Source organism: Pseudobutyrivibrio sp. ACV-2 (genome assembly GCF_900107545.1).
Taxonomy (GTDB): domain Bacteria; phylum Bacillota; class Clostridia; order Lachnospirales; family Lachnospiraceae; genus Pseudobutyrivibrio.
The window spans coordinates 1-230,686 of sequence record NZ_FNQZ01000005.1 but is presented as its reverse complement, the minus strand read 5'-3'; the positions used below and the strand labels follow the sequence as shown (position 1 = coordinate 230,686).

The 230,686-nt window shown below is 40.1% G+C and carries 201 protein-coding genes, 2 pseudogenes and 1 riboswitch; of the genes and pseudogenes, 170 read left to right on the top strand and 33 right to left on the bottom strand.

Translation table 11 applies throughout. From position 1 onward, the window contains the following. Positions 1 to 307 precede the first annotated feature (307 nt). Entirely contained in the window at positions 308 to 4,867 is a 4,560-nt protein-coding gene (locus tag BLV53_RS07720; protein ID WP_090299477.1) for a LamG-like jellyroll fold domain-containing protein, read from the top strand. 67 nt (positions 4,868 to 4,934) lie between these two features. Here the strand turns inward: BLV53_RS07720 and BLV53_RS07715 are convergent, their stop codons facing one another. Further along, complete coding sequence (locus tag BLV53_RS07715; RefSeq protein WP_242879051.1) at positions 4,935 to 5,921, bottom strand: LacI family DNA-binding transcriptional regulator; 987 nt, start codon at positions 5,919 to 5,921, stop codon at positions 4,935 to 4,937. 315 nt (positions 5,922 to 6,236) lie between these two features. Here BLV53_RS07715 and BLV53_RS07710 point away from each other — a divergent pair, with 315 nt between their 5' ends. Genes BLV53_RS07710 through BLV53_RS07695 form a run of 4 tightly spaced genes read left to right on the top strand, consistent with a single transcriptional unit; the run spans position 6,237 to position 11,209 of the window. Then, positions 6,237 to 7,121, top strand: coding sequence for an ABC transporter permease (locus BLV53_RS07710; protein ID WP_090299473.1), 885 nt, complete (start codon positions 6,237 to 6,239; stop codon positions 7,119 to 7,121). A 12-nt stretch (positions 7,122 to 7,133) separates the two neighbouring features. Beyond that, a complete protein-coding gene (locus BLV53_RS07705) occupies positions 7,134 to 8,033 on the top strand; it encodes a carbohydrate ABC transporter permease (RefSeq protein WP_090299470.1) in 900 nt (299 codons plus the stop codon). 17 nt (positions 8,034 to 8,050) lie between these two features. Then, complete coding sequence (locus BLV53_RS07700) at positions 8,051 to 9,694, top strand: extracellular solute-binding protein (protein ID WP_090299467.1); 1,644 nt, start codon at positions 8,051 to 8,053, stop codon at positions 9,692 to 9,694. 33 nt (positions 9,695 to 9,727) lie between these two features. After that, positions 9,728 to 11,209, top strand: coding sequence for a glycoside hydrolase family 32 protein (locus BLV53_RS07695; protein WP_090299464.1), 1,482 nt, complete (start codon positions 9,728 to 9,730; stop codon positions 11,207 to 11,209). Positions 11,210 to 11,408: 199 nt separating this feature from the next. On the opposite strand, the gene BLV53_RS07690 is transcribed toward BLV53_RS07695, so the two are convergent. Beyond that, entirely contained in the window at positions 11,409 to 12,830 is a 1,422-nt protein-coding gene (locus tag BLV53_RS07690; RefSeq protein WP_090299462.1) for an AAA family ATPase, read from the bottom strand. A gap of 263 nt (positions 12,831 to 13,093) precedes the next feature. Here BLV53_RS07690 and BLV53_RS07685 point away from each other — a divergent pair, with 263 nt between their 5' ends. After that, positions 13,094 to 14,449, top strand: a complete 1,356-nt coding sequence (locus tag BLV53_RS07685) for an MATE family efflux transporter (RefSeq protein ID WP_090299459.1) — start codon at positions 13,094 to 13,096, stop codon at positions 14,447 to 14,449. 6 nt (positions 14,450 to 14,455) lie between these two features. Here the strand turns inward: BLV53_RS07685 and BLV53_RS07680 are convergent, their stop codons facing one another. Beyond that, a complete protein-coding gene (locus BLV53_RS07680; protein ID WP_090299456.1) occupies positions 14,456 to 14,893 on the bottom strand; it encodes a hypothetical protein in 438 nt (145 codons plus the stop codon). Between the two features lie 265 nt (positions 14,894 to 15,158). On the opposite strand from BLV53_RS07680, the gene BLV53_RS07675 reads away from it, so the two are divergent. The 22 genes and pseudogenes from BLV53_RS07675 to thiC all read left to right on the top strand — a co-directional run bounded on the left by BLV53_RS07675 (position 15,159) and on the right by thiC (position 39,782). Then, positions 15,159 to 19,718, top strand: coding sequence for an FMN-binding protein (locus BLV53_RS07675; RefSeq protein WP_090299453.1), 4,560 nt, complete (start codon positions 15,159 to 15,161; stop codon positions 19,716 to 19,718). A 104-nt stretch (positions 19,719 to 19,822) separates the two neighbouring features. After that, entirely contained in the window at positions 19,823 to 20,371 is a 549-nt protein-coding gene (locus BLV53_RS07670) for a TetR/AcrR family transcriptional regulator (RefSeq protein ID WP_090299450.1), read from the top strand. Positions 20,372 to 20,528: 157 nt separating this feature from the next. Beyond that, complete coding sequence (fucO, locus tag BLV53_RS07665; RefSeq protein ID WP_090299448.1) at positions 20,529 to 21,677, top strand: lactaldehyde reductase; 1,149 nt, start codon at positions 20,529 to 20,531, stop codon at positions 21,675 to 21,677. A 264-nt stretch (positions 21,678 to 21,941) separates the two neighbouring features. After that, positions 21,942 to 25,865, top strand: a complete 3,924-nt coding sequence (locus tag BLV53_RS07660; RefSeq protein ID WP_090299445.1) for a lipocalin-like domain-containing protein — start codon at positions 21,942 to 21,944, stop codon at positions 25,863 to 25,865. Between the two features lie 195 nt (positions 25,866 to 26,060). Beyond that, entirely contained in the window at positions 26,061 to 26,420 is a 360-nt protein-coding gene (locus tag BLV53_RS07655; RefSeq protein WP_242879050.1) for a phospholipase D-like domain-containing protein, read from the top strand. 94 nt (positions 26,421 to 26,514) lie between these two features. After that, the gene (locus BLV53_RS07650; protein ID WP_090299442.1) at positions 26,515 to 26,886 is read left to right on the top strand and encodes a type II toxin-antitoxin system RelE/ParE family toxin; all 372 of its coding nucleotides are present in this window, start codon (positions 26,515 to 26,517) and stop codon (positions 26,884 to 26,886) included. After that, the gene (locus tag BLV53_RS07645) at positions 26,879 to 27,472 is read left to right on the top strand and encodes a HigA family addiction module antitoxin (protein ID WP_090299439.1); all 594 of its coding nucleotides are present in this window, start codon (positions 26,879 to 26,881) and stop codon (positions 27,470 to 27,472) included. The genes BLV53_RS07650 and BLV53_RS07645 overlap by 8 nt, the downstream gene beginning before the upstream one ends. Positions 27,473 to 27,610: 138 nt before the next feature. After that, positions 27,611 to 28,018, top strand: coding sequence for a hypothetical protein (locus BLV53_RS07640; RefSeq protein ID WP_170830789.1), 408 nt, complete (start codon positions 27,611 to 27,613; stop codon positions 28,016 to 28,018). Between the two features lie 623 nt (positions 28,019 to 28,641). Beyond that, entirely contained in the window at positions 28,642 to 29,130 is a 489-nt protein-coding gene (locus BLV53_RS07635) for a hypothetical protein (protein ID WP_090299433.1), read from the top strand. 1,102 nt (positions 29,131 to 30,232) lie between these two features. Then, entirely contained in the window at positions 30,233 to 30,373 is a 141-nt protein-coding gene (locus tag BLV53_RS17000) for a hypothetical protein (RefSeq protein WP_170830788.1), read from the top strand. Between the two features lie 64 nt (positions 30,374 to 30,437). After that, positions 30,438 to 30,614, top strand: coding sequence for a type II toxin -antitoxin system TacA 1-like antitoxin (locus BLV53_RS07630; protein WP_090299429.1), 177 nt, complete (start codon positions 30,438 to 30,440; stop codon positions 30,612 to 30,614). 15 nt (positions 30,615 to 30,629) lie between these two features. Further along, entirely contained in the window at positions 30,630 to 32,162 is a 1,533-nt protein-coding gene (locus BLV53_RS07625; RefSeq protein WP_090299427.1) for an Eco57I restriction-modification methylase domain-containing protein, read from the top strand. Continuing rightward, entirely contained in the window at positions 32,162 to 32,860 is a 699-nt protein-coding gene (locus BLV53_RS07620) for a PaeR7I family type II restriction endonuclease (RefSeq protein ID WP_090299425.1), read from the top strand. The genes BLV53_RS07625 and BLV53_RS07620 overlap by 1 nt, the downstream gene beginning before the upstream one ends. Before the next feature lie 364 nt (positions 32,861 to 33,224). Continuing rightward, a pseudogene (locus tag BLV53_RS17835) lies at positions 33,225 to 33,338 on the top strand (hypothetical protein); the annotation flags it as partial. A 172-nt stretch (positions 33,339 to 33,510) separates the two neighbouring features. Continuing rightward, the gene (locus tag BLV53_RS07615) at positions 33,511 to 33,717 is read left to right on the top strand and encodes a hypothetical protein (RefSeq protein ID WP_207646224.1); all 207 of its coding nucleotides are present in this window, start codon (positions 33,511 to 33,513) and stop codon (positions 33,715 to 33,717) included. Between the two features lie 179 nt (positions 33,718 to 33,896). Further along, a riboswitch (TPP riboswitch) is annotated at positions 33,897 to 33,998 on the top strand. A gap of 99 nt (positions 33,999 to 34,097) precedes the next feature. After that, positions 34,098 to 34,733: a thiamine phosphate synthase gene (gene thiE / locus BLV53_RS07610; protein WP_090299419.1), complete on the top strand. Its 636-nt coding sequence runs from the start codon at positions 34,098 to 34,100 to the stop codon at positions 34,731 to 34,733. An 11-nt stretch (positions 34,734 to 34,744) separates the two neighbouring features. Then, positions 34,745 to 35,614 carry a bifunctional hydroxymethylpyrimidine kinase/phosphomethylpyrimidine kinase gene (gene thiD, locus BLV53_RS07605; RefSeq protein WP_090299416.1) on the top strand — a complete coding sequence of 290 codons (870 nt, stop codon included), beginning with the start codon at positions 34,745 to 34,747 and terminating at the stop codon, positions 35,612 to 35,614. Then, positions 35,544 to 35,738: a sulfur carrier protein ThiS gene (gene thiS / locus BLV53_RS17730; protein ID WP_090299413.1), complete on the top strand. Its 195-nt coding sequence runs from the start codon at positions 35,544 to 35,546 to the stop codon at positions 35,736 to 35,738. The genes thiD and thiS overlap by 71 nt, the downstream gene beginning before the upstream one ends. A 3-nt stretch (positions 35,739 to 35,741) precedes the next feature. Further along, positions 35,742 to 36,374, top strand: a complete 633-nt coding sequence (gene thiF, locus BLV53_RS07595) for a thiamine biosynthesis protein ThiF (protein WP_090299411.1) — start codon at positions 35,742 to 35,744, stop codon at positions 36,372 to 36,374. A gap of 37 nt (positions 36,375 to 36,411) precedes the next feature. After that, positions 36,412 to 37,179: a thiazole synthase gene (locus BLV53_RS07590; protein WP_090299408.1), complete on the top strand. Its 768-nt coding sequence runs from the start codon at positions 36,412 to 36,414 to the stop codon at positions 37,177 to 37,179. 9 nt (positions 37,180 to 37,188) lie between these two features. Beyond that, positions 37,189 to 38,442 carry a 2-iminoacetate synthase ThiH gene (gene thiH, locus BLV53_RS07585; RefSeq protein WP_090299405.1) on the top strand — a complete coding sequence of 418 codons (1,254 nt, stop codon included), beginning with the start codon at positions 37,189 to 37,191 and terminating at the stop codon, positions 38,440 to 38,442. A gap of 35 nt (positions 38,443 to 38,477) precedes the next feature. Beyond that, positions 38,478 to 39,782, top strand: a complete 1,305-nt coding sequence (gene thiC / locus BLV53_RS07580; protein WP_090299401.1) for a phosphomethylpyrimidine synthase ThiC — start codon at positions 38,478 to 38,480, stop codon at positions 39,780 to 39,782. A 180-nt stretch (positions 39,783 to 39,962) separates the two neighbouring features. Here thiC and BLV53_RS07575 read toward each other — a convergent pair whose 3' ends face one another. Then, a complete protein-coding gene (locus tag BLV53_RS07575) occupies positions 39,963 to 40,403 on the bottom strand; it encodes an Hsp20/alpha crystallin family protein (protein ID WP_090299399.1) in 441 nt (146 codons plus the stop codon). Between the two features lie 303 nt (positions 40,404 to 40,706). On the opposite strand from BLV53_RS07575, the gene BLV53_RS07570 reads away from it, so the two are divergent. From BLV53_RS07570 to BLV53_RS07550, 5 genes are all read left to right on the top strand, one after another. Beyond that, complete coding sequence (locus tag BLV53_RS07570) at positions 40,707 to 41,015, top strand: hypothetical protein (RefSeq protein WP_090299396.1); 309 nt, start codon at positions 40,707 to 40,709, stop codon at positions 41,013 to 41,015. A gap of 189 nt (positions 41,016 to 41,204) precedes the next feature. Continuing rightward, positions 41,205 to 42,236: a metal ABC transporter substrate-binding protein gene (locus tag BLV53_RS07565; RefSeq protein WP_090299393.1), complete on the top strand. Its 1,032-nt coding sequence runs from the start codon at positions 41,205 to 41,207 to the stop codon at positions 42,234 to 42,236. Between the two features lie 20 nt (positions 42,237 to 42,256). Beyond that, positions 42,257 to 42,919 carry a metal ABC transporter ATP-binding protein gene (locus BLV53_RS07560; protein ID WP_090299390.1) on the top strand — a complete coding sequence of 221 codons (663 nt, stop codon included), beginning with the start codon at positions 42,257 to 42,259 and terminating at the stop codon, positions 42,917 to 42,919. Further along, entirely contained in the window at positions 42,913 to 43,746 is an 834-nt protein-coding gene (locus tag BLV53_RS07555) for a metal ABC transporter permease (protein ID WP_090299388.1), read from the top strand. Before BLV53_RS07560 ends, BLV53_RS07555 begins: the two co-directional genes overlap by 7 nt. Positions 43,747 to 43,753: 7 nt before the next feature. Next, entirely contained in the window at positions 43,754 to 44,317 is a 564-nt protein-coding gene (locus tag BLV53_RS07550; protein WP_090299385.1) for a hypothetical protein, read from the top strand. Between the two features lie 56 nt (positions 44,318 to 44,373). On the opposite strand, the gene BLV53_RS07545 is transcribed toward BLV53_RS07550, so the two are convergent. Then, the gene (locus BLV53_RS07545; protein WP_090299383.1) at positions 44,374 to 44,580 is read right to left on the bottom strand and encodes a hypothetical protein; all 207 of its coding nucleotides are present in this window, start codon (positions 44,578 to 44,580) and stop codon (positions 44,374 to 44,376) included. A gap of 378 nt (positions 44,581 to 44,958) precedes the next feature. On the opposite strand from BLV53_RS07545, the gene BLV53_RS07540 reads away from it, so the two are divergent. From BLV53_RS07540 to BLV53_RS07530, 3 genes are read left to right on the top strand one after another with little or no spacing between them, the layout of a single operon-like run. Further along, positions 44,959 to 46,158, top strand: a complete 1,200-nt coding sequence (locus BLV53_RS07540; protein WP_090299379.1) for a 2-hydroxyacyl-CoA dehydratase family protein — start codon at positions 44,959 to 44,961, stop codon at positions 46,156 to 46,158. A 50-nt stretch (positions 46,159 to 46,208) separates the two neighbouring features. Then, positions 46,209 to 47,516, top strand: a complete 1,308-nt coding sequence (locus BLV53_RS17315) for a glycoside hydrolase family 25 protein (RefSeq protein WP_170830786.1) — start codon at positions 46,209 to 46,211, stop codon at positions 47,514 to 47,516. Positions 47,517 to 47,531: 15 nt separating this feature from the next. Beyond that, the gene (locus BLV53_RS07530; protein WP_090299374.1) at positions 47,532 to 49,073 is read left to right on the top strand and encodes a 2-hydroxyacyl-CoA dehydratase family protein; all 1,542 of its coding nucleotides are present in this window, start codon (positions 47,532 to 47,534) and stop codon (positions 49,071 to 49,073) included. A gap of 108 nt (positions 49,074 to 49,181) precedes the next feature. Here the strand turns inward: BLV53_RS07530 and BLV53_RS07525 are convergent, their stop codons facing one another. From BLV53_RS07525 to BLV53_RS07515, 3 genes are all read right to left on the bottom strand, one after another. Continuing rightward, entirely contained in the window at positions 49,182 to 49,829 is a 648-nt protein-coding gene (locus BLV53_RS07525; RefSeq protein ID WP_090299371.1) for a hypothetical protein, read from the bottom strand. Between the two features lie 456 nt (positions 49,830 to 50,285). Further along, a complete protein-coding gene (locus BLV53_RS07520; protein ID WP_090299368.1) occupies positions 50,286 to 51,530 on the bottom strand; it encodes an ATP-binding protein in 1,245 nt (414 codons plus the stop codon). Beyond that, the gene (locus BLV53_RS07515) at positions 51,527 to 52,234 is read right to left on the bottom strand and encodes a LytR/AlgR family response regulator transcription factor (protein ID WP_090299366.1); all 708 of its coding nucleotides are present in this window, start codon (positions 52,232 to 52,234) and stop codon (positions 51,527 to 51,529) included. The genes BLV53_RS07520 and BLV53_RS07515 overlap by 4 nt, the downstream gene beginning before the upstream one ends. 199 nt (positions 52,235 to 52,433) lie before the next feature. On the opposite strand from BLV53_RS07515, the gene BLV53_RS07510 reads away from it, so the two are divergent. Continuing rightward, on the top strand, positions 52,434 to 55,298 hold the full coding sequence (locus BLV53_RS07510; RefSeq protein WP_090299364.1) for a beta-glucosidase: 2,865 nt from the start codon (positions 52,434 to 52,436) through the stop codon (positions 55,296 to 55,298). 386 nt (positions 55,299 to 55,684) lie between these two features. Next, positions 55,685 to 55,807: a hypothetical protein gene (locus BLV53_RS17525; protein WP_278335382.1), complete on the top strand. Its 123-nt coding sequence runs from the start codon at positions 55,685 to 55,687 to the stop codon at positions 55,805 to 55,807. A 142-nt stretch (positions 55,808 to 55,949) separates the two neighbouring features. On the opposite strand, the gene BLV53_RS17310 is transcribed toward BLV53_RS17525, so the two are convergent. Next, positions 55,950 to 56,291 carry a helix-turn-helix domain-containing protein gene (locus tag BLV53_RS17310; RefSeq protein WP_242879049.1) on the bottom strand — a complete coding sequence of 114 codons (342 nt, stop codon included), beginning with the start codon at positions 56,289 to 56,291 and terminating at the stop codon, positions 55,950 to 55,952. On the opposite strand from BLV53_RS17310, the gene BLV53_RS07500 reads away from it, so the two are divergent. The 5 genes from BLV53_RS07500 to sdaAB all read left to right on the top strand — a co-directional run bounded on the left by BLV53_RS07500 (position 56,281) and on the right by sdaAB (position 61,827). Continuing rightward, entirely contained in the window at positions 56,281 to 56,499 is a 219-nt protein-coding gene (locus BLV53_RS07500; protein ID WP_139298934.1) for an FxLYD domain-containing protein, read from the top strand. The two genes, BLV53_RS17310 and BLV53_RS07500, sit on opposite strands and share 11 nt — an antisense overlap. 172 nt (positions 56,500 to 56,671) lie before the next feature. Next, positions 56,672 to 59,263 (top strand): ATP-dependent chaperone ClpB, encoded by a 2,592-nt coding sequence (clpB, locus tag BLV53_RS07495; RefSeq protein ID WP_090299356.1) that lies wholly within the window; start codon positions 56,672 to 56,674, stop codon positions 59,261 to 59,263. Between the two features lie 82 nt (positions 59,264 to 59,345). Further along, complete coding sequence (gene sdaAA / locus BLV53_RS07490) at positions 59,346 to 60,206, top strand: L-serine ammonia-lyase, iron-sulfur-dependent, subunit alpha (protein WP_090299352.1); 861 nt, start codon at positions 59,346 to 59,348, stop codon at positions 60,204 to 60,206. Beyond that, positions 60,207 to 61,154 carry a P1 family peptidase gene (locus BLV53_RS07485; RefSeq protein WP_090299350.1) on the top strand — a complete coding sequence of 316 codons (948 nt, stop codon included), beginning with the start codon at positions 60,207 to 60,209 and terminating at the stop codon, positions 61,152 to 61,154. It abuts the gene before it with no gap. A gap of 13 nt (positions 61,155 to 61,167) precedes the next feature. Then, the gene (sdaAB, locus tag BLV53_RS07480) at positions 61,168 to 61,827 is read left to right on the top strand and encodes an L-serine ammonia-lyase, iron-sulfur-dependent subunit beta (RefSeq protein WP_090299346.1); all 660 of its coding nucleotides are present in this window, start codon (positions 61,168 to 61,170) and stop codon (positions 61,825 to 61,827) included. A gap of 76 nt (positions 61,828 to 61,903) precedes the next feature. Here the strand turns inward: sdaAB and BLV53_RS07475 are convergent, their stop codons facing one another. Further along, the gene (locus BLV53_RS07475) at positions 61,904 to 63,127 is read right to left on the bottom strand and encodes a DUF4317 domain-containing protein (protein WP_090299345.1); all 1,224 of its coding nucleotides are present in this window, start codon (positions 63,125 to 63,127) and stop codon (positions 61,904 to 61,906) included. A 116-nt stretch (positions 63,128 to 63,243) separates the two neighbouring features. Here BLV53_RS07475 and BLV53_RS07470 point away from each other — a divergent pair, with 116 nt between their 5' ends. From BLV53_RS07470 to BLV53_RS07405, 14 genes and pseudogenes are all read left to right on the top strand, one after another. Beyond that, positions 63,244 to 63,474, top strand: coding sequence for a beta-galactosidase (locus tag BLV53_RS07470; protein ID WP_242879048.1), 231 nt, complete (start codon positions 63,244 to 63,246; stop codon positions 63,472 to 63,474). A gap of 298 nt (positions 63,475 to 63,772) precedes the next feature. Beyond that, positions 63,773 to 65,173 (top strand): asparagine--tRNA ligase, encoded by a 1,401-nt coding sequence (gene asnS, locus BLV53_RS07465; RefSeq protein WP_090299343.1) that lies wholly within the window; start codon positions 63,773 to 63,775, stop codon positions 65,171 to 65,173. 26 nt (positions 65,174 to 65,199) lie between these two features. Next, positions 65,200 to 66,210 carry an aspartate--ammonia ligase gene (gene asnA, locus BLV53_RS07460; protein WP_090299340.1) on the top strand — a complete coding sequence of 337 codons (1,011 nt, stop codon included), beginning with the start codon at positions 65,200 to 65,202 and terminating at the stop codon, positions 66,208 to 66,210. A 245-nt stretch (positions 66,211 to 66,455) separates the two neighbouring features. Next, positions 66,456 to 66,743: a YerC/YecD family TrpR-related protein gene (locus BLV53_RS07455; protein ID WP_090299338.1), complete on the top strand. Its 288-nt coding sequence runs from the start codon at positions 66,456 to 66,458 to the stop codon at positions 66,741 to 66,743. 130 nt (positions 66,744 to 66,873) lie between these two features. Further along, complete coding sequence (locus tag BLV53_RS07450) at positions 66,874 to 67,488, top strand: DUF1836 domain-containing protein (protein WP_090299335.1); 615 nt, start codon at positions 66,874 to 66,876, stop codon at positions 67,486 to 67,488. A gap of 88 nt (positions 67,489 to 67,576) precedes the next feature. Further along, the gene (locus tag BLV53_RS07445; RefSeq protein ID WP_090299332.1) at positions 67,577 to 69,907 is read left to right on the top strand and encodes an ATP-dependent helicase; all 2,331 of its coding nucleotides are present in this window, start codon (positions 67,577 to 67,579) and stop codon (positions 69,905 to 69,907) included. Between the two features lie 148 nt (positions 69,908 to 70,055). Further along, positions 70,056 to 71,447 (top strand): 23S rRNA (uracil(1939)-C(5))-methyltransferase RlmD, encoded by a 1,392-nt coding sequence (gene rlmD / locus BLV53_RS07440; RefSeq protein ID WP_090299330.1) that lies wholly within the window; start codon positions 70,056 to 70,058, stop codon positions 71,445 to 71,447. 104 nt (positions 71,448 to 71,551) lie between these two features. Continuing rightward, positions 71,552 to 71,767, top strand: coding sequence for a hypothetical protein (locus BLV53_RS07435; protein ID WP_090299327.1), 216 nt, complete (start codon positions 71,552 to 71,554; stop codon positions 71,765 to 71,767). Positions 71,768 to 71,820: 53 nt separating this feature from the next. After that, positions 71,821 to 72,168 (top strand): helix-turn-helix domain-containing protein, encoded by a 348-nt coding sequence (locus BLV53_RS07430; RefSeq protein WP_090299324.1) that lies wholly within the window; start codon positions 71,821 to 71,823, stop codon positions 72,166 to 72,168. An 88-nt stretch (positions 72,169 to 72,256) separates the two neighbouring features. Then, positions 72,257 to 72,469, top strand: coding sequence for a KilA-N domain-containing protein (locus tag BLV53_RS07425; protein ID WP_090299322.1), 213 nt, complete (start codon positions 72,257 to 72,259; stop codon positions 72,467 to 72,469). Next, positions 72,470 to 73,081, top strand: coding sequence for a hypothetical protein (locus BLV53_RS07420; RefSeq protein WP_242879047.1), 612 nt, complete (start codon positions 72,470 to 72,472; stop codon positions 73,079 to 73,081). Between the two features lie 143 nt (positions 73,082 to 73,224). Next, a complete protein-coding gene (locus BLV53_RS07415) occupies positions 73,225 to 73,755 on the top strand; it encodes a hypothetical protein (RefSeq protein WP_242879046.1) in 531 nt (176 codons plus the stop codon). A gap of 103 nt (positions 73,756 to 73,858) precedes the next feature. Further along, positions 73,859 to 73,993 (top strand): annotated as a pseudogene (locus BLV53_RS16995) (recombinase family protein); the annotation flags it as partial. A 187-nt stretch (positions 73,994 to 74,180) separates the two neighbouring features. Then, positions 74,181 to 74,699 carry a GNAT family N-acetyltransferase gene (locus BLV53_RS07405; RefSeq protein ID WP_090299319.1) on the top strand — a complete coding sequence of 173 codons (519 nt, stop codon included), beginning with the start codon at positions 74,181 to 74,183 and terminating at the stop codon, positions 74,697 to 74,699. A 225-nt stretch (positions 74,700 to 74,924) separates the two neighbouring features. On the opposite strand, the gene BLV53_RS07400 is transcribed toward BLV53_RS07405, so the two are convergent. After that, positions 74,925 to 75,755 (bottom strand): AraC family transcriptional regulator, encoded by an 831-nt coding sequence (locus tag BLV53_RS07400; RefSeq protein ID WP_090299316.1) that lies wholly within the window; start codon positions 75,753 to 75,755, stop codon positions 74,925 to 74,927. 162 nt (positions 75,756 to 75,917) lie between these two features. Between BLV53_RS07400 and BLV53_RS07395 the strand changes: the two genes are divergently transcribed. From BLV53_RS07395 to BLV53_RS07370, 7 genes are all read left to right on the top strand, one after another. Further along, a complete protein-coding gene (locus BLV53_RS07395; RefSeq protein WP_090299313.1) occupies positions 75,918 to 77,231 on the top strand; it encodes an ABC transporter substrate-binding protein in 1,314 nt (437 codons plus the stop codon). A gap of 73 nt (positions 77,232 to 77,304) precedes the next feature. Then, positions 77,305 to 78,210, top strand: coding sequence for a carbohydrate ABC transporter permease (locus BLV53_RS07390; RefSeq protein WP_090299310.1), 906 nt, complete (start codon positions 77,305 to 77,307; stop codon positions 78,208 to 78,210). 11 nt (positions 78,211 to 78,221) lie between these two features. Then, positions 78,222 to 79,052: a carbohydrate ABC transporter permease gene (locus BLV53_RS07385; RefSeq protein ID WP_090299308.1), complete on the top strand. Its 831-nt coding sequence runs from the start codon at positions 78,222 to 78,224 to the stop codon at positions 79,050 to 79,052. After that, entirely contained in the window at positions 79,052 to 81,262 is a 2,211-nt protein-coding gene (locus BLV53_RS07380; RefSeq protein ID WP_090299306.1) for an alpha-galactosidase, read from the top strand. The genes BLV53_RS07385 and BLV53_RS07380 overlap by 1 nt, the downstream gene beginning before the upstream one ends. Before the next feature lie 145 nt (positions 81,263 to 81,407). Further along, positions 81,408 to 82,532, top strand: a complete 1,125-nt coding sequence (locus BLV53_RS07375; protein WP_170830785.1) for an aldo/keto reductase — start codon at positions 81,408 to 81,410, stop codon at positions 82,530 to 82,532. 299 nt (positions 82,533 to 82,831) lie between these two features. Then, complete coding sequence (locus tag BLV53_RS17520) at positions 82,832 to 82,963, top strand: hypothetical protein (protein WP_278335381.1); 132 nt, start codon at positions 82,832 to 82,834, stop codon at positions 82,961 to 82,963. Positions 82,964 to 82,987: 24 nt separating this feature from the next. Next, entirely contained in the window at positions 82,988 to 85,588 is a 2,601-nt protein-coding gene (locus BLV53_RS07370) for a PEP/pyruvate-binding domain-containing protein (protein WP_170830784.1), read from the top strand. Between the two features lie 14 nt (positions 85,589 to 85,602). On the opposite strand, the gene BLV53_RS07365 is transcribed toward BLV53_RS07370, so the two are convergent. Beyond that, a complete protein-coding gene (locus BLV53_RS07365) occupies positions 85,603 to 85,887 on the bottom strand; it encodes a type 2 periplasmic-binding domain-containing protein (protein ID WP_090299303.1) in 285 nt (94 codons plus the stop codon). 254 nt (positions 85,888 to 86,141) lie between these two features. Between BLV53_RS07365 and BLV53_RS07360 the strand changes: the two genes are divergently transcribed. The 13 genes from BLV53_RS07360 to BLV53_RS07300 all read left to right on the top strand — a co-directional run bounded on the left by BLV53_RS07360 (position 86,142) and on the right by BLV53_RS07300 (position 97,768). Then, on the top strand, positions 86,142 to 87,338 hold the full coding sequence (locus BLV53_RS07360; protein WP_090299301.1) for an ABC transporter substrate-binding protein: 1,197 nt from the start codon (positions 86,142 to 86,144) through the stop codon (positions 87,336 to 87,338). 61 nt (positions 87,339 to 87,399) lie between these two features. Continuing rightward, positions 87,400 to 88,281 (top strand): branched-chain amino acid ABC transporter permease, encoded by an 882-nt coding sequence (locus tag BLV53_RS07355; RefSeq protein WP_090299298.1) that lies wholly within the window; start codon positions 87,400 to 87,402, stop codon positions 88,279 to 88,281. Positions 88,282 to 88,290: 9 nt separating this feature from the next. After that, positions 88,291 to 89,376: a branched-chain amino acid ABC transporter permease gene (locus BLV53_RS07350; protein WP_090299295.1), complete on the top strand. Its 1,086-nt coding sequence runs from the start codon at positions 88,291 to 88,293 to the stop codon at positions 89,374 to 89,376. Further along, positions 89,369 to 90,226, top strand: coding sequence for an ABC transporter ATP-binding protein (locus BLV53_RS07345; protein WP_090299292.1), 858 nt, complete (start codon positions 89,369 to 89,371; stop codon positions 90,224 to 90,226). Before BLV53_RS07350 ends, BLV53_RS07345 begins: the two co-directional genes overlap by 8 nt. Continuing rightward, positions 90,213 to 90,923, top strand: a complete 711-nt coding sequence (locus tag BLV53_RS07340) for an ABC transporter ATP-binding protein (protein ID WP_090299290.1) — start codon at positions 90,213 to 90,215, stop codon at positions 90,921 to 90,923. The genes BLV53_RS07345 and BLV53_RS07340 overlap by 14 nt, the downstream gene beginning before the upstream one ends. A 147-nt stretch (positions 90,924 to 91,070) precedes the next feature. Next, entirely contained in the window at positions 91,071 to 92,429 is a 1,359-nt protein-coding gene (locus tag BLV53_RS07335) for a circularly permuted type 2 ATP-grasp protein (protein ID WP_090299287.1), read from the top strand. Then, positions 92,411 to 93,085: an alpha-E domain-containing protein gene (locus tag BLV53_RS07330; protein ID WP_090299283.1), complete on the top strand. Its 675-nt coding sequence runs from the start codon at positions 92,411 to 92,413 to the stop codon at positions 93,083 to 93,085. Before BLV53_RS07335 ends, BLV53_RS07330 begins: the two co-directional genes overlap by 19 nt. Next, complete coding sequence (locus tag BLV53_RS07325; RefSeq protein WP_090299281.1) at positions 93,082 to 93,894, top strand: transglutaminase-like domain-containing protein; 813 nt, start codon at positions 93,082 to 93,084, stop codon at positions 93,892 to 93,894. The genes BLV53_RS07330 and BLV53_RS07325 overlap by 4 nt, the downstream gene beginning before the upstream one ends. Next, on the top strand, positions 93,869 to 94,846 hold the full coding sequence (locus tag BLV53_RS07320; RefSeq protein WP_090299278.1) for a M14 family metallopeptidase: 978 nt from the start codon (positions 93,869 to 93,871) through the stop codon (positions 94,844 to 94,846). Before BLV53_RS07325 ends, BLV53_RS07320 begins: the two co-directional genes overlap by 26 nt. Next, positions 94,843 to 95,772 carry a M14 family metallopeptidase gene (locus BLV53_RS07315; RefSeq protein WP_090299275.1) on the top strand — a complete coding sequence of 310 codons (930 nt, stop codon included), beginning with the start codon at positions 94,843 to 94,845 and terminating at the stop codon, positions 95,770 to 95,772. The genes BLV53_RS07320 and BLV53_RS07315 overlap by 4 nt, the downstream gene beginning before the upstream one ends. 29 nt (positions 95,773 to 95,801) lie before the next feature. Next, the gene (locus BLV53_RS07310; protein ID WP_090299273.1) at positions 95,802 to 96,791 is read left to right on the top strand and encodes a nucleotidyltransferase family protein; all 990 of its coding nucleotides are present in this window, start codon (positions 95,802 to 95,804) and stop codon (positions 96,789 to 96,791) included. 5 nt (positions 96,792 to 96,796) lie between these two features. Next, entirely contained in the window at positions 96,797 to 97,303 is a 507-nt protein-coding gene (locus BLV53_RS07305) for an FUSC family protein (RefSeq protein WP_090299271.1), read from the top strand. A gap of 240 nt (positions 97,304 to 97,543) precedes the next feature. Continuing rightward, the gene (locus tag BLV53_RS07300) at positions 97,544 to 97,768 is read left to right on the top strand and encodes a hypothetical protein (RefSeq protein ID WP_139298933.1); all 225 of its coding nucleotides are present in this window, start codon (positions 97,544 to 97,546) and stop codon (positions 97,766 to 97,768) included. A gap of 140 nt (positions 97,769 to 97,908) precedes the next feature. On the opposite strand, the gene BLV53_RS17515 is transcribed toward BLV53_RS07300, so the two are convergent. Then, positions 97,909 to 98,031, bottom strand: coding sequence for a hypothetical protein (locus BLV53_RS17515; protein ID WP_015548208.1), 123 nt, complete (start codon positions 98,029 to 98,031; stop codon positions 97,909 to 97,911). Positions 98,032 to 98,630: 599 nt separating this feature from the next. Here BLV53_RS17515 and BLV53_RS07295 point away from each other — a divergent pair. The 10 genes from BLV53_RS07295 (at position 98,631) to BLV53_RS07250 (ending at position 110,839) form a co-directional block, all read left to right on the top strand. Then, the gene (locus BLV53_RS07295) at positions 98,631 to 100,553 is read left to right on the top strand and encodes an NAD(+) synthase (protein WP_090299266.1); all 1,923 of its coding nucleotides are present in this window, start codon (positions 98,631 to 98,633) and stop codon (positions 100,551 to 100,553) included. A 201-nt stretch (positions 100,554 to 100,754) separates the two neighbouring features. Then, entirely contained in the window at positions 100,755 to 102,410 is a 1,656-nt protein-coding gene (locus BLV53_RS07290) for a peptide ABC transporter substrate-binding protein (protein ID WP_242879045.1), read from the top strand. Between the two features lie 129 nt (positions 102,411 to 102,539). Further along, a complete protein-coding gene (locus BLV53_RS07285) occupies positions 102,540 to 103,475 on the top strand; it encodes an ABC transporter permease (protein ID WP_090299263.1) in 936 nt (311 codons plus the stop codon). 1 nt (position 103,476) lies between these two features. Continuing rightward, positions 103,477 to 104,517, top strand: coding sequence for an ABC transporter permease (locus tag BLV53_RS07280; protein ID WP_090299261.1), 1,041 nt, complete (start codon positions 103,477 to 103,479; stop codon positions 104,515 to 104,517). Positions 104,518 to 104,527: 10 nt separating this feature from the next. Beyond that, entirely contained in the window at positions 104,528 to 105,613 is a 1,086-nt protein-coding gene (locus BLV53_RS07275; protein ID WP_090299258.1) for an ABC transporter ATP-binding protein, read from the top strand. Beyond that, positions 105,597 to 106,529, top strand: coding sequence for an ABC transporter ATP-binding protein (locus tag BLV53_RS07270; RefSeq protein WP_090299256.1), 933 nt, complete (start codon positions 105,597 to 105,599; stop codon positions 106,527 to 106,529). Before BLV53_RS07275 ends, BLV53_RS07270 begins: the two co-directional genes overlap by 17 nt. A 27-nt stretch (positions 106,530 to 106,556) precedes the next feature. Then, positions 106,557 to 107,444 (top strand): EamA family transporter, encoded by an 888-nt coding sequence (locus tag BLV53_RS07265; RefSeq protein WP_090299253.1) that lies wholly within the window; start codon positions 106,557 to 106,559, stop codon positions 107,442 to 107,444. Between the two features lie 158 nt (positions 107,445 to 107,602). Further along, on the top strand, positions 107,603 to 108,733 hold the full coding sequence (locus tag BLV53_RS07260; RefSeq protein ID WP_090299251.1) for a tyramine oxidase subunit B: 1,131 nt from the start codon (positions 107,603 to 107,605) through the stop codon (positions 108,731 to 108,733). A gap of 88 nt (positions 108,734 to 108,821) precedes the next feature. Next, positions 108,822 to 110,231: an APC family permease gene (locus tag BLV53_RS07255; protein ID WP_090299249.1), complete on the top strand. Its 1,410-nt coding sequence runs from the start codon at positions 108,822 to 108,824 to the stop codon at positions 110,229 to 110,231. Continuing rightward, entirely contained in the window at positions 110,216 to 110,839 is a 624-nt protein-coding gene (locus BLV53_RS07250) for a cytidylate kinase-like family protein (protein WP_090299245.1), read from the top strand. The genes BLV53_RS07255 and BLV53_RS07250 overlap by 16 nt, the downstream gene beginning before the upstream one ends. On the opposite strand, the gene BLV53_RS07245 is transcribed toward BLV53_RS07250, so the two are convergent. Beyond that, positions 110,828 to 111,709: a LysR family transcriptional regulator gene (locus BLV53_RS07245; RefSeq protein WP_170830783.1), complete on the bottom strand. Its 882-nt coding sequence runs from the start codon at positions 111,707 to 111,709 to the stop codon at positions 110,828 to 110,830. The genes BLV53_RS07250 and BLV53_RS07245 overlap by 12 nt on opposite strands. A gap of 131 nt (positions 111,710 to 111,840) precedes the next feature. On the opposite strand from BLV53_RS07245, the gene BLV53_RS07240 reads away from it, so the two are divergent. The 33 genes from BLV53_RS07240 to BLV53_RS07080 all read left to right on the top strand — a co-directional run bounded on the left by BLV53_RS07240 (position 111,841) and on the right by BLV53_RS07080 (position 142,518). Then, complete coding sequence (locus BLV53_RS07240; protein ID WP_090299237.1) at positions 111,841 to 112,167, top strand: (2Fe-2S)-binding protein; 327 nt, start codon at positions 111,841 to 111,843, stop codon at positions 112,165 to 112,167. A 13-nt stretch (positions 112,168 to 112,180) separates the two neighbouring features. Next, positions 112,181 to 113,758, top strand: coding sequence for an FAD-dependent oxidoreductase (locus BLV53_RS07235; RefSeq protein WP_090299235.1), 1,578 nt, complete (start codon positions 112,181 to 112,183; stop codon positions 113,756 to 113,758). A gap of 25 nt (positions 113,759 to 113,783) precedes the next feature. Next, positions 113,784 to 114,110, top strand: coding sequence for a (2Fe-2S)-binding protein (locus BLV53_RS07230; protein WP_090299232.1), 327 nt, complete (start codon positions 113,784 to 113,786; stop codon positions 114,108 to 114,110). Next, positions 114,110 to 115,246, top strand: a complete 1,137-nt coding sequence (locus tag BLV53_RS07225) for an NAD(P)/FAD-dependent oxidoreductase (RefSeq protein WP_090299230.1) — start codon at positions 114,110 to 114,112, stop codon at positions 115,244 to 115,246. The genes BLV53_RS07230 and BLV53_RS07225 overlap by 1 nt, the downstream gene beginning before the upstream one ends. Positions 115,247 to 115,269: 23 nt before the next feature. Further along, entirely contained in the window at positions 115,270 to 115,659 is a 390-nt protein-coding gene (locus BLV53_RS07220; protein ID WP_090299228.1) for a Rid family hydrolase, read from the top strand. A gap of 111 nt (positions 115,660 to 115,770) precedes the next feature. Then, positions 115,771 to 116,472, top strand: a complete 702-nt coding sequence (locus tag BLV53_RS07215) for a gamma-glutamyl-gamma-aminobutyrate hydrolase family protein (RefSeq protein WP_090299225.1) — start codon at positions 115,771 to 115,773, stop codon at positions 116,470 to 116,472. 29 nt (positions 116,473 to 116,501) lie between these two features. Then, positions 116,502 to 117,314 (top strand): transporter substrate-binding domain-containing protein, encoded by an 813-nt coding sequence (locus tag BLV53_RS07210; protein ID WP_090299222.1) that lies wholly within the window; start codon positions 116,502 to 116,504, stop codon positions 117,312 to 117,314. A 71-nt stretch (positions 117,315 to 117,385) separates the two neighbouring features. Continuing rightward, the gene (locus BLV53_RS07205) at positions 117,386 to 118,057 is read left to right on the top strand and encodes an amino acid ABC transporter permease (RefSeq protein ID WP_090299219.1); all 672 of its coding nucleotides are present in this window, start codon (positions 117,386 to 117,388) and stop codon (positions 118,055 to 118,057) included. Next, a complete protein-coding gene (locus BLV53_RS07200) occupies positions 118,047 to 118,790 on the top strand; it encodes an amino acid ABC transporter ATP-binding protein (protein ID WP_090299216.1) in 744 nt (247 codons plus the stop codon). Before BLV53_RS07205 ends, BLV53_RS07200 begins: the two co-directional genes overlap by 11 nt. A gap of 15 nt (positions 118,791 to 118,805) precedes the next feature. Next, entirely contained in the window at positions 118,806 to 119,393 is a 588-nt protein-coding gene (locus tag BLV53_RS07195; RefSeq protein ID WP_090299214.1) for a cytidylate kinase-like family protein, read from the top strand. Between the two features lie 140 nt (positions 119,394 to 119,533). Further along, entirely contained in the window at positions 119,534 to 120,901 is a 1,368-nt protein-coding gene (locus BLV53_RS07190) for an MFS transporter (protein WP_090299211.1), read from the top strand. 106 nt (positions 120,902 to 121,007) lie between these two features. Beyond that, positions 121,008 to 121,703, top strand: coding sequence for an MgtC/SapB family protein (locus tag BLV53_RS07185; protein WP_090299209.1), 696 nt, complete (start codon positions 121,008 to 121,010; stop codon positions 121,701 to 121,703). Positions 121,704 to 121,871: 168 nt separating this feature from the next. Next, a complete protein-coding gene (locus tag BLV53_RS07180) occupies positions 121,872 to 123,449 on the top strand; it encodes a helicase HerA-like domain-containing protein (protein ID WP_090299205.1) in 1,578 nt (525 codons plus the stop codon). A gap of 183 nt (positions 123,450 to 123,632) precedes the next feature. Beyond that, complete coding sequence (locus BLV53_RS07175; RefSeq protein WP_090299202.1) at positions 123,633 to 124,877, top strand: transglutaminase domain-containing protein; 1,245 nt, start codon at positions 123,633 to 123,635, stop codon at positions 124,875 to 124,877. A 105-nt stretch (positions 124,878 to 124,982) separates the two neighbouring features. Continuing rightward, on the top strand, positions 124,983 to 125,705 hold the full coding sequence (locus BLV53_RS07170) for a cysteate racemase (RefSeq protein ID WP_278335380.1): 723 nt from the start codon (positions 124,983 to 124,985) through the stop codon (positions 125,703 to 125,705). 91 nt (positions 125,706 to 125,796) lie between these two features. Further along, positions 125,797 to 127,305 (top strand): amino acid adenylation domain-containing protein, encoded by a 1,509-nt coding sequence (locus BLV53_RS07165; RefSeq protein ID WP_090299199.1) that lies wholly within the window; start codon positions 125,797 to 125,799, stop codon positions 127,303 to 127,305. Between the two features lie 172 nt (positions 127,306 to 127,477). Next, positions 127,478 to 127,711 (top strand): acyl carrier protein, encoded by a 234-nt coding sequence (locus BLV53_RS07160; protein ID WP_090299194.1) that lies wholly within the window; start codon positions 127,478 to 127,480, stop codon positions 127,709 to 127,711. 4 nt (positions 127,712 to 127,715) lie between these two features. Then, positions 127,716 to 129,308, top strand: a complete 1,593-nt coding sequence (locus BLV53_RS07155) for an MBOAT family O-acyltransferase (protein WP_090299191.1) — start codon at positions 127,716 to 127,718, stop codon at positions 129,306 to 129,308. Between the two features lie 14 nt (positions 129,309 to 129,322). Next, positions 129,323 to 130,381 carry an SGNH/GDSL hydrolase family protein gene (locus BLV53_RS07150; protein ID WP_242879043.1) on the top strand — a complete coding sequence of 353 codons (1,059 nt, stop codon included), beginning with the start codon at positions 129,323 to 129,325 and terminating at the stop codon, positions 130,379 to 130,381. Then, complete coding sequence (gene dtd / locus BLV53_RS07145; protein WP_090299188.1) at positions 130,382 to 130,828, top strand: D-aminoacyl-tRNA deacylase; 447 nt, start codon at positions 130,382 to 130,384, stop codon at positions 130,826 to 130,828. It begins immediately after the preceding gene. A gap of 70 nt (positions 130,829 to 130,898) precedes the next feature. Next, the gene (locus tag BLV53_RS07140) at positions 130,899 to 132,176 is read left to right on the top strand and encodes a dihydroorotase (protein WP_090299185.1); all 1,278 of its coding nucleotides are present in this window, start codon (positions 130,899 to 130,901) and stop codon (positions 132,174 to 132,176) included. A 202-nt stretch (positions 132,177 to 132,378) separates the two neighbouring features. Continuing rightward, complete coding sequence (gene pyrF / locus BLV53_RS07135) at positions 132,379 to 133,296, top strand: orotidine-5'-phosphate decarboxylase (RefSeq protein WP_090299182.1); 918 nt, start codon at positions 132,379 to 132,381, stop codon at positions 133,294 to 133,296. 72 nt (positions 133,297 to 133,368) lie between these two features. Further along, positions 133,369 to 134,133, top strand: coding sequence for a dihydroorotate dehydrogenase electron transfer subunit (locus tag BLV53_RS07130; protein WP_170830782.1), 765 nt, complete (start codon positions 133,369 to 133,371; stop codon positions 134,131 to 134,133). Then, on the top strand, positions 134,133 to 135,041 hold the full coding sequence (locus BLV53_RS07125) for a dihydroorotate dehydrogenase (RefSeq protein ID WP_170830781.1): 909 nt from the start codon (positions 134,133 to 134,135) through the stop codon (positions 135,039 to 135,041). The genes BLV53_RS07130 and BLV53_RS07125 overlap by 1 nt, the downstream gene beginning before the upstream one ends. Positions 135,042 to 135,262: 221 nt before the next feature. After that, entirely contained in the window at positions 135,263 to 135,967 is a 705-nt protein-coding gene (locus BLV53_RS07120; protein ID WP_170830780.1) for an adaptor protein MecA, read from the top strand. Between the two features lie 98 nt (positions 135,968 to 136,065). Continuing rightward, a complete protein-coding gene (locus BLV53_RS07115; RefSeq protein ID WP_090299169.1) occupies positions 136,066 to 136,962 on the top strand; it encodes an exonuclease domain-containing protein in 897 nt (298 codons plus the stop codon). Beyond that, positions 136,962 to 137,540: a flavin reductase family protein gene (locus BLV53_RS07110; protein WP_090299166.1), complete on the top strand. Its 579-nt coding sequence runs from the start codon at positions 136,962 to 136,964 to the stop codon at positions 137,538 to 137,540. The genes BLV53_RS07115 and BLV53_RS07110 overlap by 1 nt, the downstream gene beginning before the upstream one ends. Beyond that, a complete protein-coding gene (locus BLV53_RS07105; RefSeq protein ID WP_090299163.1) occupies positions 137,537 to 138,844 on the top strand; it encodes a M18 family aminopeptidase in 1,308 nt (435 codons plus the stop codon). Before BLV53_RS07110 ends, BLV53_RS07105 begins: the two co-directional genes overlap by 4 nt. A 62-nt stretch (positions 138,845 to 138,906) precedes the next feature. Beyond that, the gene (gene hisA, locus BLV53_RS07100; RefSeq protein WP_090299160.1) at positions 138,907 to 139,695 is read left to right on the top strand and encodes a phosphoribosylformimino-5-aminoimidazole carboxamide ribotide isomerase; all 789 of its coding nucleotides are present in this window, start codon (positions 138,907 to 138,909) and stop codon (positions 139,693 to 139,695) included. A 23-nt stretch (positions 139,696 to 139,718) separates the two neighbouring features. Then, a complete protein-coding gene (locus BLV53_RS07095) occupies positions 139,719 to 140,933 on the top strand; it encodes an LL-diaminopimelate aminotransferase (RefSeq protein WP_090299158.1) in 1,215 nt (404 codons plus the stop codon). 155 nt (positions 140,934 to 141,088) lie between these two features. After that, positions 141,089 to 141,814: a GTP pyrophosphokinase gene (locus BLV53_RS07090; protein ID WP_090299155.1), complete on the top strand. Its 726-nt coding sequence runs from the start codon at positions 141,089 to 141,091 to the stop codon at positions 141,812 to 141,814. A gap of 169 nt (positions 141,815 to 141,983) precedes the next feature. Continuing rightward, positions 141,984 to 142,256, top strand: a complete 273-nt coding sequence (locus BLV53_RS07085; RefSeq protein ID WP_090299152.1) for a hypothetical protein — start codon at positions 141,984 to 141,986, stop codon at positions 142,254 to 142,256. Further along, positions 142,240 to 142,518 carry a DUF4160 domain-containing protein gene (locus tag BLV53_RS07080; protein WP_090299149.1) on the top strand — a complete coding sequence of 93 codons (279 nt, stop codon included), beginning with the start codon at positions 142,240 to 142,242 and terminating at the stop codon, positions 142,516 to 142,518. Before BLV53_RS07085 ends, BLV53_RS07080 begins: the two co-directional genes overlap by 17 nt. Positions 142,519 to 142,594: 76 nt before the next feature. On the opposite strand, the gene pflA is transcribed toward BLV53_RS07080, so the two are convergent. The 3 genes from pflA to BLV53_RS07060 all read right to left on the bottom strand — a co-directional run bounded on the left by pflA (position 142,595) and on the right by BLV53_RS07060 (position 148,211). Then, complete coding sequence (gene pflA / locus BLV53_RS07075; RefSeq protein WP_090299146.1) at positions 142,595 to 143,329, bottom strand: pyruvate formate-lyase-activating protein; 735 nt, start codon at positions 143,327 to 143,329, stop codon at positions 142,595 to 142,597. 194 nt (positions 143,330 to 143,523) lie between these two features. Next, entirely contained in the window at positions 143,524 to 145,782 is a 2,259-nt protein-coding gene (gene pflB / locus BLV53_RS07065; RefSeq protein ID WP_090299140.1) for a formate C-acetyltransferase, read from the bottom strand. Between the two features lie 374 nt (positions 145,783 to 146,156). Continuing rightward, positions 146,157 to 148,211 carry a methyl-accepting chemotaxis protein gene (locus BLV53_RS07060; protein ID WP_090299138.1) on the bottom strand — a complete coding sequence of 685 codons (2,055 nt, stop codon included), beginning with the start codon at positions 148,209 to 148,211 and terminating at the stop codon, positions 146,157 to 146,159. A gap of 436 nt (positions 148,212 to 148,647) precedes the next feature. On the opposite strand from BLV53_RS07060, the gene BLV53_RS07055 reads away from it, so the two are divergent. The 4 genes from BLV53_RS07055 (at position 148,648) to BLV53_RS07040 (ending at position 153,688) form a co-directional block, all read left to right on the top strand. Next, a complete protein-coding gene (locus BLV53_RS07055) occupies positions 148,648 to 149,982 on the top strand; it encodes a hypothetical protein (protein ID WP_090299135.1) in 1,335 nt (444 codons plus the stop codon). Between the two features lie 243 nt (positions 149,983 to 150,225). Continuing rightward, a complete protein-coding gene (locus tag BLV53_RS07050) occupies positions 150,226 to 151,125 on the top strand; it encodes a LysR family transcriptional regulator (protein ID WP_090299132.1) in 900 nt (299 codons plus the stop codon). Positions 151,126 to 151,202: 77 nt separating this feature from the next. Then, positions 151,203 to 152,642 (top strand): MFS transporter, encoded by a 1,440-nt coding sequence (locus tag BLV53_RS07045; RefSeq protein WP_090299129.1) that lies wholly within the window; start codon positions 151,203 to 151,205, stop codon positions 152,640 to 152,642. A 62-nt stretch (positions 152,643 to 152,704) separates the two neighbouring features. Then, positions 152,705 to 153,688 (top strand): flavodoxin family protein, encoded by a 984-nt coding sequence (locus tag BLV53_RS07040; protein WP_090299126.1) that lies wholly within the window; start codon positions 152,705 to 152,707, stop codon positions 153,686 to 153,688. Positions 153,689 to 153,738: 50 nt separating this feature from the next. Here BLV53_RS07040 and BLV53_RS07035 read toward each other — a convergent pair whose 3' ends face one another. The 3 genes from BLV53_RS07035 to BLV53_RS07025 are packed head-to-tail and all read right to left on the bottom strand — an operon-like array spanning position 153,739 to position 156,038. Continuing rightward, a complete protein-coding gene (locus tag BLV53_RS07035) occupies positions 153,739 to 155,358 on the bottom strand; it encodes an ABC1 kinase family protein (RefSeq protein WP_090299124.1) in 1,620 nt (539 codons plus the stop codon). 2 nt (positions 155,359 to 155,360) lie between these two features. Beyond that, a complete protein-coding gene (locus tag BLV53_RS07030; protein WP_090299121.1) occupies positions 155,361 to 155,642 on the bottom strand; it encodes a phasin family protein in 282 nt (93 codons plus the stop codon). An 18-nt stretch (positions 155,643 to 155,660) separates the two neighbouring features. Continuing rightward, on the bottom strand, positions 155,661 to 156,038 hold the full coding sequence (locus tag BLV53_RS07025; RefSeq protein WP_090299118.1) for a diacylglycerol kinase family protein: 378 nt from the start codon (positions 156,036 to 156,038) through the stop codon (positions 155,661 to 155,663). 308 nt (positions 156,039 to 156,346) lie between these two features. Here BLV53_RS07025 and BLV53_RS07020 point away from each other — a divergent pair, with 308 nt between their 5' ends. From BLV53_RS07020 to BLV53_RS06945, 16 genes are all read left to right on the top strand, one after another. Continuing rightward, the gene (locus tag BLV53_RS07020; protein WP_090299114.1) at positions 156,347 to 158,470 is read left to right on the top strand and encodes an FAD-dependent oxidoreductase; all 2,124 of its coding nucleotides are present in this window, start codon (positions 156,347 to 156,349) and stop codon (positions 158,468 to 158,470) included. Then, on the top strand, positions 158,470 to 159,576 hold the full coding sequence (locus BLV53_RS07015; RefSeq protein ID WP_090299111.1) for an NADH-ubiquinone oxidoreductase-F iron-sulfur binding region domain-containing protein: 1,107 nt from the start codon (positions 158,470 to 158,472) through the stop codon (positions 159,574 to 159,576). Before BLV53_RS07020 ends, BLV53_RS07015 begins: the two co-directional genes overlap by 1 nt. Before the next feature lie 246 nt (positions 159,577 to 159,822). Further along, positions 159,823 to 161,271, top strand: a complete 1,449-nt coding sequence (locus tag BLV53_RS07010; RefSeq protein WP_090299108.1) for an FAD-dependent oxidoreductase — start codon at positions 159,823 to 159,825, stop codon at positions 161,269 to 161,271. A 315-nt stretch (positions 161,272 to 161,586) separates the two neighbouring features. Further along, a complete protein-coding gene (locus BLV53_RS07005; protein WP_090299106.1) occupies positions 161,587 to 161,979 on the top strand; it encodes a C-glycoside deglycosidase beta subunit domain-containing protein in 393 nt (130 codons plus the stop codon). Positions 161,980 to 161,996: 17 nt separating this feature from the next. Further along, positions 161,997 to 163,052: a sugar phosphate isomerase/epimerase family protein gene (locus BLV53_RS07000; protein WP_090299103.1), complete on the top strand. Its 1,056-nt coding sequence runs from the start codon at positions 161,997 to 161,999 to the stop codon at positions 163,050 to 163,052. A 161-nt stretch (positions 163,053 to 163,213) separates the two neighbouring features. Then, positions 163,214 to 165,622, top strand: coding sequence for a GH39 family glycosyl hydrolase (locus tag BLV53_RS06995; RefSeq protein WP_090299099.1), 2,409 nt, complete (start codon positions 163,214 to 163,216; stop codon positions 165,620 to 165,622). Positions 165,623 to 165,831: 209 nt separating this feature from the next. Beyond that, positions 165,832 to 166,902: a Gfo/Idh/MocA family protein gene (locus BLV53_RS06990; protein ID WP_090299096.1), complete on the top strand. Its 1,071-nt coding sequence runs from the start codon at positions 165,832 to 165,834 to the stop codon at positions 166,900 to 166,902. A gap of 222 nt (positions 166,903 to 167,124) precedes the next feature. Further along, a complete protein-coding gene (locus BLV53_RS06985; protein ID WP_090299094.1) occupies positions 167,125 to 168,192 on the top strand; it encodes a phosphate/phosphite/phosphonate ABC transporter substrate-binding protein in 1,068 nt (355 codons plus the stop codon). Positions 168,193 to 168,277: 85 nt separating this feature from the next. Beyond that, on the top strand, positions 168,278 to 169,051 hold the full coding sequence (phnC, locus tag BLV53_RS06980) for a phosphonate ABC transporter ATP-binding protein (protein WP_090299091.1): 774 nt from the start codon (positions 168,278 to 168,280) through the stop codon (positions 169,049 to 169,051). A gap of 4 nt (positions 169,052 to 169,055) precedes the next feature. Next, a complete protein-coding gene (phnE, locus tag BLV53_RS06975) occupies positions 169,056 to 169,880 on the top strand; it encodes a phosphonate ABC transporter, permease protein PhnE (RefSeq protein WP_090299088.1) in 825 nt (274 codons plus the stop codon). A gap of 12 nt (positions 169,881 to 169,892) precedes the next feature. Beyond that, a complete protein-coding gene (phnE, locus tag BLV53_RS06970) occupies positions 169,893 to 170,702 on the top strand; it encodes a phosphonate ABC transporter, permease protein PhnE (protein WP_090299085.1) in 810 nt (269 codons plus the stop codon). 11 nt (positions 170,703 to 170,713) lie between these two features. Beyond that, positions 170,714 to 172,246 carry a bifunctional metallophosphatase/5'-nucleotidase gene (locus BLV53_RS06965; RefSeq protein WP_090299082.1) on the top strand — a complete coding sequence of 511 codons (1,533 nt, stop codon included), beginning with the start codon at positions 170,714 to 170,716 and terminating at the stop codon, positions 172,244 to 172,246. A gap of 196 nt (positions 172,247 to 172,442) precedes the next feature. Further along, positions 172,443 to 173,864 carry an MFS transporter gene (locus tag BLV53_RS06960; RefSeq protein WP_090299079.1) on the top strand — a complete coding sequence of 474 codons (1,422 nt, stop codon included), beginning with the start codon at positions 172,443 to 172,445 and terminating at the stop codon, positions 173,862 to 173,864. A gap of 145 nt (positions 173,865 to 174,009) precedes the next feature. Next, positions 174,010 to 176,412, top strand: a complete 2,403-nt coding sequence (locus BLV53_RS06955) for a GH39 family glycosyl hydrolase (RefSeq protein WP_090299077.1) — start codon at positions 174,010 to 174,012, stop codon at positions 176,410 to 176,412. Positions 176,413 to 176,586: 174 nt separating this feature from the next. Continuing rightward, a complete protein-coding gene (locus BLV53_RS06950) occupies positions 176,587 to 177,543 on the top strand; it encodes a flavodoxin family protein (RefSeq protein ID WP_090299075.1) in 957 nt (318 codons plus the stop codon). 304 nt (positions 177,544 to 177,847) lie between these two features. Then, positions 177,848 to 179,317: an MFS transporter gene (locus BLV53_RS06945; protein WP_242879042.1), complete on the top strand. Its 1,470-nt coding sequence runs from the start codon at positions 177,848 to 177,850 to the stop codon at positions 179,315 to 179,317. 66 nt (positions 179,318 to 179,383) lie between these two features. Here BLV53_RS06945 and BLV53_RS06940 read toward each other — a convergent pair whose 3' ends face one another. Then, a complete protein-coding gene (locus BLV53_RS06940) occupies positions 179,384 to 181,591 on the bottom strand; it encodes an EAL domain-containing protein (protein ID WP_090299072.1) in 2,208 nt (735 codons plus the stop codon). Between the two features lie 251 nt (positions 181,592 to 181,842). Between BLV53_RS06940 and BLV53_RS06935 the strand changes: the two genes are divergently transcribed. After that, the gene (locus BLV53_RS06935; protein WP_090299071.1) at positions 181,843 to 182,847 is read left to right on the top strand and encodes an NAD(P)H-dependent oxidoreductase; all 1,005 of its coding nucleotides are present in this window, start codon (positions 181,843 to 181,845) and stop codon (positions 182,845 to 182,847) included. Here BLV53_RS06935 and BLV53_RS17830 read toward each other — a convergent pair. Continuing rightward, positions 182,844 to 183,086 (bottom strand): helix-turn-helix domain-containing protein, encoded by a 243-nt coding sequence (locus tag BLV53_RS17830; protein ID WP_090299068.1) that lies wholly within the window; start codon positions 183,084 to 183,086, stop codon positions 182,844 to 182,846. The two genes, BLV53_RS06935 and BLV53_RS17830, sit on opposite strands and share 4 nt — an antisense overlap. Before the next feature lie 22 nt (positions 183,087 to 183,108). On the opposite strand from BLV53_RS17830, the gene BLV53_RS06925 reads away from it, so the two are divergent. From BLV53_RS06925 to BLV53_RS06890, 8 genes are all read left to right on the top strand, one after another. Further along, on the top strand, positions 183,109 to 183,999 hold the full coding sequence (locus BLV53_RS06925; RefSeq protein WP_242879041.1) for an NAD(P)/FAD-dependent oxidoreductase: 891 nt from the start codon (positions 183,109 to 183,111) through the stop codon (positions 183,997 to 183,999). Positions 184,000 to 184,182: 183 nt separating this feature from the next. Further along, complete coding sequence (locus tag BLV53_RS06920) at positions 184,183 to 184,686, top strand: DUF1097 domain-containing protein (protein ID WP_090299062.1); 504 nt, start codon at positions 184,183 to 184,185, stop codon at positions 184,684 to 184,686. A 158-nt stretch (positions 184,687 to 184,844) separates the two neighbouring features. Then, a complete protein-coding gene (gene buk, locus BLV53_RS06915; RefSeq protein ID WP_170830779.1) occupies positions 184,845 to 185,945 on the top strand; it encodes a butyrate kinase in 1,101 nt (366 codons plus the stop codon). Between the two features lie 162 nt (positions 185,946 to 186,107). Then, positions 186,108 to 187,403, top strand: coding sequence for a thiolase family protein (locus BLV53_RS06910; RefSeq protein ID WP_090299057.1), 1,296 nt, complete (start codon positions 186,108 to 186,110; stop codon positions 187,401 to 187,403). Positions 187,404 to 187,417: 14 nt separating this feature from the next. Next, positions 187,418 to 187,843, top strand: a complete 426-nt coding sequence (locus BLV53_RS06905; protein WP_090299054.1) for a Zn-ribbon domain-containing OB-fold protein — start codon at positions 187,418 to 187,420, stop codon at positions 187,841 to 187,843. Positions 187,844 to 187,845: 2 nt separating this feature from the next. Beyond that, positions 187,846 to 188,085 carry an acyl carrier protein gene (locus BLV53_RS06900; RefSeq protein ID WP_090299051.1) on the top strand — a complete coding sequence of 80 codons (240 nt, stop codon included), beginning with the start codon at positions 187,846 to 187,848 and terminating at the stop codon, positions 188,083 to 188,085. A gap of 38 nt (positions 188,086 to 188,123) precedes the next feature. Continuing rightward, positions 188,124 to 189,131: a phosphate acyltransferase gene (locus tag BLV53_RS06895; protein WP_090299046.1), complete on the top strand. Its 1,008-nt coding sequence runs from the start codon at positions 188,124 to 188,126 to the stop codon at positions 189,129 to 189,131. Positions 189,132 to 189,262: 131 nt separating this feature from the next. Continuing rightward, positions 189,263 to 189,649 (top strand): holo-ACP synthase, encoded by a 387-nt coding sequence (locus BLV53_RS06890; RefSeq protein WP_090299043.1) that lies wholly within the window; start codon positions 189,263 to 189,265, stop codon positions 189,647 to 189,649. A 43-nt stretch (positions 189,650 to 189,692) separates the two neighbouring features. On the opposite strand, the gene BLV53_RS06885 is transcribed toward BLV53_RS06890, so the two are convergent. Together BLV53_RS06885 and BLV53_RS06880 are read right to left on the bottom strand one after the other, a co-directional pair. Then, complete coding sequence (locus BLV53_RS06885; RefSeq protein ID WP_090299040.1) at positions 189,693 to 190,736, bottom strand: alpha/beta hydrolase; 1,044 nt, start codon at positions 190,734 to 190,736, stop codon at positions 189,693 to 189,695. 111 nt (positions 190,737 to 190,847) lie between these two features. Beyond that, on the bottom strand, positions 190,848 to 191,918 hold the full coding sequence (locus tag BLV53_RS06880; RefSeq protein ID WP_090299037.1) for an AraC family transcriptional regulator: 1,071 nt from the start codon (positions 191,916 to 191,918) through the stop codon (positions 190,848 to 190,850). A 147-nt stretch (positions 191,919 to 192,065) separates the two neighbouring features. Here BLV53_RS06880 and BLV53_RS06875 point away from each other — a divergent pair, with 147 nt between their 5' ends. After that, positions 192,066 to 194,666, top strand: a complete 2,601-nt coding sequence (locus tag BLV53_RS06875) for a glycosyl hydrolase (RefSeq protein WP_139298932.1) — start codon at positions 192,066 to 192,068, stop codon at positions 194,664 to 194,666. Positions 194,667 to 194,739: 73 nt separating this feature from the next. On the opposite strand, the gene BLV53_RS06870 is transcribed toward BLV53_RS06875, so the two are convergent. The 3 genes from BLV53_RS06870 to BLV53_RS06860 form a co-directional block, all read right to left on the bottom strand. After that, the gene (locus BLV53_RS06870) at positions 194,740 to 195,519 is read right to left on the bottom strand and encodes a ZIP family metal transporter (RefSeq protein ID WP_090299031.1); all 780 of its coding nucleotides are present in this window, start codon (positions 195,517 to 195,519) and stop codon (positions 194,740 to 194,742) included. A gap of 136 nt (positions 195,520 to 195,655) precedes the next feature. Beyond that, on the bottom strand, positions 195,656 to 197,197 hold the full coding sequence (locus tag BLV53_RS06865; RefSeq protein WP_090299029.1) for a DUF5597 domain-containing protein: 1,542 nt from the start codon (positions 197,195 to 197,197) through the stop codon (positions 195,656 to 195,658). A 146-nt stretch (positions 197,198 to 197,343) separates the two neighbouring features. Continuing rightward, positions 197,344 to 198,168 (bottom strand): AraC family transcriptional regulator, encoded by an 825-nt coding sequence (locus BLV53_RS06860; protein ID WP_170830778.1) that lies wholly within the window; start codon positions 198,166 to 198,168, stop codon positions 197,344 to 197,346. A gap of 256 nt (positions 198,169 to 198,424) precedes the next feature. Between BLV53_RS06860 and BLV53_RS06855 the strand changes: the two genes are divergently transcribed. The 5 genes from BLV53_RS06855 to BLV53_RS06835 all read left to right on the top strand — a co-directional run bounded on the left by BLV53_RS06855 (position 198,425) and on the right by BLV53_RS06835 (position 207,462). After that, positions 198,425 to 200,632 carry a glycoside hydrolase family 3 N-terminal domain-containing protein gene (locus BLV53_RS06855; protein WP_090299024.1) on the top strand — a complete coding sequence of 736 codons (2,208 nt, stop codon included), beginning with the start codon at positions 198,425 to 198,427 and terminating at the stop codon, positions 200,630 to 200,632. 55 nt (positions 200,633 to 200,687) lie between these two features. Then, positions 200,688 to 203,084: a GH39 family glycosyl hydrolase gene (locus tag BLV53_RS06850; protein WP_207646223.1), complete on the top strand. Its 2,397-nt coding sequence runs from the start codon at positions 200,688 to 200,690 to the stop codon at positions 203,082 to 203,084. 176 nt (positions 203,085 to 203,260) lie between these two features. Beyond that, the gene (locus tag BLV53_RS06845; protein ID WP_090299018.1) at positions 203,261 to 204,640 is read left to right on the top strand and encodes an MFS transporter; all 1,380 of its coding nucleotides are present in this window, start codon (positions 203,261 to 203,263) and stop codon (positions 204,638 to 204,640) included. Continuing rightward, positions 204,640 to 205,692: an alpha/beta hydrolase gene (locus BLV53_RS06840; protein ID WP_090299016.1), complete on the top strand. Its 1,053-nt coding sequence runs from the start codon at positions 204,640 to 204,642 to the stop codon at positions 205,690 to 205,692. Before BLV53_RS06845 ends, BLV53_RS06840 begins: the two co-directional genes overlap by 1 nt. Positions 205,693 to 205,842: 150 nt before the next feature. Then, a complete protein-coding gene (locus tag BLV53_RS06835) occupies positions 205,843 to 207,462 on the top strand; it encodes a glycoside hydrolase family 43 protein (RefSeq protein WP_090299014.1) in 1,620 nt (539 codons plus the stop codon). 109 nt (positions 207,463 to 207,571) lie between these two features. Here the strand turns inward: BLV53_RS06835 and BLV53_RS06830 are convergent, their stop codons facing one another. Then, positions 207,572 to 207,934 carry a hypothetical protein gene (locus BLV53_RS06830; RefSeq protein WP_090299011.1) on the bottom strand — a complete coding sequence of 121 codons (363 nt, stop codon included), beginning with the start codon at positions 207,932 to 207,934 and terminating at the stop codon, positions 207,572 to 207,574. 239 nt (positions 207,935 to 208,173) lie between these two features. Between BLV53_RS06830 and BLV53_RS06825 the strand changes: the two genes are divergently transcribed. From BLV53_RS06825 to BLV53_RS06790, 8 genes are all read left to right on the top strand, one after another. Continuing rightward, positions 208,174 to 209,757 carry a glucose-6-phosphate isomerase gene (locus tag BLV53_RS06825; RefSeq protein WP_090299008.1) on the top strand — a complete coding sequence of 528 codons (1,584 nt, stop codon included), beginning with the start codon at positions 208,174 to 208,176 and terminating at the stop codon, positions 209,755 to 209,757. 141 nt (positions 209,758 to 209,898) lie between these two features. Then, positions 209,899 to 210,597, top strand: a complete 699-nt coding sequence (locus BLV53_RS06820) for a hypothetical protein (RefSeq protein WP_090299005.1) — start codon at positions 209,899 to 209,901, stop codon at positions 210,595 to 210,597. Between the two features lie 87 nt (positions 210,598 to 210,684). Beyond that, positions 210,685 to 211,314, top strand: coding sequence for a YesL family protein (locus tag BLV53_RS06815; protein ID WP_170830777.1), 630 nt, complete (start codon positions 210,685 to 210,687; stop codon positions 211,312 to 211,314). A gap of 44 nt (positions 211,315 to 211,358) precedes the next feature. Next, positions 211,359 to 212,195, top strand: coding sequence for an alpha/beta hydrolase (locus BLV53_RS06810; protein ID WP_090298999.1), 837 nt, complete (start codon positions 211,359 to 211,361; stop codon positions 212,193 to 212,195). A 350-nt stretch (positions 212,196 to 212,545) separates the two neighbouring features. Further along, a complete protein-coding gene (gene dhaL, locus BLV53_RS06805; RefSeq protein ID WP_090298996.1) occupies positions 212,546 to 213,166 on the top strand; it encodes a dihydroxyacetone kinase subunit DhaL in 621 nt (206 codons plus the stop codon). Between the two features lie 6 nt (positions 213,167 to 213,172). Next, positions 213,173 to 213,565, top strand: coding sequence for a dihydroxyacetone kinase phosphoryl donor subunit DhaM (dhaM, locus tag BLV53_RS06800; protein ID WP_090298992.1), 393 nt, complete (start codon positions 213,173 to 213,175; stop codon positions 213,563 to 213,565). Positions 213,566 to 213,610: 45 nt separating this feature from the next. Continuing rightward, complete coding sequence (dhaK, locus tag BLV53_RS06795; RefSeq protein ID WP_090298990.1) at positions 213,611 to 214,606, top strand: dihydroxyacetone kinase subunit DhaK; 996 nt, start codon at positions 213,611 to 213,613, stop codon at positions 214,604 to 214,606. 205 nt (positions 214,607 to 214,811) lie between these two features. Continuing rightward, positions 214,812 to 215,312 (top strand): DUF2798 domain-containing protein, encoded by a 501-nt coding sequence (locus BLV53_RS06790; protein ID WP_090298987.1) that lies wholly within the window; start codon positions 214,812 to 214,814, stop codon positions 215,310 to 215,312. Positions 215,313 to 215,347: 35 nt separating this feature from the next. Here the strand turns inward: BLV53_RS06790 and BLV53_RS06785 are convergent, their stop codons facing one another. From BLV53_RS06785 to BLV53_RS06765, 5 genes are all read right to left on the bottom strand, one after another. After that, positions 215,348 to 217,018 (bottom strand): GGDEF domain-containing protein, encoded by a 1,671-nt coding sequence (locus BLV53_RS06785; protein WP_090298984.1) that lies wholly within the window; start codon positions 217,016 to 217,018, stop codon positions 215,348 to 215,350. A 138-nt stretch (positions 217,019 to 217,156) separates the two neighbouring features. Further along, positions 217,157 to 218,131, bottom strand: coding sequence for a glycoside hydrolase family 43 protein (locus tag BLV53_RS06780; RefSeq protein ID WP_090298981.1), 975 nt, complete (start codon positions 218,129 to 218,131; stop codon positions 217,157 to 217,159). A gap of 81 nt (positions 218,132 to 218,212) precedes the next feature. Beyond that, positions 218,213 to 219,040 (bottom strand): carbohydrate ABC transporter permease, encoded by an 828-nt coding sequence (locus BLV53_RS06775; RefSeq protein ID WP_090298979.1) that lies wholly within the window; start codon positions 219,038 to 219,040, stop codon positions 218,213 to 218,215. Positions 219,041 to 219,051: 11 nt separating this feature from the next. Beyond that, the gene (locus BLV53_RS06770; protein WP_090298976.1) at positions 219,052 to 219,936 is read right to left on the bottom strand and encodes a carbohydrate ABC transporter permease; all 885 of its coding nucleotides are present in this window, start codon (positions 219,934 to 219,936) and stop codon (positions 219,052 to 219,054) included. 94 nt (positions 219,937 to 220,030) lie between these two features. Beyond that, on the bottom strand, positions 220,031 to 221,329 hold the full coding sequence (locus BLV53_RS06765; RefSeq protein ID WP_090298973.1) for an ABC transporter substrate-binding protein: 1,299 nt from the start codon (positions 221,327 to 221,329) through the stop codon (positions 220,031 to 220,033). A gap of 407 nt (positions 221,330 to 221,736) precedes the next feature. On the opposite strand from BLV53_RS06765, the gene BLV53_RS06760 reads away from it, so the two are divergent. The 7 genes from BLV53_RS06760 to BLV53_RS06730 all read left to right on the top strand — a co-directional run bounded on the left by BLV53_RS06760 (position 221,737) and on the right by BLV53_RS06730 (position 230,341). Beyond that, the gene (locus tag BLV53_RS06760; RefSeq protein WP_090298970.1) at positions 221,737 to 222,612 is read left to right on the top strand and encodes an AraC family transcriptional regulator; all 876 of its coding nucleotides are present in this window, start codon (positions 221,737 to 221,739) and stop codon (positions 222,610 to 222,612) included. 247 nt (positions 222,613 to 222,859) lie between these two features. Beyond that, the gene (locus BLV53_RS06755; protein ID WP_090298968.1) at positions 222,860 to 224,296 is read left to right on the top strand and encodes an efflux RND transporter periplasmic adaptor subunit; all 1,437 of its coding nucleotides are present in this window, start codon (positions 222,860 to 222,862) and stop codon (positions 224,294 to 224,296) included. A 9-nt stretch (positions 224,297 to 224,305) separates the two neighbouring features. Then, positions 224,306 to 225,034 carry an ABC transporter ATP-binding protein gene (locus tag BLV53_RS06750; RefSeq protein ID WP_090298964.1) on the top strand — a complete coding sequence of 243 codons (729 nt, stop codon included), beginning with the start codon at positions 224,306 to 224,308 and terminating at the stop codon, positions 225,032 to 225,034. Beyond that, the gene (locus BLV53_RS06745; RefSeq protein ID WP_090298961.1) at positions 225,035 to 226,336 is read left to right on the top strand and encodes an ABC transporter permease; all 1,302 of its coding nucleotides are present in this window, start codon (positions 225,035 to 225,037) and stop codon (positions 226,334 to 226,336) included. It begins immediately after the preceding gene. Positions 226,337 to 226,563: 227 nt separating this feature from the next. Continuing rightward, complete coding sequence (locus BLV53_RS06740; RefSeq protein WP_090298958.1) at positions 226,564 to 227,658, top strand: FIST N-terminal domain-containing protein; 1,095 nt, start codon at positions 226,564 to 226,566, stop codon at positions 227,656 to 227,658. 51 nt (positions 227,659 to 227,709) lie between these two features. Beyond that, positions 227,710 to 228,669, top strand: a complete 960-nt coding sequence (locus BLV53_RS06735; protein WP_090298956.1) for a methyl-accepting chemotaxis protein — start codon at positions 227,710 to 227,712, stop codon at positions 228,667 to 228,669. A 175-nt stretch (positions 228,670 to 228,844) separates the two neighbouring features. Then, complete coding sequence (locus BLV53_RS06730) at positions 228,845 to 230,341, top strand: ISLre2 family transposase (RefSeq protein ID WP_090297761.1); 1,497 nt, start codon at positions 228,845 to 228,847, stop codon at positions 230,339 to 230,341. Positions 230,342 to 230,686: the final 345 nt, after the last annotated feature.

The following is a 230,686-nucleotide window of genomic DNA, read 5'->3' as shown; positions in this document are numbered from 1 at the left end:
TATGCACACTAATACATTATATTTATAGCACCGTTCTTTGGATATTTTGTGAATGGAACAGAAGCTGAGACGGGAGCAGGGATTCACGCTTGCAATTTCATTGTTTGGTCAGCAAGAAGTTACAAAATCTAAAAGTGATTCTTGGCAGTAAGTAACAAATATTGGATAATGTGTTAGAATTTATTGACATATTATATGTCTAATGATACTTTTTATAAAACGTTTCACGTGGTGTCCGCAATGAAATATTGCGGATAATATTTGGCTATAGGATGAAACGTTTCACTATATTGCAAGGAGGAGAGAAATGTTAAAGAAAAAGCTTTTAAAGCAAGGCGTGGCTCTATCTGTTGTGACGGCAATTTCCTTATCCCAGGTATCTTTTAGTAGCGTTGCCAAGCAAACAGAGGATGTGTCTATTCAGGCAGAGGACACAGCAGAATCAGTGGTGGCACAGGATGACAAGCAGGCAGTGACTGAGGACGATTCGGGGGAACAAGATACTCAGGAAGCTACACAGGATTCTACTGATTCTAAAAATAGGGAAGATTCCAGGGATGAAGTAGATTCAAAAGATGTTAAGGAAGAAGTAAAGTCTGCAACAAAGCAGGAAGAAGAAAGCCTAGAAGAGGAAGAGAACAGCCTGGAATCAGAAGAAGCAGAAGATGACAAAAATCTGCCAGAAGAATTAGAAGAAGATTCCAAAAAGCTTCTTGATGAAAAGAAGCCAAAGGCCCTTAAATCAAAGGCAAAATCTAATGTTTCAAATTATATTGAAAATGGGGATTTTGAAACAGGAGATTTTACAGGCTGGACATTGATGGACGGCACGCCAATCACTAATGAAAATAATTCAGTGGGCGTAGTTTCATCTGAGAAAACATACTGGGGTAGCCGCTCAATGTATATTCACGGCGATTACTGTATGCGTGGTGAGTCCAAGGAAAATGAGAGCGGTGCTATTCGTTCATCAAGCTTTGTGCTTGGTGGTGATGGTTATATTTCATTTATGATTGGTGCTGCAGCTGCTGAGGGCAAAGGCTCCATCAAAATATATAAAGAGACAGATGATGGAGAGGAGCTAATCAAAACCTACACAAACAAAAACTGGTCAGACCCTAAGACTGGACTTACACTGATTCGTGTATTTGACAGGCTGGAATCCAACATCGGTGACACTTTATTTTTTGTAATTGAAAATGGTTCAGAAGCTGGTTTTTCATTTATAAATGCAGACGATTTTAGAACCTCAATGACTAGGGATGAAGTAATATCACTTCAGAACAGCCAGCTAAAGGATATAGAAAAAGTAGATGATGAATACAGCGATTTTATAATTAACTGCTATAAGAAAAATGGAATTATCAATGACATCATCATAAAGAAAGATATTCCAGCAGAACTGGAAAGATATGCAGGAATAGAGGTAGACTTTGCTGAGCTGATTAAGTCTGAGACAGAAATCATCGAAGAATATACAGGCAAAAAGGTCGATATTGATGTGACCATTAATGGTATTGCCTTTAACGGCAACGACCTATCAGATTATTCAAAGCAAATCCTAAAAGAAGGTGTATATGAAATCTCATTCACCAGAGTCTATGACGGTAAAACAGAGGATAAGTCTGTGATTATCAACGTGGTAAAGGTGGATAAGTCGATTAAAACTGTAGAGAATGGTGGATTCGAGACAGGAGATTTGACAGGCTGGGAGGTGCTTACACCAGAGGTATTCTCAAAGAATTCTTCAGATAAATATGAAGGTGTCATCTCAGCTGAAACCTATTGGGGTGAGAAGCTACCTTACAATCAAGGAGGCAACTATCATTTAGATGGCTGGGCTGTAACTGGAGATGAGGGCGCTGGCTGGTCCATTCGTTCATCCGTATTTACGTTATCAGGCAGCGGCTGGATATCTGTAAAGATGGGTGGAAATGCTGCATCCTTTAGAGTGTACAAGCTGGACGGCACTATGATAGGAAGCTACCGACAGTCCCGCTTTAACGACAGCGAGTTCCCATATGTAGGCAAAGGTTCATGGGCTGATATGGGAAGATATTTTGTAGATCTTTCTGACTATATCGGTGAACCGCTATATATTGAGCTCGCTGATAACAAGATTAATGGACCATGGGCACTGGCATTCTTTGATGATATCGAAACATACTATGCAAAGGCTCCAAATGTAGAAAATGGATATGACACAGTGGTTGGACCTGTTTCAAAAAACGGTGATGCATACGAATATGGAGATATCAAGCTTCCATGGACCAATCTGACATATGAACAGGATTTGGTTGAACTAGACTTTGAAGGTGAGGGCTTTGAGGTAACAAATAAAGCTGGCAGCAAACAGACAGTTGAGCTGAACAGCGTGTTTAAAAATCCTGCATATCAGGATGAGCCGGTGCTTCCATATCGTCCGAAGGGCGTAAGCGGCAATGCATTAAATTTTGATGGCTATTCGAACTTCCTAGAGTACAACGAAAGGATTGATACAAGCGCGCTGACCGTGGATGCTTATATCGCTCCACGTGCATTTATGTGGGATGCTCCAAGCAATCCTCGTGAAGATCAGATTGCACAGGTAATCGCAGGCTCCTACAACACACGTGAAAAAGCAGGCTTTTTACTTGGTGTAACAAAGCATGGCTACCTGACCTACAGAATCGGTACAGGAAAAGAATGGATTGCCATGACAAGTGACGATGGCAAGCAGGTACCTCTTTATAAATGGAGCCATGTGACTGGTGTTTACAATGGTGATGCAGGCACTATGGAGCTATATCTTAATGGTGAGCTTGTGGGCAGTAAAAAAGTAGAAAAGGGCCAGATGATTGCCAGTGCCAATCTTCCAATCCGAATTGGTAAAGGTTCAGAAAGCATAATTGTGGCAGATAACCTTTTTGATGGTACTATGTTCCCAGGATTATTGGATGAGGTGTCTGTGGTTCAAAAGGCTCTCACAGCTGATGAAATAAGAGCAAATTCTCATGAGCTTCCAGAGCTTACCTATGAGCAGGCTCACGCTCAGTCTGATTTTTCAAATGACTATTACAGACCTACATTCCATGCAACACCACCTGCAAACTGGATGAACGAGCCACATTCTCTATTCCAGTACAATGGCAAATGGCATCTGTTCTATCAGTCAAACCAGGAGGGACCATACTGGCATAACATTTCCTGGGGACACTGGATATCTGATGATATGGTTTCATGGAAATATGTGAAGGATGCAGTGGTTCCAACAGCAGGTACTATTTCACCTGATGGTGTTTGGACAGGAAATGTGATATTTTCATCTGATGGCAAGCCAATGCTTCTTATCACAGCAGGGGATGATTCACGCCCAATTAATGGTTCTAATCAGCATGTAGGTCTTGCAAAGGCTGTAAACTATGATGATCCAGAGCTTACAGAATGGGAGATTGTAGGATTTGCAGTGGCACAAACTAGCCAGATGGGTATTCCTGGCGAATTTAGAGATGCTCAGGCCTTTGGCATCGGCAATAAGAGATATATGGTTGTCGGTGGTGCAGATAATGGTCGCGGCGTAGCCCATGTATTTGAAACCGAAGCAAAGACCGCAGACGAGTGGGAAGCTTCTTGTAAGAGCGGCTCACTTAATGGCCTTAACTGGACATATAAGGGTTCACTTTTAGGAAACTATTTCAATACTCACGAATATAAATCTGAATACGGTCGTGTATGGGAAATGCCAAACCTTGTACCATTGCAGGATAAAAATGGCAATGATACAGGAAAGTTCCTATTTGTATTCTCACCTCAGCATGGTGACAACGATGTATGGTATTACATTGGCAGCTTTGATGAAGCTACCTGCAAATTTACACCTGATTTCAGTGACGCCAAAAGAATGGATTACGGCGATAATATTTTTACAGGCCCTACTGTATATGTAAATCCATCAGATGGAAAAACCTACATTTGCTCAATCATGCAGGAGAATGCTGATGGAGAAAGCAAGCGTACACCAGTAGACCACTACAAAGCAGGCTGGGCATTTTATGCAGGCCTTCCAAGAGAACTCTATTTAAAAGATAACGGCAGTCTTGGGATCAAAAATATCGATACATCAGCAGTTGAAGGTGATGTGGTAGTAAAGGCGACAGGCAAATCTATTGCTGAAATAAATGAACTTCTTAAGGATGTAAATAGCGATTGCATAAAGATTGATTTTGCTTTTAGAGGAGCGAGCGGTGATGTGGGCTTCGAGTTGAAAAAAGCAGGTGATTCTTTTACAAGATTTTTTATTAATGACAACCGAGTAGGTCTTGATGATAGAAGTGGAGAGTACAATCATGGTGAAATGGTTAGTGGCACAGTGTTCGTTGATAAGTGTTCGATTGAAGCTTATGTTGACGAAGCGGTAACAGTTTCAGGCAGCAAATTTATCAGAGGTGGTGGTATTAGAGCATTTGGAAATGATGAGTTAAAATGTGATGTGACTGTCACTCTCATGAAATCTATTACTGAGGCCACACCGGTAGCAGGTGGTACTGGAGCTGATGATGTAGCAGGCGATGCAGAGCCGGCTGAGCCAGTAGTTACACCAGAAGACCCTACGGTAGATGAACCAGAAGTAACTCCAGGAGAAGAACCTGTGGTAACACCAGAGAATCCAACAGATGATCCAGAAGAAGACCCAGTGGTAACTCCAGAAAATCCAGAGGTAACACCTGGGGATACTCCTACATCTGAAAACCCATCTACACCAGATGATGTGATTCGTAAAGACGTAGTGAAAAAGGCTGTAGAAGCAGTTATTTCTGTTGTCACAGAAGTATTCAATTATCTGATACAATCCATTAATTCTATATTTAGAAGTATTTTTAAATTTTAATAGGCATTACAAATGCAAATAAGAAAAGCTCCTTTTCCAAACGGGAAGGAGCTTTTTGGTACGTATTTTATTTTGTAGTGCCTCCATCGTGGTATTCCACTGGAAGACATATAAGTGCAGGATGATTGCTGTCCTTGTCACCAAGGAGCACATCAACAGCTGTGATAGCCATCTGCTCTAGTGGCTGTTCTATTGTAGAGCAAGGATATTTATCCAGGCCAAAGATTTTGATTCCGTCATAGCCGATAATCTGCACATCATCGGGAACTGATATGGATGCCTTACTTAGATAATCAATGGTTTGAACAGCCAGGGCATCAGTAGCACAAAAGATTCCATCATATTTGAATTTATTTTTTGAAATAGATTTTTCCAAAAAGCTAAAAATTTCATCAATACCATCTTCATCCCAAACTTTGTGAACAGTACATTTTACAGAGTGAGCGTTACAGTAGGCTTCAAAGCCGATGCTTCGTTTGTCAGCCTCGCCTGGCACATGGGATGAAATACCTATAAATAGAAGATTCTTGCATCCTTTTTCTATAAGCTTTTCAGCAGCGAGCTGACCACCGGTATAGTTGTCAGAGGAAATACAGGTCACGTTGGAATTGAATTTTCTATCTATGATTACAAAGGGAATATCTTCGTTTACTTCTAAGTCTGGATTGTAGGTGATAGCGATGATACCATCCACCTTGTTCTGCTGAACCATGTCCACGCAGGCTTGTTCCGTGTGAGGATCAAAGGATGTGGTGGCAAGTAGCATACGATAGCCGCGCTCACTTAATCGTCTACAACAGTAATCTGCCATATTTGAAAAGAACGGATTTATAACATTTGGAAGGATAACTGCAACAGTGCGTGTTTTGTTGGCTCGAAGGCCTCTGGCATATACATTTACTTGATAGCCCAATGCTTTTGCAGCAGCTTCTACCTTTGATTTGTATTCGTCCCCAACAGGGATGCCATTGAACACCTTGGATACAGTGCCAAGAGATACTCCCGCCAGGCGTGCAACATCCTTCATAGTGGGCTGTTTGCCATTATTATTCATATGTAAATACTCCCTATATATGTGTTGAAATTGATTGATGAAATTATGTGAAATGAAAGTGAAACATTTCACATACAACTAATATATTAGTATAAAAGTAGTGGATAGTAAAGATTAAAAAATATGCACAAAAATAAATTGAAAGATTTGTAGAAAGCCACAAAACAAAGGAAAGTTAGTAAAAGCGATTGACACCTAATGGTGCAGGTGATATCTTATCTAATGTCAATATAACGTTTCACGGAAAGGAATCGCCCAGCAATAAGAGGGCGTTTAAATTTTAAAAAGATATGAAACGTTTCATAGGAGGGTATTATGAAAAAGCAAATCAAGGCCAACTGGCAAATGTATCTCTTGCTGCTGATTCCAGTGGTGATTACATTTATCTACAAATACATTCCGATGTATGGTATTCAAATTGCTTTCAGAGATTTCAAGGCTAGCCGGGGAATTACAGGAAGCGAATGGGTGGGACTAAAGTGGTTCGTAAAATTCTTCACTTCTCCAAATTGCTTGAGAATGATAAAAAACACTTTTCTTCTCAGCGCATTTACATTGCTGTGGAGTTTTCCAATACCGATTATTGTTTCCCTTTGTTTGAATCAGCTTAGATTTTTAAAGCTAAGAAAATTCGCACAGACAGTTTTCTATGCACCACATTTCATATCAACAATGGTCATTTGCGGTATGATAAAAATCTTTTTATCTCCATCAGGCGGATTGCTAAATCTTCTTATGGGAACACAAATAGATTTTTTGACAGAGGCATCAGCATTCAGAACTATATATATCGCTTCAGAGGTTTGGCAGCATGCCGGCTGGGGCTGCATCATCTATCTGGCAACACTTGCAACTGTAGACACATCTCTTTATGAAGCTGCAAAGGTGGACGGAGCCAGCGTGTGGCAGAGAATCGTAAATATTGATATTCCGGCATTGCTTCCAATGGCAATCCTAAATCTCATCATGAGTGCAGGAGCCCTGATGAATATCGGATTTGAAAAGGTTTGGTTATTGCAGACAGATTTAAATAAAGCAGCGTCAGATGTGATTTCTGTATATGTGTACGAACAGGGTATCGAAAATGCGAAATACAGTTATTCTACAGCAGTAGGACTTTTCAATACGGTGATAAATCTGATTTTGCTTATCATTGTAAATCGAATTGCAACAAAGCATTCGGAAGTAGATTTTGTTTAGGAGATGATAGATATGAAAAAGAAAAAAGATGGCCTGGGCCTTTCCGACAAGGTGAGCGATATCATTTTGCTGATAATAATAATTGCTCTTGTAATAATTGTAGCTTATCCACTCTACTATGTTTTAGTAGCTTCTGTTTCAAATCCCTATGATGTATATGCTGGGAAAACCTTCCTCCTACCGAGCCAGTTCTCCTTAAAGGGGTATCAAGCGGTATTTTCAGATCCCAGCCTATACACCGGGTATATCAATTCAATCAAATATACCATTATAGGTACGGTTTTTTCAGTAACAATGCTTTATCTGACAGCTTATCCTCTGGCACAGAGGGATTTGCCTGGAAGAAAGTTTTTCAGTCTCTTTTTCATAATCACCATGTATTTTGGAGGCGGATTGATTCCTACATATTTGATTGTTAAAGAGACAGGTCTTATTGGAAATATGTGGTCACTTTTCATTCCAGGCGGTGTGTCAGTGGCAAATATGATTCTTGTAAGAAATTATTTCGAAACAAGCATTCCACATGAACTTATCGAGGCCGCACAGATAGATGGCTGCGACAAGATAAAGGTTTTCCTTAAAATAGTGATTCCTCTATCAATGCCAATCATGTCTGTTATGGTGGTATTTTCCATGGTGGCATATTGGAATGACTGGTTTACCGCGCTGATTTATCTGCCAAAGCCAGAAATGGCACCACTTCCACTGGTGCTCAGAAATATTCTTATCAAAAGCTCTGCCAGTGCTACTCAGGCCAGCACCATCTCAGGTGGCTACGCTGAACTGAACAAACTGACTGAAATGATAAAGTTTGCATCAATCGTAGTTGCAGCAGCTCCAATGCTTATCATCTATCCTTTCGTTCAGAAATATTTTGAAAAGGGCATGATGGCAGGCGCAGTAAAAGGTTAAAAAAGGAAGGAGAACGTATGAAAAAGAAAGTAGTATCACTAGTAATGATTGCCACTATGCTTATGTCCATGACAGCTTGTGGCGGGGGGACAGCAAAGAGGGATGAAAACCAGACAGACTTTACAGTAGTTGGAGGTCAGTCTGCATTATCACCAGGTTATGATGATAATGAGGTTTTGAATAAACTTTTAGAGGAGCAGGGAATCAATATCACCTGGAACACCATGAGTGACTCTCTTGAAGAGCAGGTAAATATTCAGATAGCTGGCGGTGATTTGCCAGATGCATATATGGGTGTAGGATTTTCAAACTATGACCTTGCTACCTATGGCGATGATGGTACCTTCATCGATTTGACAGACTACATCAACGCTGACACCATGCCAAATCTTTCCAGGATTTTAGAGGAGCATCCAGAAATTAAGGCTGCTATTACAATGGAGGATGGAAGCATTTACGGCCTTCCATCAGCAGAGCAGATGGGAACTGCGGGCATTGGCAAGGATGAAGATTATTCAATTTTCTCTGTACCACAGTTTTCTATGATTAATAAAAAATGGCTTGATGAGCTGGGACTTGAGGTACCTTCAACACTTGATGAGTTACATGCAGCTCTTGAGGCATTCAAGGAAAATGACATGGCAGCAAAGACCTATGGCGCGCCAGCAGGTTCAACAATTCCTATGTCTACCGGCTTTGATCAGTGGTGCTGGGGACAAAATATTTTCTACGCTGGCTTTGGATTTACAAACTGGATTAATGATGTATGTAATGATTTAGTTTTAAATTCTGACGGCAAGGTTGACTTTGTGTGTGATAATGAGGAATATAGAGATGCTCTCACATATTTCAGCGACTGGTATAAGGAAGGTCTTATTGACCAGGAGATGTTCTCACAGGATGACACACAGCTTATGGCAAAATGCCAGCAGGGCTATGTAGGTGTTTCTACCTGGTGGTACATCGAGGAGCTTATGGGAGACTACGCTGAGGATTATGTATTTCTCCCAGTTCTTACAGGGCCTGATGGAACAAAATATGAGGGACAGAGCAATGTAACTATCCGAACAGGTGGCGGAACAAACTCAGGAAATCTTTCAGTAACAAGTGCCTGCGGCAATCCAGAAGCGCTCCTTTCATTCTACGACAAATGGTATGAGCCAGAGACTGTAATGCAGCTTCAGTATGGCCCTATCGGTGTTTATTTCAAGGACAAGGATGAAAATGGTGTATGGAACTCTATAACAGAAGAGCAGGCAAAATCTGAGTTTGGCAAAGGCGCTGGCGAGCTTAAGAGCTACTACGAGGTGGCTGGTCCAAAGCTTATTCTTTCAGATTACTATTCATCTACATTTAATATGGAAGACAGAGCTGTTGAGAGACTTACAGACCTTTACGATTACTGGATGCCACAGGTCAAGGATACCAGCGTATATCCAATCGACTGCGTATTTACAGCAGACGAGCTTGAGACTATCGACACATACAAAACAGATTTTGAAAATGCTGTAAGCGAGCAGGAAGGCCTTTGGATTAAGGAAGGCGGTCCAACAGATGAAGAGTGGAATGCTTATGTTGAGAAGCTTGAAAGCACATGTGGTATGCAGGAATTATTAAAGGCTTATCAGGGCGCATACGATAGATACAAGGAAGCAATGTAAGCCTATTACTAAATTACAAGCAAGGAAAGACAAATGATTAGTAAGAAATTACAGGAAGCAAGAGATTACGAAAAGAAATATTTAGCCAAGGATAATAAGGACATCCGTCCACTGTTTCACCTGACTGGAACAGTGGGCTGGATAAACGATCCAAATGGTTTTAGCAGATATAAGGATACCTATCATTTATTCTATCAATATCATCCATACTGCAATCACTGGGGTCCTATGCACTGGGGACATAGTACATCTGAGGATTTAATCAAATGGGAGTACCAGCCATGCGCGTTAGCACCAGATGAGGACTACGACCAGGATGGCTGCTTTTCCGGAAGTGCTATAGAACTGGATGATGGAAGGCACTTGCTTATGTACACAAGCGTTGAAAAAAGACAGGATAGCGATGGAGTTGTTAGGGACTATCAGCAACAGTGCCTTGCAATAGGTGATGGAATAGACTATGAAAAGGTAAGCTCAAATCCTGTAATTTCTACTGATATGATTCCTGCTGGAAATGACCTGCACGATTTTAGAGACCCAAAGATAATAAAAAATAATGATACCTACTATTGCTTTGCTATAAACAGACATCCAGATGGCAGTGGACAGATCCTCGTATATGAAAGTAAGGATGCCATTAGCTGGAAGTTTAACAAGGTGCTTGACCGTTCTGACAACCAGGTGGGAAGAATCTGGGAATGCCCTGACTATTTTGAGCTTGATGATAAAAAGGTTCTTATAGTTAGCCCTCAGGAGACTGAAGGAAAGGGAGATAATATATTCCCTGGCTTTAACAACTTCTTCCTGGTTGGCGAAGGAAAAGAGTTTTTGGATTTTAACAGACAGGCAGTGCAGCCTATAGATTTAGGCCCTGACTTTTATGCCGCACAAACAATCCTTACACCAGATGGTAGAAGAGTCATGATAGCCTGGATGCAAAACTGGGAGACAGTAAACTTTGGCAATGACGCTCACGATTATTATTCCACCATGACTATTCCTAGAGAATTGAAAATCAAGGAAGGTCATGTATACCAAACCCCTATAAAAGAACTGGAAAATTATCGTAAATGCGAAGTGAAGCATTCCTGTGAAATCTTTGAGGAACAGCAATTGGCTGGAGTTTCTGGCAGAGTGATTGATATGAGTTTCGAGCTTTCAAAGGTAGATTCAGAAAAAGATTATTTATTTACCATGAAGCTGGCTAAAAATGATCGCTATGAAACCAGAGTTATAATAGACAGCAGAAGAAAAACTCTTAAGCTTGATAGAAGAAATAGTGGAATGAGATATTCTGCACTTTCTGAAAGAGAATTTCCTATAGATATAGTGGACGGTAAGCTAAAGCTTAGAGTCATTATGGATAGATTTACTTTGGAAGTGTTTGTAAATGATGGAAAACAGGCTGCATCAATGAAGATTGATACAGACATAACTGCTGATGGAATCACTTTCCAGTCTGATGAAAAAGTGAATATTGATTTGATTAAATTTGAATTATCAGATTTAAACTAGCTTATGAATAGGGGGCTGTTAAAAAACTCCCCTAAAGGAAACGAGTGAAATCTTCAGATTTCACTCGTCTTTTATTATAAAAAATGAGCCGCAAACATGAAGTTCGCGGCCCATTTTTGGTATATACTCGTTTATTTCTTAGTTTAAGCCTATGGAATAGCCTAAATCGACCATCAGGTCAATCTCGTTTTTTAAGTCATTATTCAAACAATTCCTCTAATGTAATGATTTCTGATATGTGCTCTGTGTAGGCTTTTCCTTTTATTCCATGAGCTGATATCATAATGATTTTTAATGCTTGCTTTGTTTTTGTTTCTCTTTTGAATACATCTCTCTTGTGCAAAAGATTTTCTTCATAGGTTTTATCTATTGCAAATGCTGAATCTGTAAACTTGATTTCACATATGTTGGTTATGTTATCAGCTCTTTCTATAACTAAGTCTATTTGAGCACTGTCTTCCGTGCCGATATTATGCCAAGGATAACAATTTGTCTTCACGCCTGATATGCCAAGCGCACCTTTTATGCTTTCAATATGCTGGAAACATAGCGTTTCAAATGCGCACCCGCGCCAGTTTTTATATTTCCCTTCATTTTCAATTAATTCTTCATAACTATGAAGCCTTGATTCTGATGATAGGAAGTGGTAGTGAAACAACAAGAATGGATCAATCAGTTGTATATAAAGTGGATTATTCTTTTCATAGTTTCGTTGATATTCTATTATATAACCACATTCTTTTAGATTTTCTATAGCTCTTACATAAGTACCGTCAGCTGCATTTAAATTTTCCTGCAATTCATATTTTTTGATGCCATATTTATATGTTGATAATTTTTGTAAAATCTCATTATATATAGGGGATTTGCTAAGTGTTGCTTCTAATAATCTATTAGTCTCGTTTTTTAATAATGCATTTTCATTTAAGAGTAATCGGTTAACGTTTTGTTTGAAACTTTGCGATTCATTCATCAAATCAAAGAAATATGGCAATCCGCCAAATACCATTTGACACTCGGCGATTTGTTCTTTAGACCAGTCAAATTCCCGATCCTTAAAGAATTGCTCTGTTTCGTGCAAAGTAAATGGCTTTATAAATATTTTTTGAGTTAATCTATGGTACATGCTACCGGTATTGTTAACTACGTTTTTTATAATCCATGATGTAGCTGACCCACATATTATAAATACTAAGTCACCATACTGAGTGCCACGTCTATTCCAGAACTCTTCAAATGCCGGTAAGAAATCTGAGCGTGGTGTTGCAAACCAAGGAAACTCATCAAAGAATACTATTTTTTTCCCATATGGAGATAGTTTTACAGTGTCACTATTTAACACATTTTCTAAACGAGCAAAGGCTTCATACCAGTCCTTAGGTATAGTCTTTGTATTATCTCCTGATGCAAGCAATCGCTGATGAAAAGCTTTTAACAAACTTTTGCTATTACTATTTTCAACAGCCGTTGCTCTGAAAGCGAAGTATTCTCCAAAAGTTTGTTCAACTAAGTATGTCTTGCCAACTCGCCTTCTACCATACACGCAAACGAGTTCTGATTTTTGGGTTTTGTCGCATCTTTCCAATTCTTTTCGTTCTTGTTTTCTGCTTATTATTTTCATTATTTTCACCTATATTTTACAAATATTTTGCTAACTTGATTATAACATTTTCTCCAACTAAAGGCAATTTTTAGCTATAAACTGGAGAAAACAATTAAGAATTGATAAATATCTCCAGTTTGTGAACATTTTCTGCGGTTAACCACTTTAGCACTGTGCAAATTGTATCTTGCAAAAATTAAGAAAAAACAAGGGAATAATATCTAATATAAATTCGAATAAGTGATAAAATAAATGCATATTATTTTAGGAGCAATAACTCAATGAGCAAGGACGACAAAAGAATATACACGCTTAGTGAGGAGGCGCCAGCCAAAGCGGTAATCAAGCTTGGGGTGCCTCTTATTATGGGTATGATGATAATGGTGCTCTACAATCTTGTGGACACCTATTTTATTGGACTGATGCATGATGATTATCAGCTTGCAGCAGTAAATTTGGCGTACCCAATTATGATGATTTCAATTGCCATATCCAACATGGTAGGCACAGGTGCAGCGTCACTTATAGCCAGAAGCTTTGGCGCAGGAAATAAAGAAAAGGCAAATCATACACTAACTGTAGGATTTACATTAACAGTGGTAAACAGCCTGATTGTCACAATAGTTGGAATCGCATTGCTGTCCCAGATAGTTACTGGACTAGGTGCAAAGGAAAACACCTTTGATTACACCTGCCAGTACACATTTATCATTTTACTTGGAAGCATTTTTACAATGGGAAATTATACCTTCGGCCAGTTGCTCAGGGCTGAAGGCTCCGCAAGGTATTCCATTATAGGAATGGTTCTTGGAACAATAGTAAATATCATTCTCGATCCAATATTTATCTTTGTTTTGGGACTGGAGATTAGAGGCGCTGCCATTGCCACAATTATTGGAAATGCGTCGGGAATGGTGGCATCTATTATGTTGTATGCTACGGGAAAATCACTCCTTAAGCCAAGCATGAAATACATCCTTCCAACAGCAGAGATTCTCAAGGAAATATTCTGGGTGGGTGTGCCAGCCACGTTGGAGACACTTCTCACCTCAGTTGCTTATATCGTAAATAACAACCTGGCTGTAGGCTATGGCGAGCTTACTGTTGCAGCCATGGGTGTGGCTCAAAAGATTTTATCCCTTGGAAATTATATTTATCAGGGATTTGCAGCAGGCACCCAGCCACTCATGGGATACAACTACGGCGCAAGGAATTACAAAAGAATGATGAGCATTCTCAAGTCAGGTGTAATGGTTGTAAGTTCTGTTGAACTTTGTGTAATGGCTATCTTTGGAATATTCGCCCCTCAGCTTATCGGATTATTTACTCAGTCACCTGAGGTTATAGCAACAAGCTCCATGGTGCTTAGAACAATCATGTTTATCCTGCCATTTGTAGGGGCAATCTCTATGAGCCGTACCTCCTTCCAGGCCATGGGCCAGCCACAATATGCATTTGGAATCACACTGGTGAGACAGCTGTTCTTATATGTTCCACTTTTATTATTGTTAAATCATCTTTTTGGATTCCAAGGCATGATAAAAGCTCAGCCAATCACAGAGATAATCATGATGGTAGTTTCAGTTTCATTGTTGGCTAGAGTTATCAATAGATTTTCCACAAATACAGAAATGTAATATTTTTTAGAAAAGTTTAGTTAGAATTTTCATGATAATAATCGGTGGGAGTAATCCTATGGCTGCATACTTAATAAAAATAGGTAAAGCAACTTCCTTATCCATAGCCGCAACTTTATCCACATCTTGGAAGGTAGCCAATTCATCCCGCTTACAGTAAGGACATGGACAAAATCTTTGAAGGGCCAGCGGCGTGTTGTAACCTATGAAGCCTTTTCTTACATACTTGTTCTTTTGAATCTTAAAATTTGAAATCTTTAGGAAATCTCTTGGAGCAACTTCATATGTGTTTTTACACTTTGTACAGGTGACTGTAAAGGTTGTATCTAAGGCGCATTCCGCCTCTATGGCAAGTCTTCTTCCTTTTATGAAATTGAATATAACCCAGGAAATCCCAATGAGTCCCACAACACCGCCAAATATTGGTCCAATCATTCCATGCATGAGTTAATGCTCCTTATTTGTTATAATTTCCCATCAGCTTTTTTCTTAACCTGCTCAAAGAATCACTATCAAAAATAAATCTGTCTCAGAATAATCTTTTTCTCCTGCATATGAGTAGCCAGTATAATAAATGATTGCCCCTACCAACGCGTATAATATGTGTAAAAAGTTATTGTAGATTTAACTAACTTGTGTTATTCTTTTAAATTGCGAGTTAGAGGTATATAACCACAATAAGTATTACAAAACCAAAAGGAGAATATGTATGATTAATAAGGAATTATGGGGGCGCCTAAGAGCAGGTATTTTGGCGTCTGCTGTAGCTATGTCCTCATTTTCTGGAACTGGCGTTGTATCGGCAGAAGAAAGTATCTCCTACAAGGATGGAACCTACACAGGTACCGGAGTAGGACGAAACGGGGATGTAACTGTATCAGTTATTATTCAGGATGGAAAGGTAGTAGAAATCTCTGAGGGCTCACAGTCTGAGACACCTAGAGTGTGGGAAAAAGCAAAGGCATTGTTTTCCACTATTAGCGAGAAACAGCCTACTCTATCAGAGGTTGATGGAATCGATGGTGTCAGCGGAGCTACAATCAGTAGCAATGCCATAAAGGCGGCAGTAAAGGATGCTTTTTCAAAGGCAGAAGTAAAGGCAGAGGAAAAGGAGCCAGGCACTTCAGAAGAGCCTGTAAATACTGACACTCCAAAGGAGTCTGAGAATACAGAAAAAACAGGTGATGAGGAAGAACCTAAGGAATCAGAAAATAAAGAAGAGACAGAGCATTCAGAAGAAAAAGATGACGATTCAGATACAATCAAGGGCTCAGGAACTGAAGAAGACCCTTATTTAATATCAAACGAAAAGCAGCTTCAGCTGTTTGCAAAAAATGTAGATGAAGGAAATTCATATGCGGGAGAATATGTTTCTTTAACAAAGGATATTACTTTGTCATCTAAGAATTTCAATTCCATCGGTACCTCAGATGGTTTTGATATTTTCGCAGGTACCTTCGATGGTAACAATTATTCAATCAACAACATGACAATCAGTAGTGAAAATGTGGGCGATGAAGGTCTTTTCACAGCACTTAAGGCTGGGGCTGTTGTTAAAAACCTTAAGGTGATGAATGCATCAGTTACTGCCACACCGGATTTCAGTCTTAATGCCGGAATCCTTACAGGTGATTTAAAGCGCACAGCAGTCCTTTCAAATTGTCAGGTGAGCGGAAAGATAAATGTTAAGTCTGACTCTGCAGCAGTTTCTGTAGGTGGAGTAGCAGGAAATGTTGGAGCAAAGGCCGACATCAAAAGCTGCTATGCTGATGTGGACATTGTGGCACAGCTTGAGGATGGTGTAGTAGCTGCAATCGGTGGTATAGCAGGTCTTACAAAAATGAATTCAAACATCACTGACTCGCAAGCCTCTGGAACAATCACTGCAAAGGGGGATAATGCACTTCGTGCTGGCGGCATTGTTGGTGATGCAATGGGAAACACAGCAGAAGTTATTTCCAAAATGACTATTGAAGCTGATGGAGAGGTAAACACCATCGGAGATGAGTGGAAGAATAAAGAAGTTGATTCTTCTATTTTTGAATCCGGTGATGGCTCAAAGGAAAATCCATACCAAATCGTAAATGCGGATCAGCTGGTAGCCTTTGCAGGATCCTTAGAGGATTCGGTTTTATATGATAATAAATATATCGAGCTTGCAGCAGATATCGATATTTCTGGAATAGAAAACTGGGAGCCAATTGGTGGAAGCCAGTTTGCATTTAACGGAACCTTTGATGGAAAGGGACACACAATCAATGGTCTTCATGAGGGTACAAAGGAAAATCCTAGAAGGCTCAGCAAAAATGTAGAGGATTTTTCAAATGCATTAGGTTTGTTTGGAACTCTTGGTGTTGATGCAGTAGTTAAAAATGTAAAGCTTACAAATGTTGCTATTTATGCATACCGTGAGGATGCATCATTTGTAGGTGGTATCGCAGGCTACATGCAGGGACTTAGTGATAGTGGTTCTTTCAAGGGTGCAGTGATTGACAGCTGTTCAGTGGAAGGAACTATTGAATCTACCACAGCAGAAAAAAATGCTTATGTAGGTGGTATTGCAGCCCGCCAGTACAAGGGTGCTATCATCAACTGCTACAGTAATGTGAAGCTTCGCTCTACTGTAGAGTACGGTGAGTCCATCGCATCTGTAGGTGGTATCACAGGTATGACAAACAGAGGACTTGTAGCAAACTGCTATTCTACAGGAAGCTATTTTGGCAGCATGGCTCGTGATATTGAAAATGAGATAGAGGGAATGTCATCAGTTGGAGCAGTTGTAGGTGTAGATGCTGGTGATATTGTAAACTGCTACGGCAGAGGTGACACTGAGTCTGAGCACTACAGTATTTATACAGGTGCTATCACAGGTTGGGTGACTGGTATCGGAAAAGCTTATCAGAGCTATTTTGATATTGAAAAGACCATGACTATCGCAGGCCGCAAGGAAGCTCAGGTGCAGCCATACGGCACAAAGACTGTAGGTGGTGTCAATGAAGAGGGCGAGGCCTACGAAGGCGGTGTAGTTGGTTCCCTTGAGAGCTTCACAGCAAAATCTTATGAGAATCTTGCAGATAAGCTCAATGGTAATTTTGAAAAGCTTGGTATTAGTCTTGCAAAGTACGGATTAGCAAATGATAGTCTTAAAAAGTGGGTTGTCGCAGATGGTGTAGTAACATTATCAGATGAATTCGTAAATGCGAATTACGTACAGCCAGAGGAAGAAAAGGTACCAGTTGCAGAAGATATTATGGGTGATGGTGACTGGTACGGACGTGACAATGGCGGAAAAGTCACTGTTAAAATCACTGTAAAAAATAATGAAATTGTTTCAGAGGAAATTCTTACTGGAAGCAAGGATGATACAGAAAATTATGAAAAGGCATTAGCCCGCGCAAAGGACAAAGCTATTTATGGTGACACTACAGCCTATGGTGTGGGTGATGTAAGTATGTTTGCAGGTGGCAAAGGTACAAAGGAAGATCCTTATTTAATTTCAAACGAAGCTCAGCTTCGCTATATCGCAAAGGCGATAAATGCAGATGAGACCTGGGAAGGAAAATACTTCAAGCAGACAAAGGACATCGCTCTTTCTGATGAAGAGTGGCTTCCAATCGGTTTTGCTATCAAGGTAAAAATCAAGGGTGACCCTGTACTTTACAGTGCATATCCTTTCAGAGGAAATTATGACGGCGCTGGCTACACAATCACAGGCCTTAAAATAGGTACAAAAACATCTCCAGCAAGCCTTTACACAGCAGCAATGTTTGGTTTCACAGGTGGAGATTACGAGACAAACCTTACCTATGGAGAAGATACATTAAAGATAGAGCTTAAAAATATTAACCTTCGCGACATCTACATGAACAATGAAGTGCCATACGATTCTTACACAGCAGGTCTTGTAGGAACAGGTCAAAATGGTGTGTTCATCGACAACTGCTCTGTTACAGGAAAGATTTCTGTAAAGGCAGATGATATTGCATCCCGCGGTGCAGGTCTTGCAGCCAGCATGCTTAGAGGTGCAGTTACAAACTGCTATACAGATGTTGACATCCGCGCAATCACAGAGGAAGGTGATGTATACGCCGGTGGAATGTTTGCCGTTACAAATCGTATAAACGTATTAAACAGCTACACACTTGGCGATGTATATGGAACTGCCAACACAAACAACAAGGTTCACATTGGTGGCTTCACAGGTATGGCAGGTGCTTTCCAGTACAATTGTTATGCATACGGAAATGTCACATCCAACCGCCCAACAGTAGACATCGGTATTGTAGATGGTCGTATTGCAAATATCGCTTACGACAGAAATTGTTACTTCAATCAGGATGCAAAAATCGTAGAAAACGGTACTGAAATCCAATCAGTTTACACTGGTGCCGACGGCACAGGCAGCAGTAAGGATGTTACCTTTGGAAAGTCAGCAGCTGAGATGGGTTCAGAGGATTTCGCAAAGCTTTTAAATGAAAATGTAGCAAATGTTGCCACAGAGCTTCAGGCAGCTGATGAAGAGCTTGGTGGAATAATGAGTATTTATTACACAGCAGGTGCAGCAGGACTTAAGAAGTGGATTATCAAGGACAACAAGGCTGTATTTGGTTCTGGCTCAATAAAAGAAGAAACTGTTTCTGATAAAGAAGAGGCCAAGCAGGAAAATTCTAACAAAGAAGAAGCTTCAAAAACTGATTCTGTAAAAGAGGAAACAAAGTCTCAGGAGACAACACAGGCTACTACAGATAATAAGAACGCTGCAGCAGTTGATAGTTCAGAATCAGGCTCACAGACTACACAGGCATCAGGTTCACAGTCTGCATCAGTTAGTTCAATAGGATCCACTTCAAGTGCATCGACAAATACTTCTGCAAATACTTCAAGCAACATTTCAGAGCTTGGAAATACCAACACAGTTGTAATCGCAGAAGCCCAGACTCCTACAGCAGCAAATAATACTGCACCTAAAACTACAGCTAAAAAGCTGAGTGACGCAAAGGCAGCGACAGAAAAGCTACTTGATAATGATGGTGAGGAATCTATCGAGGCTAAGACAGATGAATTGTCTGATGAAAAAGCAGAGGATACAGCAGAGTCTGAAAGCAATGAAGCAGAAGACACAGTAGACATCCCATCAGAGGATATTCCAACTGCAGCAGAGTCCCAGTCAACAAGCAATGTGACACTAATTATTGTCATCCTTCTAGGCTTGGCAGCTCTAGCATGTGCAGGCGCATATATGTTCAAAAGAACAGGTAAAATGAAATAATAATCTAAAATGGAGAGCCTAAGATTTGGGCTCTCTATTTTGTTTTTTATCGATACTGCAAGTGTGTTATCATATTTGTATCAACACATTTCTAGGGGGAGAATATGCCAGACATAAAGTACAAGCTTGCAGAGGCAATGAAGCGATGCATGAAGCATTCCACGGTGGAGAACATTACTGTAAAACAGATAGTAGAGGAGTGCGGAGTCTCCAGACAAAGCTTTTATAGAAATTTTATAGATAAATATGATTTGGTGAACTGGTACTTTGACAGGCTCTTGGAACAGTCCTTCAAGGAAATGGGAAAGGGCGAGACTATTAGGGATGGCCTAATCAAAAAGTTTCAATACATCAAGCAGGAAAGGCTTTTTTTCACAGCAGGCTTCAAGGGAGATGAGCAGAATAATCTCAAGGAACATGACTTCATTATGATTTATGAGTTCTATTGTGCTCTTATTCGTGAAAAAACTGGCGCACCACCAGAGCATCGCATCAGAAAGCTTCTTGAGATGTATTGCCAGTCATCAATTTACATGACAGTCCAGTGGCTGATGAAGGGCATGAAGGAATCCGAGGAAGAGCTTGCAGATTTGATGATTGAGGCTATGCCAGAAGCGTTACACAGATTGTTTTCAACGATCAACCTGGTATAAAAAGCCTATGATTTAGCGCAATAAAGAAATTTTCAGAAATGTTACACAAGTGAATATCTGTAACTTATATTGCTCCCCTATGAGGTGATAAAATTATTCTCGTAGGGGAGTGTTAATTATTTAACACACTAAAAAGTATAAAAAAGGAGTGTATGTTATGGCAAACAGAATTTCACTTAACCCAACATCTTATCATGGTGCTGGCGCAATCAGCGAAGTAGTAACAGAAATTAACAACAACGGATTTAAGAAGGCATTTGTTGCATCGGATCCAGACCTTATTAAGTTTGGTGTTACAGGAAAGGTTACAGACCTTCTTGATGCAGCAAAGATTCCTTATGAAATCTATTCAGATATCAAGCCAAACCCAACAATCGAAAATGTAAAGAATGGTGTAGAGGCATTCAAAAAATCAGGAGCAGACTGTATCGTAGCAATCGGTGGTGGTTCTTCAATGGACACATCAAAGGCTATCGGTATCATCATCACAAATCCAGAGTTTGCTGATGTTCGCTCACTTGAGGGCGTTGCACCAACAAAAAATCCATGTGTACCTATCATTGCAGTTCCAACTACAGCTGGTACAGCAGCAGAGGTTACAATCAACTATGTAATCACTGATGTTGAAAAGGAAAGAAAGTTCGTATGTGTTGACACACACGATATGCCTATCGTTGCAGTTGTTGACCCAGAGATGATGTCTTCAATGCCAAAGGGACTTACAGCAGCTACAGGTATGGATGCTCTTACACACGCTATCGAGGGCTACACCACAAAGGCAGCTTGGGAGATGACAGATATGTTCCATCTTGAAGCTATCCGTCTTATCTCAAAGAATCTTCGTGACGCTGTTGAAAATAAAAAGGAAGGCCGCGAGGGTATGGCTCTTGGCCAATACATTGCTGGTATGGGCTTCTCAAACGTAGGTCTTGGTATTGACCACGCTATGGCACATACACTTTCAGCTCACTATGACACACCACACGGTGTAGCATGTGCTATGTTCCTTCCAATCTCTATGGAGTTCAACCGTGAGTACACAGGTGAGAGACTTCGCGAGGTTGCTAGAGCAATGGGCGTAGAGGGCGTTGATAACATGTCACAGGAAGAGTATCGTGATGCAGCTATCGCAGCTGTTAAGAAGCTTTCTGAGGATGTAGGTATTCCAACAACTCTTGATAAGATTAAAGAGGAAGATTTAGATCAGCTTGCAACAGATGCTCTTAATGATGCATGCTACCCAGGTAATCCACGCGAGGCTACAAAGGAGCAGGTTATCGAAATGTTCCGTATGCTTATGGCATAAATTTATATTTTGCTATCAATCCATGGTTGAGAAATCAGCCATGGATTTTTTTTGTCCAAAAGATGTCAAAATATTATTCATAATAGACAAAAATACATCACAAAATACTAAAGTATTTTACAAAAATAAGTAGATTTGAGGAATAATACCCTATAACTATTGAATATATTGGCTGTTTGTTGTATAAAATGGATGAGAAGAGGATATATTTAAAATACTTTAGATATATCTAAAATTTGTAAAAGAAAGGTTTAAGGGGGAACGATGAAGAAGATTGCAAAACGGGCTATGGCTTTGACTATGGCAGCAGCTGTTGCAGCACCTGCTTTTCAGCTTTCCGGTGTGGGAACACTAGAGGCAAAGGCTGTTAATAGCATCGACAGGGTTATGGTTCATGACCCATCCATTTTTCAGTATGGGGACGATTATTATGTGTTTGGTTCTCATATCGCAACAGCAAAATCAAGTGACCTGGTAAACTGGAAACAGGTTTCTAGTGATTATCAGGATCCAAATGGAAACACAATCTATGGAAATTTAAAGGAAAATCTTGCTGAGTCATTTAAATGGGCTGGCTATGATGACGGAGATTGTTCTGGTGGCAATTATGCGGTATGGGCACCAGATGTAATCTACAATCCAAACTATGTTTGGAAGGATGGCCACAAGGGTGCATACATGCTCTACTACAGTGCATCATCTACATGGCGCAGATCCTGCATCGGCTACATGGTTTCTGACAGAGCTGATGGTGGCTACGAGTATGGCGGAACAGTAGTCTACTCTGGATTTACCAACACAGGCAAGGTGAATTACGACGGAAATAGTACCCGTGATACCACATACACAAATGACTATCTTCCATTCAATGACCTTATCGCAGAGGGCACAATTGATGGTGATGTTTCTACATGGAAGTGCTTCAACAAGGATGGCAGCTGGAATAATAATTATGCACCAAATGCCATCGATCCAACGCTTTTCTATGACGCAACAGGCGAGCATCTGTACATGGTATATGGTTCATGGTCAGGTGGTCTTTTCATCTTAGAGATTGACCAAAAGACAGGAGAGGCTATCTACCCAGGTAAAGATGGTGTGGAAGCCACAAGTGGAAATACAGTTGATCGTTACTTTGGCGTTCATATCGCAGGCAGCAATCATCAGTCAGGTGAGGGACCATACATCGAATATGACAAAAACACTGGATACTATTACATGTATGAAACCTACGGTGGACTTACCACTACAGGCGGCTACAACATGAGATTGTTCCGTTCTAAAAATGTATATGGACCATATGAGGATGCTTCAGGAAAGAATGCAGCAGGAAGCGGAGTGAACTGCTATCAGTATGGTACTAAATTGATTGGTAACTATCAGTTCTACGATCAGCCAGGCTACAGAGCAGCAGGTCACAACTCAGCACTTATTACAGATGATGGAAAATATTATCTGGTATATCATCAGAGATTTTTAGATGCATCCCGTGGCGAAGGTCATGAGGTCAGAGTTCATCAGCAGTTCTTGAATGAGGACGATTGGCTTGTAACAGCAGTTTATGAAAATAGAAACGAACTGATTCAGAAGTATACTGAGGAGGACGTAGTAGGAAGCTATGAGTTTATTAATCACGGCAATGCTGAAAAGGACGGCAGCATGCTTACTACACAGACTGTTTTATTAAACAGCGATGGAACTATTTCAGGTGATCAGAACGGCACATGGTCTATGAAGGATGGCGAGGATTACACCTATGTTACACTTGATATCGATGGTGCTACATACAAGGGTGTGTTCTTTGAACAGACTAACGACAATGGTGCTAAAACAATGACCTTCACAGCTATCGGCAATAACAATTTAGCTGTTTGGGGAAGTAAGTTTGAGCAGTCTGATGACCTTGTAGTAGGAAAGGTTGTAGAGCAGTTAAAGGATATTGTTCCTGATACAACAAGAGAAAACATTACTCTTCCAACAGAGCTTGCAGGTGCAACTATTGAGTGGTCATCTGACAATGAAGCTGTTGTTTCAGCAAAGGGTATTGTTGGTACCCCTGCAGAGGATACTACAGTAACTCTTACAGCTACTATCACATGTGGTGATGTTACAGAAACAGCAGACTACAAAGTTTTAGTATACGATGCTCCAAAGGTAATCGTTGGATATGACTTCGATGCTGTTGATGGAGAAAGCGTAGCTGCAACAAACGCTTCGCAGAAGAGCGACAGTGCAACACTTAAGGGCACAGCCTCAGTTGTAGAAGATGAAACCAGAGGAAATGTTTTAAAGCTTGAAAATACAGCTGGAAGCAAACAGGTAAATTATTTATCTCTTCCTGGTGATGTATTTGCAAATGTAGATAAGGCAGGTTACACAGTAAGCATGTGGGTAAATGTGGATTCAAGTACCTGGGAGCACAGCGCATTGTTTGAAGCTGACTGGCTTTCTGATGGTGCAACAACAGGCACATATCCAATGACAAGAATCGGTGCAAACCTTATAGGTCGTATCAATGCAAACGATTACTCAGATGCAGCTCCAGCAATAAGCTATGGTGAGCTTACAAATAAATGGCAGCTTGTAACTTACACAGTTGCCCCAAATGGTATCAAAGTCTATCTCAATGGCAACCAGATTGTTTATGACAAGAAGGACATTTCAAATTGCTTCTCAGGACAGGGTGCAGCTATCCAGAATGCAAACCATGTAATGGTTGGTGCTGGTGACATCTGGTCTGATGAGGATGTAAGAAATGCAATGTTTGACGATGTAAGAATCTATGACACAGCACTTACATCAACTGAAATTGAAAAGCTCTATGATGCTACTTATAAAGAAAACAAAGAAAAGGAAGAAATCGAGGAGCCTGAAAAGACTACAGATGAGGAAGAGCCAGAGGTAGAAGGTCAGACAAAGGTTTATGTCAGACTCGATAGAGAAGAGTTCCCTGAAAAGGCATTCTTACTTGGCACAGATGAAAATGGTAATGACATTTTTGGTGAGTCTGGTAAGGCAATGGCTCATATCGGTAATGGCTGGTATTCTGTAAATGTTCCTGATGAGATTCTTTACTCTGAGGACAAGGCTACAGATAAGGATGAGGAAGAATTAGAAGAGGAATTAGAGGAAGAGGATATAGAAGCACTCGAAGACTTGGAAGAGTTAGAGACTTCTGATGTAGAAAAGACAGAAGAGACAAAGTCTGATGCTTCAAAGACCGATGAAGAAGCTTCTAATGCAGAGGCTGAATCAAATGAGGATGCTGAAGTTTCTGAGAAATCAGAAGCTGGTGAAGAGGAGTCAGGCATCATCGAGGATATCGTAAATGCGGTTAAAGCAGTATTTGCACCAATGGAAGTAAAGGCAGAAGAGCACAATATTTTCAGTGAAGGTGTGGTACTTGCTATCAGCAATGGAAATGGATTTGTAAAAAATAACGTAAATGCGTTATTTACAGCTACACGTCCTAGCGAGTCTCAGCTTGTTGAAGAGGAGCCAAAGACAGAAAATCCAAAAACGGATGAGCCAGCAGCAGAAACTCCATCTACAGAAGAGCAAAAAACTGAGGAGCCAGCAAACACTTCAGACAATACACAGACTGGCACTACACAGCCTGCAGGTGAATCAGAGCAGCCAAGTACAACTACTCCAACAGAAACAGCTACTCCAACAAATAGCTCTGCTTCTGCAGGAAGCACATCAGGCTCATCATCAAGCAGAAGCTCATCAAGCAGTTCATCATCAAGTAGTGCAGCAACAAGCAGCTCATCTGCAGCTTCAAGTACTACATCAACAGCAGCTGCAGTTGACACAACAACCACTACAATTGCTGACACACAGGTACCTGCAGCAGGTGCTGTAACAAAGGTTGCAAGTGCTACAACAAGTAAGTCTTCAAAGGCTAAGTCAAATGCCGCAACTACAAAGACAGCTATAACTGATGAAACTACAGTTGATGACGAGGAAGAAATCGAGGTAGCTTCTGATTTAGAGGAAGAGGTTGAGACTAAAGAGGAAAAAGCTGAAGCAGAGAAGGATACAACAGCAATTGAAGAAGAGGAAGTTCCACAGGCAGTGGAAGAAACTGCTACAGAAAATAGCTTCCCAATAGTTCCAATAGTAGTTGTTGTAGTAATTCTTGCAGCAGCCGGAGCAGGATTTTATACCTACAGAAAAAGAGTATAAAATATAGCAAAAAGGACAAAAATAAAAACATAAGGTATTAATGACATAATTAACAAACTAACAAAGGAATAAGGCTGATAGGGCTATAAAGGGCTTCGGGGTTGTGTTCAAACACGGCTTCGGAGCTCTTTTATTGAAACGGAGGTTATGACCTATGAGTATGATGAAAAAGATTGAGTTTACAATCGAGAATTGATGGAGACAAAGAAATCAGTTGTAATCTCAAGCCCACGTATTAACACCAAGAAGGTTGAAAAGTTTGTAGAGATGCTGGCACCTAAGTATGAGCTTGGGGTGAATGTAACGATAGTAACCTGGCATCCAGACGCTTATGTATATGGCAAGGATTATGTAAGAATGGAACTGTTGGAGAGGTTAAGACGTGCAGGATTCGAGGTGAGACTTAGGAATGAAGACTGCGAGAGGTTTGCTGTTATTGATAATCAGGTTGTGTGGTATGGAAGCATTAATCTGCTATCAAAGGAAGATGCTGAGGATAATATCATGAGGGTGTGTGATGCTGAGATTGCGGCTGAGGTGTTGGAGTTGATGTAAGGATTGAACAAGTTGTTTGTAAGTTGACTTTTATAGTTCATCACAATATAATGAAATTACCTATCGGGTAATTTGTAATAATGGAGGTTAAACTTTGAAAATAGAATATGCTTCAACAAAAGTCGAAGCACAGTGTACTTCGTTGAAAGCGGCGCGAAAGCTTTTTGGTGGGGATAATGGATTGGCAGTTAGTTTAATGTCTAGAATTAATTCAATAAATTCTGCTGAGACAATAAAAGATATAGTGCTGCTACCTCCTTTACATTTTCATGCATTGAAGAATAAGGACGGTAAAAATCTGGATGGATATTTTGCGATTGATGTGAAATCTCGTAGAGAACCATGGAGAATAATATTACAGCCCTTAGATGATAATGGAGAACCATTTGTGCCATGTAATATTGATGAAATTGCTTCAAGCGTTAAGATAGTTGAGATATCGGAGGTAAGTAAACATTATGAGTAATTATATAGAATATAAAGATTCAATCGCATTTCATCCTGGATATTATATAAAAGAATTAATAGATGAAAGCGGATTAACACAAGAAGATTTTGCAAAAAGACTAGACACTACACCGAAGAATTTAAGTCTTCTTATTCGTGGAGAGCAAAGTTTATCCACAGATATTGCTATAAAGCTGTCTAGAATGTTAGGCACAAGTATCAGTTATTGGCAGAATCTACAGGATTCATATGATGCTGTTGCTGTACAGCTCGATTTAGAAGCAGATTATGAAGAAGAGAAAAAAATATTTGCGTTGCTAGATTATAAATATTTTAGAGAGTACTGCGGATTACCAGATTTGCCTAGAAAAATTGATGAGCAAATAAAAGTGACAAGAGAGTATTTGGGGGTGTCTTCTCTTAATGTTTTGGCTCTTCTTGTTCTGTCGGTGGTGTTTCTTCTTGTTGTAGGCCTTCTTCTTGGGTTTCTTATTGTTAGGTTGCTCGTACTGGTTCTCCTTGCTCTTCTGCTGGCCCTGGACCTTGACCATATCCGGTACGTGAATCAGATGTTTAGGTCTGCGGTGGTTTATGCGTTGATTTAATTCGGGCATCTTAGGGTCTTCTATTTTCATGTGATGGATTAATTTCGGGGATTGGTTGTTTTTTTCGTGGTACTGCTCAGTATGCTTTGTTTATTGCTTAGTGTTGCTGTGCTGTATTTGTGTGACGATGTCTTGTTAATGTTAATGGCTCTGAAGCTTTATTCAGTTCCGTTTTGGTTTATGTTGTTTTATGTGATTGGGCATTTTATGCTTGGGGATTTTGTTTTTTTGTTTGTAATGGTGCCGTTTCAGTCGGTGGTGATTGCGGTCGTGTTTTGGGTCGATTTGTTGATTCTGCCACTGTTGTATGTAGCTTTTCCACTGAGTTGGGATTTTTTTGTGTCTGTTTTGGTGGTTTTTGCGATGGTCATTGGTATGTTTCCTGGTATTGTTTTATTGTTGTTGGCAAATGGTGTGTTTGTTGTGTATGTCGGCTGGCGTTTGATATCGTTTTTGCTTATGTATAAGGTCGTTATTTTGCTATTGGTGATTGGTGTGGGCAGGTTATTCATTTCAATACTGTTGCTTTTGTGGTTGCTCTGTTAGCTGCGGTAGCCGGACTATTTTTTAGATGATCTGTGCTATTTGTTGGTTGACGTTCTGCTGTTACATCTTGTGTTGAGCCTTGTGTTTTAATACAGCGTGTGTTCTTTTGTTATTCTGCACGTGTTTTCTGCTGTACTTGTGTTTGTTGTTCGTCTTTTTGAACGCTAATTTGGTGGTTTTATTGATAATTGTTGCTTGTGTGTGGTTTTGCTTATATTGATTGTTTATGCTTGCGGTTCTATTTCGTAGGCTGTGTTTATGTCCCATCTGCCTAGGGTTTTTATACTACTTCTGCTCCGACTGCATCGTTTTTTTAATTTTGCGCTTTGTATTTTCCTTTTGATGGTGGTTGTTCTGGTTTTTTTTCAGCATTATCTATCTGTGGATGTGTTAAATGTCTAAGTGGTGTTTTATGTGGTTTTTCAGTGTTAGTGTTTGGTGTCGTTACTTGTTGTGTGTTTTATTTTTGCTCTGCGGGCTTTTTTGGTTGTCTTTTTTTCTTTGGTATGTTAAGAGACAGATCTTTGGCTTCTATTATTTATTTCGGGACGTCGAGTTGGTTTTCGATCTTTGTGGGTTCTGTTCTTGAATTTGTTTCTCCTTTATCTGGATAAGTTTGGCCTTTGGGTAAGTCGGTGACGGTTGTTTGTGATGTTGCTTTTGAAATCTGTTATTTTGCTCTTTGTGGTGCTGTTGCTGTTGTTTGCGGTTTTTTGGTTTCTTTTCTAGATGTTCTAGTATTCGTTTGTTACGTTCTGGGCATTCGGGGTTTTTCGTCTGCGGCTGCTTTTGTTGTTGTTGATTTTGTCCTCTTATCGCGTTGTTATGCTTTGTGTGATTTTGTCCGTGATCCTTTTTGCGTTGGTAGTTTTTTTGTTTTTGGTGCTGCGGCCGGGTCGGCTTATGTTGTTTTTGTTGTCATTTATGTTTCTTTCTCTAAGTTTTTTGATTTTGTATGTGGTGTTTTATTCTTTTGTTCCTTGATGGTTGACCTTTGTTGCTTGCCCCCTTTCGGAAATTTTTCCGGATTGGATTGGCCCTTGGTGCTTGATCCGATGTGGTCAATTAAAGCTGCAAAGCCAGTAAAAAAGGCTTTGCAGCTTATTCTTTAATTGGAAAAACGCAGTTTTTCGCAATAGGGCCACTTACGGTATTTCACTATCACATAAAACATAGAGCGAATCAAAGTAAATATTTTTCTGCCTTCTGAACGTAACCCTGACACGAAAATTCCCTCGATTCTACATGCTACATGCCATCTAGAGTCAAATCCGACACGTATAATTCTTTTTATCCTAATATTACGTGTCATTAGCCTAACTATTTGACACGAAAAATCCTTTCAATCCCCTTTCCACGTGCTTTCTAGTTCCGATTTGGGCACGTGAATTCTATTTTTCCCTCTATCTTCGTGCTTTCTAAAGGTAACCCCGACACGAAAATTCCCTCGATTCCACATGCTACATGCCATCTAGAGTCAAATCCGACACGTATAATTCATTTTATCCTAATATTACGTGTCATTAGCCTATCTATTTGACACGAAAAATCTTTTCAATCCCCTTTTTACGTGTTTTCTAGTTCTGATTCGGGCACGTGAATTCTATTATTCCCTCTATCTTCGTGAAACAATGGTGCCTGACCCCAATGTGGGCAACATAACGTCAACTTAGGGGTGGAAGTTGCATGCTCTCCGTGAAAGGTGAATTATTCGGCTCAATAAATCATAAGTATTTGCTGCTTAAAGATGAATCTAGACACTACAAGTAAACCAGACCGGCGTAACGTTCTGGCTTCATTTTATATAATATTTAGTTAGAAAGCTACCTTCTTATTTCTGAAGTGGGTTCGACAAATAGCTTTATTCTTTTTTCGCGGGAAGTAGCGGATGTCTTGGGATGTCAAAGAGAAGATATGAAAAGGGAACGAGGAAAATGCCGGTAAGTGTGGCGATCAAGCTGGCAAAGTTTTATCTGGTATTCCTGCGTTATGTTTTGTTATGAATTGTTATCCCCACGTTATTGATTGTGAATTTATCAGGGTAAAAACCTGTGATATTGTTATAATGTACCAAAGCATATGAGTGATGCATCGCTCACCGGTACATTTTTTTTGCAAAAGAATACGATAGCTTAAAACGTCAGGCTGGACATGAAGTCCTGTGCTGGCGTTTTTTGCGTTCAAAAACACAATCCAAAGAAAAGAGGATGAAAAATGGATTTTGAAACTTTTAAGGAGGAGCGTGTAAACCTCAATGCCGGTAAACTCTTTGAGGAGTACGCCCTTCCGTTCTGTTCCGTGCCAGAATCACTATTGGAGAACAAGAGGGCAGACCGTGAAAAGAGCAGAAGATAAGCGTGGGTAAATGTATTCAAAATGTTCCACGAAAATGGTAGACTAATCTAGGAGGAATATGTATATGGATAAAGAAATAAAGACCTATTCAATGAGCATACGTGTAAGTAGTGAAGAACTTGATAAGTTGAAACGAGCAGCTCGATTAGAGGCTTATTCTTCATATAGTGAATTTGTTAGAAGGACAGCTTTATTAGAAGCCGAAGAAATAATTCAGAAAAAATCTGGTGAAATAAAATAAATGAGGTGATGTTGTTTGAATAAAAAAAACAATGGATGTATTTATACAAAACAATGGGTAGTTGATATGATGTTAGACTTATGTGGCTATACATCTGAAAATAATCTTTCTTTAATGACAATAGTAGAGCCTAGTTGTGGCGAAGGAAGTTTTGTAATTGAAATAGTTGATAGATTATGTAAGTCATGCAAAAAGTATCAAATTGAGCCATTAAAAATGCTTGGATGTATAAGGGCATACGACATTGATAAAGATGCATTGGCTATGGTACGCAAAACTGTAACAGAGTTGTTAGGTAAGTACCAAATAGAGCAAGCTCTTGTTAATAATTTACTGTATGATTGGTTCAGAGAAGAAGACTTTATTGAAGCAAATATTGATAAGGCTGATTTAGTAATAGGTAATCCACCATATATCAGAGCTACGGATATATCTAAAGAGCTTAGACGTGCTTATAGTAAAGCATTAGATACTTTTACTATGGGGACAGATATGTATATTGCCTTTATGGAAAAAGGATTAAAAACTTTGAATGAATCCGGAAAGCTATGTTTTATCTGTTCAGATAGATGGCAAAAAAATCAGTCGGGTGTAAAATTTAGAGAATTCTTAAAGAATAATGATTTGTATTTGAGCTTTAACTGTCAAATGCATGATGTTGAAGCTTTTGAGCAGGATGTAACTGCATATCCGTCCATTTCGCTTATTCAACGTGGTATGAGTGAGAAAGTTGATATTACTTGTAACTCGACTTTTGATTGTGTAAGCGCCAAAAAAATAGTAGATAACTTTAGCAAAGGAATATGCGATACAGATTCAAAGTCGTTTAACTACATCATTTCAAATGATAATCAAAAGATTCTAGATTTTCCAACAATAGAGGAAGCTGGGATTTCGATGGGAATTGGAATAGCAACAGGTAAGGATGCTGTTTTTATTACGGAAGATCCTAATGTAGTTGAAGAAGATAGGTTAGTCCCATTAGCTTATGCGAGAGATATTAAAGATTATCACTTTCCAGCTAAACCAATTAAATGGTTAATAAATCCTTGGGAAAACGGAAACCTTGTGAAACTTGATGAATATCCTAAACTTAGAAATTATTTTTATGAGCACGAGGATGAATTAAAAGGAAGACATGTAGCTAAAAAGTATCCTGATAAATGGTTTAGAACCATCGACAAACTTAATACTGAACTTCAAAGGCAAGAAAAACTTTTAATTAGAGATATGTCTAATATGACTGAACCAATATATGAAGATGGACATTATTATCCGCATCATAATTTATATTGGATGACTTCTGATATATGGGATGTAGAAATTTTAGGAGGAATTCTTTTATCTGATGTTGTTTATAAAATGATGGAACAAAATAGTGTAAAAATGCGTGGTGGCGTAATTAGGAATCAAGCACAGTATTTACGAAAGTTAAGAGTTCCTCAATATTCATCTATTAGTGATGAAGATAAGGTAAATCTAAAAAAAGCCTTTAGGGACAGAGATAGAACAAAGGCAACAAAAATATGTGAAAGGTTGTATGGATAATGGAAAAAGAATTAGAAGAGGCATTGTTTCAAGTCTTCGATTTAGAAGTATCTGCCGCAGAAAATCAAAAACTACGCGGAAGTTCTGACCAAGGTTTGAGAGCAGGAGTAACATCTGGAAAACATTTAGACCCATTAGCAGAATATATTGCCAACAAATTGGTTTCATATGGCATAGATAAAGCAGATATTTGCACGGGAAGTAGTGGAATGGAGATACCAGGATGGTATCGTCCGAATAAGCAATGGGATATTTTAGCTTTTGATGGTAAGGCTCTTGTAAGTGCTATTGAACTTAAATCTATAGGTAGTTCTTATGGAAACAATTTTAATAATAGAACTGAAGAAGCGTTGGGCTCAGCGACAGATGCCTCTGCAGCTGTAAAGTACAATATGTTTGTAAATGAGCAACCGCCTGCTTTTGGATATGTTATGGTAGTTCGTTCGGATGAAAAATCTCGTAGTATTATTGAAAGGATACCAGAGCCACATTTCAAGGTTGATTCTGCTTTCTATCAAAATAGTTATTTGGATAGATTTAGGATTATGTGCACGCGTATGTTGAGTGAAAAATTATATGATGCAATATGGTTAGTGTTTATCGATACAGAAAAACGTACAATTGAGGAACCAGTCAAAGCATTGTCATTTGACAAATTTATGTTGAAATTAAAGACTCAAGTAGAATTGTTTAAATAAGGCAATAATTGCTTCATGGCACTTTAGATTAGAAATAGTCTAAGGTGCTTTTTTATTTACGGCGGTTGTGATCATAACGTAACACCCGCCTTTTTACTTTATAGAGTGAATTTGCTGCTTGGGAGCCTATGTTTGTATATTGATGAGAATCGAGAATCCCGTTGAGAGAGAATTTTATCAGCGTCAATGCATTGATGAAAGGTGGGATGTTACATCATTAAATAGACAGAAGAAGAGTGCTTTATTTTTAAGACTACATTTATGCGAACCTGTTCTCTACCTATGTAGTCGCGTACTCAACAGTAGAGGGCAATGCAAGGGTAGTATCTGCTGGCTCTTCAAGTAGCCAGGTAGCACAGTTTACAAGGTTTCAAACCCTTCAAATGGATGTATTCTTTATACCATTTCAAAGACAGAGGCAGATGCCCTTACAAATTCAGGCTACACCTGCCAGGAGGCTGAGTTTGTAGTCTATTAAAAATTTAATATAGGGTACATTCTAGTGTTAATCCCCGGGGTGGCGCGCCTGGCGCTGCCTCGGGGATTTTTAGGATTATAGGTAAATTATCTATTTTAATGCCAGCGTGATAGATATGGATTTGACATTACGAGACATTATCTAACATTGCCGAAAAGTGGCAATGTTCAGTTTGGGAACAAAGCAAAACCTTTCATTTAACAAGGATAACTATAATCAGGACGATACGATGGTTTGTTGCAGGCTATGGTCAGGAAAAGATAAAGTTGGAACAGTTTTAGATACTGCACGCTATATTGGATCTTTGGCGAAAGTATTTTCAAATGCTTTGAATTTTATAGAGAGAAATACAAAAACAGCTTGGGCAAAAGTTTTGTGAACGGGTTGACAGTAGAGACTTGCCGGTTTATTTAATTATGATAGGTCTTTATACAAATTATAAAGAGATTAAGGACAGCCTAGATTTTAGCTGAAGCTGCTTGACGACAGAAAATTAAAATGAATGAATTAAAAAATATGTTGCATATTACACGGAAATGATGCATTATATTAAAGAATTGAATAGACGGGAGCTTGTAAACAGGCTGAGAGGAAGGTGTGACCTTCGACCGAGAACCTGATTTGGATAATGCCAACGTAGGGATGCCATATTTTTAATTGTGTGTAAATATTTATGGAAGCCATTTGAGAAATCAGGTGGCTTCCTTTTTTTGTTGCCAGTTTACACCTGGTAAATCATGAATGAGGTTAGGAGGAGAAATGGATTTTAACACTGAATTGTATTTCATCACGGATAGCACTCTATACGAGAGGGATGAGTTTCTGTTTCGCGTGGAGGAAGCATTGAAGGGGGGAGTTACTTTGATGCAGCTTCGTGAAAAAAACAGAACCACAAAGGAATACATTGAGCTGGCAGAAGCTGTGCATGCTATTTCTAAAAGATATAATGTGCCCCTGATTATTGATGACAGAGTAGATGTAATGCTGGCTGTTGATGCCGAGGGGGTTCATGTTGGAGCAGAGGATATGCCACTTGCTACAGCTAGAAAAATAATCGGCCCCGATAAAATCTTGGGAGCTACTGCTAAAAGGGTGGATGTGGCAAAGGCTGCATACGAGGCAGGGGCTGATTATCTGGGAGTGGGGGCGATATATCCCACTACCACAAAGGTGAAGACAGTTCTGACATCTACTGACACTTTAGATGCAATCTGCAAGGCTGTGCCTATTCCTGTCAATGCTATTGGTGGGCTGAACCCTTCCAATATGGATGTTTTGAAAGGAATTAGTATCGCCGGAGTCTGTGCAGTGTCGGCAATAATGAAGGCTGATTCCCCAAAGGTGGCAGCCCAGGAAATGAAAGTGAAATTTGAGGAGTTACGAAAAGAGGCATAAGGAGAGAGGTTATGAAAGTTGTTTTATCAATAGCTGGTAGTGATAGTAGTGGTGGGGCTGGAATTCAGGCAGATTTAAAAACCATGACTGCCCACGGCGTATATGGCATGACAGCAATTACAGCGATGACGGCTCAAAATACTACAGGAGTTCTTCAAATCGAGGAGGTCAGTACAAAATTTTTAGAGAAGCAAATCGATGCATGTCTGGTGGATATTCCTGCTGATGCAGTGAAAATAGGAATGCTTCCGTCGGCTGAACAGGTGAGGGTGGTTGCAAGAAAGCTTAAGGAGTATGGTGCAAAAAATATTGTGGTAGATCCTGTAATGGTTGCAACAAGTGGTAGCAGGCTTATGAGAAATTCCACAGAAAGGGTTATGGCAGATTTACTTTTCCCGCTTGCCACAGTTATCACACCAAACATTCCAGAGGCTGAAGTGCTCATGGACAGTCGCATTGTAGATAAAATCGGAATGGAAAAAGCCGCCATCACTCTGGGGAGAGAGTACGAATGCAGCGTGCTTATAAAAGGCGGTCATAGTGTGGCTGATGCCTGCGACGTGCTGTATGACAGAGGCAAAATCACCTGGTTTGAAGGAGAAAAAATAGATAGCGAGAACACCCATGGGACTGGCTGTACACTTTCAAGCGCCATAGCATCAAACTTGGCTTTGGGATATTCCCTAAAGGATTCAATACAAAAATCAAAGGATTATATCACAGCCGCCATAGGAGCAGGACTGAATTTAGGAAGGGGCTGCGGACCACTCAATCACATGGTTGGAATAGATAATGTAAAAGGAGGAAAAGATGGTTCAGATAAATGGCAAACAATACGAAGTAGCAGGAAGAACGGTCGAGAGCTTTCTACAGGAACTTGAGTATGATTTCAGAACAATAGCCGTGGAACTTAACGAGGAAATAATTCCAAAGGTAAGTTATGGACATGTGACCATGCAGGATGGTGATGTGATGGAGGTTGTAAGCTTTGTTGGAGGAGGCTGATAAATGATTACAAAAGAGGAGTTTTATCAGGCTCTAGTGGCTAGGCATGGTCTTGAAAATCAAAGAAAGTTTGATGAGGCTTGTGTGGCAATCTGTGGCCTGGGAGGCTTAGGTTCAAACATCGCTATATGCCTTGCAAGGGTTGGGATAGGAAAACTCATATTGATAGATTTTGATGTGGTGGATGTAACAAATCTACACAGGCAGCAATACAAAATAACACAGGTTGGAGAGCCAAAGACCGAGGCTTTAAAAGACAATCTTTTGGAAATAAATCCATTTATAGATATAGACATACATCAGGTAAAGCTGGATGAAAAAAATACAGCCCCACTAATAAAAGATGCAGATGTAGTATGTGAAGCCTTTGATAAGGCAGAGTGCAAATCAATGCTTGCGGATATCGTATTTACGAATTATCCGGATAAGTATCTTGTGTCTGGCTCTGGAATGGCTGGATTCTCTAGTGTCAATGATATTGTCACAAGAAAAATCACTTCAAAATTTTATGTATCAGGAGATGGAGTAAGTGATGTGAATGATGGCATAGGTCTTGTGGCATCGCGTGTTATGACCTGCGCAGGCCATGAAGCCCATATGGTTATTAGTCTTTTGAGGGGAGAAATAACAGCCTGATATAAGGGTATTTTATGTAAAGGGAAAGGATAAAGAAATGGAAAATGACAAACTGGTAATCGGCGGAAAAGAATTTGATTCAAGATTCATCCTTGGCTCAGGTAAGTATTCAATGAAGCTTATTGAGGCTGCTGTAAAGGATGCAGGGGCACAGATTATTACCCTTGCAGTCAGAAGAACAAACACAAAGGATGAGGAAAATATTTTAGATTATATTCCAGAAAACGTAACTCTTTTACCAAACACAAGCGGGGCTAGGGATGCTAAGGAGGCTGTCAGAATAGCTCGCCTTGCCAGAGAGCTTGGCTGTGGAGATTTTGTAAAGGTGGAGATTATGAAGGATAGCAAATATCTGCTGCCTGATAATAATGAGACCATCAAGGCCACTGAAATCTTGGCAAAGGAAGGCTTTGTGGTAATGCCATATATGTACCCGGATTTGTATGCAGCCAGAGAACTTCAAAATGTAGGTGCAGCTACAATCATGCCACTTGCCTCGCCAATCGGCTCAAACAAGGGGCTTGCCACAAAAGAATTTATCCAGATTTTAATAGACGAAATAGATTTACCAATTATTGTGGACGCAGGTATCGGAAGACCTTCCCAGGCCTGCGAGGCAATGGAAATGGGTGCAGCAGCCATAATGGCAAACACTGCTCTTGCTACAGCAGGAGATTTAACAATGATGGCCTCAGCCTTTAAAAATGCCATTGAAGCAGGTCGGAAGGCTTATCTTGCAGGACTTGGTAGAGTGCTCACAAGAGGAGCAGCCGCTTCAGATCCTCTAACAGGATTCTTACACTAGGAGGCTGTCATGGAAAATAATTTTTTAATAGATTCTGATTTGCTTACGGAATCCGGCCTAAATAGAAAGCATCAAATAGAGACTGACCCATCCAGCAGAATCAATCATATGGAATATCTCCCAGGGATGGATGTAATAGAATCGGATATTCGAAAATGCGTTATGGAGCATTTTGATTCCTATGATTATAGCAAGTACACAGCAAAGGATGTAAAGCGTGCTCTTGATAGTGACAGATGTACCATAGAAGATTTCAAGGCCCTATTATCTCCTGCAGCAGAACCTTTCTTAGAGCAAATGGCAATAAAGGCCCAGAAGGAGACAAGCAAGCACTTCGGAAATACGGTATATCTTTTTACCCCACTATATATAGCAAATTATTGCGAGAACTACTGCGTGTATTGCGGCTTTAATTGCTACAACAAAATAAAAAGATTAAAGCTTGATTTTGACCAGATTGAGCATGAAATGAAGGTTATATCTGACAGTGGCATGGAGGAAATACTGATATTGACAGGAGAAAGCCCTACAAAATCAGATGTGAAATACATCGGGGAAGCCTGTAAGATTGCCAGAAAATATTTCAAGATGGTTGGAATAGAAATCTATCCTGTAAATGTGGAGGACTACAGATATCTTCACGAATGTGGAGTGGATTATGTGACTGTGTTCCAGGAGACATATGACAGCGATAAATACGAGACACTTCATCTCATGGGCAATAAAAGAATATGGCCATACAGATTTGATGCCCAGGAGCGTGCACTTATGGGTGGCATGAGAGGTGTAGCTTTTTCAGCACTACTTGGCCTTTCAGATTTTAGAAAGGATGCATTGGCATCAGCACTTCATGTGTACTATTTGCAGAGAAAATATCCACATGCAGAAATGTCTCTTTCCTGCCCAAGACTTCGTCCTATCATCAATAACGACACCATCAACCCTTTGGATGTGGGCGAAAAGCAGCTTTGCCAAATCATATGTGCCTACAGAATTTTCCTGCCTTTCTGTGGTATCACAGTTTCATCCAGAGAGACTGCAGAATTTAGAAATGGCATTGTAAAAATCGCTGCCACCAAAGTATCCGCAGGCGTATCCACAGGTATTGGGGATCACGAGGAAAAATATACAGGCAAACAGGAAGAGGAATCAGGTGATGAGCAGTTTGAAATTTGCGATGGAAGAAGCCTAAATTCCATGTATTCAGACATCACTGCAGAAGGACTTCAGCCGGTATTTAATGACTACGTTTACGTAGGATAATCATAAACGAAACGCTAAAAGGAGAATAATAGATAATGAGAGAATATACAACACAGATGGATGCAGCCCGCCAGGGGATAATCACACCTGAGATGAAGCAGGTAGCTTTGAAGGAATATCGCACCCCTGAAGAAATCAGAGATTTGGTTGCAAAGGGCCAGGTGGCAATCCCTGCCAATAAAAACCACAAATGCATCAATCCAGAGGGCGTGGGCAGCATGCTTCGCACAAAGATAAATGTAAACCTTGGAGTATCTCGTGATTGCAAGGATTACAATGTGGAGATGGAAAAGGTTATGGCTGCAGTTGATATGGGGGCAGAGGCCATCATGGATTTATCCAGCCATGGCAACACACAGCCATTTAGAAGAAAGCTCGTGGAGGAGTGCCCTGCAATGCTTGGAACAGTGCCTATCTACGATAGTGTTATTCATTATCAGCGTGACCTTGCTACACTTACAGCAAAGGATTTTATCGATGTAGTGCGCCTTCATGCTGAGGATGGTGTGGATTTTGTAACTCTCCACTGTGGAATTACTAGAAAGACCATTGACCAGATTAAAAAGCACAAAAGAAAGATGAATATAGTATCTCGTGGTGGATCACTTGTGTTTGCATGGATGACCATGACTGGTGAGGAAAATCCATTTTATGAATACTATGATGAGATTCTTGAGATTTGTCGAGAGTATGATGTGACAATTTCACTTGGTGATGCCTGCCGTCCTGGCTGTCTTGCAGATGCCAGCGACGTATGTCAGATAGAAGAGCTTGTTAGACTTGGAGAGCTTACAAAACGCGCATGGGAAAAGGATGTTCAGGTAATGGTTGAGGGACCTGGTCACATGCCAATGGATGAAATCGCAGCCAACATGAAGATTCAGCAGAAGATTTGCATGGGTGCGCCATTCTATGTACTTGGACCACTTGTAACAGATATTGCACCAGGCTACGATCACATTACATCTGCCATAGGTGGAGCCATTGCGGCTCAAAATGGTGCAGCCTTCCTGTGTTATGTTACACCTGCGGAACACCTTGCCCTTCCAAATGTAGATGATGTAAAACAGGGAATCATAGCATCAAAAATCGCAGCCCATGCAGCAGATATTGCAAAAAAGATTCCTCACGCCATGGATATGGACAACAAAATGGCTGAGGCACGCCAGCGCTTCGACTGGGATACTCAGTGGGACTGCTCCATCGACCCTGAAACAGCACGTGGCATCAGAGCCGACCGCGCCCCAGAGTTCGACGACACCTGCTCTATGTGCGGAAAATTCTGCGCCGTCCGCAGCATGAACAAGGCACTTTCTGGAGAATATATAGATATTATATAGCCTTCCCCTTGAGGGAAGAGATAATGGTTTAGCGTTATCTGCCACCCCGCAATATGCCTTCCCCTTGAGGGGAAGGTGCCGAAGGCGGATGAGGTGTTGTACCTATAAGATATATATAAATAAAAGGCACCCCAAAAACTGAGGTGCCTTTAACAAACACTTTAATTAATTATTCAAATATTATCCTTCAATAGCTATATATCTACTTTCTTCCTTCTGAGGAATAGCCTCCTTCTTTGGAATGCTCAAGCTAAGCACTCCATCCTTAAATGCTGCATGAATATCTTCCTGAGTAACCTGATCGCCTACATAGAAGCTTCGACTGCAAGAACCTGTGTAGCGTTCGCGGCGGATGTATTTACCATCGTCATCCTGCTCATCGTTGTTCTGATTTGTCTCAGCTTTGATGGTGAGATAGCCATCATTCAGCTCTGCTTTGATATCTTCTTTTGCAAAACCAGGAAGGTTCATATCTACTGTGTATCCATTTTCTGTTTCCTTAACATCAGTGGTCATCATTCTGGCAAAGCTGTCATCGTAGCTGTGACCGAAACCAGTCATACGTGGAACATTAAAGAAATCATCCATAAAATCATTTGATAAAATACTAGGCATTAACATAATTACTACCTCCTCATATATGAATATTGTTATAATCCCGTTTGCTGGCTGAGAATCATTTTGCTAAAGCTATCTCAGCTTGGTTGGTTTAGGAACTTTTCTTTGTTCCTTTGTTGTAACTACGTTATACACCCTCGGTTAGCACTCGTCAAGTTTGAGTGCTAATAATTTATAATTATTTTATATTTAATTTATAAATAGTCAGACAATGTCTCGATAAACATTGAATAAAAAAATATTGCTATTCCAAATTATTATGTTATGATTAAGGCGCAATCAAATTGTTTAATAAAGGGCAGAAAAATGAGAAATGATAAGAGACTTAACAGCATAGTTTCTTTAGTAGCTATTTTGGCTACTGTTTTTGTTGTGCTTGTTTCTGGGCTGTTTCTCGCTGAAAATGCCAATCATCACTGTAATGATGAGGCCCACTGTCCTGTTTGTTCTCTCATAGTTCAGTGTGAGAAAAATATCAAAACAATTGGTTCAGGTCTTATAATTGCACTTGTGGCAGCTATGGTGTTAGTGACCATGGCGGAAACCACTGCTCATCTCAAGTATCAGTCTGTTCAGACTACACTTGTATCCCAAAAGGTTAGATTAGATTCTTGAATACTTAAATGGAATGATAATTGTGGCCTATTTAAGGAATAGTCTGCAAAAACCTATATCCCTACTTAGGGTGAGTAGGCTTTATTTTGCTACCATTTTTGTACACGAGAAAGGATTTAATCAATGAAAAATAAAAACTTAATATCGAAGGTGTTCACTAGAAGACTGTTTGCTAAAAGCAGGAGAACTATGCCTGTTTTTGCGGGTTTAATGCTTATAGCAGGCATATTTGTTGGCTGCGGAGCATCAGGCACTGAGGGGACAGTGGATGGAAATTCCACTAAGCTAGAGTCTTCTTCAGAGGCTACAGTTGAACCAGCAGCTGCTGACACCATCTCTGTTGTAACCACCATTTTCCCTGAGTATGACTGGGCGCGCGAAATCTCAAATGGTGTTTCAAATGTTGAGATTACAATGCTTTTAGACAATGGTGTTGACCTACACAGCTACCAGCCTACTGCCGAAGACATCATGAAAATCGCTACCAGTGATGTGTTTATCTATGTAGGTGGCGAGTCAGATGAATGGGTGGAGGATGCCCTGAAGGAAGCCACTAATAAGGATATGCAGGTGGTAAATCTTCTGGAAGCCTTAGGCAGCGATGTCAAGGAAGAGGAAGTAGTAGAGGGTATGGAAGCTGAAGAAGAGGAAGAAGAAGGTGAAGGCGAGGAGGAAGAAGGCCCAGAATATGATGAGCATGTATGGCTTTCACTTTCTAATGCCCAGACTCTCGTAGATACAATCGCTGAAGCTATGGGAAAAGCGGATTCTGCAAATGCCAGCACCTATCAGTCAAATGCGAAATCCTACAATGAAAAGCTTAATGCACTTGATTTGGAATATCAGGATGTTGTTAAAGCTGCGGCAGGAGACACGCTTTTATTTGGTGACAGATTCCCATTCAGATACATGGTAGATGACTACAACCTTGATTATTATGCAGCATTTGTTGGATGCTCCGCAGAAACCGAAGCCAGCTTTGAAACTATTACTTTCCTTGCGGGCAAAATGGATGAGCTAAATCTTGGCAGTATTTTAACCATTGAAAATTCAGACCAAAAGATTGCTAAAACAATAGTCGATAATACAAAATCAAAGGATGCCAAAATCCTTTCTATGGATTCGATGCAATCTACCACCTCTGATGATGTGGCAAATGGGGTCACATATTTTAGCATAATGGAAAGCAATAAAGCAGTCTTGGAAGAGGCTTTAAATTAGTAATAGAAAGGTAGTTTTAAATGGCAATACTGACAGTAAGGAACTTGGCGGTGGGATATGACCGCAGAAGTGTTCTTGAAAATATAGATTTTGAAATCAGCGCGGGAGATTATTTTTGCATTGTGGGGGAAAATGGTTCAGGTAAAACAACCCTGATGAAAACTATATTGGGGCTGATATCTCCTGTATCAGGGATGATAGAATACGGAGATAATCTTGAAAGAAAACAAATTGGTTACCTACCTCAGCAGACAGACGCACAGCGAGATTTTCCTGCATCTGTGTACGAGATTGTGCTGTCAGGTTGTCAGAACGGTCTTGGAAATAGATTTTTCTATAGCAGTAAGCAAAAGGCTTTAGCCCTGAAACAGATTGATAAAATGGGACTAACTAATCTGAAAAACAGATGCTATAGAGAATTATCAGGAGGACAACAACAGCGAGTGTTACTTGCTAGAGCATTGTGTGCCACCTCAAGGGTTCTGCTTTTAGATGAGCCAGTATCGGGCCTTGATCCACAGATGACAGAGGAAATGTATCAGCTAATTCACGGCCTTAACGAAGAGGGGCTTACCATAATAATGATTAGCCACGATTTGGATAATGTAAAAAAATATGCAAATAAGATTTACGGGGTTCCATCAGAAGGCAGTAATCAGGAAGGAGGAATGCAGGTATGTTAGAAAAATTGACCATGTATTTAGCCTTTCCATTTGTTAGATATGCGCTGATTGTTGGCGTACTTATTGCTTTATGTTCTTCGTTACTTGGCGTCACTTTGGTATTAAAGCGGTACTCCTATATAGGCGATGGACTTTCACATGTAGCCTTTGGCGCTTTAGCTATAGCCAGTGTCTTAAACCTGACCAATAAAATGATTATCATTTTACCAGTCACAGTGCTGAGTGCGATTTTGCTCCTAAAAAATGGAACAAACACAAAGGTAAAGGGTGATGCAGCTATAGCTATGATTTCTGTTGGCGCCCTTGCTTTTGGCTATCTGCTTATGAATATTTTCCCTACATCCTCAAATGTTTCTGGGGATGTTTGTACCACGCTGTTTGGTTCCACCTCCATCCTCACACTCACCAAGGAGGAGGTATGGATAAGTGGAGTTCTTTCAGTGGTAGTAGTTTTTATATTTATATTTTTGTACAACAGGATTTTTGCAGTGACCTTTGATACAAATTTTGCAAATGCAGTAGGAACAAATGTAGATTTTTATAACCTTTTAATTGCCACAATCACCGCTGTAATTATAGTGTTGGCCATGAATCTGGTAGGCTCTTTGCTTATATCTGCACTTGTTATTTTCCCTGCTTTGTCAGCTATGAGTGTGTTGAAAAGCTTCAGGGCTGTTACTTTTTTTTCAGCCGTTGTATCGGTGGTGTGTGCATTTTTAGGCATTATCATTTCGATTTTGGCAGGTACACCTGTGGGTTCCACTATAGTTGCGGTAGATGTAGTATTATTTGCGGTTTGTCATGTGATAGGAAAAATCAGAGGGTAAGAAATTTATGAAGAGAGTAAATTATATATTAATGGTAGGATTTATGGCAGCAATGCTTGTAGCCTGCGGAAATGTAAGTAGTGTGGCGGCTGAGAAATCCGATATTACTGAGACTACAGACTTGGCGGATTTAGCAGAGACTTCAGGTGCCTCAACCGATGAAACCTTGATTTTTGATTCAAAGGAGCAGACCTCTACAGATGAATATGAAAGCGCACCAGATGCATCTGTCGATTTAGACCTTACAGCGCTATCATCCACATTTGTATATGCCGAGGTGTACAACATTGTTATGGAACCCTTGGCCTATGTAGGACAAACTGTAAAAATGGAAGGTTCCTGCAGTGTTTATGTAGATGAAGAAACAGGCAAACAATACTATGCCTGTCTGATTCAGGATGCAACACAGTGCTGTGCTCAGGGGCTTGAGTTTGTTTTGGATGAAAATGAATATTCATCAGAGGATTATCCAGAGCCTGGAGATGAAATTGTGTTGAAAGGGACATTTGATACTTATGATGAAAATGGCAACCAGTATCTAACGCTGACAGGAGCCACATTAGTAGAATAAAGACTTTTATATAATAAAAGGCATCCCACGGGGGATGCCTTAAATTATCTATAATATTAAGCGAAGAAATGAACGAATCCAGCCTCAATCCAAAGAGCAGCAATAACTACAACACTTAAGATGATTCCGCCAACAGCTCTGATTAATGAATGAGTATCGTCAAGGTTTGCTGATCTTTTAGCGTAGCCAGCGTTAATTGCAATATAATAAACAAAAAATAAGGTTACAGCTGAAAATACAACAAGCATAATAAGATTTAACATCGATTGGTCCTTTCTTTAAAACATATACACAACAATTCCTTTTAACAACTGTTAAGTATAATACAGGCCAATGGATATTAGTTCAATTGTTATAATTCACATAATTTTAACAATTAATACATAAGATTATAACATATTAGTGAACAAATCATAAAACAGCCACATTTATCAGTCTGTGTAGTCAAATGCAGTAAGATTCCAATACCAAGAACACATATCCTCATCTCATAATATAACAATAGAATATATAGTGTTGTCTATTAGATGCTGGCACCATATTTAGCCATTATTTATACACATAATGCAAAAACTGGATTGTACGTTATTCATAATACTGATAAAATAATTATTAGAATATCTTTATCCGGGAGAAGTATCGTGAAAGATCTTAAACATCTCTATTATTTTGAAAAGCTTCTAGAAGAATCATACAATGATCTTGCCAGACAAGGGCAGGCAGACGGCAACATCGCTATTGGTCATGTATGTTTTCAGATTCCGGAACCTCTGTTAAATTTACCAGGTTGTTTTTCTGTTCGTCTTCGAGCACCGCGCACTGGGTCCATCGAAATGGGCACCTACTATCTTAGTTCCACATTGTGTGAAGCCTGCAGGGCCTACCTTGAGCGAGCCATCGAGGGTGGCTTTAATTTTTTGGATTGCATTATTGCACCCGATGCCTGCGCCCAGATGAATAGATGTGTTGAAAATATAGAACACCTTGAGTTGATTAATAAAGACAATTTTTTTGTAAGCTATGCAGATGTTCCTATGAAGGATGATGAAACTGCATTAAAGCATTATATAAAGCAAATGCGAATCCGCATATTAGAACCCTTGTCTAAGCGTTTTGGCATAGATGTTTCAGACGAGGCTTTAAGGAGAGCCGTTGAGGAACAAAATGAAATAAGCAGGCTTCTTACTGCAATAGGAGATTATCGTAAATGCGAATCTCCCAAAATAACTGGCTATGAATTTGCCGTACTTTGTCTGGTGAGCTTCAGCTGCCCTAAATATCTAATCAAAGATAAGCTGACAGAAACGCTTGAAGAAATAAAAAACAGAGAGCCTGACAGCCCAGACAAATATCGTATACGCGTAGTAATGGTGGGCTCAGAAATTGATGACCCTGAATTCATACAGCTGGCCGAGGAATGTGGAGCTCTTGTTGTAGCAGACAGATATTGCTTTGGTTCACTTCCAGGCAGGCAGGAAATCATTTTAAATGATGAGGAGGATGCCCTCACCCAGATTTGTCGCACCTATCTGAAATGGGGCAAGTGTCCTCGATTTTTCAATCAGGAAAAAATCATGGAACGTCGTGAATACGTGGATTGGTTGGCAAAGGAGTATCATGCTGACGGCCTCATCTACGAGCAAATCAAATTCTGTGATTACTGGGGCTATGAGAGAGCGGCAGGCTTTCATATTATGGATGAAGAATACGGCTGGCCTGTGTTATCAGTAGACCGGCCATATTCGGTACGTTCTTCTGGACAGCTTCGCACCAGAATACAGGCCTTTGTAGAGCGTGTGGAGATTAAAAAGCTTGCAAGAGCAAAGGCTGAAAAAGAATGATAGTGGATGATGTATTGGTGGGAATAAATTGATTTATTTGGAGGATAATTTTGAAAAAGAAGTATGATGATTTGGATTATAGAGAAAAGGTTGCTATAGGAGCAAAGCGTCGAAAGTTTAGAGCTATAAAACGTAGACTATTTATAGGAGGCTCTGTAGTTGGCGTGCTTTTCATAGGCTTTGGTTCTTTTGCTCTGGCGAAAAAACTCACTGAGGAACCAGAGGAACAGGAAGTCGCTGTAGTAGAACAACAGGAGACAGTGGCCCTTGCAGAACCTGAGACTGTAGAGGATGATTTTAGTGATGTAAAGATTGAAGTTGTTATAAATGAACCTGATCCAGAGGAAGAGGCTAAGAAAGCTGAGGAAGAGCAGAAAGCTGAAGAGGCAAGGAAGGCTGAGGAAGCCAAAAAAGCCGAAGAAGCTAAAAAGGCTGAGGAGGCAAAAAAAGCTGAGGAAGCCAAAAAAGCTGAGGAAGCCAAAAAAGCTGAGGAAGCAAAAAAAGCTGAGGAAGCTAAAAAGGCCGAGGAACTAAAAAAAGCCGAAGAAGCCAAAAAGATTGAGGAGGCTAAAAAAGCCGAGGAAGAAAAGAAAGCTGAAGAAGCCAAAAAAGAGGAAGAAGCAAAGAAGGCTGAAGAGGCAAAATTATTAGAGGAACAAAAGCTGAAGGAAGAGGAAGCCAAAAAAGCAGAAGAGGCTAAAGCAGCAGAAGCTAATCAGGCAGACGATAACTTAAAAAAAGTAATAGATGTTTCAGTTTTTCAAGGCTCTATTGATTGGGCTCAGGTGGCAGCGTCTGGTGTAGATTGCGCCATGATTCGAGTGGGAATCAGAAAATCTACAACAGGTGAAATCCTTGCAGATGCAAATGCGAAATATAATATGCAGGAAGCTGCTAAAAACGGCTTAAAGGTTGGTGTATATTTCTTCTCCACAGCATGTAATCAGGATGAAGCAATAGAAGAGGCTAATTGGGTGGCAGATTATATTTCAGGATATTCTATTTCTATGCCCGTTGCTTTCAACTGTGAAAATTATGAAAAAGCCAGCAGTCGTCAATTTAATCTTACCAAAGATGAGCGTAGTAACATTGCTATGGCATTCTTAGGACAGGTGCAAAGCAGGGGCTATACTCCTATGTTTTATGCAAATCGCTATGAAATGTTGAACGATTCAAAATGGAATGTTTCCCAGATTCAGCAGAGCTATATGGTTTGGATGGCTTGGTATAGCAAGGATTTATCTACACTGGCTACCGGTCCAAATTACAGTGGAAAATGCTCTATGTGGCAGTACACAGACAAAGCTACAGTACCAGGAGTTGGCAAAGGTGTAGACATGTCTGTAGCATACTTTTAGACAGGAGCATAAGTAATGGGAAAAGCATTTGGAAGTGAGCCACTGGGTAGTACAATCTATTCAGGAAAACGCCCTCGTAGACGCCGGGAATGGAGAGGGCTAAAGGATACCTGGTATGATTACACCAGATGGCTTTACTACTTATTTATATTGGGCAAATTCATGATGAAGCCAAACAATTTTAAGGGCTTCTTTAGATATAGATGGATGAGCAATTATCTGGCAGTTCCGGATTTTATGGACAGGCACACGGAAGGCCTCAGAGGTACGGCGCTTCGTCTGGCCCATGAGGGTATCGGTCTAATTATTATCGACATGACTATTTCTCTGACAGATATGTTCAGGGCTGATCCAGCTATAGGCAATGACACTGAGCTTTCTAAAAAAATGGTTATCTTCGATGAAAATATGATGAGCACTTTGATGGGAGGATTTCCTAATCTTAAGTGGGTGAGCTATGAGGTACCTGCTATCTACACCAGTTCATTTATGTGCCAAGAGGGTGTAATGCACTATGTGGATAAGACCCACGAATTTGGTGTACCAAATGATGTGTGTCCTATGCCGGCAGCCGAGCTGGGAGCAGCTTTAGAGGATGATTTTCCTCATATTGGAGCATGTGCTGTTCAGTGTAACACCACCTGCGATGGTTCATTGATGGGCGGTGGACTTATGGCTCGTAGCATGAATATTCCTACATTTCAGCTATACGCACCTATCCGTCATCGTCAGGAAAGCGTGCAGCAGTATGCAGCAGATGAGGTATACAACGCTATCAAATTTATCGAGGAACACACTGGTGAAAAGTTTGATTGGAATTATTTCTTTGATAATATGGATAGATTTAATAAAGAAACCAAAGAGTTTCTTGAGTGGCTTGAAATCAATAAATCGCCATATCCTCAGCTGCTTGGAGCAACACTTGGATTTTACAGATATGGAGAATACATGGCAGCAGGGGGCCGAAGCCCAATCTTTTTAACCACAAGTCAAAAGATTACAGCCATGGCCACAAAGGCATTTAAGAACAAAGAAATGGCCTGCAAGGAATATCGTCATCGTGCAATTCTGTGGGGAGTTCAGGCTGCCTACTATACCGCATTTCCGAATTGGCTCATGAACTGCTGGGGAATAGTTCCTATAAACGATATGCTCTGTTGTGTTTCCACCGAAATGGTCAGCACCACAGACAAACAACAGGCACTTTTGGACTTGGGATATCTTTATGAAAACATGATTATGAGAAGTCGCTCCAATGGCGGCTATGAAACTGGTGTTGAAGATCTGTTTAGATTCTGTGAGCAGATGAATGCCGACATGGTAATCATGTATGTGCACATAGGCTGCAAGGCCATGTCAGGCTACACAGGATTATTTGAACAAGAAGCTAGAAAGCGTGGGCTCCACTGGATTTGGGTTAATCACAACCTGATGGTACCGCTAGATGGCACTCGACGTGATATGCGCACAGAAGTAAATCGTTACATGCGCACAATCCTAAAAGAAGAACCAGTGGACCCAAGCCTGGAAGACTTCGACGATAGTCTTTGTTGGTAAAAGAAGACGGGAGGGCCCCTTTAGGGAGTTGCCCGTCTTCTACAACCCAGCCCCATTGCCGGAGGCAATCATAATGGCTGGGTTTTCCCGCTACAGACGGGAGGGCCCTTACACTCCAAACAATACTTTATGGTATAGTTCTTCAGTGGCCACCTTGCCAATCCTTTTTGTAAATACATCTGTGGAAGGACCACCATTTTCCAGAAGTCCATTTACATATCTTAAAGACAAAGCTTTCTTGGTATTAGAGTCAGTAACGTTATTGGCTGTAGTATCGAGAAAGTTTTTTAAATGTTCTATTGCTAAATCATCAAATTCTGAGCTAATATCTTTTTTACCCTTAAAAGAAATACTCTGAAGCAATTTTATGTCATCATACCAGTGTTTACCAGCATCTCTTTTTGGAAGATGATTATATTTTGATATCAGTGAATCCATACTCTCGAAAGTATTTTTTTCAATCATTGTGTCATACATTTCGACAATCAGTGTATCGTTGCCCATAGCAAGAAATCTGTCATATGAGTATAGTGGCAAATCAAGTTCCAATGGATTGATAATAAGTGTATCCATTTTCATAAGACCGAAAAGTCCCTTGGCCCTCATTATTGAAACATGACCGAGCCCCTCGACCTTGAAGGCTTTAATATCAAATTTCATGCCCTTTACTTTGAGATTATGATAGGCAGAAGTGTTGATTGGTGTAAGGAAGTAATTTTCTTTTATAATATCCAGTAGTTCATTAAGTTTTATCATTGTTGTTCTCCCTGTGGTTAATAGTTTAATTCGAGTGTTGTGAGACCTGCTTTTCTTTGCATGATGGTGCTTAATAAAAGAAATCTCTACCCAAATGTATTAGTAAATTGTGCTATCCAATTTAAATGTATATTTACCATTCAAATTCAGGTCATGCTCTAGCATATCCAGAGCATCAACCTCATGGCCATTTTTCAATAACTCTCTAAAAATGCTTGCGCCCAAATTACCATAGGCGCCAGCTAGTACTACTTTCTTTTTGCTGAATATCCCAATTAGTTTTATTATGTATGCTGGAAAAACTAGTAAGGAATATCAAGATAGATAAATTATATCATGTAACATATTGGTAATCATTTATAAAACTGTTTCCAAAATGTGTGTATTACTTGGGAAAATCACTTTCTTTGATATACAAAAAGGCCCCTTACAAATAAGGGCCCCTTTAGTAACTGATTACTGTATGTTAATTGGCATCAAAATATTTACATGAAATACATCTTCATCAGCTGAAATAGTAAGATTGCCATTATATTTTTCAGCCAAATACCTAATGCTTTTCAAGCCGTAGCCATGAAGGTGCGGTTGTTCTTTTGTGGATTCTGGCAGCCCATTGTGGAAAGACAGTGTATTATCGTAGTAATTATCGACCAAAATGTGGACAAAGTCATTTCTGCGACGAACTGTGAGGGATATCATTCTTTTTTCATGATTTTCAAGCTTTGAAACAGCCTCAATTGCATTAGAAAGCAGATTTCCAAACATTGCATACACATCTGCTGTATCCATGTATTCCAAAAGCTGACCATCTGCCATGCAGGTAAGCTGTATATCGTTGTTGGCACAGTACAGAGATTTTTCAGTGAGGATAGTGTCTAAAGCGTGATTGTAGGTGGAAATATCTGCATCGAATGTAGACAAAAACTTTTCAGCCTGATGCTTGAAGGAACCTACTTCATCAGCATTTCTTCGAAGAAAATATTTCAGGTCATGGCAGTACATGTTTAAAAGCTCAACATTTTGCAAGGAATCATCATAATGTCTTTTATCGTTGGCGATGATTTGTTCAAGTACTGATTTCTCCATCTCAAGCTGACCTTTTTCAAAAAGACCAAGCTGGAGAAACAGCGCTAAAAGTGAGCAAATAATAGAATAGATAGAAGTGACAAAAATCAAATCATTGTCATTTGTATATCTCATTCTATAGGAGTTCAGGATAGTACAGGAAAACATAGCTATAAGGGAAACGATTGTCAGTTTAATTTGCTTATCCCGTAGCTCAAAGTCCTTTCCAAAATGGCGGGTTATCAGAAGATACTCTAGCGTCAAAATTATGATATAACACAAAATAAAATATATAGGAGTGGAATAGATTCCGTAGAAAAAGCAGCTTGATAGTGTAAGCAACGAGAAGGCCAGATGTTGGATAGAAAGGCTGGCAGTGCTCCAATATAATGCTGAAACTGGATTTAGATTGTAGCAAAAAAGTACAGCAAGGACTATGACTGCAAACTGGATTACATAAGCCAGATTTTCAAATACAAACTTATCCCAGGTAAAATTCATACCAATTAGGATAACTGCAAATAACAGAACCCTAAGTGCAAATAGCGGACGCTTTTCCTGCCATAAAAGCAGAACTCCTATTGATGCAACTAGTTCTATTAAGACTATAAATGGTGAAACATGGAAGGCTATCATAGCTGTCCTCCTAAATAATTAGTAACTTCATTGATAAAGGTTTTCTTTTTTGGACGACTGATTGGCAAAATATTTGGCCCAACCTTTACGTCATTTCCCTCTATACTGATAACATATTTTAAATTAACGAGGTAACTGTTGTTACAACGACGGAAGTTATATGGATACAAAGTAGTTTCTATCTCGCTGATTGTTCCTCTGGTATCAAACACTCCATCCATGGTGTGATAGTAAAGACGATGGGATAGTATTTCCACAAAATAGATTTTATCTGTTGAAAAGGTATGCATCTCGCCCTTTGATACAATCGTTATGTTTTTATTTGCCTGCTGCTTAACCAGGGCAACGACTTTTGGCATCTTCAAGCTGAAAGCAGTCTGTGACAATGGCTTTAGTATGTAGTCCAAAGCATTTACTTCGTAGCCGGCAATAGCATAATGTGCCAGATTGGTCAGGAAGATTAATATCACATTTGAATCAATTTCCCGCAGCTTGTGGGCTGCATCCATTCCGTTCATTCCATCCAATTCGATGTCCATAAAAATAATCTGATATTGATAATTGTATGTTTCTAAAAAACTTTCTGCAGAATTAAAGACAGTGATTTCGTATGGTATCTTCTGCTGATTGAAAAACACATCAGCTATTTCGCAAAAGGCTTTTACGTCATCACTATCATTTTCTACCAGTGCTATATTTAGCATAAGTTCCTCCGTGAAACTACTTGTTGTATCGTATTTGTTATATTCCCGTGGGTCATATTATAGCATATAAAAAGCTTCAAAAAATGGGGATAGGTGACAAAGAAGGTCATTATGATGACAGGATAGGACATTTGATTGAAATGGAAATATGACAGACATAAAATTCAACCATCCAAAGGGAAAGGGAGGAAAAAGTTAAATGTTATCAATTAACATGACGGATGTAATCAATGTACTTAAATTGATTACACCACATCTCATTGCACTAGCAGTAGTCATCGTAGCATTTATTGTTTGCATGATTGTTGCCAGCAAGAAGGAAAAGAAGGCGCGTTTTCTTATAAGAAGACATTCCCTTACAGCATTCCTGCTTGCAATTGTAACTATCGTAAACTTAATTTGCTTTGGACCATTGTCCAACATGATTACACTTGCAACAGGCAAGGGAGCAGTTACAGACAAAACAATTGAAGAAGCCAGAGAGCTTTCAAAGGAAGTTGCAGGAGAGGGTGTTGTCCTTCTTGAAAACAAGGGTGCACTTCCAATGGAATCTGGTAAAAAGCTAAACGTATTTGGATGGTCTTCAACCAATCCATATTACGGTGGTACAGGTTCCGGTGGATTCTCGGCAGATTTTGAGACAACATCGCTTTTAGATGGACTTCATGAAGCAGGCTTTGAGACAAACCAGGAGCTCTCAGATTTCTATACAAGCTACAGAACAGACAGACCGGAAATCGGATTGTTCGGCCAGGACTGGACACTTCCAGAACCAGCACTTTCAACATATCCAAAGGAACTTTTAGAGAATGCAAAAAATTACTCTGACACAGCAGTTATTGTAATTGCAAGAAGCGGTGGCGAGGGCGCTGATCTTCCAAAGGATGTGACAGCGGGGGTTACATACAATGAAAACTCAGAGGATTACAACGACTTCAAGAAAGGTCAGCATATCCTTCAGTTAGATCAGACAGAGCGTGATTTATTTGATGAAGTTTGTGGTACATACGACAACGTAATCGTTGTTTATACAGGAGCAAACACATTTGAGATGAACTTCGTCGATGAGTATCCTAGCATCAAGGGGTTAGTATGGTGCCAGGGCTTAGGACAGGGTGGCTTTCCTGCACTTGGAAGTATTTTAAATGGTGATGTAAATCCATCAGGAAAGACATCAGACACATTCGCGCGACACATCGATCATGCACCTTGGTTCAACAACTTTGGTGATTATGCATTCGATAATGTAGATGAGTTTACCTATGATTCAGGTGATCCAATTCTTGGAGTTTCTGCTCCACACTTTGTAAACTACGTAGAGGGTATCTATGTTGGATATCGTTTCTACGAAACAGCTGCAGTTGAAGGTCTCATCGATTACGATGAAGAAGTTCAGTATCCATTTGGTTACGGCTTATCATACACAACCTTCAAGCAGGAGATGGGAGATTTAAATATAGATGCTGATGGCAATGTTACAGTTGATGTAACAGTTACAAACACAGGTGATGTTGCTGGTAAATCAGCAGTTGAGCTTTATGACACACCACCTTACACAAATGGTGGAATCGAGAAATCAGCAGTAAATCTTGTGGCTTTTGATAAGACAGATGTTTTAGCACCAGGCGAGTCACAGACAGTAACACTTGATTTCACAGAGGAATCACTTGCTTCTTATGATGATAAAAATGAAAAAGCATACGTTCTTGAGGAAGGTGACTACATCATTTCTCTTAGAGAGGATGCTCATACAGTCATCGATGAGAAGATACTTAATTTAGACAATACAGTTGTCTACGGGGAAAACAATAAACGTTCAACAGATGAAGTTGCTGCAACTAATCACTTTGATACTGCTTTAGGCAACGCAACATATCTTTCAAGAGCAGATCATTTTGCAAATTATGAAGAAGCTACAGCAGCTCCTGCAAGCTTTTCTATGACAGATGAAGCTAAAGCAGAATATGTTTGCAATCTTAATTACAATCCAGAGAAGCTTAATGATTCAAATGATGAAATGCCAACAACTGGCGCTGACAATGGCATTAAGCTTGAGGACCTTAGGGGCGCTGAGTATGATGATCCACGTTGGGAAGATTTATTAGATGAACTTACAGTTGATGAAATGTCATCACTGGTAGCATTAGGTGGCTATCAGACACTTGAGGTACCATCAGTAGAAAAGGCAAGAACTACAGACTGTGATGGACCTGCTTCTATTACAAACAACTTTACAGGCAAGTTCTCAATCGGTATGCCTTCATCCGTAACTCTTGCATGTACATTCAATAAGAATCTTGCATTAGAATATGGACGTCTTATGGGCAAAATGTGCGATGAGATGGACGCATCAGGATGGTATGCACCAGCAATCAACACACATCGTGCAGCTCTTGGCGGACGTGAGTTTGAGTATGTGTCTGAGGATGGATTACTATCAGGTACACAGATTTCACAGGAGGTAATCGGTGCAAAGGAATCTGGTGTATACAGCTACATCAAACACTTTGCAATGAATGATCAGGAGACAAACCGTTGGAACATGATTTCAGTTTGGGCTCCAGAGCAGGCAATCCGAGAGATTTATTTAAAGCCATTTGAAATTGCAGTAAAACAGGGTGGTGCACAGGCAGTCATGAGTGCATACAGCTACATCGGACCACACTGGTCAGGTGCTAACGATAGCCTTCTTAACAAAGTACTCCGTGATGAATGGGGATTCCGTGGAATGGTAATTACAGACTACTTCCTTGGAGCAAACTTCATGGATGCTGATGCAGCTATCAGAAATGGTAACGACCTAATGCTCGTAGCATACGAAATGGGTACAAACACCCCTGACGACAAAACAAGTGCCACTGGTATCAAGGCACTTCGCCAGGCATCAAAGAATATAATGTACACAGTTGTAAACAGCCGTGCCTACGAGCCTGAGAACCTTCACACAGGTCTCTATCCATGGCAGATTGCATTCATCATTGTTGATATTATCATAGCAGGATTACTCATCCTTCTTGAGGTTAAGACAATGAAGAAAATAAAAGAGTTAAAGGCTACAGAATAGTTAAATAAAAATGCCTCTCCTGTCTGCAAACGGGAGAGGCTGTGCTCTTAATGAAATGAGCATTTAAAGTAGTTTCAACTCGGTAGCATCCACTTTGGAGTGGGTGCTTTCTTTATATATAATATAACATCACTGACAGGATTCAATGAATTTTTAATTTATAAATTATTGTAAAATTGGTGTAAAAAGTGATGTATTAATTATTGTAGAAATGTACCTATAAAAGTACCTAGAAATAATATATGTTACATTGAAAAATGCAAACGTATGTACTAAAATTAAATGCGCGGTTCATCCGTACAGAAAGTACCCATGACAGGGTGGTGGTCTCCCGAGCCTATATGGTATCCGAGCAATTGGATGCTAACGGAAGGGAGGTGGCGCCAATGAGCGATTATGAAATCTTGATGATTGTGCTAGGTATTATAGCATTGCCATTTATGGTTTGTGATACTCTTTTGACGTTGCTTAACTTTCTCGATAAGAGAAATAATAAGCGAAAAAAATAATGCCTCTCCTGTCGGCAAACGGGAGAGGCGCCTCTCACTGAGAGGTAAATAAATCTCATCTCGGGAGCATCCACTTTGGAGTGGGTGCTTTCTTTATCTATAATATAACATTATTAAAGGTTAGTTTCAATTGATTTTTAATTTACACTTCTTTAAACAAGTCTTCATAACTAACGTCTAGAGCAAGCTTTAGTTTTTCCAATGTGTCAAATTTAATAGATGATGTTTCGTTGTTGTAAATTCTATTAAAATTTTGATAGCTCATTGGTTCCATACGCTTAAACAACCAATATTTTGTATGGTTTTGTTCCTTTAGTATTTCATCAATTCGAAGTTGGAGCATTTTTCTATACCTTCCTACTTTTTCTTCATTAAACAATGATACAAAAAATACTGTAGGCTTTATAGAATCGACAAATAAAGAAGATTTTGAAGTAATAACAGAACCAGAAACACAGAGGGATTCTTTGGGAGTGGTTTCCATTAAAGGCTCTCTGAAAAATACAACAGGAAGAGATTTAACATACGCTCAAATCACATTTGCACTATATGATGACGATGGAGCACAAATTGGAACAGCTGTAGCAAATATTAATAATCTTGAAAAAGATGGTATTTGGAAATATTCGGCCACTCCTATGACAATGGAGTCTTGGTCGCAGTATAAGTTGACTGATATTGATTGTTTTTAGACATAACATATAGTAATTTAGGGATATTTAATTTAAGGATATAAAATCTAAAATATTTATAAATTATTAGCACTCTCTCTTGTAGAGTGCTAATTTTTGTGCTAGAACATAATTAGTAAATCGAAATGCTTGTTTAAAGGGAGAAAACCCCTGGGATTTAGGAGGTGAGTTTATGAACATCCAGAAATTTACACAGAAATCAATCGAAGCCATAAATGGCTGTGAAAAGATAGCGATGGAGTATGGCAATCAGGAACTGGAGCAGGAGCATTTGCTGATGGCGTTGATGCGTCAGGAGAATGGGCTGATTCCTTCGTTGATTAGCAAGATGAATATCGATACTACACAATTCGTAAATGCGATAGATGCAGCCCTAAACGCCAGAGTAAAGGTACAGGGTGGAGAACTTCGTGTTGGCCAGCATCTGAATTATGTCCTTACCTATGCTGAGGATGAGGCCAAAGCCATGCGAGACAGCTATGTATCTGTTGAGCATCTGATGCTTGCCATGATTAAAAAGCCTAGCACTCCAATTAAAAACATCTTTAAGACCTTTGGTATAACAAGAGATTCATTCCTGTCAGTGCTTGCTACAGTGCGTGGCAACCAAACCGTAAATACGGATAATCCAGAGGCTACCTATGACACTTTAGAAAAATATGGTTATGACCTAGTGGAAAGAGCCCGTGATAATAAGCTTGATCCTGTTATAGGCAGAGATGAGGAAATCAGAAACGTCATCAGAATTCTTAGCCGAAAGACGAAAAATAACCCAGTGCTTATCGGTGAGCCTGGTGTTGGTAAAACAGCAGTAGTAGAGGGCTTGGCTCAGCGTATTGTCAGAGGTGATGTGCCTGATGCGCTTAAAAATAAAAAGGTATTCTCACTTGAAATCGGTTCTATGATTGCCGGTGCAAAATATCAGGGTGAGTTTGAGGAAAGATTAAAAGCTGTCCTTGATGAAATCAAAAATTCTGATGGCGAAATCATCCTGTTTATAGATGAGCTTCACACTATTATCGGTGCTGGTAAAAATGGCAGCGGTGGTCTTGATGCAGGAAATATGCTAAAGCCTATGCTTGCCCGTGGCGAGCTACACTGTATTGGTGCCACTACATTGGATGAGTACCGTGAATACATCGAAAAGGATGCTGCATTAGAGCGTCGTTTCCAGCCAGTTATGGTGGATGAGCCTACAGTGGAAGATACCATTTCAATCCTTAGAGGCCTGAAGGAACGCTATGAGGTATTCCACGGCGTAAAGATCACAGATGGTGCGCTGGTTTCAGCAGCAACACTTTCTAATAGATATATATCAGATAGATTCCTTCCAGATAAGGCCATTGACCTGGTGGATGAGGCATGTGCTCTTATCAAAACAGAGCTGGATTCAATGCCAGCCGAGCTTGATGAAATGAACAGGCGTGTAATGCAGCTTGAAATTGAAGAGGCAGCCCTTAAAAAGGAAACAGATAAGCTTTCTCAGGATCGTCTTGCGGATTTGCAGAAGGAGCTCTCAGAGCTCAGAGATGAGTACAACGGCAAAAAAGCTGCATGGGACAATGAGAAAAAGCTTGTTGAGGATGTGGCAAAAGTAAAGGAAGAACTTGAGGATGTTCAGGGCCAGATAAAGATTGCCCAGCAGAAATATGACCTTGAAGAAGCAGCCAAGCTTCAGTATGGACGTCTTCCAGAACTCCAGGCAAAGCTTGATGAAGCAGAGGCAAGGCTGAAGGACAGAGACGCAAATCTGGTTCATGAAAATGTATCAGAGGAAGAGATTGCCCGCATTATCTCCAGATGGACAGGCATTCCAGTTGCCAAACTTAATGAAACAGAGCGCAGCAAGACACTTCATCTTGACGAGGAATTGCACAAGCGAGTAATGGGTCAGGACGATGCAGTAAAGCTTGTATCTGAGGCAATCATCCGTTCAAAGGCCGGCATAAAGGATCCTAGCAAACCAATCGGTTCATTCCTATTCTTAGGACCTACCGGTGTAGGTAAGACTGAGCTTGCAAAGACCTTGGCTCAGGCACTGTTCGATGATGAAAATGCAATGGTTCGACTTGATATGTCCGAATACATGGAGAAATTTAGCGTGAGCCGACTCATAGGAGCACCTCCAGGATATGTAGGATATGATGAAGGCGGTCAGCTTACAGAGGCAGTACGTCGTAAGCCATATTCGGTAGTGCTTTTTGATGAGGTGGAAAAGGCTCATCCTGATGTATTCAATGTTTTACTTCAGGTGCTTGATGATGGCCGAATCACCGATTCTCAAGGACGCACAGTGGATTTCAAAAACACAATCATTATCATGACCTCAAACCTTGGTTCACAATATCTGCTTGAAGGTATTGATGAAACAACCGGCGAGATCACCCAGGCGACAAATGATATGGTAATGAATGAGCTTAGAAATTCCTTCCGCCCAGAGTTTTTGAACAGACTTGATGAAATCATCATGTTCAAGCCATTGACTAAAAACAACATCGGTGGAATCGTTGATCTTATCCTTAAAGAGCTTAACGAAAGACTTGCAGACAGACAGCTTACAATAAAGCTCACAGATGCAGCAAAGACATTTGTCATCGACCAGGGCTATGATCCTGTATACGGCGCCCGCCCACTTCGCCGATACATTCAGAAAAATGTAGAGACAATGGCTGCAAAGATTATCCTTGGTGGGGACATCCACGAAGGTAGTGTCATAACAATTGATAGTGACGGTGCACAGCTTACAGCAAGCTGCGGTCAGTAAAATGAAAATACGGCTTCTTGATATAGTATTTAGGATTATGTATTATTAATTCTAGAAATAATAATAATCAAGAGGCCGTTTTATGTTTGAATCAATTGAAGAATTATGCAAAATTGAAGAAGAGTCCGGTACACCGTTTTGGAAGCTGGTGCAGCAGGACGATTGTAAGGAGCGTGCCATAGAAAAGGACGCTTCTTTTGATTTGATGAAAAAGATGTACACCGCTATGAAGGAGTCTGCTTTGGAGTATGACAGCAGCATGAAAAGCAATAGCGGACTTGTTGGCGGGGAAGCTGGAAAGCTTAGAAAATATCTGAACGAAGGACAGCCTCTTGTAGGTGATTTTACAGGAAGAGTCATGGAGCTTGCACTTCGAGTGGCAGAAGGAAATGCCTGTATGAAGCGAATAGTTGCAGCACCAACTGCCGGCTCATGTGGTGTGGTTCCAGCTGTTTTCATAGCCACTCAGGAAAAGTTGGGGCTATCTGATGACAAAATGACCGAGGCCTTGTATGTGGCAGCAGGAGTAGGGGCAGTAATAGCAAGCCGTGCATCCTTGGCAGGTGCTGAAGGTGGCTGTCAGGCAGAGATTGGAGCAGCCAGCTCAATGGCAGCAGCAGGTCTTGTATATCTAAAAGGTGGTAATGGAAGAGACAGTGCCAATGCAGCAGCCCTTGCACTTAAAAATCTTTTGGGCCTGGCCTGTGACCCTGTGGCAGGACTTGTGGAAGTGCCTTGTGTAAAACGAAATGTGTGTGGAGCCATGAATGCAGTCACATCTGCAGAGCTTACCATGGCAGGTATCGAAAGCAGGATTCCTGCTGATGAGGTTTTTGATGCAATGAATTCCATTGGAAAAAGTATGAGCCCGGACATTAAAGAAACTGGAAATGGTGGTGTAGCTGCTACACCTACTGGTGAAAGGATAAAGGGGGAGATTTAAATGTTTGAAAACATTTTAAATGAAATTCGTATATGCGATATTGGGAATGTAAAGATAGGTCAGGTCGAGGATGATGATGCTAAAACAGGTGTCACTGTAATCATCGCTCCTGAGGGGGCACCTACGGGGCTTGATATCAGAGGTGGCGGTCCAGCCAGCAGAGAATCAGGTCTTATGGACCCACTTGCAGCAGCAGAGGTAGTTCATGCTGTGGTTTTAGGTGGCGGCTCAGCCTTTGGTCTTGATGCAGCAGGCGGTGTTATGAAATATCTTGCTGAGCATGATATCGGTTTTCCGGTAGGACCTGTCAGAGTTCCCCTTGTATGTCAGTCTGATATTTTTGATTTGCTTATAGGTAAAAGTGATGTGTACCCTGATAAAAAGATGGGCTATGAAGCAGCAGCTAAAGCCTTTGAAGATGAATCAGGAAACTATCGGGATGGAGCCTATGGCTGTGGCTGTGGTGCCACTGTAGGAAAGGTGCTTGGTGGAGACAGATGTACTAAAACAGGACTTGGAAGCTACGCAGTTCAGCTTGGTGATTTAAAGGTTGGCGCCATAGTGTGTACCAATGCCTTAGGTGATATTTATGATTACCAGACAGGAAAAAGAATAGCTGGTGTTCTAAATGAAGATGGCACTGAGCTTAATGAACAATCCTGCGAGGAGCTGATGCTTGGAATGTATGCTGCTGAACAGCCGGATTTTACAGCCAACACAACCATTGGTATTATCCTTACCAATGCAAAGCTTGATAAGACTAAATTATGTAAGGTGGCAGGCATGGCTCACGATGGGTATGCCAGATGTATCCGACCAATCCACACATCAATGGATGGAGACAGCATCTATGCCATGTCATTAGGTGACGTTGTTGCAAATACAGATGTGGTAGGTACACTTGCAAACCACGTTATGTGTGAAGCGATAAAAAGAAGCGTCCTTTAATTAGGAGAGATTAATGAATATTTTTGATATTATAGGACCTGTTATGGTAGGTCCATCCAGTTCCCACACAGCAGGCGCTGCCAAAATAGGTAATGTCTGCGCCAAGCTAATGGGAGAAAAAATAGAGAGCGCAGAAATTTATCTGCACGGTTCATTTGCTAAAACCGGAAAAGGCCATGGTACTGATAAGGCAATTGTAGCAGGACTTCTTGGCATGGCCTGCGATGATATTCGCATCCCAGACAGTTTTGAAATAGCAAAAGAACAGGGCTTTAGATTTACAATAGAAACAATAGATTTAACTGATGCTCATCCAAACACCGCAAAGGTTGTAATGCATGGAGTCAGTGGAGCAGAAGTAGAGGTGGTTGCCGCATCCTTAGGTGGAGGCAGAATACAGGTTTGTGGATTAGACAAGGTGGCAGTCAACTTTTCTGGTGAGTCACCTACGTTAATAGTTCACAATGTGGATCAGCCAGGCTATATTACAGAGGTTACAAGCGTCCTTGGAAAACAGGGAATAAATATAGCCACAATGCAGCTGTATCGCAAACATCGTGGCGGTGAAGCAGTAATGGTGATTGAGTGTGATGATGAGGTTTTAGAGGAAACCATAGATATACTTAGGAACCTTGAAGGAATACTTAAAGTATCTTATTATTCACCAAATTAAAAAGCATTTGCAATGTAAAAAAGGATTTTCAATGAGACTTAAATGTCTGTATTGAAAATCCTTTTTTACATGTGTATTAAATCTGCTCACCGTTTAGCATAAACACTTCGTCTGGTTCAATAGGAACACAGACACATTTTTTACCATCAACAAAAGCCGTTGTGATATCTGCTGCTTTTTCAGATGACACCTTTACCACAATGTCAGCCTGCTTGCCATCTTCTGTAACACCGCTGACTTCTTTAAGCTGTTTTGTAAGATCTACGACTCTTTCCTTGAGAACGTTTTTCTCTACGCGAAGCTCGTTATTCTTAAGAGCCTTTTCGTCAAGAATTTCTTCAGCAAGTGGAAGCTGCTCTTCAAAATAATTTTCAAATTTAGCCTGGATCTTTTCTACCTTCATATCAGAAAGACCAGAATCTGTAAGGATATTAGCAACATCCTGTGGCTCTAAAATGATTGGTTCATCCTGTCCTAGACGCTCAGTTTCAACAGTGATGAAATCAGACAGGTTCTGCTGGATATCAAGTTTTGTTTCGATAGTTTCATCTGTCTCTTCTCCAAGAGCCTGATCAAGAATATTGTTGAACGCATTTTTCTTTTGAGTTGAGGTCTTTTTTACGCCACAGCCGATGCAGTTTTCCCAGAATTCTACATGTGGTTCCTTGGTATTTTTAGTGTATGCCAGGCAAGCATGTAAATCAGTGGTGCGCTCAGAAAAACATGGGAATGTAAATGCGGTATCTACAGGCCCTACAACCCAGTCACGTTCACGGGCACCGATGCGATTTTCAGCCTCACGATAGCCCAAACCTGGTTTTGAAAGAGCAACAGGACAGATAGCACAGATGATGTAGTCGTATACTTCTTCTGACTCATCAAGTGTGAGCTCATCAGTGGTTTTCATAGGAATATCGTAAGTGTCGTGATATAAAAGAATCAGGAAGTTGCCTACATAATCGTAGGATTCAATAATACGGTTGTAATATTCAATAAGAAGCTTCTCATCCTGAAGTCTTGTTTCACGAAGTCTCATAAGCAGGTCGTGACCACTGCCTTCGATTTCATTATTAGGGTCAAATGGAAGCTCTAACAAATTGTTTCCTACCGTTCCAGAAAGTGATTTGTTTGCAATCTCTAAATATTTATGGAATTCCTCATCCTCAAGATTCAGGAAGGTCTCTTTGAATGTAAGAACCATTTCCTTATTGGCATCTACATAGCAGCCTACCATCTTGTCAAAGTTGCAGGAATCCTTCTTAAAACGGCGCTTTATTTCATTTATTTCTTTTTTATTCATAAATCTTTACTCCTGATAGTAATTAGTTACATCTTATTCAGCATGCTTTATAATTATAATTGGGTCAAAAATTGATATCAAGAGTTTTTAATTATGAGGGAGAATGAGGGATTTTTATGGGACATTTGTTAGATTTTACAAAGGCAAGAAACCAAGAGATTTATCCTTTATCAAAGACATTCTATGGGAAAAATCCGGATGGGAGAGAGATTGGTTTTACCAATTATTATATGACCATAGATGGTAAGCCTTTCTTTGCAATCAGTGGGGAGTGCCATTTTACAAGGGTGTTTGAAAACCAGTGGGAGGAAGACTTGAAAAGGCAAAAGGAGTGCACTTTGCCTTAGGAGAGTTAGCATTGGTGGAAACATTGGAATGTTAGCTATAAAAAGATACTTGACTTTAAAAGTCTAAATAACTATACTTTACTCAAATAAAGAAGGGGAACAGTCATGGCATTTACATCTATGCTTAATAATAATCTCAATAACAATAATAATTCCGTGAATAATAATCAGGGGATTTAATTTTATTGCTTTGATGAGATTTGAAGATTGTTCAAATATGTAAGAATTAGAAAGCCTCATCAGACGCAAGTTTGATGGGGCTTAACTTATGTTTATTCATATTATAAGGAGAAAAACAATGAGCGTTAAAACTACAGACGTAAGAACTCTCTCTAGAAACTTTGCAGACTATGCAGATAAAGAAGTTACAGTTTCTGGATGGGTGCGCAACATGCGTGATTCAAAGACATTTGGTTTCTTAGTACTTGCAGATGGTACTTTTTTTAATCCAGTACAGGTTGTTTTCAACCAGGAAAACATCGACAACTTCGACGAGGTTAGAAAGCTTAACGTAGGTGCAGCAGTATACGTAACAGGTACAGTTGTCCTTACACCAGAAGCAAAGCAGCCATTTGAAATTCAGGCAACAAAAATCGAGGTAGAAGGCAAGTCAACACCTGACTACCCAATCCAGCCAAAGAGACACACAATGGAATATCTTCGTACACAGACACATCTTCGTGCTCGTACTAACACATTCCAGGCAGTATTCAGAGTTCGTTCTCTTTGCGCTTATGCTATTCACAAATTCTTCCAGGAGCGCGATTTCGTATATGTTCACACTCCACTTATCACAGGTTCTGACTGCGAGGGTGCTGGCGAGATGTTCCAGGTTACAACAATGGATCTTAACAACATCCCAAAGACTGAAGATGGCAAGGTAGATTTCTCACAGGATTTCTTTGGACATGCCACAAACCTTACAGTTTCAGGTCAGCTTAACGGCGAAACATACGCACAGGCATTCAAAAACATTTACACATTTGGTCCTACATTTAGAGCTGAAAACTCAAACACAACTCGTCATGCAGCAGAGTTCTGGATGATTGAGCCAGAGATTTCATTTGCAGACCTTGAAGATGATATGCAGCTTGCAGAGGAAATGATCAAGTTCGTTATCAACTACGTTCTTGAGCATGCTCCAGAGGAAATGGAATTCTTCAACAGCTTCATCGACAAGGGACTTCTTGACAGACTTCATCATGTTGCTACTTCTGATTTCGGCCGCATCACATACACAGATGCAGTAGCAGAGCTTGAAAAGCACAACGATGAATTTGACTACAAGGTATCTTGGGGCTGTGATCTTCAGACAGAGCATGAGAGATATTTAACAGAAAAGATTTTCGGAAAGCCAGTATTTGTTACAGATTATCCAAAGGAAATCAAGGCTTTCTACATGAAGCTCAACGAAGATGGCAAGACTGTAGCAGCTATGGACTGCCTCGTTCCTGGTATCGGAGAAATCATCGGTGGTTCTCAGCGTGAGGACGACTACGATGTGCTTCTTAAGAGAATGCAGGAATGCGGTCTCAAGGAAGAGGATTATCAGTTCTACCTTGATCTTCGTAAATATGGTAGCTCACGTCATGCAGGCTTCGGTCTTGGCTTTGAGCGCTGTGTAATGTACCTTACAGGAATGGGCAACATCCGTGACGTAATTCCATTCCCACGTACTGTTGGAAACTGCGACCTATAAAAAGCTTAAGATTTGGAGGATAGATTATGAGCAAGATTTACATTCCCGAGGGATATGCTTCGGCACTAAACCTTAAAGAAACCCAGATAGCTATCAAGAAGGTAAAGGATTTCTTCCAGGCACAGCTTACAGCTGAGCTCAACCTTCATCGTGTAACCGCGCCACTTTTTGTAGAGCCTAAGTCAGGTCTTAATGACAACTTAAATGGTGTTGAGCGTCCAGTTGCTTTCGGCGTAAAGGAGCAGGGCGACAAAGAGGTAGAGGTAGTTCATTCACTTGCAAAATGGAAGAGAATGGCTTTAGGTCGCTACGGCTTTAATGTTGGTGAAGGCCTCTACACCGATATGAACGCTATTCGTCGTGACGAGGATACAGATAATATCCATTCTATCTATGTGGATCAGTGGGACTGGGAATGTATTATCGATAAAGCTTCTCGTACAGAGGAGACTCTCAAGAAATATGTAAAGAGTGTTTATGCTGCCCTTCGTGTGACAGAAAAATACATTGCAAATTCTTATGATTATGTTCAGTGTATCCTTCCAGAGGAGATTCACTTCATTACTACACAGGAGCTTGAGGATAGATGGCCAGACCTTGATGCACACCAGCGTGAATATGAAGCAGCCAAAGAATACGGTGCAATCTTCCTTATGAAGATAGGCGATTTACTTGCTTCTGGTGAAAAGCACGATGGTCGTGCTCCTGACTATGATGATTGGCAGTTAAACGGAGATATTATCGTATATTATCCAGTAGATGATATTTCTCTTGAGCTTTCATCAATGGGTATCAGAGTTGATGAGGATAGTCTTGCATCACAGCTTAAAAAAGCTGGCTGTGAGGACAGAGCCCAGCTTCCATTCCAAAAGGCAATCCTTGAGAAGAAGCTTCCATATACTATTGGTGGTGGTATTGGACAGAGCCGTATCTGTATGTTCTTCCTTCGCAAATGCCACATCGGAGAGGTTCAGTGTTCATTCTGGCCAGAGGAAGATGTAAAATATGCGAACGAAAAGGGTGTAGTTATCCTTTAAAAGACAATTGTGGTTTAAGTGTCTTTCTCACACAAACAAAATCCTTTACATTTATAATTTTTTATCGTAAAATATTCTTCGGCTCTCTTTTAAGGGAGCCGAAATTTATGTCTCAAAGTATTGTTACTGTAAAGTAACAATATTTTTTTGTTGTGAACCTTTACTTTAAGACTTTAGTGTGCTACAGTATTAATGTAGTAATCTGATAGTATTTAAGTGGGGGATATATAGGAGTAGTTGTAATAATGAATAAGAAACTTGAAACAGCAGAGATGGATGAGCTTTTAAGAGCCATTCTTAGCCTCGAGACTGTCGAGGAAGCTTACGAATTTTTTGAAGATTTATGTACAGTAAATGAAATGGTAGCTATGAAGCAGCGCTTCGAGGTTGCTAAAATGCTACGTGAAGAGCGCACATATCAGGACATTGCTGATGAAACAGGTGCTAGTTCTGCAACTATTAGCCGTGTGAATAGAGCACTTAACTATGGAAATGATGGCTATGATATGGTGCTTAAGCGCATAGGTAAATAAATATTGAATCCTTGAGAGCCGGGTCGAAAGACCTGGCTTTTCTTATTTTATATTTTTAAAATTCTATGTTAAAATCTAAGACGTAGTTTTTGTGACTACGTTTTATTTTTGTTTGGAGGCATATTAAACTATGGATAATTCCAGAAAAAGATTGAATTCGATTTTACATCAGCTGGCAGAAATAGATTACGTTCATCCAGAGGATATTCCAAATATTGATTTATACATGGATCAGGTTTTGACCTTTTTGGAAAAGGAGCTTGGTACAGTCCGTGAGGCTACAGAGGACAAGGCTATGACCAAAACCATGATTAATAACTACACAAAAAATCAGCTATTGCCTCCGCCGGAAAAGAAAAAGTATTCCAGAGACCATATGCTGAATCTTATCTTCATATATTATTTCAAGAATTTTTTAGGTTTGAAGGATATTAAAAGTATTTTGGATCCTATAAATGAGAAATATTTTGGGGATAATGATGAACTTGATTTCTTTGATATCTATTCCAACATGGTAGGCTATGAACGTAAGGTAGCAAAAGAAGTCACAAAGGACATTATCAAAAAATATAATGAGAGCCGTGATGCTTTTACGGAGCAAGATGATGAGAGCCGTGATGCCTTGCAGGATTTCACATTTATATGCCTTCTTTCCTTTGATGTTTTTGTAAAGAAAATGATGATAGAACAGTACATTTCTGGACGTCGAGAGGAAGAAGAGGAAAAAAATTCTAAGGGAAAATAAAATTTACCATAATGGTGGATAGATTTTACATTGTATGATACAATGTTAGAACATATTTTCGGATTTTTTCTAGTAAGGATATATTATTATGGATTTAAGTATGTTAAATGACAAGCAACGTGAGGGTGTCGAGACTGTAGATGGGCCAGTTTTGATTTTGGCTGGCGCGGGCTCTGGAAAGACCAGAGTGCTTACACACCGCGTTGCTTATTTAATTGAACAGGGGGTAATGCCATACAACATCATGGCCATCACATTCACCAATAAAGCGGCTCGCGAGATGAGAGAGCGTATTGACAATATTGTCGGTTTTGGTTCAGATGGAGTGTGGGTTGCTACATTCCATGCTAGTTGTGTGCGTATTCTCCGTAGATTTGGTGAGCGCGTTGGATACGGCAGCAATTTTACCATATATGACACTGATGATTGTAAGACTCTCATGAAGGAGGTTTGCAAATACCTTCAGATAGACACTAAACAGTTTAAAGAACGTACATTTTTAAATGTAATTTCTGACGCTAAAAATAAGCTTATTGGTCCTGAAGAATTTACTAACCGTGCCATGGGTGATTACAACATGTCTAGACAGGCATCGGTTTATCGTGAATATCAAGCCAGACTTCGTCAGAACAATGCTATGGATTTTGACGATTTGATTATGAAAACTGTTGAGCTTCTCAAAGTGGATGGTGAGGTCAGAGCTTTCTATAATGACAAATTTAAATACATCATGGTAGATGAGTATCAGGACACCAATGCTGCACAATTTGAACTTGTTCGTTTACTCACTGGCGGTGCACAGAATCTTTGCGTAGTAGGTGATGACGACCAGTCCATTTACAAGTTCCGTGGAGCAGATATCTACAACATTCTTAATTTTGAGGAACATTTTCCGGCTGCCCATGTAATCAAGCTTGAGCAGAACTATCGAAGCACTGGCAATATCCTAGAGGCTGCCAATTCTGTCATTGCCAATAACGAAGGTCGTAAGGAAAAAGCTCTTTGGACAGAGGCAGAGGATGGGGACAAAATTCAGTTCAAGCAGTTTGATAGCGCCTATGAGGAGGCTAGCTTCATCGCCAGCAATATAGGTGGGCTTGTTCGCAAGGGTGAGGCTGACTATCGAGATTGTGCAATTCTATATCGTACTAACGCACAGTCTCGTCTAATAGAAGAAAAAATGATTTATGAGGGCATCCCTTACAAGATTGTAGGCGGTGTAAATTTCTACAGCCGTAAGGAAATCAAGGATGTTCTTGCATATTTAAAAACGGTTGATAATGGGTCTGATGATATCGCGGTTCAGCGTATTATCAATATCCCAAAGCGAGGAATAGGTGCTACCACTATAGCAAAGGTTTCCGATTATGCCAGAGAGCATGGCATGAATTTCTACGAAGCTTTAGTTCATGCAAATGATATTCCATCCATTGGAAAGGCTGCAACAAAGATACAGGGATTTACCACTCTGATTACAAAGCTTAAAAATATCGCAGAGTCTGAAAGTGTATCAGCGCTTGTTGAGGAGATTTTGGATCAGACAGATTACGTGGCAGAGCTCAAGGCCGAGGGCACAGACGAGGCCAAAGCCCGCATAGAAAATATCGATGAGTTACTTACAAAAGCAGTGGCTTATGAAAAGGACGCAAGAGAAGAGGGAGAGGAACCTACCTTATCCGGATTCCTTGAGGACGTTGCTCTTGTGGCAGACATCGATAGTTATGAAGAAAGTGACAATTATGTGGTGCTCATGACTCTTCATGGTGCCAAAGGTCTGGAATTCCCTAGGGTTTACATGGCTGGTATGGAGGATGGTTTGTTCCCAGGGCAGGCTGCTATTTTTGATGGTGGCGGAGCTGATTCAGAGCTTGAAGAGGAAAGACGTTTGGCTTATGTTGGTATCACCAGAGCCAGAGAGCATCTGACCATGACTGCAGCCCGTATGCGTATGATTCGTGGCGAGACATCCTTCCATAAGATATCACGATTTGTAAAAGAAATCCCAGAGGATTTAATGGAAGGTAATCTTTGGGAGCCCAAGCCAGTTGATGATTATTCAAGCACTCCTATTGGGGAGTACTCTGTCTATCAAAAGCCTACAGGCTTTGGCAAGCCGTTCGCTACTTCCACAAGCTATGGTACAGCTGGCTCTACAGCTTCAACAGGCAAGGGCAGCTACAGCGCCAGCAGATATTCTGTAGGAAGTTCTACCACAGCAGTTGACAACAAAAATGGCACAAAAATCGAAAAAGGCGAATTGGAATATGGCATTGGCGACCGTGTCAGCCATATCAAATTCAAAGAAGGAACAGTTAAAAATATCATAGACGAAGGCCGCGACTATGAGGTTACGGTTGAGTTTGATGGTGTGGGTGTGAAGAAGATGTTCGCATCTTTTGCAAAATTGCGTAAATTGTAAAGATCCCAACCGCCAATTTTTCCGTGCTCCCGCAGGCCACCTTCCACACTCTCGCTGCGGTCCAGTGGGTCCTCACTCGGTGCGGAGCCTTCCTGCTCGCGCTCGCGTAGGTTGTGTGGTTGGCATTTTTGAAAAAACGAGGTGTTATATGAAACGAGGAGAAATAGTTCAGGGTAAAGTAATAAAAGTTTCTTTTCCTAATAAGGGTATAGTTGAGACATCGGAAGGTGACCGCCTTCGCGTAAAGGGGGGCCTTCTAGGGCAGACAGTTTCTGTTAGAGTTAAAAAGAGCTCAAAGGAAAAAGCTCAGGGAAATCTATTGTCTGTGGATGCTCGATCACCACTTGAAATGCAATGTCCAGCCTGTGTACATTTTGGAAAGTGTGGTGGCTGTACATATCAATCACTTCCTTACGATGAGCAGCTAAAGATAAAAGAGGGCATGATTCATGATTTGATGGCGCCTGTAATTGGTGAAGAGGTTTGGAATGCCACTTATGAGGGAATCAAGGCAAGCCCTAATCAGTTTGAATATAGAAACAAAATGGAATTCTCTTTTGGTGACGAGGTAAAGGATGGTCCATTGTCTCTTGGTATGCACAAAAAGGGAAGCTTTTATGATGTAGTTACAGTGGATGGTTGTAGAATCATTGATGCAGATATGCGCCGCGTTCTTACCATCACATTAGAATATTTTACAAATGCTAAACAGCCTTATTATCGCAAGAATACACATGAAGGATATCTTCGTCATCTTCTTGTTCGTAAGGCTGCCAAGACTGGTGAGATTCTTGTTGATTTGGTTACAAGCACACAGATTTCATCATTGTTTGAAATTGCTCTTTTAGCTGGCTGGAAAAATGCATTGCTTGAGTGCCCAGACTGGAATGGCAAAATTATAGGTATTCTTCATACTAAAAATGATAGAGAAGCCGATGTTGTGGCCGATGAAGGTACAGAAATACTCTACGGTCAGGATTGGTTTAAGGAAGAAATCCTTGGACTCTCATTTTCTATAAGCCCATTTTCATTCTTCCAAACCAATTCACTAGGCGCTGAGGTACTTTACAGCACAGCACGTGACTTTATTGCCTCAGGTGCAGATGGGGCAGAGGTGTACGACCTATACTCAGGTACAGGAACTATTGCTCAGGTTATCGCTCCAGCAGCCAAGCATGTAACAGGTGTTGAAATCATCGCAGAGGCAGTTGAGGCGGCTAAGGAAAACGCAAAACTCAATGGTCTTTCAAATTGTGATTTCATCGCAGGCGACGTACTCAAAGTGTTAGATGATATTTCAGAGAAACCTGACTATATCATTTTAGATCCACCTCGCGATGGCATCCACCCAAAGGCTCTAGATAAAATCATAGACTACGGTGTAGATTCACTCATCTACATCTCCTGCAAACCAACCAGCCTCGCCCGCGACCTAGAGGTATTCCTCGCCCGCGGCTATAAAGTGACCCGTATGGCTTGCATTGATTTATTCCCGGGCACATACCATTGCGAGACAATCGCAAAAATTGAGAGGATATAGGAACTTTATACGGTATATAATCAGCTTCCGAACTTGAAAAAGTTTGGAAGCTTTTTTATCTGCTTCCAAGGTGTGGGAGCAGCTTTTTTATTGGAGGTTTAACGATGGTAACTGAGATTGAAATTAAAGATGATATGCAGATTCTTGCAGATTTCATGTATTCAATGATTTTAAAGTATAGTGATAAGGTTGATTTGGACAGCTTGCCTGATCCAGAGGTTCTTTTTCTTATGCAGGACATAAGAAAGTTTATTAAGCTTTCGGCAGAGAAACGTAAAGAAAAAGATTTGTTTGATATTGAATACGTTTTGTTTACATGATAACATATTCGCGTAATCGAAATTTGCAAAATTCGGAAAGGCGGATAGACATTATGACAATAACTGAAAGAATATTTTTTCTTATAAAAGAACGTGGGTTAAGTCAGAATGCATTTGGCAAAGCTGCGGGGATAGCACCTAGCACAATCAGTGATTGGAAGAGAAAAGGGCATAATCCTTCCGCTGATAAGATTATGGATATATGCAGAGTATTAGAAGTATCACCGGAGGCTCTTCTTACTGGTAAAGGCATAGATGAGACGGAGGTCAAGGAGACTAAGGTGGATTATAAGGAAAAGCAGCTTTTATTGGAATATGAAGGCTTAAATGAGGATGCGCAAAAGAGACTACTGACCTATGCGAAGAAGTTGGGGGAGCTGACGAAGCTAGAGGAGATTTAGATTTAACCGTATGTATTTGCAGTCGGTTAAGCTATTGCAAATCTAAAACTTACCTAATTCGATAAGTTTATATTATGGTGGATTGAAAATGAGTAAGGTAATAAAAGAGACAATTGAAGCAGATGGTATAAGTATTCAGGTGTATTCAGAGGACTATAAGAATGATTTTATATCCCTTACAGATATAGCTAAAAAGCGAGAAGGCGAGTATCCAGGATATGTAATTCAAAATTGGATGAGAGCAAAAAGTACTATTTCATTTATTGGGCTATGGGAACGTCTTCATAATGAAGATAAATAGATGGGACTTAATGATGATTCTAAGAAAAGGCTGTTGGCTTATGCTAAGAAAGGATATTGTTATAATTTGATAAAAAATAGAAATGTATCTGTAATCAAGGATGCGCTGGGAAATAATGTTGTAATGATTAATGACATTATTTTTCGTGGAAAACGAGGAATAAAATGGATAGACGTTGAAGAGTATCTCAAGCAGTATATAGGAGAGTTCTACACAATAGCAGAGACAAATGAGGTAGTTTATATTGGTACCGATTTGCCCGATGAGTATTCACATTCAGAATACACACATATTCTAAAAGGCACTAATGAAAAAGCAAAAGCAAATGCAGCACAGGGATTGCCTGAGCTTATAATCACAGCCACTAACATGGAGCATACAGATAATTCGAAGGCTAAGCATAAAAAGGATGCGAAGTACGGCTGGTATAAATATGAATCCAGATTTGCTTTACCGGTATTTGCAAGTAATGGTGAAGTGGAAAGATACAATGTTTTTCATGTGGCAATGATTTTAAGACATGATAAAGATGGAAAGAAGTATTTATACGACATTATGAACATAAAAAAAGAAACGAGTGACCTTTTCCAGTCCGATGACCTTACTCAGTAAAAAACCCATTTCTTGATTCTTATAATAAAGACGAAAATGGTTTGTGTCAATAGTTTCTAGGATTATTTTAGGAAGGGGATATTTAATTTTTGAGGTCACAATTTGTGACCTCAAAGAAGTAATATGAAAGGGATTTTTAGCAATTGAAGAATAATGTAAATGTGTCTGTGATTCAAGATGCAGATGGAAATAATATTGTAATGATTAATGATATTGCTTTTAAGGGAAAGCGATCGATGAATTGGGATGATGTAAAGGATTATTTAAAAGGATTTGTTGGAAATAATTACACTATAGCTGACTCTAATGAAGTTGTTTATATTGGAACTGATTTACCTGATGAATATACTGGTTCAGATTATACCTATAACTTGAAAGGTGCAGTTGCTAAGGCAAAAGCTAACGCAGCGCAAGGATTAGGAGAATTAATCGAGATAGCAACAAATGGAAAGCATACAGAGAATAAAAAGGAAAAACATAATATTGATGGAGCTAATGGTTGGTATCGTTATGATTCTTGTTTTGCTCTGCCTGTATATGGAGTTGATAATAAAGTGGAAAGGTATAACATCTTTAATGTAAATTTGATAATTAGACATGATTTAGATGGCAAGAAGTATTTATACGACATAATAAACATAAAAAAAGAAACGAGCAACCCGCTTGGCTGTTAGTTCCTAACACGTACGGTAAAAAACCCATTTCTTGATTATTATAATAAAGACGAAAATGGTTTGTGTCAATAGTTTCTAGGATTATTTTAGGAAGGGGATATTTATGACAAAGGAGAAGACAAAAGTATATATTTACACTCGTGTCTCAACAGCAATGCAGATAGATGGCTATTCATTAGATGAGCAGAAGACAAGAATGAAAGGCTTCTGTGCTTACAATGAATATGAGATAGCTGGATAATATGAGGATTCAGGAGACGGTATGTTTATTTTCCAAACTATAAAATAGAAATGCCTCGAATTCGAGGCAATTAAGAAAACGTATAGAATTTGATAAAATATCTTAATATTGTACTTTTTAGCCAATTAGTATACAGTGAATTGCAAAGACTTTCTTTATATAAAAAGTACATGGAGGATTTGTTATGGAACTGGTAAGAGTACAGGATTCAGATTATAAAAAAACGTATGAGCTTTATATGACTTTTCCAGAAAATGAAAATGGATATATGAATAATGTATATGGATATAACTATGAACAGTTTCTGGAGTGGATTGAAAAAAAGAGAAATTGGTCATTGGGGAAAGAACTGCCTGAGGGATTTGTTCCTGATACTACTTATGTGTTGGTTGATGAAGGTGTTTGTGTCGGAGTTTTTAATCTAAGACATTGCTTGAATGATTTCTTAAGAGAAGGGGCAGGCCATATCGGTTATTGCATTTCAAAAAAATATCGTGGAAAGGGATATGCAACTAAAGGGCTTGCGCTTACCATTACAAAGGCCAGACAGATGGGCATTCATGAAATCTATATGTCTGTAAACAAGGACAATCCAGCAAGCCTTCGCGTGCAGATAAAAAATGGTGCATACATTCATCATGAAAACGATAAGGAGTATTTTACAAGGATAAACGAGATTGAGGAGAAAAAAGGAAATGCGTAAATCCTTCAATACAAACCAACTATGCTATTGTAAAGCATATTGTTGAAATACATGATGCAAAAATTGAGCTGGACAGTGCCCCGGAAGTGGGGACGACTATATCAGTACCGTTTTAATATTTAGTCCCATAGTCTTATCTTTTTTACAGAGACTATGGGGCTTTCTTTATAAACAGTACAGGTCAGAAATCATAAATAAGGTAGGGTGCAAACGGCAATCAAGACCCTATTGCTTTCTGTAATCTGAAGGTGATATATTATAATATTTTTTAAATGCTTTTGAGAAAGTAAATATATCACTATAACCCACGGCAAGAGAAATGTCCTGTATGGATTGAGTTGTTTCTTTTATCAGTTTTGCAGCGGTTTTCATGCGATAGGTCACAATGTATTGTTGTATTGAGCTGCCAGTGGCGTCTTTGAATAAACGACTTAGGTAGCTTCTGTTTAGCCCGCATGCATTAGATATATCGTCTATACGTAGATTGTCAGAGTATTTTAATTGAATATATTTAATGGTTTTCTTTACGTACTCCAATTGTGGACTGACATTTTTGGATACTTTAGTTTTAGATTTGTTAGTGATAAAGCTGAAAAGCTCATAGGTTTTTCCAATGCAATACAGCTCGTCATCACGCATTTTAATCATACTATTTAATATAGATTCTGGTATATCGGGGCATTCACATGGTGTAAATACCGGTTGATTTGGCCCGATACCAGCTAAATACCACATTTCAGCAAGCTTGGCTCCACCTACGTGAATCCACATATAGTGCCAAGGATCTTCTTTATCTGCTTCATAATATGATTTTACATTTGCAGGAATTAGAAAGCCTTCACCAGGCCCGATTTCGTAGCAATTATCATTTAAATAGAGTTTCCCCTTACCTGAAATGACAAAATGAAATATATCTCTTGCTCTAATGCTTGGTCCATAACCATAGCATGGTGAACATTTATATGAACCAATCTCATATAAGGAGAAATCACTGGAATTATCGTGGTCTAGGAACCATCTTCTATCAAAACCAAAATCGGATAACTTAGGAATCATAATTTTACTCCTCAAAATTCATATTTTGGAAATGTCATATTATGACAAATATATATGCGAATTATAACATTTAATATCAGCATTTAAAACACTACTATATAGCCTATAGTTGTTGTGTTTAACACAGCTGAAAAATAGCAGAAATATGTTAGGAGGTTTTTTATGAAGAAGAAAGTTGTATCTCTAGTTTTGGCAACAGCAATGTTAGCTACCTTGGCAGGATGCGGAGAGTCTGGGTCAGGTAACGCTGGTGGTTCATCAGCTATGGATGAAATCAAAATTAACATTTGGGATAACAATCAGAAGGATGGATTGCAGCAGATAGCCGACAAATGGACAGAGACATCCGGGGTAAAGGTTTCTATCGAAGTTGTAGATTGGGACAATTACTGGACATTGCTTGAAGCAGGTGCATCAGGTGGAGAAATGCCAGATGTATTCTGGATGCATTCCAACACAGCACAGATGTATATGGAAAATGGAATTCTGTTAGATTTAACAGATTACATTGCATCAGATGATAGCGTATCAGCTGATAAATATTACGAAGGCGTATGGAATCTTTACAATAGTGATGGAAAGCAATATGCACTTCCAAAAGACCACGATACAATAGCCCTTCTATATAATAAAGCTATTTTTGATCAGTACAATGTTGAATATCCAACAGATGACTGGACATGGGAAGATATGTATGAGGCTGCTAAAACTATCACAGAGGAATCAAATGGCGATGTGTACGGAATGGCTATGAATACATCCAACAATCAGGATGGTTGGTACAATCTTGTATATGACTACGGCGCACAGGTAATTACAGATGATCATAAGGGTACAACAATTGGTTCTGATGAGGGTAAAGCTGGTATGGAGATGGTTAGAAAGCTCCTTTCAGTTGGAGCACCTCAGACAGTAGTTGCTGAAACTGGTACAGATTCATTGTTCTTATCAGGAAAGACTGCAATGATTACTCAGGGTTCTTGGATGATTAATACATTTTACACTGCTGAGAATTCTGCTGATTATGCATGGGCAATGCTTCCATACGCAGATACAAATGATAATGGCACATGTGACGAGGGTGAAAGATACTCAGCATACAATGGACTTGGATGGGCTGCAAATGCTAATGTAAAGAATCCAGAGGCTTGCTATGATTTAATAGCTTATTTCTGTTCAGAGGAAGGTCAGAGACTTCAGGCAGAGTTAGGCGTGACAATGGGCGGTATGGAAGGTGTATCTGAAGATTTTTCAAATGCATTTGAAGGAATGGATGTTTCCGCTTTTGTTAGAGCTGAAGAGGAAGGTGATTTGTATTTCCGCCCATATACAAGAAAGACAACTGTATGGGAGGATGCACTACAGCAGGCAGGAGCTTTCTTGGATGCATGGCAGAGTCCTGATGATCCAGCAGTAATGGCAAAGGCTTGTGATAATGCACAGAAGATTATAGAGGATGCAATTGCGGCAGAGTAATTATCGCTAATTCTTTATTAGTCACTGCAATAAAGTATTGTTGCAGTGACTTGTTTTTTAGGAGTGGTATATCATGGAAAAAATAAAATGTAAAAAAACAAAAATGTCTATTAGTCAGAAAAAGGAAGCGTTTTGGGGTTTGGTGTTTATTTTTCCAACTATCCTGGGGCTTATAATTTTAAATTTCTATCCAGCAGTTCAAACTGTTTATCAGTCTTTTTGCAAAACAGGTGATTTTGGACGAGGAAATATTTTTGTAGGATTTGAAAACTATCGTGCTGTGGTAGCGTCAGCAGAAACATGGCAAGCACTTTGGAATACAATCAAATACACTTTAATTGAGGTTCCGCTTGGAATTGCTATTTCTTTAATTTTGGCAGCTATGATGCAACAAAAAATTAAATGTAAAACAATATTTAGAACAATATTTTTCCTGCCAATGGTATGCGCTCCAGCAGCAGTAGCAATGGTATGGAAGTGGCTATATAATCAACAATTTGGTTTATTGAACAATTCATTACATACCAATGTAGCATGGATTTCAAATCCAAATATCGCTTGGCTTTCTATTGGTATTATTGGCGTATGGTCAATTATTGGATATAACATGGTGCTATTTATAGGTGGTTTACAGGAGATTCCAAAGGACTATTATGAAGCTGCTCAGATTGATGGCGCTAGTGGAATAACTCAATTTTTTAATATTACAATTCCACTGTTAAGTCCAACAACATTTTTTATTGTTCAGACTAGAATAATAGGAGCCTTAACTATTTTTGACTTGATGTTTATGGTAATGGATAAAACAAATGTTGCACTGTATAAAACACAGTCTATAGTTTATTTGTTTTACACCTATGCATTTACTAATGGAAATAAGGGCTATGGAGCAGCAATAGTAATGATTCTTGTTGTATTTATTATGCTTGTTACTTTAATTTTGCAGAAATGTGAAAAGATGTTTGTATTTTATAACTAGGGAGGAATAGCATGGAAACGAGTAAAACAAATAAAATCATTTTATATGTGGTTTTGATAATTATGTCCCTTGTAATGCTGATTCCTTTCGCATGGATGATACTTACAGCATTAAAGACTAATCAGGAGTCAATATCAGTTTCTCCATTTTATATTTTGCCACATTCAGGTTGGCATTTTGAAAATTTTGCAACTGTATGGAAAAGCTACAATTTTATAACACTTTATAAAAACACAATTCTTATGATATTTTTCAGAGTTGTTTGTGCATGCCTTACTGCCACTATGGCAGGCTATGCTTTTGGAAGATTGAATTTCCCAGGTGAAAAATTCTTCTTTTCATTGATCTTGATACAGATGATGATTCCTGCTCAGATTTTCATCATTCCTCAATATATCATGGTATCTAAGTTAGGATGGATGAACACAACTGCAGGTTTGGTGTTTCCGGGACTTGTTACAGCCTTTGGTACATATCTGCTAAAAACTGCATACCAGGGCCTGCCAAAAGAGTTAGAAGAAGCGGCAGCCATTGATGGGGCTAATGTTGTGCAAAGATTTTTATTTATTATGTTTCCATTGACACGTTCTGCTATGGTGTCTCTTGGAATATTTACATCATTATTTGCATTTAAGGATTTAATGTGGCCTATGATTGTTTGTACAAATTCTGAAACTACAACACTTTCAGCAGGTCTGGCAAAAATGCAGGGACAATATGGAAGTGATTATCCAGCAATGATGGCTGCGGCAGTACTTGCCATTGTTCCTATGATTGTAATTTATATTATTTTCCAAAAACAGTTTGTAGAAGGAATTGCTACATCAGGAGGTAAGTTGTAATGTCTATCGTTTGGAATCCAAATAGAAGATTAATTAATATCGAGACAAAAAATTCTACCTATCAAATGAAGATAGATGATTATGGTAATTTAATTCATACTCATTATGGTGGAAAATTACAGGATACTGATATGTCTCAGGAATTAGTTTATCTGGACCGTGGATTTTCAGGTAATCCATATGAAGTAGGAAAAGTGGATAGGACATATTCTTTGGATTATCTGCCACAGGAATATAGCTGTTTTGGTACTGGAGATTATAGAATTACCGGACTTCATGTAAGGAATACAGATGGAAGTAAAGGATGTAGCCTTCATTATAAGAATCATTATATAAATCAAGGTTTATATAGCATTAAGGGACTGCCAGCAATTCATGACAGTTCTGATGACGCAAATTATGAAACACTTTGTGTGGAAATGACAGATGATGTAAATAATCTTGAAGTAACACTTATCTACAGCATCATAAATGATTTAGATATTATAGGACGAAGTGTAAAGCTTAAGAATTCTGGAAATAAGGCATTAACCATAGATAAAGTTGCTTCAATGAATTTGGATTTTACATATGGTGATTGGCAGTGGGTTAGATTTACAGGACGCCATGCCATGGAAAGAAATATTGTTCGTGGCGATATTTACCAGGGAGTTCAATCAATTGGAAGCGTAAGAGGCACAAGCAGCCACCATTATAATCCATTTACAGTAATATGTGAAAAAGAAACTACTGAGAATATGGGACAATGCTATGGATTTTCATTTCTATACAGTGGAGAACATATTACTGAAATAGAAAAGGATCAGACGGGAAGCACCAGAATATTAGTGGGTATACATCCAGATGATTTTTGTTGGAAGCTCGCCCCAGGGGATGAACTTGAATTGCCACAGGTTCTTTTAAGCTATAGTAATGAGGGGCTTGGAACTTTAAGCAGAAATTATCATAAAGTCATTAATAAAAATATTGTCAGAGGAAAGAGAAGTAAAGAAAGAAGACCAGTACTTATTAATAACTGGGAAGCTACATACTTTGATTTTACAGGTGATAAATTAGTAGAAATAGCAAGCCAGGCGCATGATATGGGTATAGAGCTATTTGTTATGGATGATGGTTGGTTTGGAAAAAGAGATGATGATAATAGCGGCTTAGGTGATTGGTATGCAAACGAAAAGAAACTAGGTTGCTCCTTAAAGGAACTGGGTGAAAAAATAAATGCTATTGGCATGGATTTTGGAATCTGGTTTGAACCAGAAATGGTATCAGAGGATAGTGATTTATATAGAAAGCATCCAGAATGGGCTGTAAAAATTCCAGGTAGAAATCCAAATTTAGCACGTAATCAGTTGGTCTTGGATTATTCTAATCCTGAAGTATGTGACTATATCATAAAATCTTTAAGTGATATTTTATCAAGTGCTCCTATAAGCTATGTTAAGTGGGATATGAACAGAAGCATTTGTGATAAGTATGGAAACAGTCTTGATGCAGATAGACAAGGTGAGTTTTCACACAGATACATACTTGGACTTTACAAGGTATTAGAAACTTTGACAACCACATTTGATGATGTACTATTTGAAGGCTGCAGTGGTGGAGGCGGTAGATTCGATGCAGGTATGATGTATTATACTCCACAAATTTGGCTGAGCGATAATACGGATGCTATTAATAGACTTTCTATTCAATATGGTTCATCCTTTGGATATCCTATATCCACTATGGGTTCCCATGTTTCTGCTTCGCCAAATCATCAGACTGGTAGAAATACACCTTTCAAGACTCGTACAACGGTTGCTATGGCTGGTACATTTGGCTATGAACTGGACATCACCAAGCTAAGCGATGATGAAAAAAAGCAGATAAAAGAAGGCATTAATCTCTTCCATCAATATTATGATATTATTCAACAGGGTGATTACTATCGTCTGTCTACCCCAGAGGATAAGTGTACAGCCTGGGCTATGATAAAAGAGGATAAATCAGAAGCCTTGATTAGCGCAGTATATCATGGAGTAGAGGCAAATCAAAAGCCTACTCATATTCGTGTACCAGGACTTGATTTAAATAGTAATTATGTTGTTGAATATGTTGGCGACGAAGTAGCTTGCCGTGAGATTTCAGGGGCAGCACTTAAAAATGGAGGCATATCTATAAATCCATCTAGGATAGAATATGATAGTTATGTAATTCATTTGGTTAGAAAGTAGAATATTCGGCTTTATGGATACCGCACCGGAGTATACTATTTTACAGTAAATAAATGACAAATAAAGTTAAATTTAGCTTGACGCAATCGATTGAAATACGTCATTATATTACCTGTAAAAGAAGTTTAATTACGGGAGGTAGCAAATGGTAAAAAACGCTTTTTTCCAGGAGATTAATGGTAACTTTGGTTTCGGATGTATGAGACTTCCGATGAATGGGGATGAGGTAGATTTCGACCAGTTTAATCAGATGATTGATAAGTTTATTGCATCTGGTTTAAACTACTTTGATACAGCACATGGATACATAAATGGCAAGTCTGAGCTTGCTATTGCAAAATGTCTTTCAGGCAGATATGACAGAAGTAAGTTTTTACTGGCAGATAAGCTTACTGATGTTTTCTTTAATAAGCAGGAAGATATTCGTCCATTTTTCATGAATCAGTTAGAGTGGTGTGGAGTAGAATATTTTGATTTCTATCTGATGCATGCTCAAAACAAGGATAACTACAAAAAGTTCAAGGCTTGTCAGGCATACGAGACAGCCTATGAGCTTAAAAAGGAAGGCTATATAAAGCATCTTGGCCTTTCCTTCCATGATAGTGCAGATGTACTTGATATGATTCTCACAGAGCATCAGGAGGTCGAGTTTGTGCAGATTCAGTTTAACTATGTGGATTATGAGGATGCTTCAGTTCAGAGCCGCAAGGTCTATGATGTGTGCGTAAAGCATAACAAGCCTGTTGTAGTAATGGAACCTGTAAAGGGCGGTAGCCTTGTAAATCTTCCACAGGATGCGGATGCTATTTTTCGTGAAATGGGAGATATGTCAAATGCCAGCTATGCCCTTAGATTTGCAGCATCATTCCCACAGATGACAATGGTTCTTTCCGGCATGAGCACAATGGAGCAGATGGAAGACAACCTCAGTTTCATGGCAGATTTCAAGCCACTTGATGAAAATGAAATGGGAGCAGTTGCAAAGGTTACAGGTATTTTCAAGAACCTTAATTTGATTCCTTGTACTGGATGCAGATACTGCGTTGAGGAAAATCATTGCCCAAAGAATATCAGGATTCCAGATCTGTTTTCAGCAAAGAATGCCCATGAGGCATTTCATGACTGGAATGCAGGTATGTATCATGACATTGTCTGTCAGGACAATGGAAAGGCCTCAGATTGTATTAAATGTGGTAAGTGCGAGCATGTATGTCCGCAGCATTTGCCAATCAGAGACTTGCTGGTAACGGTAGCAGAGACATTTGAATAATATTTAAGTAAATAACAGAACATCAATAATACTTGGGGCTGTTAAAAAACTCCCCTAAAGGAAGTTGATGGAACCAGTTGAACCAACAGCAGCCAGTGCGCTATCACCCAGGGTCTGGCCCTGGGTGATAGTATCTAATTATCTTTATAATAATTTAATTGCATCCTTTGGATTTAAAAAAATAAACTCAATTTGTTGCAAAATTATGCTATTATATATTTAAGCAGACAATGATGTCCCACCAAGGGCCAATTGTCTGCTTTTTTATATTTATTTATATGGAAAGAAGAATTGAGACAATGAAAGATGGATTTATAAAGGTTGCTGCCGTAACCCCTAAGGTGAAGGTGGCAGTTTCTCCAAGAGGAGATTTGCGTATGCCATCAGATGCCTGCGCAAACATTTGGTTAAAAGAACTGGAAGAGCTTTAAATGACCTAAGGGGAGGTTTTTACAATGGCAGCATTTGACAAAGTGAAATGTGGAATTCCTCAGATGGATGAGGCCATCGACTATATTCGACTAGGGGACAATGTGGTTTTCAGGGTTTCCTCACTTGAAGAGTTCAAACTGTTTTTGGACCCTTATGTTAAACAGGCAATTGAGGATAAAAGAAACATAATCTACTTTAGGTTTGCCAGTCATAAGCCACTGGTGGAGGACTGCCCTGAGATAAAGAAATGTGAGATTCCACTGTCTCATCGATTCGAGAACTTCACCGTGGACATACACAATATCATTGCCGAAGAAGGCTTCGACGCCTTCTATATATTTGATTGCCTTTCAGAGCTTCAGGCTGCCTGGGCTACAGACCTTATGATGGGAAATTTCTTCAAGGTTACCTGTCCATTTCTCTTTACATTGGATACAGTGGCTTATTTTCCAGTGCTTCGAGGCATGCATTCAACCTATGCCATAGATAAAATCAGAAACACCTGTCAGGTTTTTATTGATGTGTATTCTGATGATAAAAACGTATACGTAAGACCTGAAAAGGTTTGGAATCGAAATGAAGAAAAAATGCTTCTTCCCCATATCTACGAGAAGGAGACAGGAGAATTTTATCCTATTTTAGATGGAGTGAAATCCAGCAGATTTTATCAGCTGTTGGGCAAAATGCAGCGTTCGCACAAGGAGCAGCATTCTGATTATTGGGATAGATTTTTTAATCAGTCCCGAAGTCTTTATGACAGCGGCATGGATATTAAAGAAAACGCAGACAGAATGTGCAATATTATGATGACCAGGGATGAGAAGATGCGCCTTATGGTAAAGGAGAATTTCACCCCAGAGGATTATTTTGAAGTACGAGAGCACATGATAGGAACAGGAATGATAGGAGGTAAAGCCTGCGGTATGCTTCTTTCCCGTGCAATTGTCCGCAACAAGCTTCCACAAATATATGAAAACATCGAACCTCACGATTCCTTCTATGTGGGCTCTGATGTTTACTACACCTATATAGTAGATAACGATTTTTGGGACCTGCGAGTGAAGCAAAGAACCGATGAAGGTTTCTTTGCATTGGCGGAGCAGTTTGCAGGAAAGCTTCGAACTGGCAGCTTTAATGAAGAAATCAAAGAAGAATTCAGAAATATTATCGAATACTATGGTCAAGATCCATACATTATTCGTTCCAGCAGTATCCTTGAGGATGGATTCGGCAATGCTTTCGCAGGAAAATATGAGTCAGTTTTCTGTGCCAACAGAGGAACCGAAGAGGAACGTTTAGAGGAATTTGAAAATGCAGTAAGAACCGTTTATGCAAGTTCAATGAGTTTATCAGCCCTTGATTACAGAAAGCGCCGTGGCTTGGAAAAACGAGATGAGCAGATGGCTCTTTTAATTCAAAGAGTGTCAGGCTCTTACTATGGCAATTACTTTATGCCTTGCGCAGCAGGCGTGGGTTATTCCTATAGCCCATATAAATTTATAAAGGATATTGATCAGACTAAGGGAATGCTGCGTCTTGTTATGGGACTTGGAACCTCGGCAGTGGATAGAACAGAGGGCTCGTACCCTCGACTTGTCAGCCTTGCTGCTCCTGAGAAAACCGTATATACGAATTCTGCAGATATGCATAAATTCTCCCAAAGAAAAATCGAGGTGGTGGATACAAAGGAGCGATGCTTAAAGCAGCTGGAGGTTAGCAATCTTCTGCCAGATATTTCCTTCTACCATAAGACTATGCTTTTGGACCATGACTATGATGTGGAAAGCAGGCTGCGAGAGACAGGACAAAACAGAGAGGTAATGTATGTGTCTTGTAGAGGTCTGGTAAAACGCTCAGAAATCATGGATGCATTGCGGGATATTATGGCCTGTATTCAATCAGAATATAATTATCCTGTAGACATAGAGTACGCAATTAATCTATCAGAGAATGACGAATACATGATAAACCTGCTTCAGTGTAGACCGCTGCAGGTGTTCAAGGATTTGGGAGAGGTAACTATTCCAAAGGATATTCCTAGGGAGCAAATCCTTTTGGAGAGCTACGGCTGCTCTATGGGATTGTCACGCCAGGTAAAGCTGGATTTAATTGTCTATGTAGACCCAGTGGCTTACTACAACATGCCTCATTACGAGAAGAATAAGGTGGCTCAGTTTATAAGTAAGGTAAACTGGTACAGCCCTGAAAAGGACAAGCACATGTTTTTGATGAGCCCGGGACGACTTGGTACCTCATCTCCTGAACTGGGTGTGCCAACAGCCTTTTCTGATATAAGTGGATTTGAGGCCATCTGTGAGATGGAGGAAAAGAAGGCCGGCTACAATCCAGAACTGTCTTACGGCAGCCATATGTTCCAGGATTTGGTGGAGCAGGATATTCTCTATACCGCAGTTTTTGCAGGAAAAGAGGGCACAACCTTCAATCCTGATCTGCTAAAGACATTTGGCATGACTGAGAACAATAAAGGCTTCAAAAATATAACAGAGACCTTTGAAGGTGGAAGTGAGCTTAAAGATATAGTTCGGGTGTATGATGTGTCTGATATGGATGTGGAAATGTTTAATGACTTAAGTAAGGAGCATTTTATGGTGATTATATATTGAGATTGTAAATAGGTTTAATTCTCCATCTCATATTTAAAGTAATCAACCAGTGCTTCCTTTAATGCCCCTGCCTCTGCACTGAGTATATTGCCTTTGCTACTTACGATATAAAGCTTTTTTACAAGCCATTCTTCTTCGAAGCGTATAAGCTTAATTTTGTTTGAACGATTTTTGGACGCCAGATATTCAAGACTCATTCCCAAGGCATAGTTTTCCTCTGCCATTTGATGAATCAGATGTATGTCAGAGGTTTCAAGAATTACATTTGGAAACTCCAAGGTATGATCAAAGCTATACAATTGATTGATGCTTGTGGTAGACTTTGCATCCTTTTTTTAACAGAAAAGAGGTAAACTTTAGCCATCAATTCTAGAACCTATTTTTCAAGAGGGAATCTCTCACTACTTCCAACTGACACTGATTTTACTCTATCAAAAATAAAATTTGTCATTGACTATAAACAAAAAATAAATTAAAATCAAGCACAACTTACAAAGAGGTAGGGATCTATTTGATCTCTGCCTCTTTTTTTATTTAGAGAGGAGATAACGGTATGAAAAGAAGCTTAGGATTATTACTTGCAACATCATTAATTGCCACATCATTAGTTGGATGCGGAGAGTCATCAAGTAGTGAGAGCGCACAGACAGCAGGTAACGGGGATGTAATTAAAATTGGTGTGTTTGAGCCTAAGACAGGTGAAAATGGATCAGGCGGAGCTCAGGAAGAACTTGGTATTGAATTTGCTCACTCAGTGAGACCTACAGTAACAGTTGATGGAAAAGAGTACACTATTGAGCTGGATTGGCAGGATAACCAGTCAGACAAAACTGTTGCAGCTACTGCGGCACAGAAGCTTATTTCTGATGGATGTGTGGGTGTTATTGGAGGATATGGTTCAGGTACATGTATCGCAGCAGGTTCTTATTTCTCAGATGCTATGATTCCGGCAATCGGAACAAGCTGTACAAACACTAATGTAACACTTGGAAATGATTATTATTTCAGAGTATGCTACCTAGATCCTTTCCAGGGCACAGTAATGGCTGACTGGGCTATAGAGCAGGGTTATACAGAGATTGCCATAATCGACAATATTGGTAATGAGTATACATCAGGTCTAGTACAGACATTCAAGGATGAGTACGAAGCTAAAGGCGGGACAATCGTAACAGCCGAGACATTCCAAACTAACGAGTCAGACTTCAAGGCTATTCTTACAAATATTAAGAATTCAGGTGTTAAGGCCATATTTGCTCCTACAGATTATGTATATGCTCCACTTCTTTTGAATCAGGCAGCAGACCTAGGGCTTGAAGTACAGTGGATTGCAGGTGACACATGGAATAACCCAGTATTAACAGAGGATGCAGGTGATAACGCAGAGGGGGTAGTTCTTGATTGCTTCTATGCAGAGGGCGGCAATGAAGAATTCGATGCAGCCTTCAAGGAGTGGATTAACAGTGAATCAAAATACTTAGAGGCAAACCTTGGCACAGACAATATCATTGGTAATCAGGCAATGTGTTATGACGCATACATGGTAATGTGTAATGCAATCGAAAGTGCTAACTCATTAGAAGGTACAGCAATTAGAGATGCCCTTGCTAGTATTACAGTTGAGGATGGTGTAATTGGCGGAACGGTAGTATTCGATGAGAATGGTGATGCCAAGAAGAACACAACCTATGTCCTAGAGGTTAAGGATAAAGCCTTTACCTTTGTTGAGGAAGTAACTCACGGGGAATAAATAAAAGTCAGCGGAATGAGAAATCATTCCGCTGATAAATTTAGAAAAGAAGGTAACATATATGACAATATCATATTTCTTTCAACAATTATTAAATGGCTTGTCATTAGGTGGAGCGTATGCTCTGATTGCTATTGGTTACACAATGGTATATGGAATTTTAAGAATGATTAACTTCGCTCACGGCGATGTGTTTATGATGGCAGGTTATTTTGCAATTTATTCCATGGCAGCATTTCCATGGCAATTATCACTTCCAATTGTAATCATAGGAACAATAGTTCTTGGTGTGGTAATCGAAAGAATAGCATATAAACCACTGAGAACAGCTCCTAGAATGTCAGTTATGATTTCAGCAATTGGTGTATCCTATTTTTTGGAGAATCTCGCAAATTATTTATATACAGCAATGCCTCAAAGTTATCCACAGATTGATATATTAAAGCAAATACATACATTTGGGGATATTACAGTATCAAGAGTAACAATTATTGCACCAATAATCACAATAGTTCTTACCTTTTTACTAATGACACTTGTGAATCATACTAAGCTAGGCATGGCTATGAGAGCTTGTTCAAAGGACCAGGATACAGCGCGTATTATGGGAATCAAAGTGGATAGAGTAATTACCATGACCTTCGTAATAGGATGCGGACTGGCAGCAATTGGCTCAATCCTATATTTCACAGATAGAAATACAGTTCAGCCATATTCTGGATCACTTCCAGGACTTAAGTGTTTTGTTGCAGCAGTACTTGGTGGAATAGGTTCAATTCCAGGTGCCATGGTGGGAGGCTTTATCGTAGGGATAAGCCAGATTGCAATAACAGCTGCAGGCTATTCTGTATTCTCAGATGCCTTCACTTTTGTACTACTTATATTCATATTGATTATTCGTCCTACAGGAATTTTCGGCGAAAAAGCAACTGATAAAGTGTGAGGTACTGTTATGCAAAAGATAAAATTAACTAACAAAACAATATTTAATATAGCTTGTGTTGCAATAGTAGTTATACTGCTTGGTTATTTACAGGCTACTGAGATTGAGAATTCATATGCAATCACAATCATTGAACGCAGTTGTATATATGCGGTTGCAGCAGTATCTATGAACTTGATGATTGGATTCACAGGACAATTCTCCCTTGGAACGGCAGGATTCATGTGTTTAGGGGCTTATATTACAGGAATCTTCACAATGCCAATAGAAATTCGAGATCAGGTGTATTACCTATATGGCATGGCATCATTCATACATAATATTCAGGTGCCTCTTGTAGTAGCCCTTCTAATATCTGGAGTAATTGGCGCCATCATCGCATTTTTAATAGGTTGGCCAGTACTTCGTTTAAAAAGTGACTATCTAGCTATAGCTAATTTAGGTTTCTCAGAAATTGTACGAGCAGTTTTAGGCTGGGATGGACTAGGCAAGATTACTAATGCTTCGTATGGTCTCAGTAACATACCAGCCTTTTCAAGTATTTTCCAAGCAGTGATTATCTGTGGTGTGTGTATTGCATTGATGCTTTTAATGATTAATTCATCATATGGTAGAGCATTCAAAGCAATCAGAGATGACGATATTGCAGCAGAAGCTATGGGAATCAACTTATTTAAGATAAAGCAGTTAGCATTTGTAGTATCTAGCTTCTTTGCTACAGTAGCTGGCGGACTCATGGCAGTATTCTTAAGGTCTGCAGCCACATCTACTTTTACAGTAGCTCTTACTTACAATATCCTTCTTATGGTAGTCATCGGAGGAATCGGGTCAGTAAGTGGCTCTGTATTAGGTGCATTCCTTATTACAGCAGGTCAGGAGTGGCTTAGATTCCTAGACAAGGAATATTACATCGGTTCATTTAAGGTTCCATTTACTAGAACAGGATTTAGAATGGTAATTTTTTCAGTTCTTCTGATGCTATTTGTTCTTTTCTGGAATAAGGGAATTATGGGTTCAAAGGAATTCAGTTTCGATTGGTTCAAGAATATATATAAAAGTATCAAAAGAAGAATAAGGAGGAAAAAGAATGTCTAATAAAGAAAGTGTCCTCCGAGTTGAGCATGTAACAATGCAGTTTGGTGGTGTAGTTGCAGTAAATAATCTGACACTTGAGGTGAATAAGGGTGAAATCATCGCTCTTATTGGACCTAATGGTGCAGGCAAGACAACAGCATTTAACTGTATCACAGGAGTGTACGAACCAACTAATGGAGAAATATATTTTAACAATAAGATATTAGTTAGAAACCATCCTCAGGGTAAGATGAAGCGCATGTACCTAGGTGAGGATGAGGGAGAGTATTTTGGAACTATAGTAGCACCTACACCAGATGTAATCACTAAGAAAGGGATCGCCAGAACCTTTCAGAACATTCGTCTCTTTTCTTCCCAGACAGTAATGGATAATGTACTTGTGGCTAAACACATGAGAGCTAAGCAGAATCCATTCACGGCCACATTTCGGCTGAACCATAGCGAAGAAATCAGAATGCGTAAGGAGGCAGTGGAACTGTTAAAGGAGTTGGATTTATATCAGTACAAGGATGATATAGCAGGATCTCTACCATATGGAATCCAAAGGAAGCTTGAGATAGCAAGAGCATTGGCAACAGAGCCTAAGCTATTGCTATTAGATGAGCCCGCTGCAGGCATGAACCCACAGGAAACTATGGAGCTGACAGAGTACATTAAAGAAATCAGAGATAAGTATGACCTTACAATATTTATGATAGAGCACCATATGGACCTTGTCATGGAGATATCAGATAGAATATATGTGCTTGATTTCGGTAAGACAATCGCGAGTGGATTACCAGAGGAAATAGCCACTAATCAAACTGTAATAGAAGCATATCTGGGGGTGACTGAAGATGTTGGAGATTAAAGATTTAAGCGTAAGTTACGGTGGAATCAGGGCAGTAAGAAGCATATCCTTCGATGTAAATGATGGAGAGATATGTACGTTGATTGGCTCTAATGGAGCAGGTAAAAGTACTACATTAAAGTCAATCATCGGTCTGGTTAAGCCTGAGTCAGGCTCAATTAAGATAGATGGCAAGGAAATCATGGGTCAGCAGACCAATGAGATAGTAACAGAAGGAATTACGCTAGTTCCTGAGGGACGTCATGTGTTCCCTGATATGAGTGTATTAGAGAATCTTAAGATAGGCGCATATATGAGAACAGATAGCCTAGCTGATGATATCGATTATGTGTATGACTTGTTTCCTAGGCTTAAGGAGAGATTATGGCAACCGGCAGGTACATTGTCAGGTGGTGAGCAGCAGATGCTTGCAGTAGGTAGAGCTCTTATGAGCAAGCCTAAGATAATTATGATGGACGAACCTTCCTTAGGTCTTGCGCCAATTATTGTACAGGGAATATTCGACATTATTAAAGAGATTAACAAGCAGGGAGTTACGGTACTTCTTATTGAGCAGAATGCAAATATGGCACTTAAGATAGCCCACAGCGCATATGTTATGGAGACTGGAGCTATCACACTAAGAGGAACGGGTGAGGAATTAGCTAAAAATGACGAGATCAAGGCAGCATACTTAGGAGCAAAGATTAAGCATTAATCTTTGGATGAAAGAAATTGAGATAAATTAATAGAAAACGGTTGCATATTTTTTGAATATCCGTATACTTTAATCAAACAAAGGCGTTTTGAGTCACAATTGTGGCTTGAGGCGCCTTTTTATTTTACAGAAAGGAGGAGAGAGAGCATGACAACATACGCAGACATTTTTAGTAAAAAAGAACGGGTTGAGGATATGGAAATCTATGCAGGTTCTGAGGCTGTTAATGAGCAATTGGCCAGGTATGGTGTTAAGTTTGGAATTTATAAAAACAATGAATTCAAAGAGCAGCTTTTTCCGTTTGATATGATTCCAAGAATCATTGATAAGGATGAGTTTACTTACCTTGAAAAGGGATTGAAGCAAAGAGTTGTAGCTCTAAATTGTTTTATTAACGACATCTATGGCGATAAGCATATTGTTAGAGACGGCATCATACCGGAGGAATTCATTTACGCCGGTAGCGGATACTTACCTCAGTGCGATGGAATTAAGCCACCAAAGGGAATATATGCCCACATAGCAGGTATTGATTTAGTTCAGGCGAAGGATGGAGACTGGTATGTTCTGGAGGATAACCTAAGAATCCCTTCAGGCGCATCTTACCCAATGATTGCGCGAATGATTTCCAGAAGAAGCTCACCGGATCTTTTTACGGGAAAACATGTTGAAGACAACAGAAACTATGCCGCTATGCTACGTCGTACTATGGACCATGTGAATGTGGGAGGACACACGGTCATCTTGACTCCAGGCAGATATAATGCAGCTTATTTTGAACACTCGTATCTTGCAGAAAAGACAGGTGCGCATTTGGCTTCTGGACACGAGCTGATAGTTGAAAATGATCACTTGTATTTTATTGATTATTCTGGACGTAAAGAGAGAGTAGGAGCTGTATACAGACGAATATCAGATGAATATCTTGACCCAATGACCTTTAGGAAGGATTCAGTAATTGGAATTCCTCACATTTTTGATATTTACAAAAAGGGAAATGTTGCACTTATCAATGCACCAGGAAATGGTGTGGCTGATGATAAGGGAATATATTATTTCGTTCCAAAGATGGTGAAATATTATCTGAATGAGGAGCCAATTCTCAATAATGCCCCAACCTATCTTCCATACTATGAAGAGGATATGAAGTATGTGCTGGAGAATTTTGACAAGCTAGTTTTAAAGGATGTGGCAGAGGCTGGTGGATACGGAGTAGTGTTCGGCAGCAAGATGAGTTCAGAGGAAAAAGTAAACTTCAAGGAGATGTTGAAGAGTGAGCCTCGAAGATTTATTGCACAGGAGGTTATAGATTTTCTGGATATCGATATCATGGAAAAATGCGAGCTTCTTCCAAGAAAAGCGGACTTGAGAGCTTTTGTACTTATGGGGGATGAACCAATGGTATGGAAAAGTGGATTGACCAGATTTTCCAGAAATCCAGATTCATTTATTGTTAATTCTTCGCAGGGAGGAGGATTTAAAGATACATGGGTATTATCTCAGTAGAGAACACAGACAGATTATACTGGCTTGGCAGATATACAGAGCGAGTGTATACAACTATAAAGGTTTTTGAGGCCAGATTTGATTCAATGATCGATATTGATGATTTGGAGTACGAAAAGTTCTGTGAAAGTCAGGAAATTCCAAACATCTACAAGAGCAAGGAGGATTTTGTTGCTCGATATTGCTTTTCTTTGGAGGATGAGAATTCAATCTTTTCTAACCTGATGAGGGCCTATGATAATGCGATTGTGCTAAGGGACGAAATCGGAAGTGAATCCCTTTCATATATCCAATTGGCGGTATATGCCATGAATCAGGCGGCAATTAACAAATCACCATTAATTGGCTTGCAGCATGTGACGGACAATATAGCTGCATTCTGGGGAATGGCGGATGATGACATTGAGGAGTCCTCAATACGGAACATGATACGCGTTGGTAAGCTTGTGGAACGAATTGATTTATATTCACGACTAAAAGTATTTCCGGAGAGGATTCGTAAGGAGACAAGAAGACTTACTAATCGTATCGATAAAAGTACCATGCGATATGACAGTACGAGGATGGCACACATTAATTATCTGGTCCAGTTGGATGATATGCCTTATGAGACGTTAACAGATGAGATTGAACAATTGGTAGGTGAGGAGCTTTGAAAAAGCTACAGTTTGGCTATCATATGAAGCTTACTTTTAGTGACTACGTAAAAAATCATAGATTTTCACTTAAGTGTGTTCCACATGATAATGATTTACAAAAAATCGAAAATATGTCGGTGGAGGTATATCCAGATAATGTGACCAGTGAGGATGAGGATTCCTACGGAAACATTACCTTATTTGGATATACAAATGAGCTCCATAATAGTTTCGGATTTGATGTAAATGGAATTGCCGTAACTGGCAGAGAAGAGTACGAGAAAGCAGATGAACTTCACAAGATAGGTATATTTAAATATCAAACGCCAAAGACAAAGCCAGGACTTAGGACTTTGGAGTATTATCAGAAGCTTGATTTGAAAAGATTTGATTCAGCTCTTGATAAGGCATCAGCCATTATGGAAGGGTTAAGTAATTCTTTTCAGTATGTGCAAGGGGTTACAAATATGTCTACAACCTCGGAGGAGGCACTTACTGGTGGGAGCGGTGTTTGTCAGGATTATGCACATATCATGCTTTCTCTTTGCAGAATGGAAGGTATACCGTGTCGCTATGTTGCAGGCATGATGATGGGCGAGGGACTATCACATGCCTGGGTAGAGATATGGAATGACCGAAAATGGCTAGGGTTTGATCCAACCAATTATAAGCTTGTGGGAGATGAATATATCAAAATATCTAACGGAAGAGATTCAGAGGATTGTCTTGTAAATCAGGGGATATTCACCGGAAATGTAACTCAGATTCAGGACATCAATGTGGTTGTGGAAGAGGTTGTTGATGAAGGAATTGTTGGAATCAATTGAAGATGTAGTGAGGCTGTCGCTTCCTGTGGATGAGAGATTCGTAATTACGAAGCATAGATTCATGGCTGACAGGAAGAAGAGACAGAAAAGAATATGTATAGTGACCGGAATCCATGGGGATGAATTGGAGGGACAGTATGTGTGCTATGAGCTATCTAGGAGGATTAGGGAGCAGGTTGATAGCTTAAACGGCATAGTCGATATATATCCGGCGATGAATCCCTTTGGAATTGATTCCATTACAAGAGGAATTCCAGCTTTTGACCTGGATATGAATAGAATTTTTCCAGGCAATCTGGATGGAGATATGAATGAGTATCTGGCATACAAAATTATTGAGGAACTGGAGGGAGCAGATCTTGTAATAGATATTCATGCCAGCAATATTTTCCTTACAGAGGTTCCACAGATTCGTATAAACGAATTGAATGCTGATGTACTTGTACCTATAGCAAAGAAAGCAAATATGGATTTGATATGGGTACATGGCGCCAGCACAGTTTTGGAATCTACTCTTGCCTATTCACTTAACAGCAAAGGAACGAAGACACTTGTTGTGGAAATGGGGGTGGGTATGAGAATTACAGAAGAGTACGGTAATCAATTGGCTGATGGTATATTTTCTCTCATGAAGGAGCTGGGAATATGGACGGGAGCAGTTCCTGATATGAAAGAAGCAATTGTTGCCTATGATGCAGATGGCGATGATGTTTGTTATCTGAACGCGCCTTGTTCAGGTATATATATGAAGGAAAAGAAGCATGGAAGTGTGGTAGAAAAAGGAGAATTAGTAGGAAAGATTATTAATCCGTTAAGTGGAGATGTAATAGCAGAAATCAAAGCACCAGAAAAGGGGATGATTTTTACAGTTAGAGAATATCCTGTGGTGGAGGAAGGTTCGCTTATGGGAAGAATTCTCAAGGAAAAGGTAATATTGGAGAATCAGGTATGAGAGAAGATGTTATATATTCATTTAAGGGATTATACAGAGACGCTTTCAGAGTAAAAGGCTATGTTTTTGGAGAAGGTGAAAAGACAGCCTGTATCGTTGGCAGCCTACGAGGAAATGAATATCAACAGGTGTACGTGTGCAGTTTGTTGATAAAGAAACTGAAGGAACTAGAAGAGTATGGAAAGGTTTCCAAAGACAAGTCCATCATGATAGTGCCCTGTGGAAATCCTTATTCCATGAATATAAAGAAACGATTTTGGAGTATTGATAATACTGATATAAACAGAATGTTTCCTGGATACGAAAAAGGGGAAACAACACAGAGAATTGCAGCAGGAATATTTGAGCAGATAAAAGACTACAAGTACGGAATCCAGTTTGCATCCTTCTATATGCCGGGACATTTTGTGCCCCAGGTAAGGATTATGAAAACTGGAAATGAAAATATAGAGATGGCCAAGGCGTTTGGATTACCCTTTGTAGTTGTCCACAACCCAAGACCCTTTGATACAGCAACCCTAAACTACAATTGGCAAATTTGGGACACCGAGGCCTTCTCTATTTATACATCCAGTACGGAAAAGATAGATAAGAAGAGCGCTAAAACTGGCGTGAACGCTGTGTTGAACTTCTTGGCAAAAGAAGGAGTTATTGATTACGAAATTACAGAAGGATGTGTTTCAAAAGTCATAGAAAGTGACAAATTTATAAGTATCAGAACAACTAATGCCGGATTTATGAAACCACTAGTGCAGGCTGGTGATGTAGTAATCAAAGGGCAGGTGATGGCATATGTTACCAATCCATATACTGGAGAAGTTATTCAGACGGTGACTGCAAGTACAGACGGGATCATAGCTTTTGAGTACGATAGTCCGATAGTGTATCAGAATACAGCGGCTTTTAAACTTATTCCGTTATCATAAAAAAGAAGGAGATAATTGGGGAAGACAACATGATTAAACTAAACGATTATTTGTATGATGGAGAGACAATTTTTAGGATATTACAGAAATATATAGATGATCTGGAGGAAAACGCATTATCAACTCATAATCAGGTGGACTTAGTGCACTGCGCATTTCTTGACACTATATATGAGCTTTTAGAGCACAACGAATTTTTAACCTCTCAGTCTCAAAGAATTCGTGAGTTCTATAAATATATGGTAGTAGCATATCCATATTTGGCATTCACCTTTAAGGGGCGAATTAAATCTATTATCCGGTCGGAAGAAAAGTTTAATAGATACATTGTGGACTTCATATATGAATACTATCAGAAGTACCATCATTTCCCAGCAACCCAGGAGATAAAGGAAAAATTAAGTTGTTTTAGGGATGTACTCGCCTATCGAATCGTTATCTCTTTACCTAAGTGTCATTTAAAAAAGGGACAGGATTTAGAAGAGGAAGAGATTAAGCTTTTATATGAAATAGCAAATAAAACGCCTGTGTTCTTGGAATCCCAGGGGTTTACAGTTGTTAAGGCAAATTTGGAAGGGCGTGAATGCTCGGAATTGTTGGATAAAAGTTTGTGGGATACCTATAGAGATTATGTTCATAAGCCAACCAGTGCTGGATATAGATCCTTACATTTAACCTTGTTTGATGATCAGGCAAGGTGCCACGTTGAGGTGCAGCTTAGAACGAAATCTATGGATGATAGTGCTGAAATTGGAGAGTCTAATCATCTGAGATATGTGGAGTCTCAGGAGCAGCAGAAAAACAGAAGATTAGAGATACCGGAAGGGGAATGTGTATTCTTTGATGAGGCTTATGAGAGGGTTGTATCCTTGGAAAATTTAGATTTGGCAAAACTTGATGTAAATATGTTTACTGCAGTAAATAACAGCTTGATAAATGATGGCTGTGGGTTATTTAGGGGACGACAGATTTTACCATTTGAACACTTATCAAGATTTCAAAATGGATTGGTGGACTAGAAGAATTGAAGAAGCTTAAAGAATTAAACTTAGAGTTTCCAAGAATTGGAATGCGAATAATAAAATCAGCTATAGCAGTTCTACTCTGCTTTATAGTGGATTATTATAGAAATGGGGCAGGAATTGTTTTTTACTCACAGCTTTCTGCTCTCTGGTGCATGCAGGCAACCAGGAAAAGCACCATCAAAAATGCCAAGCAGAGAATGATAGGAACCTTTATAGGAACCTTTTATGGTTTCCTTTATATTGTTTTTAAGCAGCTCATTTTGCCAAAGGCAAGTGGATATGATTATGTGGGCTCAGTGATAATATCGGGAATGATTGTGCTTGTAATTTACACATCAGTATTTATTAAGAAAAAGCAGGCTTCATATTTTTCATGTGTAGTGTTTTTGAGTATTGTTGTGAATCATATTGGGGATTCAAACCCTTATTTATTTGCCTGCAATAGATTTTTAGATACTGTCATAGGTATCGCTATTGGTGTGCTGGTTAATATATGGGGATTTTAGGATAGATTTGGGGGAGGTTTTTATGGCAGCGTTTGATAGAGTTTGTTCCGGAATTCCACAGATGGATGAACAGTTCGATAATATTCGACTGGGGGATAACGTGGTTTGACGTGTGGATAAGCTGGAGGATTTCAAGCTGTTTGCAGGGCGTATGCGCAGCAGGCCATAAGGGATGGAAGAAATCTGATTTATATCAGGTTTGCAAGCCATGATACGAATGCGGGTGTAACTAAGGCGCTTATGAGTATAAAAGGAATGAATACAAACTTTAGAAAGAATCGTATGAGCAATGCTAGAATTCAGCAAATTGTAACACTTCTATACATGCACAAAGAGATCGTGACAAGTGAGGGAGTGCATGAGAAGGAGAGTAAGGGGCTTCATGATGTACTTACTAGGGCGTTTAAGAATAATGATTATTATAAGAACAATCCGACGCTTAAGGGTACCTTTGATTCCTTGTAGCATATTGATATTGAATATAAACACTAATGATGTTATATTATAGATAAAGAAAGCACCCACTCCAAAGTGGATGCTCCCGAATTTAGAAGACTTTAGCTCTCAGTGAGAGCTGCCTCTTTCGTTTGCAGACGAGAGAGGCATTATTTTTTTCGCTTGTTGTTTCTCTTATCGAGAAAGCTAAGCAACGCAAGTAGGAAACCACAAGCTGTAAAAAGCAATGCTAACACAGTTAGCATAATCATCAACATTTCATAGTCCGACATATGCGTCACCTCCCTTCCATAGTGACATCCAAATACATGGAGCACCTTATAGAATGGCTCGGGAGATTTCCACCTCGTCATGGGTACTTTCAGTGCGGATGAACCGCATAAATAAATCTAGCACAAACGTTCTGTTTTTACAATCGAACACTCCAAGTTTCTTAGTACTTTTATGAGTACATTTTTTACTCCAAATAATAGATAAGACAAGAGCATAAAAAAGGGTACAAATCGGGTACAAATAAAAATGACAGTCCTGCAAACCTCCTATTTACTAGTGTTTTCGAACACGCCCAATATTCGAGTCCCGCCTCGCGCTCGACGTTCGAGAGTCTAGAATGCTTGATAATTCAAGTGCTCTAGGCTTTCTTTTTTTGTGAATGGAACAATTTTGGGGTGTGTCTCAGTAACCCATGTTTGGATGAATTTCTTTAAATCAACTTTCATTAGTTGTAGTCTTCATGATAACATCTCCATAAAAATAAACTCAATTTGTTGCAAAATTGTGCTATTATATATTTAAGCAGACAATGATGTCCCACCAAGGGCTAATTGTCTGCTTTTTTATATTTATTTATATGGAAAGAAGAATTGAGACAATGAAAGATGGATTTATAAAGGTTGCTGCCGTAACCCCTAAGGTGAAGGTGGCAGATGTGGATTATAACTGTCAGGAAATCTGCCAGTGGATTGATAAGGCGATGGCTGAAGGTGTTAAGGTGATGGTTTTTCCAGAACTTTGCATCACAGGCTACACCTGCCAGGATTTATTTTTGCAGGACAGGTTACTGGAGGAAGCCGTGGAAGGACTGGGGACTATTTGTACCCACACCAAGGAGGTTGATGGCCTGATATTTGTGGGACTGCCACTTGCCATAAAGGGAAAACTATACAATGTGGCAGCCGCAATTAACAAAGGCAGAGTAGTTGGAATTGTTCCAAAGACATTTCTACCTAATTACAACGAGTTTTACGAAGCACGACATTTTCATTCTGGAAAAGACCTGAATACGTATATACGAATTGGCGAAGATGAGGTGCCTGTAACAACCAATCAAATTTTCACCTGCGATGTCATGCCTTCAATTAGAATTGCAGTAGAGTTATGCGAGGATTTATGGGTGCCAAATCCACCTAGTATCAGCCATGCCTTGGCAGGTGCAAACCTCATAGTAAATCTGTCAGCCTCTGATCAGATTATTGGGAAGGACAGATACCGTAGAGAGTTGGTAAGTGGTCAGTCTGCAAGATTGGTTTGCGGATATATTTATGCATCGGCAGGCCCAAGTGAATCTACACAGGATGTAGTTTATTCAGGCCATAATATCATAGCGGAAAATGGAAAGCTTTTAGGGGATTCAAAGATTTTCTCTGAAGACATGTTGGTTACCGAAATCGATATGAAATTCCTTGAGGCAGAGCGCAGGAGAATGACCACCTATGAAGCAGGTGACCAGAGCCGCGAATATAATCAATACGTATATACGAATTTTGTCTTAAACAATTCAGAAACGAAACTCACACGTTTTATCGACCCAAAGCCATTCGTGCCTTCATCAGTAGAAGAACGAGAACTACGCTGCAACGAAATTATCACCATTCAGGCAATGGGCTTAAAGAAACGACTTGAACATATAGACTGTAAAACTGCAGTTATTGGAATATCAGGAGGACTTGATTCCACACTGGCATTTCTTGTGACCCTTAAAGCCTTCGATTATTTAAACCTTGATCGAAAGGGAATAATTGCTGTAACCATGCCAGGCTTCGGCACCACAGACAGGACCTATGACAATGCAGTAAGATTAATAAAAGAAACTGGAGCCACCTTTAAGGAAATAAACATTAGTGCAGCAGTAAACCAACATTTCGCAGACATCAATCATGATCCGTCAAAACATGACATCACTTATGAAAACAGCCAGGCAAGAGAGCGAACCCAGCTGTTGATGGATATTGCAAATCAGGAGAACGGAATAGTAATTGGTACAGGAGATTTGTCGGAACTTGCCCTAGGCTGGGCCACCTATAACGGGGACCATATGTCTATGTACGCTGTGAATGCTTCCGTGCCAAAGACCCTGGTTCGCTACCTTGTAAAGTACTATGCAGATACAGTGGAAAATCAGCAGCTTAGCAAAACACTATACGATGTTTTGGATACGCCAGTATCACCAGAGTTGCTTCCTCCAACAGAGGGACAGATTTCCCAGAAGACAGAGGACTTGGTGGGACCATATGAACTCCATGATTTCTTCCTGTATCACATGCTGAGACTGGCACAGACACCTGCAAAGATTTTCCGCCTTGCCCATATCGCATTTACGAATCAGTATGATGATGAAACAATCTTAAAATGGGAGAAGACCTTCTATAGAAGATTTTTCGCACAGCATTTCAAGAGAAGTTGTTTGCCAGATGGGCCAAAGGTTGGTTCAGTGGCAGTTTCTCCAAGAGGAGATTTGCGTATGCCATCAGATGCCTGCGCAAACATTTGGTTAAAAGAACTGGAAGAGCTTTAAATGACCTTAGTAAAGAACACTTTTTGATTATTATAAAATGATTTGATAACTACCCATCAAGAAAATTTTAATAAAAATTTAATTTTACTCTTTACATCGCTAAAGTAATTGGTTATAGTTTAATACATCAGTACAGTGAAGTGCTACAGTGTGAAAGCCTTCACTGTGCTTTTTTTAAACAATTATGAGAGGAGAATCAATATGAAGAAAAGAATTTTAGCCTTTGTTCTCGCAGCTACTATGGCTATTGGAATGGCAGGTTGCGGCAGCAAGAGCGCTGACACAGCAGCAACCACAGCTGAAGGCGGTGCTCAGACAGCATCTGCTTCTAGCGACTTAAATGTAATGATTGAAACACCTGTTGAGTCACTTGACCCACAGCAGGCAACAGACGGTACATCCTTCGAGGTTATCGCAGACTACACAGACGGACTTATGCAGATGGATAGTGATGGTAACCCCGTAAATGCTATCGCTGAAAGCTATGAGGTTTCTGAGGACGGACTTACATACACCTTCAAGCTTCGTCAGGATGCAAAGTGGAGCAATGGCACAGCAGTTACAGCAGCAGATTTCGTTTTTGCTTGGCAGAGAGCAGTTGACCCTGAGGTTGCTTCAGAGTACTCATACATGCTTAGCGACATCGGTCAGATTGTAAATGCAGAGGCAATTATCGCAGGTGAGAAGGATAAGAGCGAACTTGGTGTAACAGCAGTTGATGATTACACACTGGAGGTTTCACTCAATGTTCCTGTTTCATATTTCCTTTCACTTATGTATTTCCCAACTTTCTATCCAGTAAATGAGGAGTTCTTCACATCTTGCGGAGATACATTTGGAACAAGCCCTGAGACAACACTTTCAAACGGTGCTTTCGTTTTAGATTCTTACGAGCCAGCAGCAACAGCTTTCCACCTTACAAAGAATGCTGATTACTACGATGCTTCAAGAGTTCAGTTATCAGGACTTAACTATCAGGTTATCCAGGATTCACAGACAGCGCTTATGAGCTACCAGAATGGCGACCTTGATATCACACTTGTAAATGGTGATCAGGTTGAGCAGGTTTCTGTAGACCCTGAGTTCCAGACAATTGGTGCTGGTTATCTTTGGTATGTAACTCCAAATATTAGCGCTGTTAAGGAGCTTGACAATCTTAACATCAGACTTGCACTTTCAAACGCTATCAACCGTGTTGACGTAACAAGCCAGCTTAACGATGGTTCACTTCCAACATACACCGCTGTACCACGCGACTTCTCAGCAGATTTCTCAGCTGATCAGGATAAGTTCAAGTCTGTTTGTGCAGACGATGCAGATGCAGCAGCTAAGTACTGGGAGGAAGGTCTCAAGGAGTTAGGAACAGATTCAATCACACTTGAGATGGTAGTTGATGATGACGATGCTCCAAAGAAGGTTGCTACAGTTCTTAAGTCTGAGTGGGAGGCAGCTCTTCCAGGTCTTACAGTTGAAATCGTAACAGAGCCAAAGAAGCAGCGTGTTCAGGATCTTCAGGAAGGCAACTACGAGCTTGGTCTTACAAGATGGGGACCTGACTATGATGATCCTATGACATATCTTGGTATGTGGGTAACAGATTGCTCAAACAACTACGGTTTATGGACAAACCCAGAGTATGATTCAATCATCGCTGAGTGCACAACTGGAGATCTTTGCACAGAGCTTGATGCTAGACGTACAAGACTTTACGATGCAGAGCAGATTGTAATGGAAGAAGCAGTTATCTTCCCAATCTACACAGCAGCAAACGCTACACTTGTTAAGTCAAACGTAACAGGAATTGACTTCCACCCTGTAGCACTTAACAGAGTATTCAAGGATACAGTAAAGCAGTAAGAAGCTTTTGATTATTGATTAAAGGGCGGGCCATGCTTTGATATTTAAGGTGTGGCCCAATACTTTTTTAAGAATGTGGAAAAGGAGTTTTCCCTATTCTTAAAGAAATATTTTAAAGGAGATAATGTAGTGAAAAAGTATATCTTAAAAAGAGTTCTAACTTCTATTGGAACTTTGCTTGCCATCATTCTGGTACTTTTCATACTGATGCATTTAATGCCAGGTTCACCTTTCAACGATGAAAAGTTATCAGAGGATCAGCGTCAGGTTCTTTATTCAAAGTACGGGTTAGATCAACCAATCGTAGTCCAGTTCGGACAGTATGTTGTGAATATGTGTAAAGGAGATTTTGGTGTAAGTTACAACATCTCAAAGAACACTCCAATTTCACAGTTGATTCAGTCACGACTTCCAATTTCTATCAGAATAGGATTTTTTGCAGTGCTTTTAGGTGCCTTGGTAGGCCTTATTTTAGGTTTGATTGCGGCACTGAAAAAGGACACCATTTTGGATACCATATGTACCATCATATCGGTAATCGGAGTGTCTGTGCCCTCATATGTATTTGCGTTAGGACTGAGCTTCACACTTGGCTTCAAATGGAAACTTTTCCCAATGCTCTACAGCACTGCAGATGAATTAAATTCCAGCGTTATGCCATCAATTGCTCTTTCAATGTTTACAATGGCATCAATCGCCAGATTCACTAGAACAGAAATGATTGAGGTTCTTGGCAGCGAGTATATGCTTCTTGCAGAGAGTAAGGGCTTGTCTGGAAGAAAATTGATTTTCTCCCACGCATTAAGAAACGCACTTATTCCTATCATTACTGTACTTGCTCCACTCATCGTTGATTTGATGACAGGTTCTCTGGTAGTAGAAAAGATTTTTGCAATTCCTGGTGTTGGTAGCTTGCTTGTAAATGCAATTCAGTCCAACGACTACAACGTGGTTATTGCTTTGAGCTTTATCTATTCGGCAATGTACATTGCCATAATGCTTGTGGTTGATATCCTTTACGGAATCATCGATCCAAGAATTCGTCTGGGAAAGGAGGGAGACTAAGATGAGTGATATTGCAACATATATCCCTACAGAAGATGATTTCAAGCTGAAGAACAATACAGAAGAATTAGGCTTGGATTCAAACTTTGCTTCCCAGAATTTTTGGAAGGAAGTAGTTATAAGATTCTTCAATAAAAGAAGTGCTGTAATCGGTCTGATTATGATTTTACTGATTATCGTATTTGCGATAATTGGACCGGGTATGAATGATTACACCTACGATGGAATGATTCAGGAGGAGAAGAATCTTGCTCCTAGAGTTGAGTGGCTTTCGTGGCTTAGCTTCTTCAACGGATCAGAAACTATGACCACCTCAGTTGGAGATATTCAGGTCAACAAATATGAAGAGGGTGGCCTGACAGATACCTACTATTGGTTTGGTAGTGATATCTATGGTCGTGACCTTTGGACACGTTGCTGGGAAGGTACCAGAGTTTCCCTTATCATCGCCATTGCAGCAGCTCTTATCGATATGATTATTGGTATGAGTTACGGTCTGATTTCTGGATTCTTTGGTGGCAAGATTGATATGGTAATGCAGAGAATCCTTGAGATTTGTAATGGTATTCCTCGACTTGTTATCGTGACACTTTTGCTTTTGATTTTAAAGCCAGGTATGCTCACAATAATCTTCGCATTGCTTTTAACAGAGTGGGTAGGTATGAGCCGAATTGCCAGAGCAGAAATGCTCAAGCTTAAGGAACAGGAATTTGTTCTGGCTTCAAGAACCCTTGGTGCAGGAAGCTTCTTCATCATCTTTAAAGAGGTACTTCCAAATATTGTTGGACCAGTTATCACTCAGGTTATGTTCTCAATTCCTACAGCTATTTTCACAGAGGCTTTCTTAAGCTTCGTAGGTCTTGGTATTCCAGTTCCAAAGTGCTCTCTTGGTTCACTGATTTCGGATGGTTACAATTCATTTACAACTCATCCATATCAGATTATTCCACCAATCATTATCATGGCACTTTTGATGCTTAGCTTTAACTTGCTTGGCGACGGCTTACGTGAAGCCTTCGATCCTAAGATGAAAGAAATGTGAGGTACTTAACATGAATGAAGATTTTATTTTAGATATTCGCGACCTTGATATTTCTTTCAAGACAACTGCAGGAAATGTTCATGCGATTCGCGGAATCAATATCGATTTGGAAAAGGGCGAGACAGTGGCAATCGTTGGTGAGTCAGGCTCAGGAAAGTCTGTAACCATGAAAGCTGCTATGGGAATTCTCGCAAAAAATGCAACAGTAAACTCTGGAACTATCGAGTTTAAATATGAAAATGCTGAGGGTAAGCAGATTGTAGATATCCTTAAAAAGGATAAGAGATGGATTAGAAAGCATATCAATGGTAAAAGAATTGCCATGGTTTTCCAGGATCCAATGACATCCTTAGACCCTACTATGACCATCGGCAAGCAGCTGATGGAAGGTCTCTTATGGCATTTTAAAATGTCAAAGGAGGAGGCTAGACAGAAGTCTATTTCTCTATTGAAAGAGGTTGGAATTCAGGATGCTGAAAAGAGAATGAAGCAGTATCCACATCAACTTTCAGGTGGTATGAGACAGCGTGTGGTTATCGCCATCGCACTTTCCTGTGACCCTGATTTGCTTATCTGCGATGAGCCAACCACAGCCCTTGATGTTACAATTCAGGCAAAGATTATTGAACTTATCAAGAAGGTTCAGAACGAGCGTGGAATTTCAGTTATCTACATCACACATGACCTGGGCGTTGTTGCAAAGGTGGCTGATTACGTTAACGTTATGTACGCTGGCAAGATTGTGGAGAAGGGCAAGATTAACGAGATTTTCTATGACCCACGTCATCCATATACCTGGGGACTTCTTTCTGCAATGCCAGATTTGAATACTGATGATCCAAGACTTTACACAATTCCTGGTTCACCACCAAATCTTTTGAATGAGAAGCCTGGAGATGCTTTTGCACCTAGAAATCAGTATGCCCTTAACATTGATGACAAGCTTGATCCACCAATGTTTAAGGTAACAGAGACTCATTATGCAGCAACCTGGCTGTTGGATGAGCGCGCTCCAAAGGTTGAGATGCCTAAGGAGTTGAAGGAAAGATTAGAGAGAATGAAGAAGGAGGCAGCAGAATATGGCAGTGAATTATAATGACAAGCCTCTTTTAAAGGTGGAGGGATTAAAGCAGCATTTCCCTATCAGCAAGAACTACACTGTAAAGGCAGTTGAGGGAGTATCCTTCGAGATTTATCCAGGGGAGACCTACGGTCTTGTTGGAGAGTCTGGCTCTGGAAAATCTACCATCGGAAGAAGTATCATTCGCCTTTACAATCCTACAGAGGGCAAGGTGACTTTCAACGATGTGGACATCAGTGGAAAACTTGGAAAATCAGACAAGAAGATGTTAAGAACTCAGATGCAGATGATTTTCCAGGATCCTATGTCATCACTGAACCCTCGAAAGAAGGTTGGAGATATCATCGGTGAGGGCCTTGATATTCATCACACCTACAAGGACAGAGCCGACCGTGACCGTCAGATTAAGGCAATCCTTGCGAAAGTTGGTCTTGCACCAGAGCACATTTCCCGCTATCCTCACCAGTTCTCAGGTGGACAGAGACAGCGTGTAGGAATAGCCCGGGCTCTGATTATGAATCCAAAGCTTATCATCGCTGATGAGTGTATCTCAGCTCTTGATGTTTCAATTCAGGCTCAGGTTGTAAACCTTATGAAGGACATCCAGCAGGAGACAGGTGCAGCTTACTTATTTATTGCCCATGACCTTTCAATGGTTAAGTACATCTCAGACAGAATCGGTGTACTTCATTTAGGTCACCTTTTGGAGACAGGAACAACGGACGAGATTTTCTCAAATCCTATTCATCCATACACCAAGAGTTTGCTCTCAGCAATCCCTGAGCCAAACCCTATCCTGGAGAAAAACAGAGTCTCAGAGACCTACGACTACAAGACATCTGGAATAGATTACAACAAGGGCACAGAGCACCTTGTAAGCGGTAGTCACTATGTAAAGTGCACCGATGAGGAGTTTGAGGCCTGGGTGTAGCGTTTATCAGAAATTGAGGGCAAAATTATGTGGATAGTACTTTCTTTTGTAGCGTGTTTTCTTTCTGCTGTAGCAGCAGTATATCGTAAATCCGGAATAGAAGGACAAGACCCATTTTGGTATGGAGCAATATCTCTGACAGTTACTACAATTACGATATTTCTAATTGGAATTATGACAGGTAATAATGGAGACTTGTTTTCGATGCCAGAAAGGGTCGTTGATATAACTCTTGTATCAGGGATTATTCAGGGACTATCCTGGCTTACATATATGTTTGCAATTTATTATATCGATGTGAGCAAGGTCGCAGCATTAGATAAGTTTAATATTGTTGCGACCATGCTATTTGCCTATGTAATAATTGATGAAAAAATATCACGTTCCATGTTAATTGGAACAATGTTTCTCATATTTGGAACACTTCTTGTAGTGGATTTGAAAAAAGAAACCCAGGATATTTCTGCGGAGAAAAAACAGGCTAGAAACAAAGGAATATTTTGGGGAATTGTTTCCCCAATTTTAATGGCTCTATCAAATGTTGTGGCAAAAATGGATAATAGTTCGATTAGTCCCATAGCAACTACTTCACTGCGCATCCTAATTGTGACAGTAGTTTTATGGGGCTTTTTTATATTTAGAATGAAAAAGGAAAAAATCGAATTTGTTGATTTGAAAATGCCTGGTATTAATATGAGAAACAATGTAATAAGCGGAGTTCTTACAGGTATATTTAATGTGCTAATGTATATTGCCATAGAAATGGGAATGGTATCTGTTGTCACTGCAATAGTTAAAAGTAGTGTATTGTTTACCGTAGTTTTAGCTGGAATATTCCTACATGAGAGTCTTACGAAGAAGGGCTGGGTAGGTATTATGCTGATTTTAAATGGCTTAGTTATTCTAGTTATATAATTGCAACAGTTTGGTTGCAGGTATACAAAATAAAGATGCTTTACTTTAATAGTTTAAATAGTTAAACTCTTACCCATAAACAAGATAACAAAGGCGTTATCGATTTCCAATCGGAAGTCGGTAGCGCCTAATTTTTTTGCAAAAGGAGGATAATGACTATGAGTTACCCAAAAATTGATTTCTTATACTTAAGCGAGCCAGATATGGTTAAAGCAGGTGTAAATGATCCTGTAAAGTGTACTGATTGTATGGAAGATTTATTAAAGATTCTATATGAGGGAGATTACAGAATGGGTGGTGAGAATGGAAACTCACATGGATGTATGGTTACCTTCCCAGTAGAACCCGAATTTCCTAATATGCCAAAGGATGGCCCAGACAGAAGATTCATGGCAATGCCAGCATATCTTGGCGGCAAGTTCGATATCGCAGGTATGAAATGGTATGGTTCTAACGTTGCAAACAGAGATAAAAAGGTTCCAAGATCAATCCTCACAGTCATGCTGAATGATAAGGATACAGGAGCACCAAAAGCCCTTATGTCAGCAAATCTTATCAGTGCATTTAGAACAGCTGCAATCCCAGGAGTAGGCGTAAGATACTTGGCAAAAGAGGATTCTAAGGTTCTTGGTATTGTAGGACCAGGAATGATTAACGCTATCACAGCTGAAACCTTCTGCAACCTTCGTCCAATTGAAACTATCAAAATTAAAGGACGTGGACAGGCATCAATTGATAGATTTATCAGTTACGTTAAGGAAAAATGCCCACAGGTTAAAGACTTTGTTGTATGTGAAACTCTTGAAGAGTGCGTAAGAGATTCAGATATTCTTTCCTTTGCAACATCAACACCAACTGGTGGTCAGGCAAACTATCCAACAATTAAAGACGAATGGGTTAAGAAAGGCTGCCTGATTTGTGGACCTGGAGCAGTAAATGTATCAGATGAATTGATTAACAGCTCAAAGCTTGTTGTAGATAACTCAAAGCTTTATGAGGCATGGGCAGAGGAGTATCCATATCCAACCTTTGATACAATGTTCCTTCTTGGTTGCAAGTATCTTGATATGGTTCACGAAGGAAAGCTGGATAAATCAAGAATTGAAGATTTAGGTGGAATTGTTAGCGGAGCAATTCCAGGAAGAAAAGATGATGATGAAATTATTCTCTATTCTATCGGTGGCATGCCAGTTGAGGATGTGGCATGGGGCAAGACAGTTTATGACAATGCTGTAAGGCTTGGAATTGGTACACCACTAAATCTTTGGGACACACCTTATCTTTATTAATTACTTGTATATATGAAGCCGACAAAGACGTCAGTTTATAAAGACGTTTTTTGTCGGCTTTTTTTAGAAAAGGGAGATGGTGATATATATGAATACTAAGAAATTGAGTTTATTTAGTAGTGTAGCTATTTGTGTTGGATTGATAGTTGCAACAAGTTGTTTATCTTCTCTTGGTAGTGGAATTGGTTCTCTTGGAAGATCATTTATCATTCCAATGTTTGTAGTAATGATTCTTAATATGTTTGTTGGAATCTCATTTGCAGAGTTGAATCGCTTGATGCCCAAAGCAAATGGTGGAACAAGCCAGTATCTGATGGCAGGTTTTGGTTCATTTACATCAATTACCGCAAATCTGGCAGCATATGTGGTCACTATGGCACTGACAATGACAGCTGAGCTCTCAATGTGCGGAATTGTTCTTAGGAATCTATTTTTCCCGTCCATTGATGCAAGAATCATTTCAATGATTATTCTTTTGGTTTTGTTTTATGTTAACTGGAGAGGCTTGGATTTGTTCTCCAAGGTACAGGATTTAGTTGTAATTCTCTTGATTGGCTCCATGTTTCTTTTGGGTGTGATTGGAACTTTGAAGCTTGGAAGTGGTCAGGTTATAACACAACAATCAGTACCTGCAGTAAGTGGAGTCAGTGGTTGCTTTCAAATGGCATCGGTAGCCTTTTGGTTGTTTATTGGTGTTGAGTTTGTAATACCTGTTGCTAAAGATATGAAAAATCCTAAGCGAGACGTAATTCTTGCAATTGCCATAGGCTTGGCACTTTTATTTTCTGTACAGTCACTGCTGGGAAATGCTATGGCAAATTATGTTGACTATGCAGTTTTAGCAGATGATCCAACAGGAACACCTCATATGACATTTGCAACAAATATGTTGGGAAATGTAGGCAAAGGTTGGATGGGAATTATTACAATGCTTGCTGCTATATCAACAGTTAACAGTATGTTTGCAGCGCCTCCTAGAATTATGCAAGGTATGGCAGAGGATGGAAATCTTCCAAAGATTTTTTATAAGGAAAACAAAAATCATGTAGCCTTTGCAGGACTTACTCTTATGGCAGTCGTAACTTCTGGTTTTATTATTTCTAACCTTGCTGTATCAAATGGCATTGCCTTTGTAGTTCTTGCCGCTTCATGCTTATGGCTCATTGATTACATTATGATTCATGCGGCAGTGCTTGTTCTTAGAAGAAGATACCCTAAGGCAGAGCGTAATAAATATCTGGTATTAGGTGGTATCCCTCAAATAGTTGGCATAATCGGAAATATTTATATGGTTTATGCCATTGATGTTGGAGAGTCAAGAATTTTAATCTATGAGATTTCAGCTGCAATTTTGGCAGTAATTATTGCCTACGCAATTATTTGGTGCAAGTTTGTGGTGAAAAAACCGCTATTTAAGCCAATGCCATTGGAGCTAATAAATGCTGAAGAGGAGCAGGATACAATTTCTAGGGAGGATATATTATGGGAAACGTTATAACTTTTAGTAGACAATTTGGTTCACTAGGTCGCCCTTTAGCCCAGAAGGTTGCTGAAAAAATGGGATATAAGTTCTTAGATCCTGAGATTATTGAGCAAGCCGCTAAGAGGATGGGCAAGGATGTGGAGGAACTTCTTGCTTATGATAACCAAATGGTAATAAAGAATCATTTGGATGGCTCAAAATATATTTCAATGGCTTCACCCCTTGGATTTGGTGATGCTGCCAAGCAGGCCAAGCTATATAAAATCGAAACTGAAATCATGTATGAGGAAGCAGAAAAGGGAGATTGCGTTATAGTAGGTAGAGCTGCAGATTATTTATTCAGTAAAGCAGGCAAGAAGAATGTATTTCGAGTACATGTTACTGCTCCATATGAATTTAGATATGAGCAGAGTATTTCAACCCTTGAACTTACAAGAGTGGAAGCTACAGAACATATTCATATTATTGATAAAGCCAGAGCCGGATTTTACAAAAACGTTACTGGTGAAGATTTTAATTCACCATTATATCGAGATGTTATTTTGAACATGGAGTATATCGATTTTGATGATGCTGCAGATTTAATCTGTGGCTTAGCAACAAAACGATTCTCAGTGGGATGAGAACCATTTTAAAAGTTCGTTCTTGAAGGTAAGTGCTTCGGGACAAAGCAGTACATTGGCATTGTTTACCAGATACATGGATTTTGTAAGATTTGGTTTGAATGGTCGGGCTACTGTCAAATCAGAATCTGCTTCATCAGCCATATAATCTAAAACCATTGCCACTGCTTTGTTCTCGTACACAAGCTTAAAGGCATAGTGAGTGTCTGAGAGTTCTACCATGATATTTGGGTTCCAACTACCTTTTTTAAAACTATCAAGCTGGACAATATCTAAAGGGCTACGGCTTCCTTTAAAAATTACTTGATAATCTTTAAGGGCTTTAAAAGGAATTGTTTCCAACTGAGCAAGAGGATTATTTTTTGAAACTAGAACTCGATATGAAGATGAAATTAGATGATTAGTTTCATATTTGTAATAGTCAAGGGGACCAGGAAGCATAGCTAGTTCAATCTCATGCTTATTAAGCTTATCAAGAATGACACGATCAGGCATTTCTTCAATATGAACAAGAATGTCCTTATATCTGTCAGAAAAATAATCAAAAAAATCGGTAGAAATCAGACCAATGGAATCATAGGAGCACATAATATTTAAAGGTTTTCGATTCTCAGCAAGGATAAAGTCTTTGCTTTCAACTAAAGAAAACTCCTGCAAAATATTTAAGGTGTGGGGATAAAGATTGACAGCAGCTTTTGTTGGTACCATTTCCTTATTTTTCCTGACAAATAGCTGTAACCCCAGTTCATCCTCTAAGGATAGAATTGTTTTACTTACTACCTGATGGGATACATACAAAAGCTTTGCAGCATCGGAAATACAGTGTGTCTCATATACCTTTGAAAAGTAAAACAATTGCTTCTGATTCATAATAGCCTCCATTAAATAAAAAAAGAGACAATAAGGGCTGGATTTAGACCTCATTGTCTCGGTTCGCAATAAATTGAGAGAATTTTACCATTATTGAATAAAAAAAACAATGAGAAGAAGGAGAATATATTATGGAAAATAGAATAGCAGAGCATCCAATTCTTGGAGTTCAGGAGAAAGGAAGAAAAGTTACATTTACATACGACGGAAAAACAATTGATGGTTTTGAAGGGGAGCCTATAGCTGCTGCTTTAAAGGCTCACGGACTATTGATTCATAGATATACAAAAAAGGAACACAAACCAAGAGGTATATTTTGTGCTATAGGAAGATGCACAGATTGTGTAATGGTTGTGGATGGAGTCCCTAATATAAGGACCTGTATTACCCCATTAAAAGAGGGTATGGTAATCAATACACAATATGGCGTAAGCGATAAGCCATTTGAAGAACAGTAAGGAGGAAGGATGTATGGAAAGATATGATTTGATTGTAGTTGGAGCTGGTCCTTCCGGATTAAGTGCATCCATTGAGGCCGCAAAACGAGGCATGAAAGTAATTGTTTTTGATGAAAATGAGAAGCCTGGTGGCCAGCTGTTTAAGCAAATCCACAAGTTTTTTGGATCAAAGGAGCATCATGCAAAAATAAGAGGTTTCAAAATTGGAGAAGAGCTCCTAAAAGAGGCAGATGAACTTGGAGTAGAGGTTGTTTTAAATGCAACAGTCATGGGCTTGTATATAGATAAGGAGGTGACTGTAAGAATAGGTGATGGAATCAATCACTACAAGGGGGATACCATTATTGTTGCTACTGGAGCAGCTGAGAACATGGTTACATTCCCAGGCTGGACATTGCCAGGTGTAATCGGGGCAGGAGCAGCTCAAACAATGATGAATCTTCATGGAATCAAACCAGGTAACAGAGTGTTGATGCTTGGTACAGGAAACGTTGGACTAGTTGTTTCATTCCAGTTGATTCAGGCAGGTTGTGAGGTGGTGGCTCTGGTGGATGCAGCACCAAGAGTTGGAGGCTATGGCGTTCATGCAGCAAAGGTGGCTAGGACAGGAGTACCATTTTATTTATCACACACAATTAAGGAGGCTGAGGGCGATGAGTTTATTACAGGGGTCACTATTCATGAGGTGGACAGCACTTTCACTCCAATTCCTGGGACAGAGAAACACTTTGATGTAGATACAATTTGCATGGCCGTTGGTTTATCTCCTATGTCGCAGCTCCTTAAAATGGCTGGCTGTGAAATGGAAGATAATCCAAAACGAGGTGGTCAGGTCCCAATTATCGATGATTATGGTAGAACTAGTGTCCCTGGTATTATTGCAGCTGGCGACGTATCAGGAATTGAGGAGGCAAGCTCAGCCATGATTGAAGGTAAAATGGCAGGAGTTTGTGCAGCTGAATACTTAGGTTATTGTACAGAGAAAGAATTAGAGGAAACATTAAAGGAATTAGAAAATGATTTGGAAAGTCTTCGTCAGGGAATGTTCGCTCCAAAGAACAGAGGAAAGCAGATAGAGAAGACTGAAGAGGGAATCGATATTTCTACAAACCTACTTAAGAAGGGATATGTAACTGATGAAGAAATTGAAAGATTCCCAGGGGTAACCCACAAAGTAGGAGTACATCCTGTTATGGAATGTACCCAGAACATTCCTTGTAACCCTTGCCAGGATGCATGTAAAAAAGGATGTATTTCTATAGGGGAGAATATTACAAATCTTCCTTTTGTTAAAAATGATTCAGAGTGTATCAATTGTGGAATGTGCGTTGCAAGCTGTTCAGGTCAAGCTATCTTCTTGGTGGATGAGGATGCTGGAGAAGGAAAAGCAACAGTTACTCTTCCATATGAGTTTTTACCATTGCCTGCTGTTGGAACAAGAGGTTTCGGTCTTAGCAGAGAAGGAAAAATTGTTTGTGATGCAGAGGTATTATCAGTAAAAAGTGTGCCAGCCTTTGATCATACAAACCTTCTAACAATAAGTGTCCCTAAGGAATATGCCATGAGAGCAAGATTCTTCAAGGTAGGTTGATTCGATAAAGAAAGGATGAGTACTTATGAATACAGTTGTAGATAGATCAAAAGACATCGGGCCTTTTATTCCAGCACCTGATGATGACATGATAATTTGTAGATGTGAAGAGGTTACAAAAGGAGAAATTAGAAAAGCGGTTCATGCTGGTATGTGGACCATAACGGAAATACGAAGATACTTACGAAGTGGAATGGGATTGTGTCAGGGGCAGACCTGTTCAAGACTTGTAAAAGGTATTGTTGCAAGAGAGCTTGGGGTTTCTCCAGCAGAGCTTGAACCTGCAACAGCCAGATCTCCTATGAGACCAACTGAGATGAAGGTTTTTGGTAATGAGGAGGTGAGTGCCTAATGAGTAATGTAGCAGACGTAATTATTGTTGGTGGTGGAATTATTGGATGCGCTACCGCCTATTATTTATCAAAACGAGGAAAGAGCGTAATAGTCCTTGAAGCTAGCGATAATATTGGCAATGGAGGTTCTACAAGAAATGGTGGTGGTGTACGCCAGTCAGGTAGAGATCCAAGAGAACTTCCGCTGGCTATGTATGGAATCGAAAAGTTATGGCCAGGTCTTTCAGAAGAACTTGGTGTTGATTGTGAATATCATAAGGAAGGAAATCTTCGTTTAGGAAAAACAAAGAAGCATTTGGAAATTCTTCAGGGGCTTACAGATAGAGCGGTTGCCTGTGGCCTTGATGTAAGAATGGTGGATGCTAATGAAGTTAAGGAGATTAATCCTTATCTTTCAGATGAAGTGATTGGAGCTAGTTGGTGTCCAACAGATGGCCATGCAAATCCTATGGTGACAACCCTTGCATTTTACAGCAAAGCAAGAGAAAACGGTGTGCGTTTCATAACTGGTGAGAAGGTGCTTGGCCTGAAAAAGATTCGAGGAAGAGTAAGGGAGGTTGTAACAGAAAACAGTGTTTACGAAGGTGATTATGTTGTAGTTGCAGCAGGCTATGAATCCCGTGAAATTTTAGCAACAGTTGGAATTGACGTTCCAATGCATAGAGAGTTACTTGAATGTCTTGTGACAGAGGCTGAGCCCCATATGTTTAATCAGATGCTTGGTACAGCAGAGGCAGATTTTTATGGCCACCAGTCAGATCATGGCTCATTTGTATTTGGTGGTTCATCAGGAATTGAGTTGAATAATAAGGATATTGGAATGGATAATTCTCCTTCCAATTCTGCTATTACTGCACCATGTATTTGCCGAGGCATCATGAAGTATTTTCCAGATTTGGAAAATGCTAAGATTGTCAGAACATGGGCAGGATATGTTGATACCAGCCAGGATGGTGTACCTGTTTTAGGAGAGGTTGAAGAGGTGCCAGGTCTTATAATTGCATGTGCTTTTACAGGTCATGGCTTTGGAATTGCACCAGCAGTTGGCGAACAGCTTTCTATGCTTATTACAGAAGGAAGTACAGCGATTGATTTAAGCGAGTTACGTTACGATCGATTCAAAGCGAAAATATAATGTAATCTAGGAGGATAACTGATATGGAAATGGTGAGAACAAATTATAGCTCAGGTGCTCCATTGGAAGAAAAGGTGGGTTACTCAAGAATGGTAAAGGTAGGACCATTTGTAAAGATTGGTGGAACTACATCAGTTCAGCCAGATGGAACAGTGTTTGGGGAAAATGCATATGATCAGACTAAATATGTTTTGGAAAAGCAGATTAAATTATTAGAGCAGGCCGGTGCAAAAGCGAGCGATGTAGTTTCGGTTAAGGTATACGCAACTGACATGGCTGAGTGCGGAAACATTTGCAAGGCCTATTCGGAATATTTCCATGATGTAAAACCCCTTTGTACAGTGGTAGGAACTAGTGCACTTAACAGACCTACTCAGTTTGTAGAGATAGAGATGGAAGCAATATGTTGCTAGTATAAATTTTTCCTCTTGCATAATTACATAGGAACCTTTATTATACAAATAATAAAGACAAAGGTGTCTGCTATACATGGCAGGCACCTTTTTGCAAATATGGAGAAATAAATGAAACCAATTATAGGATTGATTCCTTTGTATGATGACGAAAAAGAAAGTTTGTGGATGCTTCCTGGTTATATGAAGGCTGTTGAAGCCTGTGGTGGTGTTCCAATTATGCTGCCTCTCACAACAGATGAGCAGGGGCTGGAGACTGCCTTCAATATTTGTCAGGGCATACTTTTCACTGGAGGACACGATGTGTCACCAGCAGAGTATGGTGCTATCAAATCTGATAAATGCGGCGTGTCTTGTGAGACCAGAGATTTTATGGAAGGTTATCTTCTTGACCGCTGTATAGAGGAGGATAAACCTCTTCTTGGTATATGCCGCGGTATCCAATTTATCAATGCACACCTGGGTGGAAGTCTTTATCAGGATTTGCCAAGTGAATATGGTGAAAAAATAGAACACCATATGGCTCCACCTTATGATAGAATAGTACATAAGGTTGATGTGACTGAGGGCTCCAAGCTTGCAGAAATAATCGGTGCAGGTACACACGGTGTAAACAGTTATCATCACCAGGCTGTCAAAAGATTGGCACCAATGCTGACCCAGTCGGCAGTTTCAGAGGATGGCCTTACTGAAGCAATCGAGATTATCGGCCAAAGTTTCGGTCTGGCAGTCCAGTGGCATCCGGAGTTTTCATATCACAATAATGAGGACAGTAAAAAAGTAGTTCAGGCATTTATAGATGCTTGCAAATAGAAAATTTAGAAAAGGAGAAATCAAATCTTATGAGAAAAAGACTTATTAGTGGATTATTAACAGGTATTATGGCATTGTCTTTAGTTGCCTGTGGTGGCGCATCAGGAACAGGTGCTACAGATAGCCAATCAGCAGAAAAATCTGGTTCGGCAGATTCATCAAACAAGGTATGGAAGATTGCAACAGATACTTCATTCAAGCCATTTGAGTACACAGATGACAAGGGAGATTTTGTTGGTATCGATATGGATATTCTTGCAGCTGTTGCAGAGGATCAGGGCTTCAAGTATGAGGTTCAGGTGCTTGGCTGGGATGCTTCTATCGCAGCTTGCCAGGCAGGTCAGGCAGATGCACTTATCGCAGGTGCTTCTATCACAGATGAGAGAAAGGACTCAGGTTGGATTTTCTCTGATGGATATTACGATGCAAACCAGAGCATGGCTGTTGAGGCATCTTCAACTATCACAGGCTTCGATGATTTATCAGGAAAGTCTGTTGCAGTAAAGACAGGTACAATGAGTGCTTCTTATGCTGAAAGCCTTTCAGGTGACTACGGCTTTACAGTTACATATTTTGAAGATTCTCCAACCATGTATCAGGCAGTAGTAGGTGGTCAGGTTGCAGCTTGCTTCGATGATACCCCTATTATGGCTTCTAACATCAAGGATACAGGTATTGCAATGAAGATATTAGATGGCACCGGAAATGATCCAGCATCATATGGTTTTGCTATTTTTAACGCTGACAACCAAGAGCTCGTTGATATGTTCAATGCAGGTCTTAAGAACATCAAGTCAAACGGTAAATACGATGAGATTATTGCAAAGTACCTCGGTGAATAGGCTTTGAATAATTTGTGGGCAGGGGTTATAATATATCACTGCCCATATTTTTTTATAGAAAGGTAATTTTTATGATTAGGATTATTACAGTATACGGTCCTATGCTGCTTATTGCATTGGGACGCACACTGCTGCTGGCACTTTTAGGTTTATTCTTCGCCTGCATCATTGGCATGATTTTCGGAATAATGGGAGTGGTTAAAAATAGAGCATGTAATGTCATTTCACAGATTTTTGTTGATGTGATTCGAGGTGTGCCTTTGATTGTACTTGCATTTTTTATTTACTTTGGCATTCCATACCTGTTTAACACCATTATTGGTGGTTTTGCAATGAACCTTACAGCATTGCAGGCGGGTACAGCTTGTCTTGCTTTAAACTGCGGTGCCTACATGGCAGAAATCATCAGAGCTGGTATTCAGTCGGTTGACCCAGGACAGATGGAAGCAGCTCGTTCACTTGGTCTTACCTATGGACAGGCTATGAGAAGAGTAGTTCTTCCACAGGCTATCAGAACTATGATTCCTACATTTATCAATCAGTTTATTATTACGCTCAAGGACACTTCGATTCTTTCAGTTATCGGTTTCCCAGAGCTTGTAAACACAGCGAAAAATGTTCAGGCCAACACATTTATGTCCTTCCAAACATGGGCAATCGTTGGAATTATGTATTTGATTGTTATCACCATCCTTTCTCGTAGTGCAAAGGTGGTTGAGAGGAGGCTAAGCGTTGGTAGATAATAAAGAAGTTAAAATCAGTGTTAAAAATCTCAAAAAATCCTATGGTGATTTACAGGTTTTAAAGGACATCAGTACCGATGTTCATAAGGGAGAGGTGCTTTGCATCATCGGTCCTTCCGGTTCAGGAAAGTCCACCTTCCTCAGATGTCTCAACAAGCTTGAAAAAGCTTCAGCAGGCAGCATCATCATAAATGGGCAGGATATCTTAGAAAAGAAGACTAACATCAACAAGGTTAGAGAAGATATTGGAATGGTATTCCAGCATTTCAATCTATTCAACAACCTGAACATTTTAGACAATCTTACACTTGCTCCTATCCAGTTGAAAAAGTGTTCAAAGGAAGAGGCAGTTGCTCGTGCTAAAAAGATGCTTGATAGAGTTGGTCTTGGGGATAAAGCAGCAAGCTATCCAAGCCAGTTGTCTGGTGGACAAAAGCAGCGTGTGGCTATAGCCAGAGCTCTTTGTATGGAGCCAGATATCATGCTTTTTGATGAGCCTACATCTGCCCTTGATCCAGAAATGGTAGGAGAGGTTCTTCAGGTTATGAAGGATTTGGCAGCTGAAGGTATGACTATGGTGGTGGTTACTCACGAAATGGGCTTTGCCAGAGAGGTTTCTGATCGCATTATATTTATGGATGGCGGATACATCATTGAGGAAGGCACACCAGCCGAAGTTCTTGGCAATCCAAAGGAATCCAGAACCATCGACTTTTTAAATAAAGTTTTATAATAAGGGGTTTAGGGGATGAAAAATATTATTACAATTAGCCGCCAGTTTGGAGCTGGTGGAAGCACAATTGGCCAGAAGGTAGCAGACGAGCTTGGCTATTATTACTGTGATAAAGACATGATTTTGCGTGCTGCTATCGAAAGCGGCAATCTCACACCAAACGAGGTTCGCTACTACGACGAAAAGGTTCCAAAGGAATTTGGCTTTGGGCAGAGCCTTTTTGATTTCTATAACAAACCACTTGATGAACGACTTTTTAAGGCTCAGTCGGAAGCCATAAAAAAACTTGCTGAAAAAGGAAATTGTGTTATCGTAGGCAGAAATGCAAACATTATTTTAAAGGAGTACGATAGAACACTTCATGTATTTTTATCTGCTACTGAATATTTCAGAACAAAACGTATGATGGAAAAAATGCCAGATTTGTCAGAAGAAAAGGTGGTTGAGCGCATACATGCGGTAGACAAGATGCGTAAGAAATATTGCAAATACTATACAGATACAGAATTTGGAAATGCAGCCTATTATGATTTGGCATTAAAGACGTCTACTCTTGGTTATGATAAATGTGCAGAACTGATAATTGAAGCTGCTAAGTGTTAATTGTTTATATTGTAGAAAATAAATACTAAACATTGGTAGAAACTGAGCATTGAACTTTGAGTTTCTTATCATGTATAATTAAACTAGTTCTATTACGAGGGTAGTAGAGCTAGTTTTTTTAATTTAGGGGGAAATAATTAATGAAACAACTTAAACCAATTACTAATAAGCTTCTTTGGATATTCGCCTTGGGTCAGTTTGGCTGGAGCCTGCTTTCTGGTGTGGTTTCAAATTGGATGGTTTACTACTACACAGGCGCTCCATCAGAGCAAAATCCTAATACAGGTATTTTCGCATCAGGTATCACACAAAATCCTATCTTTTTCAAATTAACACTTTTTGGATTAGTCCTTGCTGTTGGACGTATATTTGATGCTATTACAGATCCACTTATCGCAGGCTGGTCAGACAGAAGCAGTTATAAGGGTGGTCGCCGAATCCCATTTATGAGAGTTATGGCTATTCCATTTGCCTTGGTTACAATCGGACTTTTCACAATTCCGCAGACATCCAGCATTTCGTTAAATGACACAACACTTTTTATTTTGCTGATGGTGTTCTACCTTTTCATGACAATGTTCTGCACACCTTACAATGCTCTTATCGCAGAGCTTGGTGATACACAACAGCATCGAATAAATGTATCTACCTACATTTCATTTACATTTATTGTAGGTCAGAGTATTTCATTTTTGCTTCCAAACCTTGCTGGAGCTCTTACAGGCTCTTTTGGTCAGATGGGCGGAATCAGAATGGCAGTTGCATTCATGGCTACAGTTGCCTGTCTTGCTATGCTGTTCCCAGCATTTTACATCAACGAGCGGGACTACATCGACAGCAAGCCAAGCGACACCAAGCCATTTTCATCATTGGTCAAGACATTCTCAAATGGTCAGTTTAGACGCTTCGTAGCCAGTGATGTTATTTATTTCTTTGCACTTACACTTTTCCAGACTGGACTTGCATTTTACGAGACACAGCTTATGGAAATCGAGGATACATACACATTCCTTCTTACAGCTACAATGACATTCATTAGTGTTTGCCTTTATCCAGCTGTAAATATTCTTGCAAAAAAGATAGGTAAGAAGCAGCTCATTATTATTGGCTTCTTTGGATATAGCTGTGTTTTCCTCATCACAACACTTTGCGGTGTAGGTCTTCACTGGGGATTTATAGTGGCTGTTACAGCTGCAATCCCTATGGCTATCCTGGGCATTCTTCCACAGGCCTGCGTTGCAGACGTTGCAGAGCTTACTCGCCTTCAGACAGGAGAGGATAGAAGTGGAATGTTTTTCGCAGCCAGAACTTTTGCATTTAAGATGGGTCAGGCCATTGCTCTTGTAGTATTTACTTCAGTTACAGTGGCAGGCACCAAGCAGAGCTACAGAACTACAGCTCTTATAGCATTTATCACATGCTTCATAGGCGCATGCATATTCTTTACATTTAATGAGAAAAAGATTTTAGGCCAGATAAAAGAACTTAAAGGCAGTGATGAAATTTAATAGCTAAGTAACAGGCGCTTCCGCAGACAGTGGGAGCGCCTATTTTATTTCATTCATATACACACTTGTGATAAAATGGTGTAAAAGAATAATAGGAGAAATGCTTATGGTTACAGGGGTTATTGATTATTTACAGGGCATGGACGATTTGGCAGTTGTGCTGCGTCTTGTGATTGCTACGATTTGTGGCAGTCTGATTGGATGGGAGCGAGTGGTTAGAAGGCATAGTGCCGGAATTAGAACCTTTTCACTTGTGAGTCTGGGGTCTGCAGTGGCTACAGTATTGAATCTGTATCTGGCAAATTTGGATGGGTTGTCTGCAGACGTGAGCCGAATCCCGGCAGGAGTTGTTAGTGGTATAGGCTTCCTTGGAGCTGGAACCATTATCGTAACTGGACGAAATCAGATTAAAGGACTTACCACAGCGGCCTCACTATGGGTAGCATCATGTATGGGCATGGCCTTTGGAGCAGGCTATCTGGCTGTTGGTCTATCCTGCTTTGTACTTGTAATGGTGGCAAACCTCATACTCATGCGCCTGACTGTCAAAATTGAGGAATACAGTCGTTATGTCAGCATATATATTGAGGTGGAAGAAACCAACGGAATTAAAAAGCTTAGAAAAAGATTTTCTGAAATGGGATACAGTATCGTCAGCATGAACAAGACGAAGGATAAAACTCTTTCCGGAACAGACTCAGCGCTGATGGTGGAACTGGATTACGGCAAAAGCCACCCACATCAAAAACTCATGGAAGAGCTGAATAATTTAGAATTTGTTAGCTATGTGGAAGAAGTATAGTGCCTTCCCCTTGAGGGATGAGATAATGCTTTAGCTTTATCTGCCACCCCGGCGAGGGGGAAGGTGGCCGAAGGCCGGATGAGGTGTGTACCTAGAGGAATTATATAACCTTAAGTATTTATTTTTAAGTATAAAAAATATGTAGTCAGTATTCACAGGGAGGTAATCATGCTAAGAGAAGGAAAAATTTGGATTGCAAACACAGAAGGTGGCACACCAGTCTATATGCTGCCTAAAATGTCAAATCGTCACGGTCTTATAGCTGGTGCCACAGGTACTGGAAAAACAGTAACTCTCAAAGTACTTGCAGAGTCATTTTCTGACATGGGAGTGCCTGTGTTTTTGGCAGATGTAAAGGGCGATATTGCTGGAATGCTTGAAGCTGGCGTAGATAGCGAAAACATGCAGGAGAGAATCAAACGTTTTGGCCTTTCAGAGCATGGCTTTGAATATCGCAATTATCCTACAACTCTCTGGGATTTGTATGGTAAAAATGGCATCCAGGTTCGCACCTCTATTTCTGATATGGGGCCACTTCTTTTAAGCAGAATCCTTGGACTTAATGACACTCAAAGCTCAATCCTTACAATCGCTTTTAAGATAGCCGATGAAAATGGCTGGTTTCTGTATGACACCAAGGATTTAAAAGCTCTATTAAATGAGATATCTGAGAATAACAAGGATTATGCAGCAGAATATGGAAATATTGCAAAGCAAAGTGTCGGAGCAATTCTTCGTGCAGTAGTTGCTTTGGAATTAGAGGGTGGTGAACAGTTCTTTGGAATGCCGGAACTTGATATAAGGGATTGGCTCACTACCGATACCGATGGAAGAGGAATGATTCACATTCTTGATAGCCAAAGCCTGATTAATAATGGAACACTTTATTCTACCTTCTTGCTTTGGTTACTTTCAGAATTGTTTGAGACTATGCCAGAAGTAGGTGATTTGGAAAAGCCAAAGATGGTGTTCTTCTTTGATGAGGCACATCTCCTTTTCAAGGACACGCCTAAGGCTTTGCTGGATAAAATCGAACAGGTTGTAAAGCTTATCCGTTCAAAGGGAATTGGAATCTATTTCATCACTCAAAATCCTAGAGACATCCCAGATGGAGTGCTGGCACAGCTTGGCAATAAAATTCAGCATGCACTTCATGCCTACACACCATCTGATCAAAAGGCTGTAAAGGCTGCAGCAGATTCCTTCCGTGAAAATCCTGCCTTTAAGACAGCAGATGTGATTGAGGCACTGGGTACAGGCGAAGCAGTGGCATCCTTCCTACAGGAGGATGGAACACCAAGCATTGTTGAAAAGGTATTTATCCTTCCACCGCAGTCAAAGATGGGCGGCATTGATGATGCTGTAAGACAAAATGCCATTAAATCAAGCAACCTTTATAGCAAATATGCTGTGGCAGTGGACCCTGATTCAGCCTACGAGATGCTTGATAGGAAAAATCAGGAGGAAGAGGCTGCAGAGGAAAGGGCAAAAGCCGATGAGGCAGCAGCAAAACAGCAGGCCAAGGATGAAGCGGCAGCTAAAAAAGCTGCGCAAAAAGAGGCAGAAAAGGAATTTAACAGGAGAAAACGTGCTGCCAAATCAGTAGGCACCACAGTAGCTGGAACAGTAGGACGAGAAGTAGGCAAAAAAGTTGGAAAGCAGCTAGGTGGAAAATTCGGACAAACCTTAGGTGGCAACACAGGTGCTCAGTTGTTTAGAGGATTGTTGAATACTCTACTTAAATAGCCTTCCCCTTGAGGGATGAGATAATGCTTTAGCGTTATCTGCCACCCCGGCGAGGGGGAAGGTGGCCGAAGGCCGGATGAGGTGTTGTATCTAAAAAACTTATTTAGAATTAAATTTGACTCTAATTCCCATGATTGCTACAATTATCCTTGAGTGTATCCATACACTCGGGAGAGAATAATAATGGGAAACAAACATAGCAGAAAACATCATAAAAGACGACGTAACAATAGGCCTTTACTCCTGGGTGCAGTGGCTGTTTTTTTAGCCAGCGCAGGGGTTGGGGCCTATTTTTATCATGATTACACAAGCCGCGTATACGACAAATGTGTAGTGGAGCTTGGAGGTCAGGTCAGTGCTGAGGATTTCTTGAAAAACACAGCAAAGCAGGCGGCCTTTACAGATGATACTGTTATTACAACTGAACATGCAGGTGTTTATAGAGTGGGTGTTCAATCTGACCCTTACACCTATGAATGTACACTTGAGGTGGAGGATACTACTCCACCGGAGCTTACAGTAAAAAGTCTTACCCGCACCAAAAATGAAATCCCTACTCCTAAGGATTTTGTGGAGTCGGCCAGTGATGCATCAGGTGAAGTGAGGGTGTATTTTGGCGAGGGTATCAGCTTTGATAATTACGGCAAAATACCTGTCACTATAGTCGCAGAGGATTCATCAGGAAACCGGACTGAGGCTGGTACTATTCTTAATCTGGTAGAGGAATATGATATTGAGCCTCCTGTAATAGAAGGCCAGTTAGATAAAACTGTCTATGTAGGTCAGAGTGCAAGCTTCAAAACCGGAATTACGGTAAAGGATAATGTTGATACTGATATCCAGCTTCAGGTGGACAGCAGCAATGTGGATTTGGACACCCCAGGGGAGTATACCGTTATCTACACTGCCGAAGATTCAATGGGTAACAAGGATTTGGCTGAGGGAACTATCACTGTCATTGAGCAGCTTTACAGCGAGGATGAGGTATTTGCTCTTTGCGATGAAATTTTATCGCAGATTATAAAGCCTGACATGTCAGATTATGATAAGGCTCATGCCATCTACGTATGGATTCAGGGCAACATAGGCTATTCAGAAAGCACAGACAGAGATGACTGGCTTAAGGGCGCTTACGATGGTCTCACCAAACGCCACGGTGATTGCTACAACTATTTTTCAGTGGGCAAAGCTCTCCTCACCAGAGCAGGCATTAAAAACGATGATATAGAAATCATCCCTACAGCCACACGTCACCACTATTGGAGCGTCATTGACTGTGGAGAAGGCTGGCGTCACTTCGACAGTACCCCACGCCACGACAAAACGTTCAAGGGCTTCTACATCACCGATGAAGACCTTATGGCGTATTCTTCCGCGCATTATCGTTCACATAACTACGATAGGGAAAAGTATACGTATTTTAATTAGCCAATGAGCTGGGTGCTACTGCATACATGCTATTTCAATGAATATAGTGACAACGATATTGAAATAGTATGTATGCAGTAGTGCCCAGCGGATTAGGATTATGAGATGATTATGAAAAAATTGGGTATAATCGGGGGCTTAGGCCCTATGGCAACTACATATTTTATGCGCCGCATCATCGAACTTACGGACGCCAGCTGTGACCAGGAAAACATCGAAATGGTTGTATATAATTGCCCATCTATTCCTGATAGAACAGGCTTTATCCTGGGACACACCACCGAGAGTCCTCTTCCTAAAATAGAAGAGATAGCCCATGAGCTGGAGCGTCAAAATGTGGACTACATAGCCATGCCTTGCATCACGGCTCATTATTTCCACGACCAACTGGCGGATAGCATCATGATTCCCGTAAGTAACGGTATCAAAGAGACAGCGGAATATTTGAAAGCTCGTAGTATCAAAAAGGTAGGCATCATGGCCACAGATGGTACTGCCCAGATGCATCTGTTTGATTCAGTGTTTAAGGATTACGACATAGAGTGTGTCTACCCTGAGCCTGAGGCTCAAAAGCTTGTGATGAGCATCATATATGATGATGTAAAGGCAGGCCGCAAGGTCAACATGGATGAGTTTGAGCTGATAAAAGTTGAACTGTTAGGTGAAGGCTGTGAGGTCATAATATTGGGCTGTACTGAGCTTTCCATTTTAAAAAGAGACAACAATGTGGGACCAAAGGTCCTTGATATAGTTGATGTTCTGGCGGCAGACTGCGTGCGAAAATGCGCCAATCCAAGGCCTGAATGCGATAATTTAATAACTAATTAGGCTTCCCCTTGAGGGATGAGATAATGCTTTAGCATTATCTGCCACCCTGGCGAAGGGGAAGCTGTCAGCTTGCTGACTGATGAGGTGTTTTATGCAAAATAACGTACTAGATTATATAAACGAAAGTCTGGTTCGAGTACCAGATAAAATAGCCTACGCTGATGATGAGGTTCAGCTTTCGTTTTCAGATGTAAAAAGAATAATGGACAGCGTAGGTACAGGACTTTTAAACAGAGGCTGCAAGAAAGAGCCAGTCATAGTATTTATGAAAAAGAGTCCAAATACCATTGCTACATTTTTTGGAGTAATAAATGCAGGCTGCTATTATGTGCCAATCGATAGCGAAATGCCTGCAACCCGTATCAATTTAATATTAGATAACTGTAAGCCAAGGGTTATTATCTGCGATGATACAACTGCAAAGATAGCGGAAGGCTTCGATTATAAGGCAGATATCGTGCTATTCTCAGATATCGTAAATACGAATCCTGATAAGGACGCCCTTGCTCTCGTAAGGAAAAAAGCAATCGATACAGATCCTATTTACATCGTATTCACATCAGGCTCCACAGGAGTGCCAAAGGGAGTGTGTGCATGCCATCGTTCTGTAATTGATTATATCGAGCAGCTTTCAGAAACACTTGGTTTCAACGAGGATACAATCTTTGGTAATCAGACACCACTGTATTTTGATGCCTGCCTCAAGGAGCTTTATCCTACGTTAAAATTTGGTGCCACCACATATTTGATTCCACATTCATATTTCATGTTCCCAATCAAGCTTGTGGAATACATAAACGAGCACAACATCAACACAGTATGCTGGGTTGTTTCAGCCCTTACCATGATTAGTGCCTTTGCCACCTTCGATACCGTGGTACCACACACTTTAAGGACTATCGCATTCGGTAGTGAGGTATTTCCTATTAAACAGTTTAGACTCTGGAGAGCGGCAGTTCCTGAAGCAAAATTCTTTAATCTTTACGGCCCTACAGAGGGTACAGGCATGTGTTGCTATTATCCTGTAGAGCGTGAGTTTAAGGACGATGAGGTTATCCCGGTAGGTTTTCCATTTAAAAATACAGAAATCCTATTATTAAAGGAAGATAACACCTTGGCTGCAGATGGAGAGCAGGGTGAAATCTGCATCCGTGGTACCTCAGTTACACTTGGCTACTATAATAATCCTGAAAAGACAAATGAGGCATACGTTCAAAATCCTCTAAACACCGCTTATCCAGAGATTATTTATCGCACAGGTGACATAGGACATATTAACGAATATGGAGAGTTGATATTCCATTCCCGCAAAGATTTTCAGATTAAACACATGGGACATCGTATCGAGCTTGGAGAAATCGAAGCCAATGTAAACCTTGTACCTGAAATAAAATTAAGCGGCTGTATCTACGCTAAAGAGCAAAGCAAAATCGTTTTATACTACGTAGGAGACATCACAGAAGGCGACCTTATCAAGGCATTAAAGTCAAAGCTTCCACGCTACATGCTTCCAAACAAAGTCATCCGCCTGGAAGAAATGCCTTTCACCGCCAATGGCAAAATCGACCGCGTAACGTTAAATAAGATGTACACCAAATAACGTGTAAACGAATTTATAAATTTAACAGTAAATTATTAAAGAAAATAAAAACTTTAGATGAGGTGGTAGTCTGCAAACTATAGGTCTCTTAAGGGAGACATTCCTAGTCGACCGTAGAGACCTATAGTTTGTAGGCGTAACCACCGGACTTGATTTTTAGGAGGAAAACAAAATGAATGAACTTATTGAAATTTTAAATGACTTACATCCTGAGGTGGACTTTACCACAGCCAAAGATTTGGTAACCGGGGGAATTTTAGATTCCTTCGACATCGTTTCGCTGATTTCAGAAATCAACGAGGAATTTGACGTAACCATCGGAGCTGCAGAGCTCACACCAGAGAATTTTGCTTCAGCCGAAACAATCTACGCACTTATTCAGTCAAAGCTTGACGACGAGGACTAATTAAATGTTATTTACCAGTTATGAATTTCTAGGATTTCTGCTAGTAGTATTCATTGTTTATTACCTATTACCAGGAAGGGCTCAGTGGCCCTTCCTGCTTCTTGCCAGCTATGCATTCTATTTTATAGCAGACCCAAGATATCTTATCTTTATAGCCATTACCACTGCATCCACTTATTATGCCGCAAAGCAGATATCTGATAAAAAGCTATCCTTTGAGGCATGGTTTAAAGAGCATAAAAAAGAATATGAAAAGGAAGAACGCAAGGCTCTAAAAGCCAAGGAGCATGCAACAGAAAAAAGGATTTTTCTAGTATGCCTGCTGTTCAACCTGGGCATTCTTGCAGTTACAAAATACACAAACTTCACTATCGCAAATATCAATAACATCATTGGCACCTTTGGAAACAAAGGCCAGATATCATTTGTTGATTTGATTATTCCAATGGGTATTTCATTTTATACCTTCCAGTCAATGGGGTATCTCATTGATGTGTACAATGGTAAATTTGAAGCCCAAAAGAATCTATTCAAGTTTGCACTTTTTGTTTCATTTTTCCCTCAGCTGGTGCAGGGACCTATCAGCCGCTACGGGGATTTGAGTCAGACACTTTATGAGGAACACAGATTTAACTGGAAGACAGTATCTTTCGGATTAGAGCGTATCCTTTGGGGTTTCTTCAAAAAGCTTGTTATAGCAGACAGAATCCTAGTACCTGTAAAGGCAATTATCGCAGACACTGACACTTACACAGGGTTGTACGCATTTGCCGGTGCAATGTTTTATGCCTTAGAGCTTTATGCAGATTTCACAGGTGGAATTGATATTACCATCGGTGTAGCCGAGACCATGGGCATCAAGGTAACCGAAAACTTTATGCGCCCATATTTTTCTAAGAACATTAAGGAATACTGGAACAGATGGCATATCACTATGGGAACATGGTTCACAGACTATATTTTTTATCCTATCAGTGCCAGCCAGTTTATGATGAAGCTCTCTAAAAAATCAAGAGCTCGTCTGGGCAATAACCTTGGAAAGAGAGTTCCAGTATATTTATCCAGCTTTATCGTATGGTTTACCACAGGTATCTGGCATGGGGCCAGCTGGAACTTTATCGTATGGGGACTTGGCAACTTTGTAGTCATCATGATTTCACAGGAGCTTGAGCCATTTTACAGATGGTTCCATAGCAAGGTAAAGGTGGAGGGCACCTTTGGCTGGAAGCTGTTTAGAGTTATCCGTACTGTGCTTATTATGTCAAGCCTTCGTATGTTTGACTGTTATAGAGATGTGCCACTTACCTTTAAAATGTTTGGTAGCATATTTACACAGTCGCATCTTTCCCAGCTCAATGCTGATGCATTCATAGGAATGGGAATCACAGCAAGTGATTATTTAGTAGTATTTATCGGAATGTTGATTCTTATAGCAGTCAGCTTGTCAGGACGCTCAGGCTCAGTCAGAGAGAAAATCGCATGTAAGCCTGCAGCTGTTCGTTTCCTGTGCTGGTACGGACTTCTTATGGCCACCATCATTTTTGGAGCCTACGGAATCGGATATTCAGCCAGCCAGTTTATATATAATCAATTTTGATTACGGAGCATCAAATGAGAAAAATATTATCCATAGTCCTGATTTTAGCATTATCCATTTCAGGCCTATACTTAGCCACAAAACTATTAGAACCCAAATACATGTCAGGCATCCTGGAGGGTGCCATGATAGAAGAATACTATGATGATCCTACAGACCACAACGTGGTGTTCATAGGAGACTGCGAGCTCTACGAAAATATCTCGCCGGTTTATCTTTGGGAAAATTTTGGTATCAATTCATACATCCGAGGAAGCGCACAACAGCTTATCTGGCAGTCCTACTATCTGGCAGAGGAGACTATAAAACTAGAGCATCCTGATGTCATTGTTTTCAATGTACTTTCCATGAAATATAATGAGCCACAAAACGAGGCCTACAACAGAATGTCCATCGATGGAATGCGTTGGTCAAAAAGCAAGATAGACAATATCAATGCTTCCATGACAGAGGATGAAAATTTCATCGAATACGTATTTCCGTTACTCAGATATCACAGCCGCTGGAGTGATTTAAACTCTGACGATGTAGAGTATCTTTTCCACAGAGACAAGGTAGCCTTCAATGGCTATTACATGAGAGTGGATGTAAAGGAAGCCGCAGATGTTCCTGAGGGCAGACCGCTTTCAGATTACACATTTGGCGATAACGCATATGATTATTTAAACAGGCTTACAAAGCTTTGCAAGGATAATGATGTGGAGCTTATTTTGGTAAAGGCACCAACACTTTATCCATATTGGTACGATGAGTGGGACAAACAGATTACAGATTTTGCCGCAGAAAACAATCTCACCTACATAAATTTCCTGAACTATCAGGATGAGATTGGACTTGACTGGACAAAGGATACCTACGACGGAGGACTTCATTTAAATCTTGCAGGAGCTGAAAAGCTGTCCCAGTATTTTGGCAAAATTCTTTCAGAGGATTTCAAGGTACCTGATAGACGAGGTGAAGCAGGACTTGAAGCCTACTGGTCAGATGTTACCGAAAGATATAATGCAGAAATCAAGCGTCAAACTGACAACCTGGAAAAATATGGCAGTGTACATGAGCCAGAGGAGGAATAAATGAGATTTGTTATTCAACGAGTAAACGAAGCTTCTGTTGCAGTAGAAGGTCAGGTCATTGGCCAGATAAAAAAGGGCTTTCTTGTACTTATAGGTGTGTCAGGCGATGACACCAAAGAAATTGCAGATAAGATGGTGAAAAAACTTTTAGGTCTAAGAATTTTTGATGATGAAAATGACAAGATAAATCTTTCTCTCACAGATGTGGGAGGAGAGCTTCTTCTCATTTCCCAGTTTACACTTTATGCCAACTGTAAAAAGGGATATCGCCCATCCTTTATTGAAGCTGGTGCCCCAGACATGGCAAACGAAATGTATGAATACATCATTGAAAAATGTAAGTCAGAGGGTTATCACGTAGAGACAGGTTCCTTCGGTGCCGACATGAAGGTTTCACTTTTAAACGATGGACCATTTACTATTGTGTTAGATTCTGATAATATTTGATAGATATTAAATTTGCCCTCCCCAAAAAGTGGGGAGGGGTGACCGTGTAAGCGGTAGATGAGGGAAAATTATGAGTCTTATAATCAAAAACGGCAGGGTCCTAAACCCACCTACAAACACAGACGAAATATTGGATATTAAAATTGACGGGAACATTATCTCAGCTGTAGAGGCTGGTATTGTTCCCGTTTCTTTTGATACGGTAATCGATGCGGCAGGCTGTTATGTAATGCCTGGCCTTATCGATATGCACGTACATTTCAGAGATCCTGGACAAACAGCAAAAGAAGACATTGAGACTGGTTCAAAGGCAGCAGCCAGAGGCGGTTTTACCACAGTGCTTGCCATGCCAAACACAAAGCCAGTAGTAGATAATCCTGAGCTTGTAAACTATGTTCATGACAAGGCAAAGAGCGTTGGCCTCACCAGAGTTCTTCAGGTAGGCTCTGTCACAAAGGGCATGGAGGGCAAGGAGCTTTCTGATCTACAGGGAATGATTGAAGCCGGTATTCCAGCTATTTCCGAGGATGGCAAATCAGTAATGGATTCAGGCCTTTATAGAGAAGCTATGAAAATAGTAGCAAAGGAAAATATTCCAGTGCTGGCTCACTGTGAGGACATCAATCTGGTGCAGGGCGGTGTAATGAACATGGGCTCAAAGTCAGATGCTATGGGCGAAAAAGGAATCAGCAATGCCGTGGAAAATATCATCGAAGCCAGAGACATAATGCTTGCTGAAGAAACAGGTGCCACACTTCATCTTTGTCATTGCTCTACAAAGGAAAGTTACGATATTATTAAAGAAGCGAAGGCTGCAGGTGTAAAAGTATCTGGAGAGGTTTGCCCACATCACTTTACACTTACAGAAGACGATATAGTGCCAGGAGATGGTAATTATAAAATGAACCCACCAGTGCGCACAAAGGCTGACAGAGATAAGCTGCGCCAGGGTTTGGCAGAGGGCATTTTTGAAGTAATCTCCACCGACCACGCACCTCACACAGCAGAAGAAAAATCAAAGGGCTTTGCATCACCATTTGGCATTGTAGGTCTTGAAACCAGTGCAAGTCTTACATACAGCGAGCTTGTTCTAACAGGTCTTATCACACCTCTTACAATGGCTGCATACATGAGTAGTAATCCAGCCAGAATACTTGGTCGTAAGGACTTAGGTGATTTGTCAGTAGGCAAAGCCGCAGACATCACAATATTTGATCCAAAAGCAGAATACGAAATCCACGCTGCCGACTTCGTAGGCAAATCCAAAAACATGCCATACGAAAACCGCCACGTAACCGGCCGCGTCGTAAAGACCATTTTCGGTGGCAACGTCGTATATGAAGCGTAAAAGACAATGATTTAATCTAAAATTCATAGATGAGCTTGTTTTGGGAACAAATAATTAAGCCTTGTAGCTCTCAAATTTGGTATTGCTAAAGCGAAACATTTCTAGTTGAGTGTAGCAATACCAAGTTTGTGAGCGTAACAAGAAATTAACTATTTGTTACCAAAACAAGCGGACTACATGTTTTTATAGAAAGGAAAATGTCATGATTCAAAAACTCATTACCCAGATTAAAGAGAAAGATGCCCCTATAGTAGTAGGCTTAGACCCAACCTTAAAGCTTATGCCCAAGTCACTTGTAGATAAGTGGACAGCGGAATGCGGCCAGACTTTAGAGGCTGTAGGAGAGGCAATGTTTGACTACAACCGCCAGATTATGGATGCCTGCGCAGATTTAATCCCTGCAGTAAAGCCACAGATTGCTATGTATGAAAGCTTCGGTATCCCTGGTATGATTGCATACAAGAAAACAGTAGATTACGCAAAGGAGCTTGGCCTTATCGTAATAGCTGATATCAAAAGAGGCGACATCGGTTCTACATCAACAGCTTATGCTTTAGGACATCTTGGTAGCGTTCAGGTAGGGGATTACAAATATCAGGGCTTCGATGCAGATATGGCTACAGTAAATCCTTATCTTGGTACAGATGGTGTTAAGCCTTTCGTAGATGTTTGTAACGAGGAAGACAAGGGTATTTTCGTACTTTGCAAGACCTCTAACCCATCCTCTGGTGAGTTCCAGGACAGACTTATCGATGGCCGTCCACTTTATGAGCATATGGCTGAAAAGATTGAGGAGTGGGGCTCAGAGTCAATGGATGGTGACTATTCAAATGTAGGTGCTGTTGTAGGCGCTACATATCCTGAGATGGGTGCAAAGCTTAGAAAGCTTATGCCACACACCTATATCCTTGTGCCAGGCTATGGTGCTCAGGGCGGTAAGGGTGCTGATCTTGTAAACTTCTTCAACGAGGATGGGCTTGGAGCAATCGTAAACTCAAGCCGTGGAATCATTGCAGCATATCAGCAGGAAAAATATGCTAAGTTTGGCGAAGAGAATTTTGCAGGTGCCAGCCGTGCAGCAGTAGAGGATATGCTTGAAGATATCAGAAGCGCTTTCTAATTTATTATCCCCTTAAGGGGAGCGGACAAAAGTCCACTGATAGTTTTTACAACTTAAGGAGATATAGTAATAATGAAAATAAAAGAAACAGCCACTGTCATACATCAGGAGGAGTTAGCCTCAGGTATTTTCAGATTGGTCTTAGAAACAAAAATATGTGATTATGCTGTTCCAGGTCAGTTTATAAATATCTTTCCAAACGATGGCAGCAAGCTTTTACCTCGTCCAATCAGTATATGCGAAATCAATAAAGAATATGGTTTGATGGTGGTAGTGTACAGAGTAGCAGGTGCAGGAACCAAAGAGTTTTCAGAGCTTAAGCTTGGTGACCGTGTAGAGGTTATGGGACCACTTGGCAATGGATTTCCACTTGAAGGACAAAAAGCCATCGTAGTAGGTGGTGGAATTGGTGTGCCACCAATGTACGAGCTTGCAAGACAGCTTCCTGGCGATGTTATAGCTGTAATGGGTTATCGTAACGACGATTTATTCCTTGTTGAGGAATTTACAGATGTTGCCTCAGATTTAATTATTGCCACAGATGACGGCTCTGTAGGAACTCATGGCACAGTTGTGGATGCAATGAGAGAAAACCACCTCACAGCAGATGTGATTTACGCTTGCGGCCCTAAGCCAATGCTTAAGGCAGTTGCTGAATACGCTAAAGAAAAGGACATCAAATGCTATGTTTCAATGGAGGAGCGCATGGCATGTGGTGTTGGAGCATGCTTAGGCTGTGTATGCCAGTCTACAGAAAAGGATGATCACAGCCACGTAAATAACAAGCGTGTCTGCAAGGATGGCCCAGTATTTTTATCTACGGAGGTGGTTCTATAATGAATACAAAAGTTACTATTGCTGGAGTGGAGTTTCAAAATCCAATCATGGAGGCTTCAGGAACCTTTGGTTCAGGAATGGAATACTCTGAATTCGTAGATTTAAATAGCCTTGGAGCTGTTGTCACAAAGGGTGTGGCAAATGTGCCATGGCCTGGAAATCCTACACCAAGAATCGCAGAAGTTCGCTCAGGAATGCTCAATGCCATCGGGTTGCAGAACCCTGGAGTAGAGGTATTTTGTGAACGAGATTTGAAATTTTTGGAACAGTTTGAAAATACTAAAGTTTTGGTTAATGTTTGCGGTCATTCAGCCGAAGAATATATTGAAGTGGTTGAGAGATTGGCAAACGAGCCAAGAGTGGATATGCTTGAAATCAACATCTCCTGTCCAAATGTTAAGGAAGGCGGTATTGCCTTTGGTCAGGATCCTAAAGCAGTAGAGGAAATAACTCGTCTTGTTAAATCTCACGCCAAGCAGCCTATTGTAATGAAGCTTTCGCCTAACGTCACGGATATAAAGGTTATGGCCAAGGCCGCAGAGGCTGGGGGTGCTGATGCTATTTCATTAATCAATACTCTCACAGGAATGAAAATCGATGTAGAACGTCAGAGTTTTGTTCTAGCAAACAAGACCGGAGGTATGTCAGGTCCTGCTGTTCATCCTATCGCAGTTAGAATGGTATACGAGTGTGCTAACTCAGTGAAAATCCCTATAATCGGAATGGGGGGAATTTCTACCTGGGAGGATGCCATTGAAATGATGCTGGCAGGGGCAACTGCTGTATCAGTTGGAACAGCAAATTTCTATAATCCAACAGCTACTACCGACATTCTTGCAGGCATGATTGACTATCTAGAGCGCAAGAAAATAAATGACATTAATTCAATAGTGGGTATTGTAAAGTAAAGGGTTTTGTGAAAAAAATCGGGTATTAGACAGTATATGGGGATTTGTGTCTCAGTTCACTAATTATTCAGAGAAAGAACTCAGAAATATGCGTGACACATATAAAATCATTTGCTACACTTTAGATACAATCTACGAAAATAATTCCCATATATAACGATTTATATGACTACATGTGGGTTACTAGAAAAGCCTATAATTTTTTTGAAAGGAGGGAACTGATGAAGTTCAAGAAGATAGGTGAGGACAAAATCAGATGCGTAATCACCAAAGAAGAAATGGAACAGAACGGCATGGAGCTTGGAGATTTCGTCAGTGACCAGGAAAAAACCCAAAGCTTTATCAGGGATATACTAGCTGAGGCGTGTGAGACTTTAGGAATACAGACTCATGCAAAAGCCTACAGCGTACAGATGACAGTTATGCCGCAGGGTGATGTAGCTCTACTTATATCCCCAGATTCAAGTTCAGGTCTGGCTACAGCTATCGAGGAATTAAAAAAGCATTTAACAGGTTTACAGGAAACACTTTCTACCACCAAAAAAGATCCAGTTACAGCGATTAAAGGCAGCACAGCAGATGTGCCTGTTCAGTCAGCAGAAGTCATTGCTGACAACAAGGATGAGGTAACAAGTCAGTACCTTAACACTCCTCTGTGGGCCATCTTGCAGGATTTGGATTCAGCTATTGAATTGTGCAAGCACATTCCAAAATTTGAAGGTATTCAAAGTGTGCTTTACCGTTATGGTGATGATTACTATGTAAAGCTTAATTTCGAGCTTACACGTCGTCAGATTTCAGCAGTTATTCTTGTGATTGCTGAGTATGCTTCTCAGATGTTCACGGAAAGCTTCGACGGAGCATTTTTGTTAGAGCACGGAGATGTCATTTGTGAGGACTGTATAAACGTTCTATCACAGATTTAATTAAATAGATTTATCACGGGCAGCGAGAGTGCTGCCCGTTTTTTTCATCACAATTATGTGATACAATGACTAGAGATTTTTAAATGGAGAAAAACTAATTGGCAACATCAAATTCATCTAAAACAACTAAAAAAGTTAAGGGACCAAGTCAGACTGCACCCCTTGGATATAAAGGCAAGAATCAGGCTTTTTTGGACGCTGAATATTTGAGCGCCCGCTTCAAGAAAAGCTCCATTGAGGACGTTATTTCTGTAGGTATTGTTATCACAAATCCAGCCCATGAGGAGCTGGACAGATTCTATTCCACAGTTCAGCTCACCAGGGGACACAAGCTGCCGCCACTCATCACAGAGCTCACAGGCCTCACAAATGAGGAGCTTGAAAACGCACCGGCCTACGAGGATGTTATGACAGAGCTCATCACTCTCATCAAAAAATGGCAGGTTGGCAAGATTTGCGTTTGGGGCGGAGATAAAAACAATTTCCAAAGAGATTTCGAATCCCGCAATTTAGACAAGCCTCTCAAGAGAAGCGTTGCTAAATTTATCAGCACCTTTGAGAACATCCAAAAGGAAGTAAGCTTGGACATTACAGGTGGCCTTGATGCCAATCTTTCTCTTGCAGATATGAAGACCATATGCGGTCTTGGTGGCTATGTAGCTCACAACGCTTTAAACGACGCTGAGGATATGCTTCAGTGCATTCGCATTATCGAAACAGACGGAATGAAGTTTGACGGCGTAAAGGCTGCCGAATACAAAAAATTCCGTGGCGAATACGTTAAAAACCGCAGCTTTGATGACCCGGAGTCAGATGAGAACTATATCATCGATTCGAAGTTAGGAGAGCAGTTCCTTGAAGAGCTTAAAGAAAAGGGATTTGCTGATGATCCTAAAACCAAAGCCTTTATGGACGATTTAGAATTTTTACTTGGAAAGGGCAACGCCTATATGGGCACCTTCTCCGAGATGATGCTAGGAAAGGAAGAAAGCTAATGGCAAAGCAAAAATGGAAGCCAGGGAATATGGTATATCCACTGCCGGCAGTTATGGTTACCTGCAGAGGAAAGGATGGCAAGGATAATATCCTGACTGTTGCATGGACAGGAACAGTCTGCACTAATCCGCCTATGGCCTATATTTCAGTAAGGCCTAGCAGATATTCCTATTCTATGATTATGGAAACCGGGGAATTCGCTATCAACCTAACCACAGAAGAACTAGCCTTTGCCACAGATTATTGTGGTGTTACATCAGGCAGAGACGTAGACAAATTTCAGCGCTGCAACCTTCACAAGGTTCAGGCAGATGAGGTAGATGTACCACTCATTGAGGAATCTCCTGTAAACATTGAATGCAGAGTTCGCGAGGTTCATGAATATGGCAGCCACACTATGTTTGTGGCAGATGTATTATGCGTCCACGCAGACGAAAAATACATGAATGAAACAGGGCGCTTTGAGCTTGAAAAATCAAAGCCTTTGGCATATAGCCATGGCACTTATTTTGGACTTACCAGCCCACAGGGGACTTTTGGATATTCAGTAAAAAAGAAAGGCAAGAAAAAGAAATGAATAAGACAGTAAGAGGATTATTTGATTTTATAGAAAGCAGTCCATCACAGTTTCATGTGGTGGCTAATCAAAGAAAAGAATTTTTAGCCGCAGGTTTTGAGGAGCTATCAGAAGCAACTGAATGGAATCTCAAGCTTGGCGGCAATTATTTTGTCACCAGAAATGGTTCTTCTATTTTGGCCTTTAGAATGCCTAAAAAGGAATACAAGAGCTTCATGATTATGGCATCCCACACAGATTCACCAACCTTTAGAATTAAGGAAATGCCAGAGATGAAGGAAGGTCACTATGTAAAGCTAAATACAGAGCGATACGGCGGTATGCTTATGGCACCTTGGTTTGACAGACCTTTATCTATAGCAGGTCGCGCCATCGTAAGAGCTGGAGAGGGCACCATCGAAACTAGACTTGTGAATTTAGACCGTGACCTATGCATGCTTCCATCCCTTGCGATTCACATGAACCGTGAGGCCAATGATGGATATAAATACAATGCTCAAAAGGATTTGCTTCCACTTATTTCAATGGATGAAAACTTTAATCTAAAGGAGCTTGTAGCTGAATCTCTGCAGGTTAAGGCTGATGATATAATCGGTTCAGACCTATTCTTATACAACAGAGATGCAGGCCGTGTATGGGGCGCCAAGGACGAATTTATATCCATCGGAAGACTGGATGATTTGCAGTGCTCCTACAGTTCAATGAGAGGATTACTTGAAGCCAACAATACTGATTCATCAGTTTCCATACATGTAACCTTTGACAACGAAGAGGTGGGTAGCGGAACAAAGCAGGGAGCTGATTCAACATTTTTATATGACGCAATGGTGCGTATAAATGAGGCTATGAATAAGAGCCAATCGAAGCTTCTAGAAGCTATTGCCAATTCATTTATGGTATCTGCGGACAATGCCCATGCACTTCATCCAAACTATTCTGAAAAGAGTGACCCAACAAACAAGGTCTACATGAACGAGGGTGTAGTCGTAAAATTCAACGCCAATCAAAAGTACATGACAGATGGACTGGCATATGGCATTTTCACAGAGCTTTGTAAAATGTCAGACGTGCCTTATCAGACCTTTGTAAACCGCTCTGATGTGGCAGGTGGTTCCACTCTTGGAAACATCTCAAATGCTCATGTTTCCATCAACGGAGTGGACATTGGATTACCTCAGCTTGCCATGCATTCTCCTTTCGAGACAGCAGGTGTGAAAGATACCGAATATTTACTTAAAATCGCAACTAAATTTTACGAAACTGTTATTGAAAGTAACGGTCTTAGCAGTTATACTTTGTTGTAAGTCACACTTTAGCGTGATAAAGAAATAAACGAAAAGTATAACGGCCGGGAGGATTATGAATTATGCAGTTTAGGCCATGTATTGACATTCACAATGGCAAGGTGAAGCAGATTGTCGGATCTACACTTTCAGATTTAGGAAAGGAAAATGGTCAACCAAAAGAGAATTTTGTTGCAGATAAGGATGCGACATATTTTGCTAATCTTTACAAAAGGGATGGTCTCAAGGGAGGCCATATTATCAATCTCAACATGAAGGGCACCAAAGAGTACGAGGCATCAAAAGAGATGGCCCTGGAGGCACTTAGGGCATATCCTGGTGGATTACAATATGGTGGCGGTGTTGATGACAAGACAGCCCAGGAATATATAGATGCTGGTGCGAGTCATGTTATTGTTACATCCTACGTGTTTAACGATGGAAGAGTTGATTATGATGCTTTGGCACATTTATCAAAGTTGATTGGCCGAGAGCACCTGGTACTTGATTTATCCTGCACCAGAGTGGATGACAGATTTGTTATTGTTACAGACAGATGGCAGAAGATTTCTAAAGAGGTAATTACATATAATTTCCTGGATAGATTGGCTTATTTCTGTGATGAGTTCTTGATTCATGCAGCAGATGTTGAAGGCAGACAGGGGGGAATCGACAGAGATTTGGTTGGTTTACTTGCCCCTTATAAGAGAGTCCCTATTACCTATGCAGGTGGTGTTCACGATTATAGCGACATCGAGCTTATCAGTTATCTTTCGGATAATGTTATGGACTTTACAGTAGGCTCTTGCCTTGATTTGTTTGGTGGTGACTTGTCCTATGACAGGATAGTAAAGAGAATCGTACACAGGTAATTGAAAGGATTTAGGTGGCAGACATGTTCAAGGTTAATACTAATTTTCAAAAGCTTCCAGGAAGCTATCTTTTTTCAACTATAGCTAAAAAGGTGGCCGCATACAGCGAGGCCAATCCTAATGCAGATATAATCAGACTTGGTATCGGTGATGTTACTCAGCCTATAGCACCAGCTATGATTAACGCACTTCACAGCGCAGTTGACGAGATGGGCGCAGCTGATAGCTTCCACGGATACGCTCCAGATTTGGGATATCCATTCCTTCGTGAGACAATCGCTAAAAATGATTATCGGACTAGAGGTTGTGATATTTCCGCAGATGAGATTTTTGTTTCTGATGGAGCAAAGTCAGACTCAGCAGACATTCAGGAGCTTTTTGCACAAGACGTTAAAATCGCCGTATGTGACCCTGTATATCCTGTATATGTGGATTCAAATGTTATGGCAGGCCGTCTTGGTACTTATGATGAGACCCTTGGTAAATGGTCAGATTTAATCTACATGCCTACCACAGCAGATAATAAATTTGTTCCAGAATTTCCAAAGGAGACACCAGATGTAATCTATCTTTGTCTTCCAAACAACCCTACAGGAACTACTCTCACAAAGAGTCAGCTTCAGCAGTGGGTTGATTACGCTAACAAAAATGGCAGCCTTATTATTTTTGATGCTGCATACGAGGCATATATTTCCGAGGCAGATGTTCCACACAGTATTTACGAATGTACTGGCTCCAAGACATGTGCCATCGAGATTCACTCATTCTCAAAGAATGCTGGCTTCACAGGAGTACGCCTTGGTTACACAGTAGTTCCAAAGGATTTGGTATTCGACGGAGTTTCATTACACGGAATGTGGGCTCGTCGTCACGGCACCAAATTCAACGGTGCACCTTACATCATTCAGCGCGCCGGTGAGGCTGTTTATTCCCCAGAAGGACAGGCTCAGATACGTGAGCAGGTTGGCTACTACATGAACAATGCAAAGACTATCTACACAGGTCTTAAGGACGCAGGCTTCGAGGTATATGGTGGCGTTAATGCTCCATATATCTGGCTCAAGACTCCACAGAACATGACATCATGGGATTTCTTTGATTATCTCCTTGAAAAGGTTCAGATAGTAGGTACCCCTGGCGCAGGCTTCGGCCCATCAGGTGAAGGTTACTTCAGACTGACAGCATTTGGTTCTGCTGAAAATACAGTTAGAGCCATTGAAAGAATAAAGACACTTTAATAGTTTATATAAAAATAGGATGATAAATTATCCTGAGTGTGGGCTAGTGCCTGATGCTCAGGATTTTTTGTGTTCACATATTCTTCAGCAAAAGTTAAGAAAATGTTAAGACTTATTTTATGGCATTCGCAAAGCTTAATCGTTAACATAAAAGTATGGAAAAGGAAATAATAATTGAAGAAGAATTATCGGTAACTGAATTGGTTGCATTGGGGAATCCCTATGAAAATAATATGGCTCGTATTGCTGCAATGGAGGATGAGTTCTCACACACTATGGAACCAATCCTTAAGATGTACAATGCTGCAATGAATCTCGCTACAGCCAGATTAAATATTATTAGGGATGAGTTTGAATTTAGAGGACAACGTGTACCTATCCACCATATTGATACCAGGCTGAAATCATCCAAGAGCATACTTGGAAAACTGGAAAAGAAGGGAATGAGATTGTCGCTCACAGAGGCGTTTAATAACATTTATGACATAGCAGGTATCAGATGTGTGTGCCCATATATTAAGGATGTGTATCTAATCAGGGATAGGATATTGGCACAGGATGATATCCAGATTTTGGAGATAAAGGACTACATCGCCAGCCCGAAGCCGAATGGTTACCGCAGCTTGCACATGATTATCAGGGTACCTGTTTACTTCATGAGTAAGAAACAACTGGTTCCAGTTGAAATTCAGATTAGGACTTTAGCTATGGATTTGTGGGCTTCACTTGAGCACGATATTAAGTACAAGTCCCTATCTAATAAGGAAGAATCTTTAGATGCTATGGAACTTGACATGGATGAAGAACTACTACAGGCAGCAGAGCTTATCTATGCTGCCCAGCAGAAGTTTGAGATAATGAATTCTGCTATGGAAAAGTAATAATGTAAGTTTATTGTATGTTTTTAACTAGTTGAATATTTATTGGATGAGGGGGAAAAATGGATAATCCTTACAATGCAATTTCAACAGTAAAATGGTAGATGATTTTTATTTTCGCTTATTATTACTGTGGCTGATATGATACAATGTCTGTAAGGAGGAAGGAATTATGATATATCCTTTTATGACATTAAACGATAATACTGAGATTGTTCATTCTGAAATGCATGATGACGGTACTGTATTAGTTCATATTGAAACTCCTGATGAGAAGGTATGTTTTAAGCATGCAGATTGTTGGTTGCCTGAGTATAAATGGGAAGATGTTTATGAATATACAGACGAAGAAATAGCGAAGTTTGAAGATTTTATCAGGTCTACAGCTCATTTGATAATGGAGTTCTCTCAAGAAGGAGGATTTGATAATGCCTCAGGTTTTTAGAATTGGAGAGTATTGGATATATTTTTGGACTAATGAGAATAAGCCAACAGAGCCTGTGCATGTTCATGTCGCAAAAGGTTCACCAACAGCCAATGCAACTAAGATATGGATTACTAGTTCGGGAAAATGTTTATTGTGTAATAATAATTCCAAGATACCAAATCATACACTGAGGAATATTATGCGTATGATAGAGGCCAGGAGTTCTGATGTAATAGATTTATGGATTAGATATTTTGGGGAAGCTACATATTTTTGTTAATTTAAGGAAGTTGCTCAGAATTGTTTGATTAAAAAATTAAACTGCGCCAGGATAATCAATTATCCTGACGCAGTTTTTACTTTACACCTAATATATTCTTGGCATTTTCTATTCTTTCTGCTGTTGGGGATTCCACACCTTCAAGGCGATATGGAATGCCAAGCTCGTGATATTTTGGAACACCCAGGGAGTGGTAAGGAAGAACCTCAACTCTTTGAACGGATTGTAAGGTGTCTATAAATTCACGTGTGCGTGTGAGCAATTCATCATCATCGCTGCCACCTGGCACAAGCACATGGCGTATCCAGATTGGAATGCCCATATCAGATATTTCCCGAGCCATCTCAAGGATATTAGCATTATCCACACCTGTAAGCTCCTTGTGGGCTACAGGGTCGATATTTTTAATATCAAGAAGTACAGTGTCTGTCAGGCTCATTAATTCTTTCCATTTGCTGTAGAAAGGCTCTTCATGAGTGAAAGGCTGGCCGGCTGTGTCTATGCAGGTATTGATGCCCATGGCTTTTGCCTTCTTGAATAAATCAAGCATGAAATCTATCTGCAATAGTGGCTCGCCACCACTTACTGTAATGCCACCACCATTTTTCCAATAAGGCTTAAAGCGCAGAGCCTTTTTCAAAAGCTCATCAGCAGTAAATTCCTGTCCCTGATGCTCCGCCCAGGTTTCAGGATTATGACAAAAGGCGCAGCGCATCTTGCATCCATTCAAAAATATAAGGTAGCGAACACCTGGCCCATCAACTGCGCCGAAGCTTTCTAGTTTATTAACGTATCCTTTTATTTCACTCATTCATATAACCTCGTTTACAAAATATTCTGTAGCTATTTCTCTATTGCGTACAGAAAAAGTAAGGTTGCCCTCACTGTGTAAAAAGCCGCGAGTAAGAGGGCCCCAGCTCAGGTTATTTGACATCTTTTGCAAAATGTTCTGAGCTGGGAGATGGCTTACGGGAGGCTTAAAACCTTCAAGGGCAACCGTAGTATTTAAAGTGCCTCGTGGCATGTACGAGAAATTACATCAAGCTGCTGCTCCTTTGTTAAGTCGATGAACTTAACAGCGTATCCAGATACACGGATTGTGAAGTTAGCATACTCTGGCTTCTCTGGATGCTCCATAGCATCGATGAGCTTCTCCTTGCCGAATACGTTGACGTTAAGGTGATGTGCACCCTGATCGAAGTAACCGTCAAGTACATTTACAAGGTTTGCAGTACGCTCTTCATCTGTGTGACCAAGAGCACCTGGGTTGATTGTCTGTGTATTTGAAATACCATCAAGAGCCTCTTCATAAGGAAGCTTTGCAACAGAGTTGAGGGAAGCGATAAGTCCGTTTACCTCTGCACCGTATGCTGGGTTAGCACCTGGTGAAAGTGGCTCGCCAGCTGGACGACCATCAGGAAGAGCACCTGTAGCCTTACCATAAACAACGTTTGATGTGATAGTAAGGATAGATGTTGTAGGCTCTGAATCTCTGTATGTATGAATGTGACGAAGCTTGCCCATGAATGTACGAAGAAGCCAGATAGCGATTTCATCAGCTCTGTCATCATCGTTACCGTAACGTGGGAAGTCACCTTCGATTTCGAAATCTTTTGTTACACCATTCTCATCACGGATAGCCTTAACCTTTGCATACTTGATAGCTGAAAGTGAGTCTACACAGTGAGAGAAACCAGCGATACCTGTTGCAAATGAACGACGTACATGTGTATCGATGAGGGCCATCTGACAAGCCTCATAGTAGTACTTGTCGTGCATGTAGTGAATCATGTTAAGAGTTCCAACATAAAGGTGTGCAAGCCAATCCATCATCTGGTCGAACTTGTGCATAACCTCATCATAGTCAAGGTACTCTGATGTGATAGGTGTGTACTCTGGTCCAACCTGGTCGCCAGACTTCTCATCAACACCACCGTTGATAGCGTAAAGAAGACATTTAGCAAGGTTTGCACGAGCACCGAAGAACTGAAGCTCCTTACCTGTCTCTGTTGCAGATACGCAGCAGCAGATTGAGTAATCATCGCCCCATGTTACACGCATTACATCATCATTTTCGTACTGGATAGAAGATGTAGTAACAGAAATCTTTGAAGCGTACTTCTTAAAGTTTTCTGGAAGACGGCTTGAGTACATAACTGTAAGGTTTGGCTCTGGTGAAGGTCCCATGTTCTCAAGTGTGTGAAGGAATCTGTAGCAGGTTCTTGTAACCTGGTGACGTCCGTCAAGACCGATACCACCAACCTCAAGAGTAGCCCAAACTGGATCACCAGAGAAGAGCTGGTTGTAAGACTCGATACGGGCAAATTTAACCATACGGCACTTCATTGTGAAGTGGTCGATGATTTCCTGAGCCTCAGACTCTGTGATAACACCATTTGCAAGGTCACGAGAGAAGTAGATATCAAGGAATGTAGAAACACGACCTACTGACATAGCAGCACCGTTCTGTGTCTTGATAGCTGCAAGATATCCGAAGTATAACCACTGAACAGCTTCCTTTGCTGTACCAGCTGGCTTTGAAATGTCGATGCCATAGATAGCAGCCATTTCCTTCATGCCCTTAAGTGCATTAATCTGATCTGTGATTTCCTCGCGAAGCTGGAAGTCATAACGTCTCATACCCTGACGCTCTGTAGCTGCAAAATCAGCCTGCTTCTTTTCGATAAGGTAATCAATACCGTAAAGAGCAACACGACGATAATCGCCTACGATACGACCACGTCCATATGTATCTGGAAGACCTGTGAGGATTTTGTTGTGACGAGCTTTCTTCATCTCTGGAGTGTAGATGTCGAATACGCCCTGATTGTGAGTTTTATGATATTTGGTAAAGATTTCGTGAAGCTTTTCGCTTGGCTCATAGCCGTACATTCTGCAAGACTGTTCTGCCATTGTGATACCACCGAATGGCATGAATGCTCTCTTAAGAGGCTTGTCTGTCTGAAGACCAACAATCTGCTCAAGGTCCTTTGTCTCATCTGAAATGTAGCCGGCACCATGAGAAGTAAGTGAAGATACAATATCTGTATCCATATCGAGAACGCCGCCCTTTGCACGTTCCTGCGCTTGAAGCTCCTGGAGCTTACCCCAAAGAGTATTGGTTGCCTCTGTAGCATCTGCTAAGAAGGACTCATCTCCATCATATGGAGTGTAGTTGTTCTGGATGAAGTCGCGGACATCAACGTCGTCCTTCCATACGCGACCTACAAAACCGTTCCATTGTTCGAAATCGTGATTTGCCATTATTTTTCCCTTTCCTAAATAGAAATTAATAACTACTAGTTGGTGGGGTTGTGAAAGTGAATCCATGGACAGTTAGACATCACTAACACCCAACTGTCAAATACTATACCATAAAAATGTCTAAAATTTAACAATGTATTTTAATAAGTACATCAATATCTTGTTTTTTATAAATACAAAGCCGCATGACATAAATTGTAGAGAAGATTTATACAATTCCTACAATGGATTAAAGGGGTTGTTAAAAATGCGCTAAAAACTAAAAGGACCCAGTGGCTATCCTCAGATAGCCCTGAATCCTTAGTATAGAGGTATGAAGATTAAAACCTAAAAAAAACAATGGATTATCTTATCAGTCTCTGTAGCATTACTGTTTATTCCAGAGTATTCTTTTCAGCAATTTTAAATTTACTGAGTTCGGAATTGATTGATATTGCTGAATCTGAAACTGAATTAGCTGCATTTTCCACGCCGCGAGATTCATCTGCAATATTCTGAGCACTTTCAGCAAGGGTAGTAACTGTAGCTGATACCTCTTGCGAGCTTGCTGATTGCTGCTCTGAGATAGCAGCAACACTCGATGCGATATCGTTTACATCACCCATCATACTAATCATGTCCTTCATGGTTTCGGCAGCAGTGTTCAGGTCTTCATAAATCTTATTGAAGCTTACGCCAGCCTTTGCAACGGATTCGCTATTATCGTTAATAGCATCCATATTGGCCTGTGATTTATCTGCCAGGTTGTGAATGAGCTGAGTAATTTCATTGATAATAGTACTGATTTCCTTAGTGGCATCCTGGCTGTTCTGTGCAAGCTTTCCGATTTCATCTGCTACTACAGCGAAGCCTTTTCCAGCTTCACCAGCTCTGGCAGCCTCGATGCTTGCATTCAGAGATAAAAGGTTGGTCTGCTGAGAAATAGAATCAATCATGGCCACAATCTCTGTAATCTTGCTTGCGGATTCACCGACTGTGGTTACTACATCATTCATTTCATTCATTGATGTAGTGATATTATCCATATTGTTCTGCACTTCATTCATATCATGCTGTCCAATATTGGCTTGCTCAACCAATTCAAGCATGACTTCATTTGTTCGATTTCCGTTGTCAGTCAGGTCGGCTACGGCCTGCGCCAGCTGTGTTGCATTGTTCGCAAGTTCTCCAACTGCGTTGGTTATATCATCCATAGTAGAACGAATCTGTTCCATAGAAGAAGATTGTTCATTTGCTCCCGAAGTCATTTTTACAGAGGCTTCTTTCGATGAGGAGGAATCAGCTTTCAGCTGTTCGGCCTTTGCTTGGATGGAGGTGATAGTGTCGTTCATAATGTGAACGTAATCGCCCATTTCTCTGCTGATAAGACCAATTTCATCGCCTTTGTCCTGAGGCATTGTGGTGGTAAAATCACCACTTGAAATAGCAGTAATACTTTCTGACAGGTTGTTGACCGGTTTTGTAATTACCCTTGTAATAGTATTTATGATAACGAAGGTAATAAGAGCAATCAAAATTATCATAGCTATGACAGCGTAGTTCATAAATAAATTAGATGATCTCTCAACATCCTTTTTAGCTATAGATGATACCAGTGTCCACGAGGTTCCCTGAATAGGGGAAGTGGTGACATATAGCTGATCACCTGTGCCAGGCTGTTCCACAAGTATTACATCTTCAGAGCCACTGTCTATATGTGCTTTTACTGTATTTAAATAGCTATCATTTATATCAGAAATCTTTGAACCATTTAGACTTTGATCAAAGAAAGTAACAAGGTAGTCACCGGCAATGACAATAGAGGAACCAGATCCCATTGGAGTTAAGCCATTTACTTTTTCCTGGAGGTCTGAAAGAAATACGTCAGCAGCACATACACCTTTCTCTCCGTTGTAAAAATCGTTTTGGCGTACAAAGGTTACGCAAAGTTCATTAGTAGATGCATCAATATATGGTTCTGTTTCTATGAATGTTTCATGGCCCTGAGCTTCCTGATACCAACCGCGTTGTGTAGGCCTCCAGTCTGCTGCCTGAATAGTACCATTAGCAAAAATGTAGGTGTCATCAGAGAATCCAATGTAAAGACCAGTATTTGCTATGGCATCATAGTTAGCTGATGGTTCAATATATCGGAGCATCGCTTCATGGTCTTCAAATGGCACCTGCTCAAGAGTATCGCAGTATTCACCAAATTTAGCCGTAAGCATTCTAAAAGGAGTACCTAGTTCCATGGCATTTGCTTTTGTTTCTGCCTGTAGATCCATAAGCGCTATCTCTGTAATGGTTGCTCTTGCATTCAATGTTAGAAACAGAATGATAGCTACAATACCAATACTGATAATAGGCATTAGCGTTTTTAGAAGAGTTTTGCTAATGCTTTTTTTCACTTTTGTCTTTATTTTTGTTATTTTTTTGGTTACTTCAGCCATAAAAAACCTCCTTGGAATGTTACTTAATGGACATAGTATTTAGTGAAAAAAATATCACTTGGCATTCCATGTCAAAGATTATTATATGATAATTTAAATTAACTAATCGGAAAATAACAGAAAATTCATAAAACATTTACAAAATAGATAGAAAATATATCTGACTTAATAGTAAAGAAAGGCCTTAAATTGCGGAATTATGCGAAATTTCTATGTATTATGTCGTAAAATATTGTGAATATTCTATTATTTCACACATTTTTAACTGATAGCCAATAAAATGAGATAAATCCTTGGAGAATGGGATTGTGTGGTGATTGTTTATGGGTGATTTAATAAAAATGTAAGAATGATAAAGTGAGTATCTAGGCTCATAGGGCAGACATTTAGGTCCGCTCTGTGAGCTTTTTTGTTTTTTACAGGAAAGAGGGGCAATATGAGGAGGAAAATACTAATTTTCGTTATTGCGTTTGCAATAGGTATAAATCCCATATCGTCCTATGCTGAAGGGGTTGAGCCAGACCTGGAAATAGTAGATGGGGGTCTTGTTTCAGATAATGAATTAGTTGTAGAAAAAATAGAGACAACTGAAACAGAAATTGAAGCTAGTATTGAAGCGGAAATAATAGAGCCTGAAGTTGACATAGAAAAAATAGAATCGACAGTAGAGACAGTAATAGAGGAAGAATCGGTAGAGGAAAAAACGGATAATAATACGGATGAAGAAATTATAAAAGTCGCAGAAGATGAGACTAAAAGAGAACTGGGTGAAGAAAATAGTGAGGAACCTAAAGGTATAGAGATTAAGACAAATGACCCTTCAGGGGAGGTTTTAAATGAAGATATCAAGGGTACTGGAGAACTTGCTGATGAACTAAAAGAAGAATCAGAGGCTGATCTGAAAACAGAATCACAGGTAGATCCTGAGGGCGGAGATACTTTGGAACTAGATGAAAATGGATGTATATCGATTCCTATGACTTTACATGCAACAAGTGAAAACGAAGAAGATGTTTCGAGTATAAGAGTACCGGATGTAAAGATATATCTATATGCCATTCCAGTGGAGGCTACCTATGGTGAAATGTCTACAGCAAACATCGAGGCCTATCCTACAACCTCAGAAATGACAAAATATGAGAATACTAAATATCTCATTGGAGTTTCAGACTATACAGTCACTGGATATAAAAGTGAAAATGCGGATGCGGTGTTTGGAGACAGTGGACTGGCTTTGCAAAATATCTTGATGCAGGTAAATGAAGATGCATATGAGGATGGATGGTATAGATATCAGCTTGCCATAGGAAATGTGGCATTAAGCCAGGATGATTTACTATCAGCTATTTCTGTATCAGACAATCTGTATATAAATCTTGATGGCGGTTCACAGTGGTTGGAAGAAGTGGGGCTACCAGCGGGGTTCATATATATAGATATAATTAAAAATTCAGAAACTGGTATGAAGATTTATATTTCTACAGCGCAGGAGGACCTGGCAGTGAATTATGCATTTGCCCAGGAGGTAATACTTCTAAGGTCAGCTTTGACGGTTCCAACAGGAATAAACATTATCGTATTTCCGTTTATTTTGATGACTATTTTAGGTGGGATGTTGCTATTAGTCTTTCTACATCGAAGGAGTGTAGTTGTTCTGGATGAAGTCGCGGACATCAATATTGTCCTTCCATACGCGACCTACAAAACCGTTCCATTGTTCGAAATCGTGATTTGCCATTACTTTTCCCTTTCGTTAGTAAGAAACTATTAATAACTACCAGTTGGTGGGGTTGTGAAAGTGAATCCATGGACAGTTAGACTACACTAACACCAAACTGACAAATACTATAACATAAGAGTGTCTAAAAAATAACAATCTATGCAAATAATGGTTGTATTTTAATTAGTACAAGAATTAATAACAACTATAAATTGTTAATAACACACCTTTATTGTTTTTGTAGTAGTATATATCCATATATAATTATGTATAAGCAAAGGGGTGCTACAAACAATGGATATTAAACAAATGCGCATTTTTCTTACGGTTGCAGAGGAGAAAAATTTTTCCAAAGCAGCCAATAAGTTGTTTATAACACAGCAGATGGTATCAAAGACTATCGCAGCCTTGGAGGAGGAGATTGGCTCACCGCTTTTTGTTAGAACTACAAAAAAGGTGGAGATTACTGCAGTGGGACGAAAAGCCTATTCCCTGATTCAAAATGTAGTGGAATTATCGAATCAATGTATCAACGAGCTGAGAGAATATGCTCAAAGCACTGATGAGCATATTTCAATATCCTATTTCACAGGCTTGAGAACCTGGATTCGTACCACTTTTAAGGAACAGCTGCTAGAGGTTATCGATAGGGAAAGAATTTCCTGGAATGTAAATTCTGATTTTATGGTAATCGATGAAGAAAAAAAGGAAATAGATTGCTTTTTTACTTTTGCAGATAAGGCCGTCATCGAATCAATAAAAAAAAGCGGTGACAGGGTAGTTATAGTTGATGAGACCAGAATGAAAATATATGTATCAAGTAGTCATCCTTGGGCAAAAAAAGGTAAAGTAGAATTTCCCGAGCTGAGAACCGAGCCTCTGATAAGTATGACCGAGCCTTTGTGGACTCCTGATGGAACACTATATTCTTCCTACAATTCATCGGGGAAGGGGAACATCTATCGTCCAAACATGGGCAGTGTTTTAGATGAGGTTGAAATTGGTAAGGGATATACGCTGATGGCGGAAATGGATGACATTTCTCAGAGATATGACGTTACTGGAATAAATCTTCCAGTATCGGAGGAGCCTATATATGTGGTTGCGATTATATCATGTAATAGCAAGTCAACCTATTTGGATAAGCTTAACAATGTGCTTATGAATGTAGCGGCAAAGCGGTTAAATAAATAATAGGGGAAGGGATTGGGTAGCTGAGGTTTTATTAAACCTCGGTAATCAGATAATAATGTAATTGGAGGTATTGTTTAATGGATGCAACAGTGGAGGTAGTGTCTGGAAAAGCTACTATGGAGAATAAAGATACTAAAAGTAATGAAAGAGTAGGTCTTTCCTTTTGGAGAAAGTTGGGCTATGGAATGGGCGAGGCTGGAACTCAGTTCAGCTGGACAATGATTAGCTCTTATTTGACAATTTACTATACAAATATTGTAGGGCTTACCCCTTTAGTAATATCAGCTATTATGCTTATTGCAAGAATTTGGGATGCCATTAATGATCCGATGTTTGGTTCAATAGCTGAAAATACAAGATCAAAATGGGGAAGATTTCGTCCTTATATTTTGTTTGGTGCACCGGTACTTTCTCTTTGCACCTGCCTTACATTTTTAAATCTTAATCTGCCAGGTGTATGGAAGATATTGTGGTGTGCCATCAGCTATATTCTTTGCGGTATGGCATACACAGCAGTAAGTATTTCTGTAGGTTCACTTGCAAATTCTATTACAACTGTAAATAAAGAGCGTGTTGCCTTAAATTCATTTAAAGGTGCAATGGGTTCTGTTGCAGGCATTCTGATGGGTGCTATTACAATGCCAATGATTCTATTCTTTGGCAATGGAGATGCAAACAGTGAAAGAGGTTATTTAGGGGCAACTATCGTATTTTCTTTAATTGCGATTCCTTGTTTGTTTACATGTGTGTTCTCTACAAAGGAAGTTGTCAGTGGTGGTGTTAAAGGAAGCAGTGAAAAACAAAATGTGGTAAAGAATCTTTGGATTTCATTCCGCACAGTTATCAAGGATAAAAATACAGCCATGCTTCTTCTTGGAATGCTTCTGTTTTTAACAGGTGTATTTGGAAGACTTGGCATTATGGCCTATTATTTCTTTAATGTTTTTGAGAATCCTGCATTAATTGCAGCAGGTGGTACAGCCTTACAGATTGGAATGCTGGTTCCAAACTTTTACATTCCATATCTTGCTCAAAAAATAGATAAAAAGGTTCTATGCTGCATTTCCTGCATGCTTGAAGCATTATGCTGTGTTGGATTTTTCTTCGCAGGAGAAGCAAAAGCAGTTGTTCCAATGGTGATTGTTTCATTCCTTTATGGTGCTGTGAATTTTGCAGGTATTGCAACCTTTAGTCTTATTGGTGAAGTTATTGATGATATCTGGCTTAAGACTGGAAACAGAGCAGATGGAATGATCTATTCTGTAATTTCATTTTCTACAAAGCTTGGAAATGCAATTGGCGGAGCAATAGGAATAATTATTCTTGGTGCTGTTGGATTTGTAGCCAACGCACAGCTTAGTGCAGACGTTGTAACAAAAATGAACGCAGTAATCAATTTTGGCCCAGCACTTATGTTTCTTCTTGCCATCATACCATTTGCCATGATTAAGATGACAAATGCAATTGGCATTGAAAACGAAGCAAAGGTTTTGGCTATACTTAACGAAAATAAATAGGCTGTAGGGCGGCCTTAAACAGCCCCCCCAAAAGTAATAAATGTATTAGGAGTGTAAAATAAATGAAGATTTTAGGTATTTCTTTTGGAAAAAAGAATGCAAACACAGATATTTTAGTAAAGGAAGCATTATTCGGAGCAAAGGAAGCTTGCCCAGATGCTGAGATTGAATTTGTAAATACAATAAACATGAAGATTGGCCGTTGCCGTGGCTGTGGTGCATGCTCAGGTGCACTTGAAAAGGGCAAGGATAATGTATGTATTTTTAAGGATGATTTTCAGGTTCTTGAGGACAAGATCCGCGAGGCTGATTCGATTATTTTGGGAGCACCTGTATATGCTCTTCAGCCTGTAGGTCAGTTCAAGGATTTCGTTGATAGATTTTCATGTCGTCATGATTATTCGGCAATCACTTATGTACTGGATAAAAGAAGAGCCGGTGAACTTCCAGGAAATGCAGATGATTTTCCAATGGAGAGACTAAAGAAAAGAACAGTTTCTTATATTTCAGTTGGTGGTGCAACTACAGATGATTGGACATCAATGGGAACAGCTTCCCTTCACATCTTTGGTTTTCCACCAATGATGAAAGTAATGGGAAATTACAATGCAAACTGCATGGGTACAACTGGAAATCCATATCTTGATGAAAAGCTAATTGATGATATGCATGAAATGGGAAAAAGAACAGCTCTTGGATTAAATGATGATTCAGTAGAGTTTTTCCGTCCAGAGGGTAAACCAGAAGAGGTTTGCCCAGTGTGCCACCAGAGACTTCTTATGGTAAACCCAGGTTCTACCACAGTGACCTGCCCAATCTGTGGAATTCATGGTCAGCTAAGTATTGTGAACAATGGTATTTCTGTTGAATTTACAAAGGAAGAGCAGGAGAGAGCCCGTGGAACCTTTAAGGGACTTCGTGAGCACACAGTTGAAATACAGAGCTTCGGTAGTATCTGTGGTCCTAAAATCATGGCAAATAAAGAGAAGCTTGATGAACTTATGAATGAACACATCAAAAATTTTGAAACTACAATTAATGGTTAATTAAAAAAAGTCCTCTGACTGAAAGTCAGGGGACTTTTCGTGTTTGACCGTTATCTGCGCTCGTGAATTTTTTTAAGAACCCACCGGATAAAAAAGCGCATTATTAGAAATGTTGTCATAAAAGACGCAATCGAAAAGCCAATAAATCCTAAGAATGGAATGCCCATTATTCTGGGTTCCATGTCTGTTACACAAATAATGGCGGAACCTACTAATAAGCCTGCTAGACACATTCCGATGACTAAGTTTCTTATGGATGCGTTAATAAGCTCAGCAAAAGGACCAGAAATCTGCAGAGTCAGGCTGGTCTTTGCTTCTCCATTTAAATAATCTCTTAAAGCATCGGCAAGCAGTGAAGGTATTTCTACCCCTTTATTAGTGGAACGATACATCTTGCGGGCAAAGCTACCAAATTCCTTCTTAATATTAAACTCGTGGATGAATGCTTCCTGCATTCGATCAATGGCGATATCAATCATGTTTATGTCAGGAGAAATGCCAGCTAGCAATCCTTCTATATGGGCGAAGGCTCTGGCAAGCATACTTACACCTTGGGGCATGACCAGATTATTTTTCTTCATGATTTCAACCAGATCCATAAGGGTTTCTGGTATCTTCACATTGCCCATTGACATGGAACCATATTTGTTTAGAAAGTCTCGCAGATCGTTATAGAGCTGTTTGCGGTTAACCTTACCCTTGGTGTCACATAAATCATAAACTGCACCCTCTAACATGTTAATGTCTTTTAAGGCAATACCTTCTACACCACGAATCATTATTTTTCGCTGGCGTTCGGTGAGCCTTCCCATCATACCCATGTCAAACCACACAATTTTACCGCCACGAATTCGTAGATTGCCAGGGTGGGGGTCCGCATGGAAGAAACCATCTTCCATAACCTGTTTAATGAAATTGTTAACCAGCTTTTTACCGATTTCTTCAGTATCGTAGCCACGGGATTCTAAGAGTTTTCTATCGTTAATGGCCTGCCCATCGATATACTCCATCACAAGAACCTTGTCGGTGGTATATTCCTTGTAAAACTTAGGTATATAAATATAGACAATATCCTTGTTGTACTCGGTAAATTCCAGAATGTTGGATGATTCCGTGATGAAATCCAATTCCTGCTGAGCCACGGCCCACATTTCATCCAAAATCATATCAAGGTCTACCATGCTTTTGATTCCGGCTACAGAAGGCATTCTCCTTACTACCTTATGTAAAAGAGTAATGTCTCTGGACATAGTCTCATATACACCGGGACGTTGCACCTTGATAACAACAGGCTCCCCATTCAAAAGTCTGGCACGATGTACCTGTGCGATGGAAGCAGAACCGATTGGTGTTTCATCAATGTTTTTGAAAATGGTTGTGTAATCCTCACCAAGAGATTCCTCAATTACAGATATAACCACTTCAAAAGGCATTGGTGCAACATCAGATGTAAGATTTAGAAGCTCATCACAATAAGACCTTGGCAATACATCTGAATGCAGGGACATAATCTGGCCAAGCTTCACATAGGTGGGGCCAAGGTCTTCAAGAATTTCACGGAGCTTGACAGGATTAATTCCACGTCCAAGCTGGTGCTTTTTTAAGACCGCTTTTATTTCGTTAAATCTCAGAGAATCATCTGATTGAGTATTGTCAGTAGTATTTTGCATTATTATTTGTCTTTTAAAGCCTCTTTAAGTTTTGCCAATTCATCTGCACTAAGTCCATTTACAAAGCCGTCGATATCCTTTTCGCCAGACTTGTTCTTTCTTTCATTAAAGGGGTGCTTCAGCTCCTGATTTAATTCCTTACCCTGTTCTACAGTGATTTCACCTTTATCAACAAGTGTATTGACGATTTCGTCAGCCTTCTCAGCAGTAAGGGCAACAGCACCTACGCCTGCCAATAATAATTTCTTTACACCATCTGTGATTGGATTTAAGTTTTCTGCCATAAGTAAGTCCTCCTGTAACTAAGTTAAATTAATAATGAAGTTATATAGTTTTGGAAAAAATATTATTCCGCCTATGATGGCGGCAATAATCGATGAATAAAGAACTGCTCCTGCAGCGGCGTCCTTTGCTTTCTTTGCAAGAGGCTTTCGCTCCTGAGTAGCCAAATCTACTACAGCCTCAAGGGATGTATTAACAAGCTCAAGAGAGGTGATAAGTCCGAACAGAAGAAGGCAAATCAGCCATTCCAGGTATGAGATATTTAGAATAAATCCAAATATAATTACCATTATTGTGGCGAAGAGATGGATTTTAATATTGCGTTCTGTCTTTATAGTGTTGAAGATTCCTTCAAAAGCAAAGCCGAAGCTTTTGAAGAGAGGTTGTTTCTTTTCCATAACTGTTCCCCGATGCAAGTAATTGAAAGTTATTTGATATGATTATTTTACTATATTCAGAAAACAATTTCTATAATTCGGATGGTTCTGAGTAATCCCCTGGAAAAGTGATTTGTAAAGGTGCAATAAAATAAAGCGAAATGTTGCACCTGAGATTTTAGTAAAATCTTCTTGTGCAATTTATTTCTATAAAAAATAAAATTAATGGCAAGAGTGAAATCAGCCTGTGCCATACAATAGTAATGTCAAAAATAGATTTAAAAAAAATTCGGTTTAAGTTTTCAAATATTTAGAAGGAGTCTAAAAGTATGGCAACAGTCAATTTGATAATCGATGGCAAGGCTATTACATGTGATGAGTCAAAGACAGTCCTTGAGGCTGCTCTTGATAACGGAATCTATATCCCACATCTTTGCCATCATAGTGATTTACATCCAAATGGTGGATGTCGTCTTTGCGTTGTAAAGCAGGAAGGTGTTGATGGTGTTATAACTTCTTGTTCAACAAAGGTTAAAGAAGGAATGGTAATCAGCACTAAAGAAGAAACAGCTGAAAAGGTTCGTAAGCTTTCGGTTGAGCTTATGTTCAAGACTCACCCAAGTGAGTGTGTAGGCTGTCCAAAATATGGTAAGTGCCACCTTGCTTCTATTTCACAGTACGTAGGTGATGCTGGTAGAGAATTCCGTCAGCAGAAATTACCTCTTATTGAAAATGAAGAAAATCCACTTATGCTTCACGAAATGTATCGTTGCATCCTTTGCGGACGCTGCGTACGTGCTTGTTCAGAGCTTCGTGGTGTTGGAGCACTTAAGTTTGAAAAGGTTGATGGCAGAATGAAGGTTGTCATCAATGGTAATAGCCTTGAGGAGGCTGGCTGTCAGTTCTGTGGCGCTTGTGTTGAGGTTTGTCCTACTGGTTCAATCCGTGACAAGGTTGGAGTATTCAAGGATGATCCAAGCTTAAGTCGTGAGATGACACTTGTCCCATGTAGCGAGGGGTGCCCAGCTCATATCAACGTTCCAAAATACATCAGATTTATTAAAGAAGGAAATTATCCAGCCGCTGCAGCAACAGTGCGCGAGAAGGCTCCTATTCCAGAATGCTTGGGCTACATCTGTGTTCACTCTTGTGAGCTTCAGTGTAAGAGACAGCACTTGGACGGACCACTTTCAATCAGAAACCTTAAGAGATTTGCAGCAAGCCAGGATGACGGAAGCTGGAAAGCAAATGCATTCCAGAAGGATGCAACAGGTAAAAAGGTTGCAATCATTGGTGCAGGCCCAGCAGGTCTTACAGCAGGCTATTATCTCAAGAAGCTTGGCCATGAGGTTACTATTTTCGAGAAGCTTCCAAAGGCAGGCGGCCAGATGAGATACGGTATTCCTTCATATAGATTGCCTCGCGAGGTTCTTGATAAGGAAATCGCAGAGATTGAGTCAATTGGTGTTGAAATCAAGTGTGGTGTAGATGTTAAGTCAGCAGCAGAGCTTAAGGCTGAGGGGTATGATGCAGTATTTGTATCAGTTGGAACACACGCTGGTAACCGACTTCCACTAGAAGGAAATGATTTACCAAACGTGTACCTTAACGCTGATTTCTTACGCTCTATCAACCTTGATGAGCCACTTCCAGTTGGAGAAAATGTAGTAGTTCTCGGTGGTGGTAACGTTGCTATCGACTGTGCAGAGTCTGCACTTCGTCTTGGAGCAAAGCATGTAGTTATGACATGTCTTGAGGCCCCTGACAAGATGACTGCTTCTGAAGAAGAAGTTACCTGGGCTAAGGAAGATGGAATCATCGTAGAGAACTCACGTACATTTGATGCCATCGAATCAGAAAATGGCAAGGTGACAGGCCTTACTGTAACAGGAATCGAGGGACTTAAATTTGGACCTAAGGGACCAGAGTTTACACGTATTCCAGATTCTACAGTTACATTCCCAGCTGATACCGTTATTTTTGCAGTTGGACAGCATCCAGATATTACAGAGGAGTTTGGTCTTGAGCTCAACAGAGGACGCATTGTCACAGCAGATGGTCATAAGACATCTGTAGAGGGTGTCTATGCAGCGGGTGATGCAGTAACAGGTACACGTTCAGTTATAGCTGCAATTGCAGAGGCAAGAGCTGCAGTTAGCGAGATTGATATATTCCTTGGCGGTGATGGTAATATCGAGGAAAATCTTGCCCCAGAGCAGATTGCAAATCCATGCATTGGCAAGAACCCAGAGCTTACAAAGACTCACAGAACAGAGCCAACAGTTACAGACTCAGAGTCTAGAAAGACAAACTTCGAGCCTATGGATTTAGGCTTCGATTGCAGCAAGGCAGGCTGTGAGGCTAGTCGTTGCTTACAGTGTGACCTTCGTGTTCAAATCTCTCCACAGAAGTTCTGGAGCGATTATATATCAGAGGAAGGAGGTCAGCAGTAATGAAAAACTTATTAGTTGTTAGTTGTGTTAGTGATGATATAAAAGCACCTCTTTCAATGTATTTAATGAAAAACTATCTTTCAGAGGTGGTTGCAGGTGTTGAAAAGTATGCCTCAGAGCTTGATGCAGATATAATGTATCTTCTTCCTGAGGGAGAAAAGGTTGAGGGATTAAATGGTGATGTGCGCTATACAAGCGCATGCTCACCTACTCTGACCAACCCATATTCTGTGGCTCAGGTACTTGGCGGAAACATTCCACGTCCTATGATTCAAGATGAATACGTGGCAGTGTATGAGGATAAGGCAGTTTCAGTTGTAACTCCAGAGGCTGCTTATGGAATTAAGAACGGTTTTAATGATAAATTTGTTGCTGTAAATGTTGGCGAGAAAACTGAAATCAAAAAGGCAACTGTTGGACAGATAGTTGGAGAGGTAGTCGCTCTTGAGGGAACAAAGGCAGTATTGCTTGGCGGCTTAAAGGGTACATTTATGGCTCCTGCAGAGGCAGCTGAGCTTAAGCTTGAGGCAACAGAAAAATTCAGCTCAATCACAGTATATGACAGCAGCGAGTGTATGGTTGATGCTTGCGTTCAGCTTATGAACCAGGCCTACAACGCATCATGCGGTAAGTGTGTTCTTTGTCGTGAGGGTACATCCCAGTTCAGACAGATTGTAACGGAAATGACAACGGGCAAGGCAAAGTCAGGTGACCTTGACCTTATCAAAGAGGTTTCAGAGCTTATCAGTATTGGAGCATACTGTCCATTTGGCCAGAACATGACAAAGCCTCTTACATCTGCTATTGCACTTTTCCCTGATGAGTTCGATGATCATATCAAGAGAAAGACCTGCAAGTGTGGCAAGTGCTACAAGGCTGCAGAGCTTTACTACATCGATCCAGATGAATGCCAGGGCTGTGGTGACTGTATCGACGCTTGCCCAGAGGATGCTATCGAAGGAAAGGATGGTTTCATCCACATTATCGATCAGGACCTTTGCGAGCAGTGTGGCAAGTGCGTATCTGCCTGCGACGAAGGCTGTATCAAAACAGCTACAAAGCTTCCTAAGCTTCCAAAGAAGAAGACTAAGGTTGGAAAATGGTAATTACATAAATAAAAGATTACACAAAGGCGCGTCACTACGGGGGCGTGCCTTTTGCTATATGTTAAAAATACAATGCAACAAAAGCTTATCTTTTATTGCAATCTGATTTTTGAGAGAAAATTTGAATGCAATATAGAATAAGGTTTAAGGAAACTGAAAATAGTTGTTATCCCCATCAGATGGTAAATTAATATCAGAAATTGTGAACAGACCGAAAGGTTTTATTTAGAGAAGGAGAACAACGAAATGGAAAACTTAAAGACACAGTTGGTTGTTATTGCAGGTGGACCATCTGGTATGTCAGCAGCTGTTCAGGCAGCTATGGATGGCGCAGAGGTTATCGTTATTGAAAAAGCAGCTATCACTGGTGGTGCTGCCAACATGGGTATGGGACCACTTGGTATTGGTACAAAATATCAGCAGGAGCAAATGATTGATGTTACTGTTGAAAAAGCATTTAACATGTTCATGGATTACACACACTACAATGTAGATGCAAGACTTGTTAAGAGATATTTCGAACAGTCTGCAGAAACTATTGAGTGGCTTGAGGATATGGGCGTTGAGTTCGAAGGCGCTTTCAAATACTTCCCACAGTCAGAGGCTACATGGCACATCGTAAAGACTGGTAACAAGATTGGACCTCGTGCAGCTGGTCACATGAATAAGGCTCTTCTTAACAAGGCTCAGGAGCTTGGCGTAAAGGTACTTCTTGAGACAGCAGGTAAGAAGATTCTTAAAGATGATGAAGGCAAGGTTTGTGGTGTTCTTGCAGTAAACAAGGATGGTGAGGAATTCACTATCGAGTGTAAAGCAGCTGTTATCGCTACAGGTGGTGCAGGATGTAACCCAGAGCTCATCAAAGAAGAAATCGGAGTAGAGTTTGGTAAGGATGTATTCAATTTTGCTATTCCAGGTCTTGTAGGCGATGGTCTTAAGATGGCTTGGGAGGCAGGTGCTGATCACCTTCCAGTTAGAATTGAGTCTGCTTGTGATGTAGGTGGTGGCGAGGAAGCTGGCGCTTCTGTAAAGAACGTTCTTAGACAGCCAAACCTTCTTGTAAATGCATTTGGCAAGCGTGTAATGAACGAAGAGTTCATGCAGAACACAACATATCTTTCAAATGTTGCTAATCACCAGAAGGATAAGAAGTTATTCTCAATTGTTGATTCAACAATCGTTAAGTCATACGTTAAGAATGGCGTTGATGTAACATCACTTGTTACTCCAGATCCAGACGTATCTTCATTCTATGATGAGATGGATGAGCTTATTGCAAAGGGCTCTAAGCAGTTCTTCAAGGCAGATACTATCGAGGAGCTCGCTGAGATGATTGGTGTAGATCCAGAAGTACTTGAGGAGACAGTAGACGATTACAACGATTACTGTGAAGGCAGAGATGAGGAATTCTTCAAGAACTACAGATACCTTCGTAAGTTAAAGAAGGGTCCATTCTACGCTGGAACATTCCATCCAGGCGGATACGGTACCGTAGGTGGAATCCGCATCAACGAAAACTGCGAAGTATGCGATAAAGACTTTATGCCTATCCCAGGACTTTACGCAGCAGGTGCTGATTCATGTAACATCTATGATGATTCATACATGTTCTTACTTCCAGGAAACTCAATGGGATACGCCGTTAACACAGGCCGTATTGCAGGTATGGAAGCCGCAGAGTACATCGAAGACTAACGTGCGTTTAGCTAACACGTAGGCTGTGTGGCTGGTTACGTCTACAATCTATATATGTCTACACTCGGCTAGGAATGCCTCGCTTAAGACATATATAGATTGCAGCCTACCAGCCCTCGTAGAACTAAGATTTTATATAACAAACAAAACTAAAGTTAAAAGAAAGATCTTATCCCTAGATGAGCCGGTAGCTGTCAAGGCTGGGTGTCGGTTTTTGAGGAGTATAGCGCAAGCGATCTCAAAAATCGATACCCTGACTTGATAGCGTAACCGGCGGACTAAAGGGAAGCCAAAGAAATTAGGAGGAAATATAAAATGGCAGGAAGACCAATATATGATCCAGCCAGCTTTAAGAATGTTGAAGAAAATGGCAAAGTCGTAGGCTTTTCATTTGCTTGGAAGGCACAGTACTATCGTTCATTTACTCTTTCAATTCTACGCGACATCATTCTTAAGGTTGATGGCGAGGACATCAAAAGAGAAGATATTAGACTTACAGTAAACGGAGATACATTTACACTCGAAGAGTGCAGAACAGTCATTGACCCAGAATATCGTTGGGAGTTTGGCGAGTATGCAACAGTAACAGTATTAAAGGAAGGTGGCCTTTCAAATGGCAAGCACAGTATTGAAGCTATCCAGAAGATTGCTCCATCATACATGCCATTCGTTATCGAGGCACCTTGCAATATAGAATTCGAGATTTAGTTTAGGAGGACAGAAAAATGAGCGATATTAAAAGAAGTGTGTCTCTCTATAGCTATCAAGACGAGTTCTATCTTGGAAAGCTTGATTTAGAGGGATGCTTAAGAGAAACAGCAGCAACAGGAGCTACAGGTGTAGAGCTTCTTGCTGAGCAGATGATTAGACAGTTTCCACTTCCAATTGAAACACAGAGCTTCAGAGACCGGTGGTTTGATTGGATGAAGAAGTACAATCTTACTCCATCATGCTATGATGCATTCTTGGAGAACCACATTTTTGATAACCGTACTCTTACATTAAAAGAGCAGGTTAAGATGATGGAGCGTGATTTACGTCTTGCATCATTACTTGGATTCCCTGTAATCCGTACACTTGTATCAACACCAATGGATGTAATCGAGGGCAGCCTTGAGTACGCTGAAAAGGTTGGTGTTAAGATTGGTCTTGAAGTACATGCTCCATTCTCACTCAACTCTGGTTGGGCAGATGGTTACATGGAAATGATTAACAGAACAGGTACAAAGCACTTTGGATTTATTCCAGATATGGGTATCTTCTGCAAGAACATTCCTGATGTTGTTCGTGACAAGGCTCGTCGTCACGGCGCAAAGGAAGAGTGCATAAAGATTGTTGATGACGCATACGCAAGCCGCGTAGCAAAGGGCTTCACAAAGATTAAGTATGACCTTAATTTAGGCAAGGCCAACATGGAATATCGTATGGCAAACGGCATGGCTGAAATGATGGATGCTGTAAAGGCTGCAGGCGGCGGCCCAGCAGACTTAGAGTATGCTGGTACATCATTCACATACTCATGGTCTGATCCACAGGATATCATCGACAATATCGATTATATCTTCCATACACATGCTAAGTTCTACAATGTTCACGAAGATCTTCAGGAGACAGCGGTAGCACTTCCAGAAGTTATCGAAGCATTTAAGAAGGCAGGTTACAAGGGCTTCTTAAGCTCAGAGTACGAAGGTGGAGAGCACCTTAGAATGGATCTCGATGTAGATTCAATCGAACAGGTTCGCCGCCACCAGGCTGCTATGGCAAAGTGTATTGGTGAGTAAGCGAGCCAATACTACACCAGCTTGCTGGTGCTAAGCAAAGTGTATCGGCGAATAGCCAAAGCATACATAACATATACTTCAGAGGAAGGGGCATTTTGCTTCTTCCTCTTTTGTGCTATACTGTGTAAAGTGTTTTTGTAATTTAGATTTTGAGGAGTTTTATGAATAGCTATAACCAATTTCAAGTAGACATATATAGAGACATGGCCAAAACTCAGCATCTGCACACAGATGTTGAGCTTTTATATGTTATCGAGGGAAGTATAAAAGTAAAGCTTAAGGATACAGTTTTTGTGCTAGAAAGAGACGATGTTCTCGTTATCAATTCCAGTATCCAGCACAGTATTGAGACTGTTGAAAAAAGTATTGTTTGCTCTATCAAATATGATTACCAGATTTTGGTTCATATATTAAAAAAGCCAAACAGCTTTTTCCTTTGTAATAGTGCCACAGACAAAACAAAATCCTATGACGGGGTTATAGGTTTATGTCGTGATATTGTTTATCAGCATGTTACATCCTTAAAAAAGACTCAAAGTCTTATTTATAGTATGCTTTACAAGCTTTTAGATGAGCTGGTAGAGCATTACATGATAGATGATACCAATACTGAGATATCTGAAAACTACGATGCAGATGAAAAACTTCAGATTATTATCCACTATGTACATACCAATTATCAGGACGGTATCAGCCTTTCAGATTTAGCCAAGCAGATGTACACCTCTACATCTACCCTTTCCCGACTATTTAAAAAGCAGACCGGTACTTATTTCGCAGAATATGTAAATCAGGTGCGTACCCGCTACGCCATCGATGAGCTTTTATACACTGAGAAGAACATGACTAAAATAGCCATGGACTGTGGTTTCTCTAATGCATCAGCATTTACAAAGGTATTCCGTGAAATCTACAACATGGCACCTACAGAATATCGTCAGAAAATGAAGGGCCAGGTTGCAAAGGAAACCATCGTTGATGAGGATATTAGGGAAAAAATCGAAACTGAGTATAAGCGAGCAGATGACGACAGCAAGCCAGAAGCACTTGTAGATGCCTTTATTGATGTTAAAAAATCTGAGGATTTAAAGCGTAACTGGAATCGCCTAGTAAATGTAGGCTTTATCCATGATATTTTACGTGCCAATAACCAGTACCACATTCAGTACCTGGCTAAAGAAATTGGATTCACCTATGCCAGAATATGGATGATATTCAATACCAAAACAATGGTATCTGACGGTGTTACAGTAGGCGATTACAACTTCGATATGATTTTCGAAGCACTTGATTTCCTTGTTGAAAACAGAATTACTCCATGGCTTGATTTCACCAATAGACCATATGCCAATGTAACAAACCCAGAGGAATCAGCATGGTTTGAGGATATTCGAATTAAGTACAAGGATGAGCGCGTTTGGGAGAATCTGTACAAGCAGTTCTTCAAAGCGCTTATACGCAGATATGGTGAAAAAGAAATCTCATACTGGCGCTTTGAAATTGGTTTGGAAGGCTTCCACAGCAATTATGATGATTTTTATATAGATGGTGGATATGATTTTGTAGATGTGTATTCTTTCATAGCAGAAACCGTCAAGACTTTGGCTCCTAATGCAAAGGTGGGATATAGTGCAGGCGCAAGTGTAGAGGCTTCAAAAGAGTTTGAAGCTGTACTTACCAAGCTTACTCAGCAAAAATATGCACCAGATTTTATTTCAACCATTGTTTTTCCATATGTTCCAAAACCAATTACGGGATTAGATGGTGGAAAGGCAGCATTTGTTCGTTCACAGGACAAGGAATTCGAAGGCTCAGAAATCGATTTGATTTATCGTTCATTTGACAAGCTTAATATTGACAGAAGCAAGCTTGTAGTAGCCGAATGGAATCTTACCTGCTCTAATCGCAATTACCTTAACGACAGTGCATTTAGAGGCTGTCTGTTAATAAGAAATATTGTTAAGTATGCCAAGGATATTGATGTTTGGGGCTTATGGATTGCCACCGATTGGCAGTGCAATTCCTACGCTGCAAGAAATATCATCAATGGCGGTGGCGGTCTTGTATCAAAGGATACTATCAGAAAGCCTATCTTCTATGCCATAAAGATGCTCAATCATTTGGGCACCAAGGTTATAGCCAGAGGTGATAACTATATGGTTACCAGAGTGGCAGATGACGAATATCAGATTATATGCTTCAATCTGGTTTGGTACAATTCCAGCTATTTCATCGATGCTGAGAATCAGGCCACTGTTGAGGAGGCAAAGTCATACTTTGACACAAAGGATCACAAAAAGCTTGTTATAAAGCTTGCAGGAGTCAGTGAAAATGCAGGCTACGTTGTAAAGCGTCGAAGTGTAAATGCTAATCATGGTTCTATCATTGATGAATGGTCTAAATTTAACAATGATAGCAAGCTTGAAAGAAGTGAAATCAAATACATTCAGGAGATATGTCTGCCAGAGCTTTCTCGTTCCCACATCAGATCACGAGGTGAGCTTCTTACAATAGAGGTGGATTTAGAGGCAGAGGAATTCTGTGTACTTCACGTATTCCCTGAATATTAAGAGCAGAGGGAATCTTTAGGGAGTTGCCCCTCTGCAATAAATACATCAACTTGATTGCATCTTAACTATGGGCGCGAAATTCACTTGCAACAATATACAAGATATTGAAAAGTTTATAAGAGAACAAAACCCAAAAAGTCGGTATTATTTATTCAAGATAAATGATATCGACTTTATTTTTTACAAATATATAGAGAAAGGAAAACACTATGGAAACTATTAAGATTGGTATTATCGGCCATGGTTTCATGGGCCACGAGCATGAGTCAATGCTCACACGCCTCGACGGCTATAAGGTTGTTGGTATTTCAGATAAAGACCCAAAGCAGCTTGAGGATGTAAAGGAAGGTATTAAGAGATACGCTTCAAATGAAGAAATGTTTAACGATCCTGAGGTGGATGTTGTACTTATCGCAGCAAACAACAATCAGCATCATGATTTGGTTATCCAGGCAGCACGTGCTGGCAAGGATATTATCTGTGAAAAGCCTGTTGCTATGAACCTTGAGGAACTTGACGACATGGTAAAGGTTGTTGATGAGTGCGGAGTAAACTTCACAGTTCATCATCAGAGACGTTATGATAAGGACTTCCGCACAATGAAGAACGTTTACGACAGCGAGACACTTGGTGATGTATATAGCATCAAGAGTAGCTTATATGGCTTTAACGGAAACATGCACGATTGGCATGTATATATTGCAGAAGGCGGCGGAATGCTCTTTGACTGGGGTGTTCACCTTCTTGACCAGATGCTCTGGATGATGCCAGGCGCAAAGATTAAGTCAGTATTTGCTGATGTTAGAAACGTAATCAACTTTGAGGTTGATGACTACTTCAAGATTCTTATGAAGTTTGACAATGGAATTATGGCTGAGGTTGAGCTTGGTACATACTTCCTTACAGATAAGATGGACAACAAGTGGTTCGAGCGTCACTGGATTATGGGTGGTAACAAGGGTACAGCTTACCTTGATGGATTTGATCCACAGGGTGCAATCGTTCGTACAAACGGCCTTCTTCAGAATGTTGGAGGTCAGCGTACTATGACAGCAGCGGGCCCTACACGTTCATTCGGTCCACCACCAGAAGGAAAGCTTATCACTGAGCCACTTCCAATAGCTGATACAACACATGAAAACTATTTCGAAAACTATGCAAGAGCATATGATGGACAGGAAGAATTCCTTGTAAAGATTCCTGAGACACGTCGTGTCCTCCGACTTATGGAAGCAGCAAGAGAGTCAGCTCGTACTGGTAAGAGTGTAGATTTTGAGTAATAAAAGACTTCTATATCTTAATGTAATTTAAGATATAGAAGTTTTTTTATGGAAAGAATTTTGAGGTAAATGATGTAGGATTTATCAACAAAAATCCTATTGTTGCTCTTATATATGTTGTGATTTTGTATATAAATGAAAACAGTTATTAAATCGTGCTTGCATAAAACTGTGTTATAATGTAGCATAACAACGATAATCATATCCTATAGGAGGGGAAAGATGAAGAAGTTTATTTCTACTATGCTTGTCGGTGCAGTTGCAATGTCAATGTTCGTTGGCTGCGGAAGCGATGCTTCAAAGACAGAGACAGCAACACAGACAACAGAAGGAACAACAGGTTCAGAAAATGTTAAAATTGACAAATTAACAATTGGTTTCGTACCATCACGTGAGCCAGACGAAATCGTAACAGCTACAGAGCCACTTAAGGACATGCTCACAGATGAGCTTGCAGGCCTTGGTTACGAGGTTGGTCAGGTAGATATCACTGTTGGAACTAGCTTTGAGGCAGTAGGTGAAGGCCTTGCAGCTGGAACTATCGACGTTGGACTTATTCCAGGTGGTACATACGTATTATATGATGATGGTTGTGACGTACTTCTTACAGCAACTAGAGATGGTCTTTCAATTGACAGCGATAGCGCAAAGGATTGGAACGACAACAAGCCTACAGAGGCTACTTCAGATCAGGTAACATACTACAGAGCACTTATCATTGCTGGCCCTTCAAAGGCTGGTCAGGCTGTTGCTGAAAAGGTAAACAGCGGTGAAGAGCTTACATGGGAAGATTTAGACGGACTTAACTGGAGCGTAATGAATTCTTCATCTCCAGCAGGATACATTTATCCTTCACTTTGGCTTCAGGACAAGTATAGAAAGCACATTACAGATCTTTCACATACAGCATTATCAGACAACTATGGTACTGCATTCTCAAGACTTGCATCAGGTCAGGTAGATGTACTTGTTACATACGCTGACGCTAGACGCGACAACGAGGATAAATGGACATCAGAGTACGGCAGAAGCGCAAGCATCTGGGATGAGACAAATGTTATTGGTGTAACAGATGGTATCTACAACGATACAATCAGCGTAAGCAAGTCATCTCCTATCATGGACGATGCTTTCAAGGCAGCCCTTTCAAAGGCATTCATCAACATCGGTAACACAGATGCTGGTAAGGAAGTAATCTCTATCTACAGCCACAATGGTTACGTTGAAGCTAAGTCAGAGGATTACGACTCAGAGAGAAAAGCTCAAGAGCTTATTATGTCATTACAATAATGTTTTATTTATTCGAATAATCGAACTATTAAAGGAAGATATTTCGGTATCTTCCTTTTTTTTGAAAAAGAACAGGAGTTATTAAATGATTAAATTTGAAGATGTTGGAAAAAAATATCCTAATGGTTTTGAGGGGTTAAAGCACGTCAATCTCGAAATTGAGCAGGGCGAATTTGTTGCTATTATTGGTCTTTCAGGTGCAGGTAAGTCAACACTTATCCGTACAATCAACAGAATGCATGATGTAACAAGTGGAAAGCTTACAGTAGATGACGTTGATGTTATGTCACTTTCAGGAAAGCAGCTCAGACGCTTCAGAAGAAAAATCGGAATGATATTCCAATCATTCAATTTGATTACTAGAACTACAGTTATTAAAAATGTACTTACTGCACTTGTGCCAGATATGCCATGGTACAGATCAGTATTTGGAATTTACACAAAAGAAGAAAAGTTACAGGCACTTCAGTGTCTTGATAAAGTCGGAATCTTGGATAAGGCTTTTGTTCGTGCTGACCAGCTTTCAGGTGGACAGCAGCAGAGAGTAGCTCTTGCCAGAACACTTGCTCAGAATCCTGCAATCATCCTTGCTGATGAACCAGTTGCTGCACTTGATCCAGTAACTGCTAACCAGGTAATGGATGATTTCAAGAAAATCAACGAGGACATGAACATTTCTATTTTAATTAATATACACCACGTTGATTTAGCTCTTAAATATGCTAACAGAGTAGTTGGTATTAGAGCTGGTGAAATTGTTTATGATGGACCTGCCAGTGAAGTTACACAGGAGGTTCTGACAAATATATATAATGGCAGAGTAGATGCCGAGGGTAACGTACAGGAAGAAGAGGAGTAAACGCATGAGTATATATGATAAGGTTTTTAAGCCTCACGTTTACACATTGCCTAATGGCAAATCCGTAGAGAAGAAAGCATCTCGCGGCCCTGTTTATGCGATTATCGTTTTGGCAATGTGCATTTTGTCAGTTAAAATAACAGGCTTTAACATGGCAGTTTTAGCCCAGAGAATAGGAGAGTTTTTCGTAATCCTTGGTGATATGTTCAAATCTCCTAGACTTGAGTTTATGGATTACGTTTGGGGACCAATTTTTGACACAATCAAAATGTCACTTCTTGGTTCACTTGTAGGCTCACTTTTGGCAGTGCCTTTTGCAATGCTTGCCAGCACAAATGTGTGCCGTAACAAAGTAGTGGTTTCTGTTGTAAGATTGTTCTTCAGTATCGTTAGAACAATTCCTACCATCGTTACAGCTCTTGTTGCAACACTTATTGTTGGTTTTGGTACACTTGCAGGTACTATTTCAATTGCAGTTTTCTCATTTGCCTACATTGGAAAGCTTACATACGAGGAAATCGAAACAGTAGATATGGGCGCCTTTGAGGCTATGGAAGCTATGGGTTCAACCCGTTCTATGGCGTTCATCACAGCCATTATCCCACAGGTACTTCCATTCTTCTTATCTAACTGCCTTTTCAACTTCGAAGGTAACGTTAGATACGCAGCAGTGCTTGGTTATGTAGGTGCCGGTGGTATCGGTATTATCCTTAACGAGCGTATCTCTTGGAGAGATTATCCAAGTGTTGGTATGATTCTTATAGCTCTCTTCGTTACGGTATTTATCATTGAATCAATCAGCAGATATTTCCGTAAGAAATTGGTTTAATGGAGGGTAGTAATGAATAGTAGAATAGAACAAGCTTATGAAAAACGACCTAAGAATTGGGTCTACAATACATGTGTAGCTGTTATCACACTTGCCCTTATTGCTTGGAGCTGCAGTGCAGTAGAAGCTACAGGTGCAGCAGAAGGCAGCAACGCAATTGCATGGAATATCATCAAGGGACTTTTTACACCAGACCTTGGATTTTTGTTTAACTTTTCCACAACAGGCGTACCTTATTTGATGCTTGAAACAATTTGTATCGCTTTTCTTGGCACAATCGTGGGTGCTATTATTTCCATTCCACTTGCATTTGTTTCAGCAGCAAACTTAGTTCCAAAGCCTATAGCATTTATCGGACGTATGATTCTTATGGCCATTCGTACAATACCAGCATTTGTGTATGGTCTTATGTTTATCCGTGTAACAGGCCCAGGTGCTTTTGCCGGTCTTCTTACAATGGGTGTTTGCTCAGTAGGTATGATTACTAAAATGTACACAGAAGCTATCGAGGATTTGGATGTTCATGTTATCGAGTCTTTAGATGCAGCAGGCTGCAGCACATGGCAGAAGATTCGCTATGGTATTTTGCCACAGCTTATGCCAAACTTTGCATCAACAGCCATCTATCGTTTCGACATTAACCTTAGAGATGCTACAATTCTTGGTTTGGTTGGTGCCGGTGGTTTTGGTGCTCCACTTATCTTTGCAATGAATGCATACAGATGGAACGAGGCAGGAGCAATCCTTGCTGGATTGATTATATTGATTCTTATTATTGAGTACATCTCAACAAAGATTAGAACAAAGCTTACTAGAGGTTAAAGGAGGAGCTTATGCGTATCTTATTTACATCAGATACTCATGGTCATCTATTTCCAGTAAATTATGCAAAAAACTGCCCTGAGAATTCAGGGCTTTTTTGCATCTCTTCACAGGTGAAAAAAGATGATAATACATTGATTATAGATGGTGGTGATTCACTTCAGGGCACACCACTTATGACATACTATTTAGAGCACAGGGATGAATATGAGTTTCATCCAATGGCAGAAGGCTTTAATGAGCTTGGACTTGATTATTACACATTGGGAAATCATGATTTCAACTTTGGATATGACGCAATAGTTGATTATGCTTCCAGCATGAATGCCACATTGGTTTGTGCCAATGTTATCGACAAGGGTGGCAAGCTTGATATTAAAAAGCATGTGATTCACACAATGGCAGATGGCACAAAGGTAGGTATTACCGGAGCTGTTACAGGCTATGTTAATGTGTGGGAACAGCCAGCCAACCTTGAACTTCTCACAGTGCTTGAGCCTATGGATGTCCTTAAAGAAGAGTATGAGCTTTTAAAGGACCAATGTGATATTACAGTATGTATTTATCACGGTGGTTTTGAAGAGGATTTAAATTCAGGTAAGCTACTTTCTGATACCACTGAAAATCAGGCCTGCAAGATTTCCAGAGAGCTAGGCTTTGATATTATATTATCTGGTCATCAGCACATGCCGGTTGAGGCGGCTGAAATAGAGGGCACCCACGGCGTACAGCCACCTGCAAATGGCATCAAATTCTGTCAGCTGCAGATTGAAAAGGTAGCTGAGGGATATTCAATTTCCTCAGAGCTTGTAGATGTTAACCCTGATGAAGAAAGACTTACCTATATCATAGATGAGCATGACTTCATGGATGATTTGACGGACGCGGTAGAGATATGGCTGGATCAGCCAATCGGTTCTTTGGAGCAGGAAATAGCACCAGAGTCAAAGCTTGATGCTGCTGTTAATGGCAGTAAAGTGGCAGCCATTTTTAATCAGGTGCAGCTGGATTTTACTGGTGCAGATTTTTCTTGTACAAGCCTGGCAAATGATCCACTAGGACTTAAAAAGGATATTACAGTAAGAGACGTGCTTGGCATTTATCAATTTGCAAATACCGTAGAAGTAAAGCAGGTTACAAAAGCTGTATTAAAAGAAGCGCTTGAAAGATGTGCCGAGTATTTTGATTATGATGTAGCTACAAATGAAGTAAAGATTTCAAATGTATTTTTAGAGCCAAAGGTAGAGCATTACAACTATGATTTCTATGCTGGATTAGAATATACATTTGACATAACACGCCCTGTAGGGGATAGAGTAGTTACACTTAAAAAGCTTGATGGAACAGAGCTTTCAGATACTGAAACCTACACCCTGTCAACAAGCAACTATCGTGCCACAGGTACAGGTGGATATGAATGTATCGGTAAGGCTCCACTGGCACGTAGCTATTCAGATGAAATGCCAGACTTAGTAATCAATTTCATCAGAAAAAATAGTCCTGTAAAGGAAATCGTTAATAACAAATTTAGTATTGTTTACTAAATACACAATCTGTGTATTAAATATTTTATGCAACATGACGCCTGCAACGATTTGTTTAATTTGTTGCAGGCACATTTTTTTTCAAGATTTCCCGCAAAAATTTACTAGAAAACCCTTTTTTTTTAAAAGTGGGTTAAAGGAACGCTTGTTACTATAATAACAACTCAGTACAAAATGTTTAGGGAGGTTATTTATTATGAGCGATGTTTCAATCCAGGCTGCAACAGCAGCTACAACATCCAAAAGAACAGATCCAAAGCTTGCTGTTGGCTATGCTTTCGGTGAAGTGGGATGTCAGATGTCTTGGTACATGATCAACAACTATCTGACATTATTTTACACAGATATTGTTGGACTTACAGCTTCGGCAATTTCGTTGATTATGTTGATTGCCAGAGTTTGGGATGCAATCAATGATCCAATGATGGGTTCTATAGCGGACAGAACCAATACAAGATGGGGTCGTTTCCGTCCTTACATCTTCTTTGCACCACCATTCTTAGCTATTTTTAATGTTTTGACATTTACTGTATGGCCAATGCAGGGTATTGCAAAGGTTATCGTTTGCTTACTTTGCTACATTGGTACAGGTATGGCATACACAGCAGCATCTATTGCTTACCAGGCACTTCAGAACGTTATCGCTATTGATTCAAGACAGAGAATGTTCCTTGCTACAAGCCGTAACGTAGGTGCATCTGTTATCGGTATCGTGCTTTCAATCGTAGCAGCTCCAACACTTTTAAAGCTTTCTCATCCAGGTGTTGAGGCAGCTGATGCACAGGGATATTTCAGATTTGCTATTATCATGGCAGTGGCTCTTATTATTCCTTTCCTTATTTGCGGATTCATCTGCAAGGAAAAATTTACAGAGCAGCTTCACGCTAACAAGGGCAATACAGAAAAGCTTGGCTTCGTCGGCGCTCTTAAGGAAATCGTAAAGAACGATCAGCTTCTTATGGTAGTTCTTGCAACAGTTCTTGGTACAATCTGCGTTTCAGGTCGTATGGGACTTCTCACATTCTACATCATTTATGTAGTTGGTGATTTCATGCACATTGCAACATTCTTTACAGTAATGACTATTGCACAGCTTGTTGGTAGCTTATTCCTTCCATGGGGAACAAACACCTTCACTAAGAAGGGCTACCTCATCATCCTTCAGATGGTAATGAACGTTGGATTCCTTGCTATGTTCCTTCTTCCAAATTCAGGAATCCCAACACTTCTTGCTATCTCTGCAGTATGTGGTTTCTGTAACTCAGCTTCAGGTGTTTGCTATGGTCTTGTAGGTGATTCACTTGAGTATGGTGACTGGAAGCTTGGTCGTCGTCAGGAAGGTGTTGCTGCATCAATGCTTTCATTTGGTGTTAAGATTGCAACAGCTATCTGCGGTTCAGCAGGTGTTCTTCTTCTTGCAGCAGTTGGATATGTTCCAAATGCAGAGCAGACAGAAGCTGCTAGACAGGGTATCAACGCGGTTGTAAACCTTCTTCCATTTGTAATTGGTGTAATTTCACTTATTCCAATGTTATTCTATAAGCTTACACCAGCAAAGGTTGAGGAAATCAGAACAGACCTTGAAAATGGAAAGCGTTGCATAACAGCAGAAAAATAAAATAATGAATATTCAAGAGCTCTGCAACTGGCAGGGCTCTTTTGTTGCACAAAAACATTTGCGCTTAATTAATTATGCAAGGTATTAGGCTTATTCGGTAATTATAACTAGAGAAAAACTAAAAAATTTTAGATAAAATGATACTATGGAAAAGATTAGAGAAATTGTGGAATTTAATATTATTCATGAATCAAACAGTGAGCCAAGGGAGCAGCACTATCATCAGAATATAGATATGCTTTATGTTCTTTCAGGCTCAGTGGATGTGGTTATTGATGACAAAATCTATAATCTGAAAAAGGAGGATATGATTCTTATTAACTCAAATAAGCGTCATAAATTTGAAAACTCCGGAAATCTTTTGGCTATTAGATTTGCAATCGATTATTATCTTTTGTCTCAGACTGTGGGCACTACCCAGATGCTGTTTTTATGCAATTCTGCGGTTGATAAAAATTCAGCCTACGACAAGCTGAGACATCAGATGAAAGAAATCATCCGCTATTACTATGCCAAAGGGCAACATGACAACTGCTATCTGCAGGCATTGTATTATGAGATGCTTCATATCCTCATTGCCAATTTCATGGTAAAAACAGATGAAGCCAGAATTCTCTTTGATAATGATGCTGAAAAAGAGCGCATAAGTGAAATACAAAGCTATATTCAGGGACATTATCAGGCGGCCATAAGTCTTAATGATCTGGCAGATCAGATGTTTTTAACACCTGCTTATTTGTCAAAGTATATAAAAAAGAAATTTGGCATGACCTTTGTGGATTATCTGAACAACATTCGTCTTTTCCATGCGGTGGATGAGTTGATTTACACTAATAAAAGTTTGACTCATATAGCTATGGATAATGGCTTTAGCACGTCTGCAGCCTTCAATAAATCCTTCAAAAAGGTATTTAATGTATCACCTGGCGAATACAGAAAAAATTACGAAAATAGAAAACAGCAGAATGCCATTTTACAGGCTGATGAGCAGGGTAAGAAGCAGATTATTTCATTTATTGAAAACGAGGAGGCACACGAAGCTCATTTTGCAGCTAACAAAAAACTAATCGAGGTGGATGCCACAGAATATAAAAAGAGCTACGTGGACAAAACCAGAGTTATTAATATTGGAAATATCTACATGCTGCTACAACAAGAAGCCCAGGAACAGCTTTTGGAGCTAAAGAATAAGCTTGGCATCACCCATGTGAGGGTATGGAACGTATTTGCTGATGAAGTGTGCATCAGGGATGGCGGCAAGCATAGCTTTCATAAGCTTGATAATGTTCTTGATTTTTTAAATGATAATGATATAAAGGTCTACATGGAGTTGGGGCAGAAGCCTACACTTTTTATGTATGGGCCGGAGCGCTATATTAATGAGCTGAAGGATGAGCAGCCATTTGAGTACGATTTCTATAAAGAGCTTATAAAGGATTTAGGGATCCATCTGGTAAATCGCTATGGCATAGAAGAAATCGAAAAATGGTATTTTGAATTCTGGAACAATCCAAAGCTTCATATTGGACGAGCTGATGGTGAGTATTACAAGTATTTCGATATGATTTATACCACCTTTAAAAATATCAGTGAGGACATTAGAATTGGTGGTCCAGGACTGGTGCTTGGATATGAAAATGAACTGTCAAAGGCAGTATTTGCTATCTGGCGAAAAAGAGAAATACAACCAGATTACATATCCTTTAACTCATATCAATATGTGTCTTTTACAGATGGTGATAATACATATGGAAAGAAGTCTCTAGATAAGAATTATCTTATCAATCAGATAACAATAGTAAAACAGGAAATGGCAGATGCTAATTTTTCTGTAAAGGAAATTCATCTAGATGAATGGAATTTTACTATTTCAAATAGAAATGTATTGAACGATAGCTGTAATCAGGCCGCTTACATCATGAAAAACTACATTGATATGGCAGGGAATGTGGATGTAATGAGCTACTGGCATGGTCTGGATTTGTATGCAGAATTTTATGATACAAACACACTCCTAAGTGGCGATGCAGGATTGATTTCAAGGGATGGAATAAAAAAGCCATCATTCTATGCAATAGAATTTATGAACAGGGCACACTCAAAGGAGCTGATGCGCAATGAAAATGCCATGCTAAACACTAATGGAAGAGGAAGCTTTTCTATAGTATGTCATAACTTCAAGGGTCTGTCTGAAAAATATTTAGATATAGATGAGGATATGATTCAGATAAAGGATATTGAGCACTACCTTGAGGATGCGGAAGATTTACAGCTGAATTTTAGACTGGACAATGTTCAAAATGGCACCTATCAGGTGAAGACCTATTACATAAATCCTGAATACGGTAGCGTTCAGGATTTGTGGAAGAGATTGAATCTTTCCAACTCTATGGAGAGTGAGGAAATCCAGTTTATCAAACAACATGCCAATCCAAATATGGAGATGCAGCAGATAGAGGTTAATGACGGAAAGCTTGAGATAGAGTATATTCTAAGAGCCTCAGAGGTAAGATTTATAGAGATAAAATACCAATTTAATTATGATTGATATTTGCAAATTTTGGCAGGACAAAAATTATAGTATGATTTTTGTCCTGCCTTTTTCTATACTTTGTCGGGGTGCATTTTTAGGAAATAATACATGCCAAAATGGATAAAGTAAGAAACAGCATTTAGACATAAAATGTTCACATAACATTCGAAAGGGTGAAAGGAGAAAGTAATGAAGGTATTAGGTATTTCTTTTGGTCGTATCGATCAAAGAAGTGATGTTATGGTAAAGGAGGCTCTCTTCGCTGCAAAGGCTGCAGGGGCAGAAGTAGAGTTTATCAATACAGTAAGACTTAACATCGGACATTGCAGAGCTTGCGATTATTGCAGCCGCTGCAGAGATAAGGGAGACGTGGAAATCCACTGCTGTATGAAGGATGATTATTCAATCCTTGAGGAGAAGTGCTTAGAGGCAGACGGAATCATCATCGGTGCTCCAGTTTATGCTGTAGGTATCGTTGGTCAATTCAAAAACTTTGTAGACAGATTTGGTCCATCACACGATAGAGCAGCTCTTTTAGAGGAAAACAAAAAGCGTGCCGAAGCTGGCAAGCCACTCCTTGATGAGAGATATTTCAAGGACAGATATGTAGGTTACATTTCAGTTGGTGGTGCTCAGACACACAACTGGGTAGCGCTTGGACTTCCAATGCTTGATCTATTCTCATTCTCATTCTGCATGAAGTGCGTAGGTCACGTAGATGCATATGATCAGGGACGTACAGGTCATCCATTATTTGACAAGGACCTTATGAAGAAGTGTGCAGACCTTGGTACAGCTGTAGCTGAATCTTTGGGCAAGCCATATGATGAGGTAGATACATGGGTTGGCGATGAAGGCGTTTGCCCAGTTTGCCACAATCCACTTCTTTCAATGAATGGCACAACAACAGTTGAGTGCCCAATCTGTGGTATTTATGGAAAGCTCTCTGTAGATGGGGATAAGGTAACAGTAGAGTTTTCTGAAGAGCAGAAGAATAGAGCTCGTAACACAATTCCAGGAATCTACGAGCACTACAACGAAATCCAAAACATGATCACCGTCTGCGTCCCTAAACTCCAAGCCAACAAAGACACATTGCCGGTGATGATGGAGAAGTACAAAAATTTCGATTTACATTGGGACTAACTTAAGCGTTGCACAGTGTGCAACCCACTTGTCCCAGGTGAATAATAAACCTAACAAATTTAAATGAGCCATTCCTGATGAAAATCTTATTGTTTTTGTTGAGTATAACAAAGTGATAACAAAAACAATTAGATTTTCACAGGAATGGCGGGGTAAATTACTAGAATTTCACATGGTTAAGTGAGTCATCTCTGATGAATATCTTATTATTTTGGTTGAGTATAACAAAGTGATAACCAAAATAATTAGATATTCACAGAGATGACGGAGTAAATTATTCATTTGTTAAAAAGGGGGAAAAACAATGGATACTACTAACATGGCAGGCACATCTGCAAAATCTGGCATCACCAAAGTGAACCAGTATGGCATGGCACCACTAAAGCCAATCAACTATCTTGTTTATGGAATGGGCAACTTTGCTTCCCAGCTTTCATGGACAATGGTAAGCACTTACCTTTCAATTTTCTATACTGATGTATTCGGTTTAGGAACAGGTGCAGTTGCACTTCTGATGCTTATTGCAAAGGTATGGGATGGTATTAACGATCCTATGATGGGAACAATTATGGAACGTACTCACACAAAGCATGGCCGCTTCCGTCCATACATTGTTGTTGGTGCAATATTCCTTGTTATCTTTACAGTACTTACATTTACAGTGCCAGGTTTCTCTGGTCCAGCTAAGCTTGCTTATGCTTACATTACATACATCGGTCTTGGTATGTCATACACAATGACAAACGTGCCTTATCTTGCACTTCCAGTTGTTATGACACGTGACCCTAAGGAAATCAATAAGCTTAATGCAGCTCAGATGATGGGTATGACAATCGGTCAGATTATCCTTAACCTTTTTGTTCTTCGTCTCGTAGAGTGGTTTGGTCACGGCGAGCAGGCTGCAGGTTATCATTCAACAGCAATTCTTCTTGCACTCATTGCACTTCCAATGTTCTGGGCAGTAGCAGCACTTTCAAAGGAAAGAATTGATGTTAAGAAGAGCGAGCAGGGTAGCATTATCGAAGGTCTTAAGCTTATTGCTAAAAACAAGAACCTTGTTTGCGCATTACTTTATAGCTTAATGAACATGTTTGGTATGCTTGGTCGTATTTCAGTTGCAGTTTACTTCTATATGCACTGTGTTCAGAACTTTGCATTCATCACAATCTTCATGATGATGCAGATGATTGTTGGTACAATTGTAATGCCAATCGCTCCAAGACTTTGCATGAAGTATGGTAAGAGAAACATCGCTATTGTTTCAATGCTTATTCAGGGTCTTTCACTTATCATCATCTTCTTTGGACCAGCAGAGAGCATTCCATTCAACTTTGTTATGATGGTTATCTACGGCTTAGGTTACATCGCTGGCCCTTCAGGAAGTGGTATGATAGTTGATGCTATCGATGATTTCGATCTTAAGTATGGTTACAGAAATGATGGTATGGCATTCTCATTCTCAGGAATGGCTACAAAGATTGGTACAGCCCTTGCAAACTCATTATTCCTTGTAATCATGGGTAAGTTCGGTTATGACAATATGTTTGCTCTTAAGGGTCAGCTTGAAGCAGCAACAGAATCATCTGTTATTGCTGATTTAACAAGCCAGATTTCACACATCCAGTTTGGTATTGATATGTGTGCAAACCTTCTTCCAGGTATTGTATTCTTACTTGGTATCATTCCACTTCTTTTCTATACTCTTGACAAGCCAGGTTACATGGACAAGGTAAGAGATGGTCTTACAGAAAGAAATAATAATCGTGGAATCTAATAAAGATTTTTCCGGTGAGTGATTAAAAAATGATTCAGTGAGCTATTAAGCGTCACTGAATCATTTTTATTTAAGGCTGATATTATTAAAATCTAAAGCTTCAAAATCATTTACCGGCATAGGTTTGAAAAAGTAAAAGCCTTGCATGATGTCACAACCTTTATCTAAAAGGAAATCTGCCTGTTCTTTTGTCTCGACGCCTTCAGCTATAAGGTCAATTTGAAGACTACGTAACATTTTTATTATATGATTGATAATAATTTTACTTTTATCCTTGTGCAGCTCGCCTCTAAAGAAACCATAGTCTAGTTTTATTACATTTACAGGTACTTCTTTAAGCATATTTAAAGAGGAGTATCCACTGCCGAAATCATCCATTTCTACTATGAAGCCATATTCATGGAGTCTTTCTGTGGTTTCTAGTATCAGCTGCGAGTTTGCCACGTAGGCACCTTCGGTAATTTCTATTCGTAATTGTAAAGGCGATATATTATGGCGTTTAGTCAAATCACTAAAGTATTTTGCAATATTGTTATTTGCCTCAATATCGAATCGAGACAGGTTGATGGAAATGGATTTTTTGTCACCCTGTTTATCCCACCTGTGTATATCCTGACAGACTTTGTCCCATACATATTTGTCCAACTCATAGATGAGATTTGCTTGCTCTAGCATAGGAATAAAAAGACCAGGGCTAATCCAGCCTAAAGCACCATGATTCCATCTACATAAAGCCTCAGCACCAACTATTTTACCTGTTTTGTAATTTACCTGTGGTTGATACCACACTTGAATTTCATTTTGTTTTAAAGCTGTAGAAAAATGTCCGCATACATCTGAAAGAAGTTTTCCCTTTTCCCATTGGTCAATGTTATATACCTCATAATCACCACTATTAGATTCCCTGGCTTTTCTTTCGGCAAATCTTGCATAGTCTAGCATATGGTCTATTTCCAAGGTTTCGTAGTCAGATGGTGTTAAAACATAGATACCATAGCTTACCTGCACATCATAGTCACTGCCTCTGTTAATAAAGAAATTTTTTATTGGTGTTAATATGGATTGGACTCGATTGTCCAAAATGCTTCCTTCAGGAATTATAGCAAGTAGGACAAAATGATCAGCGTCCAGTCTTCCTATAGCTTCCTTAGGAGTAAGGTGTTCAGACACTCTTTCAACGAAAAATCTAAGTAAGTCATCCCCCGCCTGTCTACCTAATTGATTGTTTATAAATTTAAAATTCTTAATATTGTTATAGGTGATAATGTAAGGTGTTGTAGGATTTGTTTGTAATAGTTCAATAACTTTTTTGTTAAAGCCCGCAGCGCTGAAGGCACCAGTGAGAGAATCATACTCAGTCAATTGGCGGATTTTATGTTCCTGCTCTTTTTTGATCAGTCGTTGCTGCGAGATAAAATGTAGTGTAATAAGAATAATGATTATGCAGGCACTAAAAATAATGTAGCCATAAACATAAATATAATCGTAGAAAGTGTATTTATAAAGTTTACGTGAAGTGTAATCCAAAATAATAGCCTGTCTTTGGGAATCACTAATCATTGAAATGCCCTGATTAATACCGCTAATGAGAGCCCTGCTTTCAGGTGTATCTATGGCACCAACCTGAAATTCCACAGTATACACAGTAGAAGGATGTATAATCAAATCCTTGTATGAAGGCTTTTGAAGAATATAGCTCCACACATAAGTATTGTGAATCAGAGCATTTACCCTATCTTTGCGAAGGGCATCTATACAATCTGGCATTGTTTTAAAGAAAACTATTTCTATTTCAGGATATAAAGTTTTGAGAGTTTCTGCACCACCAGCTAATGAGCTTAGCATTCCTATTTTTGAATGAGTAAGGTCTGGAAGTGGGTCTCCAACAGAAGTGACAATAGTAAATGGTGTTACCATGAGATCTTCTGAAATAACAGTGTCTTGTCCTGCAGCACTTTTTATAGCGCTACCTAGTGGCATAACTAAATCATACGCTGGGTTATCAAGCGCGTCCTTTAGGGTTTTTTCTTCAATTTCCTCAAATGTCACATCATAGCCTGCGTTTTCAGCCGCAATCCGCAATAAATCAATGCCTATACCAACGATATTATCTGAATCGTCCACGTAAAGCATAGGACACCTATCTGTAGGTACACCTACTGTAATAGTAGGTTTTAAGGTTCCGGAACTGGCAGTAGATTTGATTACACAAAATGGAGTAAGTATTAAAGAAAAAATGATAAAAAAATATATTTTTTTAAAAAAATTATTCATTATTGAAATCTCCAACGCACTATCCTAAGAATACTACATAATTAAGTTTTTTCTATGAAGTAGAAGAGTCGACAATAGTAATATTTTTTGAGCTGCAATATTTGACAAAGAAATATTGCGTATTTTTTAACAATCAAATATCCTTGCAAAAATTGACAAAAGGAGGCATAACATTTTTAAAGTCGCAACATAATTATTAAGATATAGTATCACTATAGAAAACAGGTAATAACCCGGAGGTAAAATATTTCATGGAAAAGAAAAAAGTACTTGGTATTTCATTTGGCCGTAAGATGTCAAACTGTGATGTTATGGTTAAAGAAGCACTTATGGAGTGCGAGAGAGAAGGTTGTGATGTTGCATTTCTTCGCGCAGATGATTTAGATATCAATAATTGTACAGGATGTATCGCATGTGTTATCGGTATGATGTCTGGCCGTGGCCGTGGATACTGTGTAAAGCATGATGATTTCGATATTCTTGATGAGGCAGTTATGCAGGCAGATGCTGTTATCCTTGCTTGCCCTACATATGAGACATCAGTTACAGGTAGATTCAAAACTATTTGCGATAGAATCGGACCTAGCCACGATATCACATTCAGAAAGGCTCGCTACGATGAAGGAAAGGCAGCTGGTGTTCCAGAGGAGCAGCTTCCAGATACAAGAGCTTTCAAGAAGCGTTCAGCAGCTCTTATTTCTGTAGGTGGAGCTATGACAGAAGAGTGGATTGCTCTTACACTTCCAATGATGTACGAGTTCACATTCCCAATGGCTATCGATGTTGTAGATACAGTTGAGTACTACGGAGCTATGGCTTGCGAGAACGTAGCAGGTAACCCAGAGATGATGTCTAGAATGACTCAGGTTGGTAAGAACATCGTTGCTTCTATCAACGCTGAGGATGAGGAAGAAAGAATCAAGTTCCGTGGCGAGGAAGAGGGAACATGCCCAATCTGCCACACAAGACTTATCCAGTTTGCTCATGACAAAAAGACAGCTTCTTGCCTTGTTTGCGGAAGCCGTGGAACATTTGATATTGTTGATGGTGAGTTTGTAATGCACTACACACAGGAAGAGCTTGATCGTTCAAGACTTCGTTGGGGTGGTAAGCTTGAGCACTCTACAGAAATCAAGACTCAGGCTCAGCCAGCAGGCACTATCAAGAACCTCAAGGAGCTTAAGCAGCCTTATGCAGACTTCAACCCAGGCGTATGGCCAGTTGATACAAATGCAAATGGCAATGTAAAGGCTTAATTGTTCCTGTGATAGCGTGAGATGTTCATTAGCTTTAATGAAATCTCATAAGCAAACATATCATCGGGATTTGTAATATCAATCCCAAATAGAGCTTTCATTTTTTCGATTCGATAAAAAAACGTAGATTTATGAATATGAAGTGCTTCGGCTGCGGCTGGGGCACTTCTATTTTTTTGAATGTAGGTTTTAAGTGTGGTAAGGTATTCCGTTCCATTTTTAGTATCATAGGCTTCCATAAATTTCAGGGCAGGGTGAATTGTGGAAGCTACAATTTCAGGGTTATCAATTGATCCAGCTACAGTGCCAGCTGCTACAAAGAGTAACAAGGTACTTGTAATCGGTGGTGGCCCAGCAGGACTTCAGGCTGCAATCACAGCATTTGACAGAGGTCATAAGGTGACACTTGTGGAAAAGAAGGGCAACCTTGGAGGACTTCTTTACTTCACAGATATTGATGTAGACAAGCCAGATTTACGTAACTTCAAGAACGTGCTCATCCGTGAGGTTGAAAAGCGTGATATTGATGTGCGTCTCAATACTGAGGCTACACCAGAGTTTGTTAAGGAATTTGGTGCAGACACAGTAATCATTGCAACAGGTTCACTTCCAACATGCCCACCAATCAAGGGTATCGAAAATGCTCATCAGGCTATGGAGGTTTATGATGGTCTTGAGGTTGGCAAGAAGGTTGTAATGATAGGTGGCGGTCTTGTAGGCTGTGAGACAGGTCTTCATCTTACAAAGCTTGGTCATGAGGTAACCGTAGTAGAGATGCTTGACCGTGTAGCAAACGAAGCATACGGAAGCTACCGTGAGGCTCTTGTTTGGGAAATGGGAAATCATGGCATGAAGTCTATGCCAAAGACAAAGTGTCTTGAAATTCTTCCAAATGGTGTGAGAGTAGAAAATGCAGATGGTGAGCAGACACTTGAGGCTGACACAGTCCTTTTTGCTCTTGGTATGAAGACGGTACCTTATGATGAATTAAAGGCTGCAGCAGGTGATGCTGAAGTATTTATCGTAGGTGATTCAATCAAGCCTGGTCAGGTAGATCAGTGCACACGTTCTGGTTATCTTGCAGCAATCGATATCGCTCGTCCAGAAAAATTCGTTGATCACGAATATAGAGGAATAATAAATCCAGCTTAAGTTTCGCGCTGTAATAAAGTTTTATGAGGGTGCAACGTTCAAAAATAGAGTGTTGCACCTTCTCTTTTTCAGAAAGACTAAGTCGCAAAATATGAAAAAGATATTAGGTTTTAAAAATATGATTACATAAGGATAAAACCTAAAATAACCTGGAAAAGAAAACAATGCTGGAGGAAATAATAAATGAAAGAAAAATGGATTAACGTATTTACGTTAGCATTTACTGTAGCTTTGTTGCCACCGATTTGGGCAGTACTTTCACCATACATCGGTGTGACAGTTGGAGCTGTAGCACTTATATGTGCAGGGCTTTTTGCTTGTCTTGGCAATGATATAAAAAAGGCTATTCCGGTTTCCATGGGATTTGTTTTAGGCGATGTATGGGCAGTGGTTGCGCTTCAGATTATGGCACACTCATCACTTAATCCAAACCTGACACTTTACCTTACATTATTTGTTTTAGGCGGACTTGCAGTAATCCTTGGCTCTATCGGAGAAAAAGTGATTTTTGTTCCTGCCTGGCTTGCAGGATGGGCAATCGGTCTTACAATCATGGGTCCTATGGATATAAACCTTATTGGTTCCATGGTGCCACAAATTGCCGTAGCTATGCTTGCAGGTGTTTGGTATGTAGGCGTTGTTGGAGATTTATTCCAAAAGCTCTTAATCAAAATCTTTAGCAAATAAGCTGCAACATAACAACGACTTTTGTTGCGTAGTGCATTTTATAGTAAATACAATCCGCAATAAAAGAAAAAGATATGAACCACGTAAAATATGATTTAGTTTGTTTAAAAACTAAAATAATCATAAATCAAAAAGGTAAATAATTTAGGAGAATAAACATGAGCTATAAGATTTTAACAATCAATCCAGGCTCAACATCCACTAAAGTAGGCTTCTTTAATGGGGAAGAGCTTGAGTTTTCTGTAAATGTATCTCATGATGCTGCAAAGCTTGCTGAGTTTGCAACTATCAGTGATCAGCTTCCATACAGAAAAGAAATTATTCTTGCTGAGATTGAGAAAGCAGGCATTGACCTTTCAACAGTAGATGCTTTTGTTGGAAGAGGTGGCGGACTTCTTGCAGTAGAGGGCGGTACTTATGAGGTAAACGATGTACTTTTAGATCATGCAAAGCGTGGTGCTAATGGTATTCAGCATCCTGCACAGCTTGGTTCACAGCTCGCAAATGAATTTGCAAAGCAGTACTCAAAGCCAGCTTTTGTAGTAAACCCACCTGACACAGATGAGTTTATTATCGAAGCTAGAATGACAGGTATCAAGGGCGTTTATCGTGAGTCACATCTTCACGCACTTAACCTTAAGGAAACAGCTATTCGTCATTCAAATCTTAACGGCGTTAAGTACGAAGACAAAAATTATATAGTTTGCCATATCGGTGGTGGTGTTTCAATTTCAGCTCACCGCAAGGGCAAGATGATTGATGGAAACGACATCGTTACAGGTGATGGCCCAATGGCACCAACCCGCTGCGGCTCAGTTCCAGCAGCACAGATGATTCGCTACGCATATGATCATCCAGATAAAAAAGAGACACTTAGTCTCACAACAAAGACAGGTGGTTTTGTAAGTCACTTAGGAACATCAGATGCTCTTGATGTATTTAACAGAGCAGAGGCTGGTGACAAAGAAGCAAAGCTTCTCTGGGATACAATGACTTACCAGATTATCAGATACATTGGCTCAATGGCAACTGTTCTTCATGGTCAGGTAGATGGAATCCTTCTTGGCGGTGGAATGGTTCACAATAAAAAGCTGGTTGCCGACATCACAGACGCCTGCTCATGGATTGCACCAGTTACAGCATATCCAGGAGAGTTCGAGCTTGAAGCCATGGCTGCAGGCGCCATCCGCGTCCTAGATGGCGAAGAGCAAGCCAAAGTCTACAACGGCCAGCCAAGCTGGACACCAGAATCGTTATAGCGTTTTCAATTGTGTGTCGATTACCGATACACATTAACAAATTTAGATGAGCTTTGTAGGCTTCAAATTTGAGGTCTCTTAAGCGAAGCATTCCTAGCTGAGCGTAGAGACCTCAAGTTTGTAGCCGTAACAAAGCGGACTATGTTACTAAGGAGAGTAAAGATGAATCAGACAAAAGTTAATCCATATTCACGTAGTGTTTCGATCATCGGTGTTGGATGTACTCCATTCATGTACACAGTTGATAATCCAGAAACAGACGGTCTTACTGAGGGAGAGTTATTCGGATATGCAGCACTTAAAGCAATGGAAGATGCTGGCGTAAATCCACAGGATATTGATTTTTATTTCCATGGTGAGGCTTCACCACTTCACCAGTCAAATTACCTTACACCAAACGTACAGATTGCAAACTGGTTTGGTATGAAGGGCAAGGCTTCTATCCATCATTCAGAAGCTTGTTGTACAGGTTACTATGCAATCGAGCAGGCTGTAAATGCAGTAGCATCTGGTAAGTACAATTGTGTACTTTCAGGATGTGTTGAATTTGGTGATAGCGCAGCAGTTCCAAATCATCCATATAAGCGTGAAAAGCTTACAATGGAGAAATTCCTCCAGACAACAGCTTGGCTTTATGACAGAACTTACACACGTTCACTTATGGCTGGACAGGAGCTTATCTATGATGATGCTGCTGAGTGGTACAAGAGAACTCGCGGACTTACAGATGAGCAGATGGACGATACAATCAACTGGATGTCTATCAACAATAGAAAGAATGCTTCAAAGGATGAGCTTGCTATCGAGCGTCGTACTTATGAAGAAATCGCAAAGGAAGCTGGCTTTGATAATGTAATGGATTACATGAGAAGCCCATACAACCCAAAGAATGGTGACTTCCTTAGAATGAGTGGTATCGAGCTTAAGTGTGACGGTGCTGCAGCTGTTATCGTTTGTGCAACAGATATGGTTGACAAATACATGGGCAACAAGAACCACAAGCCTATCGAGGTACTTGGTTGTGGATGCGCAGCTTGCGAGGCTACAACTCCTCACTTCGAGGTTAGAGCTACAGAAGAAGCTATCCGTCAGGTTTATGATGTAACAGGTGTTAAGCCAGAAGAGCTTGATATCTTCTACGCAAACGACTTCATTATCACATCACACCTTGTATCAGCAGAAATCGCTGGCTACTTGCCATACGGCGAAGGCTGGAAATACATCTGCGAAGGCAGAACAGCTTACGACGGAGACAAGCCAATCAATACAAACGGTGGTAGAACTTCATTCGGTCATGCACATGCAGCTTCAGGTCTTGCTGACCTTTATGAGTGTGTTAAGCAGATGCGTGGCGAGTGTGGCGAGAGACAGGTTAAGAAGCTTCCAAAGACAGCTATGTTACGTGGTTACGGCGGAGCTCAGAATATCTGCTCTTACATCATTAGAACTATCGATTAATTGGAGGTGTCGAAATGGCAATTAAGTTAGAAAAAGTCGTTCAGGGCTTCTATGATCGCCTTGAAGAGGGAAAGATTTGTGGTAGAAAGTGCCCTAAGTGTGGCGCTGTAGAATTCCCACCAGTATATGCATGTAACTCATGCGGTAACCTTGAGACAGAGTGGTATGAGATTTCTGGAAATGCAAAAATGCATTCAATCGTTATGCCAGCTGCTCTTTCATCAAAGCCTGAATACAAGGCTATGGGTAAATTCGCTTATGGCGAAATCGAATTAGAAGAAGGCGCACGCCTTAACGCAGTAGTACGTGGTATCTCAAAGAAGACACGTAAGGAGCTCCTTGATAAGCTCCCACTTGATGTTCACGCAGCAATTTACCAGCGTGATGGATATAAGACAGTCGTATTTGACTTAGACGAAAAGTATTTAGGAGGAAATTAAAAATGGAAAGAAAAGAATTAGAAGCACAGATTATTGAGATGGTAGCTAAGTGCTACAACGTAGACGCAGCAGGTCTTACAATGGAGACAACTTTTAAGGAGGACCTTAAGGGCGCTTCTGTGCTTATGGTAGGTCTTGTATCTGAAATCGAAAATGAGCTTGATGCTATGATTGCACTTCAGGATGCAGCAGCTTGCGCAACAATTGGCGAGTTAGTAGACAAGGTTGAAGAAGAGCTTTAATTTAAAGCTTTCAATTCGTATATACGAAGGAGAATATAATGAGCGTACTTGATAAAATTTACGAGAAGGCTAAGGCCAACCCACAAAAGGTTGCGTTTCCTGAAGCTGAAAATGAAAAAATGATGCAAGCCGCTTATGAGACAGGAAAGGAAGGATATATTGTTCCTGTATTAGTAGGCGACAGTGCAAAGATTAAAGAACTTATAGCTGAGCGCGGTTATGAGGAATCCGTATTTACGATAGTTGATATCGCAGATGAGGATTATAAGAATGATATCATCGCAAAGTATGTAGCACTTCCAGACACAAAGCTTAAGGAAAAGGCTCTTGGCCGTCGTATGGAAAATCCACTTTACTATGCAATGGCTATGCAGGCTGTTGGTGAAGCAGATGTTACATTTGCAGGTATCGACAATACAACAGGTGATGTACTTCTCGCTGGTCAGATGATTATCGGACTTAAGGAAGGCATCAGCACAGTTTCATCTATCGGACTTTGCGATATTCCTGGTTTCGAGGGTAGTGAAGGACAGCTTCTTGCAGTAGGCGACAGTGCTGTTTGTACAAATCCATCAGCAGAGCAGCTTGCTGATATTGCAATCTCTGCTTGTGACACTGTAAAGGGACTCCTTGACTGGGAGCCAAGATGTGCAATGGTTTGCTATTCAACACTTGGTTCAGGCCAGGGCGAGCTTATCGACAAGGTAAAGGAAGCACTTGCTATCGCAAATGAAAAGCGTCCTGACCTTGATATCGATGGTGAGTTCCAGCTTGATGCAGCTATTGTTCCTGCAGTAGCAGCAAAGAAGGTTAACCGTGAGAGCAAGGTAGCAGGTAAGGCAAACGTTCTTATCTGGCCAGATCTTAACGTAGGTAATACAGCTGTAAAGCTTATCCAGCAGTTTGGTCATGCAGATGCATACGGACCAATGCTTCAGGGCTTCAACAGCATTGTATGTGACTGCTCAAGAGGGGCCCCTGTTTCAGAAATCAAGGGTAATGTAATCATTTCAGCAGTCCGTGCACTTGGTCAAAAGAAAAACTAGTTTTACAAAAAAGGCTTCCCCCTGTGGGGGCGAAAGAGGTCCGGGGGACCTCTGCTTTGAGCCGACCGGAGCGGCAGCGGAGAAAAGCTGTCACCGAAGGTGACTGATGAGGGCTAAAGAGGTGGCATGCTATGAGGGGTGTACTAGGCGTAGGTATCGACCTTGTATCAATCAGTGAAATAAAAGACCTTGATGAGCGCACAAAGGGTGCATTCGTCAAGCAGACATATTCTGAAATTGAAAAAGAGGATGCAAAATCTGCGTCTAACTACTACGAGTTTCTGGCAGGCAGATTTGCTGTAAAGGAAGCTGTCTACAAAGCTATTTGTGGCAGCTTTACAGATATCAACTTTGATTTCAGACGGGTGGAAACCAAACGGATGTCAAACGGCGCACCCAAATTCATACAAAATGAACAACTCCTTAAGATCCTTAAAACAATAGGCGCCACAGATGTGAAAATTTCCATCTCAAATCAAGGTGATTTAGCAATTGCTATAGCAGAACTCATATCATAAAAAAAATCTTATTTGACGCGCGTCAAATAAGATTTTTTTAATTCTAATTCATAAATTCTATCATCTCGCTCATCCAGCCTGCTGCCGATGTACCTACAGCAGTGGCGCAGCCGTGACCTCCAGTAGGATAGGCTTTGTACATTACCTCTACACCTGCATTTTCAAGAGCCTGATACATTCTGAGCGCGTTGCTAGGTGGAACCAAATCATCATCATCGCAGGCCCACACAAAGGTCTTTGGATAATCCTGTGTCACATGTAAATCAATGGAAAGAGGATTACGTAGGCTATCATTTGCACCTGCAAGAGCTCTGAAGCTATCCTCGTGCTGTTCACTTTCAAAACTGATTACAGGATAAGAAAGTGCTACCTTATCAGGTCTTCCGGAAAAGTCCTTGTAGCGCTCATAAAGAACAGGAAAGCTTTCTGCTAATTCTTCATTTACCAGTTTGTTGTATTCATCATGATAGCAAGCCTGTGATGCTGTAAGATGACCACCAGCAGAAAATCCTATAACCAGCAAATCATCGGCTAGGTTATACTGTTTTGCCAAATATCTCATGCACTTGATTGCAAGTGTTAAATCCTTTTGTGGAATAGGATAGAAGTTTGGTGTGCATCTGTAATTTGTGATACATACAGCATAGCCGGCCTTTTCCAACACAGCAGCTGTTTCCATTCCTTCATTCGAGATGGAGACAGTCATGTATGCACCGCCAGGTACAACAAGTGCCATTTTACGATGTTCCTTGAAGCTTTCGTTTAACTTAAGTAAGCCCAAATGCTCCTGCTTGCCGTCAGTTGCAGCAAAGAAATCGTCAGGTGTTTCATCCGACCATAGCTGAATAAATGAATATTTATCTGTCTCCAAAATTTCATGGATTTTGTTGGAAATTTCTACGATGCCATCTCCTAGATAAGGAGCACCCCAAGGCATTTTCAACATAGTGTTTACTTCTTTGATAGGCAAATCTCTCAGCTCATCTGGAACCATTTCGATGAATTCAAGTGGCATCATATATGTAAAATGTGCCATAACTGCTTCATCACCTAAAATGTCATTGATAGTGTTATTTAGTGTATACATTTCTTCCCCCTTATAATCGAAAATAGCGCAGGTATCATACCTACGCAGCTAATTATATTATAATTGTCATTCAAAAAAATAGTACAATATTAACCTATGTGCGACATTTTTTTATTTGACAGCCGATGAAATTGAGAGCTTTGTTTTAATGTAGGCTTTAGGTGATATGCCGTAATAGGCTTTGAACTTTTTGCTGAAATGACTTGAATCAAAGCAGCCCACCTCAAGTGCAATATCGGTGAGATTTGTTTTGCCATTTTTCAGGATTTCCAAGGCATGCTCCATCTGCGATTCGGTGATGATATTTGTAAAGCTTTTACCGGTGGTTCTATGGATAAGGCGGCTAAGATACGCGGTGGAATATCCAAAAAATTGGGCGGTGCCTTCCAAAGTGGCAGTTTTGTAGTTGATGCTGAGATACCCTAGAATCGCCACCATCAGATTGTTCTGTGATTGAGATTTCAGATTAGGCACAATGGCTTGCATTTCGTATTCACGTACCAGATGAAGCAGGAATTCCTGGGTGAGAAGGCTTATGGAATACTCATAGGCATGTGGCTTTTGTACCGCTTCCGATAGCAGATGTATGGCTATTTCCTTTAACCATTCATCATGGCCTGTAGGAAATAAAATGTAAGGACTGTTATCTTTTTGATATATGATATTTTCCAGATAATTTATAAGTACCTTGCCACCTCTTATCAGACTCAAAAAATTCTGGTCGAAATAATCCTTGTTCATCATCAGATTTAATATCACGGAATCATCATTGGTGCAGGATAGTGCATGGATGGAGCTAGGTGTCATGATGCACACATCACCAGTATTCATTTCAAAGGAATACCCCTCAAAGCAGTTGGTGCAGTGGCCGGTGGCAACATAGACTATCTCCACATAGTTGTGATTGTGCAAAACAGGATAGCTGTAGCGGCGATGTCGTGTGATACCTACATTTGAGCTGCTTTGTACATCGCTTATGGTGACACCCTTCTTATTTTCACTTTTATCTAAAAAATAATGGGAAGTAGAGGTAATAACTATTTTGCCCTGGTCAGCTAAATCCAGGTATTCGCCAATGGGGATGGCTTTTGACCATAGACTGTGATCAGAGCTTAGATAGGCTGCTCTACAGAGACGCTCTTCTTCATCCATAGGCAATTTCTCAAAGTTTTCGTATCTCAAATCCTACCATTCTCCTTCTATTTTCATAACAGTAATGATATCACATAATGTCAAAATTTTACATGTTTAGAGCAAAACATATACAAGCTAACAACATGCCGGATGCCGTATTATCATAATATGAAATAGTTACATGGAGGATTTATTGTGATGAAAGATAATCATATTTTTCCATTTTTATGGATGCGTGGTGAAGATGAGGAAATTATCCGCACTGAGCTTGCAAAAATAGATGAAGCAGGAATTAAATCAGTATGCCTTGAGGCTCGTCCACATCCTGAGTATGCGGGAGATAAGTGGTGGCATGATGTGGATATTGTCATTGACGAAGCAAAAAAGCGTGATATGACAATCTGGATTTTAGATGATGCACATTTCCCAACAGGAATGGCAAATGATGGCATGAAGAACCAGCCGGAAAAATGCAGACGTTATTTATTTACACAGTTTGTTGATGTGGTAGGGCCACTACCACAGGGTCAGGTGGATGTTGAACTCCTTACTACAAGACAGTTTACATGGCAGGATTTTGGCAAGCAGTTCTCAGAGCCAATCTATGATGAGACAAAGCTTTTATCAGTAACCGCCTACAAGGTATACAAGGATGATGAACTGACAGGGGAATATATAGATTTAACTGATAAGGTTAAAGATGGTTACCTTACAGCAGATTTCCCTGCAGGGGTATGGAGAGTATTTGTTACTTTCTCAACTACGAAAATGGGGCCAAAGCTTGAGTACATCAATTATATTGAGGATGGTTCAGTTCAGGTGCTTATTGACGAGGTTTATGAGAAACACTACGCTCGATACAAGGATTTATTCGGAACTGTAATTGCAGGATTTTTCTCAGATGAACCAGGCTTCTACAACTCTGAAGGCTATGGCAGCATGAAGATTGGAGACAAGGCTACATTACCTTGGGGTAAGGAGCTTGAAGAGCAATTGACAAAAGCCCTTGGCAAAGATGCATATCTAAAGCTTCCACTTCTTTTTGCAGAAGACAGTGAGGATGAATGTCGAGAATTGCGAATGACATATATGGATTTAGTCTCAAAGCTTTATTCAAAGAACTTTAGCTGCAAGCTTGGGGAGTGGTGCAGGGCTCACAATGTTATGTACATAGGCCACATTGTAGAGGACTATAACAACCACATGAGACTTGGAGCCGGTCCGGGACACTATTTTAGAGCCATGGCTGGTCAGGATATGGCTGGAATCGACAATATTGGTTATCAGCTAATGCCAGGCAATGATGTAGCTACACGTCACACAGGATTTTCCGATATCATACCTGACTTTTATCATTATCAGGTAGGAAAGCTTGGTTCTTCAGCTGCAGCAATTGATCCAGCGAAAAAGGGACGTCTGATGTGCGAGACCTTTGGGGCATACGGTTGGAGACTAGGCGTACGTGATATGAAATGGATTGTGGATTATCAGGTGGCGCAGGGTGTGAATTACTTTGTACCTCATGCATTTTCAATGGCTGAATATCCTGACAATGACTGTCCACCACACTTCTATGCCAGAGGAAATAACCCTCAGTTTGAGTATTTCTGCCATTTGATGAAATATACAGACAGGCTGTGTAAGCTGTTTTCTGGTGGTAAAAATGTGCCTCAGGTAGCTGTGCTTTACGAGGCTGAGTCCGATTGGGCAGGCAACACAATGTATGGTTATGAAGTTGCAAGAGACCTACTGAATCATCAGATTGATTTTGAATTTATTCCAGCAGATGTATTTGAAAATGCTGATTACTATGGATGCCGAGTAGAAGATGGCAATCTGATTGTAAACGACAGAACTATGAAAGCGCTCATAATTCCTGAGTGTCAGTATTTATCCAAGGTAGCTGCTAAATTTATTTTAGATAACCCTGATTTACAGGTCTACTATGTAAATGAAAAACCACATGGAATTGCGGAAAATGATGACAGCGACTTATTTACAGGTATTTTAAGAAGAGAAAAGATGGATGGTGTAGCTTTTGATTTGATAGGCTATAGACTGATGAATGAGGGTATCAGAGATGACCTTTATCTCTCTAAATATAATGAGCATCTTCGTCAGTACCATTATCGTAAAGACGGTAAAGATATATATTTTCTGATTAATGCATCTGTTAGCGAGACTATCGAGGGCGATATAGTATTGCCAAAAGCAGATGGCTATGCAGTTTACGATGCAATGCATGATATATCAGTTAGACTTATACCTAATGAAGGAAAAATGCATTTGTGCTTAAAGCCTTATGAATCAATTATCGTATATACGAATCCAGAAGAATGCCAGGAGCCAACAGCAGCAATTAATTTTGATAAAGCTGTTTCACTAGATACATTTGATGTACAGCTTAATCAGATAGCCTGTGATACTCCACGATATGAAAAGGCCTTTAAGCTTCAGCCAATCTCTAATGTTTACAGAGATTTCTCAGGTGAGATAGTTTACACTACAGAGTTTGAGGTGGAGTCTATTCCAAATAAGGCTACCTTCTTTGCTGAGCAGGTGTTTGAGTGCATGACAGTAGAGGTAAACGGCAAAGAAGCCGGAAAGAAAATAACACCACCATATGAGGTGGACGTTACAGACACATTGACTGTAGGAACAAACATATTAAAAGTTCGTGTGGCAACAACAGCTCTTCGAGATGCCAATACAAAGCCAGGAATATTTGGCAAAGAAAGAACCATCATCGAACCAACTGGTATGTTTGGGGAGGTGCAGGTGAGATTTTATAAGTAGAATCCTTTGCAAAAAGTACTCCATATAACAAAAATCAGGTCACCCGCCAGTGACCTGATTTTTTTGAAAATTATTATCCAAGTGCCACATCAAGTATCATCATAAGCACAAAGCCTAAAGAAAATGCTATAGTGCCAATATTTGAGTGCTTTCCTTCGGACATTTCAGGAATCAATTCCTCTACAACTACATATATCATTGCTCCTGCGGCAAAGGCCAACAGATATGGCAGCACAGGCACCACAAGGCCTGTGGCTAAAATAGTGAGCACTGAAGCTACAGGCTCAACCGCGCCAGAGAGCACTCCATAGAAAAAGGTTTTACCTTTTGACATCCCTTCCGAGCGAAGTGGCATGGAAACGATGGCACCCTCAGGGAAATTCTGGATAGCAATACCCAGTGCAAGAGCCAGGGCAGTTGCGTGACTTACATTCACATGCCCTGACATCCAGCCTGCATATACAACACCAACAGCCATTCCCTCTGGAATATTATGTAGGGTCACAGCCAAAATCATTTTTGTGGTTTTGGAAAAGTTGCATTTTATACCTTCTTCCTGATTGTCCATGTGGATATGTGGTGTCACCACATCAAGAAACAGTAGAAAACCCATACCTATGAGAAAACCAATGGCTGCCGGGATAAAAGAAAGCTTTCCCATGCCAGAAGAGCTCTCTAGTGATGGCTGTAATAAACTCCAAAATGAAGCCGCCACCATGACTCCCGCTGCAAATCCAGTGAGTATTTTTTGTAATTTTTCTGAAATCTGATTTTTTAAAAGAAAGACCATTGCAGCACCTAAGCTGGTGCCTAAAAATGGAATCATTACACCTTGGAATACAGTAAAATTCATAGCAAGCCCCCAGTCAGTATTTAGTTATGTATTAAGTACACAGTAGCATAGACAATGTGGGAATACAATATTGGAAACTACATTTGAAAAACAGCTTGACACAATTATATGTGCCAAGCTGTTTTGCGATTTAGACTTAGTATTTATACAACTCCAGCATAAACACTCCAGGCATATTTCCAAAGTGAAGTGCCATTTTTTCATCACCATTGAGGCGTTTGTCGGAGATGAATTTTCCATTTTCCATATGACCTGCCTCAAGGCTTAGGATGTCTGCTTTTTTGTTTTCACCTGTCTTAACATCAAAGCTTACAGAGCATTCCAGACCAATCAGTAAGAATTTGTTATCATCAAGCTCAAATACTGAGAAGCTTCCAAGAGGCTTTCCAGATGTTCTTGGAGAATAGCCAACTTTGAAATCGTACTCTTTGCAGCGAACAAGGCAGCCGTAGTCGTACTCCCCATGACGAACATATGACTGAAGCTTATTGGTGCCACGGTACTGTAAGTAAAGTGGTTCAAGCTCATCTAATAATTTGTAAGTAGCTGCAAGGGCTTCCTTGCTTCCTCTTGTATCAAACGCAGATGGGTCGATATTAAGGGCAATCATGACTTCCATTGGTGGCTTGTCTACGAGCTCAGGATCAAGTGCCAATTCTTCGATTCCAAATGGTGAAAAGCAAACTGCATTGTGGTGAAGCTGGGCGTAAAGTGCGTAAGAAGATGCCACTGCATCCTTTCTGATTTCAGGGATGAAGAGGGCATTTCCTTCATAAGCGTATTCATCCATAACATCTGCGCAGAATGGCACATAAACATCTGGAGCCAAAGCAAAAAGTGATGGAGCGACAGCCTTCCAGATTTTGTGGACATCTCGGTTTGGACCACCTGATGGGTAAGTTCCTGCAATCCATGGATATTGCTTTAACCATGCATTGGCGTAGCAAGGCAGGTTGTATTCCTTTTGACCTGCAACTGTGATTTCCTCTACGGCTTTTGCAAAATGATATGCCATGAAAAATTCTTCTGCATTATCCTTAAATGCTTCCTTCCAGGTGCAAGCCACATCATAAAGCTTTCCGATTTCCTCTGGAACTGGTGATTCAAAAAGCTCATTAGCCTTTGCAGAGTAATCTCTGGCAGTGCCGAGTAGTCCAATCTCATTTTCTACCTGCATTCCTATTACTGTGCATTCATTTTCATCGATTGATTTGATGTGAGCCATGATTGCTGCAAAGGTCTTTTTGTCTGCTTCAATTGCCTCATGGCAAAGTGGTGAGATAGTGCTTATTTTGTCGCCATTTACCTTTTCAGCTAAAAAATATTTTTTAGAATCGAGCTTAACCCAGCTTGGAACGTACATTGATTCAGCATTTTTCCAAAGACCAAACCAAAGGAATACAAGCTTTTTGCCTTCCTTACGTGCCTGATTTATGATTCCATCAATGAGAGAAAAGTCGTATTTGCCTTCCTCAGGCTCGATACATTCCCAGTATATAGGGACGATTAAAGAGTTGAGATTAAGCTCTCTAACCTGAGGCCAGATTTTTTCTTCCATTTCCTGTAATGTGGATGCACTTGAGTTGTGAATTTCCCCACTGTGCATGAAAAAAGGCTTGCCATCAACGTATAGAGTACCAATGCCTTTTTCGTCTACTTTAAATTCTGATTTACACATTTATTAAACCCTCCTAATAAGCCAGCTGCGCCCTTGCAGCAGGCATTTCTTTTGTTATCTACATATAAATTTAATACGTTGAGGGTATGTGATTCAATCTTAGTTATCTAACCTTGATAGTAAAATATTAAGATATTGTAGAACAATTACATAATGTGGCTCATGCGGTATTGATTTGGAGTTAGTTTGTATTGTTTGAAAAATACTTTTCCGAAATAGCTGGCGCTGGTGTAGCCACATTTTTCTGCAATTTCTTTGATAGACATAGAGGGCTCCTGGACCAGTAGAATCTGGGCATGCAGCAGTCGAATGCCATTTAAATATTTTACTATGGTAACGCCTGTATGCTCTTTGAAAATACTGCAAAGGTATTCAGGGGTTCTAGAGGTAATCTGAGCCAGAGTGTCCAATGAAACATCCTCTCCATAGTGAGCCTCTAAATATTCTATCGCCTGAGTGATGGTGGGGTTACCATAGTCGGCAGAGCCTGAAGCAATGTGAGTCAGACAGAATGATAAATCGGTAATAAGCGCGTAGGTCTCCTGTGATAAAAGCATATGCTTATGGCGGCTGTTTTGCTCAGCAATTTCTATTAGCTTTTTATGATGAGCGTCAATCATTTCACGGTTGCTTAACAGGTAGGCACCTGAGGAATTAATCTTTAGTGCACGAAATAGCAGTGGCACGATACTGCCATTAAATCCCACAATGTCTAAAATCCATTTTCCGCCTGTGCTGTGATACTCATGGGGGGTGTTGCTGAAAATAATAAAGCATTGTCCCTTATCAATAACGTATTTACGGTTATCAAGTATTAGCTCACCCTGGCCTTCCTTGCAGAAAATAATCTGATTTAGATTAATTCCATGCATTCTGTAAACCGGCTCCTGGTCGTGGTTTGCCCCCAGTAATACCAGCTTCAAAGGAATAGTGTCATATTCATTTTTCTTATACTGAAAAGAACGTAGCATCCGCCTGTCACCTCTCATCTTAAAAATGTACTATATATATTACAATAATAATATTGAGGCGTGCCCATGGTCAAGTTATACTTCTAGGTATAGAAAGTCTAGCCTGTAGCTAACAATTAATTATGTTTCTTAAGGAGAGCTTTCCATGCTCGACGTAGAAATATAATTGATTGTTAGCGTAACAGGCGGAATATTGAGAAAAACTAGCTTGTAATTCTAACAGGCGGAATATTTAGAAAATCCTAGGGGGTATAACATGAATTTAACTGATACTCAAAAGCAGTTTGTAGAAGACTTGCTTAACAAAATGACACTTGAAGAAAAGGTAGGCCAGCTCAATCAGGATTCGCCATCCATAGTAGGTGGTTTTGACGTGCCTTTTGAAGAATTGATAGAGATGCTCACTGATGGAAGAATATCTCAGGAAGAATTTGGCAAAATAATGGCCACAGCAGAAAGAGACTTCCATGAGGATGATATCAGAGCAGGCATGGTTGGCGCTGTTATGGGCAACGACCCAGTAAAGGCCAACGAGCTGCAAAAGATTGCAGTGGAAGAAACACGCCTTGGCATCCCACTTCTTATGGGCTTTGATGTTATCCATGGTCTTAGAAGTGTGTTCCCTATTGCCATTGCAGAGGCAGGAAGCTTCGATGATGATTTGATGGAGCGTACTGCACAGATGGCTGCCAAGGAATCAAGAGCCTATGGTATCAACTGGAACTTTGCTCCTATGCTTGATGTAGCAAGAGATTCAAGATGGGGCCGTGTTTCCGAAGGACCAGGCGAGGATCCGTTCCTTGCAAGCCGTTTTGCCAGAGCAAAAATCAAGGGGCTTCAGAACAATAATGAGGCAACAGACAGCTATGTAGCAGCCTGCACAAAGCATTATGTTGCATATTCAGCTTGCGAGGCAGGCCGTGATTACAACACAACCACAATGTCTACGTCACAGCTTTACAATGTATATCTTCCAACCTTCAAGGCGGCTATGGAAGAGGGGGCATGCTCAGCAATGGCTTCCTTCAACGATTTGAATGGTGTTCCATGCACTGTAAATTCATACACACTTAGAGACATCCTTAAGGGTGAGCTTGGCCTTAAAGGCTTTGTAGTAAGTGATGCAAATGGAATTCGTGAATGCGTTACACATGGTATTGCAGAGGATGATGTGGATGCAGGTATTCAGGCTTTAAATGCAGGTCTTGATATGGATATGGGTACTAGAATTTTCTATAACCATATTGCAGATGCTGTAAAGGCTGGTAAGGTTTCAATGGAAACACTTGATGATGCAGTCAGAAGAATTCTTAGTGTAAAAGTATGGCTTGGATTATTTGAAAATCCTTATGTTCCACAGGATGTAATTGATGCCTATAGCAAGGCACTTCCAGCAGAGCACGTAGCACTTTGCGAGGAAGCAGCAGAAAAATCTATCGTATTACTTAAAAATGATGACAAGCTTCTGCCACTTGATAAATCAGCAAAGGTAACTGTAGTAGGCGAGCTTGCAGATAGAGCAGATGAGGTAGTAGGTGCATGGTCCCTTGCATGGGAAAAGGATGACTGCGTTTCAATCAAGTCAGGTCTTGAGGCGGCAGGCGTTAGCTTCGAATATTATCCTGTATGTGGTCCAGAGGGAGACCTTAATGCTGATGAATTAAAAGCTGCTATCGAGTCAGATTCAGATATCGTAATTGCGGTAGTTGGAGAATACACCAGCATGAGTGGTGAAGCATCTTCAAAGGCTGATATCACATTGCCAGGTCATCAGCAGGAAATGCTTAAAAAGCTTGTTGCAGCAGGCAAAAAGGTAGTAGCAGTTCTTATGAACGGAAGACCTCTTGCCCTTGGCTGGGAGGCAGAAAAACTTCCTGCAATCATCGAGGGCTGGCATCTTGGAATTCAGATGGGTAATGCCATTACAAAGGTACTATTCGGTGATGTGAACCCATCAGGAAAGCTTTCTAGCACATTTTCATCAGTAAACGGACAGGAGCCACTTTATTACAATCATCCAAACACAGGACGTCCAGGCTCAAAGAGTAAATTTACATCTAAATATTTAGACGCACCAATCGAACCATGCTTCCCATTTGGTTACGGCTTGTCTTACACAACATTTGAGTACAGCGATTTGAAGCTTACAGAAACAGCAGATGAGGTAGTAGCTTCATTTACACTGAAAAATAAAGGTGATGTGGCAGGCACAGAAATAGCACAGCTTTACATGCAGGATGTAACAGCCAGCCTTGTTCGTCCAGTGAGAGAGCTCAAGGCTTATGAGAGAGTTCAGCTTAACCCAGGAGAGGAAAAGCAGCTTACACTTTCACTTCGTAAATGCGATATGGGCTTCTATAATAACGCAGGTAAGTACCTATGCGAGGATGGCTTATACCGTATATACGTAGGTGGCAATTCAAGAGATACTCTTGAAGCGGAAATCCGAATTCAGTTTAAATAAATGTTATAAGTGGCAGAGTCTTTCTGCCACTTATTCTGCTATAAGGAATAAAAAAGTGAAACAATCTATGTCCAGTGAATATACAACAGAAATTTTAACTAAAGAAAATGGAAATACTATCAGTTCAAGAGAAGACTATTTTGTGCTGTATATAGTCCGCGGCAGTGTTTCTATCACCTTGCAGGGACAGTTGCACAGATGTGAAAAAGGGGATTTTTTCTTTTTAAATCCTTCAGAATCGGCACAGCTTAATTGGCAGAAGGAAAGCGTAATCCTAAATTTAAAAATCGACTCTGGAATTCTTCATACCAAAAGTGGAATACAGGATATTTTCTTTTCTGCACATAAGACAGTCTCTGAAAATAAAAAGTTGTCTCACACTGCTGAATTAATCAAGGGCTTTTGGGCTGTTAGGGCAGATTCTAATTCGAAGGGCGGTTTTGGAGAAACGGGGGCATACTATACTTTACTTGATGATTTGATAAAGCATTATGTAGTAAAAAATCCAATCTCTAAAGGCTCTTTAGATGATTATGGCTCAAAAATGCTTCGCTACATTCATATGAATTTCCGCAATCACATATCCCTGGATGAAGTGGCAGATAGCCTTTATATCTCCACACCTACAGCGTCCCGGGTCTTCTATGACACTACAGGTGTAAAGTTTGGGGATTATGTCAGGACACTGCGGCTTAATAAGGCAAAACAACTACTTGAAACGACAGGAGATACTATTACTGAAATAGCTTTGAATGTAGGTTTTGGCAGTCCATCTGCCATGAACAAGCTGTTTCTTAAATATATAGGAACAACTCCATCAGAGTACCGAAATGCACATCCAATGAAACCGGATAAAAGCGAGGCTGAAAATGATGAAGCGTTAAGTACTCTGTTAGAATCTAGCGAAGATGATGAGGACCATGAATTAACAGTAAACCTATCGAATGTTTCTAGGAATACAAAATTGGTGACCTATCAGCCACCAATTTTAAATGTAGGAACTCTGAAATCATTAAGCTCCGCTCAGATGCAAAAGCAGGTCACATATATTACTGATAGCCTTGGTATAAAATATGTCCGTTTGTGGGGGATGTTTGCAAATGATTTGCATCTTCAAACAGAAAATAAAGGTGTCTACAATTTCTCATTTATGGATGAGATTTTAGACTACATAGTGGATCATGATTTGAACCTGTTTTTGGATATCGGTCTTAGAGGGGATGGCGCCAGAGCAAATGAAAGTACAATGGTATTTGAGGAGCAAAATTTTCTAATCTTTCATTCCAAAGAAGAGTGGCTTCACATGGTAGAAAGCTTTTTGGATCATATACGATACAGATATGATAGGGCAGTTAGCAACTGGGTTATTGAGGTTTCCTTTTTCCTTAATAATGCTCCTTATTATGAGGGGACTGGGTACTCGGCAGTTGATGCTTGGAATGAAACAGTGGCAATGATCAGGAGAAAAATACCAGGTATGAAGGTGGCCGGGCCTGGAATGCCACTGGTGAATGATAAAGACCTCAATAAAATGTGGGTAGAACATCTGCTTACAGCGGATGAAAAACCAGATTACATAACATGTATTTCATTTCCCTACAATGATTCAATCAAAGATGGTGATGAACGGATTGAAAGCTACAGGACAGTTGGGGATAGAGAGTTTCACAGGTCATCAAACACTCTTGAAATAGTGGATAGGATAAAGGGGCTTACTGAAATATTAAGGGCGAACAATTACCTTGGAAAATGTATTATTACGGACTGGAACTACAGCATTTCCAGCAGAAATTATCTTCAGGATTCCACATTCAGGGCAGCATATACAGCACAGTGCATAATTAACAGCATGGATGATGTAGATGTGTTTGGTATTTTCTATGCATCTGATTTATTGTCGGCATACTCTGATACCAGGTCATTATTGCAGGGCAGCGCAGGAATTTTGAGCCGAGACGGGATAGAAAAACCTGTATTTCATGCTTTTAGATTTTTAGGTCAATTAGGAAAGCAGGTGTTTTTTAAAACAGATAACTGCATAATCACCGGCAATAATGATGGCAGTGAAATCAAAATACTATTGCACAACTGTCAATCTCCAGAGGCGGATTATTATCTGTTATCTGAGGATGCATTTAAGCCTACAGAGGTATCCCAGATGTTTTCTTCCAAGCCTCTGATTCTAAAAATAAAGTTGGAAGGTGTAGCCTTTGGCGATAAGGTGCAGATACATCAGAATATACTAAATGAAGACCATGGCTCAGTGCTTCATCATTGGATACAGATGGGCTGTAGTCATAATCTAAGCAGGGAGGATTTGCAATATTTAAAAAATGTGTCTATTCCAGAAACGCTGATAGAGGAGATAACAATTGAGAATTCTTCGTTAGAGCTTAATGTGGAATTGAAACCAAATGAGGTTCGACAAATATGCCTACGAGGCGCAAATTAAAATGAAAGAAATGACAAATTGATGTTTCAAAATAAGTAGCAAGTACACATTGACGAAATAATTGACAATCAAAAATTGAATAACAGAAAAGCATCTTTCCCAAAAAATATTTATCATAGGATTATGCAATGATTGTAAAAATTAAATCAGTACTGAGATTTTGAAGGAGAGGAATAATGAATCAGAAAACAGAAAAAACAAATCCTAAAGTTGCTTTCTTTTACAGCTTAGGACAAATCGGGTCAGATCTTTCATGGTATATGATAAACACATACCTTACAGTATTTTATACAGATGTTGTGGGACTTTCGGCAGTTGCAATATCAATGATTATGCTTATTGCAAGAATATGGGATGCCGTCAATGATCCAATGATGGGGGCAATAGCTGATAGAACAAAAACACGTTGGGGTACATTCAGACCATACTTGATGTTTGCCCCACCATTTTTAGCACTGTTTAATATTTTGACATTTACAGTATTTCCAGTTGAGGGTGCTTTAAAGGTTGCCATCTGTATGATTTGCTACATTGGAGCTGGAATGGCATATACAGTTGTAAACATCAGCTATGGCGGATTGATAAATCGTATTGCAAAAAACTCACAGGTAAGAATGAATTATGTTACAGCAAAATCAATTGCAGCCAGTGTTCTTTCAATGATTTTATCAGCTGTGGTTATGCCGGTTATTCTATTTTTCAGTAACACAATGAAAAATGGTGAGAAGGCAGCGGATGCCCATGGCTATTTTATGACAGTAGTGATTTGCTCAATCATTCTTATTCCATGCTTTTGGTTATGTGCATGGAAATGTAAGGAAACAGTTCACGCGACAAAAATAGATGCACCAGCAGAAAAGAAGCCAATTGGAAAATCACTTAAGGCATTATTTAAGAACAAATATCTTTTAATGACAGTATTCTGCGTTTTCGCAGGTGCTTGTGGCGCTATGGCAAGAATGTCAATGCTTTCATTCTATGTAATTTATGTAGTAGGTTCATTTACTATGATTGCACCTATCTACACTACAATGACTGTATGCAGTTTACTTGGAAGCTTCACACTTCCTTGGGGAACAAAGACCTTTGGTAAAAGAAATTATCTTTTGATACTTACATTCCTGTCTATAACAGGGCTTGTACTTATGTTTTTAGTACCAGCAGATAATCCGGTATTCCTTTTATCTGTAAGTGCCCTGATTGGATTGACAATGTGTAGTGGAAATATTTGTACAGGTATGCTGGCAGACTGTATAGACTACGGTGATTATGAGTATGGTGTAAGAGACGAAGGTCTTACATTTTCATTTATGGGATTTGGCGTAAAGCTTGCAACTGCTATTACAGGTTCTGTTACAGTACTTTTACTAGCCAAGGTAGGTTATGTACCAAATGCTGACCAGACAGAGACAGCAAAAATGGGAATCAATGCACTTGTAAATCTTTTCCCAGCAGCAGTTATGTTACTTTCTGTTGTTCCACTTTTCTTCTACAGACTTGATGGAAAGATGGATGAAATCGCAAATGCTCTCGATGAGAGAAATGGGGGTAAATAATGAAATACGAACATATTGTACTTGATGAAAAGTGCGGCGTTACTCTTGATGCATACATCCAGGAGACAGAAGGGGAGTACAGGTCAATAATCAAAAGACCTGCAGTAATTGTAATACCTGGTGGCGGATATATGTTTTGCTCTGACAGAGAGGCAGATCCAATCGCTTTTAAATACCTTGGCGCTGGATATGATGCCTTTGTGCTTCGCTATTCACTGAATGAAGATGCAACCTGGCCAAAGCCACTTTTGGATTATGAGCAGGCATTTAGCTATATTGAAGCCCACGCTGAGGAGTGGAAAATTAACATAGATAAAATAGCTGTTTGTGGATTTTCGGCAGGTGGCCATCTGGCAGGTGCAGTGGCTACATTGGCAAAGCATAAGCCTGCGGCTGCCATATTGGGCTATCCGGTTCTCACTGAAACAGTGGATGAAATCCTTCCAGGAGCGCCATATATCTATCAAAAGGTGGATAAGGACACTGCTCCTTGTTTTATCTTTGGCTCTTGCGCTGACAGCGTGGTAAATGTAAATAATCTTATAAAGATGCAGCAGGCGCTGGCTGACAACAATATCACATTTGAAACCCACATTTATCCATTTGGACCACATGGTTTTTCCACAGGCGAGGATTCAATCCAAGGAAAGAGCGCAGCTTTTTGTGAAAGAATTCCTCATTGGGTAGATGACAGTATTGGCTTCCTGCAGGATATGCTAGGTAAATTCAAGGCCGACCAACAACCTGGTGAAAACAATACAGGATTGGAAGAACCGGTTTGTCGACCACATATTGTAGATGACGGCAATGCCTGGTTATCTGTTGACTGTACAATTGGCAGGGTGTTCGGAAACCCAAAGGCCGTAGAGGATATTGCTGAGTTTATCAAGGTGATGAAGGAATACATAGTTCCTTTTGCGCCAGACATGACCTTTGAAGATATGATGAACATCATGAGAAACATGAAACTGAAAGACCTCTTAATGGAACGACATGTGCCAGTAGATATTGCAGAACTCAACAAAGTATTAAATAAAATCCCTAATATTTAAATATATGCAACAAATAGACTGCTTTTTTTGCAGTCTATTTGACGTTAAAAAAATGTCGAAAATAAAATAAAAAATAACGCATTTTTCAAATGTTAAAAGGTGACTTTACAGGTAAAATGTAAAAAGAATGTAAAGAATAGGAGAAGGAAAATGTCGTACAAATTACAAAACCCAATTATTCCTGGATACTATCCAGATCCATCTATCATCAGAGTGGATGATGATTTTTATATCGCTGTTTCAAGCTTTGAGATGTGCCCTGGCTTGCCTATTTTCCATAGCAAGGATTTAGCACACTGGGAACAGATTGCAAATGCAATTGGACCTGAAAATGGATTTCACATGGAGAAAAACTGTGGCGTAGGTGGTGTTATGGCTCCAACCCTTCGCTATCATAAAGGAACATACTATATCATCAACACCAATTTCGCAGACAAGGGTAATTACATCATCACTGCAAAGGATCCTAAGGGACCTTGGTCTGAGCCTCACTGGCTTGATGATGTGCCAGGCATTGATGCATCAATTTTCTTTGATGACGATGATAAGTGCTACGTAATGGGAACTGGCGATTGCTGGGACAACGGCGCAGGCCAGATGGAACGAGGAATTTGGGTTGCAGAATTTGATATAGACAATTTTAAGCTTAAATCTGAGCCATTCACTATTTACAATAGCGCACTCAGAAACGCTGCTTCACCAGAGTCTCCACATCTGTATCATATAGGGGATTACTACTATTTAATGATTGCTGAAGGCGGCACAGAGCATTATCATTCTGTTGCTGTAGCCCGTTCTAAGGAGCTTTTCAGTTTCTTTGAGGGCAATCCAGCCAACCCTGTTCTCACCCATCGACATATGGGATTTAGAAGCCCTATCATCAACGTGGGGCACGCTGATTTTGTTCAGCTTAAGGATGGCAGTTGGTATGCAGTAATGCTTGCATCACGCCTTATCGATGGCGAGTGCAAAAACCTTGGCCGTGAAACCTTTATCTGTCCTGTAATCTGGGAGCGCGACTGGCCAGTATTTACACCAGAAACAGGAAAGGTTGAATGGGAATACGAAGGTCCTGCTTCATTAAAGGAATGTCCTGTTGAAAAACCTGCAGCAAGAGTAGACTTCGACAGCGACAAGCTTCCTCTTGATATGGTATTCTGGGGACGTCCACAGGATGATATCTGGCAGATTAAGGATTCAAAGCTTGAGCTAAAGTGTATTCGCCAAAAGCTTGAGGACGATATTAGATCTATGAGCTTTGAGGTTAATCTTTCAGATGACAATTATGTTGCATTCCTCGGAAAGAGACAGACTCAGATTGACCAGACATTTGCATGCAAGATGTCCTTTGAACCAAAAGCAGCTGAGTGTGCTGGCCTTGCTTTAGTACAAGCTATGAATCATCAGCTTCATATCTTCAGATGCCTTGAAGACGGTAAGCATGTTGTTAAAGCAGCAGTAATCACAGCAGATTATGCTATACCACCTTATATTCCAGGCTTTGAAAGCACAACAAATGTAAAAGTGGTAGCAGCAGCGCCATACGATAAGGAAGATATAGTGCTTCAGCTTGAAATGCAGGGCGAGGATTTTACAGTACGCTTTGGTGAAAATGAGTCTGAGCTTAGAGAGCTTTGCAAGGTGGATGGTCACATCATCAACCCTGAAAAGGTTGGTTGCATGACAGGAACACTTGTGGGAATGTACGCTACCGGAAATGGTACAGATATTGACAATAGCGCAAAGTTTGATTGGTTTGAAATTAAATAGCCTATAAAATGGAATAGCCTCTGGACCCCATCTAAACTGGATGGTACCAGAGGCTTTTATTATATCAGCGCACATAGTGCGCAGTTTACCGTAACCTTAAAGCCTTCAGCTAAAAGGAAACGATAGAAAAACCGTCCTTAAGTCCTTGCACCTGCAAATAGGACTTTACATCAAGAACTCTTTTGGTGAGTCTGTGACCTGTTTGAGTAAAGCCATCGCTTTCCACTTCATTAAAAATGATATCATTACCATCTTCAATTCCTCGACGGTCAGTAACGTGGTATCTGACAATTCCACTTGCAATTCGTGCAAATTCTTCTTTTGAAACTGTTACACTCACTTCGACGTTCCCACCAGCAGCACCTGTTTTTAAGGTGTTAGTGTCTGCAAAAAACTGACGACCTAATTCGTCTTCTTTCCCACCGCTCATCGCCTGACTCAGTCCTTTGATTAGGTCCTCTCTTCCTGCCATAAATAACTCCTTTGTGAGTGCCTATAAAATACTGTAAAAATAGAATACTATTAGAATTTGACCATTCTGTGACTAAAAAATGAATTAAGGAGAAATATATTGTGTCTTACATTGTTGACGTGAAAAAGAGATTAGTTTAAAATTCTTGTCGTAAACGATACAGTAAAGCAGTTAGGCCAGAACTGCATTTTTCGGTAAAAATATGCAGTTCTTCATTTAATTTTAAAGGAGTATTAAGGATGATTGAATGGAAGAATTTAGACCAGTTGGAGTCTTACAAGAAGCTTCAGGGTCTCAAAGACCAGGTAGAGCTTAAGTCTGTAATGGCAGGCTCAAATGGTGCAAAGCGAGTTGCAGAATACTCAGTACCAATGTCAAATGGAATGGCTTATAACTTCGCTTCAAAGCAGGTTGATGATGTGGTTCTTGAAGCACTTCAGGAACTTGCAGATGAGGCAGAGCTTACAGACAAGTATTCAGCACTTTTCAACGGTGAGGTTATCAACACTGGCGAAAAGAGATTAGTTCTTCACCAGCTTACACGTGGACAGCTTGGTGGCGATGTTATTGCTGATGATGTAAATAAGAGAGAGTTCTATGTAAAGCAGCAGGAGCGTATCGCTGAGTTCGCTAACAAGGTTCACGCAGGTGAAATCACAAACGAAGCAGGCGAAAAGTTCACAACTGTTGTTCAGATTGGTATAGGTGGTTCGGATCTTGGCCCTCGTGCTATGTATCTTGCTCTTGAAAACTGGGCAAAGGTTACAGGCACATTTAAGATGGAAGCTCGTTTCATCTCAAACGTAGATCCAGATGATGCTGCATCAGTTCTTGCAGGCGTTGATGTTGCACATTCTATCTTTATCCTTGTTTCTAAGTCAGGTACTACACTTGAGACTCTTACAAACGAGTCATTTGTTAAGGATGCACTTGCAAAGGCAGGTCTTGATGCATCAAAGCACATGATTGCTGTTACATCTGAGACTTCACCACTTGCAAAGTCAGCTGATTATCTTGACGCATTCTTCATGGACGATTACATCGGTGGACGCTACTCATCTACATCTTCTGTAGGTGGTGCAGTACTTTCACTTGCATTTGGTCCAGAAGTATTTGCCAGATTTTTAAATGGTGCAGCAGCAGAGGATGCTCTTGCAAAGAATGCTGATATCCGCAAGAACCCAGCAATGCTTGATGCATTAATCGGTGTTTATGAGAGAAACGTACTTGGATTTGGTACTACAGCAGTTCTTCCATACTCACAGGCACTTAGCCGTTTCCCAGCTCATTTACAGCAGCTTGACATGGAGTCAAACGGCAAGAGCGTTAACCGTTTCGGTGAGCCTGTTGATTATGTTACAGGTCCAGTTATCTTTGGTGAGCCAGGTACAAACGGACAGCACAGCTTCTATCAGCTCCTTCACCAGGGAACAGATATCATTCCACTTCAGTTCGTAGGCTTCAAGAAGAGCCAGATGGCAACAGACGTTGTTATCGAGGACAGCACATCACAACAGAAGCTTTGCGCTAACGTAGTAGCACAGGTTATGGCTTTTGCTTGTGGTAAGGACGACGACAACAGAAATAAATATTTCGCAGGTAACCGTCCATCATCTATCATCGTAGGTGATCAGCTTACACCAGAGACACTTGGTGCACTTCTTGCTCACTTCGAAAACAAGGTTATGTTCCAGGGCTTTGTATGGAACCTTAACTCATTCGATCAAGAAGGTGTTCAGCTTGGCAAGACTCTTGCAAAGAAGGTACTTTCAGGTGATACATCAGATGCACTTGCAGCTTATGTAAAGCTTCTTGATATCTAGGATTTTACAATCTAAAATGTTTATTAAAAATGGCTATCGCGTATTGCGATAGCCATTTTTTTGGTTTATCATCTTTCATAGTGTGTAAATTGCTGAAGCAACAATTTTCCCAATTGTTAGCTTATCAGCGGGAGAGGTATTATGGCAGATTATATTGACAAAGAACAAGAATCAGTAAATAAAACTTTTGCTGGGGAGAAGGCCAAGCTTTCCACCATGAGTTTCAAGGAAAAGCTGGATTATATTTGGGCATACTACAAGCTTCACATTTTTGTAGTGCTTATGATAATCGGTGTCTTAGGATGGGGTATCCATCATGCCCTGACCTATGTTCAGTACAAATTCTTTGGTATGGTCATCAATTCCAGCCAGTATAGCACTGAAGTGGAAGAGCAGATGCACGATATTTTAGGAATGGAAAAGCATGATGGCTTCAGTCTCACAGCGGATTTATATACAGATGAGGCTTACAATATGGGCGGCTATGGAAATAAGCTTGATATCTACATCATGGCTGGCCAGCTGGATTTCGCATTTACGGATGAAGAGGGCATAAAGCATCTGGTGGATATGGGTGCAGTACGAGACCTGAAGGACACAGTTCCAGACGAATTGCTTTCAAAATGGCAATCAGAGGATTTGCTATACAGCATGGAAGTCACAGATGATGACGGCATCACCGCCACCTACGATGTTGCGGTAGACATCAGTGGCAGTCCAATTCATGAGTATTTCGGATTAGATGACAATACAAAATATTTGCTGATCGCAGGACTCAGTGAATCAGAAGAATACATGAACAATTTTTATAAATTGTTAGAAGATATAGAAAGTAAATAAAGCCTTCCCCTTGAGGGGAAGGTGCCCAGAGGGCGGATGAGGTGTCTGGCGACCCTCACACACTACGCTGAAAGGAGAACCCCAACCTTGAACAAATTTTTTAACAACAGATTATTCGATGGAATTTCAAAAATTACAGACATCATACTAATAGGCTTTTACTTCATAGTGTGCTCACTACCTATATTTACCATTGGAGCCAGCGCCACAGGCCTATACTATGCCACTAACAAATGCATCTATAGAGGCCGCGGCTACACCACAGAATTTTTCCATTCTTTCAAGGAAAACTTCAAGCAGTCCACATTGTCATGGCTTATATTCATGGCTATTTTTGCTATCTTAGGTGGTGATATTTACATCACCAGACACCTAATCAGCCCTGACAGCCCATTTGCTGCAGCATCATTATTTTTCCTAGTGCTGTTTGTATTTACCATTATTTGGGCTATTTATCATTTTGCATATATTGCGCGTTTCAGCAATGGCTTTAAGGAATCATTCAAAGTTTCCGCAGTATTCATGGTAATCAATTTTGGATGGAGCCTTGTTATTTTAGGCGAAATCATCATACTTTTGCTGGTAATGTATCGTTTTCCTGTGTTGATTTTATTCTCACCAGGACTTATTTCATGCGCTATCCAGCCTATTCTTGAAAAGGTATTCCACAAGTACATGAGCGAAGAAGACCTTCAGATGGAAGAGGAATTGAGATAATCTAAGCTTTACTTGGCTAATCAATATAAAAGGGGGATTTTAAAGTGGCTTTTATTACAATGAGTTTGCTTTCAGAATCATTAAAGCGAACAGTACCGGTAAACGTAATTTTACCGGCAGACAAGTTATATTTTCCAGGTGAACCAAAGCGAGAGGATAAGCCTTTTAAGACTTTATACCTGCTTCACGGAATCCTGGGCAACTACACAGACTGGGTAAACGGCACCAGAATTACCAGATGGGCAGAGGAGAACAATCTTGCAGTGGTTATGCCATCTGGTGACAATGCGTTCTATGTGGATCAGCCATGGGCTTGCAACAATTATGGAGAGTTTATTGGTAAGGAATTAGTAGAACTTACCAGAAAGATATTTCCACTGTCTCACGAAAGAGAGGACACATTTATAGGCGGCCTTTCCATGGGAGGTTTCGGAGCTATGAGAAATGGCCTGAAATATTGTGACACATTTGGTTATGTGGTAGCTCTTTCTGGAGCCTATATTATTGATGACTTAACAGAGCGCACCAACGATACACCGATGTTTATGGACCGCAGGGATTATGCTGAAAGCGTATTCGGAGATTTAGAAAAAGCTATAGATAGCGACCTTAATCCAAAATACATAGCAAGTGAAAATATCAAAGCAGGCAAGGAGTGCCCAAAGATTTTTATGGCTTGTGGTGAGGATGATGATTTACTACCACACAATAAAAGCATGTACGAAGATTTAAAGAGCAAGGGACTTGATGTTACCCTTACAATCGACAAAGGAAATCACGAATGGGATTTCTGGGATAAATATTTAAAGATAGCTATCGACGAGTTTCTTCCAACAGAAATTTCTAAAAATGGAATCAACAGCGGTAACATAGGAAAGTAATAATTATCAAATTATTACTTTCCGTACATGGCACTGATTTTGGAACAAAATTAGTGTCTGCCAAAGGCAGATTCAAATGCTGCTTACCTTGGCAGCATTTGAACCCAGGAAAGTAATAATTATCAAATTATTACTTTCCGTACATGGCACTGATTTTGGAACAAAATTAGTGTCTGCCAAAGGCAGATTCAAATGCTGCTTACCTTGGCAGCATTTGAACCCCAGGAAGGCAATAATTATCAAGTGAGAAAATTGCCATAAAAGTTTAATAATTGTCAAAAAACTAACCCTCTTTTGTTAGAGTTTTGTTATAATTAACTTAGCAAAATTTTAACAAAGGGGGAATTTTTATGTCTACAAAGGTGTATGATTGCCTGAAGCAGATAGGCGAGAAAATCATTGAAAATAAAGATTTTCTCACCGATTTAGACAGAGAAATAGGCGATGCTGATCACGGTGTCAACATGGCCAGGGGCTTTCAGGCAGTAATCGAAAAAGTGGACCCAGAGGATGCAGATATTGGAAATGTCCTAAAGAAAACAGGCATGACTCTGCTTTCTACTGTGGGTGGAGCATCTGGTCCGCTGTATGGCACAGCCTACATGGAGGCTGCAAAGGTATTTGCAGGCAAAACAGAAGTAGGTGGGGAAGACTTCAAAGCCGCACTTGAAGCTGCAATAGCAGGCATTCAAAAGCGAGGAAAAGCAGTAAAGGGAGAAAAGACGATGCTTGATGCCTTGATGCCAGCGACAGATGTATTTTCAGAAAAGATAGCAGGTGGTGCCAGCTTAGTAGAGGCTCTTGATGCGGCTTGTACAGCGGCAGCAGAAGGCGTTGAGTTTACAAAAACTATCGCAGCCACAAAAGGACGTGCCAGCTATTTAGGAGACCGTAGTATAGGTCATCAGGACCCAGGCGCCACATCTCTTACCATGACACTAGAAACAATCAGAGATTTTTTAAAGGAGTAAATGTGTATGGTTGGACTTGTTTTGGTATCCCATAGTGGAAAAATAGCTGAGGGCCTAAAAGATTTAACTGCAGAGATAGCTTCAAAGCATAAAGGGATTGTAGCAGCCGGGGGAATGGAGGACGGTTCCATTGGCACAGATGCAATTCGTATTTCCGAAGCAATCCGTCAGGCAAATGACGGAGATGGGGTGGTAGTATTAGCTGATCTTGGAAGTGGGGTAATGAGCTCCGAGACAGCAATAGAGCTTCTTGAAGATGAAGATATAAAGGTAGTCTTAGCGGATGCACCGTTAGTAGAAGGCACCATAGCCGCCGCAGTGAGTGCAATGGTTGGAAATAGCCTGGAAGCAGTCCTAAAATCCGCAGAAGACTGTCGTGGACAGAAGAAGATCTTATAACGTTAGCGTAACAGGCGAGAGAATACCTAAGGAGGAGGTAAATGTATGAAAAAACTGATTAATGAAGTGGACAACGTGGTAGATGAAATGCTAGAGGGTATGGTAGCCGCATATCCACAGTACATCCGTCGTTTGGATGGGCTTGATGTTGTAGTTAGAGCAGGTGGCTCTAAAGGCAAGGTTGCCCTGGTATCAGGCGGTGGTAGTGGTCATGAGCCTGCCCATGGTGGATATGTAGGCAAGGGCATGTTGGATGGAGCAGTTGCCGGTGCAGTATTTACATCTCCAACACCTGATCAGGTTTATGAGGCAATCAAAGCTGCAGATGGCGGCAAGGGCGTTTTGCTTGTAATCAAAAACTACACTGGTGATGTAATGAATTTTGAAATGGCAGCAGATATGGCTCGTGATGAAGGCATCGAGGTAGAGCAGGTTATCACAGCTGATGATGTGGCTGTGGAAAACAGCACCTGGACCACAGGCCGTCGTGGAATAGCTGGTACTATTTTTGTACACAAGATTGCAGGTGCCTGTGCAGAAGCAGGTGGCAGTCTAGCTGATGTTAAGCGTGTGGCTGAAAAGGTTATCGAAAATGTCCGTTCAATGGGTATGGCAGTGGATGCCTGCACAGTTCCGGCTGCAGGAAAGCCAAGCTTTGATTTAGCAGAAGATGAAATCGAAATTGGTATTGGAATCCATGGTGAGCCTGGAGTAAACCGTGAAAAGATAGGTACTGTAAATGAGATAGCAGATAAACTTTTAGACAAGATTTTTGCAGAAGGTATCTACAACTCAGGCGATGAGGTAGCAGTCATGGTAAATGGCATGGGAGGCACACCTCTTATGGAACTTTTTATTGCTAATAAGCATGTAAAGGAGGTTCTTGATAGCAAGGGCATCAAGATAGCAAAAACTCTTGTAGGCAACTATATGACATCCCTGGATATGGAAGGCTTCTCAATCACATTGTTAAAGGTAGATGATGAACTAAAGAAGCTTCTTGAGGCTCCAGCTGACACACCTGCATTTGTGCAGGTTTAAGATGGCTAATTTCTGATGAAATTTGCTATTCTATAAAAAATAAAAAAACACTTACACATACCAAAATAATCTGCTATAATCCTTGACTATCGGGAAAAACATATAGAAGATTTCAGGGTATTATATTGGAAACGCACATCCTGTAGGATGCTAACGAACAACACAGATATCTTCTCCATTTTATTAAGAAAGAGAGGAAATATTTATGTTACCACAGAGCAAACTACAGGATGTATTTTTTACTGCCTTTATGGCATTTGTGATGGTTTATGCAATGATTTGCTATAACATTTCACTTAACGTTGGAGGAATGCACAATTATGTTTTCCTTGCAGCCTTCCATGAGATTATCATTATGTGGCCTATCGCAGTCGTGCTTGAGCTTTTATTTGTAGGAAAGCTTGCACAAAAGCTTGCATTTAGATTTGTTACACCAGGCAAGGATCCTATGATTATGATGATTCTTGGTATATCAGCTATGTCTGTATGCCTTATGTGTCCACTTATGAGTCTTGCAGCTACAATTCTTTTTAAGGATGCAGGAAGTGAAATCATAGCAGTATGGCTTCAGACTACAGCCATGAATTTCCCAATGGCTCTTTGCTGGCAGATATTTTTTGCTGGCCCATTTGTTAGAAATGTATTTGGTCTTATTATGAGAGCTATTTCAAAAAATCCACAAACAAATAAAGCAGAAGCTTGCTAATTACAAGGGCTCTACCAAAAATGGTAGGGCTCTTGTTATTTTCGTCTATCAAAACCACTGGCCTGATAGAAAGTACTTTTGTCTTTATACATAGCCTCGTCAGCTTTTGTCTGAAGTTCATCCACAGTTGAACCAGGGTAGTCACTATATTGGGCGTAGCCCACGCTTGCGGACATACTATTTATATATTGTCCTTTGTATTCTGACAGCCTGGTTTTAAACAGGAGGATGGCCTTTTCCACCTCTGACTTTTGGGCTAGAAGAGAAATTGCAAATTCATCTCCACCTATTCGACAAATATTTGCTTTCTCAAAGCCTTCAAATGTGGACTGAAGTATTTTTGCAGTGGTGGCTATCAGCTCATCCCCAGCCTCGTGACCAAAGTTATCGTTGTAGTATTTCAGTCTGTTGGAATCCACCATTATGATTGTGAAATCCTTTGGCAATCCATTCTTTTTGAGTTCGTCTATGGTCAGGTAAAATTTTCTCCTGTTACCAAGCTTCGTAAGTTCATCATTGAAGGCATAAAATTTTGTGATATCGTACTCCTGTTGTTCTTTGATGGACATGCTAATTCTTTTATAAATCAAAAGTACCTGAGCCAGAACATAAAGATATATATCAAAAACAAGGATGTCTACATATCTGAAAAGCACATTGTTAATATAGAGTACAAGTGAAATCAAAGCTAAAACAATAAATGCCAGATTCACATATGAGACTATCAGATTTTTTCCGGAGTTCTTTCTGTTTATTACATCAACAATTGAGTAGTAGCCTGTTGCTAAAAATACTACTACTATGTAGATTTGGCCTAAATAAATCAAAGTGCCCCATTCTGTGACACCGAATAAAGCCAGACAAACTGCAATGCATGAGATCCCAGAGATAGTATCACCTACCACATAGTCTACCAAGGTATCTCTTTCATACACATAGCGCTGCATTCGGAAAAATAATAGAGGCATAATGTGGTAAGAGAGAATGGTGAGGATAGAATAACCTACTATGTGTCCAAACAGTATAAAAGGAAGCCTGCAGTCATTCAACATCCATTGGGCGGAACCAATTGAAAATATACCGGCATAGAGTAAAGCTCCGAAAATCCTTCTACGATTTTTCCCTGCAGTTGTGATGGCAAAGGTGCAGGCGATTATAATTTCAATGATACCTGTGACAGTAAAAGCTGCAAAAAATAGTATAAGAATGATGTTTTCTTTTGCTACTCTGGTGCCGTAAAGGGCGCGGCTTGTTATAAATGCCTCTGATATAGATGCACCGTAGAGCTCCTTGCGCATCTTCATATCAATAGAAATGTCCTTACCTGAATATTTTTCGTATAAAGGAATCCAAAACTCTTTTTTCCCAGCTACAGTAGAACGGCCTAAAAATACATTTTCAACGGAATGCCCCACTTCTTCACCGTCAATATGGGCTGAAAATGTATCATAGTAGGCCCTGATAATAAGAAACTCGTTGTTCCTTACTTCAGGCAAAGTATTTTTAATAGTAAAAGCCTGCTCACTTTCACCGTAAGGAAACTCAATGGGCTGTCCATCTACAGACCAGTTTTCATTCAAATATCGGAAATCCTCACGGTATTCACTATCAGAATCATTGGAATATTGAAAACCAACACATATACTTATGATAACGATAAATGAATATATTAAAGCTGCTGCTCTTCGAAAGCGTCTAATCTTCATAACTGCTTTCACTCCTAACACTCATACAATGGATACAGATACGTCTACATTCCAACCCGTGTCACGATGATAACATACAATTGTGTATAAAAAATTATGAAAAAAAGTCCCTTGAGTAAATCAAAGGACTTTACGGAATTAGTTATATTCAGGTGTAATGGTTTTAAAGGTGCCATCTTCATTGTATTCAAGCTCACAGTACTTAACATTTCGTCTGTGGTTGATACCTTGAGATATTTCACAATCGTGGTAGAACAGATATGTTTTACCGTGATACTCTACGATAGAGTGGTGTGTGGTCCAGCCAAGTACTGGTTCAAGGATTCGTCCCTGATAGGTGAATGGGCCATATGGATTATCAGCTACCGCATATACGATATAGTGTGTGGTGCCAGTAGAATAAGAGAAGTAATACTTGCCATTGTGCTTATGCATCCATGGATCTTCGAAATATCTGCGATCCTCATCACCAGCTAAAAGCTCATTGCCATTCTCATCTAGAATAACCACATCTACAGGCTCTTTCTCAAATCCACTCATGTCATCCTTCATAAGACCAACCTTTGGCCATACAGCATGCTCATTCTTTTCTGGCTCTGCACCGTTTGGATCAAATGTACCAGTGCGGTATTTTTCAAGCTGACCGCCCCAGAGACCGCCGAAGTAGATATATACTTTTTCATCATCGTCGATGAAAGAGCAAGGGTCGATGCTAAAGCTTCCTGGAATATAATCAGGTCTTGGTGTAAATGGTCCTGCAGGGTTTTTGCCTTCTGCAATGCCTATTCTAAATATTCCATCCTTGTCTCTAGCTGGGAATACCAGGTGGTAGATTCCATTTTTAAATACACAATCAGGTGCCCACATCTGATTGCTTACCCAAGGGACTTGCGTCTGATGAAGTACCATGCCGTAGTCTGTTACTTCATCTGAGCCTTCCTCCATTGAAAATACATGGTAGTCTTCCATTTGGTATTCATCACCATTGTCGTTGTCTTCACCATTGTGAGGGATGTCATGTGAAGGATAGATGTAAATCTTGTCCTCGTAGACATGTGCAGAAGGATCTGCAGTGAAAAGTTCAGTGATTAGGGGTTTGTTTTGTGGTTTCATGTTTTTAAAATCTCCTGTTAATAATAGTAATTTACTCACTATAAGGCTAGCGGGAAAGCGCAGCCATTAATGCTTGTCTCCTTATCCCTTAACAGCTCCAGCTGTTAATCCATCTACAATCTGGTTAGAGAAAGCACAATATACAATGATTGTTGGTACGATTGCGATGATAATAGCTGCAAACATCTGTGAGTAATTTGTATTGTAAGGTCCAACGAATTTTGAAAGAGAAACAGGAAGTGTTTTCTTTAAATCGTCAGATATAAATACCATTGCAAGTAAAAGCTCGTTCCAGTTGCCTACGAAGGTCATAAGTCCTGTAACGAAAAGTCCGGTTTTACCAAGTGGAAGACAAACCTTAAAGAAAATCTGATAGATTGTTGCACCGTCGATGCAGGCACTTTCAATCAGTTCGTTTGGCATGCCTTCGAAGAATCCAACCATGATAAATATGGTGATTGGAAGAGCAAAGGTCAGATATGGAAGAATCAGACCAGTAAGGCTGTTTGAAAGGCCAACCTTGGCAAAACGTGTAAATAAAGGAATCAATACGCAGTGCACAGGAATCATCATGCCTGTAAGGAAATATACCAAAGCAAGATGTGCGCCCTTCCAGCGCATACGAGCGATTCCAAAGGCTGCCATTGAGCCGATAACCATGCTGAGCAAAAGAGTAACTACACATACGATAAATGAGTTAAGTGTTGCGATGCCCAGCTTTCCGGCAGTCCATGCAAATGTGAAATTTTCAAAGGTTGGATTTTGTGGCAGAGCAAATGGAGCAGTAAAAATCTCTTTATTTGTCTTGAATGCCACATTAAATGTCCAAAGTAGTGGTGCCAGGTACAGTATAGCCATGAGCACCAGAAAAATATAAATAATGATTTTGGATATTGATAATTTTTTCATAGTATATACTCCTACATCTCGTACTGCTCAGTTTTTACCACCTTATTTATAAACAGCGTAACGGCCAGACAAAGCACTAAAAGCAGCACGCCAATCGCGCTGGCGTAGCCGTATTTGAAATATTTAAAACCCTGCTGATACAGGTGAGTAGCAAGTACCTCTGTCTTGTGGTTTGGGCCACCTTCTGTCATGTTGAAAATCATGTCGAAGAATTTAAGAGAGCCAATTGCATTAAGTGACATTGCGGTTGCAACCATTGGGCGAATGAGTGGGAGAGTGATGTATCTAAAGCTCTTCACCTTGCTGCAACCATCAATGTAACTTGCCTCATATAAGGATTTGCTAATGCCGGAAATCTGAGCCATGTAAAGCATCATTGATTGACCGACGTATTGCCATAAAGCTACAAATGCGATTACCCACATTGGAAGAATGATAAATCCCTTTGTATCCATAAGCCACAGTGGGCCTTCGATGCCAACTTTCTCAAGGAGCTGATTGATACCAAGTTTTGGACTGAAGATGAACATCCACAATAGACCAAGAGCTGCAGATGAAAGTACACATGGCAGATATATGATATTTTTGAAAAGGTTTCTTCCCTTATCTATGTTTGTAAGAAGGGCTGCTAAAAACAGACCCATAATAAGCTGAGTTACACAGGAATATATAAGAAAGAATACCGAATTTTTCAGTGCTATTTTTAAAGTTTTGTCCCCGATTAATGCCTGATAATTTTTTAATCCAACAAATTTTGGTGGTGTCAGTGCGTTGTAATCACAGAATGAGTAATATACGGACTGGCAAATTGGAATAAATAGAATAAATGTAAACAGAATCAACGCTGGTGCCATAAAAATAATAATGGCTTTTTTATTTCTTAATAATTTATCCATAACTAATCTTCCTTAAATGCTGATTTTTGGTAAAAGAAGTGGGGCGCAGGGAAGTTGCGCCCCATATAATAAAAGGTATTGAAGAAAAAGAATGTTAACGGCAATTAGCCTCATAGAACTCTTCCATGTCGGTAGCAGCTTCTGCTGGTGTCATATCACCAAGGAATACTGAAACCATTGTGTCATCGAAGTGAGAACCTGTCTCTGTTGTTGGCATTGATTCGTTGTAGAAACCAAATGTACCCTTTGCGTTTTCAAATATGTCCATAACGTATGCAAGCTGTGCAGGTGCTGCAGATGCATCGTATTCAACCTTTGTTACAGGAATCTTTCCACCAACCTCAGCTGTGTACTTCTGAGCTGTGTCATCTGTGAAGTACTTCATGAATGCTGCACAAGCTTCAGGATTCTTTGTTGATGAGCTCATGCAAAGTGAATCAGATTTTGCGATAAGTCTCTGAACACCTGGGAACTGGAATACACCACACTTAGACTCGAACTCTGGGTTTTCACCGTTGATCTGTCCGATTGCCCATGAACCCTGGATTAGGATAGCAGCTTCTTCATTGTAGAAGTTTGCTGTAGCAACATCGTTTGTATCACCAGCTGCTGTCTTCTGGAAGTACTTAGAAAGCTCTAAAAGCTTATTAGCTGCTGACTCAAGCTTTCCATCCTCCCAAGAAGCAGAACCATCTGCAAGCTTTGCAAGGTCAACGCCTTCAGCTTCGCAAAGGTAACCAGCAACCATTGAGAGGCACCATGCTGTACCAGCTGAAATAGTGATTGGTGTGTAACCTGCTTTCTGAAGCTTGTCACAAGCTGTGAGCATTTCATCCCAATTTGTAGGAACTTCAACGCCTGCGTCTTCAAACATCTCTGTGTTGTAGAAGCAGCAAGCTGCAGCTGTATTAAGAGGAACGGCGTAAATCTTTCCGTCGTATGTCTGCTGTGTAAATACTGCATCGCTTGTGAATGTATCCTTCCAGCCATCCTGTGCAAGATAATCATCAAGTGGAGCAGCGATGCCAGGTGCTACATAATCTGTAAGCTGTGGACCTGGGCTGACAATAAATACATCTGGTGTTTCCCCAGCAGCTACCAGCGCATTTAGCTTGTCATAGTATTCTTCAAGGTTTGTAGTAACTACATTTACGTGATACTTACCTTCGTAGTCTTTGTTGAATCTTTCAACATTTTCCTTGTAACCAAGAGAGATAAGATCCTGTGTGGCATCAAGGTCATCCCAGAACATCCATGTGATTTCCTGTACACCGTCTGCTGATGCAGCATCCCCCGAAGCTGAATCAGATGAGCTTGATGATGAACCACAGCCTGTAAATACAGTTGCAACCATCATTGCGGCCATTAAGGTCGCGAGAATTTTCTTTTTCATTATTTCTCCTCCTTAATTACTAGGGCAAATGAGCCTCCCTCCATATTTAGTTTTGTCGTACAAATGACTCATTTACCGGCTAGCTTTTTGTTAATTTCAATGTAGCACACAATTTATTCACATTCTTTTAAATTGTTGTTTCTTGATTATCAAAAATTGCTATACTGCGAAATCGAACAAAGGTACTATTGTATAAATAATCCTAAAACGTGATGGAAAAATGGTGCAAAATACACAAATTGTCATATTTAGATGAGAAAATTATGGCAAATACCTGTGTTTTTTATATACAATAAGAGCAACAATTAGTTTGAGGAGTTAATATTAATTATTGCTTTAATAAATGATTCAAAAATAAAGACAAATAATTGGGGAATTATTTTATAGATATTAAGGAGAAGGTCGTTATGATTGAAACACTTGACGGTATTTATGAGACCGTAAATTACAAGCAAAGTACCAGCCTGAAGCTGTATGATAATGTGCAGTATGAGGATTATCCCATGCATTGGCATCCTGCCATCGAGATTGTCATGCCAGTGGAAAATTCCTACAAGCTGGTGTTTTCAAATGGGGAGGTAATTCTTAAGGAAAATGATATTTGTATCATTTGTCCAGGCTGCGTTCATTCTATTATCGCACCACCTACGGGAAGACGTATTATTTTCCAGCCTAACCCAAATACGCTTCGTTTCCTGCGTGAGGTGGAGGTGCTGTTTTCCATTATGTCTCCATATTGTGTTATCACAAAAAGGGATTATCCGGATATCCACGGAACACTCAGGAAAATGCTTGTTGATATCCGTGAGGAATACATGGGGGGATTACCATTTTCAGAGGTGAGCATTTATAGCAAGCTTCTTGATATGCTTGTGTTGATTGGCACACACTATTCTGTTAGTAACGTAAATACGAATTACAATCCTATCATTAAAGAAGAGTATGCTCCTAAATTTATGGAGATATGTGATTACATCAATGCCCACTGCGCCGAGGATCTAAAGCTGGATGATATAGCAGATATGAGCGGCTTCAGCAAATTCTATTTTGAAAGATTATTCAAGCAGTTCACAGGTACCAGCTTTTATAAATATGTAAATCAAAAGCGCATCGCCAAAGCTCAGGATTTACTGGTGGCGCCGGGTGTATCCGTCACAGAGGTTGCTTTAAATTGCGGGTTCACATCCATATCCTCATTTATAAGGATGTTCAAGCTTCAAAAGGGCTGTACACCTACTGAATTCAAAAGCATGTATTGGATAAATGATGCGAAAAAAGCCTAGGGCACTAATTTAGTGTAAAACAGACTAATATCAGTGTGATGTTTAGTCTGTTTTTTTTGTATATTATAATTACTGTATTTAAAAAGATTAAAATTTTATAAAATATAAAGGATACTTATTTACAGAAATGTGAATTATTCATAAACTAGCTAAGTATGGAGTTAAAACACAATTGTATTTTGACTCCTTCAATTGGGTATAAATATGAATGATTAAAAGGGACATTATTAAAATGGAGGATTTTTAGATGAAGGAGTTTTTTAAGAAAATTGGCCGCTTTTTAAAGAAGCATATCAAGCTGATTATCGTGCTTGTGATTGTTGTGGCCATAGCCATTTACGTGCGCTACAGTATGCAAAAGGCTAAGGAAGTTTTGGAGGAACAGGCAAATCAGCCAGTTACAGCTACCATAGATCAGATGGATTTGCAGAAATCTGTTTCTGTTACAGGAACGCTGAATGCTGTTGATTCAGCAAAGGTTACATCTACAATCGGTGGTACCATGACAGGTATTAAAGTTAAAAAAATCAACTTCAAGGAAGGTGATTATGTAGAGGCAGGCGACGTTGTAGTTGAATTTGATGGTGATGACTATGACAGAAAGATCACTGAATTAAATGCAAAATATAGCATTGATGAGTTACAGAGCACCCAGAGCATGGAGGAAGCTCAAAGACAGATAGAAGAGACTCAGAGAAATATTCAGGACATCCAGGACAAAATCGAAAAAGACCAGAAATGGCTTGATGAGAATCTGACTATTTACAACAATTTAAAGGATGCCTTTGACCAGTATGAAAAATACAAGGATTCAGATAGCAGCGTCGTTAGTCGTTGGATGAGTGAATCTGCAGCAGCTGCAGCACTTTCAGACCCAGTGACAATTACAGGCTATGAAACAAGACGTGATGGAATCAAGGCTCAGCAGAATCAGATAGCTACTTATCAAAATACAATTCTTTCTTTGCAGAACAAAATTCAGCTTGCAGAAATGAATCAGAACTATGCAAAAAGCTACACTCAGGTAGACGAAAAAGATAAGGTTTACGAAAGCAAGGACGCTACCCACGTATCAGCACCAATTTCAGGCTACATCATCACAATGAATGTAACAGAGGGCAACAACTATGCTCAGGGTAATACCGTATTTACGATAGCAGATACAAGCGGATTTGTTGTTGAAGCTACAGTCAACGAATATGATATCGCAAATATTGAGGAAGGACTTCCAGCAAAGGTTAAATTTGAGGCAACTGGAGATGAGACTTTTGATGGCGATGTTACATTTGTTTCTTTGGCATCTACTGCAGCAATTGCAAATAATGCAGGTCAGCAGGGACAGGGCGGTTCATCAGTAGCTACATACAATGTAAAGATTAAGCTTAATGAAGTGGACAAGAGAATGCGCGTGGGCATGACAGCGAAGGCCAGCGTAATTCTTGACTCAGTTAAAGATGTTTTATGTGTTCCGTACGACTGTGTTCAGACAGATGATGACGGTAAAAACTTTGTTACAACTATAGACAAAGATGGCAACAAAAAAGATATTAGTGTTACCACGGGACTTGAGAGTGACTATTTAGTTGAGATTAAAGGAAAAAATCTTAAAAAGGGTATGACAGTGGAAGCTATCGTTGAGGATGCTCCAAGTACAGACCTTATGGATTATGTATATATGGAGTAGGAGGTTTATATGGCAGACAATAAAATGCTTGACCTTCGCAATATACATAAAAGCTTTTTCATTGGTACACCTAATGAATTTGAGGTTCTTCACGGACTCAACTTCAGCGTTAATGAAGGTGAGTTTGTTTCCATCGTGGGTCAGTCAGGTTCAGGTAAGTCCACACTGATGAACATCATCGGCGCTTTGGACAGACCTACTGAGGGCGAATATACCTTGGATGGAGTTGATATTGAGAAGGCAAAAGACCATGAGCTATCGGTTCTTAGAAATAAAAAGATAGGATTTGTTTTTCAGACCTACAACCTTATTGCCAGAACCAGTGCTCTTAAAAATGTAGAGCTTCCTATGATGTACGCAGGCATGGGAAGAGCAGAACGTACTGAGCGTGCAAAAATGCTCTTAGAGCAGGTTGAAATGACGGACAGAATGATGCACAAGCCAGATGAGCTTTCCGGTGGACAAAAACAGCGTGTTGCCATCGCGAGAGCCATGGCAAACGACCCTGCAATTATACTTGCTGATGAGCCTACAGGTGCTCTTGATTCGGCTACTGGACGACTTATCATGGATATTTTCCATCGTCTTCATGAGGAGCAGGGAAAGACAATCATTCTAATCACCCATTCTCCAGAACTTTCAATGGAGACAGAGAGGATTATCACTCTAAAGGATGGAAGCATCATCGGCGAGTCAAAGGGAACCTGGAGCGGATTAAATGCAAAGGAGGGTGCGTAAATGTTATTTACAGAAAATATCCTCGTTGCACTTGCGGGACTTAAAGCAAACATCATGCGTTCCCTGCTTACAATGCTTGGAATAATAATCGGTATAGCATCGGTTATCGCCATAATGACAGTTGGTAATTCCATCACTTTGATTGTAAACAGTACCATGCAGGAGCTGGGTGCCAACAACCTTCAGGTAGGTGTTATGGCAAAGTCACAGGATACTGAAACTACAGATTCAGGAATGAACTACGGTAGTGGATATACCCGTGAAATGACTGATGAAGATCTTATCACAAATGATATGATTGCCGCTTTCGCAAATGAGTACAAAGATGATATTAAATATATCCTTTTACAGGAAAATATAGGTGATTATTACAGCAGTGCTGCAAAGGTTACCGAAGGTACTAAGAGTGCCAATGTTAAAATTGTAGGCTACAACAAAGACTACATGCTTTTCAACGATAAGGAAGTGGTGGCAGGTCGTAATTTCCTTGATCAGGATTACAAAAATGCCAACAAGGTTTGTATGGTTTCCGACAAGATGGTTGAGAGATTGTACAAGGGTGATGCCAGCAAGGTGCTAGGCAAGGAAATAGAGATTGTACGTGGCGATACTTACTATACTTACTATGTAGTGGGTGTTTATAAATATGTGAACGATCAGTTCTCATTTGGTGTTTCAGACAATCCAACCACAGAGGTTATGATTCCATATGTCACTGCCAGAAGGGAAAATCATACTCAGAATAAGGGCTATGAATATTTCATGCTTGTTACATCTGTAAACACAGATAACAATCAGTTTGTTACAGTTGCCAGAGATTATTTCAATACACGTTTCTACTCTAGAAATGATTCCTACGAGGTGGCAGCTATCAGCATGACATCCATGATGGATAGAATGAATTCCATGATGAATATGATTGAGCTTGCACTATCTGTAATCGCAGGTATTTCACTGGTGGTTGGTGGTATCGGTGTTATGAACATCATGCTTGTTTCCATCACCGAACGAACCAAGGAAATCGGAACTAGAAAAGCACTTGGTGCCACAAATGGTTCCATCAGACTTCAGTTCATTACAGAGTCTGTGGTTATCTGTGTAATCGGTGGTATTATCGGAATCATCCTTGGAGTTATCCTTGGAACATTCGCTGTTAAATTAATGGGATACGAGGCTGCTGTTTCAGTTTCAAGTATCTTTATAGCAGTTGGCTTCTCAATGGCTATCGGTATCTTCTTTGGATATTACCCAGCCAATAAGGCTGCTAAGCTAAATCCTATCGACGCTTTAAGATATGAATAGCAGACAGGAAAAGCAGACAGGAGGGTCCCTTTAGGGAGTTGCCTGTCTGCCACAACCCAGCCCCATTGCCGGAGGCAATCCTAATGGCTGGGTTTTCCCGCTTACAGACTAAAGGAGCATTTTGCCCCTTTTTTAAACATTCAATGAATTAAATGTGAAAAAATATATATAGACCCCTTTCTGTGCTAGAATCCAAATAGTGGGATAATACACAGAAAGGGGTTTTTATGCAAATTAGTATCGGTACATCTTTTAAAACTGATGCCACAGCTGCAGCAGCTGAGGTAACTGCAAAGGTAGGTAGCCCAAAACTTCTAATTCTACTCACATCCTTTGATTTGTTTGAGAAGATTTCAACAGTCATATCGGAAAAATACCCTGACACACCAATCATTGGAACAGGAACAATTTCTTATTGGGATAAAGATTCCTCAGACAAAAGAACAATTTTAATTGCCTTTGGCAATGATATAGATGTTGAAGTAGGCGTTATTCGCAAGTTATCTACTGCACCAATGTTTGACATTCCTGCAATGGAGGAAAAGGTCTCAAAAATTTCAGCAGGCGACAGTAACACAGTATGTCTGGAATTCTGCACCAACGACGAGGAGAGACTTGTAACCACTTTAAATGTGGCTCTTGAGAGAGCTCGTATTCCAATCGTTGGTGGAACAATCTTTGGCTATCCACAGGGATACACGCCAAAGGTATTGATGAATGGACAGCTATATCCTGACGCATGCTGCTATGCTCTTATCAAGAGTAAATCAGGAAAAATTAGAACATATTCTGAGAATATTTATGGCCCGATGCCAGGTGCAAAAACACATATTGCTACAAAGGTTAATCTGTCAAACAAGGAGCTTATTTCTCTTGATGGCAGACCTGCAGCAGATGTGTATTGCCAGGATACTGATGTAAGTCGAAATCAGATTGCTGATAATGTACTTACAAATCCATTAGGACGTGTAATCGGAGATCAGATATTTGTATGTAGTCCGTATGCTATCGGAAATAACGGTTCCCTTATCAATTACAAGAGAGTTAACGAAAATGATTCCATTCAGGTACTTGAGCTCAAGGATTACGATTCAATCCAGTATGATACAAGACAGAGTATCAAGAGCGGAAGTGGAAAGATTTCATTAGTCTTTTCTGTTAACTGTATATACAGACATTTACTATTCGACAATAAAGGATATCTAAAAGAGTTCATAAGCAATATGTCATCACTTGGCCCTCATATTGGAATAGTAGGTGGTGGCGAGCAGTACAAAAGACAGCACGTAAATCAGACCATGGTTTGTGCAGTATTTGAATAATCATCCAGATTATGGTTTTCAGTTGATGAGGGTTCTTGGAGGAGATATTATATGGGACTTTTTGGAAGAAAAAAAGCTGTAGAAGAGCCAAAGGCTGCAGCTGCTGAACAGGAAAAGAAGATTGATTTAAAATCCAGAATGAAGGCTATTAAGGAAGTTGGCCGTTTCTCTGTACTTCAGAAGGAAAAGCTTGAACAGGAGGAAGCAAATACTATCCGTGGTATTGAAACTATCAGAGATTCATTTTCCGTAGTTGAAGACAAGTATGGCAATATTTCTGATTCTGTAACCGACTTCAAGGAGCAGTTCAGAACAATCGAGGAAATCACAAAGGCCTTTGATGATATTGTAAAAAAGCTTGTTATAACAGCTGATGATTCTCATGACGGAATGGAAAAGGTCGACTCCAGCTCTGGAGCGGTAGCTGATACAATCGCAGAGGTTGAGGAGGTTTTTGCAGCCTTTCAGAAGAGCTTTGATGATATCAGAGAAAAGGTTGAACAGATTGGTGGGTTTGCAAAACAGACAAATCTGCTGGCTTTAAATGCTTCTATTGAGGCAGCCCGCGCAGGTGAGGCAGGAAGAGGCTTTGCCGTTGTTGCTGATGAGGTAACAAATCTTTCTACCGAAATTCAAAGCGTGGTAGCTTCTATTTACGACAGTATGAAGGAGCTGGATGAAAACAACAATCGTCTGGTTGAGTCTGTAGGCCATACAAAAGAAGCCATCGAGACCTCTCATGAGCGTGTTGTTGAAACACAGGAGGTTGTAGGCCAGATTAGAACAGTTGCCGATGAAGTAACAAATCAAAGCGAACAGATGGCAGGCGTATTTGAAAACTGTGAGGCATCTATCAATGATATTTCAAACAATATCGAGGATTCCCGCAGCTATTTCGACACCGTTTCAAATGACATTGAAGATATCAAGGTTAAGATTACCCAGAAGGGCTTTATGTTTGAGGATATGAACAATGTACTGGAACAGATTGGCGCATTGACAGATTTGTAAAAATATATGATTTTGAGGCAGCCCGATAAAAATGGGCTGTCTTTTTTGAGTCAAAATAATAAATAAGAGGCTAGAGTAAAATTTCACTCGGAAAATTGAATAAATAAAAAAGAACATCCTTCTTTGTGATAAAGTTATTTTTGCGAAAAAACAAAACAAGGGAGGATGTTCTTTTATGGAAGAAATTATAAGCTATTTTTACGAGGTTTTCATCCCTAAAATCATTGATGTTAGGATAAATTTTTATAAAGATGAGCATCATTGTGTTGGAGACCTTGCTTTAGCTACGAAAAATGAGACTGATAAACTAGGAAGGAAGGTCCTTGAATGCTTTATTTCAGAGATGGATTTGCTAATAAAGGAACTTCCTGAGAGGAAGCGACAGTGGTATGTTGAGCGTTCTGCAGATAAGAAAAGTTTAACTACAACATTAGGCGAAATTGTTTTTACAAAGACTTTGTATACATCAAAAACAGAATTGACTGACGATGGAAAAGAACTCCAATGTTACTTGTTAGATAAATTCCTAAAGTTAGAGGAAAATCAATCAATGACTGAGGATGTAGTGTCAAAAATCTACGAAGAGGCGGTTGATACATCATATCAAAAAGCAGGTGTTGAATGTGCACCTGAAGGGATTACGAAGCAGACGGTAAAGAATCTTCTTCATAAGACACAGTTTCCAAGAAGCTTTCAGATTCCAGAAACGAAAAAGACAGTCGATTATCTTTACATTGATGCTGACGAAGATCATTATCATTTGCAGTTTCATGAGGCTCGAGGTGACATAGAAGTAAATGAGAATGGCAGAAAGAATAATGGTGCTATGACAAAAATGATTTACGTGTATGAAGGTATAGAGCCAGAAGCACCAAAGAGTGACCGCAATAAACTTATAAATACACACTACTTCTTGAGGGGCTATGACCAGTCTAGTAAAGATATGTGGAAAGAGGTTTTTGAATATATAGATGTAACATATGATGTCGATAAGATAAAGAAGATTTATATTAATTCAGATGGTGGCCAATGGATAAAGACAGGATATAGAGGGTTAGCTGATACCACATTTGTTTTAGATGAATTTCACTTATCTAAGTATGTGTTCAAAATGATAGCTCACACTAAGGACACTCAAGATGATGCAAGAAATGAGATTTATTCATGCATTAGAAATCAAACAAAGGAAGATTTTTTCAAAGTCGTTGAAAAGCTAAAAGGATGCACAACATCAGAAAAGACTCATAAAAAGATTGATGATGCAGCCAAGTACATGACTTCCAACTGGACAGCAGCAAAACTTAGATTAAAGAAAAAAGAAGGAGTTGTAGGAAGTTCAACTGAAGGCCATGTTTATCATGCGTTATCCAGAAGGATGAGCACACAAGCTCTTGGGTGGAGCACAGTTGGTGCAAACCAGATGGCAAGGCTCAGAGAATATAAATTGAATGGCGGAGATATGCTTGAGCTTGCGAAATATCAAAAGGAAGATGTTCCTTTAGCTGCAGGAGCTGAAGAAGTTGTTCTAAGTGCGACTGCTATTTTAGCATCAGAGAGAACAAATAGAACTAAACTTCAAAAAGAGTATGGAAAATATGCACAGACTATGAGTTCAAGTTTATCCATACAAAGTTCAAAACGATTAACATTTTATCTACATGGAAAACTGTAAAAAGGAAACAACACCTTACGGTGTTGCCTTGAATAAAGTGCTACGCACGGACCTAATCTTTCATTTGCTTGATTACAGTGTATCTGCCAAGAAATGGGTGTCAAGGATGCTTTGCACCGAAGGCATAGTCCTTGACACGCATTTCAAGGCAGATAAAATATCAACAAGCAACCGAAGGATTATTTGTTGTACAAGAAAGTTAGGCATTGAGCATTAATCAGCGGCCTGCGGAGCAGGGCTTCCTTTTAAAAGAGAAAAAGAGTAAGATAATCTCAAATCTAATTCTTATCACAAATGCACAGGGATAGTCTTTTCTGTGTTTTCCGAGTACAAATTTACGCTGCC

What these genes read in the sequence shown, in the direction of transcription:
- BLV53_RS06935 (WP_090299071.1), top strand. Translation starts at nt 181,843, where the DNA reads ATGGAAAAGAAAAAAGTACTTGGTATTTCATTTGGCCGTAAGATGTCA.
- dhaK (WP_090298990.1), top strand. Translation starts at nt 213,611, where the DNA reads ATGAAAAAACTGATTAATGAAGTGGACAACGTGGTAGATGAAATGCTA.
- BLV53_RS07690 (WP_090299462.1), bottom strand. Translation starts at nt 12,830, where the DNA reads ATGAAAATAATAAGCAGAAAACAAGAACGAAAAGAATTGGAAAGATGC.
- BLV53_RS07025 (WP_090299118.1), bottom strand. Translation starts at nt 156,038, where the DNA reads ATGGAAAAGAAACAACCTCTCTTCAAAAGCTTCGGCTTTGCTTTTGAA.
- asnA (WP_090299340.1), top strand. Translation starts at nt 65,200, where the DNA reads ATGAGCAAGATTTACATTCCCGAGGGATATGCTTCGGCACTAAACCTT.
- thiH (WP_090299405.1), top strand. Translation starts at nt 37,189, where the DNA reads ATGGAAAATAATTTTTTAATAGATTCTGATTTGCTTACGGAATCCGGC.
- BLV53_RS07195 (WP_090299214.1), top strand. Translation starts at nt 118,806, where the DNA reads ATGAAAAATATTATTACAATTAGCCGCCAGTTTGGAGCTGGTGGAAGC.
- BLV53_RS07330 (WP_090299283.1), top strand. Translation starts at nt 92,411, where the DNA reads ATGGGTATTATCTCAGTAGAGAACACAGACAGATTATACTGGCTTGGC.
- phnE (WP_090299085.1), top strand. Translation starts at nt 169,893, where the DNA reads ATGAATAGTAGAATAGAACAAGCTTATGAAAAACGACCTAAGAATTGG.
- BLV53_RS07155 (WP_090299191.1), top strand. Translation starts at nt 127,716, where the DNA reads ATGTTATTTACCAGTTATGAATTTCTAGGATTTCTGCTAGTAGTATTC.
- BLV53_RS06945 (WP_242879042.1), top strand. Translation starts at nt 177,848, where the DNA reads ATGGATACTACTAACATGGCAGGCACATCTGCAAAATCTGGCATCACC.
- BLV53_RS06960 (WP_090299079.1), top strand. Translation starts at nt 172,443, where the DNA reads ATGAGCGATGTTTCAATCCAGGCTGCAACAGCAGCTACAACATCCAAA.
- pflA (WP_090299146.1), bottom strand. Translation starts at nt 143,329, where the DNA reads ATGAGTGAAATAAAAGGATACGTTAATAAACTAGAAAGCTTCGGCGCA.
- BLV53_RS07720 (WP_090299477.1), top strand. Translation starts at nt 308, where the DNA reads ATGTTAAAGAAAAAGCTTTTAAAGCAAGGCGTGGCTCTATCTGTTGTG.
- BLV53_RS06735 (WP_090298956.1), top strand. Translation starts at nt 227,710, where the DNA reads ATGGGACTTTTTGGAAGAAAAAAAGCTGTAGAAGAGCCAAAGGCTGCA.
- BLV53_RS07560 (WP_090299390.1), top strand. Translation starts at nt 42,257, where the DNA reads ATGGCAATACTGACAGTAAGGAACTTGGCGGTGGGATATGACCGCAGA.
- BLV53_RS07175 (WP_090299202.1), top strand. Translation starts at nt 123,633, where the DNA reads ATGGGAAACAAACATAGCAGAAAACATCATAAAAGACGACGTAACAAT.
- BLV53_RS07230 (WP_090299232.1), top strand. Translation starts at nt 113,784, where the DNA reads ATGAATACAGTTGTAGATAGATCAAAAGACATCGGGCCTTTTATTCCA.
- BLV53_RS07205 (WP_090299219.1), top strand. Translation starts at nt 117,386, where the DNA reads ATGATTAGGATTATTACAGTATACGGTCCTATGCTGCTTATTGCATTG.
- buk (WP_170830779.1), top strand. Translation starts at nt 184,845, where the DNA reads ATGAGCTATAAGATTTTAACAATCAATCCAGGCTCAACATCCACTAAA.
- BLV53_RS06840 (WP_090299016.1), top strand. Translation starts at nt 204,640, where the DNA reads ATGAAATACGAACATATTGTACTTGATGAAAAGTGCGGCGTTACTCTT.
- BLV53_RS06905 (WP_090299054.1), top strand. Translation starts at nt 187,418, where the DNA reads ATGGCAATTAAGTTAGAAAAAGTCGTTCAGGGCTTCTATGATCGCCTT.
- BLV53_RS07620 (WP_090299425.1), top strand. Translation starts at nt 32,162, where the DNA reads ATGGAAAAAGAATTAGAAGAGGCATTGTTTCAAGTCTTCGATTTAGAA.
- BLV53_RS07190 (WP_090299211.1), top strand. Translation starts at nt 119,534, where the DNA reads ATGAAACAACTTAAACCAATTACTAATAAGCTTCTTTGGATATTCGCC.
- BLV53_RS07385 (WP_090299308.1), top strand. Translation starts at nt 78,222, where the DNA reads ATGGAAACGAGTAAAACAAATAAAATCATTTTATATGTGGTTTTGATA.
- BLV53_RS07295 (WP_090299266.1), top strand. Translation starts at nt 98,631, where the DNA reads ATGAAAGATGGATTTATAAAGGTTGCTGCCGTAACCCCTAAGGTGAAG.
- thiE (WP_090299419.1), top strand. Translation starts at nt 34,098, where the DNA reads ATGGATTTTAACACTGAATTGTATTTCATCACGGATAGCACTCTATAC.
- BLV53_RS07045 (WP_090299129.1), top strand. Translation starts at nt 151,203, where the DNA reads ATGGATGCAACAGTGGAGGTAGTGTCTGGAAAAGCTACTATGGAGAAT.
- BLV53_RS07685 (WP_090299459.1), top strand. Translation starts at nt 13,094, where the DNA reads ATGAGCAAGGACGACAAAAGAATATACACGCTTAGTGAGGAGGCGCCA.
- BLV53_RS07455 (WP_090299338.1), top strand. Translation starts at nt 66,456, where the DNA reads ATGAATAAGAAACTTGAAACAGCAGAGATGGATGAGCTTTTAAGAGCC.
- thiF (WP_090299411.1), top strand. Translation starts at nt 35,742, where the DNA reads ATGATTACAAAAGAGGAGTTTTATCAGGCTCTAGTGGCTAGGCATGGT.
- phnE (WP_090299088.1), top strand. Translation starts at nt 169,056, where the DNA reads ATGAGTATATATGATAAGGTTTTTAAGCCTCACGTTTACACATTGCCT.
- BLV53_RS07220 (WP_090299228.1), top strand. Translation starts at nt 115,270, where the DNA reads ATGGAAATGGTGAGAACAAATTATAGCTCAGGTGCTCCATTGGAAGAA.
- BLV53_RS07565 (WP_090299393.1), top strand. Translation starts at nt 41,205, where the DNA reads ATGCCTGTTTTTGCGGGTTTAATGCTTATAGCAGGCATATTTGTTGGC.
- thiC (WP_090299401.1), top strand. Translation starts at nt 38,478, where the DNA reads ATGAGAGAATATACAACACAGATGGATGCAGCCCGCCAGGGGATAATC.
- BLV53_RS06990 (WP_090299096.1), top strand. Translation starts at nt 165,832, where the DNA reads ATGGAAACTATTAAGATTGGTATTATCGGCCATGGTTTCATGGGCCAC.
- BLV53_RS07655 (WP_242879050.1), top strand. Translation starts at nt 26,061, where the DNA reads ATGGAGACAAAGAAATCAGTTGTAATCTCAAGCCCACGTATTAACACC.
- BLV53_RS06745 (WP_090298961.1), top strand. Translation starts at nt 225,035, where the DNA reads ATGTTATTTACAGAAAATATCCTCGTTGCACTTGCGGGACTTAAAGCA.
- thiD (WP_090299416.1), top strand. Translation starts at nt 34,745, where the DNA reads ATGAAAGTTGTTTTATCAATAGCTGGTAGTGATAGTAGTGGTGGGGCT.
- BLV53_RS07035 (WP_090299124.1), bottom strand. Translation starts at nt 155,358, where the DNA reads ATGCAAAATACTACTGACAATACTCAATCAGATGATTCTCTGAGATTT.
- BLV53_RS06895 (WP_090299046.1), top strand. Translation starts at nt 188,124, where the DNA reads ATGAGCGTACTTGATAAAATTTACGAGAAGGCTAAGGCCAACCCACAA.
- BLV53_RS06885 (WP_090299040.1), bottom strand. Translation starts at nt 190,736, where the DNA reads ATGTATACACTAAATAACACTATCAATGACATTTTAGGTGATGAAGCA.
- BLV53_RS17000 (WP_170830788.1), top strand. Translation starts at nt 30,233, where the DNA reads ATGGATTTTGAAACTTTTAAGGAGGAGCGTGTAAACCTCAATGCCGGT.
- BLV53_RS07130 (WP_170830782.1), top strand. Translation starts at nt 133,369, where the DNA reads ATGAAAATAAAAGAAACAGCCACTGTCATACATCAGGAGGAGTTAGCC.
- BLV53_RS07040 (WP_090299126.1), top strand. Translation starts at nt 152,705, where the DNA reads ATGAAGATTTTAGGTATTTCTTTTGGAAAAAAGAATGCAAACACAGAT.
- BLV53_RS06845 (WP_090299018.1), top strand. Translation starts at nt 203,261, where the DNA reads ATGAATCAGAAAACAGAAAAAACAAATCCTAAAGTTGCTTTCTTTTAC.
- BLV53_RS07180 (WP_090299205.1), top strand. Translation starts at nt 121,872, where the DNA reads ATGCTAAGAGAAGGAAAAATTTGGATTGCAAACACAGAAGGTGGCACA.
- BLV53_RS07485 (WP_090299350.1), top strand. Translation starts at nt 60,207, where the DNA reads ATGTTTGAAAACATTTTAAATGAAATTCGTATATGCGATATTGGGAAT.
- BLV53_RS07445 (WP_090299332.1), top strand. Translation starts at nt 67,577, where the DNA reads ATGGATTTAAGTATGTTAAATGACAAGCAACGTGAGGGTGTCGAGACT.
- BLV53_RS07695 (WP_090299464.1), top strand. Translation starts at nt 9,728, where the DNA reads ATGATTAGTAAGAAATTACAGGAAGCAAGAGATTACGAAAAGAAATAT.
- BLV53_RS07280 (WP_090299261.1), top strand. Translation starts at nt 103,477, where the DNA reads ATGAGTGATATTGCAACATATATCCCTACAGAAGATGATTTCAAGCTG.
- BLV53_RS07680 (WP_090299456.1), bottom strand. Translation starts at nt 14,893, where the DNA reads ATGCATGGAATGATTGGACCAATATTTGGCGGTGTTGTGGGACTCATT.
- BLV53_RS07520 (WP_090299368.1), bottom strand. Translation starts at nt 51,530, where the DNA reads ATGATAGCCTTCCATGTTTCACCATTTATAGTCTTAATAGAACTAGTT.
- BLV53_RS07210 (WP_090299222.1), top strand. Translation starts at nt 116,502, where the DNA reads ATGAGAAAAAGACTTATTAGTGGATTATTAACAGGTATTATGGCATTG.
- BLV53_RS07165 (WP_090299199.1), top strand. Translation starts at nt 125,797, where the DNA reads ATGCAAAATAACGTACTAGATTATATAAACGAAAGTCTGGTTCGAGTA.
- BLV53_RS07425 (WP_090299322.1), top strand. Translation starts at nt 72,257, where the DNA reads ATGAGTAAGGTAATAAAAGAGACAATTGAAGCAGATGGTATAAGTATT.
- BLV53_RS07550 (WP_090299385.1), top strand. Translation starts at nt 43,754, where the DNA reads ATGAAGAGAGTAAATTATATATTAATGGTAGGATTTATGGCAGCAATG.
- BLV53_RS07710 (WP_090299473.1), top strand. Translation starts at nt 6,237, where the DNA reads ATGAAAAAGCAAATCAAGGCCAACTGGCAAATGTATCTCTTGCTGCTG.
- BLV53_RS07095 (WP_090299158.1), top strand. Translation starts at nt 139,719, where the DNA reads ATGTTCAAGGTTAATACTAATTTTCAAAAGCTTCCAGGAAGCTATCTT.
- BLV53_RS06955 (WP_090299077.1), top strand. Translation starts at nt 174,010, where the DNA reads ATGGAAAAGATTAGAGAAATTGTGGAATTTAATATTATTCATGAATCA.
- BLV53_RS17830 (WP_090299068.1), bottom strand. Translation starts at nt 183,086, where the DNA reads ATGGAAGCCTATGATACTAAAAATGGAACGGAATACCTTACCACACTT.
- BLV53_RS06740 (WP_090298958.1), top strand. Translation starts at nt 226,564, where the DNA reads ATGCAAATTAGTATCGGTACATCTTTTAAAACTGATGCCACAGCTGCA.
- BLV53_RS17515 (WP_015548208.1), bottom strand. Translation starts at nt 98,031, where the DNA reads ATGTCGGACTATGAAATGTTGATGATTATGCTAACTGTGTTAGCATTG.
- BLV53_RS07140 (WP_090299185.1), top strand. Translation starts at nt 130,899, where the DNA reads ATGAGTCTTATAATCAAAAACGGCAGGGTCCTAAACCCACCTACAAAC.
- BLV53_RS06865 (WP_090299029.1), bottom strand. Translation starts at nt 197,197, where the DNA reads ATGTGTAAATCAGAATTTAAAGTAGACGAAAAAGGCATTGGTACTCTA.
- BLV53_RS07245 (WP_170830783.1), bottom strand. Translation starts at nt 111,709, where the DNA reads ATGAATCAGAAGCAATTGTTTTACTTTTCAAAGGTATATGAGACACAC.
- BLV53_RS06750 (WP_090298964.1), top strand. Translation starts at nt 224,306, where the DNA reads ATGGCAGACAATAAAATGCTTGACCTTCGCAATATACATAAAAGCTTT.
- BLV53_RS07345 (WP_090299292.1), top strand. Translation starts at nt 89,369, where the DNA reads ATGTCTAATAAAGAAAGTGTCCTCCGAGTTGAGCATGTAACAATGCAG.
- BLV53_RS07010 (WP_090299108.1), top strand. Translation starts at nt 159,823, where the DNA reads ATGGAAAACTTAAAGACACAGTTGGTTGTTATTGCAGGTGGACCATCT.
- sdaAA (WP_090299352.1), top strand. Translation starts at nt 59,346, where the DNA reads ATGTTTGAATCAATTGAAGAATTATGCAAAATTGAAGAAGAGTCCGGT.
- phnC (WP_090299091.1), top strand. Translation starts at nt 168,278, where the DNA reads ATGATTAAATTTGAAGATGTTGGAAAAAAATATCCTAATGGTTTTGAG.
- asnS (WP_090299343.1), top strand. Translation starts at nt 63,773, where the DNA reads ATGAGCGTTAAAACTACAGACGTAAGAACTCTCTCTAGAAACTTTGCA.
- BLV53_RS06830 (WP_090299011.1), bottom strand. Translation starts at nt 207,934, where the DNA reads ATGGCAGGAAGAGAGGACCTAATCAAAGGACTGAGTCAGGCGATGAGC.
- BLV53_RS07545 (WP_090299383.1), bottom strand. Translation starts at nt 44,580, where the DNA reads ATGTTAAATCTTATTATGCTTGTTGTATTTTCAGCTGTAACCTTATTT.
- BLV53_RS07700 (WP_090299467.1), top strand. Translation starts at nt 8,051, where the DNA reads ATGAAAAAGAAAGTAGTATCACTAGTAATGATTGCCACTATGCTTATG.
- BLV53_RS06790 (WP_090298987.1), top strand. Translation starts at nt 214,812, where the DNA reads ATGTTACCACAGAGCAAACTACAGGATGTATTTTTTACTGCCTTTATG.
- BLV53_RS07660 (WP_090299445.1), top strand. Translation starts at nt 21,942, where the DNA reads ATGAAGAAGATTGCAAAACGGGCTATGGCTTTGACTATGGCAGCAGCT.
- BLV53_RS06730 (WP_090297761.1), top strand. Translation starts at nt 228,845, where the DNA reads ATGGAAGAAATTATAAGCTATTTTTACGAGGTTTTCATCCCTAAAATC.
- BLV53_RS07570 (WP_090299396.1), top strand. Translation starts at nt 40,707, where the DNA reads ATGAGAAATGATAAGAGACTTAACAGCATAGTTTCTTTAGTAGCTATT.
- BLV53_RS07110 (WP_090299166.1), top strand. Translation starts at nt 136,962, where the DNA reads ATGGCAAAGCAAAAATGGAAGCCAGGGAATATGGTATATCCACTGCCG.
- BLV53_RS07350 (WP_090299295.1), top strand. Translation starts at nt 88,291, where the DNA reads ATGCAAAAGATAAAATTAACTAACAAAACAATATTTAATATAGCTTGT.
- dhaL (WP_090298996.1), top strand. Translation starts at nt 212,546, where the DNA reads ATGTCTACAAAGGTGTATGATTGCCTGAAGCAGATAGGCGAGAAAATC.
- thiS (WP_090299413.1), top strand. Translation starts at nt 35,544, where the DNA reads ATGGTTCAGATAAATGGCAAACAATACGAAGTAGCAGGAAGAACGGTC.
- BLV53_RS07080 (WP_090299149.1), top strand. Translation starts at nt 142,240, where the DNA reads ATGCCTCAGGTTTTTAGAATTGGAGAGTATTGGATATATTTTTGGACT.
- BLV53_RS07240 (WP_090299237.1), top strand. Translation starts at nt 111,841, where the DNA reads ATGGAAAATAGAATAGCAGAGCATCCAATTCTTGGAGTTCAGGAGAAA.
- BLV53_RS07675 (WP_090299453.1), top strand. Translation starts at nt 15,159, where the DNA reads ATGATTAATAAGGAATTATGGGGGCGCCTAAGAGCAGGTATTTTGGCG.
- hisA (WP_090299160.1), top strand. Translation starts at nt 138,907, where the DNA reads ATGCAGTTTAGGCCATGTATTGACATTCACAATGGCAAGGTGAAGCAG.
- BLV53_RS06785 (WP_090298984.1), bottom strand. Translation starts at nt 217,018, where the DNA reads ATGAAGATTAGACGCTTTCGAAGAGCAGCAGCTTTAATATATTCATTT.
- BLV53_RS07340 (WP_090299290.1), top strand. Translation starts at nt 90,213, where the DNA reads ATGTTGGAGATTAAAGATTTAAGCGTAAGTTACGGTGGAATCAGGGCA.
- BLV53_RS06820 (WP_090299005.1), top strand. Translation starts at nt 209,899, where the DNA reads ATGGCAGATTATATTGACAAAGAACAAGAATCAGTAAATAAAACTTTT.
- BLV53_RS07225 (WP_090299230.1), top strand. Translation starts at nt 114,110, where the DNA reads ATGAGTAATGTAGCAGACGTAATTATTGTTGGTGGTGGAATTATTGGA.
- BLV53_RS07260 (WP_090299251.1), top strand. Translation starts at nt 107,603, where the DNA reads ATGAGTTACCCAAAAATTGATTTCTTATACTTAAGCGAGCCAGATATG.
- BLV53_RS07515 (WP_090299366.1), bottom strand. Translation starts at nt 52,234, where the DNA reads ATGCTAAATATAGCACTGGTAGAAAATGATAGTGATGACGTAAAAGCC.
- BLV53_RS06920 (WP_090299062.1), top strand. Translation starts at nt 184,183, where the DNA reads ATGAAAGAAAAATGGATTAACGTATTTACGTTAGCATTTACTGTAGCT.
- BLV53_RS07015 (WP_090299111.1), top strand. Translation starts at nt 158,470, where the DNA reads ATGAAAAACTTATTAGTTGTTAGTTGTGTTAGTGATGATATAAAAGCA.
- BLV53_RS07315 (WP_090299275.1), top strand. Translation starts at nt 94,843, where the DNA reads ATGAGAGAAGATGTTATATATTCATTTAAGGGATTATACAGAGACGCT.
- BLV53_RS07030 (WP_090299121.1), bottom strand. Translation starts at nt 155,642, where the DNA reads ATGGCAGAAAACTTAAATCCAATCACAGATGGTGTAAAGAAATTATTA.
- BLV53_RS07055 (WP_090299135.1), top strand. Translation starts at nt 148,648, where the DNA reads ATGAGGAGGAAAATACTAATTTTCGTTATTGCGTTTGCAATAGGTATA.
- BLV53_RS07405 (WP_090299319.1), top strand. Translation starts at nt 74,181, where the DNA reads ATGGAACTGGTAAGAGTACAGGATTCAGATTATAAAAAAACGTATGAG.
- BLV53_RS06870 (WP_090299031.1), bottom strand. Translation starts at nt 195,519, where the DNA reads ATGAATTTTACTGTATTCCAAGGTGTAATGATTCCATTTTTAGGCACC.
- BLV53_RS07435 (WP_090299327.1), top strand. Translation starts at nt 71,552, where the DNA reads ATGGTAACTGAGATTGAAATTAAAGATGATATGCAGATTCTTGCAGAT.
- BLV53_RS06940 (WP_090299072.1), bottom strand. Translation starts at nt 181,591, where the DNA reads ATGAATAATTTTTTTAAAAAAATATATTTTTTTATCATTTTTTCTTTA.
- BLV53_RS07360 (WP_090299301.1), top strand. Translation starts at nt 86,142, where the DNA reads ATGAAAAGAAGCTTAGGATTATTACTTGCAACATCATTAATTGCCACA.
- BLV53_RS07590 (WP_090299408.1), top strand. Translation starts at nt 36,412, where the DNA reads ATGGAAAATGACAAACTGGTAATCGGCGGAAAAGAATTTGATTCAAGA.
- BLV53_RS07275 (WP_090299258.1), top strand. Translation starts at nt 104,528, where the DNA reads ATGAATGAAGATTTTATTTTAGATATTCGCGACCTTGATATTTCTTTC.
- BLV53_RS07170 (WP_278335380.1), top strand. Translation starts at nt 124,983, where the DNA reads ATGATTATGAAAAAATTGGGTATAATCGGGGGCTTAGGCCCTATGGCA.
- BLV53_RS06755 (WP_090298968.1), top strand. Translation starts at nt 222,860, where the DNA reads ATGAAGGAGTTTTTTAAGAAAATTGGCCGCTTTTTAAAGAAGCATATC.
- BLV53_RS06855 (WP_090299024.1), top strand. Translation starts at nt 198,425, where the DNA reads ATGAATTTAACTGATACTCAAAAGCAGTTTGTAGAAGACTTGCTTAAC.
- BLV53_RS07375 (WP_170830785.1), top strand. Translation starts at nt 81,408, where the DNA reads ATGGTAAAAAACGCTTTTTTCCAGGAGATTAATGGTAACTTTGGTTTC.
- BLV53_RS07670 (WP_090299450.1), top strand. Translation starts at nt 19,823, where the DNA reads ATGCCAGACATAAAGTACAAGCTTGCAGAGGCAATGAAGCGATGCATG.
- pflB (WP_090299140.1), bottom strand. Translation starts at nt 145,782, where the DNA reads ATGGCAAATCACGATTTCGAACAATGGAACGGTTTTGTAGGTCGCGTA.
- BLV53_RS17520 (WP_278335381.1), top strand. Translation starts at nt 82,832, where the DNA reads ATGAAAGATGGATTTATAAAGGTTGCTGCCGTAACCCCTAAGGTGAAG.
- BLV53_RS07320 (WP_090299278.1), top strand. Translation starts at nt 93,869, where the DNA reads ATGAAGGAATTGTTGGAATCAATTGAAGATGTAGTGAGGCTGTCGCTT.
- BLV53_RS07185 (WP_090299209.1), top strand. Translation starts at nt 121,008, where the DNA reads ATGGTTACAGGGGTTATTGATTATTTACAGGGCATGGACGATTTGGCA.
- BLV53_RS07105 (WP_090299163.1), top strand. Translation starts at nt 137,537, where the DNA reads ATGAATAAGACAGTAAGAGGATTATTTGATTTTATAGAAAGCAGTCCA.
- BLV53_RS07090 (WP_090299155.1), top strand. Translation starts at nt 141,089, where the DNA reads ATGGAAAAGGAAATAATAATTGAAGAAGAATTATCGGTAACTGAATTG.
- BLV53_RS07005 (WP_090299106.1), top strand. Translation starts at nt 161,587, where the DNA reads ATGGCAGGAAGACCAATATATGATCCAGCCAGCTTTAAGAATGTTGAA.
- BLV53_RS06775 (WP_090298979.1), bottom strand. Translation starts at nt 219,040, where the DNA reads ATGAAAAAATTATCAATATCCAAAATCATTATTTATATTTTTCTGGTG.
- BLV53_RS06760 (WP_090298970.1), top strand. Translation starts at nt 221,737, where the DNA reads ATGATTGAAACACTTGACGGTATTTATGAGACCGTAAATTACAAGCAA.
- BLV53_RS07125 (WP_170830781.1), top strand. Translation starts at nt 134,133, where the DNA reads ATGAATACAAAAGTTACTATTGCTGGAGTGGAGTTTCAAAATCCAATC.
- BLV53_RS07645 (WP_090299439.1), top strand. Translation starts at nt 26,879, where the DNA reads ATGAGTAATTATATAGAATATAAAGATTCAATCGCATTTCATCCTGGA.
- BLV53_RS07355 (WP_090299298.1), top strand. Translation starts at nt 87,400, where the DNA reads ATGACAATATCATATTTCTTTCAACAATTATTAAATGGCTTGTCATTA.
- BLV53_RS07395 (WP_090299313.1), top strand. Translation starts at nt 75,918, where the DNA reads ATGAAGAAGAAAGTTGTATCTCTAGTTTTGGCAACAGCAATGTTAGCT.
- dhaM (WP_090298992.1), top strand. Translation starts at nt 213,173, where the DNA reads ATGGTTGGACTTGTTTTGGTATCCCATAGTGGAAAAATAGCTGAGGGC.
- BLV53_RS07000 (WP_090299103.1), top strand. Translation starts at nt 161,997, where the DNA reads ATGAGCGATATTAAAAGAAGTGTGTCTCTCTATAGCTATCAAGACGAG.
- BLV53_RS07265 (WP_090299253.1), top strand. Translation starts at nt 106,557, where the DNA reads ATGTGGATAGTACTTTCTTTTGTAGCGTGTTTTCTTTCTGCTGTAGCA.
- BLV53_RS07380 (WP_090299306.1), top strand. Translation starts at nt 79,052, where the DNA reads ATGTCTATCGTTTGGAATCCAAATAGAAGATTAATTAATATCGAGACA.
- BLV53_RS07215 (WP_090299225.1), top strand. Translation starts at nt 115,771, where the DNA reads ATGAAACCAATTATAGGATTGATTCCTTTGTATGATGACGAAAAAGAA.
- BLV53_RS06950 (WP_090299075.1), top strand. Translation starts at nt 176,587, where the DNA reads ATGAAGGTATTAGGTATTTCTTTTGGTCGTATCGATCAAAGAAGTGAT.
- BLV53_RS07575 (WP_090299399.1), bottom strand. Translation starts at nt 40,403, where the DNA reads ATGTTAATGCCTAGTATTTTATCAAATGATTTTATGGATGATTTCTTT.
- BLV53_RS07270 (WP_090299256.1), top strand. Translation starts at nt 105,597, where the DNA reads ATGGCAGTGAATTATAATGACAAGCCTCTTTTAAAGGTGGAGGGATTA.
- BLV53_RS07060 (WP_090299138.1), bottom strand. Translation starts at nt 148,211, where the DNA reads ATGGCTGAAGTAACCAAAAAAATAACAAAAATAAAGACAAAAGTGAAA.
- BLV53_RS07430 (WP_090299324.1), top strand. Translation starts at nt 71,821, where the DNA reads ATGACAATAACTGAAAGAATATTTTTTCTTATAAAAGAACGTGGGTTA.
- BLV53_RS07085 (WP_090299152.1), top strand. Translation starts at nt 141,984, where the DNA reads ATGATATATCCTTTTATGACATTAAACGATAATACTGAGATTGTTCAT.
- BLV53_RS07050 (WP_090299132.1), top strand. Translation starts at nt 150,226, where the DNA reads ATGGATATTAAACAAATGCGCATTTTTCTTACGGTTGCAGAGGAGAAA.
- BLV53_RS07705 (WP_090299470.1), top strand. Translation starts at nt 7,134, where the DNA reads ATGAAAAAGAAAAAAGATGGCCTGGGCCTTTCCGACAAGGTGAGCGAT.
- BLV53_RS07400 (WP_090299316.1), bottom strand. Translation starts at nt 75,755, where the DNA reads ATGATTCCTAAGTTATCCGATTTTGGTTTTGATAGAAGATGGTTCCTA.
- BLV53_RS07370 (WP_170830784.1), top strand. Translation starts at nt 82,988, where the DNA reads ATGGCAGCATTTGACAAAGTGAAATGTGGAATTCCTCAGATGGATGAG.
- BLV53_RS06900 (WP_090299051.1), top strand. Translation starts at nt 187,846, where the DNA reads ATGGAAAGAAAAGAATTAGAAGCACAGATTATTGAGATGGTAGCTAAG.
- BLV53_RS07235 (WP_090299235.1), top strand. Translation starts at nt 112,181, where the DNA reads ATGGAAAGATATGATTTGATTGTAGTTGGAGCTGGTCCTTCCGGATTA.
- BLV53_RS07630 (WP_090299429.1), top strand. Translation starts at nt 30,438, where the DNA reads ATGGATAAAGAAATAAAGACCTATTCAATGAGCATACGTGTAAGTAGT.
- BLV53_RS07390 (WP_090299310.1), top strand. Translation starts at nt 77,305, where the DNA reads ATGGAAAAAATAAAATGTAAAAAAACAAAAATGTCTATTAGTCAGAAA.
- BLV53_RS07310 (WP_090299273.1), top strand. Translation starts at nt 95,802, where the DNA reads ATGATTAAACTAAACGATTATTTGTATGATGGAGAGACAATTTTTAGG.
- BLV53_RS07525 (WP_090299371.1), bottom strand. Translation starts at nt 49,829, where the DNA reads ATGATAAAACTTAATGAACTACTGGATATTATAAAAGAAAATTACTTC.
- BLV53_RS17525 (WP_278335382.1), top strand. Translation starts at nt 55,685, where the DNA reads ATGAGCGATTATGAAATCTTGATGATTGTGCTAGGTATTATAGCATTG.
- BLV53_RS07290 (WP_242879045.1), top strand. Translation starts at nt 100,755, where the DNA reads ATGAAGAAAAGAATTTTAGCCTTTGTTCTCGCAGCTACTATGGCTATT.
- BLV53_RS07475 (WP_090299345.1), bottom strand. Translation starts at nt 63,127, where the DNA reads ATGAATAAAAAAGAAATAAATGAAATAAAGCGCCGTTTTAAGAAGGAT.
- BLV53_RS06890 (WP_090299043.1), top strand. Translation starts at nt 189,263, where the DNA reads ATGAGGGGTGTACTAGGCGTAGGTATCGACCTTGTATCAATCAGTGAA.
- clpB (WP_090299356.1), top strand. Translation starts at nt 56,672, where the DNA reads ATGAACATCCAGAAATTTACACAGAAATCAATCGAAGCCATAAATGGC.
- fucO (WP_090299448.1), top strand. Translation starts at nt 20,529, where the DNA reads ATGGCAAACAGAATTTCACTTAACCCAACATCTTATCATGGTGCTGGC.
- BLV53_RS17310 (WP_242879049.1), bottom strand. Translation starts at nt 56,291, where the DNA reads ATGGAAACCACTCCCAAAGAATCCCTCTGTGTTTCTGGTTCTGTTATT.
- rlmD (WP_090299330.1), top strand. Translation starts at nt 70,056, where the DNA reads ATGAAACGAGGAGAAATAGTTCAGGGTAAAGTAATAAAAGTTTCTTTT.
- BLV53_RS07160 (WP_090299194.1), top strand. Translation starts at nt 127,478, where the DNA reads ATGAATGAACTTATTGAAATTTTAAATGACTTACATCCTGAGGTGGAC.
- BLV53_RS06835 (WP_090299014.1), top strand. Translation starts at nt 205,843, where the DNA reads ATGTCGTACAAATTACAAAACCCAATTATTCCTGGATACTATCCAGAT.
- BLV53_RS06770 (WP_090298976.1), bottom strand. Translation starts at nt 219,936, where the DNA reads ATGGATAAATTATTAAGAAATAAAAAAGCCATTATTATTTTTATGGCA.
- BLV53_RS06985 (WP_090299094.1), top strand. Translation starts at nt 167,125, where the DNA reads ATGAAGAAGTTTATTTCTACTATGCTTGTCGGTGCAGTTGCAATGTCA.
- BLV53_RS07300 (WP_139298933.1), top strand. Translation starts at nt 97,544, where the DNA reads ATGAGTATAAAAGGAATGAATACAAACTTTAGAAAGAATCGTATGAGC.
- BLV53_RS07335 (WP_090299287.1), top strand. Translation starts at nt 91,071, where the DNA reads ATGACAACATACGCAGACATTTTTAGTAAAAAAGAACGGGTTGAGGAT.
- BLV53_RS06965 (WP_090299082.1), top strand. Translation starts at nt 170,714, where the DNA reads ATGCGTATCTTATTTACATCAGATACTCATGGTCATCTATTTCCAGTA.
- dtd (WP_090299188.1), top strand. Translation starts at nt 130,382, where the DNA reads ATGAGATTTGTTATTCAACGAGTAAACGAAGCTTCTGTTGCAGTAGAA.
- BLV53_RS07470 (WP_242879048.1), top strand. Translation starts at nt 63,244, where the DNA reads ATGGGACATTTGTTAGATTTTACAAAGGCAAGAAACCAAGAGATTTAT.
- BLV53_RS06860 (WP_170830778.1), bottom strand. Translation starts at nt 198,168, where the DNA reads ATGCTACGTTCTTTTCAGTATAAGAAAAATGAATATGACACTATTCCT.
- BLV53_RS07120 (WP_170830780.1), top strand. Translation starts at nt 135,263, where the DNA reads ATGAAGTTCAAGAAGATAGGTGAGGACAAAATCAGATGCGTAATCACC.
- BLV53_RS06825 (WP_090299008.1), top strand. Translation starts at nt 208,174, where the DNA reads ATGATTGAATGGAAGAATTTAGACCAGTTGGAGTCTTACAAGAAGCTT.
- BLV53_RS06995 (WP_090299099.1), top strand. Translation starts at nt 163,214, where the DNA reads ATGAATAGCTATAACCAATTTCAAGTAGACATATATAGAGACATGGCC.
- BLV53_RS07640 (WP_170830789.1), top strand. Translation starts at nt 27,611, where the DNA reads ATGTTAATGGCTCTGAAGCTTTATTCAGTTCCGTTTTGGTTTATGTTG.
- pyrF (WP_090299182.1), top strand. Translation starts at nt 132,379, where the DNA reads ATGATTCAAAAACTCATTACCCAGATTAAAGAGAAAGATGCCCCTATA.
- BLV53_RS07150 (WP_242879043.1), top strand. Translation starts at nt 129,323, where the DNA reads ATGAGAAAAATATTATCCATAGTCCTGATTTTAGCATTATCCATTTCA.
- BLV53_RS07530 (WP_090299374.1), top strand. Translation starts at nt 47,532, where the DNA reads ATGGGAAAAGCATTTGGAAGTGAGCCACTGGGTAGTACAATCTATTCA.
- BLV53_RS07555 (WP_090299388.1), top strand. Translation starts at nt 42,913, where the DNA reads ATGTTAGAAAAATTGACCATGTATTTAGCCTTTCCATTTGTTAGATAT.
- BLV53_RS07420 (WP_242879047.1), top strand. Translation starts at nt 72,470, where the DNA reads ATGGGACTTAATGATGATTCTAAGAAAAGGCTGTTGGCTTATGCTAAG.
- BLV53_RS07020 (WP_090299114.1), top strand. Translation starts at nt 156,347, where the DNA reads ATGGCAACAGTCAATTTGATAATCGATGGCAAGGCTATTACATGTGAT.
- BLV53_RS07510 (WP_090299364.1), top strand. Translation starts at nt 52,434, where the DNA reads ATGTTATCAATTAACATGACGGATGTAATCAATGTACTTAAATTGATT.
- BLV53_RS06780 (WP_090298981.1), bottom strand. Translation starts at nt 218,131, where the DNA reads ATGAAACCACAAAACAAACCCCTAATCACTGAACTTTTCACTGCAGAT.
- BLV53_RS06765 (WP_090298973.1), bottom strand. Translation starts at nt 221,329, where the DNA reads ATGAAAAAGAAAATTCTCGCGACCTTAATGGCCGCAATGATGGTTGCA.
- sdaAB (WP_090299346.1), top strand. Translation starts at nt 61,168, where the DNA reads ATGAATATTTTTGATATTATAGGACCTGTTATGGTAGGTCCATCCAGT.
- BLV53_RS07255 (WP_090299249.1), top strand. Translation starts at nt 108,822, where the DNA reads ATGAATACTAAGAAATTGAGTTTATTTAGTAGTGTAGCTATTTGTGTT.
- BLV53_RS06910 (WP_090299057.1), top strand. Translation starts at nt 186,108, where the DNA reads ATGAATCAGACAAAAGTTAATCCATATTCACGTAGTGTTTCGATCATC.
- BLV53_RS07450 (WP_090299335.1), top strand. Translation starts at nt 66,874, where the DNA reads ATGGATAATTCCAGAAAAAGATTGAATTCGATTTTACATCAGCTGGCA.
- BLV53_RS07715 (WP_242879051.1), bottom strand. Translation starts at nt 5,921, where the DNA reads ATGAATAATAATGGCAAACAGCCCACTATGAAGGATGTTGCACGCCTG.
- BLV53_RS07250 (WP_090299245.1), top strand. Translation starts at nt 110,216, where the DNA reads ATGGGAAACGTTATAACTTTTAGTAGACAATTTGGTTCACTAGGTCGC.